Source organism: Burkholderia sp. 9120, assembly GCF_000745015.1.
Lineage (GTDB): Bacteria > Pseudomonadota > Gammaproteobacteria > Burkholderiales > Burkholderiaceae > Paraburkholderia.
Genome location: NZ_JQNA01000002.1, coordinates 977,829 through 1,207,363 on the forward strand (window position 1 = coordinate 977,829; position 229,535 = coordinate 1,207,363).

A 229,535-nucleotide genomic window follows, 5' to 3' on the forward strand; every position below is an offset into this window, starting at 1 on the left:
TGGTCGAGCAGCAGCGCGATCTGCATGAACATCGAGCGCGCCTGTTCGGCGGGCAGCATCATCTTGAGCAATTGACGCTGCATCAGCGGCATATCGATCAGCTTGCGGCCGAACGCTTCGCGATGACGCGCGATATGCAGCGCTTCCGTCACAGCGCGCCGCATCAAGCCGGCCGCGCGCACGCCGTTCGACAGACGCGACATGTTGATCATGTCGGCCATCTGATGAAAACCGCGCCCCACTTCGCCGATCAGATACGCGGTGGCGCCTTCCAGCACGATCTCGCCGCTCGCCATCGAACGGCTGCCGAGCTTGTCCTTCAGCCGCACAATGCGGTAGGCGTTGCGCGAGCCGTCCGGCAGCGTCTTCGGCAGCAGAAACAGCGCGAGACCGTTGATGCCTGCCGGCGCGGTATCGGGACGCGCCAGCACCATCGCGAGATCGGCGTCGGCGTTCGAGCAGAACCATTTGTCGCCGTGCAGGTGCCATGTTTGCGCGCCCTGCGCATCCGTTTCCAGCGTGGCGCGCGTCGCGATTCGCGCGACGTCGGAGCCCGCCGCCTGCTCCGTCATGAACATCGCGCCTTGAAACAGCGAGTCGAAATCGCGCGACGCCAGCCGCGGCAAGAACCGCGCGACCAGTTCGGGCGCGCCGAATTTGCGCAGCGTGCGGGTGAGCGAATCAGTCATGCTCACCGGACAGCACAGGCCGAACTCCGCCTGCACGAACAGGAAAGTCAGCGCGTATTTGACGAGCGGCGGCGGCGTTTTCTGGCCTTCGCGGGTTGCGTGGCTCAGCGACGCCAGTCCCAACTCGGCGTACGCCACACGTTCCAGCGCGATGTAATCGGGATGCTTGTCGATACTTTGCAGCGCTTCGCCGCGCCGTGTGCGATGGCGCAATTGCGGCGTGTTTTTGTCGGCCGACAGCGCCCAGATGTCGAGTTCACCGGACGCGCGTTGGCCGAGTTCGACGAGCTGGCTGTCGAGTTCCCGATACAGCGCTTCGCCGAGATGCAGTTTGAGCAGGCCCGCGAAATCGGGGTCGCTGGTGAAGAAATTGATGCCCCGGCTATCGGGAATATGGGACGCGCCGGGTGCCGGCTGCGCGGTGATGTCGCTCATGCTTGTCTCGTCTCCATCCAACTTGTAGCCCAGGCCCTGGTTGCGCCTTGTGGAAACAGCATAGAAGCGGCTTCGATAATCGTCTAATACAACTTAGTTCCGGTACGATAGACGCAGCTTATCGATCGGAAAACCGGAGACCGCCATGGACCTGAAGCAATTGCGCTATTTCGTGGCGGTCGCCGAAGAACTGCATTTCGGCCGCGCGGCCAAACGGCTGTTCATTTCGCAGCCCGCGCTCAGTTTCGATATTCGCAAGTTTGAGGAGCAGCTTGGCGTGCAACTGCTCGCGCGCACCAACAAAACGGTGGCGCTGACCAATGCCGGTCAGGTGCTGCTCGGCGAGGCGCGGCGGCTGTTATTGCAGGCGAGCGAGGCGGAACGCATTACGGTTCGCTCGGCGCATGGGCTCGCGGGCCGGCTCAGAATCGGCTTTGTGAATTCGATGTTGTACCGAGGCATGCCGCAGGCCGTGCGTCGATTCGAAGCCGATTACCCGGGCGTCGAAATCGTGCTGAAAGAGATGAACACGAGCGAACAGGTGCATGCAATCCAGCGGATGCAGATCGACATGGGCTGCGCGCATTGGGGCAATTTTCCGTCCGACGTGACTTCCACGCCGGTATTTTCCGAGCCGTTTCTGATTTGCCTGCCGGCCGATCATCCGTTGGCGAAGCGGCGCAAAGTGGATTTGCAGGCGCTGGCGCAGGAACCGTTCATTCTGTTTCCGCGCACCGTGTCGCCGCATTATCACGATCTGATCATCGCGCAGTGCGTGAGCGCCGGCTTCAGCCCGTTGATCCGCCATGAAGCGCGTTTGTGGCAGACGGTCGTGACGATGGTCGGATTCGGCATGGGCGTCGCGCTGGTGCCGTACACGTTGCGGCAGATCGAGGACCCGCGGGTGTGTTTTCTGCCCTTGAAAGGCGAGACGTTGTTATCGCAAGTGCTGCTTTTGCGCAGAAGCGGCGACGCGGAGCCGGTCGCCGACCGCTTCGTCGACTATCTGCGCGACAGCGGCGGCGAACCGCGAAAAACGGCTCAGGCGCCCTCTTCGCGGCGTCCTTCGTAGGCAGTCAGAAGACGGTGGGCGATCATGTCCACGGCCGGTTTGACGAGCCCGTTCTTGTCGGTCCACACCTTCGGCGTCAAGGTGCCGCTTAGCGCGACGCTGTCCGCATCGCTCAGCGCGAGTAGCGCGGTTTGCACGTCGTCGTCGAACGCGATCACGTTGACGAAAATCGTGTCGCCGTCGTTGGTGGTCGCCCGTACCTTGCACGTCACGAAACGTCTGCCGTTTTGCCCCGTGCGAATCTGCGCTTCGCCATACAAGCGCCCGCCCACCAGTCCATCGATCATTGCCCTGCTCCTGTTATTGCGTGCCCCACCGCGACTGACTTCGGGGCGTGCCGTGCAAAAAGCCGGATTGCCCAGCACGGTGCGTATGATCCCACGAGACGCCGCTGGGCTCGCATAAAAGAACGTGCGGAAAACGCGCCACACGCGAACCCTTCGCCGCAAAAAGACCGCTCGCGCATTCACACGCCGACGCCCGACGCTTCGAAAATCTCGCGCAACCACTGCGCGAACACCCGCACCCGCGACGACAACTGCCGGTTCTGCGCATACAGCACAGACACCGTCATCGGCGGCGGCGGGAAGTCCGCGAGAATGATCCGCAAGCGCCCCGCTGCCAGTTCATCCGCCACGCGGTATCGCGGCACCTGCACGATGCCGAGCCCGGCAAGCGCCGAGCCCGTGTACAGTTCCACGCCGCTCACCGAGACCGCGGACGGCAGCACCATCGCCACCTCGCGACCGTCGACGCTGAACTCCAGCGGCACCGCCTTGCCGGTCGCGCTCGACACATAATTGACCGCCCGATGCGCGGACAACGCGTCCGGATCGGCCGGCTCGCCATAAGCCGCCAGATACGCGGGGCTCGCCACCGTCACCTGAGGCAGCAGCGCGACGCGCCGCCCGATCATCGACGAATCCTGCAGATTGCCGGCCCGCAGCACGCAATCGATCCCTTCGCGCACCAGATCGACGTAGCGATCGTCCTCGCCGATCATCAGCTCGATATCGGGAAAACGCGCGAGAAACGCCGGCAGCGCCGGCACGATGAAGTACCGCGCCAACGTGCCTTGCAGATTCACCCGCAGCAGCCCTTTCGGCGCGAGGTTCGAAAACGAGCCCTCGGCCTCCTCCATATCGGCGATCAGCCGCACGCAGCGGCCGTAATACGCTTCGCCGTCGGGCGTGAGCCGCACCGTGCGCGTGGTGCGCTCCAGCAGCCGCGCGCCGAGCCGCTGCTCCATGCGCTTCATCAGCGTGGTGACGGTGGCGCGCGGAATCTGCAGATCGTCCGCCGCGCGCGTGAAGCTTTGCCGCTCGGCGATCCGCACGAACACGCGCATTTCCTCGAAACGATCCATGCTGAACGCCCTTTGCAGGCGGTTTGCCGCCCATTATTAAAGCAAATGGAATGATGATGCCCAGTCTAGCCGGATTATCTCGACAGCGAAAGCGCTCATGATGTGTCTCATCCACTCTCCATCCAAAGGGAACGAATCATGAACAGCACTAAAAACGCTCGCGTCGCTATCGTCACCGGCGCCTCGCGCGGCATTGGCGCGGCGGTCGCGCAACGCCTCGCGAACGACGGTTTCGCGATCGTCGTCAACTACGCGTCGAGTTCAACCGAAGCCGACGCGCTCGTCGCCAAACTCTCGGCAGAAGGCGCCAAAGCCATCGCGGTAAAAGCCGACGTGTCGAATCCCGACGACGTACGCCGCCTGTTCGAGAGCACCGAACAGCAGTTGGGCAAAGTGGATCTGCTGGTCAACAACGCCGGCGTATTCAAGCCCATGCCGCTCGCCGACACCAGCGACGCCGTGTACGAACAGACCTTCGACATCAACGTGCGCGGCACCTTCAACACGTTGCGCGAAGCCGCCAAACGAATGAACGACGGCGGCCGCATCGTCAATTTTTCGAGCACGGTGCTCGCGCTGAATCTGCCGGGCTACGCGATCTACACCGCGACCAAGGCGGCGGTCGAGGCGTTCACGCAGATCTTCGCGAAGGAGTTGCGTGGCCGTCACATCACCGTCAACGCGGTCGCGCCGGGGCCGGTTGCGACGGCGCTGTTCTTCGAAGGCAAGAGCGATGAGCAGATCCAGACCTACGCGAAAATGCCGCCGCTGGAACGCCTCGGCGAGCCGGACGATATCGCAGGGGTGGTGTCGTTCCTCGCGGGTCCGGACGCAGGTTGGGTCAACGGTCAGACCTTGCGCGCCAACGGCGGATTGGCCTGATTGAAGCTGCCATGACGCAAGACGCGGCGCGGAAATGAAATCGCCACGCGCGGCGGCTGAACGTGCGAGAACACGTTTGACCGCGGCGCGTGGCGAGGCAACGACGTTTCTACGTTTGGTAGCAAAAGACGCTTAAAGCGCCTTCGGATTACGCTCCGTGAACCCTTCCTGATGCCAGTACGGATAAGCGGGACGCACGGCGCTGGCCGCATCGAGCTTCGCCATCTGTTCGGGCGTCAGATTCCAGCCCACCGCGCCGAGGTTCTGCCGCAACTGTTCCTCGTTGCGCGCGCCGATCAGCACCGTCGACACCGTCGGCCGCTGCAACAGCCAGTTCAGCGCAATCTGCGGCACGGTCTTGCCGGTTTCGGCGGCGACCTCGTCGATCGCGTCGAGCACGCGGAACAGATACTCCTCCGGCACCGGCGGCCCCATGTCGGCGGTTTTATGCAAGCGGCTGGTTTCGGGCAGCGCCTGGCCGCGCTTGATCTTGCCGGTCAAACGCCCCCAGCCGAGCGGACTCCACACCACCGCGCCGACGCCCTGATCGATGCCGAGCGGCATCAACTCCCACTCGTAATCGCGGCCCACCAGCGAGTAATACGCCTGATTCGCGACATAGCGCGGATAGCCATAGCGGTCCGCGACATCCTGCGATTTCATCAGATGCCAGCCCGAAAAATTCGACACGCCCGTGTAGCGGATCTTGCCCGCACGCACCAGATCGTCGAGCGTGGACATCACTTCGGCGATCGGCGTTTTCGCGTCGAAACCGTGCAACTGGAACAGGTCGATGTAGTCGGTTTGCAGACGCTTGAGCGCGGCGTCGACCGCCTGAATCAGATGAAAACGCGACGAGCCGACGTTGTTCGGACTGTCGTCGAAACGGAAGGTCGCCTTGGTCGAGATGATCGCCTTGTCGCGCTTGCCCTTGAGCGCCTCGCCGAGCACCGACTCCGACGCGCCGTTCGAATAGATGTCGGCGGTATCGAACATGGTGACGCCCGCGTCGAAACAGATGTCGATCAGACGGCGCGCTTCCGCGACGTCGCTGGAGCCCCACGCTTCGAAGAACTCGCCCTTGCCGCCGAATGTGCCCGTACCGAAACTCAGTACCGGGACCTTGAAACCGGATGCACCCAGATGTCTGTATTCCATTGATGAATCTCCGTGGCCTAGCCGTCGATAAACGGAGGTTCAGTCTACGCGCGTCGGCAGAAACGCGTCGGCTGGCACGGCAGCTTCCGGCTAGGTTGTCAGCGTTGCCAGCGCGTTGCGCGCGGCATGGATCACGCTGTCCCAGTCGCCTAATGCAGGCTGCCGGAATAGCCGGGCGCGCGGATACCAGGGCGTGTCGGTGCGCTCCAGCATCCAGCGCCAGCAGGTGTCGAAGCGATTCAGAATCCACACCGGCCTGTCCATTGCGCCGGCCAGATGCGCGGTGGACGTGTCGACGGAAATCACCAGATCGAGGTTGGCGACGAGTGCCGCCGTGTCGGCGAAATCGTGGAGCGCTTCGGTGTAGTCGATGACCGTGTGACGGCCCGCATCGCTATCCACTAGCTGCATTGCCGCCGCGCCTTTTTGCAGGCTGAAGAACCGCACGTTCGGCAGGTCGAGCATCGGTGCGAGGCGCTCGAACGTGATCGAACGGCGCGCGTCGTTCTTGCGCAATTCCGCGACGTGCGGCCGGTTGCCGCCGGCCCAAACCAGACCGACTTTGAGTCGGCCGTTTGCGTGCTCGTTGAGACGCTCGCGCCATGGCTCGACCGCTTCGCGATCCGCGAACAGATACGGCGTTGCCGACGGAATGCTCGCGAGGTCGGTCTTGAAGGCGAGCGGCAAACTCAGCAACGGACAGTGGCAATCGAACGGCGGCAACGGCTGCCCGGCTTCGATCAACTGATCCACACCGTCGAGCGTCGTCATGAGCCGCATCAACTCGGCGGGCACTTCGAGCACGACCTTAGCGCCGAGTTTCGACACCAGCGCCACATAGCGGCAAAACTGCAGCGTATCGCCGAGACCCTGTTCGGCATGCAGCAGAATCGTTTTGCCTTCGATCGAAAAATCGCCGAGCCACAGCGGCTGCGCGAAGCTGCGCTTGCCGGCCTTGATCCGGTTGCGCTCCCAGCGCCATTCGTATTTGCGAAAGCCGGCTTCGAGCTGCCCCATTTGCAGCAGACACAGCGATTCATTCCAATGCGTTTCCGCCGCCGTGGGATTCACGGCCAGCGCACGCTCGTAACTGGCCAGGGCTTCCGCGTGCCGGTCGAGGTCGATCTGCGTGAGGCCGAGGTTATTCCATGCATCGGTGAAAGCCGGCGCGAGTTCAAGCGCGCGCCGGTAGCTAAGCTCCGCGTCGTGCGGCTGGTTCAGATCGCTGAGCGCATTGCCGCGATTGCTCCATGCATCGGGATAGTTCGGCTGTAACTCCAGCGCGTGATCGCAACTGGCGAGCGCATCCGCGGGACGGCCCAGATCGCGCAGCACGCACGCGCGATTGTTCCAGGCCTGCGCGAAAGCCGGCGTCAGCGCGATGGCGCGGTCGAAACTGCCGAGCGCATCGAGCGGCTGGTTCAGACCGGCTTGCGCGTTGCCGCGATTGTTCAACGCATCGGGGAATTTTGCCTGCAAGGCCAGCGCGCGATCCGCGCTCGCGAGGCCTTCGTCGAAACGCTGCAAGGCGTTTAACGCGTAAGCGAGATTCGAATGAATCGGCGCCTGTTTGGCGTTGACCGCCAGCGCCTTCTTCAGCAGATCGACGCCCTCTTCCAGACGGCCGGCTTGCAGCGCGAGTGCGCCCAGCAATTGCAGCGCGTCGAAATGACGAGGCTTGAGTTCGAGAATCTCGCGATAGAGTTCTTCGGCTTCGGCAAAGGCGCCGTTCTGTTGAAGCGCGACGGCTTGCCGAAGCATCGAGTCCAACTGTTGCGGCAGATTGGCAGGCTTGCCCATACGGTGAGCTTGAATTGAATGCGGGTGGAATCGTGAAAGCGCTGTCGAGGGCGATGGAGCGCGTTGATCGCGCACGCATCGCGTTCGAAAGAACGAAGCCGATTATCGCCGAAAAGACCGCATGCGAATGGCCGACTGCATACCGCGTGAGTTGCGTGAGCGGGATAGCCGTGCCGCCGCGTTCGCGGCAGGGCGGTCCCACAGCGTCATGCCGAGGCACGCCGCGTCACGCATCACGCCCCAACGTGACGCGTGTGCCGCGTTTTACCGTGCCTGACGCGCGTTACTGCGTGCTGGTGGCCAGATGCTTGCGCTTGGCGAGATCCTGCGCCATGGCGTAGTGCGCCTGGATGGTCGGCAGCGCCTGCTTCGCGACCGCCTTCAACTGGTCGTCACGGCCCGACGCGATTTCCGCCTGGAACGCCGACAGCGCTTTCTGCTCGCCGACGAGCGCGACCTGTTCGATATAGGTCTTGTCGAAATCGGCGCCGCGCAGATTGTTGATGCTGGCCAGCACCGCTGCATCCGGATCGTTCTTCGGCACGTCGACACCACGCGGGCTGGCCGCGCGCAGCGCATCGGAGATTTTCGCGTTATCGGTCGAGACGCGTTCGGCGAAGGCCTTGACGTCGCGATCCGTGGAGCGGGACGTCGCGATGCGTGCGGCGTCGCGTTGCGTCGCGACGACCTGGGTGCCGTCGGCGATGAACGCCTGGTCGGCGGCATGCAGACGGCTCGCATCGGCTGCCGCGGGCGCGGCGGTTTGCGCGTTGGCAACGTTGGCGACGAGCAGCAGGCTGGCCATGCAGGCACCGGTGATTGTTGCGAGAGGCAAGCGGATCATATGTTCTCCTTGAGGTGGAAGCGAAACGACAGCGATGCGTGTGCGCCCTGCGTCAATCTGCAACGCGCGACCGCGTTCCGACCTTGCAGTCAGCTTGCGGACCGCTGACGGCGCCACGCTTTTATCGCTGTGAATTCTAGGAGGCGCGTCGTACCCCATGTGATACGACGCTGTGGCTTCTGTAACCTTAGGTAACCTTCATATGAATGCCTTGACAGGCCTGTATTGCGGCCGCCTGCTTCGTGCCGCTGATAGTGCGTGGGTGTTAACCAGAACATACGTCAAGAATGCTGCTGAAACCGCGAGGAAACGCTGAATTTTCCGGCGATCGCGCCGATAACAGAAAGGTAGGGCGCGCGCCAGCGTCGAACGTAGCGATGCATGGCGTCACCACACGCACCGCAATTCTGGAGAGAGCCGATGGCCGTAGATCACCGCGCGAATGACGAACGCACCAACCTGACGAGTTCCAACAAGTTCGAGCTGTTGCTGTACCGGTTGGGTTCGGTTCCCGGCAGCGATCAGCATGAGCTTTACGGCATCAACGTATTCAAGGTACGTGAAATTTCGACGATGCCGCAGGTGACGCCGATTGCCGGATCGTCGCCGTATGTGATGGGCGCGGTGGATATTCGCGGGCAGATCATTCCGGTGATCGATCTGCCGCGATTGATGGGTTGCGAGCCGACGCGCGGTTTGAACATTTTGCTGGTGACCGAGTTCGCGCGCTCGACGCAAGCGTTTGCGGTTGAGGAAGTCGACGATATCGTGCGGCTGGAGTGGAATCAGGTGTTGTCCGCCGAGGGCGCGGCGGGTGGCAATCTGGTGACGAGCATTGCGCGGATCGACGGTAATACGGGAGATTCGCGGCTCGCGCAGGTGATCGACGTGGAGCAGGTGTTGCGGGATGTGTTTCCTTCGCAGCATCCGGCGGTCGATCCGGCGTCGGTGATGGGCGAGGCGTTGGGGATTCGGCGCGGGGCCAAGATTCTTGCCGCTGACGATTCGGGGTTTGCTCGTAAGTTGATCGAGCAGGCTTTGAGTGCGATCGGGGCGGATTATGTGATGACCAAGACTGGGGAAGAGGCCTGGAATACCTTGCAGCAGGTGGCGCGGGAAGCGCAGGCTAATGGTGGGCGGGCTAAGGATAGTATTGCTTTGGTGTTGACCGATCTGGAGATGCCGGAGATGGATGGGTTTATGTTGACCCGTCAGATCAAGGCCGATGAGCGGACTCGGGATATTCCCGTCATTATTCATTCTTCGCTTACCGGGGCGGCTAATGAGGCGCATGTGAAGAATGCTGGCGCTAATGGGTATGTGGCTAAGTTTGCTGCTGCTGAGTTGGCGGATGCTATTCGGAATGCGCTTGGGAAGGCACCTGTCGAGGTTGGGGCGTGAGCGGCGCTTTTTTTGGTTTTTGGCCTTTCCTTGCGTTCCTGGTGGTCTATTAGCGTCGCCCCTGTGCGGGGCGGCACCTACTTCTCTTTGCCGCGGCAAAGAGAAGTAGGCAAGAGAAAGCCGCTCACACCGCTAATTCTTAAGTGGGTCCCCCGCACAGCCACGGTAGTGGCTCATCTGGAATCCGGGCTCTCGCACACTCCGCGCTCGTGACACAGCAGTCATTCTTCCGGCGGCGCTGCGCGCGCCCTCGGGGTTTCTCTCGCCATCTTTGGCTGGGCGCTTGATCAAGCGTCGTACGCCTCGTCCGTTTGGTGTCGCGGTGCTTTGCATTTCGCGCCTAGAATCGCGTGCGAATTCCCACTCCCGCAGTCTCGCCGGACGATAGGCCGGCGAAATGGTCGTATAGGTACACGGCGTAGAGATCCGTCCTCTTGGACAGCGGGTAGTCGTATCCCAGCGTTGCAGTCTGGCGGCTCTGGTTGAGGCCGCCGGAATCGCGTGAATACGCGTAAGACGCAAGAATTCTGCTTGTTCCAATCGGTATGCTCAGGCCACCCTCGAACATGTTGACGTGGAAGCCCCTGTTGATCACGTCGTCGTTCGTATAGGTATATTCGCCGTACAGCTTCGCAAACGAAAATTCATAAGATGCCGCAAGCTGCGTCGCGCTCTGGCTGTGGAAACCAGCCAGTAAGGAATTCAGGTCGCCTGCCGTCGAGTTGAAGTTCGCGTATTGATAGACGGCCCCGGCAGCAAATGGCCCGTTCCGATACGACGCCTGCACGGAATACTGCTTGCTGCCGTTCCCCGATCCACTATTGCCAAACGCGTACATCGCGTGGCCAGTCAATCCGTGCAGATCAGGCGTGGCGTACTGGATCGCATTGCTCCAGGCCGTTCCGCCCACAATTCCCTGATCCGTCCTGTACGACGGATAAGTGCCAAGGCCCGCATACATCTGCAAGATCGTCGGCGAAAATGTGAACGAGGCGTAAAACGGATTGAACTGGCATGCCTGCAAATACAACAGGCTGCTCTGGCGTCCCAGCGTGAAGGTGCCGGCAGGCGTCGTGAGGCCAACATACGCGTTGCGTGAGAAGAACGGGTCGCCGTTGAACGAACCATATGCGCCGTTCTGCGGACGGAAAAAACCCTCGATAGCAAAAATCGTCCTGTAGCCGCCGCCCAGATCCTCCTGACCGCCAAAGCCCCAGAACGACGTGGACAAACCACCGCCGCCCTCCTGCCAGCTAGACGCCTTGCCAGGAGTTTTCTGGAGGCCAATCCACGTGTCGACGATTCCGTATAACTGCACGCTCGACTGTGCTTGTGCGTGAACACCTATCACCATAAGGGCGACGGTCGCGGCAATGTGGTTGATTCTCCTCAGCGTGGCAATGCGAGTGCATTTCATCAGCATGTTGTCGCCTCTTTCACTTTTCAAATGACGAGTGGATGCCGACGTCGTGATCGACGTCCGCAAACCAGGAGTAATGACGGGTATAACCGAGACTTAAGGCGAAATTCGAGGCGCGCAGGCAGGCCGCAGGTCGAACGCGGCAGCGTGGCGTCGGTCTGGCGCGGCACGCAAAACCGCAACGATTGCCCTCGACTCGCTAACAGGCAATCGTCCTGGGTTCGGATGCGCTGACGCTAATACGGCCGATGTTCCAGCGATCTTCGGTAATGCGACGCGATCGCCGTTTTGATTCTGTGGAATAGAAAGAAATAGAGCTTGATGTACTGCCCCACCAGAATGGCGTTCATGAACGTCCCTTCGCGGATGAATTTCGGTCCGCCAAGCAGCGCGAAACCGATCGCGGCACTGATCACCAGAAGCGTGCAGTCGAAGCTCGTCTTGATGTCCCCCCACTTCAATCCCGTGCGCCTGAAGAGCGTGTTGACGAACATGTCGATCGGCATGAGCACCAGATTCGCCCGGATCATCAGAAACAAACCGAATGCGAGTAACGCATCGGCAAAAACCAGCAGGGAGAACTTTTCGAAATACGCCTGAAAGACGATCGACCGGGTCAACATCAAGTTCAGGTCAAGGCAGGTCGCCAGCACGAAGGCCGGAATCAACGAGGCGAAGTTCTTCAGCCTGAAGTCTTTTCGCGCGACCAGATAAGTCAGCAGCAACATGAACAACTCGAGAATGAAGTTGTACGTTCCCTGGCTGAGCGGCTTGTACACGAGGGTCATCGTGCGGGTCAGGCTGCTTTGCGGCGAAATGCCGATGCCGGCCCTGATCGCCAGACTAATGCCCATGGTCAGTATGTAAATGCCAATCACGTAGGTGATCCAGCGCCGTTTCAGGCTACCGGTATCGATGACTTCAGCTTCCCTTGCATGGTGCGCCATGACTGTCCCTAGGTTGTCTTCCTGCTTTTGTGCGGTGCTGTTCGCGGCTTGTTTTTTGATCGGGCACCGCGCTATGGTGGGGTGTTTCCAGCGGCGCGCCGGAATGAACGCGCCGCTGCCATTCCCAACTCTGTCGGCCGGCAGCGCTCCAGCGTGCCCGCCGGCCGTCTCCTCCTACCTGGCTGGGGTTGGCGTCAAACCATGAAGCCGAAACGGTCCAGCGAGATGAACAAGGTCAACAGCTTGTTCACCACCGGCTCGCCCTCATTGCGGTTGCCCATCTCCTCCAGCGCGGCATCGATGGCGCGGGTCGCGGCGAGCAGTTCGGTCAGGCCCATGTTAGCCATGACACCGTAGATGTCCAGCGGCAGCACCGCCTTGACATCCTTGTTTTCGGTGACGATACAACCACCCGCATAGGTGTCGACCTGCCGGAGGCTGTGGCACATTTCCGCGCTGTCCTGCCCGACCGCGACGAAGTAGGCTTTAGGCGCCGGCCAGAATGTCGCCACCGCGCCGCGATCGATATAGACGCCTTTGAACAGACCGTTCACCACATGGCGCTTGCCGTTGGTATAGCGCTGCACGACCGAAATACGGTTGAGCTTGACGCCCCCTATTTCGGCGACGACTTTTCCATCGCGCAACGGCACCCACACGTCCTGATAGAACTTTTCGTGGCCGCGGCCATAGACGTCGAACAGGTAGACCTTCGCCTGCGTTCCATCCGCCGAGACTTCGAGCGGGACGAGGTCGAGCTGCTCCGGCGTCAGATCGCCGAGACCGGGCACCGGCTTTTTCACCATGCCGGAATAGTCGACATCGGCCTGCTTCAACAGTTGACGATCTTTGGCGACCAGTTCGCCGTCCTTGAAAACGAAACGCGGATTGATCCTGGAGAGGCTGTCCGTCAGCACGATATCGGCGAACCGGCCCGGCGTCAGCGAACCGAATTTGTTGTCCATCCGGAATGCACGCGCCGTGTAGAGCGTCGCCATCTTGATCGCCTTGATCGGATCGATGCCCATTTCGGCGCACAGCGAAACGATCCAGTCCATGTGACCTTGGGTCATCAGCCGGTCAACCGAGATATTGTCCGCACACAGTTGAAAATTCTCGGCAGGCCACTTGCGCTTGACGATGGCGCGCAACATGATCTTGATCACTTCGCTGCTGCCCACGCCGAATTTGATTTGCGTCTGCAGGCCGTAGCGGACGCTTTTCTCGATGTCGTCTTCCTTCCACACGTCGTGGTTGGCGAAGGCGCCGATCGCGGGCATGTAGTTCAGCATCATGTCCGAGAGCGTGGTCACGCCCCAGTGCGTGTTCATGAAACCACCCTTGGCACGCCCCAGGGCCGATTTGCGGAAATCGTCGTCATTGCCCACGCTATAGGTGAGGTGCGCGAGTTCGCCGAGGCCGATTACCGGGTCCATCTTCAGCAACGCGTCGGTGACTTCCACCGAAGTCTTCTTGCCGGGCGCGAACGCATACACCCGATACGGTAGGCGTTCGTGGTTCTTGAACAGTCGCTCGGTGGCCTGCACCGCTTCCGGGCCCGCCGCGCTCACAAAATCGAGGCACTCCGAAAAGATGGTGGTCGTGCCGCAAGGGACGATGGCTTCGGCAAAGGCGGCCGGATGGGCTAATTGCGCGTCGAAGTGAACGTGAGCGTCGATCAGCCCTGGAATGGCATAGAGGCCTTCACCGTCGAAGATCTGCCTTACCTTGATCACCGCTTCATCCGGGTTCAACGCGACGATGCGCTTGTCGTAGACAAGAATGGACCCTTGATAGACCGTCTCGCTGTGGACGTCGAGGATATTCACATTCTTCAGGAGAAGATCGGCCTCCTTTTTTCCGTTGAGAACTTCGAAGATCGCTCTCACCTGATCGTAATGGGCAGTCACTTCGCCACGTTGCCCGGATGCCGTGGCGTTTCTCTCGCTGACTTCTTGATACATGGTCGTCTCACTTTCATCAATTGGTTTGAGCCTGCGTTTTGCCGCACCGCAACGAAGAAATCGCCGGCAAATATCCAGAACAAAAGTTGTGGAAAGTTGGGTCGAGCGCGTGCGGGATCGACCCTTTCAGATCCCTTCGCCAGGCGGCGCGACTGATGCAATTAGGACTGAATTGAGCGTTTCTAAAAAGAACCGTTTTTTGAGCGGAGTGTGCACTTTTCGAGTACGCTACGCCGACTACGGGGGCGGACGACCATGCTTCATTCACGATTGCTGCGCTACATCGACGAGGTTGCGCGTTGCGGCTCCATCCGTGCGGCGGGTGAGAAGTTGCACATTGCTCCGTCCGCGATCAACAAGCATTTGCTGCTTCTCGAGGAGGAGATTGGCGAGCCGTTATTCGAGCGGCTGCCACGCGGATTACGGCCGACGCCGGCGGGCGAAATTTTGCTGGCTCACGTGCGCAGAACGATGCTGGAATACCGCCAGGTCGAGGCGGAGATACGCGACCTGAAGACGTTGCAGAAGGGCGAGGTGATCATTGCGACCGTCACGGGGCTGGCGAGCGGAATCGCCTCCACCGCGGCGGCGAGTTTTTGCGCGCAGCATCCGCACATCAAGATTTCGATCCGGGTGATGTTCGTGCGTGAAATTCTGGATGCGCTGGTGAGTGGCGAGGCCGATCTGGGGCTGGGCTTCAACCTGCCGCCGTCGCCGCAACTGGAGCGTCTTTGGGAGATGGACACGCGCCTTGGCGCCGTGATTGCGCCGACGCATGCGCTGGCGCGCATGGAGTCGATCCCGCTGGCTCACTGCACGTCGTACCCGTTGATTTTCGCTGATCGAACCATGTTGATCCACGGCATTGTTGCCGACACATTCGAGGAAGCCGGACTCAGTGTCGAGCCGGCATTCAGAACGAATTCGATCGAGACGATGAAACGCCTTGCCGCCGCGAGCGAGGCCATTGCCTTCCTCAGCAAGTTTGACATAGCGGAGGAATACCGCCAGGAGGTACTCACATACCGGCAGATCCGCGACCGCGTCTTCAGCAAGAACGTGCTGTCTCTAGTACGCCGCGAAAAGCACGGACACGGCCTGGCGAGCTTACTGCTCGCGGAAGAAATCGTGGGCGTCCTAGACTCAACAAGCACATAAAAAAACAGGGCAGAACAATCACGAGGGCGCGCGCAGCGCCGCCGGAAAAATGACTGCTGTGCCACGGACGCCAAATGCGCGAGAACACAGATTCCAGATGCACCACTACCGCGACTGCGCGGGGGACCCGCTTAAGAATTAGCGGTGTGAGCGGCTTTCTCTTGCCTACTTCTCTTTGCCGCGGCAAAGAGAAGTAGGTGCCGCCCCGCACAGGGGCGACGCTAATAGACCACCATGACATCAAGGAAAGGCCAACACAACCCAACACAAAAAAAGAGCCCTACCCCCCATCACGAACATGCCCGACCAGATAATCAATCAACACCCTCACCTTAGGCGGCAAAAACCGATTCGGCGGATACAGCAACCAAACCTCCCCGACATAAGCCCGAGCCTCAAGCCGCCAATCCGGCAACACCTGCACCAGCGCGCCGTTTATCAGCGCCTCCGCAGCAGCAAACTCCGGCACGCTAGCCACACCCAACCCTTGCTGCGCCGCTTCGATCCGCGCCCCTGCATGATTGGCAATGTAGCGCCCCTTCACCTCGACGCTCTGCGTCTCTGCTCCACGCCGAAAGCGCCACCGATTATCGTCAGCGGTTTCGCCGAGATAGATGCAAGCATGCTTGAGCAGATCGCGCGGCATCACTGGCGTCCCACGCTCCAGCAGATACTCCGGCGACGCCACCAGCAACCACCGCACCGCCCCCAACTTCCGTCCCGCAAAACTTTCCGGAGGATGCTCGGTCAAGCGGATCACCAGATCGACATCCTCCGCGAGCGGATCCACGTCGTGATCGGTAAACAGCAATTGCAGATCCACCTCGGGATAAGCCCGCAGAAACCCCGCAATCAGCGGATGAATCACGCTCCTCGCAAACTGCGTCGGCGCGCTCAAGCTCACCTTCCCTTGCGGTCTACCGGCCAGTTGCCCGGCCGCATCGACCGCGCCCGATGCAGCGCTCACCATGTCGCGACAAAAACGCGCCACCTGGGCGCCCGATTCCGTGACGCGCACCGTACGCGTCGACCGTTCGAGCAGACGCGTCGCAAGCGCGTCCTCCAGCCGCTTGATCTGCCGGCTGACCGTCGACGGCGTGCTGCCCAACTGCCGCGCCGCCACCGAAAAATTGCCCGCATCGACAACCCGCGCAAACACCGCCATATCCGGCAGCAAGGCGAAAAGTTCGGTAGGCGTCATCGTGGCGGACTCGTCGGTGATAAATCGATTGATGCATTCGCGACATAAAGGCTATGCACGGCGACCCGATTATCACCGCAGACGCAAAGCCGGACAATACGCACTTATCCGCCGGAGGTCCGTCATGTCGCAACACGAGCAACACGCCCAACACGCCCAACACGCCCAACAAAAGAGCCAGGAACGCCTGCTCCTGATCTCCGATCTCATGCTGCTCGCAGTCGCAGTGGTATGGGGCACCAGCTACGGCGTGGTCAAAAGCGCGCTGGTGTTCTACCCGGTGCTGGGTTTGCTCGCACTGCGCTTCGGCATCACCTTCGTGATCCTCTCGCCGTCGTTGCGCCATCTGCGCGCAGCCGACGCTCGCACACTGCGCGGCGTATCGATTGCGGGCCTGCTACTGCTCGGCATCTTTCTCTGCGAAACCTTCGGCATTCTGCTGACGCGCGCCGCCAACGCCGCGTTTCTGATCAGCTTGTGCGTGGTGCTGACGCCGCTCGTCGAATGGATGATGCTCAAGCGTCGGCCGAGCCGCGTCGAATGGATGGCGGTGGCGCTGTCTCTGCTGGGCGCATGGCTGCTGGCCGGCGACGGCGCGCTCAGCTTGAATCCGGGCGATGCGCTGATTCTGCTCGCCGCGCTGCTGCGTGCGTTGACGGTGTGCGTGACGAAGCGAGTCATGCGCGATTCGGCGTTGCCGCCTTTGACGGTGACCGCCGTTCAATCGGGCGTGGTGGCGTTCGGCAGCGCGGCGGCGGCATGGCTGTTCGCGCCGCAACAGTGGCAGGCGGCGCCGTCGCTGGCAGGACATCCGGCGTTCTGGGGTTACATCGCCTATCTGGTGCTGGCGTGCACGCTGTTCGCGTTCTTCGCGCAGAACTTCGCGATCAAGCGCAGCAGTCCGACCCGCGTGTCGCTGCTGATGGGTAGCGAACCGGCCTTCGGCGCGGTGTTCGCCTGCCTGTGGCTGGGTGAACGGATTTCGGTGAGCGCGTGGGTCGGCGGTGCGCTGATCGTCGCGGCATCCGTTCTGGCAACCGTGCGCTGGACCGCCTGGCGAGTGCGCACCGCGGACGCCTGAAACAGCGCCCGAGTGCGTCGTCTTCTGCAGCAGCGGGCTATCCCGCTCGCAGCTCGCAGCTCGCAGCTCAACGCGACGCTACGGCACCCCGTTCGCTGACCACCTCGCCACGCTGCAACACATACGCGATCCGCTCGCCCTGCCCGGTCAACAGGCCGATATCCTTGAGCGGATCGCCGTCCACCACCAGCAGATCGGCAATCGCGCCGGCCTTCACCGCGCCGAGCTTGCCGCTCAGATCGACGATCTCCGCCGCAATCGTGGTCGCCGACCGCAACGCCTCCAGATTGCCGAGCACGTCGGCGCGAATCCGCAATTCATCGCTCTGGAACGTGTGCATCTCGCCCAGCAGGTCCGAGCCGAAACCCATCGGCACACCGGCCTTCGCGTAGATCTGCAACGAGTCGCGGCCCGCTTGCCGCACGGTCTCGATCTTCGCGAGCGAATCGGCCGGCAAGCCGTAATCCGCGCCATGTTTAGCGAGCGCATCGTAAGTCACCAGCGTCGGCACGACGAACGCGCCATGCTCACGCATCAGGTTCGCGGCGGCTTCGTCGACGAGATTGCCGTGCTCGATCGTGCGCACGCCGCAGCGGATCGCGCGCGAAATCGCCCGGCCGGTGTACGCGTGCGCCATCACGTAGGTATTGGCCGCGTGCGCTTCGGCGACGATCGCGCGAATCTCGTCCTCGGAATACTGCGTGTTGCCGATCGGGTCGGTCGGCGACGCAACGCCACCGGACGCCATGATCTTGATCTGCGTCGCGCCCTTCTGGATCTCTTCGCGCACGGCGAGCCGCACGGCGTCCACACCATCGACCACGCGCGCGATCGCACCGGCACGGAACGCGCACGAACACGGTTCGAGCGTGTCGCCGCGCGGCCGGAAATCGCCATGGCCGCCAGTCTGCGACAGCGCCTTACCCGACGGGAAAATCCGCGGCCCGGGAATCAGCCCGCTTTCCAGCGCCTGCGTCAAACCCCAATCCGCGCCGCCCGCATCGCGCACGCTGGTAAAGCCGCGGCCAAGCATCGCCTTCAGAATCGGCAGCGCGCGAATCGCGGTGAGGATATTCGGCTGCGCGGCGTTCACGCCGAGGTTCGCCCGCGAAGCGAGCACATGCACGTGACAATCGATCAACCCAGGCATCACCGTCTTGCCGCGCGCATCGATCACGCGTGCGTTGGGCAGATCCACCGGACGATCGGTGACTTCGACGATATGGCCGTTTTCGATCACGACATGATGATGCTCGAGCAACGCGCCCTGCGTCAGATCGAGTATGTTGCCGCCGCTGATTACCGTAATGCTCATTGCTGTCTTCCTGACTGACTTGACCGACTTGACTGGATGAAGGAATTCGCGCGACGCAGAATGGCCGCGCGCAGACTGACTCTGGCTGACTTAGGCTGGCTCAGGCGTCGCGGTGACGCGACTCGCGCACGAAGAACGTGCCGGTGAGGCTGATGGCCGCGGCGATCATCACGTAGATCGCGGGCGCTATATTGCTGCCGGTCGACGCGATCAGCCAAGTAATGAAGAACGGCGCGAAGCCGCCGAAAATCGTCACCGCGAAGTTATAGGCAACGGACAGTCCGGTAGAGAGCACCTTGGTCGGGAACAGCTCGGAGAACGCGGCGAGAATCGGCCCGGTGTACATCGCGATCAGCAGACCGAATACGCCCTGAAACACCATCAGCGAAGCGAGTCCCGGCGCGCGATTGATATAGGCGAACATCGGCCACGCGAGCAGCAGGATCGCGGCCGCAGCGCCGGACAGGAAGCGGCGGCGGCCAAAGCGATCCGCCAGTTTGCCGACCACCGGCGCGAAACACATGATCATGAAACCACCGAACATGCCCGCCGAGAACCCGGTGGATTGCGGCAGGTGCAAGGTGCGCACCGAATACGTCGGCATATAGAACAGCAGCACGTAGGTGCAAACGGTCCACAGAATCACCATCGAAAAACTCGCGAAGGTCTCGCGCGGAAATCGTTGCAGCACTTCGGCGAGCGGCGAATCGTTTTTGGCTTCGTCGGCGACCGCGCTGAAGGCGGGCGTTTCATCCATGCGGCTGCGAATGAAATAGCCGACCGGCCCGATCAGAATGCCGATCAGGAACGGCATTCTCCAGCCCCACGAATGCAGCGCGTCGGCGCTCAGGCTCGCGGTCACGAACGTGCCGACCGCCGCGCCCAGCAACACCGCAAAGCCGATGCTCGATTGAATCCAGCTCGAATAGAACGCGCGCTTTTCCACCGGCGCGTATTCGGTGAGAAAGGCCGTGGCGCTGCCCATCTCGCCACCCGCCGAAAAGCCTTGCAGCAAACGCGCGACCACGATCAGCACCGGCGCCCACAAACCGATCTGGTCGTAGGTCGGCGCGAGGCCGATTAGCGCGGTGCCGAGCGCCATCAGCAGAATGGTCAGCGACAGCGCCGCCTTTCGTCCGACTTTATCGGCGTAGACGCCCAGCACGATGCCGCCCACCGGACGCATGAAAAAGCCCACGCCGAAGGTGGCGACGGCGAGCAGCAGCGAACTCAGTTCGTTACCGGTCGGAAAAAACAGCTTGGCGATGATGACGGCGAAAAAACTATAGACGGTGAAGTCGAACCATTCGAGCCCATTGCCGAGCACGGTGGCGACAATGGCGCGGCGCCGCTGCCGCGCGAGCGTGTCGACGGACATCGTGGCGTTGGATACAAGCGTTCCTTGCATGGTCTCTTTCCTCATCGGCCGCGTTTCACGCGGGAGGCAGGCGGAAGTATCGGCAACTCGCCGCGCCGTGCTCGAACCTCGAACCTTAAACGGCGCCTTCGCATGCATAACGCCGATCCTAGTGAGACCAGAATTGTTTTCGAAACGATAGATTCGCATGCATGCATGCGTACAGCGCATGCGAAACTGTTTTCGCCGCGTTTCGGGCGGTTCCAGAGCGTTTCAGGTCGGCACGCCGCCGCGTTGTTCTTCGGCCTGCTCGAACAGCCAGCGCGTAAACGTGCGGGCGGCCTGGTTCTGCGAGCGGTCGTTCGGCGAGACGACGTAATAGCCGCCGCCATGACTCGCCGAAGCGTGCGTGGCGCGCACCAGCAGGCCTTCGTTCAGACACGCGTCGATCATATTGCGCCAGCCGAGCACCACGCCCTGGCCGAGAATCGCCATCTGCACGAGTTGCGGATAATGATTGACGACGACCGAGCGCGGCACGGCCGGTAATTGCACGCCGTTAAAGCCGAACCATTCGGACCACGACATCCATTGCCGCTGACCATCTTCCTGCACCAGCAGGGTTTCGTGCGCGAGCGCCGCAGGGTCCAGCACACGGCCCGCGAGATAGCCGGGCGAACACACCGGGTACACCTCTTCATCGAACAGACGACGCGCGGTGAAATGCGGTTCGGCGCGCTGACGTATGTAGTACAGCCCCACGTCGAATTCCGCGGGCGACAGCGACGCGAGGCCGTCGCGCACGATCATTCTGATCTTGACGTTCGGATGCGCGGCCCGAAACGCGCCGAGCCGCGGCGTGAGCCACAACACCGCGACACCGGATGAACACGCAATCGTCAATTCCTGATCGCCGTAATGCTTCATCACGTCGAGGGTCGCTTCGGAGCAACTGGCGAGCAGCCACTGCACCTGCTTCGCGTAGCCTTCACCGGCGATCGTCAGACGTAAAGCGCGGTGCTCCCGCACGAACAGCGAGCGGCCGAGAAACTCTTCCAGTTGAGCGATCTGCCGGCTGATCGCGCTCTGCGTCAAATGCAGTTCGGCGGCGGCCTTGGTGAAGCTGGCGTGCCGCACGGCCGATTCGAATGCGACCAGGCACTGCAGCGGGGGCAAAGGAGCGATGCGCATGATGACGGAAACCGGGTGACGATGACGCCATCATAGCGGCCGCGCGGGCCGCGTCGATCAACGGCTCGGCGCGAGCCCCTCTTCCGGTTCCAGCGTGCGGGTCCGCTTGAGTTCGGGGAAGAAACGCATCCACAGCAACGCGACCGCGATCGTCGCAATGCCGCCCACCAGCACGGCGGGTTGCGCGCCCCACCATCCGGCCGTCACGCCGGATTCGAATTCACCGAGTTGGTTCGATGTGCCGATAAACAGCGAATTCACCGCGCTCACCCGTCCGAGCATCTCCTCCGGCGTGCGCAATTGCACGAGCGACAGACGCACCACCACGCTGATCGTATCGGACGCGCCCAGCACCATCAGCGCGAACAGCGACACGAAGAAGTCATGCGACAGGCCGAACACCACCGTCGCCGCGCCGAACGCGATCACGCCGCCGAACATCGCCGCGCCGGGCCGCTTGCGCAACGGAAAATGCGCGAGCCACACGGTGCCCGCGAGCGCGCCGATCGCGGTGCCGGAGCGCAACAGCCCGAGACCGAGCGGCCCCGTATGCAGGATGTCGCGCGCGAATACGGGCAACAACGCAGTCGCGCCGCCGAACAGCACCGCGAACAGATCGAGCGACAGCGCGCCGAGAATCACCGGCTGCTTGCGAATGAACGCGATGCCCGAGAACACCGATTCGAGCGTGACCGGTGCGCGATTGGCCGGCCGCGCCTGGAGCGGAATGCCCCAGACCGCAGCGGCCGCCGCGGCGAACGACAGCATGCACGCAGGATACGCCGCGCCGGGACCGATCCCGTACAGCAAACCGCCCAACGCCGGACCGGCGATCTGCGCGGTTTGATTCGCGGAGGTGGCCCACGCCGTCGCTTTCGGCAACTGACCGCGCGGCACGACGGCCGGCAACAGCGACGCGACCGCGGGCGATTCGAACGCGCGCGCCGCACCGACGCAAGCCGCCAGCACGTAGATGACCGGCGCGCTGATCCAGCCGCCGAAAGTGCCGCAAGCGAACAGCAACGCCGCGACGCCTTCGAGTCCCTGGCAGATCGCGGCGATGCGGCGGCGATCGTAACGGTCGGCGACCTGGCCGACCACGAGCGTCAGCACGAACATCGGCAGAAACTGCGCGAGGCCGACGAGGCCGAGTGCGAACGCGCTATGCGTGAGCGCGTAGATATGCCAGCCCATTGCCACGGCGAGCATCTGGAACGACAGCGAGGAAAGAATGCGGGTGCACCAGAAACGTTGGAACGCGGGGTGTTTCGGCAAACTGACGGGTGAGGGGTCGGCGGGCGCTGGAGGCATCGATGTCTTGCTCTTGACTAGGCTGGCTGGGGCGGCAGCTAGTTTAGAGCAAGATCGGCAGTCGTGTGATTTCGCGCCACGCGGTGAATCAGGCTCGACGGGTTTCGCTATCGGGCCGCCATCCCACTTCGCGAAGCGCGGTGAGCAGGCGCTCCGCGCCGATCGCTTCCGCGCGGGCGCCTCGCGCGCTCAGATCTTTGGCGGCCAGCAGCGCGTTGACGATCGCCTCTTCGACCGCCTCGCCCGCTGCCGAAAACAACGCGGACATGTGATCGTTATTGACCATCTCGACGGCGGTGGTCGGCGCGCCGACGCGTCCATAGTTCGCGACCGGCAGCCCCGAGTTGCCCACCGAAAACGCGAGGAAGATATCGCCGCTCGGGTCTTCCGTGCCGCCGCCCATCCGCGCGATACCGACACTGCCGCGCTGCGCGAGCCGCGTGCATTGATGCGGCAACAGCGGCGCATCCGTGGCGATGGTCACGACGATCGAGCCCATGCCCGCTTCGCCGGTGCGCCCGTCCGCGGTCTCGCGAAACGGCGAATGCACCTGCTCCAGCACTTCGCCCACCGGATAGCCGGCCACGCGCAGCGCGTCGCGTCGCCCATAGTTCGCCTGCACCAGCGCACCGACGGTCCAACCGCCCTCGCCCGCTTTCAACACCCGCGACGCCGTGCCGATGCCGCCTTTGAACTCATGACAGATCATCCCCGTGCCGCCGCCGACGTTACCTTCCCGCACGTCGCCGGAGCGTGCTTCGGCGCGCGCCCGCCGCACGTGGTCGGCGGTGACGTGCTGCCCCCAGATGTCGTTGAGCAGCCCGTCGAAGGTTTCGAGCACCACCGGCATGCACCAGTAGACGTCGCTCGCCACCGCGTCGCGCTCGGCGGCGATCAGTGCGTCGCGCACCACGCCCACGCTGTGCGTGTTGGTGTACGCGATCGGCGTGGTCAGCAGACCGGCTTCGCGGATCCATTCGAGGCCGGTCGCGTCGCCATTGCCGTTCAGCACGTGGCAACCCGCGAAGCACGGCTGCCAACGCGCGCTGCCCGCGCGCGGCTCGATGATCGTCACGCCGGTATGCACCGACGCGTCCCCCGCTGCGACGTTCAACGTGTGATGCCCGACCCGGACGCCGGCGACGTCGGTAATCGCATTGAAACGCCCGGGTGTGCCACGTCCGATACGGATGCCGAGTTCTCTCGTACGCATTGCCTGTCTTCCTTCGATTCAAAGTTCGCGAAACGTCACGCTATGACGTGCCCACGCCGCGTACATCGCGAGCGCCAACACCATCAATCCGCCGATGATGTACAGATCGGTCGGCTTCGCCGCGCTCTGCATCGTCGTGTACAACACGTAGCCCGCACCGATCAGCGCCACCAGCGGCGGCAGCGGCCACAACGGCATGCGGTAATGATGCTCGACGTCGCGCCGCACGATACGGCTCGCGAGTGCCGCCAACGCGATCACCATGTAGATCACCAGCAGCAGATCGACCGTGAACGCCGTCAGGTCGTCGAGGCTGGAGACGAACAGCAGCAGCGTCGACGGAATCGCGAGCGTCAACGTGGCGAGCCACGGCGAGTCGAAACGCGGATGAATCTGCGTGAACGCGCGATTGCAGCGCCGTACCCACAACGCGTGCCGTCCGCTGCTATAGAGCAGACGTCCCACCTGAATCACAATCGCAATGATCGCGTTGAACACCGACAGGAAAATCCCCGCGCTCACCACCCGCATCACCGTCGGGTTGCTCAATTCGCGCACCACGTAGCCGATCGGATCGGCGCTCTTCGACATATCGATCAGCGACGGCGCGCCGAGCACGATCGCCGTCAACGGCACGAGTTCGACGAGCAGGATCAACAGCAGCGAAAAGATCACCGCCTTCGCCACGTTACGATTGCCGCCTTCGAGATCCTCCGCGAGAAACACCGCGGCGCCGAAGCCGTTGTAGCAAAAAATCGCGGTGCCCACGGCCGGAATGATCGCGGCGGCGGTCGCCGAAATCAGCGTGGCATTGCTGGCCACTTGCGGATGCACCAACGCACTGACCGCGCGATGCGGCTCGGAGAAACCGAGGTAGGCAATCAGCAATAACACCAGGACTTCGACCGTCAGAAACGCGCCGGTAATCCACGCGTTGGTCTTGATGTTCAGCATGCCGAGCACGTAGCTGAGCACCACGATCGCCAGCGCCACCGACTGGTTGCTGAAACTCGTGCCGAGCGCGTTGTTCAGATACGGCGCCGCGCCGCTCGCCAGCACCGCAGGGATGAACACGCTGACCGCCAGCACTGCGATAAAGGTCAGATAGCCCGGCAACGCGCCGAACACCCGCTTGGCCATTACATACTCGCCGCCCGCGCTGCGGTGCGCCGCGCTCAATTCCGCGTAGCACAGCGCGAAGGCCAGCGCGAGCAAGCCGCCCAAAAGAAACGACAGCACCGCGCCGCTGCCGGCCTGCTGGATCGCGAACGGCGCGATCACGAAGATCGAACTGGCGGGCGTCACGCCCGATACGGTAATCATCACCACGTCACGCACGCTGAGCGACTGCTTCAGCGCGCGCGGCGTGCCCAGCTCGACGGAGACGGCTTGCGCCGCGCCCGATGTTTCGGTGATCGCCATCGTCCTCTCTCCTTTGCAATGATTTTGTCAGCGCCCATACTTGAGCACCGTTGGGCGGAGTGTAGGAAGCCAATTTGCGCGCCGCTATTACCGCTTGGGGTTACGCCAATTAGGTGGAGACGCATGGATCGACTGTTCACGGAAGTAGCGATGCATCAGGCGCTGGCGCGCGTGATCGATCATCTGGGCAGCCCCAGGTTCTGGCGCAATCTGATTCTTCTGCTCGACGAAGTGATGCCGTTCGATAACGCGTTGGCGGTACTGATCGGACCCGACGGCGTACCGCGCGTGCTCGACGAGTTCGATACCGGCGGCACGGACGCACCCTCGCCGGTGCCGCTTTATCTGAACGGGCTGTACCTGCTCGATCCATTTTTGCAGGCCGCGCACGACGGTCTCGCCGACGGCCTCTACCGGCTCGAAGAGGTCGCGCCGGATCTGTTCCGGCAGAGCGAATACTTCCTGAGTTATTTCCGCGACGCAGTCGGCGAAGACGAATTGCAACTGATCGTGAAGCTCGCGCCGACGCACGAGGTGGTGTCGTTGTCGCTCGGTGCGAAGACGCGCTTCGAGGTCGAGGCGCTTGGACGCCTGGCAGTCTGCGCGCCCTGGCTGATCGCGACGATCCGTCAGCACCAGACGCGTCTCGCCACCGAACCGGGCAAGCGCGCCGACAGCGGCGATCTGTCGGGCCGGGTCGAACGGGCGCTCGCCGGGTTCGGCGCGGAGTTGCTGTCCGAACGGGAAATGTCGATCGCGCGGCTCGTGCTGCGCGGCAATTCGTCGAAAGCGATTGCCGAGCGGCTCACGATTTCGCCGGAGACGGTGAAGGTGCATCGGCGCAACCTCTACAACAAGCTCGGCATCTCGACGCAGCCGGAGCTGTTTTCGTTGTTCATTCAGGCGCTGGGGCACGAGGAGAAGTAGGCGCGTTCGGGGTTGCGCTCACGACCGCTTTCTCACGCCGCTGCCAGTGGCCCCCGACCGGCTTAATGCATGCGGCATAAATGGCTCCGCGCTGCGTCGATACATCGACAATCCGCTCAATTCGCGTTCAAACAACTGCGATAAATATGATGTAATGACCGGATCGGGCGCTGCAGCCGCCTGCCTAACCGCTCAGGCGGGCAGGCACGGGGAAAACGATCGTCAGGCTGAACGCCCATCCGGATATTTCTGGCAGATTCCTATTCGACACCGATGAGTACAACCCGAGTATCGCCGTGGGGCATTCGCAAACTCACGTCACTGCGCTCGCTGCTCGCGCAGGCATTCGTCCCCGCCGGCCGCAACCTGCAATACATGCACAACCGGATGCGCCCCCTCGCGATCGTCGCGGTCATTGGCTTTCCGCTTTATTTTTACGTCTGGCACGATCTGTTTCCGCAGCCTTACGAGAATCTGCCGCTGCGGATCGTCGGCTCCCTTTTGTTCATGCCCATGCTGTTCGCCGAGCATTGGCCGGCATCGCTCAAGCGCTTCATGCCGTACTACTGGTACGCGGCGGTGTTCTATTCGTTGCCGTTTTTCTTCACGTTCATGCTGTTGAAGAACAACGGCTCCGACGTGTGGATCCAGAGCGCGTTGATCGCCGCCTTCGTGCTCGTGCTGCTGCTCGACTGGCTGATGCTGCTGCTCAATTTCGTGATCGGCATCGGCGTGGCGTGCCTCGCCTACTGGCTGACCACCCATCCCGCCGTCTTCAACTCAGCCTATCCCACCCATCTCGCCATTTTCTCGTTCGCCGTGGCGATCGGCGTGCTGGCGAACTACGACATGGAGCGCATCCGGATCGAGCAGGAGCGGGCCATGCTCGCCACCGCCGGCAGCATCGCGCATGAGTTGCGGACCCCGCTGCTCGCGATTCGCGCGGGCGCTTCAGGTCTGGGCCGCTATCTGCCGTCGCTGCTGGAAACCTATTCCATCGCGCAGCAGGGCGAACTGCCGGTGCCGAAGATCCGCCTGGCCCATCTTCAGTCGATGGACGGCGTCATCTCGCGGATCGAACAGGAGGCGCTGCATTCGAACGCCATCATCGACATGCTGCTCGCCAATGCGCGCTTCACCGGCGGCTTCTCGCACGGCACCTTGCATTGCTCGATCGGCGAGTGCGTCAGAGCGGCGCTCGAGCGCTATCCGTTTCGCGACGGCGAACGCGAACGGGTGCTGACCGACCTCGCGACGGACTTCACGTTTCACGGCGCGGACATGCTGATGACCCACGTGCTCTTCAACCTGCTAAAGAACGCGCTGCGCGGCATGGCGAGCGTCGATAGCGCACTGATCTCGGTCCGGCTCGTGACCGGGCCGCGGTCGAACCAGTTGCTGTTCCGCGATACCGGCGTGGGCATTGCCCCGGATGTCGTTCCGCACATCTTTACCCGCTTCTATACGTCGCCGGCCGGTGTCGACGACGCGTCGATCGGCACCGGCATCGGCCTGGCTTTCTGCCGCGACGTGATGCGCGACATGGGCGGCGCTATTGACTGTCAATCTGTCGAGGGCATGTTTACCGAATTCACCTTGACCTTCCCCCGAGCTGGAACAGGAACATGAGCACGATCAAGCCATTCTATTTTCCGACGACCGTCACGTTCGTCGACGACAGCCCGACCTTCCTGTCGAATCTTTGCCTGCAACTCGACTCGCAGCTCGCGTTTCAGCTCTTCAGCTCACCGGCCGAAGCGCTGCAGTTCGTCAACAGCAGCTCCCTGCCGAGTTCGCCGAACCAGCCTATCTTCGCGCCGTTCCGCGACCGTACCGACGAGGACGTCGCGCAGCAGGTCATTTCGCTGAGCGTCAACACCGTGCGCAACCAGGTTCACAACGCGCAGCGTTTCGGCGCGACCTCGGTGGTGGTGGTCGACTACGACATGCCCGGCATGAACGGCCTGGAATTCTGCCGCCGCATGACCAACCCCGCCGTGCGCAAGATCATGCTGACCGGCAAGGCCGACGAACACATCGCGGTACAGAGCTTCAACGAGGGGATCATCGACCGCTTCATCCGTAAACAGGACGTGTCGGCAATCTCGTCACTGAACCGCGCGGTGCGCGACATGCAAAACGCCTATTTCGACAACATTGGCCACTCGATACTCGATACGCTGGCCCTGTCGGAGTACGCCTTTCTGCGCGACGAGGGGTTGGCTACGCGCGTGGCCGAGCTCTCGAGCGCGCTCGGCATCGTCGAACACTATCTCTCGTACAGTCCTGGCGGTCTGCTGATGCTCGACAGTAAAGGCAGCACGTATCTGCTGATCGTTCATACGCCGGAAACATTGCGCGGCGTGCGTGAGATCGCCGTTGCGCAGGAGGCGCCCGCGGCTTTTCTGGCCGAGCTCGATAGCCACCGCCGTCTGCCCTATTTCTGGCAAACCGACGGCGACTACCCCGCGCAATGCACGACGTGGGAAGACTACATGTATCCCGCGACCCAATTGAGCGGCCGGCAGGAGTATGTGTACGCGGTCATTCCTAACCCGCCCGGACTCGATCTGGAACGGGTGATCAGCTATGACAGCTATCTGGAGAAGCTTGACCGCGATATGGAAAAGACATGGAGCTCAAGAAACTGAGCGCCATGTTCCGCGGCTATCAGGCCGCTACGGCGCTGTCCGCTTCCACGCGTTCGCGGCTGCGTCGGCGTGGCGACAATTCGTCACCGAGGCGTCGCGTGGACGGCCATTTGTCCAGTTCGACCTCGCTGCGAATGTCGCGGCAAACGCTCACTACCCGCTCAAGCTCGGCATCCGTCAACGCCGCGTGAGCCGACAGGCGAATCAGCGCGCGGTTGCGCGGCGTAGCGGGCGCGCAGAACACCGAGCCGAAAATGCCGCGCGCCTCCAGTGCATCGCGCAACACGATCGTGCGCTGCTCGGTGCCCGCTTCGAGTGCGATGATCTGACTCTCGCTGCCGTTCAGGTTGTACCCGAGTTCCGTCAGGCGCTCACGCAACCAGGCCGCGCTCGATGCCAATTTCGTGCGCCGCTCGTCCGACTCTTCGATCACCGACAAGGTGGCGTCCAGTCCGCTGAACTCATGCGGCAGTAGCGTGGAGCTGAAGATCGACGGATTCGCGCTGTACTTGAAGTACTCCTGGAAGTCGGCGCCAGAGGTGATAAAGCCTGCCCGGCCAGCGAACGCCTTCGCGAGACTGGCGGTGCGAAACGCGACGCGCGACTCGAGTCCGAGTTCGACGACGAGTCCCGCGCCGTGCGGACCGTGCGTGCCGAGCGAATGCGATTCGTCGACGACGAACACGCACCCATGCCGTTCGCACACTTCCGCGAATTCGACGAGCGGGCAGACGCTGCCGTTCGTGCTGTAGATCGAATCGACCAGCACCACGCCCTGCCCGTGCCGCGCGATCTGCTGCTCGAGATGGCTCGCGTCGTTATGGCGGAACGCGATGGCCGTCGCGCCCGCAATGCGCACCCCTTCCCACAGCGACATATGCGCCATCATGTCGAGATACACCGGGGTCTGCGCGGTGGCGATTGCCGGAATCAGACCGATATTCGCCGCGTAGCCGGACTGGCACAGCACACCGGCTTCCGCGCGCATGAATCTCGCAAGCCGGTTTTCGAACAGCGACAGCGGACAGTCGCCGCGCAGGAACACCGCCGACATGAGCAGGCCGTTGCCGTCCGCATACAACGTGTCGGCGGTCCGGTTGATGATGTCCGGATGCCGGGCGATCGCCAGATAGTCGTTACTCGATAGATGCAGCGCATCGGCACCGGGCAGACGACCGCGCATGATGTGGCCGCCTCCCCATGTTTGCTGCACGCGTTCATGGAAATAGCGCTCGACGCGCGATGTCACGAAGTCAGGCAACGCGGCGTGCGGATACCCTTGCCCTTGCGTCAAGGGATCGAGAACGTTTTTCATACAAGCTCCTTATGGTTAGCTGCCAATAGCGGTCAGCGGGTCCATAGTGAGCCCGTCATTTATGACGTGTCAGGAAAACCGGGCGAGCAATCCTGCTAGAAAGAGGTCTTTTTTCAAGCGGCATTGGATGCAATCGGCGGGTCAGTACCGAGTGGCTTACGCGACTATATGCGAAATGCATAACATCGCATTTTTCGATGCGCGACAACGCCCATCCCGGTGCGTCGTCACAGCACCCCAAGCAACGATTTCGGTTCGAGGAACGCTTCGATTCCAAAGGTGCCGTACTCGCGCCCAATGCCGGATTGTTTGAAGCCGCCGAACGGCGCAGCCGGTTCATGCGCGAGCGTGTTGACGAGCACGCGTCCCGCTTCGATTCGCGACGCGACTTCATGGGCCCGCGCTTTGTCTCGCGACAGCACGTACGCCTGCAAACCGTACGGCGTGTCGTTACCGATGGCGATCGCCTCTTCGGTGTCGCCGTAACCGATGATCGACAGCACCGGGCCGAAGATTTCTTCACGCGCGATCGTCATGGTGTTGGTGACGTCGCTGAACACGGTCGGACGCACGAACCAGCCGGCGTCGATACCGTCCGGGCGCCCTTCGCCACCGGCGATCAGGCGCGCGCCTTCGTCGATGCCGATGCGGATATAGCGCTGCACGCGTTCCCACTGTTTCTGGCTGACCATTGGGCCGACCGTGGTGTTGGGATCGCGCGGATCGCCCGCTTGCGTGCGCGCGACCTCCTGCTGCACACGCGCTTCGAATTCCGCGAGCCGTGCGCGCGGCACCAGAATGCGCGTCCCGGCGATACAGGCCTGGCCGCTATTCATGAAGCCGGCCTGAATCGCGAGCGGCACGGCTTCGTCGAAGTTGGCGTCGTCGAGCACGATCACCGGCGACTTGCCGCCGAGTTCGAGCGTCACCCGCTTCAGGGTCTCCGACACCGTGCGCAGAATCGACTTGCCGACGGCCGTGGAACCGGTGAACGAGATCTTCGCGACATCGGGATGCGCGCTGATCTGCGCGCCGACCGTTTCGCCGCGACCTGTCACGATGTTGAACACACCGGCGGGCAAGCCTGCTTCGTGCAGCGCTTCGGTGACGATGCGCGTCTGGATCGCGCTCATTTCGCTCGGCTTGATGACGGCCGTGCAGCCCGCCGCTAACGCCGTGGCCAGCTTGCCGCAGATGAAGCCCGCGTTGCTATTCCACGGTGTGATCAGACCCGCGACGCCCAGGGGCTGCATCACCACTTCGGCCGTGCCGGCGCGGCGCGTGAACGCGTAGTCCTGCAAGACTTTCGCCGCTTCGAGCAGCACGTTGCTCGCGTGTTGCGCCATCCAGCGGCCACGCGATACGGGCGCGCCGTACTCTTCGGTGATGGCTTCGTAGAGCTCGTCTTCTTTCGCGGCGACGGCTTCGTGCATCCGCTTCAACATCGCGACGCGTTCGCTTTTGCTGGTGCGGGAGAAGCTTGCGAACGCACGCTTCGCGGCGGCGACGGCGTCTTGCGCGTCCTGCGCGTCGGCGAGACGCACGCGGCCGATTACCTGTTCGGTGGCCGGGTTGAAGAGATCGAATAATTCGCTGCCGTGCGGCGTGACGAATCGGCCGTCGATGTAGATTGTGTCGATGAGTTGCATGGTGGGTTCGGTTCCTTTTTCGTTCCCGCGGCGGGGGATGGGTTGACAGGGAGAAGATAGATCGATCTCATTGCAATAACTAGCCGTACAATCAGGCATGACTTGTTGAACAATTTAGGACAATGAGAACTTCGGGACTGGGTGAACTGGAAGCGGTGCTGGCCGTTGCGCGTCATCGTAGTTTTCGGGCGGCCGCGACCGAGCTCGGTGTGTCGACGTCGGCGCTGAGTCACGCGGTCGCGGCGCTGGAGGCGCGCATGGGTGTGCGGCTTTTCAACCGCACGACGCGCAGCGTGTCGCTATCCGAAGCGGGCGCGCAGTTTGTCGATAGCGTGGCGCCGGCAATCGCGACGATTCGCGGCGCGATCGAACAGGCCGGCAGCTTGCGCGACACGCCGGCGGGGACGTTGCGCATCAACTCGTCGGTGGGTGCGGCGCGGCAGGCTATGCCAATGTTTATCGAGTTCCTGCAGCGCTATCCCGACGTGAAGCTCGATCTGGTCACCGAGGGGCGGTTGATCGATATCGTCGTCGATGGTTTCGATGCGGGGATTCGTCTCGCTGACATCGTGCCGCAGGACATGATCGCGGTGCCGTTCGGGCAGCAGCAAAGGTTCGCTGTGGTGGGGAGTCCGGCGTATTTCGCGCGGTATAAACCGCCGCGTACGCCGGCGGATTTGCATGCGCATAGCTGTATTCGCAGCAGGATGCCGAGTGGCGGGATTTATCAGTGGGAGTTTGAGCGGCGTGGGGAGACGGTGCGTGTCGACGGTAAAGGTGTGTTGACGCTCGATGAACCGAATCTGATGCTGGAGGCCGCGCGTGCGGGGCTGGGGTTGGCTTATCTGACGGAGTGGAATGTTGCCGCGGATCTGGAGGCCGGCACGCTGGTGCGCGTGCTCGTGGATTGGACTCAGCCGATGGATGGATTGTGTTTGTATTATCCGGGGCGCCGGCATGTGCCGGCGGCGTTGCGGGCGTTGATTGGGGTGATTCGGGAGGGGGCGGAGGGAAAGAAGGTGCGGGGGAAGGTGGTGGGGAAGCGTGCGGGGGTGAAGAGTTGACGGGTCGATTTCGCGCAAACAACCCGCGATCATGAAGCGACGTCCGCGTAAGCTGCCGGCGCAGCAGCGCCAGCATCCCAAGGCGAACCATGTGAACGAAGGGCTAGGGACAAAGTTTTCTTAGCTGCATTAGTATTCCATCCGATTCCCGGCGAAGTTCAGTGCCTGTCGCACGCTTGTAGCGGGAATTTAGGCGTATAGGCAGGATCGTGTGACTCGAACGAAATTTTCTTAACGTCCAGAATATCGACGCCTATGCGTGTCGTGACGGCGACGAATTTCCCATCCGCGCTGAAATCCGCCGAATAAATCCCCCCGCCGTACACGCGCCTAACAATCGTCTTCGGCTGACCACCCAGCTTATAAAGCGTCAGAAAATTCGTTTGTGGAGACTGTGGATTCGCCTGCGCAGGCATTCCGTAAAGAATCAGATAGCGATCGTCCTGGCTGAAGCTCCCGCCATCAACATGGTGGCCAATCTTCACGTGTGAGAACTTTCCATCCTGTCCTGTGATCGCCAACAAACCGGGCCGGGAGACTTCAGCCGCATACGCCTTGTCGCATGACACCACGGGGGCCGCAGCATGCGCGACTCCGCAAGATACCAATAACGTCGAGATCCAAATCTTCAACATGTCACTCACCCAATACCTTGAATGCGTTTTGAGCTTCACGCCAACGCAGCGGCGGACTCTGATGATCGTAGTGGTTAACAATGGATGCAACAGCATTTGATGCTGCCTCGTTCATCCCGCCGTCTGCCGCTCTTGCCACGCGGTAACGAGCCCAGAAGAATCCCCGTGTATCCACACAGGAAAACGCCTCATTGCCCGCCGATTCCGGATGGTCTATAACCGGCGCGGGCAAATAATGACCGTTGACAAGGTGCGTGAACCACTGAGGATTATATGGGCCACCGACAAACCACCCGCGGAACTCCCAGTACTGAGAATAGTTGTACCGCCCGGTTAGCTGCTTGAATCCTCGCCCCCTAAATTTCACCCCGTCGCCCGCGTCTGTATTGCCGAGACCAGTGTTGCCTTCGTACATATTAAAGTAAGCGACAGCAGCAGAAGATGCCGGCGGCGATCGAAGATAGCCCTCGGTCTCCGGCATGATGGAAACGTGGCTCGTGCTAATCGCATTAGCAATTGCAACCGAACTTTCGCGCACTACCATCATGTAGTAGGACTCGATTGCAGCTTGCCCAAAGAAGTGCGACATCCGAACTGATTTGTTCAATCCATATTTCCTGAAGACCTTGTTGATGCTAAGCCGATACCGATCTTTGTACTCCGCACCAGTCTTTCCAACATTGGTGTAGTTTGACTCGGCATAAACCTGAGCCAATTCGCCTTGGCTGAGCCAGCCGCACTTGCGGAAATGTCGAATGAATTGCAGCGGGTGGAAAAACCAAAGCTTGCCATGCGGCAAACCAGTTTTGTCCCAAAACTGAAATTTTGCCAGCAGCGCGAGAAAGTCACTGTAACCACTCGGATTGGTCTGACTCTGCTCGCCATAGAACCCGTCCGACGCGTTCAACCGCGAATAGCGGCTCTCGTTATGCGCGCTGTCCCATTCGGTCGGTGCTTCGCATATGAAACCCTTGAGCTTCGCGCGGATCAACTCGTCGCTCTTGATGTCGTTGGCTAACGCGTCTTCGTCTTCGTACTCTTTCGCGTCGGCAGGCGACAGCGGCACGTGGCCAACGATCTGTTTCAGTTCTTCGATGTCGCACATCCCGTCATCGCTATATAGCGGATTCCATCGCAACTTTTGAGTTCATTACGTAGATGCGCTGTACCGCGGATGTCGCGAGCGACAAGCGTTTGCTGCAGCCGTGGCCTAGAATAGTGAACTGCGAGCGGCGGTGGCGAATCAAGTCGTCCTAGCTTTACATAGAATTTCTCCTGCGCACCATTTGATATTCGCTCAGCGACTGAAAAACGAAAAGCCGTTGAATCTCTACAGATTCAACGGCTTATCATTCATTCTTTGGCGGAGAGACGGTCCGTCTGCTTTGAATGCATCGGCGTTCAAAAAAATTCACTCACCTCTCTGCAATCTCTTATCCACATTGGGCTTCATGGCAACATCTGTTCATTAGCACTCACGTGAACGCTAATGAATTCCGCTATAATCAGATTTTTATTTGATAGTCGATTTGATAGTCGAACGATGCCGAGAGCCGCTAACAGACTGAGTCCACTGACGGTCACGAGGACTACCAAGCCGGGGCTGTATGCCGACGGCGGTGGCCTGTATCTGCAAATCACTGCCGCTGGAGTCAAGTCGTGGCTCTTCCGCTATATGCGCGCGGGCAAAGCGCGCGGTATGGGGCTCGGTCCTGTGCACACAATCGGCTTAGCTGAAGCGCGGACACGTACCTTGGATTGTCGCCGCCTTTTACTGGACGGCGTTGATCCGATTGATTCACGAAACGCCGAGCGCGCAGCGCAGCGGGTCGCACAGGCCAACGAGATGACGTTCGAGCAATGCGCCGAGAAATACATCGAGGCGCACCGTGCGGGGTGGAAGAATGCGAAACATGCGGACCAGTGGACAAACACGCTGAGTACCTATGCCGCCCCCGTCTTCGATTCCTTGCCCGTCTCAGCGATTGATACCGCACTAGTCATGAGAGTACTGGAGCCGATCTGGGCGACAAAGACCGAGACGGCGTCGCGAGTACGCGGCCGCATCGAGTCCGTGCTCGACTGGGCAACGGTGCGCGGCTATCGCGCCGGGGAAAATCCTGCACGCCTCAAGGGTCATCTCGCCACACTGCTGCCGAAGCGCTCCCGGGTCCGGAAGGTCGAGCATCACCCCGCACTGCCGTATGCACAGCTTGGCGAGTTCATGCAAACGTTGCGATCGCAGGAAGGCGTCGCTGCGCGCGCGCTTGAATTTCTCATCCTTACAGCTACCCGAACGAATGAAGTCATCGGCTCCACATGGTCTGAGTTCAATTTGGACGAGGGCGTTTGGACCGTCCCTCCTGAGCGCATGAAGATGGGAAAGGAGCATCGCGTGCCACTGTCTGCACGAGCCATCGAGATCATTAAGGCGCAGAAAGAAGTAAAGCGGGGAGACTACGTCTTTCAGGGGGCGCGTGACAAAAAACCCTTGTCCAACATGGCGATGTTGCAATTGCTTGAGCGTATGAAGCATGACGACATAACCGTGCATGGCTTCCGCTCGACGTTCCGAGACTGGGCAGGTGAGACGACTCACTACCCAAGGGAAGTGTGTGAGGCCGCCTTGGCTCACGGCATCAAAGACAAGGCCGAAGCAGCATACGCTCGTGGCGATCTGTTCGTAAAGCGAGCCGCATTGATGCAAGCTTGGGCGACGTACTGCGATTGGCGCAAGTAGCGTTCGTTCATCGTGACTAACAGGAGCCCAATGATCTACGACTTTCTTTGAGGCATTGACGCCCATCGAAAAATATAATAGATTTTGCATCCATTGGCGTGCAGGTTAGTACAACTGCGCGGCAATCTTCGAAGTGCGGCTCCTGGCTGCTCTTTGTCGGGATTCGGCTGAACGGGGTTCGGCGGTCCATCTGTCGTTTGCGCTTCCAGGCGCAATCGCGCGCGCTGGCAATATTGCGGCACGCGCTGACAGAGGGCTGGCGAACCGCGCCACCTCGAGTCTGCGTCTGGAAGTTTTCCACCTTGAACAGGTGTTACTTTCTGGACGTTAAAATGACGCACCCCAAACCTCGTATTTTCCCGCCTTCGGTTCCTGCAGTAGCCCTACAGCAGGGTTCCGCCGAGTTTCCAACGAGTTCAAGACCGTATCCCGAATCAGCGTACTCGCCGACGTTTGCGTTGGCGACTGCCGCATCGGACCGCATTCTTCTTCAGCCTGAAGTCCTCGATATGGTCAGGATCGGTCGAACGACCCTGTACAAGATGGTCAAAGCCGGGACATTTCCGGCACCGCTGCATCTGACCAAGCGCATCCGCGGGTGGAAACTGTCCGCCGTCCAGCAGTTCCTCGCGTCTGTGGAGGGTGAGTAAATGCCGCTCGAGAACGGTGGCCTGCCGCCGAAAAGCGGCGACCAACGCCGCCCCCCGCATCGTATCTTCGGAAGCGACGAGCCAGACTACACTCGAAAACCGAAAGCGCCCTACCACGCGGCCAAATCGTCGAACGGTACCTCGCGTAAGGCTTCGACGAATCAAGCCCGCGCCGCGACAAAGAAAACGGCAGACACGCAGCCGAGTCCGCGTCTTCCGAAGGCAGCAGATCAGGTGTCGGCAGGCCTCGTGATCGTCTGCATCCACGACCACGAAATATCGGACGATGTGCGAAACGCTTTCGAGATGGAAGTCATGGTCGCCGGTGAACAGACCGGGTTGGCAATGCCGAATGTGGAGTATGTACTGTCTCTCCGATCCGGCGGTCCAAGTGCATCTTCAGATGCGAAAGCGAGCACTGCGGCCGAAAACATTCCAGAGGATGCCGCCGAACGACGTTTCGAGTTCTATGGTCCGCGCGCGAGCTATAACTTCTTCTGCAACGAAGGACTTGACGCGCTTCAGCAAGCTATTGAAGGTGCTACCGGCAATTGCGTAACAGTTGCCGTCACTGCCTCTTCGCCCTCTGACCGTTATTTCATCGATACGCTCGCTCGCGTCCGTACCACCGCAGTCGCCGCCAATACGTACGTCATCGCTTTTGTCGGGTACGAAGAATCGGGTGCAATGCCTGAGCTCGACGACTTTTGCGAGCGTTATCTTGAAGTTGAAACCTGCGAACCCGGCCCGGGCGCGCAAGACGCGTTCTCCATTGCAATTCCCGCTCGGAAGCGGTTGCAGAAACGCGGCATCGGCAAGGTTATGTGCAGCGTGGACTATGTGAACGACCGTTGCGATCGTTCATATGAACGGTTTATTGCAGCCTCAGTCAAGGACCGCTTTATCTGGGAGCTTGCAGCACATCGCGCCGCTTATGAAGAAATCGGTCGGATATTGAAATGCAGCAAATCGACCATTTCACGCCACCTCAAGTCGATGCGAAAGCAACTTGGGAAAGTGCGCCTCCAGAAGATGTCTGACGAGCGCTTCGAGGAATATCTCGAACTGTGTGAAGTTGAAAGCAACATCGACGAGCAGGAAAATGCGAATGAGCCGCACGCGAACGACGCGGACTTCTGACACAAAGTAATCGTTGCACACTTCCCATGGAACACGCGGAACGCGTGGAACGAGCCTTCGTCGTCAAACGTCGTAGCCTGACAGCGAGAACGGGCCGTCATACCTGACAGCCCGTTCTCGAACTTGCCCCCAACGCACGCCAAACATCACTTCGGCGGCGACCTTCAGCATACCGTTGAACATTAGACTCAGGCTATGTCGCCGTCGCCACGTAGCTGATTGCGTCTCGAAATCCAGAATGCACTGTCGCTATTCGACAGCGTAGTCACGACGTGCACACGTCGCGCGGCTCCCACGTCATGGGTCTAATAAGAGAGTAATCCCATATATATCTATCAATAGTAGATACAGAAGCCCTTCCCTACAGGCACGCGCCAGCACGATCTGCGCATCGTCATTTGCTTCCTGAACGACATCGCTGCGCAGCCAGCAAATCCGCTCATTTGCACTCTCCCGGGAAATTGTAAAAGCATGTGCATCGCTGACATGCACTCACACGCCGTTTGCAACGAGTCGTTCGCATCTGCGAACCAGCTGCCGTTCAAAGTATGCGCGCTCGCATGTCGCCGATGCTAACCGACGTTCAGACAAGAACGCTTGCTCATCAATTTCTCGAAGGATTTTCCATGCGTGTGCGCCGCCCCTCTATTCCCACACCGAAGCCCCCTGTCGTAGATCGCCTAGCGTTCCTGCTGCGCTGGGCCACCAGCCCTAATGACGATCAGCAAGTCATGCTCGAACGTGTTCGCCGTCGCGTTCAGAAGGAAATTGACGATGGCTCCTGTGAGCATGCCTTCGTTAAGCTCAATCACTACCGTCTGAATTTTCGCATCCGTCTTGACGGCGGTACACAGCCGCTCGTTCAGATTGGTGCCCGCATTCCCGAGCGCCAGAAAGGCGGTATCCGCGTCGACATGAATCCCGCGAAATTCGCGCCCGGCGATATGAAGCAGTTTCATGAGGTGATGGGTCGCATCGTCGGTCCCTCATACCCGCGTTTGCTTCGCCGTCCGCTGCTGCACCGTGTTGATTTTGCGGTTGATGTTGTCCATGCCGACCTGAGCCGCATGCTCGTTTCGTACACCAACGCGCATCGCTTCACCATGTTCGGCAAACGTGTGAGCACGAAAGGCAACGTCGAGGGCTACAATTTCGGGAGCGTTACCAGCAGCTACATGACCGCTGTGTACGCCAAGGATATCGAGCAGATGCATCGCGCGGTTGTCGATATCGCAAAGAAAGGGTTGCGGCGCGAATCGCTCAAGGCAAACGTGATCAAGCAGGCGGAGCAGTTGTGCGGTGCGCCGCCGAAAGTGCGTGTCGAAGTTCGTAGCATGAAGATGAATAACATGTCGCCGCACAAGCTCGCGAGTCAGCCCAACCGCTTCAAGCGTTTCGCGTTTGCATATCTACCGGACTCTGGCGGCGCATTGCCTGCATGGCTGGAAACAGCGTTTCTGTCGTTGTGCCGCGATAAGGGCGTGAAGGCCGCGCTGAACACATTCAAGGGCTCTGAGCATGCCCGCAAAGTGAACGCGTTCTGGAAGTCGCGTCAGTGCACGTGGTGGAACCCGGGGCCGATGTGGGCGCAGGCATGCGCGGCGCTGCGTCAGCTCGGTGTGTTTCCTGCTGCGGCGTTCAAGCCTGAAGAAGCCCGCCCGGAAAAAGTGCTGAATCTGGATGATGTTGCGCCGCGCTTCGCGAAACCCGTGAAGCGCCCCGGTCAGCATGTAACGTTCAAACGCACGTATCCCGGCATTGTTCAGCGATCCACGCCCCGTACCATTGCATTGACGCCGCGTACAGGAAGTGCTCGTGAACAAGTAGCCGCTGTAACCCGCAATCGTCGAACCTAAAACGCTGCATCGTAAGCGGTCGGCTAGTGTCAAATCGCCGTATGTCCGTTGTCTCGACTCAGCGCACGCGCACTGCGACATGAAGACGGGCATCCACGATGCCCGTCTCTGTTGACCACGACCGCTCACTACCACCCCTAAACGGAATGACATCTCAACGTTGGTCCGGTGCCGCTTTCAAGGTGCGGTGGTCGCCAACTATTCCCATTGCTTCGAGGACGGATTGCTGCCGCAGAGCCCGACTCGTCGCGCTCCTGTGAGACTAGCTACCAAGCGCACGGCTAGAGTTGTCAGGCACACCCTCGAAAATGTTAAAGTTAATAAGAAATTCCGGGCGAAGCGTGCATGGCGAACCAATCAGCCAATGCGACCGAAAACAAAAATGCAACAGCGCCGTAGGGACACAGCATGAAATCCGCGATTTTTGGTCTTGTCGGCGTAATCATTGGCGCGATCCTGACTGCCACCCTCACTGTGGTACGCGAACTATGGTTTCAGCGCAGGAAGGACGCAAAGGATCGTGAATATCTAGCCGTTCAGGTGTCCGGCCAGCTAGAGCGCTATGTTGCTGAGTGCATGGAGGTGGCCCGGGATTACGGACTCTATCAAGGGCAGCGAAACGCACTGAACGAGTGTGAGGCTCAAGCCGAAGAGCCCAAATTTGAGCCTGAATTGCTGAAGGTAGAATGGAAGTCCCTGCCGGTAGACCTGATGTATGAAATCCTTGATTTTCCAATCCGAGCCGAGGAGGCGAAGCGGCACTCCGATAGTGCATACGAGCACGCATTCCCTCCGGACTATGAAGATTGGTTTGTGGAACGGCAGTATCAATATGCAAAGCTAGGACTAGCTGCGTCGTCCCTCGCTGCCAGACTGCGTGACAACGTAGGCTTACCGCCCCGGCCAGCACCGGACAAATATTTTAATCCGCTGGAGTTCATGGCCAACCGCGTCCTGCAGGTCGAGCACCAAAGGAAGACGTGGGAACGAGAAGCGATGCTTGGGCATACGGCTCCCACTATCAGCCCCACGCCGGGAAATGCGGACAGCCACCCGCGACCGGCCGACAGCTGATGCCGGAGCCTGCGGAGCCGAAGCCGCCGCGCAAATATCCCGTCAATTGCACTGGCGAACGTTGCCTCGTAGTCAGTCGCTGCCCAATCCCGATCATCGAATTGCCTGAACCGGTGGTACATATTCGATGGTGTGCTCACCAGGTGTGAATGCGTAGTAAAAGAAATTTCCGTCGCTATCGGGGTGCCGGATGAATGCGCACCCAGGATCAGATGCACCCAACGTCACATCAAAAAGATCGCCGTGCTCGTCGGCAACGACCGAGTGCGCGGTAAATCGCCTAGCAGGCGGCAGCGCCAAAAACGACACGTCAAGCCAGCCGCGCACAGCCTTTTGACCGGGATGCGACTCAACCCAGCGGTCGACGTTCTGATGGCAACCGCCAGGCGCAGGAGTCCACCCGTCGAACTTGTCGGCAAAACGGGGTACCCGACGTGCCGTTACGGCGAGCAATGCCAGTGTTGCCGCCAAGCCCCTCTTTTGATCCGGGGTCGGTGAGGACTCACCCGTGAAGCCCGCTTCTGCATTTGCCATTTGGCACCCCGATATTCCAGAATCCTCTTCATTGGGCGCGTTATCAATCAACGCGCACTTCCAAAGGCGCATAGCGCCAATATGGCTTTATGCGCTGCGCATTTTTGAGGCCAGAGAACTCCCTTCATCGGTGGTTCTCAAGTTTCACTGTCGTCATGTCGATATAGTGTTCGTAATCGATTTGCTTACCACATATATCGAAACCAGAAAATGCTTACCGAGATTCTAGGGGCTGCCGCGACCGGCGCTATTATCAGCGCATTCGCGACCATGCGGGTTGCTGCGCGCAATATCCACGTCGACAGCGTTACGAAAGAACGGACAAAATGGCGTGAACATATCCGCGAACTTGCGGACAAGCTCACGATGGCTACGAGAAATGGACAGCTTCAAGAGGTTCAGCGTCTGCGTCTTCAGTTTCAGCTTCGTCTGAACCCTCAGGACGAAGCTGATCGCTCGATTCTCAGCAACATCGATCGTATAGTGACCGCACCTGCCACACAACGATTGGTCGCTCTTGATGACGTAACGGCGCGAGTCGCTCTGTTGCTGAAGCATGACTGGGAACGTGCAAAGTACGAGACGCGGTTTTTGATCACGCGAGGCAAGGCACCGCAGCGGGTTGCGTACGTTCCTGCCACTGTCGTCGGGAGCGAGGTGTCGGCGGGGCGCAATATGCCCTTCTTGACCGCGGTCGGCTGGCTCGCAACTATGATCGCAGCGGCGGGTGTGATCTTCTTTCTTGCTGCCGGGTTATCGAAGCCCTTTAGCGAGCTTTTGATGAACTTCAATGATCCTGCTACGACACACCCCGCTCGAGAGTGGGTCGGTCTTGCGGTAGCGGCTCTCATTTTTGGGTTGATGTGGTCGATCCTACACCTTGTCTTCAAGATCGCTGAAAAGAAACTCGTCGATGAAGGTGGGCGTTCTGTGGCGAAGCGGCGAGTGAATGTGTAATGTTCGTAGCGAACTCGATTGGCAATCGCATTCAATATTTGGCGGATGCACTAGCTTACCTAATCGCCGGTCCCCGCCTTAGTCCCCGGAGAATGCCAGGAATTCGCGGGCGATGTCATGGTTGCCTGTTAACGGGAGGGTTGCACATCGCTTTAGCTACGACTTGCAGTTCGGCACAGATGCATAGGGCGGGGTCAGCGGCTGAGGGCAGCGTCGACCCGATTCGTAGGCATTGCTTCTATAAAAACGATGACACTCACTCGTAAATTCCGAACGGTGGTTATCGACGGATGCGACTTCAGGGTTCGAGCCGACTCCAGCACCTTTCTTTGGCAACCGCGCGAAATCAGCGCGATCTCCGAACTTAGTAATGTGCTCTTCGACAGTCAGAACCGACTTTTTCTCCTCAGGCAGCAGGAAGCTCGACAATACGCCAAGACAACTGCGGGCGTCTTTGTAGAGGGCGACGACGTATTCCTCTCCAGAGAGTCCGATGCCGTTCTACCGTCCATAGACGATTTTTTGCCATATGCGGCCAAGAGGAGTGTGCGTCCTTTTCTCGCAGATTCGATTCCAGAAACGTCATGGGGATCAAGTCTCTCGAACCTTTTGACCTGGCCGTGCTGGAATCGACTCCGCCAATCCGCGTTTATGGAAACGGGACATCGATGCCTGCTTTGTGGTGCCGGAGGAAAGCTGGATTGCCATGAAATCTGGAAGTACTACGAACCCGGCGAAGACGGACAAATTCACCGAGGCGCGCTGTGCGGTGTTCAGCGTCTTGTCAAGCTGATTCCAGTATGCGCCGACTGCCACGAAACATTTCATCTCGGCCTAGCCGGGATTAGGGGGCGGCTGAATATCGCCATGGAGCGTGTCGCGGCGTTGTACCGCCTGTCGGACGATGAGCGCGAAGCATACTTCGCCATGGTGAAAGAAGACTGGTACCGTCGAAACGAATTCTCGTGGGCTCTTGACGTTTCGGTGGTAGGCGCGTCGCTCCTTGAGATAAAACCGGAGTGGGAACTGCAACCGGATAGCAGCCTGTCGGCCAAACAGAAGTACGGCACGTCTCACACTTTCGTTCTTGGTGCTCCGTGGCAACGAAAGGGTGATGGTGAAGAACGACTGATCAGCATCGACGCATTCCTGCGCGGCTCCGAGAGCGAAAATATTTCAAGCACACACCGCCATCGTAGTTGAAAGCGCGTGCAGCGAGACCGTGTTGCTTCGCGGCGGTGTGCAAGATATATCCCGCGTCACAAGCATGAACCGCATCGAACAAACGCCGGCACTAAATCCCGGCTGCGCGAAAACGGGCTCCGGCGTATTTTGGTGGACTGCATTTTCCAAAGCATGCTGTTGGTGTAGCACGGAAGACCGCTTCTGGCCGCGCAGCCTGAAGTCTGATGGAGTTGCCTCAAGCATTAACGGCCTGCTTCAGAGGATGCGCAGGTCGCGGATACGTCCGATCCCCGGCGAACGCTGCCGGATGAGATCGGCGATGAACTCAGGCAGTAAAGCGCGCGGTATGTTCGCAGGCACGTCTGTGACCACCTGCGATGGGACCTGCGCAATGAAATTGTCTGGCCCGCTCGCGAGGCTATGCTCGTAGGAAACGCGGTTTTCCATGGATGCCCCTCGTATATGGTCTTTTCTGTTATCGGGTTTCGGGACAGTGACAGTCCAGCACTCCGATCATTATTACCCGACCAATGCGCGCCTACCAATACGTCGATGCTGCCGGGTAGAATCGCACCTCCGTGAATGGAGGAGTTATCTTGCAGAAGTTCATGACGTTGATTTTATTGAGCGCCTTGCTTGCGGTTGCATCTTTTGCCCCGAGCGCAGCCGAAGCGCATCCGCGTGTCGTGTGCAAACGCGTCTGGTATCGCGGACACCTGGTTCGCCGCTGCCGACACGTGCCCCCGCCTCATCATCAACATTACCGCCGACCACCCGCTCATCACGCGAATTATGTTTGAGCAGCGCCGCCGTATCTGGAGCAGGCTGGGCAAGTGAATGGCGGCGCGAGGAACATCGCCGGTTACCGGTCGACACTGGAAGCAGCCCGATTGCATGGGAACGAGCGCGCCGCTGTCTACACATGTGTACATAGCTGGACTGGAGAACACGCAGGCAACAGGAACTCCAAGGCCAATTCCCGGGCGAAACAGAGGCAAAGCAACCCGACAATTCAAAAAATGCAGTGTCGCTGCGGTTTTTTGCTGACCCGCCACAGGTTTCGGACTGCCGAACACCTGAAGGTACCTAAAAAAGCGAGCGCTGCTTAAAAAATGAGCAAAATCGCCCGATTTTCCATGCCGGGACGGGTCGATGCCGCGCTTGCTGCGCCGCGTCATTCCTTACAATTCCGTCATCTCGGAAAATCCGGGCCATAGCGCCCCGCATGGTCTTACCCTTCCCGAACCCCTGACCACGGAATTCCAAGCCGCTGGCGGGCCGTAAAGCGGGCCAGAAGACGATTTCTGCGGTTCCGGGAGCGTCGGGAATGCCACGGCTCCGCTGGATTGGTAAAAATTACCGCTTTGCTGTCGATTGATCTGACTCGTTTATCAATTTTTCGTGATTTGTGTTACATTTTCACAGCCGAAGAGCAATTCATCGGCTATTTTTGTCAAATTTCTGGCAAAAATACGTTTTTATCGCCTCTGCCTTGCCGTTGACTGGCGAATTTTTGTTCTCCGCCGGTTCGTGCCTCGAACTGCATCGGTAACGTCTCGAGTAACCCCGTTTTCCTGAAACGCACCCCGCAGCATCCCCGCGTTTCCAGTTTTTTCCACTCCAGAGCCTGTAACCGGATAGTCGTCCGGAGATAACGCTCGCCTTAAATATTAAGGATACCTGATCATGAAATTCGGCATTGCACCAGATGACCTGTTGAATCCGCTATTTCCGCTCGGGCAGGTCGTAGCCACACCCGGCGCAATCGATGTACTGGATCGGACCGGCACCAATGTCACGACATTGCTGTGGCGTCATCAGAACGGCGATTTCGGAAATCTCTGTGCAGCGGATGTGCGACTCAATCTCGAAGCAATCGTTGTCGGGTTACGCATCCTGTTCTGCTACGAGATTGGCGTCTCGCGCGAGCGTGTCTGGATCATCACCGAGCGCGACAGAAGTGTCAGCACCGTGCTCCTGCCGGGCGAATACTGATGCGGGAGTTCATCGTGCAACGACTTCATCCCCGGCTCACTCCCGGCAAAACGTTACGCGCAGGATCGAAATTCGCTGTTCACTCGCTTCAGGGCGACTGGGATTCGGCGTGCTCGCTTTACGCTACGGCAAGTGCTCTTGCGATACTCGGGCGCATCGCCGATCCGACCGCCGTGTCGTGGCGACGCCGGGGACCGGAAGCCGATCTCTGGAACCGTGCAGCGCCGCTGTACTTCACGGGTGCAACGCTCACGGAAGTGGCTGGGGTCATACGGGAGTGCGACTGGAGCCTGCAACCCGCCGTTCTCGAAGGTGCTCACCGCAAAGTGCTCGACTTCTGCGAACAGGAACTGTCGCGCGGACATCTGGTGATCGCGAGCTGGCGACCGGTCGGGCAGTCCCTTTCGCATGCCGTGCTGGTCGTGGGCAGCGAGGGCCGCACGCAGGGTTGCAGATTCCGGCCCCATGCGCTGCTGATCCTCGATCCGGCGGAGCGCGATGCACCCATGGCGACGTGCAACGCGCGCCTCGATTACGCGAACCCTGCTACCGGCAAACGCGCCCGGTATGGAGCCTACATCACGGCGCGAGAAACGTTTTCCGTGGTGCTCGACGGCGCAGTGTCGATCCGCGAGAAACGCTCCTCGAAGCCGCCGTAGTTACCTCAAACGTCTCCGGCTCTCTTTCGGCGCAATGGCATTCGCCCGGCGCGCCGACACCTGAACTTCACTGCCTATCAATAAGGATTAAACATGGAAACCAGCAACAACCAAGCTAATACCCCTGTCAGAAAAAGCCGCCTCGGCGCGGTGCTCTGGACGATCATCGCCATCCTGATTTCATTCATGGCGACGGGAGCCGATATGCCACCGCACACCCAGCATCTGGCGCTCAAGTTTTTCTTTGTCTGGATTGCGGGCGCGCTGCTGGGCCTCGTCGGCGTGCGGATCGGCAATGCACTTCGCCGTGCAGCGAAACCGGACTTCATCATCACCAGCGGCGGTTTGCAGGGAATGCTCGGGGCAAAGATTTTCTGGAGCGTCGGGCCGCAGACGGTCGGACTGCTGATCGGCACGGTGGTCGGCTGCAGCACACTGATGGGCTGGGTCGCCTGATCCATCCGGATTCGCGCGACCGTCAACCGCATGCTTCACGCAGGTTGACGGTCGCGCGGTGACTCTGCCGCGGACAGCCGGAAAACGGGTCAGCGGAATCGGGAGCGTTTGATGTCGGGCGGCGTCGCCGCATTTGTGCGGCGCTCGCCGGTCGGCGCAAGCGAAACACCACCCAGCGGCTCGAACAGTTCAGCCAGCGTCACGTTCAGCGCGTAGCAGATGTTCGCCAGTGTTTCGATGGACGGATTCGCAATGCCTCGCTCGATCGCCGAGATGTAGGTGCGGTCGACGTGCGCCTCGAACGCCAGCGTCTCCTGCGATTTCTCCACTTCGTGCCGACGCTGCTTGATACGCGCGCCCAGCGCAATGGAGATCGGGGCGTGTTTGGCTGTTACAGCAGCGAATCGTTTGGCGGTCATGCGGGGCAGGATGCCCGCTTGCAGACCAATTCTCGACGTTGTAAACACAACAGATGTATGTGTGTTTACTCTACAATACTGCCTCCACTGATCCATATCGCCCTCCTTTGCTGACTGTGCCGACCCGGACGCAGGGGTTCGTTACGCGCTCGGTTGTCGAGTAAACACTACAAGCCGGAACGGGCGCACAAACGCATCCGGGCGGCTTCTGCGCCGTCCGCCCGCTCTCGCGCACCCGCACAACCATGACCAGAACACTTCCCGTTGTCGCCGTAGCAACCGCAAGCTCACACACCTATCGTCCCGATATTGATGGCTTGCGCGCCGTTGCCGTACTCGCGGTCGTTATCTTTCACGCGTTTCCCGCCGCGTTGCCGGGTGGCTTTGTCGGCGTCGATATCTTCTTCGTTATTTCCGGCTATCTGATTACTGGAATACTGCTCGACGGAATGCAGGTGGGACAGTATTCGCTGGCGCAGTTCTACGCGCGGCGTATCCGGCGGATATTTCCCGCACTTGTGGCCGTACTGCTCGCAACGTGGGTAATGGGCTGGTTCTGCCTGACCGGCGAGGAATACCGCGAGCTTGGAAAACACGTGCTCGCGGGCGCTGGATTCGTCTCGAACTGGGCGTTCTGGATGGAGGCGGGATATTTTGACCAGACCGCTTCCGCGAAGCCCCTGCTTCATCTCTGGTCGCTTGGGGTCGAGGAGCAGTTCTACATAGTCTGGCCTGTCCTGATGTTTGTCGCCGTACGGCTGCGTCGGGTTGCACTGGTTTGCGCAGTGAGCGGATTGTTGTCGTTCGTATCGGCCATCTGGCTGGTCCAGTATCACCCGAGCGCCGCGTTTTACTGGCCGACAAGCCGCGTGTGGGAGCTGGCCGCAGGCGCCGGGTTCGCTATCGCCGCTTCCGGCAGATGCATGGAGCGAAACCACAACGCCCATAGTGCGTCATCGATCGGGCTGTTGCTTTGCGCGGTCTCGTTTATCGTGCTGAATTCCCGGCTGCCCTTTCCGGGATGGTTTGCGATACCGCCGGTGCTAGGCGCGGTGGCGTTGATCGCAGCGGGTCCGAAAGGGGTGGCGAACCGGCTGCTGCTCGGTAACCCGGTCGCGGTGTGGTTCGGAAAAATAAGCTACGCGCTGTACCTGTGGCACTGGCCGCTGCTATCGCTCTGCTTCATTGTCGCGGGCGGCGAACCGCCAGTGGCAGTACGGGCTGGCATTATCGCCGTGAGCGTCGTGCTAGCGTGGTTGACGACCGTGCTAATCGAGCGACCAATTCGTCTCGGGGCTCCGGCCAGATGGAAGCTCATCACGCCATGCATACTGATGCTCGGCGTCGCGTATCTCGGCGGCATGACGTATCAGCGTGACGGACTGGGATTCAGGAAAGGGTACAACCCGGACGCGGACGTCACCACGGCGACGTTGGGCGCGGGTCACGAATTCGTCAATCTCACGTGCGGCGTGTCGCCTGCCGACCGGCACCTGTTCCAGTTCTGTGAGACAGACAAACGGGCAGCATCCCATTTCGCGGTGTGGGGCGACAGCAAGGCCGATGCGCTGTACTGGGGGCTGGTGCGTAAGTCTATGCCCGGCATGAGCTGGACACTGGTCGCGCGCGCAAGCTGTCCGCCGATGGCTGGCGTCCATGAAATCGCATCGAATGCGGCGGATGACGGGGACGAGTGTCGCGAGGCGAATAACGTCGCGTTGCGCATGCTGCTCGGCAATCCGGAATTGACGACCGTCGTGCTGGTTGCGGCCAGCCGCGATATTGTCGGTCCGCAGTTCGCATATGACGGTTCGTCGCTGGCGGCGATGTCCGCCGCCAGCGACGGGCTTGATAATGCGATTGCCGTTCTGCTGCACGCAGGCAAGCGCGTCGTGCTGGTGCTGGACAATCCCGAACTGCGCGATCCCCGGCAGTGCATGGATCGACGACCGCTCGCATGGCCGGTTGTGCGCCAAGTGCTGGGCGTGTCGGACCTCAATGCTGCCCAGCGTTGTGCAATCAGCTATCGCGGTTATCTTGAGGGTACGGCTGGCTACCGCGCCATCGTTGACCAGTTGATAACACGTCATCCCGATCTGACTGTTTATGATCCTACGTCGGTGCTGTGTGATTCGCAGCGGAATGTCTGTCCGATGACGATGAACGGGAAATATCTTTACAGCTACGGCGATCACATGTCCGATTATGCGAATGGACTTGTCGCTGGACAGTTTCTGCCGCTTCTGCGCCGCGGACCTTAAACCATCGCTATCAGCAAATCCTGAAGTGCGCCCGGACTTCCGATGACTATCCGCCTGGCGCAAGAGATTGTTTTACCCCCTGCCGGGCCATGGAAAAAGCCATTCCCCCTTCGCAAGCTGCTGCATCCGCTTTCGCGCGCCGTCCATCACGTAAACCGGTGCTGCTGCGAACTGTTGGTCGTAGAAACACAGTAGCCTCGCAAGGATAGCCTCGTCGGCAGATTCAATGCTCCAGGTTTCGTTGCTCGCTGTGAGCGCAACACAACGTTTCAGTGCGCCCTGCACATCGTGATAAAAGCAATCGTGTTCATCACCGAAACCTGCTTCGCGCAGAAACCAGCTCAGGCTGGCCACGATGAACAGTTCACCGAGAAGTGCCGTACTTCCGGCACTGCTGCGACACGCAGCAAGCGCAAGGTGATTGCGCAGAGAAGTCTCTCGCGCCGATCCGGCCGTCGGCGGGAGCAGCTTTTCTTTGGTCAATGCGGCGCGCGGGCTGCGTCGTGGTGTTTTCTTTTTTGCCGATCGGGATTTCACGAAAGTTGTCAGATGTGAAGGCAGGATGTGTTCGTCGCAGTCTCGATGGCTACCGCTTCGAATTATATCCGCCCCCTCTAACCAGTCAGACCAGGCTCGAAATAAGGTGACATCCGCAGGTAGCCCGGTGCCCGTGACGGGCAATCGGTATGCCCCCGTCGGCCATCGATGCGTCGCCTTCCTCGATCACGTTGGGCAACACGTCGGGGTGTCGCGGACACGACACGCGATCACCCTTACGCGCGACATAGCGGCCTTCGAAACGCATTGTCGTTGAGCCGGTCAACACCTTGCCGCCGTGGTCAGTGTCGTCACCGACGCGAATCAAGTTGATCACGACTTCTGCCCCTTCAATTAAATTGAATCGTTCGAAGCTTTTTCCGGATCGAGGCTGCATCCTTGAACGGATAGGATAGCGGCTTGCCGTTTCTATCCGAACCATTCCATCCCGGCGGAAAATTCCTCATTGAGGAGTCGTCTCGTGTAAGCATCGACTTATCAGACACGCGGCTATATCGATAAATGAAGACCTTATAGTAGTCCCCTTCATAGTCAGCAGCTTGCGAATTTGTTGGCCACTTGACGAGTACGATGATACTTCTATTTTTCCAATAAAAAACCGTAGTCACCTCCGGACTTGATCCATTAATTTCGTATTTGTCGATAGGAAACTGTTCGCCGTCATTGCATCGCCAGTTTGCCAAAATGTCAAATGGCGGTGTGCTTAGCGGATCATCAGCTACAGGATGAAGTTCTTTCGAAAACGATATGAAGCAGCCACGCCGAATCGGGTCAGCGGATATCTGATCTGGCGACTCCCCTGCGGCGTAAGATGAGGTTGGCAGATAAACTGCGAACAACAGTGCTAAGGTAAAGATAATTTTTCTCACCACCCATTCTCCGTTGTTGAGGTCGAAGCCCAATCGTTGCTGCAAGGTTGCTGACCTTTGTTCAATTGCACGAAAGCTTTTTTGGCTGCAGCCTTTCGTCGTGCAAAATCTTTTAATGCTGGATTGATGATTTTGGTTACGCCTTTCACATTATTCTGATCAGCTTTTTCGTTTATAGACCGCGTATTCCAAAACCAAGCTGATGAGTCTGCGGCGATAGATGGATCATTTTGGACTTGAGCCGGATCAGTGACCACATCGTTTCCACTAGCTTGTTTGTACTCTTTATATGTGTCGAGCCATGTCATATGCAACAGGCCACGCCCGCGATAATCTCGCCCTGGGTACTCACTATCCCCAAACAGTACTTCTCCGAGGCCGCTGTCATTGTGCGTTAGATGAGTCTTTGAATAGTCTTCTATCTGCGCTGATGTCCATTCAGGATGAGACTTATGCAGCCCTGCTTTCAGCGCTGAAGGATACGTTGCCCACAAATGGTCTCCATCCGTGTAATTTAGATTCTCACGGAACGCGGTGAATCCACCGCATTCGACTTCACACTGACCCAAGAAATGCGAGGCGCGGTTACACGTGTTGATTCCGTATTTAATGAAAGCGGTTGTGACCGCCGTAGAAAATTGACCTGCATTATCGGTTGTGATATTCGGAAAGATCGCTTTGAGTATCGTCGCAGTGATAGTGAGGTCGCTGCCACAATGCAAACACGTCAGTCCAGCGTTCACATTAAAGTTGCTGACGAGCCCAATCGGATGGAAATACCACGGCGCGTGGTCTTTCGGAAAGCCCTCAATCCCATTTGCCTGTTCCCACCACTGTAGTTTGCCGATGCGCTCGAGCTCCGAACTCCAGAGAGATTGCAATGTCCCCATCAGCGGCGACAAAGCTTGCCATTTGCCCAAGCCACCACCCCATTCGCTTTCGTCACGCACGATTAGATGTGAGATGGCCTCAGCAAACCAAGGCGTCTGTTGCGCAATCTTCAGTTCCTGCGCAGTGATCGTACCGTCTTTATTCGTGTCGATAGCCCTTTCCAGCGCTGCGACGAGTGCGCCCTCATTCACGACCGATGCGCTTGGTTCGAACTCGGTCTTTGCTTCGCCTTCGATCAGTTGATCTGTCACGTGCAGATACCGCTTCAGCATATCTACCGGTTTGATGCCGCTGTGGTCGATTAGATCAAAACCAGGCCAGTCCCACGGGCCACACATGCGCGTTTGCGCATGCCCCTTTTCACAGACCCACCCCTGGCGTGTTGCGCCGTCCTTGGTGCCGATGGTGACGTTCCACCAATGCTGTCCCTTGTCGTCCTTGGCAATATTCTCTGCGCCCAGCTTCTCAAGATCGATACGGCGGAACACATCCCGGAAATCCGCGCCTGGTGCTGACGCGTTTGAAACTTTGAGCGGAAAATCCGTCCAACCCTTCACTACGCCATCTGTAACCTTGTTCGCCTGACTTGCATCGACCCATAGCGCGGGGCCAACGTTATGAAGCGGCGCGGGATGCGCTGCCTTGGGTTGAACTTTGATCCAGCGCGATCCCTGCGCATCCCCAACCGGCACCAGTTTTAAGCCAATCTGTGTCAGCGTCTGGTCTGGGTCAGGCACGGTCATGACAAGCTGTGCGCCTACCGAGATTTCAAGAAACGCATTGGCTGGCGGCAATTGCTTTGCGCGCTCGCGGCTGCGGGCAATGAAGTCGGATAGATCAGGTCCAGCAAACGTTTCGAGGTGCAGCATCGGATGCGTGCGGCCTGGTGGTAACGCGCTCGAATCGGTGTATTCCTGATACTGACCCATATGGCCGATCACTGTGCCCGCAGTGACAGCGTAAGGTGTCTTGAGCACCACGACTGTGTTGAGCGGCTGCGGATCGGACACGGCATCAAGTTCGTTGATAAACACATAACAGTAAGGTGCGTGAGGCGACACACTATGACCGACGGTTGCACTTACCGGCTCGCCGCTTTTGATGCTACTGATTTTTCCCCATCCCTTCTTAACTGGATCGGGAGTCAGGGTCAATTCCGATCCGGTTGGCAGCAGACCGATTATTTTCCCGTCAGGCAGATCACGGATATGGATGCCAGTGAGGGGTTGCGGCGTGGCGCTGCTGCCGTCATCCGATTGAAACGGACTGATCGCATTGGCTGTCTGAAACGGGTTGTCTAGTTCCTGCGACAGCTTCGGCAAGTCCTGTTTGTCCTTCGACTTATCCCCCACCCGGTAGTAGCGAGAGCCTTCCCAATACAACGGCTCGTCAATCTGCGGCTTGCTTTTGTCGGCGGATTGCTTTGCCGCGTTGTAGCCTTCCAGGTCCATCGTGTGCATGTACACGCTGAAAAAGACGAGCGTGTCAGCAGCAGTCTGCTCGGAAGGTTCCGCGGACGCTACGTTGGGCGTGGCTGGCTGCTGTGCCGGTGGCACGGGTGGCAATTGCAGCTTGTGACGGATCAGAACGAAGCCGGTTGAATAGAGGACAGAGCGGTCGCCTTGATATTTGAGTTCGGGATATTTCGAATCGAGCCGGTACGCCACGACTTCGCCATCGGCAATCGCACAGATTCCACCATCCTGCTTCAGTGCAGTCCCGGTCTGCGAATCGAAATGAATGCCTCCGTGCCACAGGCCGTTCGAACCAAGAGGATAAAAGCCACCCGTGGCATTTCCGAGTGCTTTCATGTACGCCATCGGATCGCCCGCATCGTCCTTGCTTGCAGGAGAGAACGGAAATGCCCACTTCAGTGGAGTGTAAGCGGGGGGAACAAGTGCTGCAGCCGGTGCCGGATGATTGTGAGAATCTGCCATGATTTATTTTGTTCGATGTAATTACCCAGAAAACCGCATGCCCCGGCCCCCCTTGTCCGCCACTGGCGTGGCCTGCAACGGATCGCTGATGGCCGCACTTGCCCCGCTCGGTTTGTCCCACGATGCACAGCGCTCCAGAATGTGTCCGGTCGTGACGTTCTCGATGCCTGCGCCCTTGATGCTGATGTACGAACCGCCCGCGCCAAGCCACACTTCCGTTTTCGCCGTCAGAACCAGCCGTCCCGTCGCACTCTCGACCTTGAGATCGAGCTGCGAAAGCAGGTTCATCGCATCGCTGAGCGCCTGGATGTCGATCTTTCCCTTGCTCGCAATGAGCTTGATGCCCAGGTTCTGCGCGAACAGGCTGATGCCGTCCATCACGCTTGCCAGCAACGATTTGCCCGCCGCAAGAATGACGTTTTTCCTCGCGACCGTATTGACGTGCTGGTCGGCCGTCAGGTGAATGGACTGCTGCGTGCTCGCCGCAATGCCTTCAGGACTGGACAACACCATGACCGGCTTCGAAAAACCGTTCGCATTGCCCGTCCCGCCCCCCGCCGTGCGGCCACCCTTGCCGACGGAGGCCGCCACGCTGTGCTGGGTCGCATCGATGAACGTCTTGAGCGCATCATGCCCATCCTGCAGACTCTCACCCCGGTTCGTCTCGCTCGCCTTCGAGACGGTTTCGAGGACGGCCTCAGCGCCCGCCAATTGCCCGGTCGCGGCTGTCACGTTCATGGGCTGAGTGGCGACAGGTTGCGTCGAAATGACCATGCCCTGTGCGGCACGCAACGCGCCGTACGCTCCCGACCGCAGATCGAAACCGGTCCCGATAAACGCGCCGCGCGTGTTATCCGTGTGCTGGATCAGATACCCCATATGGAGGCCGGTGCTGTAACTCGTCGAGTACAGGCTCAACCGGTTCTGTCCGCTGGCGTCGTCCATCAGGAATTCGTTGAAGCCGTCGCCGCCGTACTCCTTCGAGCGATGACCGGAGAACAGGCCATGCGAGTGAAACGCCGGCTTCGTCGCGCCGCCATGCAGCCTCGAAATGATCACCGGACGGTCGCAATCGCCATTCACAAAGCCCACCAGCACTTCGTCGCCCTTGCGCAGCGCAAAATGACCGCCACGCTGACTGCCCGCATCGGGCATGGCGGCGCGTATCCACGCCGACGCGCGTTCGTCGCGGCCCTTGCGACTCCACGTCAGCCAGACCTTCGAGCGATTCAGCGAATCGGTGAAAATTTCTTCGTTATCTGGTGTGCCGACGATGCCCGTCTGCAGATGCATCTCGGGCTTGTGATGTCTGAACGGACTGCGGAACGGCACGCGACGTCGCTGCGCCTCAATCTCAACCTGGAAAAATCCTGCGCTGCCATCCGTGTGGCGAACAGTCGATCCAGCGCCCGCTGTCCGCGCCTGTTCAACCTCGGCCCGCAGACTCCCCGGGAACTGCGCGACGGCTTCGATGCCCGGCACATTGTTCTGTATCAGCCAGTCGACGGCGATGATCGCCATCTCGCGCTCGACCTCCGGCTCGCTGTCGTGAACGGGATGACCATCGAGCCGGTACCAGTAGCCGGGCAGTGCGCATCGCAGGCTGCCGACGCCGAAATACCGTTTCGAGCGGCTTGCCATTTCCTCCGCGAGAATGCGCGCCTGCGTGTCGCCCATCGCGCTATCCGACCACGAGTAGCCGCCTGTATAGATATAGTTCTCGCCCTGCGCGGGCAGTTCATCCTGACTGAATGCCGGAGAGCTGATTTCCTTTGGCTGGTCGGGCTGCATGTAGTCGAAGGTGTTCGTCGTGATCGATGCGCTTTGCGAATCCTGCTGTTCGCTCCACTGGTTCAGCCCATCGAATTCCACGTTGGTGGCCGAGCGGCTGAACGTCACTACCTGCGTGGGCAACTGCGGCACAAAGTACAGATCGTCCGTGATAACGACGGTATGAGACTGGCCATCGCTCGCGAATTCGAAGCGTGGAAAGATGCCGACCTCTTCCATGCTCCTGTGGACAAAGTTCCAATCGTCCTCCCACTGGACCCGTTGCGAATACGAGCGGATCGGCGAGCGCAGATCGAAGCGATACTGGCCCTGCGCCTGCGGGGTCTTGGCGAACACATCGGCGAGAATCTGCCTGCCGTCAGCTTCCTGCCAGTCGCGGCAGTCACTGCTGAGCTTGAGGAAGCTGAGCCATGACGAAAACTGAATCTGGTAGTAGGTCACTGGCCCATCACTTCCCAGACGGCGGGCATGCTGCACGTAGCCGTGGATCGGCATATAGCTGCCGTCGTTCTGCTGAATCCAGAGTGTGACCGGTTTCAGCACGAGCGCGCCGAGCTTGATCTTTTCACCGTGAGCCGACACGGCATCAACAGTGAATTCGAAATTGCCCCCGAGGCGAGCCGAACCTTTCACGTACATCGGTACGAGCCAGTCCTGGCCAAGCGGCGTGTCGAGTTTGTTAAGCCGCCCCAACTGCGTGTACCCGGCGCGCAACGCGCCCTGCAGCACTTCGTAAGCCATGCGGAACCCCGTGTATGGAAAACGCATACGGCCGCCACTCAAAGCGGGGCGGCCTGTTCACTTCGCTATTGACTGCATCTGGAGAACGAAGCCTTCGAACATCGAAGGTGCCGTTAAATTCACCGGAAAGGAAAAGACGAACCTAAACCTTATACCCTCTTAACTTTGATTATCCATTTCGCATAAAATGTAAATCAGGCGGCATCATCAGCATATTGGCGACGCACGCGATTTTACCTGAATCAATAGCCCGCGCCATATCGGCGCGATGTCAAATCCTGTCAGATGATGAATGCAATCGAATTCAGGACGGATACATCAGGTCATTTTTTTGACAGAAAAATCCCGGACACGTATCTGTGCGTCTCCTTAAAGCCTTGATAATTTAGCCACTGGAAAACAGGCTTGCACCCAGCCCAGCCAAAGGTGAAAGACGGATGCACTGACAAGCCAAGCAACAACCCAACATCAAGGGAAAAAGCATGAATGTATTCAAGTTGCGGCAAGGGGAACATGGCAGCCAAACGTTGACTGCTGTGAACTTTCACTTCGCGACCAGCAAGAAGTACCCATGGTATCAAGACCGCGCAGGCCAGATAAGGCACTACGCAGTCTGCCCGGAGTGCGACAACCCGATTCATATCGTCAATCTCGACGTTGCCAGGAAGGTCGACAACGAGGGACGTAACTTGCCGCTTTACGCCAAGCACGCGTTGGGCAACATTGAAGGGATTGGTACATTCGACTCCGAAGCCTACGAGGACTGCTCTCTCGCGAACCCGAAATCACTTAACGGTACAGACAAGACGCGCCGACCTGGCAAAGCGGTATCAGAGATTCTGGAGGTACTCCGTGATCATGCGGATGCGCTTCACTACATGATCGAACAGTTCCTCGGCGCGTCCGTTTCAAATGAACTTTACGGCTCAATACTTCGACAGTTTCACAAGCATGAAGGCTATCTCTATCGAGCTGTCAGCACGTCCAACCTGCCTTACGCGCTGCTGTATATGGCAGGAAGCCTAAGCACCTACGGTTGTTTCCCACAACCGGAATCGGTCTGGACCCGAGCACTGGCCCACAGCGCGCATTTCGAGATGGGAAAGTGGGGCATCAAGCGGAAGTCCGATTCGAAAGCGCAACTGCGCTTTTTCGTAACCGACCATGCGATCAAAAACTCGCAGAGCGGACATGAACAAAAGATGACGCTGGTGATTGAGGAGGAGTATTCCGGTGAGAGAAAGCGCCTGCTCGCGCAAAGTCAGTCAATCGAAATTCAGCGTTTCCGCAACATGCTTTCCAAGCGAATGCGCCTTCGAGAGATCGCGTGTAAGGAGTTCGAACCTCTGTAAAATTTCGATAGACGATGCACACTATCTGATGTGCTTTTACTCCATTTGCTTCCGGAGCCGCTTCCATAGTGGCTTAACTTGTCGCTTTATAGTTTTTTCGCCAAGAATATTTGAGGCACGCAAGGCATACGAAACGAAGTTACGTCGTCCGAGATAAGAGTACCGCCTATATAACTTGCCCTTGTATAGTGGTCTCGCCGCTTCGCCTCGCTCCTCGCGCAAATCATTTCGCGTGCGCATGGTCACGCGTGCAAGACGTACGCCGCGCCTCATTCGCTCTGAATACCGCGCCAATGATGCGGAACGAAGCGAAACTTGCTGACCGTCAAAGATAAAACCCAGATATTGAAGCGGCCTATCGGCTTCCAGTCTGCCAGATGTTGACGTGAAAAAACGTTCCTCGGTCTTCTTGGGATGTAATGGCAATTCATAGAGGCTGGCAAGTTCACCGGCTAACTTCATAAACTCCTTCCCCTTGCCCTCGGGCGCAATGATGAGCATGTCGTCGCAGTAGCGAAAGTACTTGCCACCGGACGGGGAGAGAGCGGTCCACATTGCCTGATCAAAGCCCGTCATGTAGATGTTCGACAAGAGCGCGCTTATGGGTGAACCCTGCGGAATTCCTTTCGGTACTACGTTACGCTCAATCAGACCACAAGCACGAACCACATTGCGGAAAACGTCAGGCTCGCAAATCCGAGCGCCAGCGCGACGGGGATTGTTAAATGAAATGCCTAATACTTTGTAAAGATTCCGCTTGTCTACCCAAGTGAAACGGGTGAGCGACTTGAATACGTTATAGTGATCGGGAGGAAGGTTCTTGCCGCCAAGCATTGTCGCCCAGCTCGCTTTTAGTATCTTGTGATCTAAATTTCCGAAAAAATCGCTAATGTCGGCGCAGATCACGTCCGCGCCGCCCATCAATTTGATTGCATCGAATGCTTCCTTCGCAAACTCAATGTTGCTCTTTCCGAGCCTCCGAAAAGCGAGTACCGAAGGCTGGTATTCAACTTCGCGAAGATACTCTTCGTAGCGCTCGCTTAATAGCGATGCATAGTGCGCGTAAATATGGCTATCCACATGCGAAGCATAACTTACCGGCCGCTCCTTCGGGATAACCACTAAGCGTTTATGAACTTTGTCCCACTTTACCTTGTGGCTTTTAACGATAAAGCGAATGAATGGATAAAAAGCGTGACGCGTCACCACCTCCGGATTACAGGCGATGGCGGCCGCGGCATTCTCGCTAATCGGCAAATCGAAATGTAGATATCTTCGGCGTTTAAACCACCCGACAGCTTTGCTCATTCGATTTACCTAGCAAACCGGGGAGACGACGGTTGGCGGCATTCCAATAACCGCCTCCCCGGATATACAGCAATGTTCTTCACATTATCTCACTCAGCTTAAAAACCGAGCTTTGGCCGCTAATGTTAGAAATGAAGTATCATGTCAGTATCGACGTAGAGGTCCGTATGACGGAGATCATAGTCTATGCGTTATCAGCGCTGCGTCTCTGCTCTTGGAGCCGTTCGGCGTGGCTTGACAACCTGTCACTTTCCTCTCCAGCATATCCGAAGAGCGTAATTAATATAAATGACACTCTTCCGCTACGCAAGTGCGACATTGAAATACTACAGGGGCGTGTTGGGCACTTCCGAAAAGGTTGGGGGTAACGTTCAAATGTCGGTTCTTGTCCGCTGAACTTTGTTCCGCGCGCGTGAAGATCGTTACATCAGGGCGACGCAAGGAGGCTGTTGAATAGCCTACTTGCGTCACGCATAGACCATCTCTATCCGGTCTTGTTCTGCGGATTGATCTATTTCGCATATTTTGGTTGTACGCGTCGACATGTGAGCAAAGATGCCGGATTGACCTGCGTTGTATAGTCGGCAAGCTGACCGCGAACAGCTTATCGCGGTGGGCACGAAGAGCACCCATTGGGTGCTTTATTGGCGGGGAGATGACAGATGAGCGATAGACCAATTGTCCTGAGAAACGCCTGCATCAAGCTGCTTTCGGCAACCGAAGCCGACCCGAGGAAGTCCCATCAACATGAGTTCAACGGTGTCGCGCAGCTTGAGCTGATATTTGGCGAGGATGGCTTTGAACGAGAAGCCGTGTTCTCCTTGAGAGGCGAGGCCATCGCCGACAGAGCAAAAGTCACTTGGTACGATGCCAGGAGGAAGCATCCAACGCGATCCGAGCACCGGTTTTATTTTCGGGAGAATAAGGTGATGGCCCGTGCCCGTGAGGGGGACAACATCCTAATCGGATTCGACAACACAAACGAACTGCATTGCGTGCTGATACCAAGCGGGGCGAGCGGCTACCGGAACGACGTTTCCGGCTGGGAAGTTACGACTGACGTGAACGCCTGATTTCTCCTCCGGCAAATCCGCGTCGAATAGATTTATTTAGTACACAGCAGTCGTAGTGTCGACAGCAGTAGTGACGCTAGGCCGCTTTGTTTGGTGCTGACGCGTTCTTGCGTCGTCTGACGCTGAAAAGTGGTAGTAAGTCATTGTAGACGCGCCCCGTTCCCTTGCTAAACGACGCTCAGTTTCGCTTTGCTTTTGCCGCGACCAGACCCACCGCCCTCGATACTATGATAGTTGGTGAGGCGGAACACCAGATTGTCGAATTCCACAACCGGCAGCGACAGCGCACTTGCGATCGTGTGCTTCGTCATGCCATCGGCGCGCAACATCTGCAGAACCTTGTCCCAAACCACGGACGTTTCACGCTCTACGGAATATGGCTCAGATTGCCGGTAGTGCTGTGAAATCTGGATCGCGAAGTTGCGGTACTGCCAGTCGGTGGTTATTTCCAAGCGGTGCAATCGATAGTTCAATGCGGCGACCGATACGCGCCACCGTTTCTTGGCTTCCACTATCTGATTTACCGCGTTGACCCGCGGAAGTCGAGCTTTTACATCTCCCTCAGGCATTAGAAACGCCGAGGCAAACTGGTTGGCCTCATCTTCGACAACTCTACCGCCCTGTGGGCCACCATGCTTGTGCAGGACAAGGTGCCCAAGCTCGTGCGCGGCGTCGAACCTGCTGCGCTCGGCAGTCTTAAACGTGTTCAGGAAGACGTAGGGCGTTTCCTTCCTCCACATCGAAAAGGCGTCGACCGTCTTCGTATTTTCCGCAAGCGAAAACACGCGCACGCCCTTGGCCTCGAGGAGATGCACCATGTTTGTAATTGGCCGATCTCCGAGCCCCCACTCCTCACGTAGAACACGTGCTGCCGCTTCGGGATCGGCGCAATCCTTACAGTCGATGAGAGCATGCGAAGGTAGATGGAACCGCGCGTCAATCCAGTCGTTAAAAACAAACGAAAACGCACCAGCGGCGAGAGCGGCATCCCTCTCGCGAGCGGACATTGTGCTCATCGACCGGAAGCTGGCAGCCTCTGGCTGAGGCTCATCTATGTCGTTGCCGGAGAAGAAGGCGACCGGGAAGTTCAATGCGCTCGAAAGCGCATTCAAACTTTCCTCGGGCGGTTCCGCTTCGCCGCTTTCATACCGAATGATTGTCTTTTGATCGCAGCCCAGCACCTCTGCAAGAGCTTTTTTTGTGAACTTGCGTCGACGCCGGGCGAGGCTCAGTCGGCTTGGATTAAACATGCTTACTTACGGGTTACTTCAATGGGAAATGTGTCGAGATCGTCGTCATCATCGCTGCTATTCTGATCGCGGATCGGCGTATTCCACTCACCGGGAGCCACGAGGATTATCTTCTCAAGGCACTCGGAAGCGTAGCCAGCGTCGAAATCTCCCAGCAACGACAATTCGGCCTGAACGTTGTCGCCCTTGATGAAAACGCAAACGTGCCACGTAGCATATTCGCTGAGGTTGGTGACTGGCATTTCGCCGTCAGGAGACGGCCAGTCATCGGCATCCGGCAACGTATATTGATGAACCTGCTTATTGTTGAACGCGGCACGTTCCGAGTTCGGACCTTTCTTCGAACGATTCTGCGGAACGCGATCAGGAATACCTGCGCCGTCGTCTGCATTCAGGATGGCCAATCGGACCTTTTTCTCGCGGTTCAGACAGGTAGCAAGGCCGCCGGTATTGTCTTTGAGCCAGCCCAGCGGTCGAAGCAGTTCGCGGCTCCGACGGACGCCGTGTCGCCACGAAGAATAGCCCGGAGCGCCCGGTGGGTCGTTGTCAGTACAGCCCGCATATCCCGCGACACATGCTTGCACGATCTCAATCATGATTTCGCGGGTGAGGCCGAGTTGCGACAGCCTCGATTCGACTTCTTCGAATTTCTGGTGCACGACCGCAGGCATACGAGGACTCCATGTCCATTTTCGGTGCCTCAATTGTAATGGAAAAAATGGACATGGTGGGGCTATCCACATCATAGGCGCGCTAAACATTCACTTGACCCTCCGGCGTCACCCTAGGACCAGCCAGCGCGCACAGCGAGTCGACACCAACGTCCTGGCTCGTTTGGGTACACCGTAGCGAGCCACAGCCCGGGGCCGATGCACCCGGATCAATAGACTTAACTGTTTGTGAGCCACATGGTAGAATTGATCCATCAATTCAAACGATCCACACAAAGACCATGCGCAAAATCTACTACGGGCGGATTTCGACCACGGACGGGCAATCATCCGCAAGCCAGTACGAAGACGCCAGAGCCCACGGCGTAGACGGGAAGGACATTTTCATAGACGAGGGCATCAGTGGCTACCATGTGGCCCCAGAGGACCGCGAGCAGTGGCGCAAAGCCGAGCATGATTTGCGCCACGGTGGAATCCTGATCGTGCGCTGGCTGGACCGGATCAGCCGCCGCTACGATGAACTGCACCGGACGATGCACCGACTCATGGGCTTAGGGGTACTCGTCGAATGCACGCTCAACGGGATGGTGTTCGACGGGAACGCGAAGGACCCGATTGAAAAGGCTACGCGAGACGCGGTGCTGGCATTCATGGCTGCACAGGGAGAAGCCGATTATCGCAACCGGGGCGAGATGCAGCGCCGGGGCGTCGCGATCGCCAAGGCAGCGGGCAAGTACACGGGCCGCGTGCGGTCGCACGATTATGCTGCGATCAAAGCGTGGCGCGAAGAGCACGGCGCGAGCATTCGCGTAACTGCTGAGCAATTCGGTGTTGGTACTGCGACGGTCAAGCGAGCGTGCGCCGCTACCGAATGATAGTGACAGCGGCAGTGCAACGCATTATATGCGTGTACATTGCTGCGTGAAGCTCTCGTCGGCCGCTTTCGACGGTTCTATTTGCACGCAACGGAGGCCCAATGCCATTCTTGAAGTTTAGGCTCAACACGGACGAGCAAATCGCGCTTTACAACGATGTGGAGACGTTCATCGGAGGCAAACCAATTGGGCAGCCCGTTCAGTTGCCGGACTACCCTAAAACCACAACGATGGGTGACCGGCTTCTGTTTGGATACGAGATCGATGAGGGCTTCTTGGAAGCTTTTCCGCGTTGGCAATCAAAGTTAGAGCACTAGCAAGCGCCGCGTTGGAGTCGGGACTGCGCTCAACGGCAGCCTAATACGGTCATCCGGAATTCACTGCCGATATGCGACAACCCGAATATTGACGCAATTCAACTAAAGCGCAGGAGGACATATGGGAGGTGTTGGCGTGGAATTGCGAATGGATATCCTCCACAGAGCTACCGATCAGCAGATACTTAAGCCGTTGCGAACACATGGTTGGACGGCATCCATTACAGGAGAGAACACTAGCGGCGAGTACCTAACCATTACCGCGAGCAAGTCCGACGTGACTCGATTGATCGCGCTGATGTACACCTCTGCTACAGACAATCGTTATTACAAACAACTCGACGGGAACGTAGATCACATATTCGTCAACGGCGCCTTGTACAAGGTCGAGAGCTTCGCGTATGGAATCTCGACGCCCGTCTCACCGATTGATGACTTTTTCCCGGTATTGGTCGATTGGAATAAGCAGGTGGCACCCGAGGTTGGCATACCGGCGGATAAGCGCGGACCCCGCACTGTTCGACACATCACCGCTGAACGGCCGGTAGATGAGATTTGGGCGCATTTGAGCCAACTCGGGAGCGTGAAGCTTGCAGATAAGCTTGTTGAGCGACGTGCAGCACGAGATTCCGTCAGTCTATCGGGGGAGCAACTGCAAGCCAAATCGGCAGGCGTCGCCTATGCTATTCGAAACGCGGCCGATTACTTTCGTAACGCAGCGAATGAGAGTCTGAACCGGCGTATTCTGAGCCTCTACTACGGTTCGCTCGCGCTGGCTTTCGCTGAGATGCTGGCTTCGCCATCGGGTGCAGCAGACCTCGACGAAGTAGAGGGCATGACAAAGCACGGACACGGTCTGTTTACGGTTGCTTCTGCGACCGATGACTTGGGGGCTTTGCATGTTGGTGTCTTGGCGACTGGGTTTTTTCCACGCTGGGCAGCATTCCTCGGTTATAGCATCGATAGGTATCCACGAGCGAAGCCGAAAACGCCGAGCGACCTTGAGAAAATTCCCGATAGCTGCGTAACCACCCTCGGCGATCTGCTTTCGACCCTCCCCGAACTCGGATCGCTTTTTCTTGACGTCTACGATCTCGAGCCGTCTTGGATCACACCAGTATTCGACATGGAGTCGAATCAAATGGGCGGAGTGGGAGTGGTTGGCAGCAGCTACGTGCGGTTCGTAGACAAATCTGCCCGCTTGTCTGAGAATAGACTGCACACAACAACATGGCCAATCGCCGAGCTTGCTCGAGTGCAAGGTGATCAAGAGTACGGGCACGTATATCGGGCGAGAGTTGACCACTCCGGTTTCAAGTACTGGAACGAGGTGCTTCCCATACATCACAGCCCGTTCACCCAGAGCGGAACGCTGATTATCCCTACGCTCGCCGGAATTCACGAGTATCGCGCGATCTCCCTGATCATCCTTTATGCGTTATCTATTCTGGTCCGCTACATGCCCAGTGCCTGGAGGCGAGTCGAAGGTGGAGACTGGGATCAGCATTCGGCGCTAATCGTGCGAATGCTAGATGTGTTCGAGCGGATGTTGCCGCAGGAATTCCTCGAAAGCATCACAGATGATCGAGTGCATTCAAGCCTTCCAGGTGGGTTCATTTGAAGGGGTACGGTGTTGTATGCCACACACACGTGATTTTCACGGTTGCGAACTTGCAGCTCGTTCGCTTGATCTGCAGTGCCTTACCGGTTAGGGAAGACCTCGAACATGGCAGATCAACTAACGTGGTGGAAGTACGTGGTCGACTGCGCGCAAATTGCATCCGCCGTCGGGACATGCGGTGCGGTCATCGTTTCCCTTTGGCTTGTTAATCGAAAGCCCAAGCCCGAACTTCGGCTGACAGTCGGGCTAAGAATTCTGCTCGGCGGAGGATTACCCGGACCGCCGTGGCCTGAATTCCTGTGCATTAATATAGTGAATCTGGGCATTACGCCCGCGACTGTCGAAGGCTTTTCGTGGAAGCCTTCGCGCCGCGCAAAGGTTGCTGGTTACCAGAACGTGGATTCTCCGGCGCAGTACGCGCAGAATCCGCGCTTGCCCGCGACGTTGCAGCACGGGCAAAGTGTGACGTTCTTTATCGAAGCGGGCCGGAATAGCGGATGGTTCAAGCTGGTCGAGCAGGAAGGATTCTTTGATGAAATCTTGTTGAGTCGGGAACGGCTGGATAAATTGCGCCTGCACGCCTTCACCAGCGTCGGCGTTGTCGCGAAGGCAAAGCCAGCCTCAGACGTCTTGGACCGCTTGTGGGCGGCGATGCAGGCACACAAGACACGCATCGCTCCGTAGGCGTCGGAGCGTGGGCGATCTATCGCTATTCGATGAAATGCTTATCGATCGTAGCTCGAGGCCCGTGTGGATAGTCGCCGCGCGTCATAGATGCTGCCCAGCCGATCGTATTAGCGCGAGCTTCTCCGCGGTCGTGCACAAGACACCGTCGACCTGATCCGAGAACTCGCCAATGCGGATGAGATGCTGCATTGCCTTTTGAACTGTTTGCGGCTTGAGTTGCAACTGCGCTGCCACGGACTGGTGTACTCCCTTTGGCCAAGGCTGTGTCGGAAGCGCTTGCCGCACTCGATCGATGATCTCAGGTGTAACTGGCTGGAGCGCCTTGGGCTGTCGAAGCACAACACGAAGGTCCTTGCCAGCGTCAGCTCGTGATACACGAACTGCCTCCTGGCATTGAGGACACGTGGCATTCGAGGAGGCCGACGGCCACTCATCCAAGTCAACGGAAAATTCAAAGTTGCACTCTGGACAGTGGATGGGTTCAGGAAGCTCTTGTCGTTGGCGTAGGATAACGCCGTTATCTTCGCGGTACTCAGCGATAAGGTTTGACTCGCAGTGCTTGCATTGAACGGCTTTGATTTCCCCGTCTCGCTCACGAAGCCGGAAGCTCACATCGACGTTGCAGGCTGGACAAGATGCGACTACTTCTTGGTAGGGCGGCCGGGCCTTTTTAGGACGGAACGAGATTCCGTTGATGTCTGCGGCGAGAGCCCGGACTTCGCGTTTGAGCGCCTTTATTTCAAGGTCCTCTGTTACAGGAACATTTTCCGTTGAGGCACGTTCAAGGGCTGCGAGTCGATCTGTTAGTTCGCCGAGGGCCTCGGCTCGCACCTCTTCGGTTTGCCTTTGTTCGTCCAACTCCGCGCCGATTACCCCTTGCCAATCGCTCAAGCTTGTGTCGTTGATAGACCGAAGTGAACCCAGAATATGGATGGCGCTTTCGATCCTTTCCTCCTTTGCAAAAAGCTCCTCTTCGGCGCTCCGATATTCCGTGTACTGCAACTCTTCCTGCAAATAAGTCGAAAGCCTGCTTAGCTCCTTCGATAAGTTTGTGACTTTTTCCGCAGCCTTGAGCGCGTATGTTCTAAGGTTCCGCTGCTCGAACTCGCGAACCTCGGCCACTGCCTGCGCTTTGTCCATTGAAGCATAGTAATGAGAGACGCCCCAGCCAATTCCGACTGCAAGTAGGGTAAGGAGCGTGCCCAGCAGAGTGCTTTCTTTGCTCGTGAGAGTTTCAACGCTAATAACAATGAGGATCGCGGCAATGAAGCCGACCCCGGCAATAAGCGCCCAGATCAAAGCTGTGGGGGCGCCTTTTTTGGGCTGCGGGGTTTGGGTATGGGATTTCGTCATCTCAGATGTCTGCAAGAGCAATATTATTTTCGATGCCGAAACAGCCCGTTTTACGGCTCAATTTCTGTGAAAGTTCGACCGAAATCTGGAGCCTCAGCGGGCTAGGTTTAAGGTTTCTTTGCCCGCGCCAAGTGTTTTATCCCCACTTTGACCGAATCCCCAAGTCGTCTCCCGGTGTGACTGCACCCTCAATGCGCAACCCTCCCGTAGGTTGCGCGAGCGTCCGCCGTTCGTGGATCAATCACTTTATGGAAGCATTTGGAGGAGCGTAGCGGCCGCAAACCATTTGTGCAAGCAAACGTATAGTGATGTGTACGCCGCGCTACGTGGCACAAAAATTCGCCACATTGGTTTGATAGTCGCTTTGTGGGTTAGAAAGACAAAAAGCCGTTGAATCCTTTTAGATTCAACGGCTTATCATTCAGTTCTGGCGGAGAGACGGGGATTCGAACCCCGGATAGGTTATTAACCTATACACGCTTTCCAGGCGTGCGACTTAAACCGCTCATCCATCTCTCCGGCGGGGAGCCGAATTATAGCAAACTTCGGGCCTTGCGCCACACCCCTCTGCAAACCGCGCTAAGGATGCCGGATGTAGTCCACCAGCGCCCGCGTATAGGCGTCCGGTTTCCGGTCCACGAGACTCACGCCGATCGCCACCAGAAACCCCGCCGGCACGCCGAACACGCCCGAGCTGATCGGCTCGATCCCGAACCACCTCGCGCCGGCGAAGCCCGTCATCTGCGTGAAGAACGGATAGGTCGAGACGATGTAATAGATGCACACGAGCAGCCCCGCCAGCATCCCCGCCACCGCGCCGAGTCGCGTGGTGCGCTTCCAGAACACCCCCAGCACCAGCACCGGAAACAGACTCGACGCCGCCAGCGAAAACGCCGCCCCCACCAGAAACAGAATATTCCCGGTATTCAACGACGCCACATACGACGCGAACAGCGCCACGCCCAGCAGCAAAATCTTCGAGACCGTCACGCGCCGCTGACTCGACGCCGTCGGATCGACCATGTGGTAATACACGTCGTGCGACAACGCATTCGCAATGGTGAGCAGCAAACCATCGGCGGTCGAGAGCGCCGCGGCCAACGCGCCCGCCGCAATCAATCCCGACATCACATACGGCAACCCCGCAATCTCGGGCGCGGCGAGCACGACCATGTCCGGCTGCATCTGAATCTCGCTCCATCGCACGACGCCGTCGAGGTTCGTATCGTTCAGACTGATCAGACGCGGTTCCACCCTATTCCATTGCGTGAACCATTGCGGCAGATCGGCGAAGTGATGGCCCACCAGGTGGGTCAATATCTCGTACTTGATCAGCACGGCCAGCACCGGCACCGTCAGATAAAACAGCGCGACGAAAAACAGCGTCCAGCCGACCGAGCGTCGCGCGGACGCAACCGACGTCGTCGTGTTATAGCGCGTCAGAATATGCGGCAGGCTCGCCGTCCCCAGCGAAAGGCACAGCAGCAGCGACAGGAAATTGCGCTCATGAATGCGCCGTTCCTCATCGTTGGCTGCGGGAAACGGCTCGTGCATCGGCACCGGCGCGGCGGCACGCATCAGCATTTCATCGCGGCGCTGGCTCCAGACGATCTGCGCGGCGGCCGCATCGCGGGGAAACTGATCGAGCGCTTTCTCGCGTTCCTTGATCTCGCGCAATGGTCCGTTATGGCGCCGCAAATCGGCCACCTCCTGCGTGAGACGCGACTTCTCGTCGATAAACGATTGCGGCAGCGTATCGAGCCGCACCTGCATCCGGGCGGCCTGGCGTCGATAGTCGTCGCGCACGGTCTGTTCGAGCGGCGCGTCGCGCACCTGTTTTTCGAGACCTTCCACGCGCGCCATCAACCGTCCGTAGTTGAATTGCGGCAGCCAGCCGAGGCCGTCCTTGTGCGCGATCATCGACACCGGTATCAGGATCGCCGCGATCAGGATGATGTACTGCGCGACCTGGGTCCACGTGACCGCGCGCATGCCGCCCAGAAACGAGCACACCAGAATGCCCGCGAGCCCGCAGAAAATGCCCACCGCAAAATCTACGCCGATAAAGCGCGTCGCGATCAGACCGACGCCCTGAATCTGCGCGACCAGATAAACGAACGAACAGAGAATCGCCGCCAACGCCGCGAGCCCGCGCACTGCGTTGCTCGAAAAGCGCGTGCCGAGAAAATCGGGAATCGTGTAGCGCGCCAGTTTGCGCACGTACGGCGCGAGCAGAAACGCGACGAGGCAATAGCCGCCGGTCCAGCCCATCAGATACGCGAGCCCGTCGTAGCCGGTCGCATAGATCGACCCCGCGAGGCCGATGAACGACGCCGCCGACAACCAGTCGGCGGCCGTCGCCATGCCGTTGAACACGGACGGCACGCGCCGCCCCGCCACGTAGTATTCGACCAGATCGGAGGTGCGCGACAGCAGGCCGATCACCGCATACACCGCGATCGGCACGAACAGGAACACATAGCCGATCCACACGCCGGGGCCGGTGGTGCGCTCAATGCGCCACATCACGTAGATGAACAGAAGGAAGCCGAGCGTATAGAACGCGTATGAACGGATCAGGCGATTCGTGAGCTTCATGGGCTCAACGTCCGCGCGGCACGGGGGTGCTGGACTCGGCGCTGGCGTCAACGCCAGGATCAGCGCCGGAAACAGCATCCGCATCAACGCCAGCATCCGCCTCGAACGCACGCAGCAAGCGGCGGTCGGCGCGCTGCATCAGCACGATATACACGACGATCAACACCATATAGATCAGAATCGCGCCCTGCGCGCCGAAGTAGAACGGCAGCCTGAATCCGCCCATCCGTACATGCTCCAACGCCGGCGCCATCAACGGCAACACGAACGACACGAGAAAGCCCAACGTCATCAACGTAGCGATCAGCGCGACGTTGAAGCGCCAGTACTTGCGATGCGCGCGCGCCATCGCCACCGACACCGCAGGCGGTTCGGGTGGAGGATTCAACGTAGCGTGAGAGGAGTGATGCGGCGCGGCCATGCGCCTATGTATCAAAAAGCCACCGGGCAGGCAATCGGGATTGTCCGCGCGGTGGCTTTTTACGGCCTGATTCGAGTGAGAGATCGCGTCATCCGGTCAGGCGAGCATCCTGGGATGCACGCCTGACCCGAACCCTAACCCATCACAGCGATTCGCCGAGTTGGTCGAGAATCGCCGGGTTCTCCAGCGTCGACACGTCCTGGGTGATCTCCTCGCCCTTCGCGAGCGAACGCAGCAGGCGACGCATGATCTTGCCCGAGCGCGTCTTCGGCAGGTTCTCGCCGAAGCGGATGTCCTTCGGCTTCGCGATCGGACCGATCTCCTTGGCCACCCACGCGCGCAATTCGTTGGCGAGCTTCACGGCCTCTTCGCCTTCCGGACGCGCACGCTTGAGCACGACGAATGCGCACACGGCCTCGCCGGTCGTCGAGTCGGGCCGGCCCACCACTGCGGCTTCCGCGACGAGCGGATTCGACACCAGCGCCGACTCGATTTCCATCGTGCCGAGCCGGTGACCCGACACGTTCAGCACGTCGTCGATCCGACCCATGATCGTGAAGTAGCCGGTGTCCTTGTCGCGCACCGCGCCGTCGCCGGCGAGATACAGCCGGCCGCCGAGTTCTTCGGGGAAATAGCTCTTCTTGTAGCGGTCCGGATCGCCCCACACGTTACGCAACATGGAAGGCCAAGGACGCTTCACCACCAGAATCCCGCCCTGCCCGTTCGGCACGTCCTGCCCGGTTTCGTCGACGACCGCGGCCATGATGCCCGGCAACGGCAGCGTGCACGAACCCGGCACCAGCGGTGTGGCGCCCGGCAGCGGCGTGATCATGTGGCCGCCGGTTTCGGTTTGCCACCACGTGTCGACGATCGGGCAACGGCCGCCGCCGACGTTCTCGTGATACCACACCCACGCTTCGGGATTGATCGGCTCGCCGACCGTGCCGATAATGCGCAGCGACGACAGGTCGTAGCTCTTCGGATGCACCTTCTGGTCGGCCTCGGCCGACTTGATCAACGAGCGGATTGCCGTGGGCGCCGTGTAGAACAGCGTGACCTTGTGCTTCGCGATCATGTCCCAGAAGCGGCCGGCGTTCGGATAGGTAGGCACGCCTTCGAACACGACCTGGGTGCCGCCAAGCGTCAACGGACCGTACGTAATGTAGCTATGGCCGGTGATCCAGCCGATGTCGGCGGTACACCAGAACACGTCGCTGGGCTTCCAGTCGAAGGTCCACTTCAGCGTTTGCGCGGTCCACAGCAGATAGCCGCCGGTGCTGTGCTGCACGCCCTTCGGCTTGCCGGTCGAACCGGACGTATAGAGAATGAACAGCGGATGCTCGGCGCCGACCCACTCCGGCGGGCATTGATCCGATTCGGCTTGCGCGAGTTCGTGCATCCACAAATCGCGGCCTTCGTGCCACGCGACCTTGCCGCCGGTGCGCTGATAGACGATCACGCTCTTCACCGCTTCGCAGCCGCCCATGGCGAGTGCTTCGTCGGCGATATTCTTCAACGGCAGCGCTTTGCCGCCGCGCATCTGTTCGTCGGAGGTAACGAGCGCGACCGCGCCCACGTCCACGAGGCGCTCGTTGAGCGACTTCGACGAGAAGCCGCCGAACACCACCGAATGCGTAGCGCCGATCCGCGCGCAAGCCTGCATCGCGACGATGCCTTCGATCGACATGGGCATATAGATCACCACGCGGTCGCCCTTCTTCACGCCGCGTTTCTTCAACGCATTCGCGAAGCGCGACACGCGTTGCAGCAGATCCTGATACGTCACATTGGTGACGGTGCCGTCGTCGGCTTCGAAAACGATCGCGACGCGCCCGCCGTTGCCGGCTTCGACATGACGGTCGAGGCTGTTGTACGACGCGTTCAGCTGGCCGTCTTCGAACCACGTGTAGAACGGCGCGTTCGATTCGTCGAGCACCTTGGTGAAGGGCGTATGCCAGCTAAGCGTCTCGCGGGCAAGGCGCCCCCAGAAACCTTCGTAATCGCGTTCCGCTTCGGCGGCGAGCGCCCGGTACGCATCCATGCCGGAGATCGCGGCGCCGGCCGCTGCTTCAGCGGAGGGCGGGAAAACGCGGCGTTCCTGAAGAACCGATTCAATCGCAGACATCGACAACCCCTTGGTGAAAATCAAACCTGAAACCTGTGCCGGCGCGCGAGCGGTCAACGGCATGCTGCCAGGATAAATGCCGCAACTTACCTGTCACTTACATCAGGCCGTCGCAGCGCATCGTGCAAGAGATACTGGGATTGTTATGTTAGCTGATGCGCTCCGGCAATGTCATCGGCAGCACGGGGCAATGCTTATGTGGAGCGGGTGCGCGCGATCGGCACCAGGGTTAGCCCGGAGACGTCGACGCGCTTCTGCGTCGGGATCAGTGTTAACCCGTGCCTCGGCAAGCGCTCACACTAAACGCCTACCCGGGCGACTCGCCGCTCGACGATCCGGTCATTGCCTTGAAGGCGTCCATATCGAGTTGCGCGAACTCATCGTCGAGAAGCTGACCGTGGATGGCCAGGATCTCCGGCTCCTGCAGATGCAAGTGGCGCGCGATATCCGGCCGGTCGACGCCGCCCCGCAATTCCCGGATCACGGCTTGCACAACTTCCGGCGACACGGGTGGCGTCATAGCGGGACTCGGCGGCAAGTTGGCACGCTCGATCCGGATCTGTTCATCCACGACCAGCAGCGAGCTTTGCAAATGTAAAAGCTCAACATGCAAAACGGTATCTTCCGACAGGCGCAAATCGTTCGCTATCTGATGGGCCGGCAACCCGGCTTCGGCCTGGTTAATGATGGCAGATACCAGCGCGCTTGAAGTTTCCACGGGTGGCTCGTCGACACGCCGACGCTTCGCCACAGGCGACGATGGCTCAGGCCGGCCACGGACCGACTGCGTTTCACCGTCAGTCGACGTACCGGGTTGCGGAGACCGCAGCGCTCCACCCGGCAGGCCGTCACCATGAAGCGGCCTGTTGCCCCGTTCGGCTGCCCCGACGCTGCACTGAAACGCCGCCGCCGACGCCACCGACGTATCGAACACCGCAGGCGCCGACCCAGGTCGAACGCTCGGTGCATCGCTTCGACTGGCCACCGCCGGTTCGCGGTCGACCGCTTGACTACTGACTGACTGGAGCTTCATTTCGCTATCCCTGTGTGAAAGAGAAATCGGAGAAATGCAGGTCCATTGAAACGCCGCGACGCCGTCAGCAGGTCCTATCTATTTGGATGCACGACCGCACGAATCGTCACGACCGGCGAGACGCAACAGTCGCCTTCAAATATAGCGTGACGGCTATATATAAGTACGCCGAATCGCGTTCCCATCTCTCTACTATTGATCAAGCGGCGCCGATCCAATCTATCCGGCGACGCGGACCCGGCTCGCCAGGCTCAAGCCTGGTTTCTTTTAATTTCAGGAATCACGACATGCAAGCAACGTTGCAAAATCAGTCTTCTTTCTTCCCAAACCTGACTCAACTGAGCACGCAGTTCGGCGGCGCGTCGTCACTCTCGCGAACCCCGGCATTCAATAACGGCCGCAACGCGTCCTCGCCGTTATCGAACATGGCGAGCGGCTTTTCGAAGAGCACCTTCTCGGTCGTCGGTCAGAACACGGCGAATGGTCAGAGCAGCACGTTCTTCGCGCAAGGCACCACGATCAATCGCGGGCCGGCTGCCCAACCGATGCAGGCAAGCTGGGGCCGCAATACCAGTCAGAGCGGCTACGGCGACTACTCGCGCGGCGGCAACGGCACGTCGCAAGGTCGGTACTGCGGCTGCAACGAGCGCGGCCGAACCGATCAGACGCAATGGAGCAATACGCCGGTCGCCAACAACAAGACCAGTATCGATCTGGGCGACTACAAACTCGACTTCAGCAAAACCAATTCGTCGATGCTTCTGACGAACAAACAGACCGGCGATACGACGAACATCTACGGTGACCCGCATATCGAACAACACGCCAACGGCGCGAACAAAACGTCGGCGATGTTCAACGGCCCGATGACGTTCATGCTGCCGGACAACACCAAAATCAGCGTGGGCACCCAGGCGGCTGGGAACAACCCGTCGGTCTCGTACGCGGATCAGGTCACGATCACCAAGGGCAATCAGGCGTATCAGGTCTCCGGTCTGAGCCAGCAGGACTCGGCGGCCCTCAGCGTGCAGAAGAGCAACAACGGCCGCGCGCTCGACGCCGCCACGCCGGACGGCTACACCATCGTGGCCGCCCGCAACGGCAGCGGCTTCATCGACCCGGCCACCGGCAAGCAACCCACCGCGGACGACTTCAAGAAAGCCGCCTAAGCCAAGCGCACGAAACGGGGGACGACAGCGCAGCGCGTTGTCCTCGAAGGACGCCGCGAACACATCCTCTATGTGTTCGCGGCGTCCGGCGATTTTGCAGTGATCTAAAGACTGCCGGCGGAACGCCTGCTTTGCCGGCAATCCCTGACGCTAAGTGCTTTCTCCGTCACCGGCCACGAGGCGCGCGGTCGCCACCCGCACACGCTCCTTCGCATCGTCATGCCGGACTCGCTCCACCTGCCACGCGCTCAACGCGTGCGCCGCTACAGCGCGCGCCGCCGCATGCGTGTCGCGCGCGGCGCTCAATTGCCGCTGCAAGGCGGGCATGCGCGCGTCGTGCGCGCGCAGCGTCGCATGCCATTGCGCGCCAACGCGCGCGTCACGCCGACAAAGCATCAGCACCCGTTGCCGTTGCTCCGCATGCTGGTCCAGCGCGGCGAACCGCGCGGCGAGCGCATCCGCCGCGTGCCGTTCATGCCGCCGCGCGTCGGCCAGCGCGCGCAGCGTGCGCCGTACGCGCAAACCGCGCACTTTGACCAGTAGCCGCCAGAACGCAGCTTCCCGTGCCGCATCGCGCATCACACCGCCCGCCCACCAGCGCGCAACGCATGCAGCAGCGCGCGCGTCTCGTCCCATTCACTGCTCCGGTCGTACGGTTGACGCAAAAACTGCTGGATCGCAGGGCGCCGCTCGATGGCAAGGTCCGTTTCGGCATCATGTCCCCGCTCGTATTCGCCGATCTGCAATAGCATCTCGACCTCTTCATAACGCGCGAGCCAATCGCGCACTGCGTTTGCGTCGGCGAGTTGCGTCCTGTCCGCGACGCGGCTCATCAACCGGCTGCGGCTGCGCAAGATATCGATCGCCGGATAGTGGCCGGACGCACCCAGTTTCGACGACAACTGGATATGCCCGTCCAGCAGCGAGCGCGCTTCTTCCGCGACCGGGTCCGACAGATCGGCCTCATCGGCGAGCACCGTGTAGAAACCGGTGATGCTGCCTTGCGCGGTCACGCCGGCGGTTTCGATCAGTTTCGGCAAGCGCGCGAACACGCTCGGCGGAAAGCCGCCGCGCAGCGGCGGCTCGCCGACCGCGAGACCCAGTTCGCGCAACGCGCGCGCGTAGCGTGTCAGCGAATCGAAGAGCAGCAACACGTTGCGCCCGCTCGCGCGCAATCCCACGGCGACCTGCGACGCGAGTTCCGCCGCCTTGATTCGCTCCGCCGCGGGACGGTCGGACGTCGCCGCGATCACGACGGTCGACGCGCGCCGGTGATCGAGATGATCGTGAATGAATTCGCCCACCTCGCGGCCGCGCTCGCCGATCAGCGCAACCACAATCGCATCGGTCGATGCACCGTTCGCGATCATCCCCATGATCGTGCTCTTGCCGCCGCCGGCCGGCGCGAAGATGCCCGTGCGCTGGCCGACGCCACAGGTCAGCAGGCCGTCGATCGCGCGCACGCCGGTGGCGAACGGCGTCGTGATGACCGGCCGCTCCAGCGGATTGAGTGTGATCTCGCCGCCGGCCGAACCAATAGAACCCGCTGAACCCGCCGAACCTCGTGCGATGTCCCGTTGTGGCGGCAACGGTCCTCCGTCGAGCGGATTGCCGAGCCCGTCCACCACGCGCCCGAGCAAACCCGCCGCGTCGACGCTGCTCCACGCCGCGCCGCAGCCCTGCACCTCGGTGATATCCGACAGCCCGGCGAGTCCGGCCAGCGGCATCACCAGTGCGCCGTCATGCGCGAAGCCGACGACTTCGCCGTACTGCGCCTCGAGCGTATCGGGTCGCACCAATCTCACCTTCTCGCCGATCCGCAACGACACGCCCACCACCCGTGCAATCACGCCGCGTGCTTCGACCACCCGTCCGCGCAACTCGGGCGCGGACGCAAACGTGGGCCAGATCTGTCCCGACGACTTGATCGCGCGCTCCGTCATGGGGCGCCCAGCGTCGCGATGGTCTGAATCCGATAGATGTCGAATGGAATTTCTTCGATCGCGAGCACGTCGGTGCGCCAGCCAAAGTCCCGCAATAACCGCGCGAGATGCGGCCGCAGCACCGCATTCGTCACGATCAATCCGATGCCCGACAGGTCCACGCCCAGCACCTGCTGCGCGCGCTCCATCTCTTCGGCGGACAGCACGCATAGCGGCTCGCCGTCGGCCCCACTGCGAATCTGCGCTTCGAGACTGGCCTCCCAGCCTGGCTCCAGCACCGCCGCGGAAATCGTCCACGATTCGAGGTCGGCGAAGTTGCGCGAAATCTGCCGCCCCAACTGGATGCGCGCCTCGCGCACCATCCGGTCGAGCGTGCGTTCACCCGCCGGCACCCGCACCACCGCTTCGAGAATCGCCCGCAGATTGCGAATCGGCACGCGCTGCTGCAGCAGTTGCCGCAGCACGCCGGCCAGCTGCACCGTACTCGCGGCCTGGCCCGCCTGCGCCACCAGCTCGCGGAATTCGATCCCGAGTTGATCGAGCAGAAAGCGCGTTTCCTGGGTGCCGAGAAAATCGGCCGCCGAACGCTCGCACACTTCGGCGAGGTGCTCGCACAGCGCTTCGTCGACGCTGGCTTTGCGAATCGCCGGATCGTCGATCGAGGCTGCCTGCGCGCTCGGCACCCACACCGATTTCTCGCTACGCGGCCGGTAGCCTTCGGTGCCTTCGAACGTGATGTGGCTGCCGTCGCCGCTCAACAGCGTATGCGCGGCGATCAGCGTGCCGCTCGCGAACGGCACATCCTCGACATCGACGATGTAGCGCTCCGGCGCGAGCCGCGCGTCGCGCAGCAGCGCGAGACCCGGAAACGGCACGCCCAGTTCGACCATCAGGTGCCGCCGCAACTGCCCGAGTTGCCGGTTCAGCGCTTCGGGCCGCAACGCGTCGAACGCTTTCAGGCCGAGCCGCAACCGCAAGGTCGCGCTCGTGCCCAGTTCGACGTCGTCGAGAATCCGCGGCACGTAGTTGCCGCCGTCGCGGGTCATGCCGGGCATCAGCGCGCGTTGCGAGTTGGTCGCGGCCGCGGCGTTGCGCATCAGCGTGATCGCCAGCACCACCAGCAGCCCGCCGGCCAGCAGAAACTGCAGATGCGGGAAACCCGGAATCGCGGCCAACGCGCAACAGGCGGCGCCCGCCATGCCGATCGCCTTCGGATGCACCGTCAGTTGCCGGTAGATATCGCCGCCGAGATGCGCGTCCGCGCTGTCGGCGGAGGCCACGCGCGTCACCAGAATGCCCGCCGACACCGACACGATCAGCGACGGAATCTGCGCCACCAGGCCATCGCCGACGGTGAGAATCGTGTACGTATGCAGCGCGTCGGCGAACGACATGCCGCGCTGCGCGATCCCGATCGCGAGGCCGCCGACGATATTCACCAGCGCGACGACCAGCCCCGCGACCGCGTCGCCCTTGACGAATTTCATCGCGCCGTCGAGCGAGCCGTAGAAATACGTTTCGCGTTCGAGCGCCGCGCGCGCCCGGCTCGCCTGCGCGGGCGAGATCACGCCGGAGCGCAGATCGGCGTCGATACTCATCTGCCGGCCGGGAATGCCGTCGAGCGTGAAGCGCGCGCCGACTTCGGCGACCCGGTCCGCGCCCTTCGCAACCACGATGAACTGGATCGCCGCGAGTACGATGAACACCACGAGGCCGACCGCCACGTTGCCGCCCACCACCAGTTCACCGAACGCGCCGATGATCTGGCCGGCGTGCGCATGCAGCAGAATCATCTTTGTCGACGCGATCGCCAGCGAGAGCCGCAACAGCGTGGTGATCAGCAGCAACGACGGAAAACTCGCGAGGTCCGCGGCCTTCGACACATACAGCGTGGTGCTCAGCATCGTCAGGCTGGAGGCGAAACTCACGCAGATGAACAGATCGAGCACGAACGGCGGCACCGGCACGATCAGCAGCGCGAGCACCGCTAGCAGGCCGAGCGCGACGGCAAGATCGGCGTGCCGCGCGAAGAACGCCGACAGATCGTAGCGACTAAGAATGGAACGGTTCGGCATGTTATTGACCAAGCTCCCGGTGTAGCGCACGGCGACGACTTTTAACGTAGGGATCACCCTCGTCGTCGCGGTATTCGCGTTTGATCTCGTTCTTGTCCATGCGCATCGTGCGCAGCCACAAGAACCGCTGGACGAAATAGTCGGCGAGAGCCGGCGCGATCTGCGACGCGGCCATCCACGCGAGCAGATGCGAGTGCGAGGTCGCCGTGAAGCCGAGTAGCGCCGGCAACGCGAATCCATAGATCGGCGCGAGCTGCCGCAACCACGCGATCAGCGCCTGCCAGAACAGCAACAGCAGAACCGTGAACTGCAACAGCGTGAGCAGCGTGTCCCACACGAGCCGCAGACTGAACATCTGCTTGAGACCATTGAGTGGATTGAGCCGCTTCAGATCGGGCTTCACGCGCTTCAGGGCGATCAGCCCGCGTGTCTGGATCAATTCCGGCACCACCGCGGCCAGCACGCCGACGCCGAGCGTGCTCAGCCCCTGCGGCATGAACGACGTCAACAGCGCGAACGTCCGCGCGAACCGGTCGTCGAACGGGAGGCTTGCGTCGAGCGTCGTCACCGCCAGGATCAGCCGCGTGCCGAGCGCGTACAGATGCGGCGCTTCGATGAACAGATACAGCCACCAGCACAGACCGCTGAACGCGACGCTCAGGTGTGTGCTCTTCGCGGTCTCGCCGTCGTCGCGCGCGCGGCGCAGCCGTTTGGGCGTCGGCGCTTCGCTCTTGTCGCTCATGGCAAGGAACGCAAATGGATCAGATGGGTGAACACGATCTGCAACTGCTCGAACAACGCGGGCACGCTGAGCATCGCGGCGAACGAGAGCACCATGGCCTTGACGGTGCGCGCGGTGGCGAACGGATTGAGCCGTTTGGCGTGGCGCGTCATCAGGCCGAACGCGACGTCGATCAACAGCACGAGACCGAGCAATGGACTCACGAGCCGCAAGCCTTCGGCAAACGAGCCGGCTAGCGAAGCCGTCGTGTCACGCAGCGCGACATGCCGGAACATCTCGACCAGATCGACGCGCCAGCGGCCCGGCGGCCACAGCACCCAGGCATCGGTGAAGAAGCCGAACAGCAGCGGCAAACCGGGGCCCGTGAACATCGCCAGCGCGGCGAACTGCGAGAACAGCGTTTCGAACAGCGCGGCCTCCTGCTGGAAGTGCGGATCGTAGATCGCCGCGCTCGTATAGCCGCCCTGCTGATCGAGCACCGCGCCGGCCGCGGCCGCCGCATGAAAGATCGTGCCGAGCAGCAGGCCGAGCACCACACCGGCCGCCGCTTCGACACACAGGGCCGGCCATGGCTCGGCCGGCCAGCCGACCTGCTGCGGCAGCATCGCCAACGCGAGCAGCATCGGCACGCGCATCCGAACGCCCAGCGAGCCGCTCTGCCCGAACGGAATCAGGAACAGCGCGACGGCGGGCCGGATCGTGCAGAACGCGTAACCCGCGAAATAGCTCATGTAGTCCGGGTTCAATGCAGACGCCCCGCCGCGATGAAGGTAAACACATGCGCGAAAAACCGCGCCATCTCGCGGCTGGCCCAGGGCGTGGTCACGATCAGCACCACGCCGACGCAGATGATCTTCGCGCCGTAAGGCAGGCTCTGATCCTGAATCTGCGTGATCGACTGCAACAGCCCGATCAACAGACCGACGATGGTCGCCACCGCGAGCGCGGGCAGCGACAACCAGAACACCAGCATCAGCGCGTCGCTGGACAACGTGGCGAGAGACGGCAGCGCGTTCATTTGACGTAACCGACGATCAACGCGTGCATCAGCTTCGACATGCCGGACACCGACACGAAGATGAACAGCTTCAACGGGATCGACACCGTGCTCGGCGACAGCATCACCATACCCATGGCCGTGAGCACATTGGCGACCACCAGATCGACCACCAGAAACGCGATATAGAGCAGAAAGCCTGCCTCGAAGCCGCTCGAGATTTCGCCGATCAGGAACGCCGGAATCAGCAGGCTGAGATCGGTCTCGCGGGCGTCGCGCGCCGGGTCGATACGCTTCACGGTGCCCACCAGAAACTTGCGTTCGTCGGGCCGCGAATGCGCGAACATGAACTCGCCGAGCGGATCGCGCACCGCCTGGAAAAGTTCGGCAGGTCGCGGCAACTGGAACTCGCCGCTGTCCGCGCCCGGCAGCGCGGCCTCGATCTTCGCGAGGGTCGGCGACATCACGACCAGCGTCGCCGCGAGCGCGATACCCGAAATCGCCATGTTGCTCGGCGCCTGCTGCACGCCGAGCGCGGAGCGCAGCAATGTCAGCACGATGCTGAACTTCGTGAACGAGGTCGTCATTACGACCGCCAGCGGCAGCAGACCCAGCATGAAGAACATGCCGATGGTCTGCAACTGGTCGAATTGAGCGCTCATGCCGGCCGATCCTCCTGGGTCAGCCGGGTCACGCGCACGCCGAGCGAACCCTCGATCTCGATCAGTTCGCCACGCGCGAACGGAATGCCCTGGCACAACAGCGTCACGGTTCGCTCGCGTGCGGGCAGACGGAACGCAACGATCGAGCCCTGACGCAAATGCGCCAGTTCGGCAACCGAGAGCGACAGCGTGCCGAGCACGGCGTCGAACGCGAAGGTCAGGGAGTCGATGGGCAGCAGTTCGCTGGTCACTTCGACGGCGGGGGTTTCATCGTTCAGGACCTGGTCTATCAAGGTGTGCTCCTCAGTGAATTTCAAAAGAATCCGGCACGCGCCGAGTCGCAACGGCACGCGCAGAAAACACGCGTCCCGATCGAACAGCAACGCGTCGCCGACCGCGAGCTTGCGCAGGCGCGGCAGCGACAGCGACGGGCCAGGCAGGCAGATCGGCAGCCGCACGAACAGACGGCGCAGCAGCGCATCGGCGGCCGGTGGCGCGGGGACATGAAGACGCAGCCAGGCATCGACCGCGGGACTGCAGAACGAGAAGTGAGCGGTGCGGCCGTTCGCCATCTGCGTGACGGCGAGGCCATAGGCGCCCGCTTCGGGAACGGTGTCGAAGGCGACGCCGGTGAGATCGATCGAGAAACCGAACAGACCTTCGAGCGCGCAGAGCCAGTCGCTCAACGCGTCGGCGACATGCGTCAGCGCGGCGGCGCCGAGCGTGCCGGGCACTTCCGCCGCGAGTTCGGGCAGCAACGCGCCGGCGTCGCAGGCGGCGCTGAACGGCGCTTGCGACGCCACGCCCGACAGGCGCAACGGATAGCGCGCGCGGCACGGCTCGAATTCGAGCGTGAAGGCGCGCCGGCCCGCGCGCACGATGCGCGGCGAGCCGAAGTGCCGCAGCGCGAGGTTGTGACGCTCGGCGTCGGCCAGCGTGAGGGTGTCGAGGTCGGGCCAGAGGGTCATGCGGCCTCCCGGGTGACGACGTGGCGAACGACGTGAGCCGGAGCGGGTCGCGCGGAGGGTTCGGGCGTGGGCGTGGGCGTGGGCCGTATCGCTATCGGCGCGGCCAGCATTGCCACGGTCTCCCGCACGCCCTGCCCGATCGCATCGACCATCGTCCGCCCCGCGCCGTCGCTCAGGTCGTAGTGGCGCAACACCGCGGCAACGCCCTCGCGAATACCGCGCTCGAGCGTGCGCAATTGCACCGTCAACCCACCATCGATCACCCCGGCCTCGGTCTCGATCACGCACGAATGCGCGGGCAATCCCGCATCGGCGAGCACGGTGCAAAGCGGCGCACCGAGTTCGCGCTGAATCGTCGAGGTCAGCCGCGCCGTCTCCTCGAACACGGCCGGCGCCACGCGTATTGAAACGAGCCGCTGCGATTGCGCCACCGCCACCGCACGGCGCAATTGATGCGTCAACGCGGCCGACGGCGGCAGCGCGCCGACAATGTCGTTCACCACTCCCAGCACGATCTGCGCAAGCCGCTCCTCCAGACGTTGCGTGACGAACGCCGCCGCAGCGTCGCGTCCGGCGTAATCGCGCAACGCCGCAAGCTTGCCGGCCGCGTGTCCATGACGCCACGCGCGACGTTTCAACTCGCGCACCTGCTCGCCGAGACGGCCGCGTTCGCGTGCCGCGTCGGACGCGCGCTCCGCTTCGACGGCGCGCAGTCCTTCGAGCGACGCCAGTTCATCCGCACTCATATGTCCATCCGATTCGATGCGCCATGCGCCCATCCGGCAGATCAGCATCGGGGTACCTCCATCAAACGTTTCGCGTCGGCCAGCAGGTCAGCGGCATCGACCGCCGACAAACCGCGCACACCGTAGCGCTGCGCGGACTGCGCGACCTCGCGCGGCAGCCGCAAACTCCACCAGAACGCGTGGCTCAAATCCGCGTCGGCCCGTTGCACCAACGCGAGTCCAAGCGCCGTCATGTCGTGACGATCGAACGGCGACGCGGCCGGTTCGACTTTCAGATCGGCCGCGAGCGCGCGCGGGTGCCGCTGGATCGCCTCAAGCAGGCGCGGCGCGACGCTGACGGCGAACGCCGTACGCGCCTGCGCGGCCACGACGCGCCGCAACGAACACGCACACGCGAGCGCGGCGACGACGCGGCACAGTCGCGCGCACGCCGGTCGCGGCCAGACGGGCAAGTCGGATGACCAGTCGGCGAGCGTCGCTTCGGCCAGTTGCGGATAGCGCTCGAACAGAAACGCGTGGGCGGCACGCGCGCTACGCTCGTTACGCACCGGACGCGCCGATTCGAGCCAACTGTGATGCGCCCAGTACGCCGGCGCGCATCGAGCGGTCGATGTCGGACTCGCCAGGTTTGCAGCGCTCGAATGCCGACCGCTTGCCTGCTCTGCGGATGACGGAACGAAGAGCCGAACAGGTTGCAGAGTCATGCGTCGTCTCCATGGCGGGCCGCTGATCGGGATTGGCCCCCTGAGGTGTTGGTGGCGTTGGTGGCGTGGGTGGCATGAGCGGCGTCTTGCGCGCCGTCGCCCCCGTCGTCGGCCTCGCGAGTTTCGTTGGCTTCTCGCGCGCCCTTGCCCGCATCACCCTGAAGTTCACCGCCCCGCGTGACGGCCAGACCACCGCGCGGCTTGCGCTTGAACCACGTGCGCCGTCCCGAGCGCCACAGCCACACGAAACCGGCCGCCGACGCCACGACCAGCGCCAGCACAGCCAGCATCGCCGTGGCGCGCGCCGGACCACCGCCGACGTCATGCACGCAATCCGTCGTGGTCACGCCGCCCGCGGCGCTGGCGACATCGGCGCCTTGCCCGCAATTGCCGGGAAACGTCAGCACCGGCGTAACGGGCAGCAGCGTCAACGAGACGCGCGCGGAGGTCAGTCCTTCGACACTGCCCGCCACGATCGCGCGAATCCGGTCGCGCAGCAGGTCGAGGTTGTAATCGCTGCGGTAACGCATCATCACGGACGCCGACGGCAATGCGTCCTGCGCGGGATCCATCGGGTCCTTCGCCGGCAGCACGATGTGTACGCGCGCGAGCAGTACGCCATCCATCTTTTCGAGCGTTTCGGACAGCTCCTGCGAGAGCCCGTACACGTAGCGCACGCGGTCCTCCTCGGGACTCGAAATCAGTCCCTGGCGGCTGAACAGCTCGCCGAGATTGGCGTGGCCGCCGCGCGGCAGCGCGTAGGCGCTCGCCAGTTCCGTGGCGATCACCGCGTCGCCGTCGTCGACCGAGACGTTCCACGTCTTGTCCGCGTTGCGGTCCTTGTAGCCGGTGATCCCGTGGTGACTCAGCGCGGCCACGATGTGGTTCGCCTGGTCCTCGTCCAGGCCTTCGAACAATGAGGTTTTGCAGCCGGCGAGGAGCAGCAGGACCGGCAGCACGATCAGGGCGCGGCGCATCAGCTTCGCTGCGACAGCGTCTGGATCGCGCTGCCGATCTGGTCGGCCACCCGCACCGTCATCTGCACGCGCACCGTGAACGCGCCCATGTCGGCTTGCAGACGCAACAGGTCGATGGTCGAGACGCGGCCGGAAGCGAGCTGGCCGAGATCCACCGACAGTTGCTGCACAGACATGTCCTGTGCGTTCTGCGCATGCGCCAGCAGACGCTCCATCAGCGAACCGGGGCCACCAGCGCCGGCGTCGGCGGTCGACATCGGGACCGATGCGCCGGCGGGCGCCGGCAGCGTTGTGATCGGAAGTTGCAACATCAATACCTGCCTCGAATAGTCAATCGTTCAATCGTTGAAAGAGGGGCTGCGGCGTGAGCGGGACGTGCCGCGCCGGACGCGCGCAAGTGCGCGGCATCGGCGTTGGCGTTAATAAAAGGCGCGCATTCCGGCAGCTTCAGAAACGCCACCGCCATCGAATTCGCACTGGGCTCGTCGCTGCCGACCACCTTCATCAGCGTGCGTGCCCCCAGCGCGTAATGACCGTCGAGCACCTGGGACGTGCCGAGCCACGCCCACGCGAGCGCGTTGTCGGGCACGACCTCGAGCGCCTTCGCGAATAGCCGCGACGCACCGCGATAATTCGCGCGATCGACCTCGACGAGCCCGAGCCCGAGGTACGGAAAGGCGCGCTGCGGATACAGCAGCGCGAGCCGCTCGAACAGATAGCGCGCGTCATCGAAACGACGGTAGACGCGGGCAAGGTGACCGATCGAGATCAGCAATTCCAGGCTGTCGTCCTGCATCGGCATGGATCGCCGAAGACGCCGAAAAGGCGCCTCCGTCCTGGTTAAAAAGCGTTATCGGGTGTTCTGCGCCACGGCCTTCTGCGAATCGTTGACGCTGTTCATCATGTTCGTGGCGGCGGAGTTAAAGGTGCTGAGTTCGCCCACCGCCTGCTGGGCGCGCAGCATTTCGACGTTCCCCTGGTTGTTGCCTTGCGCACCATCGGCGCCGTTCGCACCGATCCCCTGCTGGAGCCCGTCGGCGTTCTCGGCTTCCTGCAGCGTGCCGTTCACTTTGTCGTTCTCTTTGGCGAGGATCTTCTCGAGCAAACCGAGCAGCCCGCCGGTGGACAGGCTGTGATTCTCGCTAAGCGCGGAACTGGGGGCGCCGGGCAAAAAATTGTTGATTCCGTTCAGATTCACGATTCCCACTCCTTACTATTTACCGCGCGCGTTGACGAAGCTCGCGCTTCTTTCCACCACCTGCCGAGCCGCGCGCAAACACTCGACAAGAAGAATCCGTTCTTTCCTGAGCGCCGGCGACGCACTCGCCAGCGCGTCGCTCAGGCGTTCGATTTCCGCCGTCAGCCGGGCCGCGATCATGGTCCGGCCCGCGCCGCCGCCTTCGGCGAGTTGCGCTTCGAGCGGCAGATCGCCAAACGACCCGAGCGTGCTTTTACCGGCAGTTTTTGGGGGCATGTGCCGCATCCGCAACGAATTCGTAGATCGAGCCGTCGTCGTCGCGCGTGACTTCCGCGGCGCAGGCCGAGAGGCGACTGACATGGCCGATCGGCAAGCGCGCGCCGACGAAGTAGCGCACGCCCTGCGCATCCGTCAGCCAGGCCGCGTGACGGCTCGCGAGCAGATTCAGGCCGAGCGCGTCGAGCGGCACGCGCACCCGTTCGCCTTGCTGCGCATGACCGGGAAATGCCAGCTCGCGCAAGCCACTGATGTCGGCGCGCGCGAGACGCGCCACGCGTGCGTAATCCCATGCTTCAGGCGATAAAAAACCGTGAGCGTCGGGCAGCAGCGCGTTGAACGCGCCGGGCTGGGTCGCGCGCACCTCGGCGCTGCGGTAATAGCGCGCGAGAAATTCGCCGACCTGTTCCTCCAGTTGCGCCAGCACGAACACATGCATCACCGGCGCCCGTTGCCGCGACCAGGCGTGCGCGGTCAGCGCGGCGAGATCGGTCGCGGTCTGCACATAGCCCTCGTAGACCAGCGCGCCGGTCTTCGGATCGACACGCGTCGTCACCAGCCGGAACGTTTCTTCGTGGCGCGTGAGACGCGGTTCGACGGACGGCGACGACGAACCGAGCCACGCCAGCATCGCGAACGCGACCGGTACACCAAAGGCTGTCGCCTTCGTTACCGGCGCGGCGTCGGACCAGCGCTTCGCGACATAGCCCAGTGGTTCGTGACGCAGCAGATACGCCCGTTCGGCGTCCCGTGCGAGCGCTGGACCCGGCGTATCGCGGCCGGCGAAGCGGAACGTCACGCCGGCCACGGAAAACCACGCGCCGCGCCGCATCCGCACGCGACGTCCCGGCGGCACGCGACGCCCGAACACGGCGACGCCGTCGTGCTGCGCCACCAGCGAGAGCGTGTCGTGTTGCAACTCGACGGTGGCATGCAGGGGTTCGACGCCGTCGTCGATCACGATCAGATCCGCGTCGCCGCCGCTGCCGATTCGCAACGGCTGGCCGGCGGACATCACCACGCTCGCGCCGGTATGCACGCCGTCCATCACGACGATCTGCGCGTCAGCGGTCATCGCGGGCCTCCCAGGGCATTTTTTGCACGAGCGGCGGTGCGGGCGGTGTGGGCGGTGCGTCTGCGCCACTCACCGCGCTGGAACCGGCCAGCGTCACATTCGGCGCACCGTCGCCGGTCACGCTCTTCAACCGCGGTGTAATCAGAATCAAACGCTCGAGCCGCTCATGCTTAGTCTGCGTATCGCGGAACAGCGCGCCGAGGTAAGGCACGTCGCCGAGCAGCGGCACCTTCGACGTCGTGCGCTCGCTGCGCTCGTACTGATAGCCGCCGATCAGCAGACTTTCGCCGTCGCGCACGATCGCCTGCGTGACGACCGAATGGTTGTCGACCTGCGGAATCCCATCCACCGACGACGTCGCGTTGAACGCGCCATCGTCGATCTGGATGTTCAGCCGGATATTGCGGCGCGGCTCCCCGCTCGATTCGATGTTCGGCGTCACCTTGAGCGTCAGGCCGGTGTCGATGTTGTAGAGATCGACCGCCTGATTGCCTGCCACCCGCACGTACACCGAACTGCGCGACGTCAGCGCCGCTTCCGTGTTGTTCAGCGTGAGCACGCGCGGACGCGACTGCACCCGCGCTTCGCCGGTGGTCTCGAGCGCGTTGAGCTGGGCGAACAGGTACTGCGCGGAGTTCCCCACCAGCGTCGCCAGATTCAGGCCGGCCGCCGCGCTGGCCGGCGCCATCAGCGCGGCCGCGCCGACCGAGAGCGGCGCGCTCGCGGCCCCGGATGCGCCGTTGATCCGCCCGTTCGCGCCGCCCCAACTGACGCCCAGCGAGCGCGCCGCGTTCGACGACAGATCGATCACCACCGCGTCGATCTCGACCAGTTCCTGCGGCTGATCGAGCATGGCGATCGCGCGCTCGTAGTTCAGCATCGTCGAAGCGAGGTCGCTGATGATGACCGCGTTGGTGCGCGCGTCGGCCACGATGTTGCGGCGCGCGGCCGGCGCGGACGGCAGCACGCTGCCGTCGATTTCCGGCAACGGCGCCGCAGCGCCCGCAGCACTCCCAGCGGCCGGCGGCACACTCGCCAGACCGAGCCCCAGCAGGCTCGGCAGCGGCGGCGGTCCGCCACGCGCATTGCGCGCTTCGGTCCGCGCGGCGGTGCGGGCATCCGCACGGGCATCGTCGGCGCGCGGGCGCGGCGCGTTGCTCGGCCCGCTACCCGCCCCGTTATACTCCCAGCGGCCGGCGGCACACTCGCCAGACCGAGCCCCAGCAGGCTCGGCAGCGGCGGCGGTCCGCCACGCGCATTGCGCGCTTCGGTCCGCGCGGCGGTGCGGGCATCCGCACGGGCATCGTCGGCGCGCGGGCGCGGCGCGTTGCTCGGCCCGCTACCCGCCCCGTTATACGGCCCGTTATCCGCCATCAACTGACGCAACAACGACGCGACGCCCGGCATCACCCGCTCCTGCGACCCGACCGTGTAGCGAATGTCCTGCGCCTGCGCGTAGCGCAACGGGAAAATGCGGATCACCGGGTCTTCGGGATTCGGCGCGACCGTGGTCTGCCGCTGCGCCTGATCGATCGCTTCCGCGACGGCGTCGACAAAGCGCGACGGCCCCGCCACCTTCACTGTCGTCGCCGAATATTTGATCGGCAGACGGGCGTCGTCGAGATCGAGATTGCGTAACAGCGAGGCGACCGCTTCACGAGTCATGGGCGCGAACGGAATCACCCGGCTGCGCACGTCCGCCGCGGTCGTCACATGCATCGCCTTGCCGTCGAAATACCAGACGAGCCCGTAGGCCTCCGTCAACTGTGTGAACACGTTGCCCGGTGTGTCGTCGAAGCGGCCGTTGACCGCTCCTTTCACATCGCGGCCAATGTCGGCGCTCAACCCTTCGACGGCGAGCACGTCGCGCAGCACGTCGGGCAGCGGCGCGCCGTTCACCGCGTAGTGAATCGGCGTGCCGTGCCATGCGGGCGTGGCGGCATGCGCCGGAATCGGTGCCAGCGATGTAAGGGAGGCGAGCGATGCAATCGATGCAAGCGGCAACAGCGCCCAGGCCGCCCCGAACGGACCCGCGATGTGACGCAGCGCGGCACGGGTCGCATACGGCGACCGGGACGGCGGACCGTCACCGGTCCTGATAATCGAATAGTTGCGCCACATCATCAGCATTAAAAATCCCTGGCTACGTTCATTGACAGCGTTGTAGAGAATTTAATGGCGACCAGCCGATGCCGGGTCATACACATGTAGGACGTAAGCGGATCGCTTAATGCCTTGACGCGAACGGCCATGGCAACCCATTACCGCCATTAGCCGCGGATATCGATCCGACGATCCGGTTTATCCCGAAATAAACCGGTCTTATCCAAAAAATACGAAGAAGATATAAATATCGGCAAGTCGTACCCCTGTATGACCTACTTCGTTCACAGAGAGAGAGGATTGACCAACCCGCTAATCGATTAATCCGATCATGACAAACGACCCACTCAATCCACCTCGAAGCGAATTTTCTTCATCGAAATTTCCTGGCGATTTTTCAGGAACCGATCACGTAATTTCGGCAGGCTCACGTCAGATTCCTACGCGCAACTTCGTATGGTGATGATGCAGTTTTGCAATTTCGCGCCCGGCCTTGCCAGACCGAAGCTTCGCTCGATCAGAATCAACGGTTTTGCAACCTGTTTGCGGCTCGAGGAAATTTATTGGCGAATCATCGAAGAAATCGCGCGCCAGGAATCACTGACAGTGGGAAAACTGATTTCCAAATGGGCGCGTGAAATCGATATGACACAGGAAACCATCTGCAATTTCACCGGCTTTATCAGAATAATCTGTGTCACACAAATATTGGAACAGACATATCCCATCGATATGAAGACGATCGCGCCGGAATAATTATTCACGTCGCATAATTCAGAACAAGGAGATGCATCGAACAGAGCCCATCACTCGCTTTATCCAGCAACACTCGACAACGATCGATCACCACGCGCAATTGCCCACGCGAAAACCGCAACTGAATGATTTAACTTTTAATCAGGGATTTTTCTCACTATGGCGAATACGATCGACAATTTCGGCAACAACATGCCGTACGATTTTGGCGAAGCATCGATGCCGCAGCAAAACGGCATGCAGTTCAACGCGAATTTCAGCACCGTGCCCATGTTTCCGCCTGACGACGACGGCGGTATCGACGCTGCCGGTGCTGCCCGAAGTGCCGGCGGCATGCGGCAGCCTTTTGCCCTGCCCGGCCAGAACGTCGACCCACAGGGACTGGCAGGCGCCGGTGCGGGCGGCAGCGGCGCGGGCGGAATGGGCATGGGGTTAGGCGGCATCATGAACATCGTCAAGTCCGTCCTGTCCGCCGTGATGCAACTCGCGCCGCCGCTGCTCGGCATGATGGGTTCGCTGATGGGCGGCCTGGGCGCGCAAGGCGGCCAGGGGAACGGCACCGCCTGACGCCAGCCTGAAAAAAACAGCCGGCCGCCGCGTTGCTGCGCCGGCGGCCAGATCCGGGGCGGCGTCACGACACGCCGCCCCGCGCCTACCTCGCCTTTTCTTTCTGAACACAATGAATACTCTTCGCGGGCTTGAGCCCGCCGATCGCCAGCGGCTCGACGCGCTGATTCGACACGCCAACACGGAACGTCACCCGGCCATGACCGACTTCATCGACGGCGGCCATTTACACATCAATGAAGCGCTGCGCAACGCGTTGCCACTCGACCAAGCCGCGCAAGCTTTTCTCGATGCGCTTCCGCTCATGACCGATTACACCGGCGCCTCGTACCGTGTGTCGCATATCACGCGAACCGGTCTCGCCGCGCTGCAGCGCGGACACGCGCGGCGGTTCGCCGACCTCGGCGCCCAATGCGCCTTCGTGCTGCCACGCCACGCGGCCGCCTGGGCGCTGCGAACGGCCTCGGCGTATCCACGCGACGACCTGTGCGAGCTCTACTCGATCTTCGACGAATCGGTCCCGCAGAAAAATCTGTCGAGCGCGTTGCTCCCCGATCTGGTCGTCGTGCCGCCCGCCACGACGCTGTGCCTGAAGGCGCTGCGTTTCGTGGCGAGCGCAGGGCCGTCCGACGCCGGCCGCGCGCGCGTCGTCGCCCATTTCGCCGGCGCGGATCCGTCGTGCGCGGCGCGCTACGACCTCTTCAGCGGAGTACGGCACCGCTGACGCGAGGCCGCCGTCGAGCGCGAGCGGCCGTGCGATTCGACGACCCGTCCGGTAAACTGCGGCGCGCAATGCACTTATCCGGATGTCTCGACTTGAACCGCTACGCCCTCCTTCTCATTACCTCGATGCTGCTGGTCGGCAGCAATGTCGGCATCGGTAAATCGATCGTCGAGTTCGTTCCCGTGCCGTTGTTCGCGCTGCTGCGCTTCGTGATCGCGATGGCGGTGCTGTGGCCGTTGCTGCGCGTGGCCAAACTGCGTCGCGTGAAGCGCGGCGAGTGGTTCAACCTGTTTCTGCAGGCGCTGTTCGGCACCTTCGGCTTCACGCTGCTGATGCTCAACGGCGTGCAGCGCACCAGCGCGGTGGCGGCCGGCGTCATCACGAGCACGATTCCGGCGGTCGTCGCGCTGCTGTCGTGGCTGATTCTCAAGGAGCGCCCGAACGGCCGCGCGCTCGCGTCGATCGCGCTGGCGATCGTCGGCGTGGTCGTGATCAATCTGGCGCACGTCGATCAGAACGCGGGTGGCGAGACCTCGTTGAGCGGCAATCTGATGATTCTCGGCGCGGTGTGCTGCGAATCGCTCTACATCATTCTGTCGCGCCGCCTCACGCAAACCCTCACGCCCATCGACATCTGCGCGTACACGCATCTGTTCGGCCTGTTGCTGATGCTGCCGCTCGGCGCCCGCGCGCTGTTCGAGTTCGACTATCGCGCGGTGCCGCCCGGTGTGTGGACGCTGGTGCTGTGGTACGGGCTATCGGCCAGCATCTTTTCGTTCTGGCTGTGGATGAAGGGTATCCGCCACGTGCCGGGCAGCCTGGCCGGTGTGTTCAGCGCCGTGCTGCCGGTGGCTGCGGCGATCTACGGCATCGCGTTTCTCGGCGAACGGCCGACGCTCGCGCACGGCATCGCGCTCGCCTGCGTCGTCACGGGGATCGCGCTTGCCAGCCTGAGGGTTGGACGGACGCCGCCGGTGGCGTCTTGATACAATAGCGCGCCCGTTGCGGACTTTTCCGGCCACCCGTTGGCCGTGCTCCGCGTCGTCTGCGCCCCGTTTGTGTCTCCGCTCCGTGCGCCCCGCTCGCCGGACCGGCGCATCGAGGCCGTATTCCGTCACCTGCGTTTCATCCGACTCCGCCTATGTCCGCTCCGCGCCCCGACTCAGCCCGCACGCGCCGCCCCATGCGCCCGCTGCCCGCCATCATCTTCATGAGCCGTTGGCTGCAAGTGCCGCTCTACCTGGGCCTGATCGTGGCCCAAGGCGTCTATGTCGTGCTGTTCCTCAAGGAGGTCTGGCATCTCGTCACGGCCGCGATGACGCTCGACGAAACCAACATCATGCTGGTCGTGCTCGGCCTGATCGACGTGGTGATGATCTCGAACCTGCTGATCATGGTGATCATCGGCGGATATGAAACCTTCGTGTCGCGCCTGGGCGTAGAGGGTCATCCGGACGAACCGGAATGGCTCGACCACGTGAACGCCGGCGTGCTGAAAGTCAAATTGTCGATGGCGCTGATCAGCATCTCGTCGATCCATCTGCTGAAGACCTTCATCAGTCCCGACCAGAATTCGACGCATACCATCATGTGGCAGGTGATCATCCACGTCGCCTTCCTGGTGTCGGCGCTGGTCATGGCGGCGGTCGACCGCCTCACCACCAGCACGCACCCCAAACATTTTCAGGAGCCCGCCGAGTTGCACGCGCTGGGCTCCAACGGTTCCACTCCCCTGAAGGCGCACGACTGACTCGCACAGCCCTGCGATCAGTACAACAAGCGCCATTGTCCCCACTGAGCCTAGCCATGACCGTCATCAAACAGGAAGATCTGATTCAGAGCATTGCTGATTCGCTTCAGCACATCAGCTATTACCACCCGCTCGATTACATCCAGGCCCTGGGCCGCGCGTACGAACTCGAACAGAGCCCGGCCGCGAAAGATGCAATCGCGCAGATTCTCACCAACAGCCGCATGTGCGCCGAAGGCAAGCGCCCGATCTGCCAGGACACCGGCATCGTCACGGTGTTCGTGAAGGTCGGCATGGACGTGCGCTGGGCGAGTGAGTCCGGTTCGGCGACCATGGGCGTCACCGACATGATCAACGAAGGCGTGCGCCGCGGTTATCTGAACCCGGACAACGTGCTGCGCGCGTCGATCGTGAGCCCGCCCGAAGGCGGCCGCAAGAACACGAAAGACAACACGCCGGCCGTGATCCACTACGAGATCGTGCCGGGCAATACCGTGGACGTGCAGGTGGCGGCCAAGGGCGGCGGCTCGGAAAACAAGTCGAAGTTCGCGATGCTGAATCCGTCGGATTCGATCGTCGACTGGATCTTGAAGACCGTGCCGACCATGGGCGCGGGCTGGTGCCCGCCGGGCATGCTCGGCATCGGCATCGGCGGCACGGCCGAAAAAGCCATGGTGATGGCGAAAGAATCGCTGATGGACCCGATCGACATTCAGGACGTGATCGCCCGCGGCCCGCAGGACTGGATCGAAGAACTGCGCGTGGAACTGCACGAGAAAGTCAATGCGCTCGGCATCGGCGCGCAGGGTCTCGGCGGTCTCGCCACCGTGCTCGACGTGAAGATCATGGCCGCGCCCACGCACGCCGCGAGCAAGCCGGTCGCGATCATCCCGAACTGTGCCGCTACGCGTCACGCGCACTTCACGCTGGACGGTTCGGGCGTGGCGAAGCTCGAAGCGCCGTCGCTCGACGCATGGCCGAAGGTGCAGTGGGAACCGGACACCGAGAAGAGCCAGCGCGTCGATCTGAACACGCTGACGCCGGAACAGGTCGCCGCATGGACGCCGGGCCAGACGCTGCTGCTGTCGGGCAAGATGCTGACGGGCCGCGACGCCGCGCATAAGCGCATCGCCGACATGCTGGCGAAGGGCGAAAAGCTGCCGGTCGACTTCACGAACCGCGTGATTTACTACGTCGGCCCGGTCGATCCGGTGCGCGACGAAGCCGTCGGTCCCGCCGGCCCGACCACCGCCACGCGCATGGACAAGTTCACCGAAACGATGCTGTCGCAAACCGGCCTCATTTCGATGATCGGCAAGGCGGAACGTGGTCCTGTGGCGATCGAGTCGATCAAGAAGCATAAGGCCGCGTATCTGATGGCCGTGGGCGGCGCGGCGTACCTCGTGTCGAAGGCGATTCGCAGCGCGAAGGTGCTGGCGTTCGAAGACCTCGGCATGGAGGCGATCTACGAGTTCGACGTGCAGGATATGCCGGTGACCGTCGCCGTCGATTCGAACGGTACCTCCGTGCACCAGACCGGTCCGAAGGAATGGCAAGCCAAGATCGGCAAGATTCCGGTCGCAACAGTTTGAATTTGTATTGAGACAGGTTGAGTTCTTCAACCGATAAATCTCAAGCCGGGGTCTCGTACCCCGGCTTTTTTTCGGCTGAAATGAGAACGGTACTCATCACGCAAAATAACCTTCAAAATCAAGCATAAAACTGTATTTTTGCCTTGGCTTTTTGCGCTTCGCCGTTTATTGTTCTGGGAAATTCAAATCCCCTACAAGGACATCTCATGCAAGGCGACAAGAAGGTCATCGAATATCTCAACTCGCAGTTGAAAAACGAACTGACCGCGATCAACCAGTACTTCCTGCATGCCCGCATGTACAAGCACTGGGGCCTCGAAAAACTCGGCAAGCATGAATACGACGAGTCGATCGGCGAAATGAAGCACGCTGATTGGCTGATCGAACGTATTTTCATGCTCGACGGCTTGCCGAACCTGCAAGACCTGCACAAGCTGCTGATCGGCGAGGAAACCAAAGAAATCCTCGAATGCGATCTGAAGCTCGAACAGATTTCGCAAAGCACCTGCAAAGAAGCGATCGTGTATTGCGAATCGGTTCGCGATTTCATCTCGCGCGAAATCTTCACGAAGATTCTCGACGATACGGAAGAGCACATCGACTGGCTCGAAACGCAGATCGATCTGATCGACAAGATCGGCATTCAGAACTACCAGCAAACCGCCATGGGCCCGATCGGGTCCTGAGCGAAACAGGCTGGAACGCGCCGCGCGCGGTTTCATGAGAATGCGCTCTACCTGCAGCGTTCTTCATGACCCGCGCCGCGCGGACGATATACTTGCGCCCTTCCCTGTTTTGCTGAGTTTTCGTTGACCGCCGTGCCGCGCGCGTCCTCTCCGCCTATGCCTACAGAATTGCCGTCCACGGGTGTTCGACCTGTTACCGCCGCCGCGACTGCGTCGCGCGCGCCGGTCGGCATTTTCGATTCGGGTCTGGGCGGGCTGTCGGTGTTGCGGGCGGTGCGGGCGCAACTGCCCGACGAAGCGCTGCTGTATGTCGCCGACTCGCTGTACGCCCCTTATGGCGAACGCGACGACGACTTCATTGCCGACCGCACGCTCGCCATCGGCGAATGGCTGGTCAAGCAAGGGGCGAAGGCGCTGGTGGTCGCGTGCAATACGGCGACCGCGCAATCCATCGCGCTGGTTCGCGAAAAGCTGTCCATTCCATTGGTCGGTGTCGAACCGGGTATCAAGCCCGCCGCGCTGCAGTCGAAAACCCGCGTGGCCGGCGTGCTCGCCACGCAAGTCACGTTGCGTAGCGCGCGCTTTCAGGCGCTGCTCGATCGCTACGCTTCGGATTGCCGTTTTCTCTGCCAGCCGGGCCATGGCCTCGTGCAAGCGGTGGAACGCTGCGACGTCGACTCGGCGGAACTGCGCGCGCTACTGCGCAGCTACCTGGAACCCATGCTCGACGCGGGCGCCGACACGCTGGTGCTCGGCTGCACCCACTACCCGTTCTTTGATGCGGCGATTCGTGACCTCGTCGACGACCGGCTGATGCTGATCGATACGAGCGTCGCCATTGCACGCCAACTCGAGCGCGTACTCGACCAGCACGGTCTGCGCGCCGCAGCAGCGGGCGACACTCACGCCCCTGCTCTGCCCCGCTTTTATTCCACCGACGACGGCGCGCATCAGAAGCAGCTCGCCGCGACGCTGCTGCACCTCGACGCCCATGTCGAACGCGTACTGATCCCGTCGCGCCGCACCGCAGCACCAAACTCCCAAGCCGCATAAATCTGCTCCCGCGCGACGTCTTTTGCGTCGCCGAGGGATTTCGCGCGTACTTTTGCGGCGATTTTTCGCCTCATTGCCCGTTTTTTTCGCTCCACGGACCCCTCGCGCCGGAATCTGTCCTATAGACGAAACCCTTCTAAGAGTCTGGTTTTGTTACAAAAAATCATGCAGGACGCTTGCCAAACGCTCCAAACAAAATGATAATAATTCGCATTAACGTTAGCTATGACGCCCTGCCATGATTGTCTGTGTCTGCAAGTCTGTTTCTGACCGAAAGATCCGTGCCTCGATCGAAGATGGCATGGACTCGTTCGACGAGCTTCAGTTCGAGCTGGGCGTCGCGTCCTGCTGCGGCAAGTGCGCCGAGTCCGTGCGCGACGTCATGATGCAAAGCGGCGTGTGCGCGAGCCGTTGCGGCTTCGAGCATCATCCGCAGGCTGTTCCGTTGACGTTCTACGAGCGCAAGGCCGCCTAAGGTCACGTTTCACTGCGCGGCTCCGGCCGCGCTGCAAAGCGCCCGCTGTCCCGATTGTTTCACGCGCCTGTTTTACGCTCGTTTGCGTTCGCTTTACGTTTTATCCCACTGCCGTCAGCAAGCCAGTATCCGTACCAGCCAGCTAGCTAGCCCCGCTCACCCGTTAAAAAGGAGTTTGAGATGGAATTGCTGATTGGTTTCGTGACTACTTTGTTCATTTCGCTGCTGATCTTCCGAACATGACGATGTCTTGTCTGACGCGCTGTTTCGACAGCGCGCCGCCACGCTAACATGCAGGCCTCGCATACCGTTTCAGCCGGCGTCACGCCGGCTCCATCCGCCCGAATGAATTCACGCGCCCTAACCGCGACAGCCGTGGTTGCGGCGATTCACGTCGCATTGCTTGCCGTGGTCCTGACGTTGCGTCACGATCCGGTCCAGCCGGTACTCGAATCGCACGTCATGACGGCGCAGTTGCTGCCGCCGGCGCCGCTGGCCGCGCCGGTCGCGTTGCAATCGATCGCGCCGCCCCCGCCCAAGCCGACGCCGGTTCATAGCAAGCCCAAAGTCAAGCCGACTCTCACGCCCAAGCCGACTCTCACGCCGTTGCCGCAAGCAGCCGCGCCATCGCCGACCGCGATTGCGGCCCCGGATCCGACGCCGCCCGCGCCTGCTGCGCCGCCGATCGCCGCTCAGACGATGGAGATCGCCGCGCCGAAGAACGTCTCGCATCTCGACTGCAATATCGCCAGGCCCGATTACCCGTCGCTGTCGAAGCGGCGCGGCGAAACCGGCACCGCCTACGTGAAATTCGTGGTCGGCCTGAGCGGCAAAATCGAGAACGTCGAACTGAAGAAAAGCAGCGGCTTCAGCCGTCTCGACGACGCCGCGGTCGCGGCCGTCCATGCGAGCGCCTGCAAGCCCTATCTCGAGAACGGTCAGCCGGTTCGCGCGGCGTACACCCAGCCTTACGACTTCAATCTGAACGATTGAAGCAGATTTTAAAAACAAGGAATTGCAATGCAAAACTACGGATTGGCGCACGTGTGGGCGCAAGGGGATTTCGTGACGCGCGGTATCGCGCTCGCGCTGATGATCATGTCGGTCATGTCGTGGAGCGTAATCGTCATCAAAGCCTGGAATGTGATGCGCCTGAAGCGTCTCACGAAGAACGCCGAACAGGCGTTCTGGCACTCGGACGACCTCGCCGACGGCGTGAAGAAGCTCGGCGCGGAATCGTCGACGCCGCAGGACAACCCGTTCCTCGCGCTGGCGCTGTCGGGCCAGGAAGCGGCCGATCATCATCATCAGACGCAGCCGCATCTGCATGACCGCATGGACGTGTCGGACTGGGTCACGCGCTGCCTGAAAGACACCATGGACGAAAGCGTCGCGCGTATGCAAAGCGGTCTCGCGATTCTCGCGTCGATCGGCAGCACGGCGCCGTTCGTCGGCCTGTTCGGCACAGTGTGGGGCATCTATCACGCGCTGCTGGCGATCGGCGCGAGCGGTCAGTCGTCGATCGATCAGGTTGCCGGCCCGGTCGGCGAAGCGCTGATCATGACCGCGTTCGGTCTGTTCGTCGCGATTCCCGCCGTGCTCGGCTATAACGCATTGACGCGCGCGAACAAGTCTGTTGTCGCCAAGCTGAGCCGCTTCGCGCACGGTCTGCACGCATTCTTCGTGACGGGCGCGCGTTTGTCGTCGTCGAAACGCGGCGACGGCCTGCGTCTCGCGGCCCGCAACCACTGATCGACGAGGCACTCCGATGGCAATGAGCCCTTTCGCCAGCGACGATGACGACGGCCTGATGAACGAAATCAACATGACGCCGCTCGTCGACGTCATGCTGGTTCTCCTGATCGTCTTCATGGTGACGATTCCGGTGATTCGTCACGCGGTCAAAATCGATCTGCCGCACGCTAGCAGTCAGAAAGAAGACACGAAGCCCGCGCAAGTCACGGTCGCGATCGACGCGGACGGCAACGTGTTGTGGGACGACCAGAAGGTCGACGAAGCCACGCTGAGCACGAAGATCGCGCAAGCCGCGCAGGCGGATCCGCAGCCGGAACTGCATCTGGACGCGGACCGCAAGGTCCCGTACGAGAAAGTGGCGGAAGTGATGTCGGCGGCGCAGGCCGGCGGTCTTACGAAGATCGGTTTCGTGACGCAGCCCAAGGGCAAGTAAGCGTCTTTGAACTGCTTCGAGGGCAACCCTTCAGCTTGAAACGTGTCCGCCGAAAAATACCGGAAAGCCCTTAAAACAAGGGCAGAAAGTAAAAGGCCTTCATCGTCAGATGAAGGCCTTTTTTTGTGCGCACTCGGCGCCTTCGGGCGGCAGGACTACTTGCCATCATTCGAAGATTGATAGCTCGTCGTGTCACTGCATGCGACAGCCGTGATCGACACGGACAGCGCGGTCAGCCCTATCAGGCCGGCTATCATAGCGGCCATGAGTTTTCGCATAAGAGACTCCTTAGCGAAGGGATTTCAATATAGGCCCGCCAGCGCGTGCATTCAAGCAAACCGTCATTGAAAGTACTCATGACAGCCCGCGCTTAAATGCTAAAAGCGATGCCGCTGCCTGCGAGCACCACTACGACACCGCCGCCAGCATCGGCTGGGCCGCCGCTTTTTCCTCACGCGCAGGGCACTCGCCCGTAATGTGCTTGCCCTCGTCCGGATCGAGCATCTCGACCAGATAATCGACGAATGCCCGCACGGCCGGCACCATGCCCTGCCGCGACACGAAAACCGCGTACAACTGCGGCGTCGGGAAGGTCCAGCCCGGCATGACCGGCGACAGTTGTCCGGCACGCAATGCGGCGCCGTACATCATCTCAGGCAATGCGGCGATGCCCACGCCGGAGAGCGCCGCTTCGCGCAGCATCATCAGGTCGGCGGTGACGAGACGCGGCTCGTGTTCGTGCGCGTGACGCGTGCCGTCGGGCGAGATCAGATTGAACACGTGACGTCCGTCGCCGCTCGGCACGTCGAGTGTTTCGAAACGGCTCAGATAGGCCGGCAGCAGCGGCGGCGCATTCTGTTGCAGCAGACTCGGCGCACCCACCAGCATTTGCTGCGTGCGCCACAGCGGCCGCACCACGATGTTGGCGCTTTCCGGCGGATCGGAGCGCACGCGCAACGCGACATCGATCGAATCCTCGAACAGGTCGACCACGCGATTGGTCACGCGCATCACCACGCGCACTTCCGGATAACGATGCATGAATTCCGGCAGGATCTGCGACATGATGGTCTGCGAGATCGTGACCGGCACACTGACGCGCACCGTGCCGCGCGGCGACGAGCGCAACTGCTGCACGACGTTGACGGCCGCCTGCGCTTCCGCCAGCATCGCCTGACAGTGCTGATAGAACAGTTGCCCGGCTTCCGTGAGCGCCAGCTTGCGCGTGGAGCGCTGCAGCAGGCGCACGCCCAGCGACGCTTCCAGTTCCGTCAGGCGGCGCGACAGGCGCGACTTGGAGATCCCCAGCACGCGCTCGGCGGCGGAAAAACCGCCATGTTCGACGACCTGCGAGAAATACATCAGGTCATTCAGATTGTGTGAATCGATCTTCATCTCATCGTTCCATTAATAGAACAATCCATTGCGCAGCGGTGGCTGGCACCCCTGAAAACGGTCCCTATAATAGCTCCATGTTTCAAAAATAACGCTATTCCCCATTTTTTTGAGGTGACTTTGATGAGCACGAGCCGCACGATCGAACGCACGTTTCCCGCTGTTCGCACGACCGAGGGCGGAGGCTTTATCGTCCACCGTCCGTTTCCGACCCGCCTGCTGATGGACTTCGATCCATTCCTGCTGCTCGACGAAATGGGGCCGATCGACTACGCGCCGGGCGAGGCGAAAGGCGCGCCCGACCATCCGCACCGCGGCTTCGAGACGGTCACGTACGTGCTCGAGGGCCAGTTCGGCCACAAGGATTCGGCCGGCCATTCCGGCACGCTGCATGCCGGCGACGTGCAATGGATGACCGCGGGCGCGGGCGTCGTACACAGCGAGATGCCGGACCCGTCGTTCGTACAGACCGGCGGACGTGTGCACGGCCTGCAGTTGTGGGTGAACCTGCCGCGCCGCGACAAGATGATCGCGCCGCGCTACCAGGAAATGCCGTCGTCGAGCATTCCGGTGGGCACGTCCGCGGACGGCCAGGTGCGCGTCAAGGTGATCGCCGGCGAGGCGCTCGGCGTGAAAGCCGCAATCGAAACGCGCACGCCGATTCTCTATCAGCATTTCTCGCTGCAGCCGGGCGCGACGATCCGGCAGCCGGTGCCGGCCGAGTATCGCGTATTCGCTTATAGCCTGTCGGGTAAAGGCTTTTATGGCGAAGGCGAAGCGCGCCAGGAAATCGACGCGCAGAAAATGGTGGTGTTTCAGAACGACGGCGAATCCGTCACGTTGACGGCCGGCGCCGAACCGCTCGAAGTGCTGTTGCTGGGCGGCGTGCCGCTGAAGGAGCCGGTGGTGCGCTACGGCCCGTTCGTGATGAACACGGAAGACGAGATCCGTCAGGCCGTGGTCGACTATCAGGCCGGGCGCATGGGCGCGATCACGCACTGAGTGCATCGGCGAGGCAAAGTCGGGTTGGGGCGGGTCGCCTTGCCGCCCTTGCCGCGTTTGCTCCGTCGCTCGCAGTGCGTTTGCAGCCTCACGCTGCCTCACTCGCGCCGCCCGCCAGAACCGCTCAGCCCAGTCACGAAGCCTGTTAAATTCGTTCACAATAGCGATTCATTCCGCGCGCCGCGCCGTTTATCCATAACGGGACGCGGCGCGCGGCAATTTCCGTCCCTGTTCAGGAGCGCGCATGGCAGAGTCCACCGTCACCGCCCACATCGGCTCGACGAATTTCCAGGTCCTGTTGGACGACGGCAAGCACACCTGGCTTGCCGACGAACCCGAGTCAGCCGGCGGCGGTGATCGCGGCCCGACGCCCGTCGCGATGCTGCTGTCGAGCCTCGGCGCCTGCACGTCGATTACGCTGAAGATGTACGCCCAGCGCAAGGAATGGCCGCTCGCCGACGTGCGCGTCGAGCTCTCGCTGGCAAGCGGCGACGCGGGCACCACCATCGACCGCAAGATCGTACTGGAAGGCGATCTGTCCGACGAGCAGCGGGAACGGCTCTTGCAAATTGCCAATGCGTGCCCAGTTCACAAGATCCTCACGCATCCGATCACGATCCGTTCGGGCCTCGCCGTCGCTTAAGCGGTCAGGAGCGACTGCGGCGAATTGCGCTTCGCCGCGGCGCTGTAGACCGCACGTATTGCAACGCTTTCATAGGAAGCCGTCGTTTTGAATTTCGAACACCTTATCCAGATCAACGACCCGTTGAATCCGTTTGTCGACTCGATGACCCGCGCCCAACTGTGGGAAGGTCTCGTGCTGCGCGCCGAACAGCCGCAACTGTTCGTGATAGGTCTCGACAGTTGCACGATCCTGTCGCGCGTCGGCAATGTCATCGAACGGGAACTGCACTACGGTCAGGCGACCGTGCGTGACCGCGTCACGCTGCAGGACGACCAGAGCGTGCGCTACGACATTCTGCCGACCGCAGACCACGTCGGCGGCTCGCTGACCATGACGATCGAGCAGCCGGACGAGCTACAACTATTCCTGCGCTTCGAATACGCGACGACGCTGCCGGAGTCGACGGATCCTGACGCGCATCAGACGCAGGAGATCGTCAAGTCGGCGTATCGCGAGAACGATATCGATACCGTGCGGCTGATCCGCCAGTACGTGCAGACCAAGCAGGAACCGGGTTCGCTGCACTGAAGCACTGAAACACTGACATACGCGCGGGCGCCCTGCCCGCGCGCTGCGCATCGAGCGCAAGACCGCTGGCCGGGGGCGGTCGTTCATCTCTCTCCGTCGCTACCACCCCAGTCCGCTTTGGCTATCGAAACTTAAATCCGATGAATTTCTCTTTCTTGTAAATGGGAATAGTTATCATTTAGAATTAATCCATCGAATCGACCAACAGCTAAAACGAATGACCGATCTCAACCGCCCTTCCACACTCAGCCTGCGCCGCCCGGCGGCCGCGCTGACCAGCCGTCCGAAACCGTCGACGGCAACGGCAACCGCGGCAAAGCCTGTTGCGGATCGTGCTGATGGTTCGGCGGCAACATCGGAGCGGGCCGTACGCAGCGACACTCTGCTGCAGGGAAATAGTCACGTCAGCATCCTGCACAACGGCGAAACCTACCAGCTGCGTGCAACGCGCTTAGGCAAGCTGATTCTGACGAAGTAGCACCGAACATAGCAGTACGTACCGGGTATTGTGGGGACCACCTCCTCGAGAGGTGTTAGGCAGTAGCCAGCCACGACGGCTTGCACGTGAGAACTAGACCCCTTCGTGCAGACACCAAGCCAGCCGTCGCAGCAAGCCAGGCCGCTTTTTTTGGTTCCCACTCATTGCGGCAACACGAAACGTTCGTGCGCCGGACATGCAGAAAATGGAAAAGCCGCGGAGATGAAATTCATCCCACGGCTTTTTGTTTTGCGACAGAGGCCGACATGTTCATGCACCTCGGCGAAAGCGATCGCAGCGCATGCAGTCGACGCTATTTGGAAGCCCAGCCCCAGAACATCAGCCACCATGCGCTATCGACCACCCCCAGCGCCCCGCCGAACCACAACATGGCAAGACCGCGCTGCACGAAGCGCTCGCTATAGCGGCGCGTCACCAGCCACGCGAGCCACGCGCTCCACAGGTTGGCAATCGCCAGAATGGCGATGCGCAGATCCGACGCCCACCACAACGACACATGTTCCGCACGCAGCAGCGACAGCGTCGTAGCCGACAAACCAAGAAACACACCGGCGCCGGCAATCGGAATCAGCCCTTGCGTCAAATGATGCAGACGCACGGTGCTAAAGCGCCCCAGCATGCGCGTCGCACCCATCAGCAACACCAGCAGCGCGGTGCCGTACACCAGCGCCGTGGCGACGATGTAGCCAATCACCATCGTGCCGTCGAGCCACGAAAACACATCGTTCTGCTCGGGATAATGCGTGAACAGGAACCACGGCGCGTTGGTTTCGAGCGGCCAGGTGATGTCGTGATCGACAAGCCAGGTCGCGAAAAACATCTTCATGTCGATGAACCAGCGCGAAGCGGTCCAATGAAACGCACCGATCGCGATGCCGAGCAGACCGTACAGGATCAACGCGGTGTCCCATGCGTTCGCCTGCTTGTCGCCGAGTTGCACGACTTCTGTCGACGGCGCGCGCCACGTCAACGCAACCGCATCGCGGTGGCCGCTGCAACGGCCGCACATATGACAGTCCGCCGCACCCTTCATGTTGCGCAACGGCACGAGCGGCGCGCAATTGATCGGAATCACGCGGTGCCCATGCTCGCCGTTCTTGTACGAATGGCGCCACGCGTCTTCATCGACTTTGTAGTGAAACGGCGCGAGGCGCGCCAGAAGCGAAAAAACCCCGTTGACGGGGCACAGGTACTTGCACCAGACGCGCTTCTCGCGTCCGTACAGCAAACCGATGATCATCGCCGCGAACGTCGAGCCGCCCAACACCAGCAGCACGGCTTTCGGATACTGGTAGACGCTCACCATCTGGCCATAGATCGTAGTGATGCCGAACGCGACGAACGGCCAGCCGCCCCAACGCATCCAGCGTGGAATCGCCCAGCCGCGACCGTACTTGCTGGCGAATTCGGCGAGCGCGCCTTCCGGACACAGCACGCCGCACCAGACACGGCCGAGCATCACCATCGACAGCAAAACGAACGGCCACCAGATGCCCCAGAACACGAACTGCGCGGCGAGCGTCAGGTTGGTCCACAGATGCGCGGTGTCGTCCGGCAGCGGCATCACCGCCGGCACGAGAATCAGAAACGCATACACCGCCACCACCACCCACTGGATGCCACGGATCGCGGAACCATGACGCTGCATCCACTGCCCGGCCACGGCGAGGCGCCCCGGACGGGTCATCGCGCGACTCATGCTGCGCGCCCCGCCGCTTGCTGCGCCGGCTTGCGATTCGCACGACGCACCAGCAGGTAGACAACCGCCCAGTACACGGCATAAGCGAGCAGATTCATCAACGCCGGATGCGCGCGATAACCGGTGAGCGTCGCGACCAGCGAACCGACGGTGCTCGAATCATCGAGAATCGCCGACGAATTCCACATCTGGTCGACGAGCGTCGGCAGAAATTCCTTGTCGATCAGCTTGTCGACGCCGGTCTGAAACAACCCCGCGCCAAGGAACAGCAGCATGATTTCGGTGACGCGGAAAAACAGCCGCCACGAAAAGAACTTGCCGCCCAGTTGCAGCACATAGAAGGTCAGAAAGGCGAGACCGAGGCCGATCACGACCGCGAGCATCTGACTGCCGTCCACGTGACCCGATTGACCGAAACCCAGCCCGTACAGAAAGATCACCGTCTCGCTGCCCTCGCGCGCGATCGCCAGCGCCACCAGCAACGCGACGCCCCACCAGTTCGAATCGCGCTGGCTTTTCTGCAGCGACTGTTCCATGTCGCGCTTGAGCGAGCGGCCGTGCTGCTTCATCCACAGCACCATCTGCACGATCAGCACGCAGGCGACCAGCACCATCGCGGTCTGGAAATAATCCTGTGCGTCGCCGGACAGCACTTCGGTGAAACCGACCAGCGCGGCGCCGAGCGCCACGGCCGCGATCAAACCGGCCACCACGCCGCCCCACAGGTACGGCAAACCGCGACGCGCATCGTCGTCGCCATTTTTCAGCCACGCGTACAGGATGCCGACGACCAGCAACGCCTCGACACTTTCCCGCCACACGATGAATAGAATCTGACCCATCTAACTCTCCTCGACTGCTTTGACGAACACGCAACCGCCGACGGCGCGCGCTCGCGTTTCAAGCCACTACTTCGCGACGATCACGCCCTGCGCCTGCTGGTGGAAGTCGTCGAAAAACTTGTACTCGCCCGGCTCGAGCGGCGCGATCACCACGAACGAATCCGCGCCGGGCGCCAACACTTTCTCTTTGCGTAATTGCACGCTTTCGAATTCGGCGGCGCCTTTGCCGATGTTGTGCACTTCGATCTTGATCCGCTGCCCCGCCGGCACTTCGATGCGAGCCGGGTTCAGCTTGCCGTCGTTCATTTCCAGCTTGAAGGTCGGCAAATCGACGGCATGGGCCGCACCCGCCAGCAACGCGGTGGTGGCGAGAAGCGCGATCTTTCGGTGAATTCTCATTAGCCTTTCCGGAAAAACGCGGCGCGCCGGGTTTGATTCCCAGCGCGCCGCCTGCCGCATTCATTCACTTCCGATCACGTCGCGCCGCGCGTTCAAGAGCATTCAAGAGCATTCAAGAGCGCTCAAGCGCAGCGCGGCGTGACGAACCGCGACGATCAGTAGCCGCCCTTCTTGCCGATACCGGCGAAGGTGAAGTCGTAGTCGAGCGTGATCGGCTTGAACCACGCGCCCACGCCGGTTTCCTTGTCGACGTGGCGGCCGAAAGCCATGTGGCCCGTTTGCATCGGCGCCTCGACGATCAACTTCAGGTGGTATTTGCCCGGGCCTTGCAGCTTGACGTTATCGCCGTAGTGCGGACCGTCGTTGGCGACCATCGCCATCATGTCGCCCTTCTGCGTCTGATTCGAACCGGCTTTCGTCAGTTCGTAACGCACTTGCAGATACGGCATCCAGTCGCCTTCGGCGAAACCGGTCGGATTGTTTTTAACTGCGTGAATGTCGGCTTCCAGATGAACGTCCGAATCCGACGCCTTGCGCATCATGCCTTCGGGTTCCATCGTGATCGGCTGCAGGTAGACGGCGCCGATCTCCATGCCGCCCTGGATCTGCTGCTTGCCGATCGGATATTCCGCGGCCGTTGCCGAGAGCGCCGCGACGGCGGCCACTGCTGCTGCGCCACCGCGCACAAATGAAGAAATCCGCATTGAAACTCCTAGTTTTTATCAGTGAGACTGGAATGAAATCCATTGGAACAGTGCGGTCAGGCACGTCTCGGCTGGGCGGCCATTATCTTTCAGAACACCCACAGACCGTAAGCAAAGCGCATACCAAAACGTTAATGCGAACCATTCTCAATATTGAATGAGTTTATCATCGATCGCGGGTGAGAACAAATTGGACCGTGCCCAAAGCCTTATGGCAGCGGGGTCTTACGGCATTCTTAAGGAAACGTTCGAACGCACCGACAGGTGTCGCGCCGACCCGATGTCGGGTAGCTGTCGGTCTGCCAGGTGGTCTTATGTAGGGATGTTGTCGGGACAGTGTCGGCCGTTTGCCGATGCTTTGTCCGACATCAAAAGAAAAGGCGCGGCAGACTGCCGCGCCTCGAGTGCTGGCGATACGTGAATCAGACGCCGGAGATGTGATCGCCGACGTTCGCGCCGAACACGCGTTGGCGCAGCAGCGCCAATTGGTCGCGGGTCTGCGCCGCTTTCTCGAATTCCAGATTCTTGGCGTGCTCCATCATCTGCTTTTCGAGGCGCTTGAGTTCCTTGGCGAGCTGCTTTTCGGACATGTCCTCGAACTTCGCGCGCGTTTGCTGTTCCTTCAGTTCGGCGCGCGCGTCGTCGACGTTGTACACGCCGTCGATAATGTCGCGAATCCGCTTGACCACCCCGCGCGGCGTAATGCCGTTCGCGAGATTGAAGGCGGTCTGCTTGGTGCGCCGCCGCTCGGTTTCGTCGATCGCGCGACGCATCGAGTCGGTTATCTTGTCGCCGTACAGAATCGCCTTGCCGTTCACGTTGCGCGCCGCCCGGCCGATGGTCTGGATCAGCGAGCGCTCAGAGCGCAGAAAGCCTTCCTTGTCCGCGTCGAGAATCGCGACCAGCGACACTTCCGGAATATCCAGCCCTTCGCGCAGCAGGTTGATCCCGACCAGCACGTCGAACGTGCCCAGGCGCAAATCGCGGATGATTTCAACCCGCTCCACCGTGTCGATGTCGCTGTGCAGATAGCGCACCTTGACGCCGTGATCGGCCAGAAACTCGGTCAACTGCTCGGCCATGCGCTTGGTCAGCACGGTGACCAGTACACGATCGCCGACCTTGACGCGCTCGTTGATCTCGCCGAGCACGTCGTCGACCTGGCTGCGGGCCGGCCGCACCTCGATTTGCGGATCGACGAGCCCAGTGGGTCGCACCAGTTGCTCGGCCACCTGCCCGGCGGTTTTCTGCTCGTAATCCGCCGGCGTGGCCGACACGAACACCACCTGGCGCATCTTGCGCTCGAACTCGTTGAACTTGAGCGGCCGGTTGTCCAACGCCGACGGCAAACGGAAACCGTAGTCGACGAGGTTCTCCTTGCGCGCCCGGTCGCCGTTGTACATGCCGTTCAACTGGCCGATCAGCACGTGCGATTCGTCGAGCAGCATGATCGCGTCCGGCGGCAGGTAGTCGACCAGCGTAGGCGGCGGCTCGCCGGGCGCCGCGCCCGAAAAATGCCGCGAGTAGTTTTCGATGCCTTTGCAGAAGCCCAGCTCCTGCAGCATTTCCAGATCGAAGCGGGTGCGCTGCTCGAGGCGCTGCGCTTCGACCAGTTTGCCGTCGCCATAGAAGAATTCGAGCCGCTCGCGCAACTCGTTCTTGATGGTTTCGACCGCGCGCATCACCGTATCGCGCGGCGTTACATAGTGCGACGACGGATACACCGTGAAACGCGCAATCTTCTGCCGCACGCGGCCGGTGAGCGGATCGAACAGCTGCAGCGTTTCGACTTCGTCGTCGAACAGTTCGAGGCGCACCGCCATCTCGGCATGCTCGGCCGGGAAAATGTCGATGGTGTCGCCGCGCACGCGGAACGAGCCGCGCTGGAAATCGGCTTCGTTGCGGTTGTACTGCATCGCGATCAGCCGCGCGATGATGTCGCGCTGGCCGAGTTTGTCACCGGTGCGCAGCGTCAGAATCATCTTGTGGTACTCGGACGGATTGCCGATACCGTAAATCGCCGACACCGTCGCCACGATCACCACGTCGCGCCGCTCCAGCAGGCTCTTGGTGGCCGATAACCGCATCTGCTCGATGTGCTCGTTGATCGACGAGTCCTTTTCGATGAACAGGTCGCGCTGCGGCACGTACGCTTCCGGCTGGTAGTAGTCGTAGTACGAAACGAAGTACTCGACCGCGTTGCGCGGGAAGAACTCGCGGAACTCCGAATAAAGCTGCGCGGCGAGCGTCTTGTTCGGCGCGAACACGATCGCCGGACGACCCAGCCGGGCGATCGTGTTGGCCATCGTGAAGGTCTTGCCGGAGCCGGTCACGCCGAGCAGCGTCTGGAACGACAGACCGTCTTCAACGCCTTCGACGAGCGTGTCGATCGCCGTGGGCTGGTCGCCGGCCGGGAGGTACGGCTGGTAGAGCTGGAACGGCGAGCCTTCGAACGTGACGAATTTGGATTCGTCGAGCGCGTCTTCGGCTTCAGTGTGGTGTTGTTCGGACATGTGGGGCGGCACCGGGCCTTGGGCAAAGAACTATTCTAACGGGTTGCGCGAGCCCGGGCTGAGCGGGTCCGCGTAGAGGTTGGGCTCAATCCCTCGCTACGACGTGGCGCCTGGCTGCCTGTTTTTCAAGCAATTAATTCCCCTCGACAGGCCGCGTCGGCCGAAAAAAGGCCGTGAATTCGTTACAATGCGAAGTTGCGCTCGCTCGCAGCCGCCCGCCAGCCGCCTGTGTTTTTTGTCAGACGCCGCTGGCCGGGCCGCCCCGCGCTCGATGCCGCCGCCCTCTTTTCACTACTGCTGCCCACCCATCATGTCTCTGTTCTCCGCCGTCGAACTTGCTCCCCGCGACCCGATTCTGGGCCTGAACGAAGCTTTTAACGCCGATGCGCGCGCCACCAAGGTCAATCTTGGCGTCGGCGTGTACTTCAATGAAGAAGGCAAGATTCCGCTGCTGCGCGCCGTGCGCGAAGCCGAACGGGCGCGCGTCGAAGCCGCGCTGCCGCGCGGCTATCTGCCGATCGAAGGCATCGCCGCCTACGACGCAGCCGTGCAAACGCTGCTGCTCGGCAACGACTCGGCGCTGATCGCGGCCGGTCGCGTCGTGACGGCGCAGGCACTGGGCGGCACGGGCGCGCTGAAGATCGGCGCGGACTTCCTGAAGCGCCTTGACCCGAACGCCAAGGTCGCGATCAGCGACCCGAGCTGGGAAAACCACCGCGCGCTGTTTGAAAGCGCAGGCTTTGAAGTCCTGTCGTACCCGTACTACGACGCGCAAACGCATGGCGTGAACTTCGAAGGCATGCTGAGCGCGCTGAACAGCTACGCGGCGGGCACGGTCGTCGTGCTGCACGCGTGCTGCCACAACCCGACCGGCGTCGACCTCAGCGTCGAGCAATGGAAGCAGGTGGTCGAAGTCGTCAAGGCGCGCAATCTGGTGCCGTTCCTCGACATCGCATATCAGGGTTTCGGCGACAACATCGAATCGGACGCAGCCGCCGTGCGCCTGTTCGCCGCGTCGGAACTGAACGTGTTCGTGTCGTCGTCGTTCTCGAAGTCGTTCTCGCTGTACGGCGAGCGCATCGGCGCGCTGTCCATCATCACCGCGAGCAAGGAAGAATCGTCGCGCGTGCTGTCGCAACTCAAGCGCGTGATCCGCACGAACTACTCGAACCCGCCCACGCATGGCGGCTCGGTGGTCGCTGCGGTGCTCGCGTCGGCCGATCTGCGCGCCACGTGGGAAACGGAACTGGGCGAAATGCGCGACCGTATCCGCGCCATGCGCAACGGTCTGGTCGAACGCCTGAAGGCAAGCGGCGTGGATCGCGACTTCAGCTTCGTAAACGCACAACGCGGCATGTTCTCGTACTCGGGTCTGACGGCGCCGCAAGTGGACCGTCTGCGCGAAGAGTTCGGCATCTATGCAGTGAGCACCGGCCGTATCTGCGTGGCTGCGCTGAACACGCGCAATCTCGACGTCGTGGCTAGCGCGATCGCTCACGTGTTGAAGTAAGAAGCCTTGTCGGCGCGCGGCTTGTTCCGCGCGCGCCTGGTTGATGTGAAAACGGCGCCCTTGCGGGCGCCGTTTTTCGTTTGTGGCGATTGTGGCTTGCGATCTTCTCAACGTGAATCGCGATGAATATCGTGCGTGACAAAACCCGCATCGTTATCCGGCATGTCGAGCCAATCGGGTTGCGCAAGCGAACGGTGGATATCGTCGAGACCGCTTTGCCAGTGTTCGCGCATCGTCGTCAGGCCGAACTGGAAGTCCTTGAAATGCCCTTCGTACTCCTTTTGCCGATAGATGAGATGCATCACGTTGTAGCGCTTCGAGCACGATAGATCGTCGGCCAGCTTGCACCACGGATCGTCGCGCTGATCGGACGGTACGCGGTCCAGCACTTCGCGCAACACGTGCCGGAAACGCTGCGACCGCTGCAGCATATCGGTCACGAGACGCGTACGGCTCGAGTACTGAATGTCCTTCATGCGCCCCTGAACGTCGGTGATGTTGTCCGGCACCGGCCCGATCGCGCTCCACAGATCGACCTGGAACGCGAGCGTGTCGTGACGCGGCGTGGACTGCATCACCTCGTAGAGCGGCGTATTCGACATCAAACCGCCGTCCCAGTAGTACTGACCGTCGATCTCGACCGCCGCGAAGCCCGGCGGCAACGCACCCGATGCCATGAAATGCTCAGGCCTCAGCGTGGTATGCGTGTTATCGAAGTACGCGAAATTCCCCGTACCGCAATTGACCGCCCCCACCGACACGCGCATTTCCTTCGAGTTGATCCGGTCGAAATCGCACATCGCTTCAAGCGTAGCCTTCAGCGGCGTGGTGTCGTAGTAGCTGGCCATTTGCGGCGGCCCGGACACCGTGGGCAACGGCGGCGGGAAACGTGGCACAAAGAATCCCTTTTGCCCTTCGACAATAGCGCCCATCGCCTGGGTGGCCGTGAAAGCCTTGCGTATCGCCTCGCTGGAATTGAAGAGCGCGTGTTCGATAAAGGCCGGCAGCGGCGGACCGAATGCCGGCTGGCAGATCGTCTCCCAGAACTGCAGCAGCCGTTCGACACGCTTCTCCGGTGGATTGCCGGCGATGATCGCCGTATTCAACGCGCCGATCGAAATACCCGCCAGCCAGTTGGGCTCGATGCCGGCCTCGTAGAGCCCTTGATAGACGCCGGCCTGGTAGGCGCCCAATGCGCCACCGCCTTGCAGCACCAGGGCGACGGTTTCGTACTTGGGCAAATGGAGGTGCCGGCCGGGGTGTGCAGCGGGCGCGGGACCCGCGCCCTCGCCTTCCCCGTCGCCGGGCGCACCTACGCGCGCCCGCTTGAGATTGCGTTGCGCCATGGGCGCCTCCTTATTGCATGTACCAGCCGTGGCTCACAATAAAGGACTGGCCGGTCAGCGCCGCCGTCGGGAAGGTGGAGAGGAACAGCACCGTCTGCGCGACGTCTTCCACCGTGGTGAAGATGCCGTCGACCGTGCCGCCCAGCATCACGCGCTTGATCACGTCTTCTTCGCTGATGCCGAGTTCTTTGGCCTGCTCGGGAATCTGCTTGTCGACCAGCGGCGTGCGCACGAAACCCGGACACACCACGTGCGAACGCACGTTGTGCTTCGCGCCTTCCTTGGCCAGCACGCGAGAGAGGCCCAGCAACGCATGCTTGGCGGTCACGTAAGCGGACTTCAGCGGCGACGCTTCATGCGAATGGACCGAGCCCATGTAGATCACGATGCCGCCGCGATCGTCTTTGTACATGTGCTTGAGTGCAGCCTTGGTGGTCAGGAAAGCGCCGTCCACGTGAATCGCCTGCATTTTCTTCCAGTCGGAAAACGAATAGTTTTCGATTGGATTAACGATCTGGATGCCGGCGTTGGAAATCAGAATATCGATCGAGCCGAATTCGGCGGCAACCTTGTCGATGCCCTGGTTGACGGCGTCTTCGTTCGTGACGTCCATGGCCACGCCGATTGCCTTGCCGCCGCCCTGGTTGATTTCTTCAGCGACGGCGTTCGCCCCGTCCTGATTCAGGTCGGCGATCGCGACCGCCGCGCCCGCTGCCGAAAGGGTGAGCGCAATCTGCTTGCCGATGCCGCTAGCAGCACCGGTGACTACCGCGACTTTGCCATTCAGATTCGTGTTCAGTGACGACATCCAGAACCTCCATGCAGTTGATGAGCAATGAGACCACGGACCGCGGGCGGCGTGAAGTCAGCCAAACGGCATAGGCCGTCTGGCCGAATGCTGCACTGCGGCCAACGCTGCTATTGTGCATGAACCGTGTGAACTCCATCGGTAAAACGCACATCGACCCGGATCTCTTTAAACTGGATGTTTTCGGCGAGATTCCTGTGGCATCACCAACAAGGAGGAAGGCATGAATTATCGACGTCTGGGCCGCTCTGGCCTGCAAGTCAGCGAACTGTCCATCGGCTCGTGGGTCACCTACGGCAATCAGGTCGACCATGGCGCGGCGCGTGAATCGCTCGCGGCGGCGCGCGACGCCGGTGTCAATTTTTTCGATAACGCCGAGGTCTACGCGGGCGGCAAGTCGGAAGAAATCATGGGCCAGGCGCTCAAGGAACTGGCGTGGCCGCGCGTGAGCTACGTCGTGTCGACCAAATTCTTCTGGGGACTTTCGGAAGCGCCGAATCAATACCACACGCTGAACCGTAAATACCTGATGAACGCGATCGACGCGTCGCTCAAGCGTCTGCAGCTCGATTATGTCGATCTCGTGTTCTGTCATCGTCCTGACCCGAACACGCCCGTCGAGGAAACCGTCTGGGCCATGAGCGACATGATCACGCGCGGCAAGGCGCTGTACTGGGGCACGTCCGAATGGAGCGCCGACGAAATTCGCGCGGCCTACGACATCGCCGAGCGTCATCATCTGCACAAGCCGGTCATGGAGCAGCCGCAATACAACCTGTTTCACCGCAAACGCGTCGAACAGGAATACAAGCGGCTTTATGAGGACATCGGTCTTGGACTGACCACGTGGAGTCCGCTCGCGTCCGGTCTGCTGACCGGCAAATACCGCGACGGCGTGCCCGCCGATAGCCGCGCACAGTTGCAAGGCTACGACTGGTTGCGCAAGCAACTGACCGACTCGGGCAAGAACAATGTTGTCGGCAAACTCGGCGAAGTGGCCGACGAGCTGGACTGCACGATCGGTCAACTGGCAATCGCCTGGCTTCTGAAGAATCCGCATGTGAGCACGGTGATCACCGGTGCATCGCGGGTCGAACAGATCGGCGAGAACATGCAATCCGCCGAAGTGGCCACGCGAATCACGCCGGAGATCAAGCAGAAGATCGAAGACATTATCGGCGACGCGTACGACTGACCGGACTCGCGCCGTGCCGCGTAACATGGGGCTGGCTGCAGCGCGGCCCGTGTTACGCGGAACTCGCTGCAATGCGCGAAGTGCGGCGCGGCGTCGCGTACAATACGCGACCGCGCCTCGCATCGGCGCTCTATGCCCGCTGTGCAGCCATATTGCACCCGCATCGCCGGATCCGACCTCGGCCGGCACGCCTTCTTTCAGCGTCTCCTCATCATGCTTAGCTACCGCCACGCCTTTCACGCAGGCAATCACGCCGACGTCCTGAAACACGCCGTCGTGTTGCAGCTCTTGCGCTATCTCGGTCAGAAGGACAAAGCCTACTGGTATATCGACACGCATGCGGGCGCCGGCGTCTATTCGCTGAAGGAAGGCTACGCGGTCAAAACCGGCGAGTTCCAGACCGGCATCGCCAAACTGTGGGAGCGCAACGATCTGCCGCCGTTGTTCGCCGATTACGTCGACGAAGTGGCCGCGCTCAATCCGGACGGCCAACTGCGCTTCTACCCCGGTTCGCCCTACATTGCGTGGCGGCAGTTGCGCGAGCAGGACCGCATGCGTCTGTTCGAACTGCACACCACCGAAATCGACGTGCTGCGCCACAATTTCCGCGACGCGGGCCGCCGGGCCATGCTGTATGCCGGCGACGGCTTCGACGGCATCCTCGCGTTGCTGCCGCCGGCGCCGCGCCGTGCGCTGGTGCTGCTCGATCCGTCGTACGAGGACAAACGCGATTACACGCGCACGTTACGCTGCGTCGATGAGAGCCTGAAGCGCTTTCCGACCGGTACCTATGCGGTCTGGTATCCGCAGGTGCGGCGCCTTGAATCGCAGCGCTTTCCCGATCAACTGAAGAAGTTGCAGGAGCGTAACTGGCTGCACGTGAGCCTGACGGTGAGCAATCCGCCGGAAGATGGTTTTGGCCTGTTCGGTAGCGGCATGTTCATTCTGAACCCGCCGTATACGCTGGCCAAAACGCTTAAAGATCAGATGCCGTGGCTGGTTAAGGCGCTCGGTGAAGACAAGGCCGCGCAGTTCAAGGTCGAGTATCGCGGCGACTAAGGTGGCGCACTCACGCCCACCTTTGCGCGTTTGAAGTCGGCCAACGTCTTGATCTGATCCGCTTTCGATTTCAGTACCGCGACGACGATCTGCCGCGCACGGTAGCGCGCGAGCAAACGCAGCGACGCCGGCCAGGCACTGGCGGTGCGTCGCGACGTGTTACTGGAGATCTGGGCGAAAGGAAGCGACCAGGCGGAATATGCCGCCGACGCCTATTGCGATCGCGGCACGGGGCGCGGCTGCGGCCGTGGCGGCTGCGGTGTGTTTCCGCCCGTGGGCAACTGGATATACGGCGCGACGACGTAAGGCATCGACGAATTAGGCGCGAGCTCGGTGGGCGCCGCGATGGGCTGCGCTCCGACGATCGGCTGATGCGAGAGCGGCGCGGTCTGCAGTACGGTGCCGCTTTGGCCGTCGTTGATGCCGTTCTGCGAGTCGAGGATCAACGGCTTGCGAGTCGTGTTCGTGCTCGACGCGGCGTATGCCACCGGCGCGGTAAAAATCGTCGTCAGCGAGACCGCTGCGGCCACGGCGAAGATGAATTTGAGCGAACGGACGGAAGGCATAGGACGGACCGGTTGAATTTGAGAACGTCGGAGAAAATCTAAAAACGTCTTACCTTACCGCGACGTCACTCGCCAGGCTAGTCGATATTCGCCAGGAACGGGCGTGGCGCGCGCCGCGTTGTGCGATTTTGCTGGGCCCAGATGTGACAAAGCCCCGTCAATACGGGGCTCAACACTGACTGCAGAGGCTGCGCTGCCGAGCGCTGCCGGTCCAACGTGACACGGATGAAACTTACAGCGAGTAGCCGTTGGTTTCGAGCGTGCGGATGCGTTGTTCCAACTGAACGATATCCGACGACGATGCCAGGTAGGCTTCACGACGGTTACGTTCTGCGGCTTCAAACCAGGTGCTCAGCTTTTCAAGAATGTATGCAAACATGATGTTCTCCAAGGATCAGATTGAATCCCCGGTGCACTGTTCATCAGGGATTTCCCGTAAAAGGGTTAACCCGGATTATAGCCCTATGGTGCAACCTTGCTAATGAAATGCCCGCATGACGTGCATTCCGCTTTGGAATGGTGCACGGTAACGGTGCAGCTAAGTCTTTGATTTATCTATGCTGACAGCCAGGACTTCCTGGAAGTCGATATCACCCCGAATTATTTTGCACTTTTTTAGTGCAAATACCACCCGGTTGCGATAAAACTCTGTCGCAGGTTGCACCTTCCGCCGTTTACGCATGATCAAACGCACCATCAGACGGGATGACAACCGTGCCCCGACACCAGATCGGTATCGGCGAGTCGCTCGATAATCGGGCAATCGGGCCGGTCGTCGCCGTGACAATGGTCCGCCAGATGCGCCAACGTGTCACGCATATCGGTGAGTTCGGCGATTCGGCGATCGAGTTCGGCTACATGTTCCAGCGCGATCGCCTTCACTTCGGCGCTCGCCCGCGATCGATCGTGCCACAGCGCCAGCAGCCGTCGAATGTCTTCGACCAGGAAACCGAGCCGGCGCGCCTGCCGGATAAAGCGTAGCGAGTGAACCTCCTGCGGACCGTATACGCGATAACCCGCGTTGGTACGCGCCTTCGCCATCAGCAGGCCGACGCTTTCGTAGTAGCGAATCATCTTCGCCGTGACGCCCGACGAGCGGGCCGCTTCACCGATATTCATCACTCTTCCCCCAAGGTTTGAATCGATCCTACACCTTCCCATGATGGGAGGGTCTAGCACTCAAGTGCGGATCGGTAGGCATAATTCAACTATCGCACTATCCATTTCCCCGAGACCCATCCCGATGACGATCGAATTTCAGGTAGAAGGCATGAGCTGCCAGCACTGTGTGGCAGCGGTGACGAATGCAATCCGCGAGCACGACGAAGCCGCGCAGGTTCAGGTGGATCTGGCATCGGGACGCGTTGTGGTCGAATCGGCGCAATCGGCTGACGCGCTGAAGGGCGCCATCGACGAAGCCGGCTACACGGTCAAAAGCTTGACCAGCGGCGCCGCAGGCGGCGCGCTTCGCTAAACGGGTTCACGTCATGTTCAAAGTTGCTGTCATTGGCGCCTCCGGGCTGCTCGGCCGCGCGCTCGTCGGTGAACTGGCGCAGCAGGCCGGCTGGCAAGTCGTCGCCACGACGTTCAGCCGCCCGGCGCCGAACGCCATCACGCTGGATATTCGCGACGCCCACGCGGTCGAGCACTTCGTCGAGCGCGAAGCACCGGACGCGCTCGTGATTGCCGCCGCGGAACGTCGGCCGGACGTGTGCGAGCACAATCCGGCGCTGGCCCGCGCACTGAATGTCGACGCGGTTCGCACCCTGGCCGCAGCGGCAAACCGGCGCGGCGCCTGGACGCTGTCGATTTCCACCGACTACGTTTTCGACGGCGCCCACCCGCCCTATCGGCATGACGCCGCGCCTTCGCCGCTCAACGCCTATGGACGCAGCAAGCTCGAAGGCGAGCACGCACTGCTGGACACGACCGATCTCGGCTGCGTGCTGCGTTTGCCGCTGCTGTATGGGCCGATCGTCGGCTGGGCGGAATCGGCGGTGACGAGTCTCGTGCCGGCGATCGCCGCATCGGCATCGGCATCGGCGAATGGCAAATCCGCGGTCATGGATGCCTGGGCGATCCGCTATCCAACCTTCACGCCGGATATCGCGCTCGTGATCCGGCAGATGCTCGAACGGCACGCGCGCGGCGAAGCGATCCGCGGCATCGTGCAATGGTCGGGCGACGAGCCGATGACCAAGTACGAAATCGCGACACGTCTTGCCGAAGCATTACAGGTCGACGCGCGACTGACGCCGCAGCACACGCCGACCGATGCGACGCCGCGTCCGCATAACTGCCATCTGGCGTCGGATCGACTCGAAGCGCTTGGGATCGGCCGCCGTACGCCGTTCGATACGGCGATCCGGCAGGTGTTGGCGGCGTTTCCGTGGCGCGGTGATACGGCGGAATAGGTGTGTGTGGTGTGGGCATGAGCGCCTCAGGTGCCCGAGTGCCCGAGTGCCGAACCACCTAACCACCCACACCCGCAAACCGCAAAACCCCAAACCACCTCAATGAAAATCGCGACTCGCCGTGGCGAGATCGCCGAGCCAATCGCTAAGATCCTCAAGACGATGGGCGACGAGATGAATCACCTCGCCCGTGTTTTTCCGCTTCCCCTTGCCGCCCGGCTTCCCATTCACCGTCTGCCCCGCCTTGCCGTTATCGCCACCAGTTGCGACACCATCGTCACGCTGCACGACGCCGTAAACCGCCAGCAACGACGCGCCCAGCAACACCTTGCGCTGCTTCTCCACCAGCGACGGCCAGACGATCACATTGACCGACCCCGTCTCGTCTTCGATGGAAACGAACACCGTCCCGTTCGCCGTGCCCGGCCGCTGCCGCACGGTGACGATGCCGCATGCCCGCGCCAGCGTGCCGTGCTGACACGCGGCAAGTTCGGCCGCCGCGCGAAAACGCTGCTGGGCAAGCCGCGGACGCAACAACGCGAGCGGATGACGATTGAGCGTGAGGCCAATGCTGGCGTAATCGTCGACGATCTCGCGGCTTTCGGCCGCCTGCGGCAACGCCAACGGCGCTTCGGCGATCGGTGCGTCGCGCAGCAGTTTCGGCACCGTGTGCTGCGCGGTCACGGCCCACCACGCTTCACGCCGATGACCCGCGATGCTGACCAGCGCATTCGCCGCGGCGAGCGCTTCGAGATCGCGCCGCGTCAAGGCCGCGCGACGCGCCAGATCGTCGACGTCGGCAAACTGCGCGTCGCAGCGAGCCGCCATGATGCGTTCGGCGGCGCCCTGCGCCAGCCCCTTGATCAGATGCATGCCGATGCGCACAGCGGGACCGCGCGCGCCATACGTGTTCGACGCCTGAAACACGCGAGCCGTCATACGTTTGGCCGCGCGACGGATCGTCCGGCTTACCGTCAACCGCCGCAAGGCCAGATCGCGCAATTGCTGCGCGGATAGCACGGCGTACTGACGATGCAGACAGGTCTCGTCCGCTGAGATCCGCTGCCCTTCGTGATCGCGCCGTTCGAACGTGGATTCCCAATCGCTCAGCGTCACATCGGGCGGCAACACCGGGACGCCGTGGCGCTTCGCATCCTGCACAAGTTGCGACGGCGAATAAAACCCCAACGGCTGGCTGTTCAGCAAGCCCGCCAGAAAAGCCGCCGGCTCATAACGCTTCAGCCACGCGCTGAGATAGACGAGCAACGCGAAACTCGCCGCATGGCTCTCCGGAAAACCGTACTCGCCGAAGCCCTCGATCTGCTTGCAGATGCGCTCGATAAATGCCGGCTCATAACCGCGTTCGAGCATGCGCTCGCTCAAATCCTTCTGATACTTTTCGATGTTGCCGCTGCGCCGCCACGCGGCCATCGCGCGACGTAACTGATCGGCCTGCTCGCCGGTATATTTCGCCGCGACCATCGCCAGATGCATGACCTGCTCCTGGAAAATCGGCACACCGAGCGTGCGTTCGAGCACCGGCCGCAATTCGTCCTTGGCGTAATCGACCGCTTCGAGACCTTGCTTGCGACGCAGATAAGGATGCACCATGCCGCCCTGAATCGGCCCGGGCCGCACGATCGCCACTTCGATCACGAGATCGTAGTATTTGTTCGGCTTCAAACGCGGCAACATGCTTTGCTGCGCGCGCGATTCGATCTGGAACACGCCGATCGTATCGGCGTGGCCGCACATCTCGTAGACGGCGCGATCCTCTCGCGGAATGTCCTGCATTCTGAAACGCGGAAATCCACGTCTCAGCGCGACGAATTCCAACGCGCGCCGGATCGCCGACAACATGCCGAGCGCCAGCACGTCGACTTTCAACAGCTTGAGCGCGTCGATGTCGTCCTTGTCCCACTCGATCACGCTGCGGTCTTTCATCGTCGCGTTTTCGATCGGCACGAGCCGCGATAGTTTGTCTTTCGCGATCACAAAGCCGCCGACGTGTTGCGACAGATGGCGCGGAAAACTACGCAACTCCCGGGTGAGACGAATCAGGTTCTGCGTGATGTGCGAGTTGGCGTCGAAGCCCGCTTCGGCCAGATATTTGGCGACCGCGTCCGTGCCGTCCCACCACTGCTGCGACTTGCTGATCCGTTCGATCAACGACGCCTCGAGACCCAGCGCCTTGCCGACGTCCTTCAGCGCACTGCGAGCGTGATAAGTAATCAGCGACGCCGTCAACGCCGCGCGATGACGGCCGTACTTGGCATAGATATATTGAATCACCTCTTCGCGGCGCTGATGCTCGAAGTCGACGTCGATATCCGGCGGCTCGTTGCGTGCGCGCGAGATGAAGCGTTCGATCAGCATGTTCATCTGCACCGGATCGATTTCCGTCACATGCAAGCAGTAGCACACGATCGAATTCGCCGCCGATCCGCGCCCCTGGCACAGGATGTTTCTCGAGCGAGCGAAGCTCACGATATCGTGCACGGTGAGGAAATACTTTTCGTATTTCAGGTCGGCGATCAGCCCCAGTTCTTTCTCGATCTGACCGATTCGTTTCAGGTCCATCCCGTCGGGCCAGCGCTCCACCGCGCCGGCCATGACCAGCTTGCGCAGATAACTCGACGGCGATTCGCCGGCCGGCACCAGTTCTTCCGGATACTCGTATTTGAGTTCGTCGAGCGAGAAGCGGCAGAGCGCGGCGATCCGCAGCGTTTCTTCGAGCGTGTCGCGCGGATACAGTTTGCCGAGCCGCACGCGCGAGCGCATGTGCCGCTCGGCGTTCGCCTCGAGCGCGTGGCCGCAGGCCGAGAGCGGCGTAACGAGGCCGATCGCGGTCATGGTGTCCTGCAAAGGCTTGCGCGAGCGCGTATGCATCAGAACGCCGCCCGCCGCGACCAGCGGCAAACCACTCGCGCATGAAATCATCCGCAATGCGTCGATCTGCAGATCGTCGCTGCCGGTTTGCCAGAGTTCGAGCGCGATCCACGCACGCGGCGCCGCGAACGACGCGAGCCAATGCGCGCAACGCAGCGTATGAGCGAGCGTCGCCGTGCGCTGCGGCACGAGCATCAGGAGGCAGTCCGGCAACGCCTGCAGATGTTCCAGATGCGGCAACGAATCGGCGATGTCGGACGGGCCGAGGCGATAGCTGCCTTTGTCCGCGCGTGAGCGGGCCAGCGTGATCAGCTCGGAAAGGTTGCCGTAGCCGTTGCGGTTGGTTGCGAGCGCAACCAGCGTGCAGAAGGGCTTGCCGGTGTCGTCGGTCAGATTGAGCTCGCTGCCGATGATCAGGTGAGGGATGGGTTTTGATTCGTGGGGTTTTGTCGGTTGACGCTCGTGCTCCTGCTCGATTTCTTTTAACGCCGTGTGCGCACGTACGACACCCGCCAACGAGCATTCGTCGGTAATGGCGAGTGCGCTGTAGCCACACGACATGGCCTGTTCCACGAGTTCGTGCGGATGCGATGCGCCACGCAGAAACGAGAAGTTCGTCAGGCAATGCAACTCCGCATACGCCGGCAAGTTGGCCGCGAGCGCGTGCTCAATGGGCGATGATGGTTGCGAGTTCGTCATGATGTTCAGCCGAACAATCCGTGCAAATACCATTCGCCGCTAATGCGTTCACGGTATACCCAGAACATGTGACCACGATCGTCGGCTGCGACGTAGTAATCCCGCTCGACACGATTGCCGTCCCACCACCCAGCTTCAATTCGCTCGGTACGTGTCAGCATTTTTAACGGCCGACGATAGATCGGCCGCTGGTCACGCATCATCAGACGCAGCGGTTTGTCGAGCATCCAGAGCGGGCGAGGTTGAGAAGGTAATGCGCTGTCGGGCAGGTCGAGGGGGATTTGCGCGGAGGGTGGGAAGTTGTTGGCGGTGTTGGGGCTTGCGTGGATTGCTTGCGCTTCCTGCGCTGCCGCATCACCTGCTTGCTCGTCTTCCGCGGCGGCACGCCGCAACTCATCGGTCAGCCACGTCTTATCCGCTTTGCCTTTTCCCCTCGCCTTCGCCGGCGAACGCTTCTTGCGTGAAAACGCCTGCGCCTCGTACGCCTCCACACGCATTGCCCGCTCCGGACGATGATCGTCCCGCACCGACATCTGCAACACGTTCTCCGGCCCCAACCGCGCACTCAAGCGTTCGAGCAGACGCGCAATCGACTCGCCATCTGACTCGGGCATCGGAAACAAGGTGTCCGATTGCCCCGCATAGTCACCGATCTGATCCGCAACCAGTTTCAACTCGATAACCGGCGCCACCAGAACGGTCTGATTCAATTTCTCCCGCAACAACCAGATCAAATGCTCGGCATCCCGCGACGGTATCGCCCAGGCGACTCGCAAACTCGATGTCTTCGGCGCATGACGAGACGCCAATTCATGCTCGAGAAGCAAGGTATAAGCGCTGAGCGCCGCGTGATGCGCGCTCAGCCACCCGGCCAGTTGCACAATCAGTCGACGTGCGGCAAACAGCAATGCATCGGCATTCTCGACCCGCGACGGCAATTCCAGTTGTGCATGAAACGACGCCGGCGCACGAAACGACTCACGCGGATCGGCCCGCGTGCCATACGCCTGCGCGAGCAGATCCAGTATCCCGCTGCCGAAACGCCGCACGACGCCCGACCTCGGCAATTGACGCAAATCGGCCAGCGTACTGCAGCCGACATGCGCGAATGCATCGCGATGCGCCTGCGTGACTGGCAGCAGCGATACGGATAAACCGTCGAGGACGCGCGCGAGCGACGTCTCCTTTATCACATGCCAGCGACGCCCCTGCCTGCTGGCCTTCGCCTGCGCCAGCAGCCACGCGCCCCAGGCAGTCGGCGCGCAGGCGATACGCGCGGTGTAGCCGAATTCCGCCACCGTCGCGGACACTCGCGACAACAACATGCGCAAACCGCCGAACAGCCTCAAACCGGAGCCCACTTCCAGCAGGAGCGTGTGCGCGTCGGCGAGCGAAACTTTCGGCGTGTAGGTCAGCAAAGCGAGCGCGATCGCTTCGAATGCCTGCGTTTCGCGGGGGACATCGGCGGCGAGCAGTTTCAGACCCGGCGCCAACGCCAATGCATAGGATCGCGAATGACCTACTTGCACACCGGCGCGCAAGGCATCGAAATCCTGCAGCAGGATGTGCGCATGATCGGCCAGCGCATAGCAACGCCCCTCGGTGACGTCTTCGCCACTTCGAGGTGCGCGGGCCTCGTCGCTTGGTTCACACCGATTCGGCTTCGCGGGCGAACCATCCGGGAACGGCGCGGGCTTCACCGCTTCCAGCGACAAGAGCGGCAATGTGACTGCGATCCACAACATGTTTGATCTCTCGTCCTTGATGGACGTCGACTCGGTTTTGCGGCAACAGCGCGCTCTGTAAAGGCAAAATGAGACGCAGAGGCTCAGCTAGCGGAGGCCCGCGGCGCTTGAAGATATCGATCGACACACCGATCTCCTGCAACCACTGCCGACGGTTGATCGTCTGTGCATTGGCCGGCAAGAGCGGCGCGCAGATCATGCGTAACGGTGCTGGTGACGACTGCGCGGCCATCTCGACAGGGCGGATCAAAAATGCCAGCGACGACGATTCCTGAGCCGCCACCTGCAAGCGTCGGACCTTATCGGCGCGGGCATTCGGCAGCCATACCAGGACCGCGCCGATGCCATCCTGCTTCAATGCCTGAGTGGCGGCCCACAGCGCCTGATCGTCGCTAGCGCGTACCCATAAGACCCGCTCGACATCGATCCCCCAAGCCCCGAGTGCCGCGGCACAAAGCTGATACGGCGGCGCCACGAACAGCACGTGCCGTTCGGCCTGCCTGGTCAGTTGATGAAGCGCGTGGGACAACAGACGCACCTCCCCCACGCCACCGTGTTCGATCAATAACTCAGTTAAACCGCCTGCAGACCAGCCTTGTCCGGGTAGCAATTGATCCAGTTCGGCATAGCCGCTGGAAATCACACGCGAGTCCGCTGTGGCAAGCTCATTGCCCTGCCATATCTGACGCGACAATTGCGATGACAAGGCGGTGGTTGCAAGCCGAATCGCTGCTGCCATAGACACGCTCTTTTTCAATAGGGAATGCTCCGCCCTGCCCAGCATCAAGCAGGCACGGGGGTGATGCGTTTCACTGTATATTTATACAGTATTCTGAGATGGATGTTAAGGCTGGGGATGCGCCCCGAAGTGCGTAAGGAAGACGCTTTAAGGATGAAGTTTTGTTTGGCTTGACCAGCAGTTGCACCGTGCCCCGCTGTGGGTGATCACCGAGGCGAGCGAACGGCTGGATCGCTTTACAGCAGGCATGACCTATCAGACGCCAGCGCGAAAGCGCGCCTGAGCGGACTGGAAGGGAAACTGGTCCGCTGCGCCCGGGTGACGCAGCGTATCGGGAAGGTGCACGTGGGCGCAGACGGGGACGTCGGAGTTGGCGCCGCCTGGAGCGGGCGAGCGATGTGGACACGTAACGAACCGGCGGGGATTGAGGCGCCGTTCGAGCCTGTCAGGAGACAATGTGACGGATTACCTGCCCGCGCTACGCGTTGACGGCAGGTATATCTGCGATTTTCCGTGGCCGTAAACGACAGAAACCCCACCTTTTAGGGTGGGGTTTCTGTTTTCTGCTAGGGAGCCTGACGATTACCTACTTTCACACGGGCAATCCGCACTATCATCGGCGTGGAGTCGTTTCACGGTCCTGTTCGGGATGGGAAGGGGTGGTACCGACTCGCTATGGTCATCAGGCATGACTTGTTGCCGCACTGCCTTTGGGGCAATACAGCCAATCTGGAAGAAGTAGTTGAGAGGATGCCTCTCGGTGTTACTTTGGGTTGTGCCTGTATTGCACAACACTGATCTCAACCGTGTGTCTTCCCCTTCGGGGATCGGACCCGTGTAAGCGCTAAAGCGCTAACGCGGGTCGAGAGAGAGACACACCTGTTATAGGATCAAGCCTTACGGGCAATTAGTATCAGTTAGCTTAACGCATTACTGCGCTTCCACACCTGACCTATCAACGTCCTGGTCTTGAACGACCCTTCAAGGGGCTCGAAGCCCCGGGGATATCTCATCTTAAGGCGAGTTTCCCGCTTAGATGCTTTCAGCGGTTATCTCTTCCGAACATAGCTACCCGGCGATGCCACTGGCGTGACAACCGGTACACCAGAGGTTCGTCCACTCCGGTCCTCTCGTACTAGGAGCAGCCCCCTTCAAATATCCAGCGCCCACGGCAGATAGGGACCAAACTGTCTCACGACGTTTTAAACCCAGCTCACGTACCTCTTTAAATGGCGAACAGCCATACCCTTGGGACCGGCTACAGCCCCAGGATGAGATGAGCCGACATCGAGGTGCCAAACACCGCCGTCGATATGAACTCTTGGGCGGTATCAGCCTGTTATCCCCAGAGTACCTTTTATCCGTTGAGCGATGGCCCTTCCATACAGAACCACCGGATCACTATGACCTGCTTTCGCACCTGCTCGACTTGTCGGTCTCGCAGTTAAGCACGCTTATGCCATTGCACTATCAGCACGATTTCCGACCGTACCTAGCGTACCTTCGTACTCCTCCGTTACACTTTGGGAGGAGACCGCCCCAGTCAAACTGCCTACCATGCACTGTCCCCGATCCGGATTACGGACCAAGGTTAGAACCTCAAACAAACCAGGGTGGTATTTCAAGGATGGCTCCACGCAGACTGGCGTCCACGCTTCATAGCCTCCCACCTATCCTACACAGATCGGTTCAAAGTCCAATGCAAAGCTACAGTAAAGGTTCATGGGGTCTTTCCGTCTAGCCGCGGGGAGATTGCATCATCACAAACACTTCAACTTCGCTGAGTCTCGGGAGGAGACAGTGTGGCCATCGTTACGCCATTCGTGCAGGTCGGAACTTACCCGACAAGGAATTTCGCTACCTTAGGACCGTTATAGTTACGGCCGCCGTTTACCGGGACTTCAATCAAGAGCTTGCACCCCATCATTTAATCTTCCGGCACCGGGCAGGCGTCACACCCTATACGTCCACTTTCGTGTTTGCAGAGTGCTGTGTTTTTATTAAACAGTCGCAGCCACCAGTTTATTGCAACCCCTTCACCCTACGCGCGCAGGCGCATCAGGCTACAGGGGCGTACCTTATCCCGAAGTTACGGTACCAATTTGCCGAGTTCCTTCTCCCGAGTTCTCTCAAGCGCCTTAGAATACTCATCTCGCCCACCTGTGTCGGTTTGCGGTACGGTCTTGTTAAACTGAAGCTTAGAGGCTTTTCTTGGAACCACTTCCGATTGCTTCTTCACCTAGGTGAATGGCCTCGCACCCTTGAATTCCGCGCCCGGATTTGCCTAAGCGCCTTCTCCAATGCAAGGACCGGGACTTCCAACACCCGGACAACCTTCCGCGATCCGTCCCCCCATCGCATTTAACAATGGTGCAGGAATATTAACCTGCTTCCCATCAGCTACGCATTTCTGCCTCGCCTTAGGGGCCGACTCACCCTACGCCGATGAACGTTGCGTAGGAAACCTTGGGCTTACGGCGAGGGGGCTTTTCACCCCCTTTATCGCTACTCATGTCAGCATTCGCACTTCCGATACCTCCAGCGCACTTTTCAATGCACCTTCGCAGGCTTACGGAACGCTCTCCTACCATGCACATAAATGTGCATCCGCAGCTTCGGTATATTGCTTAGCCCCGTTACATCTTCCGCGCAGGACGACTCGATCAGTGAGCTATTACGCTTTCTTTAAAGGATGGCTGCTTCTAAGCCAACCTCCTGACTGTTTTAGCCTTCCCACTTCGTTTCCCACTTAGCAATATTTGGGGACCTTAGCTGGCGGTCTGGGTTGTTTCCCTCTTGACACCGGACGTTAGCACCCGATGTCTGTCTCCCGTGATTGCACTCTTCGGTATTCGGAGTTTGCTATGGCGTAGTAATCCGCAATGGACCCCACAACCATGACAGTGCTCTACCCCCGAAGGTGATACACGAGGCACTACCTAAATAGTTTTCGGAGAGAACCAGCTATTTCCAGGTTTGTTTAGCCTTTCACCCCTATCCACAGCTCATCCCCTAACTTTTCAACGTTAGTGGGTTCGGACCTCCAGTACGTGTTACCGCACCTTCATCCTGGCCATGGATAGATCACCTGGTTTCGGGTCTACACCCAGCGACTGAATCGCCCTGTTCGGACTCGCTTTCGCTACGCCTGCCCTAATCGGTTAAGCTTGCCACTGAATGTAAGTCGCTGACCCATTATACAAAAGGTACGCAGTCACCCCTCAAGGAGGCTCCTACTGTTTGTATGCATGCGGTTTCAGGATCTATTTCACTCCCCTCCCGGGGTTCTTTTCGCCTTTCCCTCACGGTACTGGTTCACTATCGGTCGATCACGAGTATTTAGCCTTGGAGGATGGTCCCCCCATCTTCAGACAGGATTTCACGTGTCCCGCCCTACTTGTCGTACACCTAGTTCTTCCTCGCTGTTTTCGTCTACAGGGCTATCACCTGCTATGGCGGCACTTTCCAGAGCCTTCGACTAACAATGAAGATAAAGAGTACAGGCTGATCCCATTTCGCTCGCCACTACTCTGGGAATCTCGGTTGATTTCTTTTCCTGCGGTTACTTAGATGTTTCAGTTCACCGCGTTCGCTTCGCATGACCTATGTATTCAGTCATGGATACTCCATTCGGAGTGGGTTTCCCCATTCGGACATCTACGGATCAAAGCTCGTTTGCCAGCTCCCCGTAGCTTTTCGCAGGCTACCGCGTCCTTCATCGCCTGTGATCGCCAAGGCATCCACCACATGCACTTGTTCGCTTGACCCTATAACGGGTGTGTCTCATACCGCGTTCACTGGGAACGCAGCGCGGGTCACATCGTTACAGGTTGAGTATTCGTGTTGCGCCGTATTCCAAGGCAATCTTTCGATTACCTTTTCATACATTGATACAATCACAACCCTGATTCACCTACTCACACACCCATCTCTAGATATGCTTTCGTGAATCTCTTTACTACTTCTTCCTGATTGTTAAAGAACGACAGCCGATATCGCGGTTGCTATAACCACGTATCACTCTGACTGGCTCAATCGCCAATGCACAACCCTCTGCCCGACCTGCCGCAGAACGCTATGCATTGATGATTGGTGGAGGATGACGGGATCGAACCGACGACCCCCTGCTTGCAAAGCAGGTGCTCTCCCAGCTGAGCTAATCCCCCAGTCACACATGAACTTCAGGGTGCCTTCAACCGGTTAGCACAGCCACCGCAGAAACAGTGGTGGGTCTGGATGGATTCGAACCATCGACCCCCGCCTTATCAAGACGGTGCTCTAACCGACTGAGCTACAGACCCCTGAGTCTGTCTGAATTTACAGCCGATAAGCGTGAGCGCTCAACGTTCGACACGTTCAGCTCTAGAAAGGAGGTGATCCAGCCGCACCTTCCGATACGGCTACCTTGTTACGACTTCACCCCAGTCATGAATCCCACCGTGGTAAGCGCCCTCCTTGCGGTTAGGCTACCTACTTCTGGTGAAACCCACTCCCATGGTGTGACGGGCGGTGTGTACAAGACCCGGGAACGTATTCACCGCGGCATGCTGATCCGCGATTACTAGCGATTCCAGCTTCACGCACTCGAGTTGCAGAGTGCGATCCGGACTACGATCGGTTTTCTGGGATTGGCTCCACCTCGCGGCTTGGCAACCCTCTGTTCCGACCATTGTATGACGTGTGAAGCCCTACCCATAAGGGCCATGAGGACTTGACGTCATCCCCACCTTCCTCCGGTTTGTCACCGGCAGTCTCCCTGGAGTGCTCTTGCGTAGCAACTAGGGACAAGGGTTGCGCTCGTTGCGGGACTTAACCCAACATCTCACGACACGAGCTGACGACAGCCATGCAGCACCTGTGTTATGGCTCCCTTTCGGGCACATCCACCTCTCGGCAGACTTCCATACATGTCAAGGGTAGGTAAGGTTTTTCGCGTTGCATCGAATTAATCCACATCATCCACCGCTTGTGCGGGTCCCCGTCAATTCCTTTGAGTTTTAATCTTGCGACCGTACTCCCCAGGCGGTCAACTTCACGCGTTAGCTACGTTACTAAGTCAATGAAGACCCAACAACTAGTTGACATCGTTTAGGGCGTGGACTACCAGGGTATCTAATCCTGTTTGCTCCCCACGCTTTCGTGCATGAGCGTCAGTATTGGCCCAGGGGGCTGCCTTCGCCATCGGTATTCCTCCACATCTCTACGCATTTCACTGCTACACGTGGAATTCTACCCCCCTCTGCCATACTCTAGCCCGCCAGTCACAAATGCAGTTCCCAGGTTAAGCCCGGGGATTTCACATCTGTCTTAGCGAACCGCCTGCGCACGCTTTACGCCCAGTAATTCCGATTAACGCTTGCACCCTACGTATTACCGCGGCTGCTGGCACGTAGTTAGCCGGTGCTTATTCTTCCGGTACCGTCATCCTCCCGCCGTATTAGGACAGAAGTTTTCTTTCCGGACAAAAGTGCTTTACAACCCGAAGGCCTTCTTCACACACGCGGCATTGCTGGATCAGGCTTTCGCCCATTGTCCAAAATTCCCCACTGCTGCCTCCCGTAGGAGTCTGGGCCGTGTCTCAGTCCCAGTGTGGCTGGTCGTCCTCTCAGACCAGCTACAGATCGTCGCCTTGGTAGGCCTTTACCCCACCAACTAGCTAATCTGCCATCGGCCGCCCCTGTAGCGAGAGGTCCTAAGATCCCCCCCTTTCCTCCGTAGAGCGTATGCGGTATTAATCCGGCTTTCGCCGGGCTATCCCCCACTACAGGACACGTTCCGATGTATTACTCACCCGTTCGCCACTCGCCACCAGGGTTACCCCCGTGCTGCCGTTCGACTTGCATGTGTAAGGCATGCCGCCAGCGTTCAATCTGAGCCAGGATCAAACTCTTCAGTTCAAACCTGTTACTGTTTTTCGGTTCCGTTAAGAACCGGTCGCTCACTCAACGTACTGACGAATTGTTCGATCGTCTTTCGACAGTCAAACCTTCCTTTCATTACTGTGTGAGACTTGATACTTTCGCTTTGCGGCAGATCCCGAAAGATCCGCCTCGCGTCTCGCATCAAGCGCCCACACTTATCGGCTGTTAATTTTTAAAGATCGATTACGCATTCACCACCAAACCAGCACCGCGCGTCGTCAACATCACAACTACCCGGCACCGCTTCGTTCTGCGTCGCTGCATCTGCAGCACAGAAACGAGATTATGAAGAACTTTCGCTACGTCGTCAACAGGTTTTTATAACTTTCTCAACCCGTTCACTTCGCTGAAACCCTTGCCATTGCTGGCTCTCCCGCCTCCCGTGCCTCGGTGTCCGAAGCACGAAAGAGCGAGATTCTAGCGGCCCGCGCAGGGCCTTGCAAGCGTTATCTGGAATTTATTCAAGGCGCCTTTTCCACTCGCGCCGACTCGTCGACAACCGGCACTTTTAGATCAGGCGCAAGGGCGCGTGCGCCCGGTGCGCCGATCGTCCAGTCATGCAGCACGGTATAGGCAACCGCAAGCAACGTCGGCCCGATGAAAACACCCAGGAAACCGAACGCAAACGCGCCGCCCAGGATACCCAGCATCACCAGAATCAACGGCATGTCGCTGTTCTTGCCGATCAGGATCGGCTTGATGACGTTGTCGGACATACCCACAACCAGTACGCCCCACACGACCAGAAAGATCGCCCACCCGGTCGAGCCGCCGTGGTACAGCCAGATCGCCGCGGGCAACCACACGACCACCGGACCACCCGGTATCACGGACAGGAAAAAGGTAGCCAGCCCGAGCAGCGCCGGCGCCGGCACACCAGAGATCCAGCAACCGAATCCGGCCAGAATCCCTTGCACGAGCGCCGTGCCGAGAATCCCATACACCACGCCCTTCACGGTGCTGCCTGCCAATGCCAGCAAATAATCAGCGCGTTCGCCCGCGATCCGCCGCATACCCGCATTCAACCAGGCGGCAGCGCCCTCCCCTCCGGTATAGAAGAAGAAAGCGAGCACGATACTCAACGCCAACAACCCCAGACCGTGCGTAACCGCAAGCGCTGCCGCAAGGATCCACTTGCCTGCGGGCGCCGCGAGCGAATGCAATTGCGCGATCAACTCTGAATTCCCGCTGGTCAGATGCTCCCAGAAGGTCTCGATGCTCGAGCCAATCAGGGGAATACCGCCCACCCACGGAGGCAGATCCGGCAACCCGGCCTCAAAGAGCCTCTGCACCAGCGCGACGATTTCATGAACATGCGCGCCAAACGCAAAGCCCGCATAGACGAACGGCCCAAGCACCACGACCAGAATGATGATCACGATCAAAGTGGCGGCCCATTTGCGCCGGCCGCCCACAGCCGCGGTCAGCCGCCGATACAGGCCCCATGAGCTATAGCTGAGAATGGCGCCCCACAGGAGCGCGGTCGTAAAAGGCGCGAGTACCAGCAGCGAGCCGCCCACCAGAATGATCAATGCGAATACCGCGGCAAGACGTTCGATCAGTTGGTCCGATTTCACGATGAATCTCCTGTTGCGCCAGGCCACGGCGGCGAGTGGACACACACTTGTCAGACGATCTCTGAAAGCGGTCAGTATAGAAGCGAGTCAAGCCTCCGGGGGCGTCTTATATCATCCGGCCAGGTCGGCAGATAACGCGGCCTCGCGCCATGTAGGAAAACCGAAATCTCCGCGCAGAAATGTCTTAATCCACCCGGCGTAAGCGGCCAAATAATATGGCGGCGGATAAAAGACTAGAATATAAGGTTCTGTGCACCCCAACTTCCGGATTTATGCGCTCGCGAATCGCCAAACGTCTCCCCCCCGATGCCGACAAGCTCGTCGGTCTCTCGCTCGCGCTTTTCGCGTCGGGCAGCCGAACCGAAGACCGCTTCTGGGAAGCGAAACTCGACACGCTGCTGACCAAGATCGTCCGCAATGCCAACCAGACCACGCTGGACGCCGCGCTCGATCATCTGCAACAGAATCATCCCGATGCGTACGGCGCGCTCGCCGACATGGCGGAAACTCACAGCGAGTCGTTCATCGTCGAGCATGAGGGCGTGCCTTATGAAGCGCTGCTGATCGCGGCGCCCGTGCTCGCCTGGACCCGCTACATGATTCCGTCGGGCCCGCTCAAGACCGACGCGGCCGACGCGCTTCGCGCGCATCTGCAAGCTCACGTGCTGGCGGCCAATACGCGCGTGGCCATGGCGCCGTTCCTGTACAGCATCGATCAGTTGCCGCGTCACCACGTCGAGACATGGCGTATCGCCCAGCAGCTTACGCAGGCAGCAATGGCCGGCGGCAACGCCAAACTCAATTTCGGCGAACTGCCGGAAACCTCGCCGATTCTGGCCGACCCGCGTTTCCTGCTGGCAGTGGTGGCGGCGCCGGTGGGCGAGCCGACCTTCCGCTGGCAGGAAGAAGAGCACGGCAGCCGGATCGAACGCGGCCAGTGCCTCGAACAATGGACCACGCAAGGCGGCGCCAATCTGTCGCTGGTGCTGCCGGGCTGCGAGTTCGAATGCCTGCTGCCGGATGCCTATTACTCGGCTTGCCGCGACGCCGACGAACGCGTGCGTCCTCACACGGTGCGCACCGCCGTGCGCTACCTGTTCGACACGATCGGCGCGGCGCCGCAAGAATTGCGCGCGGTGGTCGCCGGCTTCGGTGAACGCCGCATCGACGAATACCGTGTCGGTTTCACGCGCCGCGGCAGCAACGACGTGATCTACGGCGTCGTCTGGCCGCTGTACGGCCGCGAGAACAGCGAGCCGGGTATCGACGAGGAACCGCAGGAAGTCGCCGCATCAGACGATCCGCTCGAAGAAATCGTCGCGCTGCTCAAAGATACCGGCGTGACCGACGTGCGTCGTCATGCGGGCCGCTTCGAGCCTGAATATTGCGACGACTGCGGCGTACCGCTCTATGCGGATCCGCTCGGCGAAATCGTCCACGCCGAGATGCCGGAAGACGCGGAGCCCGCCCAACCGCATTTCCATTGAGCATCGGCGCGACGACCGCCAACGCGCGCCGCCGCCGAGATAAAAAAGCCCCGCCACACGCGGGGCTTTTTTTACGCCAGGCTTTTTTACGTCATTCCTCCTATGCCTTTTGGACAGGCCGTCAAATTGAAGGGAATTTGTCATCATAGGAACGGCGACGCATCGCACTGCACTCGACGCGTTTGCCGGGTGCGCGCATCGCGCCACCTCGCCCGATTCATCTGGAGACATGCATGCGATTCTCGATACTCAACTCAGACGCGGAACGGCGTGATGGGCTCAAAGTACTACTGCGGCAAATCGACCGGCTGGCACGCTTCAACGAAGCACAAGACTGGCGCCAGGTTGAACGCACGCTCAAGCGTCAGTGGCCCGATCTGCTCGTGATCGACTGGCAGGACTGGATGTCGGTGGCAGATACCCGCCATCTGCTCAGCGATTACCCCGACCTGCGCATCGCCGTGCTCACCGACCAGATCTCCCCCATCCATGTGCGAGCGCTCATGGACGAGGGCGTACTCGGTGTGGTCTCACGCGAAACCGATCCTTGCCTGATCGTGCGCGCATTCGAAATGGTGCTGCTGGGCGGTCACTACGTGCCGCCCGGCGCGCTGGCGCTCAATCCACCGCTGCCGCCGGACATTGCCATCCGCCCATTCGACGAAAAAACGCCGCCGCCGCGCCGCGGCAAATTGGCCAGTGTGCTCTCGCCCCGCCAGGAGCAGATCATGCGCTGCGTCCATATGGGCAGCACCAATAAGATGATTGCGCGCACCCTCGGCATCAGCGAAGGCACCGTCAAGATTCACCTGACCAGCATATTCCAGCAGCTTGGCGCACCCAATCGCGCGGCGGCGGTCGCGCTTTACAACGGCTGGCTATCGAACCATTTGCAAGTGCTGCGCATTGGCGGCGACGGCACCGCGCGCCCGATCATGGGACAAAGCAACGTCGTGCCATTGCGGCGCCGGTTGCGCAAGCGCTTTCAATATCCGTTGCCAGTCAGTGACACGACGGCTCCGCTCGCCATGGCCGCCGAACCGAGCCCGCCCTATGGCGACGCATTGCCCACCGGCCCGTCATTGGAACCGCCTCCGCCAGGCGCGGCATAACAGCCCCAATGAATGCGCCAGACGCCGGGCGCGCAGGTTGTGACGGCGTCCATGCCCGCTGGCATGGAATCCGCTCACACCTTTTCTCGTCCAACGAGTAATATGAGACACATGGGTTTCCTCTACACACCGCTTCCGTTCTGGGTCGCTGTCGGTGGCTGGATCGCCACTGCGATAGTGGTCGCGCTCGCGCTGTGGAAAAATCCTTTCAAACGACTTCAGGACGGCACCTTGCAGCATGTCTGGCTTGCGATCATCGTCGCAGTGTCGGTGCTGTGGGCAAGTAATGCGTGGCTCGACGACGGCACCGTGATGCATCTGCTCGGCGCCACGCTGGTCGTCACGCTCTTTGACTGGGCGCTGGCACTGATCGCCATGGCGGTGGTCACGGGTCTTGCCGCTGTCGTCTTCGACGCGCCGTGGCAAGGTATCGCGCTGACGTTCCTCGTGTACGGCGCGTTGCCGGTCGGCATCTCGACGCTGGTCCAGCGCGCCAGCATCGCCTGGCTGCCGCGCAACCTCTTCATGTTCATCTTCGGCCAGGGCTTCGTCTCGCCGGCCATCGCCGTGTCGCTCACGGCCGCCGCCGCGCTCGGCATTCACATCACGCTCGCCGATGGCTCGATGACCGTAATGCCTGCCGGCTACGCGTTCAGCGTGCTGCTACTCGCTACCGGCGAGGCCTGGTTCACGGGCATGTCGACAGCGCTGATCGCGGTCTACCGTCCCGCCTGGGTCACCACTTACGACGTCCGGAGATATCGACTGGGCGGACCACGCACCTGACTCAGGCTCTGCATGGAATGCGCATTCGCGGTGATCGGCCACGTGGCCGTCTCGATCCGCCTCGATTGCGCACACCACGACAGGACAAAATATTTGTGCCAGGATTGAACTCCACCCTATCGCGAGGCATCTTACGTGCCTCATGTCACATTAGCGTCTAACGAACTAGATGGATCGCACCAACGTCCCGCGCCGATTGCTGCGGCTGGTCGGCCGGTTGGCGACACTTGCAGCGAGTCTCTCGCTCATGTGTAGCGCCCCCGCATTCGCCGATCAACTCGAACAGCACAACGACCTCGTCAACAAATTTGTCAATGACATGCATGCGGACCCGCTCGTCGCGGACTGCGCCGCTCATGGCAATTTTGTCGCCAGCACCTCGACCGCTTTCGACCACGTCGAGTTTCCCCCCAGTTCTTTCGACAGCGCGCACGCGTCGGTCACGCCCTGGAACGATTCGTTCGACGAGGGCAAGCAGCGCGTCAAGGTCGACAACATCGTCATCGTCGAAGGGCTCGGTATTCCTCAAGGCGGGGGCGGCGATCCGGCCGATCTGAAATTCCGCTGCGGCTATGTCGGCGTCCAGATGCTGGCGTTCAGCTGGAACGATCCGGTGCCGCCAGCCCGCGCGCGCAGCGGTGAGCCGTCGGGGTCGCGCGCCGTGGCGGGCAAGCATAAGAGCGTCAAGGGCAAGCACTCGGCAAGCGGCAAGAGCACGAAGAAAGCGACGACGAAGTCGTCCAGGACCAGCTCGGGCAAATCGTCAAAGTCGACGTCGAGCAAGTCTTCGAGCAAATCGACCGCGAAAAAGACCACGACGAAGAAGAAGGCTCAATAGCGGTAGTACGATCACCGGCACAGACTTGGCGAGCCATGGGCGAAGAGCCATAAGCCCGCACTCACACAACGCTCCCCGCAAAAAAAAAGAGGCACACGTCACCGTGTGCCTCTTTTTTCTATGCAGCGCCCGCTTTACGCAAACGTCTCCACATGCCGCAAAATCGCCTGCAGCATGGCCGCGCCGAGCGACGCGCTACGATCGCCGTTCCAGCCGACCCGCTCATCGGGCAGATTGGCGTTGTCCTTGAACGGCATTTCCAGCGTCAACGACAGGCAGCCGAATTCGTTGCCGATGTACTTCGACGCCAGCTTCAACGCGTCCTCGCGATACTTGCTCGCGGCGTAACCATACTTGTCCTGGAAGTCCGGGCTCGCCTGCTTGAACGCTTCGATAAACGCCTTCTGCTCCTCGCCCTGCCGTTCGGTAAAGCCCGGCAGCATTTCGGAGCCGGCCACGAACACATAGGGCAGCGCCTCGTCGCCGTGAATATCGAAGAACAGGTCGCAACCCACGGCGTGAATCGCGTCGCGCACCACCAGCACTTCAGGGCTGCGCGCGGCGTCCGGCTCCATCCATTCGCGATTCAGATTCGCGCCGGTCGCGTTGGTGCGCAGATTGCCGCGCACGCTGCCGTCCGGATTCATGTTCGGCACGATATAAAACACCGCGTGATCGTAGAGCTTGCACGCGACCGGATCACCCGCCCAGTCGCCCCAGCCCGCGAGCCGCTTCACGAGACCCTCGATAAACCATTCGGCCATCGTCTCGCCCGGATGCTGGCGCGCGATCAGCCAGATTTTCTTCTTCGGTGTGTCGCCGGTTTCCGGCGTGCCGAGCGTGAGCAACGACATGGGCCGGCCTTCGACGGTTGTGCCCAGTTCGGTCAGCGTGGCCTGCGGCAACTGCTGCACCGCGCCGAGAAACTCCGAATGACGCTCCTCGCTGTACGGCTCGAAATACGCGTAATAGATGCGCTCGAAATCCGGCGTGTGATCGATCGTCAGCACGCGGCCGTCGTACGAGGTCGGTACGCGAAACCAGTTCACCCGGTCATAGCTCGCGACCGCCTGATAGTCGCGCCAACCTTCGGCGAACGCGCAGGCAGCGGCATTCTCGAACGTCATCACGCAGCGCTCGCCCGCCGCGCCGGACAAACGGAAGTAAAACCACTGCGCGAACTCGGCGTGGCTGTCCGGCCGCACGCGCAGACGGATGTTGCCCGCGTCTTCGCAGGACAGGACTTCGATCGCGCCGGCGTCGAAGTTACTCGTGATGGATAAGGTCATGGTGTTCTTCCCTGCGGGTTGCACCGCGAAACGCTTCAACGCTTATTCAGCGACGCGGCGGCGGAATACGTAAGTGGAATCGTTCGATGCCGCGGCGTCGAACGCATAACCTTCGGAGTCGAACGCCTTGAGCTGTTCAGGCGTGTCGAGACGGTTTTCCACCGCATAGCGCGCCATCAAGCCGCGCGCGCGCTTTGCATGGAAGCTGATGATCTTGTAGCGGCCGCCTTTCCAGTCTTCGAAAACGGGCGTGACGACCGGTGCGTCGAGCAACTTCGGCTTGACCGATTTGAAATATTCGCCCGATGCGCAATTCACCAGCACCCGGGACGCCGCCGCGTTCTTCTTCAACTGCGCGTTCAGGGCCTGCGTGATCCGCTCGCCCCAGAACGCGTACAGATCCTTGCCACGCGGATTGGCGAAGCGCGTCCCCATTTCGAGCCGGTACGGCTGCAGCAGATCGAGCGGCCGCAGCAGACCGTAAAGACCCGAGAGCACCCGCACGTGGCTCTGCGCATAGTCCAGATCGGCCGACGACAAGGTCTTCGCGTTGAAGCCTTCGTACACGTCGCCATTGAACGCGAGTACCGCCTGCTTGGCGTTATGCGTATCGAACTTCGGCGACCAATCCGCGTAACGCTGGAAGTTCAGATGCGCGAGCTGATCCGAAATGTCCATCAATGAAGCGATCTGCTGCGGCGACAAACGACGCAATCCGCCGATCAATTCGGCCGCGTCGTCGACAAAATCGGGGATGGTGTGCTTTTTGACGTGCGGTGGGGTTTCGTAGTCGAGCGATTTCGCCGGCGACAGAACGATTATCATAGAGGCTTGCAGGCACGCCGTGCCTGGCGGTCAAAGACGAAAGCCAGATTGTAACGAATGCCCGGTTCCCATGCCTCACACGACGCTTTGCGCGTCGTCCTCGATTCCAATGTGTGGATCGATATTCTCGTGTTCGACGACCCGCATACGCGGCCCATCCGCGCCGCGCTCGAAAGCGGCACGCTGGTCGCGCTGATCGACGCGCGTTGCCTCGCCGAACTCGCCTATGTGCTCGACTATCCGCAATTCGTGCATCGAAATGTGGACAAAGCCGCCGCGCTCGCGGTCGTCGCGCAGCTTTCGCAGCGGGTCGAAACCGCCGCGCCGGCCGAAGACGCCAGGCCTTTGCCCAAATGCAAAGACCGCGACGATCAGAAGTTTCTCGAACTCGCCCATGCCGCGCAGGCCGACTGGCTTGTTTCGAAGGACCGCGCGGTGTTGAAACTCGCGAAACGGATCGCCCGCGATTTCGGTTTCCAGATCGCGCAGCCCGCGCCGTTCGTCGACGCCATCGCCGTTTCGGCTCACCCGCTTACACACCCCACAACGCTCCGGACAGCGCCATGAATGCACCGCACGACACGCCCACGAGTCCTTCGTTTCCGTCCCGACTGCCGAATGTCGGCACGACGATTTTCACCGTGATGAGCGCGCTCGCCGCCGAAAAAGGCGCGGTGAATCTGGGCCAGGGCTTTCCCGATTTCGGCTGCGATCCGCGCATTATCGACGCGGTCTCGAACGCCATGCGCGACGGTCACAATCAGTACCCGCCCATGGCCGGCGCGGCGCCGCTGCGTCAGGCGATTTCGGACAAGATCGCCACGCTGTATGGCCGCCGCTACGACGCCAACACGGAGATCACCGTGACCGCGGGCGCCACGCAGGCGTTGCTGACCGCGATTCTGTGCACCGTCCACCCCGGCGACGAAGTGATCGTGATCGAACCGAATTACGACAGCTACGTGCCGTCCATCGAACTGGCCGGCGGCAAGCCGGTTTTCGTCACGCTCGAGGCGCCCGACTACGCGATTCCGTTCGACAAGCTCGCCGCCGCGATCACGCCGAAAACGCGGCTACTGCTGATCAACACGCCGCACAATCCGACCGGCACGGTCTGGCGCGAGCAAGATATGCGCAAGCTCGAAGAGATCGTGCGCGGCACCAACGTGCTGATCCTCTCCGACGAAGTCTACGAACACATGGTGTTCGACGGCGCGCCGCACGAAAGCATGGCCCGTTATCCGGAACTGGCGCAGCGCAGTTTCGTGGTGTCGAGTTTCGGCAAGACCTACCACGTGACGGGCTGGAAAGTCGGCTACGTAGCCGCGCCGGCCGCGCTCATGGCCGAGTTCCGCAAAGTGCATCAGTTCAACGTGTTCACGGTCAATACGCCGATGCAGATCGGCCTCGCCGACTACATGAAAGACCCGGCGCCGTATCTCGACCTGCCCGCGTTTTATCAGCAGAAGCGCGACTTCTTCCGCGCGGGTCTCGCGAATTCACGCTTCAAGCTGCTGCCGTGTACGGGCACGTACTTCCAGTGCGTCGACTATTCGGCCATCAGCAACTTGCCCGAAGCCGAGTTCGCCCAATGGCTGACCGGCGAGATCGGCGTCGCGGCCATACCGGTCTCGGCGTTCTATCACGAGGCGCACGAATCGGGCGTGGTGCGCTTCTGCTTCGCCAAGCAGGAGAGCACCCTCGCCACCGCGCTCGAGCGGCTGGCGCGACTCTAGGACGCCCCGCGCGATGCTGCGAACGACACCACGTTCCCCGCTATCGCGCGACGCGGCCAGGACGGCGTGCATGGCACGCCGTCGCAAGCTCAACCGGCACGACGCCGCGTCCAACTCGAATCAGCCGCGGCACCTCTCATCAAGCCGGGCGCGACGCCGCGACATACGCCTTGCGGTCCTCGGTGATGCGTTGTGCGGCCGGCCGCGCATTGATCGCCTTCACATAACTTTTCCAGTCGACGCCCGCATCGAGGAGCAAATCGCGGCCGTAAATGGTTTGCGTCGCCATGCCCACCAGCGGCAAGCTCACGAAACCCGCCGCGTCGGCAACGCTGAAACGCTCGCCGGCCAGGTACGGCCCGAACTTCGCGATCCGTTTGAAGCCGGTAATGTGATGCGCCAGCAATTTCTCGACACGCCCTTTGGTGGCGTCCGTCACCGTGCCGCCGAAGAACGCTTCCTTGTAGAGATTGCGCGCGGTCAACTCGAGATGCACGTCGACGAACATGATCAGCTCGCGCTCCTTGGCCGCCTCCCAGGGATCGGCGGAGAAAATCGCCTTGTCGGGAAAGCGCGCGGCCAGATACTCCACGATGCATTGCGACTCGCACAGGTCGCCGTCTTCGGTCTGCAGATACGGCACCTTGCCGAGCGGCGAATGCTCCAGCACGGCCTCGTCCTGGCTCGGCATCACGAACACTTCCTCGAACGGAATGCCGTGTTCGAGGAGCACGAACTTCACTTTGTTGTAATAGTTAGAGAGCGCGAAACCGCACAGCTTGATCATCGGGTGTCTCCTTTCTTTTGGGTGGGTGCGACCGTGCATCGACGCATCAGCATCGATGTCAGAGCCGCGGCCTTCGAACAATCGTCGATAAATTGCACGATCGTGCTATTCTAAAATAACCATGGAGTCGAGCATCACAATGACCTCTCGCAATTTCAGTATCGAGACTATCGGCATTGTCGGAACCGGAGCAATGGGGCGCGGCATCGCACAGATTGCCGCGCTGGCGGGCCTCACGGTACGTCTGTACGACACCAATCCTGCCGCGATTGGCGCCGCGCGCGATTACCTCGCCGAGACTTTCGCCAAATTGACGGCCAAAGGCAAGCTCGATCAGGCCCGCTCGCTCGCCGCGCTGGCGAACGTGAGCGGCGCGCAAGCCATTGGCGACCTCGCCGGCTGCGACCTGGTCGTCGAAGCGATCGTCGAGAAGCTCGACGTGAAGCAGGCGCTGTTCCGCGAACTCGAGACGGTGGTCAGCGGCCGCTGCGTGCTGGCGTCGAATACGTCGTCGCTGTCGATCACCGCGATCGCCGCCACGTGTACCGCTCCGTCGCGCGTGGTCGGCTACCACTTCTTCAATCCTGTCCCGCTCATGAAAGTCGTCGAAGTGATCGACGGTCTGCGCGGCGACCCCGCCGCCGGTGACGCGCTGATGGATCTCGCCCGTCGCATGGGTCATACGCCGGTGCGTGCGAAAGACATGCCGGGCTTCATCGTCAATCACGCGGGCCGCGGTATGAATACCGAAGGCTTGCGCGTGGCGGGCGAAGGTGTCGCGAGCTTTGCCGACATCGACCGCATCATGCGCGAGCAGGCCGGCTTCCGGCTCGGGCCGTTCGAGTTGCTCGATCTGACCGCGTTGGACGTGTCGCATCCGGTGATGGAGTCGATCTACCATCAATTCTATGAAGAGCCGCGCTTCACGCCGTCGCCGATCACGGGCACGCGACTCGCGGGCGGACTGATCGGCCGCAAGACCGGCGAAGGGTTTTACCGTTACGAAGACGGCAAGCAGCAGGTGCCCGCCGAAGCGCCCGCACCGTCCGCGTTGCCGGCCAGCGTGTGGGTCAGCAAGCGCTATCCGCAAGCGCATGAAGCCGTCGTTCAACTGATCGCCCAGGCCGGCGTGACACTCGACGAAAACGCGACGCCCGCCGCGGACTCGTTGATCGTGGTCACGCCGTTCGGTCACGACGCGACCACGGCCGCGGTCGACGAAGCGCTCGACGCCAGCCGCGTCGTCGCGATCGACGCCCTCCTCCCGCTCGTCGCCGCGCAACGTCGCACGCTGATGACCACGCCCGCCACCACGCGCGCCGCACGTGACACCGCCCATGCTCTGTTCGCCGCCGACGGCGTGCCGGTCACCGTGATTCGCGACTCGACCGGCTTCGTCGCACAGCGCGTGGTAGCGACGATCGTCAACATCGGCTGCGATATCGCGCAGAAGCAGATCGCCACGCCCGACGATATCGATCTCGCGGTGACGCTCGGCCTGGGCTACCCGCGCGGCCCGCTCGCGCTGGGCGATGCGCTCGGCTCGAGCACGATCCTCACCATCTTGCGCAACATGTTCAGCGTGCTCGGCGACCCGCGCTATCGTCCGTCGCCGTGGCTGGCGCGGCGCGCGCAACTGGGCCTGTCGCTGACGCAACGCGACGCCGCCGACATCCAACCTGAAACGCAACCGGAGACCCAACAATGAGCGCCGAACTGCTGACCTCGCGCCCGACCGAAAGCGAATCGACGCTCGTCCTCACACTGTCGAACCCCGGCGCGCGCAACGCGCTGCACCCGGACATGTACGCAGCGGGCATCGAAGCGCTCGATTCGGTGGAACGCGATCCGTCGATCCGCGCCGTGGTAATCACCGGCGCCGACAACTTCTTTTGCGCGGGCGGCAATCTGAACCGCCTGCTGGAAAACCGCGCGAAAGATCCGTCCGTGCAAGCTGAAAGCATCGACCTGCTGGGCGAATGGATCTCGGCGCTGCGGCTCTCGTCGAAACCGGTGATCGCCGCCGTCGACGGCGCGGCGGCCGGCGCCGGCTTCTCGCTCGCGCTTGCGTGCGACCTGATCGTCGCCGCCGACGACGCCAAGTTCGTCATGTCCTACGCACGCGTCGGCCTGACGCCCGACGGCGGCGGCTCATGGTTCCTCGCCCAGGCTTTACCGCGTCAACTGGCCACTGAAGTGCTGATCGAAGGCAAACCGATCGGCGCCGCGCGTTTGCACGAACTCGGGGTCGTCAACAAGCTGGCCAAAACCGGCGCCGTGCGCGATGCGGCGGTGGCATGGGCCGACGAACTCGGCAAGATTTCGCCCAACTCGATCGCGCGCATCAAAGGGTTGATCGGCGCGGCCGGCGCACAACCGCTGGCCGACCATCTGGTCGCCGAGCGCGACAGCTTTGTCGCGTCGCTGCATCACCGCGACGGCCTTGAAGGCATTTCCGCGTTCCTCGAAAAGCGCGCGCCGGTTTACAAATGAGCGAAGGGACCATGCCCGACTATCAATTGCCCAAACGCCGCCGCATCTTCCTGATGCGTCACGGCGACGTCACCTACTTCGACGATTCCGGCCGCGCGATCGATCCCGACACCGTGCCGCTGAATGCCAACGGCCGCGAGCAGGCTAGCGCGGCGGGCCGCGTGTTCGCCGAACAGCAGGTTCGTTTTGACCGGGTGATCGTGAGCGGCCTGCCGCGTACTGTCGAAACCGCCCAGCGGGTACTGGCGGAAACAGGTCAGCCGATCGAACTCGAAGTCGAACCGGCATGGCAGGAGATTCGCGGCGGCAAGCTCAGCAACATTCCGCCGCAGGATATCGAAGCCGCGTTTCTCGGCGTGTTCGATGGCATCGTGCCGGAAAGCACGCGCTTTCTCGACGGCGAGACGATCGGGGCCTTGTTCGATCGCGTGTTGCCGGCTATCGACGCATTGCGCGCGGATACCTCGTGGGACACCGTGCTGCTGGTTCTGCACGGCGGCGTGAATCGCGCGATCCTGTCGCACGCGATCACGGCGGGAGGCCGCACGTTCTTCGGCCATCTCGCACAAGCCACCGGCTGCATCAATGCGCTCGACGTGGGCGTCGCGCCGCGCGACTGGGTGCTGCGCACAGTCAATTATTCACCGCCGTCGCCGCTGCATCGCGACGTCCGCAATACGACGATGGAAATGCTCTACGCACAATTCATTCAATACAAGCGTAGCTGAACCCGAACTGGAGGAGACACATGGTGCAAGCCACACAGAGCGGCGAACCAGAACACAAACCGGATTATTCGGCTTTCGAAGGCACGCGCCCGGTCAACGATCGGCAACGCTTCGACAGCGAAGCACTCGCGGCGTGGCTGACCCAGCATGTCGACGGTTTTGCCGGGCCGCTCACGCTGGAGCAGTTCGCCGGCGGACAGTCCAATCCCACCTTCAAACTGGTCACGCCGTCACGCTCCTACGTGATGCGCGCCAAGCCCGGGCCAGCCGCGAAGCTGCTGCCGTCCGCGCATGCCGTGGAACGTGAATACCGTGTGATGCACGCGCTGGCCGGCACCGACGTGCCGGTCGCCAGCATGCTGGCCCTGTGCGAGGACGAAAGCGTGATCGGCCGCGCGTTTTACGTGATGGAGTTTGTCGAGGGCCGCGTGCTGTGGGATCAGTCTTTGCCCGGCATGGCGACTACCGAACGCACGGCGATTTACGACGAAATGAATCGCGTGATCGCGGCGCTGCACAGCGTCGACGTCACGACCGTTGGTCTCGCCGACTACGGCAAACCGGGTAATTATTTCACCCGCCAGATCGGCCGCTGGAGCAAGCAGTATCTTGCGTCCGAAACCGAGCCGATCGACGCGATGCAGCGGCTGATCGACTGGCTGCCAAAACATATGCCGGCGGAAACCGGCGAGCGCGCCTCGATCGTGCATGGCGACTATCGACTCGACAATCTGATCTTCCACCCGAGCGAGCCGAAAGTGCTCGCGGTGCTCGACTGGGAATTGTCGACGCTCGGCGATCCGCTCGCCGACTTCGCGTATCACTGCATGGCGTGGCATGTCGATCCGACGCAATTCCGCGGCATCGCGGGGCTCGATTGGGCCGCGCTCGGCATTCCCGACGAGGCCGAATACGTCGAGCGTTATTGCAAGCGCACCGGCTTCGAGATTCACGGCGACTGGAACTTTTATCTGGCGTACAACATGTTCCGCATCGCCGCGATTCTGCAAGGGATCATGAAGCGCGTGGTCGACGGCACCGCGGCCAGCGCTCAGGCGCTCGATGCCGGCAGCCGCGCGAAACCCATGGCGGAACTCGCCTGGCGCTACGCGCAGAAGGTGCGTTGAACGCAACGAGCCCAATCGTCCGTTACCCGTTTTATCCGCGAGGTCCTACATGAATTTCGATTACACCCCGAAGGTTCAGGCGTTGCGCGAGAAACTGCTCGCCTTCTTCGACGCGCACATTTATCCGAACGAACAGGCGTTCTATGCGGAGATCGCGCGCAATCGCCATAACGGCAACGCGTGGCTGCCCACCGAACTGATCGAACAACTGAAAGTGAAGGCGCGCGACGCCGGCTTGTGGAATCTGTTCCTGCCTGAATCCGTGCGCGGCGCCGGGCTGACGAATCTCGAATACGCGCCGCTGTGCGAAATCATGGGCCGCGTGCCCTGGGCGCCGGAAGTGTTCAACTGCAACGCGCCCGACACCGGCAACATGGAAACGATCGAGCGCTACGGCAGCGAGGACAACAAGCGCGAATGGCTCGAACCGCTGCTGCAAGGGCAGATACGATCGGCGTTTCTGATGACGGAGCCGGAAGTGGCGTCGTCGGATGCGACCAATATCCAGACCAGCATCGTGCGCGACGGCGATTACTACGTGATCAACGGCCACAAGTGGTGGTCGTCCGGTGCGGGCGATCCGCGCTGCAAGGTCTATATCGTCATGGGCAAGACCGATCCCGACGCGCCGCGCCATCAACAGCAGTCCATGATTCTGGTGCCCGCCGAGGCGACCGGCATCACCGTGCATCGTCCGCTGACCGTATTCGGTTACGACGACGCGCCGCACGGCCACATGGAAATCACGCTGGAAAACGTGCGCGTGCCGGTGACCAATATGCTGCTCGGCGAAGGCCGCGGTTTCGAGATCGCGCAGGGCCGCCTCGGACCGGGACGGATTCACCACTGCATGCGTTTGATCGGCCTCGCCGAACGTGCGCTCGAACTGATGGCGAAGCGTTCGATGCAACGCGTGGCGTTCGGCAAACCGGTTGCCGCTCAAGGCGTCACCCAGGAGCGTATGGCCGAGGCGCGCTGCATGATCGAACAGGCACGTCTGCTCACGCTGAAGACCGCGTACATGATGGACACGGTCGGCAACAAGGGCGCGCGTGGCGAGATTGCGATGATCAAGGTGGTCGCGCCGAACATGGCGTGCCAGGTGATCGACTGGGCCATTCAGGCGCACGGCGGCGGCGGCGTCAGCGACGATTTTCCGCTGGCCTACGCGTATGCGTCCGCGCGGACGCTGCGTTTCGCCGATGGTCCCGACGAAGTGCACCGCAACGCGATCGCCAAACTCGAACTGGCGCGGCATATGGATGCCGGCGCGGCGGCTCGCGTGGAAATGCCGGTTACGCGTGTCTGAACGTGCTTGAGGTTGAGGTTGAGCTTAAGTTTGAACCAAGCACGGCGGTCGGCATCGTGACGATCCGCGACGCCGCCAGCAGCATCGTGCGATCTATGCTCTAATTTTCGTCAACAGCGGCGCCCTACGTGGCGCCGCTTTCACGAAACAACGGAGCCACGATGATCGACGTCTATAGCTGGGCAACCCCGAACGGCCACAAGGTCCACATCATGCTCGAGGAGACGGGCCTCGACTACGCCGCGCACGCGGTGAATATCGGCACGGGCGATCAGTTCAAGCCCGAATTCCTCGCCATCAGCCCGAACAACAAAATCCCGGCGATCGTCGATTCCGAAGGTCCTAAAGGCGCCGACGGCCAACCGTTCGCGTTGTTCGAGTCGGGCGCGATCCTGATCTATCTCGCCGAGAAGACCGGCAAGTTCCTGCCGACCGATCCGGCCGCGCGCTATTCGGTATTGCAATGGCTGATGTTCCAGATGGGCGGCCTGGGTCCGATGCTTGGGCAAACGCACCACTTCCGCATCTACGCACCGGAGCCGATCGAATACGCGATCAATCGCTACACGAACGAGACGCGGCGTCTGTACGGTGTGATGGACACGCAACTCGGCAAGACGCAGTACCTTGCGGGCAACGACTACACGATCGCGGACATCGCGGCGTTTCCGTGGACGCGCTCGTGGAAAAACCAGGGCGTCGATCTGGATGCGTTGCCCAATGTGAAGCGCTGGCATGAAGAGATTGCCGCACGTCCGGCGGTGGTGCGCGGTGTGGAAGTGCTGGCTTCGATACGCCAGCCGGTCATGGATGAGAAGGCGAAGGAAATGCTGTTCGGCGCGACACAGTATGCGAAGCGGTAGGTTTGCCGTGGTGCGGTTGCGGTGGTTGTGATGTGATTGTAATTGTGGCGACGGCTACGGCTGCAGGTGTATAAAAAACGCGGGTCGGCATGAATGCCGCCCGCGTTTTTTTGCCTTCGCGCTCGCACTGGTTTCAGCGTCAACGCCAGGGTCAGTGCCTGAAAATCACACCGAACTTGCCCGCGTTAGAAGTAGTGCCGCGTGATGAACTCCGCGACGCACACCGGCCGCTCACTGTCCTGCCGTTCCAGCGTCACATTCCACACCACTTGCACGCCGGCATTGTCGACCTCGCTGACGGAGTCGACCGCGAATTTCGCCCGCAATGACGAACCGACCGGCACCGGCGACGTGAACCGCACGCGATTCAATCCGTAGTTCACACCCATACGCTGTCGCAGTGCGACCGTCTTGCCCAGCAACGCCGGGATCAGCGATAACGTCAGGAAACCATGGGCGACCGGACCGCCGAACGGCGACTCACGCCGCGCCCGTTCCGGATCGACGTGAATCCACTGATGATCGCCGGTGGCCTCCGCGAAGCGATCGACGCTCGCCTGATCGACGGTCAACCATTCGCTGACGAGCGGCTCGGCGCCGATCAGTTCCCGCAGTGCCGCGGCATCGCCGAAAGTCGCGGCAGGCGCCGCGCCGACCGTCATGATGCGGCTCCCGGATTGCGCAGTCCGAACAAACCCTTCGAGCGCACCGTGATCACCGTTTCACCATGCTGGTTGATGCCTTCCCATTGCGTCGACACGATGCCGCGATCCGGCTTGCTCTCAGACACGCGTTTGTCGAGCACGACGTTCTTCATCGTGATCGTGTCGCCTACGCGCACCGGCTTCAACCAGCGGATATCGTCGATGCCGGGCGAGCCCATCGACGTGGAACCCGCGAGCGTGTTACGCACCAGCATGCCCATCATCACCGAACAGGTGTGCCAGCCGCTCGCCACCAGACCGCGGAACGGCGACTGGGCGGCAGCGGCTTCGTCCAGATGAAACGGTTGCGGATCGTACTTTTGCGCAAAGTCCACAATCTCTTCACGCGTGAACGTGTGCTTGCCGACTTCCACGCTCGTGCCGACCACCATGTCCTCGAAACTGAAACCCATTGTCGCGCTCCTTGTTTTCCGATTCGACCGGCCGATCAAACTTCGGCGGTCATGAAGCCGGGCAGCGCAGCGAACCGCGCGAGATGGTGATCAACATCGCCCAGTGTGGTTTCGATGATCGCAAGACGTTTGAACAGATGCGCCGCCGCGACTTCGTTCGTCACGCCCATGCCTCCATGCAACTGAACCGCCTGCTGACCGACGAAACGCGCAGCCTGCCCAACCCGCGCCTTTGCAGCGGAGACGGCCCGGCGACGCTCGTCGGGGTCTTCGCTGGTGTAGCGCATGGCGGCCAGATAGGTGACCGAACGCGCCTGCTCGGCGTGAATCAGCATCTCGACCATGCGATGCTGCAAGGCCTGAAAGCGCGCGATCGGCTGGCCGAACTGCTGACGTGTTTTGGTGTAGTCGACGGTGGCGAGGTTCAGTGCGTCTAGCGCGCCGATCGCCTCCGCGCACAGCAAGACCGTGCCGTAGTCCGCGATGTGTTCGAGCGCAGCCGCGCCGGCGTGCTTGCCTTCGAGACGGCGCGCGGGCGTGCCGTTGAATTCGAGCGTTGCGGCGCGTTGACCGTCGATCGTACGGTAGTCGGTCAGCTTCACGCCCGCTGCTTCGCGCGCCACGATAAACAGCGCGATTTCGCCATTCAGCCGGGCCGGCACGATCCAGTAATGCGCTTGCGCACCGTGCAATACGACCGACTTCGTACCGGTCAAGGTCGGCTGCTCGCCGGAGCCACTCGCGGTCGTGGCGACGTCGAACAGATCGTACCGTGCGTGGGGTTCGTGAAATGCCACGGACAGCTTGATCTCGCCCTGCGCTGCGCGCTCCAGCAACGATGTATCTTCGCCCCGCCCGCTGCCGGCAAGACGCAATGCCTCGATGCCGACTGCCGTCGCCCAATACGGCTCGACGACCAGCGCGCGGCCGAGTTCCTGCATCACGACCAGCATGTCGATCGGGCCGCCGTTGAAACCACCTTGCGCTTCCGGCACCGGCAGCGCGGTCAGACCCAATTCGGTGAATGCGGCCCAGTGCGTATCCGATATGCCCGCTTCCGAGCGGACAATCGCCTGGCGCGCTTCGAACCCGTAGCTCTTGTCCAGATAGCGACGCAATGCGTCGGCGAATTGCTGTTGTTCGTCGTTGAAATTGAAGTCCATACGCCGCCCCTCAAAGTCCGAGAATCATCTGCGCGATGATGTTCTTTTGAATTTCGTTCGAGCCGCCGTAAATCGACGTCTTGCGGAAGTTGAAGTAGTACGCGGCTAGCGGCGCGGCGTCGTCGTCGCCGGCCAGACTATGATCGCGCTCGCCTTCGAGGAACGGTACGTCGAACGGTGCGGCAAGTGGGCCGACGGCTTCGAACATCAGTTCGGTCAGCGCCTGCTGGACCTCGGTGCCTTTGATTTTCAGCATCGACGCCTCGGGCCCCGGTCCGCGTCCGCCAGCTTCATTGGCGACCACGCGCTGCACGGTGACTTCGAGCGCCATCAACTCGATCTCGAGGCTCGCGACTTTCGCGGCGAACACCGGATCTTGCAGCAGCGGCTTGCCGTTCTTTTTCTGATCCAGCGCGAGACGTTTCAGGAAAACCAGTTCTCGCTTGGATTGGCCGACACGCGCAATACCAGTGCGCTCATGGCCAAGCAGATATTTTGCGTAAGTCCAGCCGCGGTTCTCGTCTCCGACCAGATTCTCGACCGGCACTTTCACGTCTTCGAAAAAGACTTCGTTGACTTCGTGATCTTCGTCGAGCGTGATGATGGGACGCACCGTGATGCCCGGCCTTTTCATGTCGATCAGCAGGAACGAAATGCCCTCCTGCTTCTTCGCACCGCTGTCGGTGCGCACGAGGCAGAACATCATGTCCGCGTACTGGCCGAGCGTGGTCCAGGTTTTCTGGCCGTTGACCAGGTAATGGTCACCAACGCGTTCGGCGCGCGTGCGCAGCGAGGCCAGGTCGGAACCGGAACCCGGTTCGGAATAGCCCTGGCACCACCAGTCCGAGCCATCGAGAATGCGCGGCAAATAGTGACGTTTCTGCGCCTCGTTGCCGTATTTCATCAGAACGGGCGCCACCATCGAAACGCCAAAAGGCAGCACCGACGGCGCACCGATGCGCGCGCACTCTTCGTCCCAGATGTGTCGTTGAGTCGCGTCCCAGCCCGGGCCTCCATATTCTTTGGGCCAGGCGATCACTGACCAGCCGCGCGTGCCGAGCAGCTTGTGCCAGCCCGCGAAATCTTCGCGGGAAAGGCGTTTGTGATTGAGAACTTTGTCGCTGAGCTCGCGAGGCAGATTCGCTTCGAGCCAATTGCGGATGTCCGCGCGGAACGCGTTATCAGCGGAGGAATAGTCCAGATTCATGCGTAGTGTCTCCTGGCCGCAACCGCCCGCCGCCAGTGAGCCACTGCGCTATTGCAGCGGTTCCTTCAAGGCGGCCGGGACCGGCAGCGGCATCACTTCGATGCCTTCTTCGACCAAGGCTTTCGCATCTTCGGGTGTCGTAACACCGCGAATATTGCGTGCGGGCGCTTCGTTGTAGTGAATGCGCCGTGCTTCCTCAGCGAAGCGGTCGCCCACGTTCTCAGTCTTTTCCAGTACCTCGCGCAACGCACGCATGACACGCGCCTGCATGTCATCTGTGGCCGCCGGTGCCTTTGCCTCCGTCGCACCCGACAAATTCAGTCGCGGCGCCGACGGCAAGCGGCTTACTTCGTTCGCACCGCAAATTGGACATTCGACCAGCTTGCGAGACTGCTGCGACTCGAAGTCCTCAGCTGAAGCGAACCAGCCTTCGAACCGATGGCCATGCGGACACTGTAAATCGAGGACCTTCATGTGGAATCAGGGCTTGCGTGCCAGTTTAGCGCAAAACATAAATTTGTGAACGGTCGTTCGAAAAACTATTGCGAACGACACGCCGACGCCGGATGCTCAGGGCAAATCAAACGCGGTGCGCGATTTTAACGCTTTGCGCAAAGGGCTGCCGAAGGTCGTCCGATTGGAAAATGACGTGACGCTCGAACGTTGAGTCAGTCAGGGAGTTGCGTCCGTTCGTTACCCTCGCACACTGATCGCGGCACAGCGCTACGCCACCAGGCATTCGAGTTGGCGGTTAAGCCGCGGCTCGAGTTCGCGCGCACCTTTGGCGAGGTTGATCTGCTTCGCCGACTTCGCAACGTCAAGGACGTGTGCCTTGATGTCATAGCCACCGCGCGCTGTCAGCCAGGCCAGGATGTCCGACAAATGCCAGACCGACGCACTGCCCTCGTGGACCGGCGGCGGGAAATCAACTGCGTGGCTCAGCATCAGCTTGCGCATGTTCTGTCGCGACACGCCGGCGACCTCGGCGACGTCGGTAAGCCCGACGAAATCCGGGCCGGCTTCGACGAGGCGTGCAGACGGCACTGCGCGTTTGACGTCTTCGAGTGCGCTGACGAGCGCGGCGAACGCGGACGCGCCTTCACGCGAAAAGAACAACGCCATGCGACCCGGTTGCCCCACGCCGACCGTGGCGTCGTCGCAACCCTCCTCGCCCAACCGCTCGACGATGGCGTCGAGATCGCTGTCTTCAGCCGCGAGCCGGTACTTCAAGATGAAAACATATTCCATACGTTACTCCTACCTTCATTCGGCCTGAACTCTCATTCTGCGGCGCTATCCGCTACCGCTGGGCCGTGCAATTGTCGACAATGCGCCTGAGATGTCTGGCATGGTTGCCGGGGTTCCTGGGCGTACTCCAGACACTCGATATACAAAACTCTCCACAACGACACTCTGCGTCTTTGTACGGACAGTATATTTTTCCCCACGCGTGCCCTTTACCACCGCTCTGAACACGCCAGCCGTTCGTTTCCGCATAGACCAGCGCGGCCTCGATCTCCTTCTTGGAGTGGGTTCCACGTTTCATCTATACCCTCCAATTTAGTGACTTAAAGCATGGTTGTCAAGTGACAACCATATGCCGTTTACTCAAACACAATTACCCTCCAATCTGTTCGCCATCCGAATCAATCTGGATGACGAGCTCCATCGGAGAACGTCAATACTAGAGCGATGAGCGTCGTGAGGCGAGACTGTCGGATGGCATAGGACGGAGCAGCATTTTTTCAGACAACGGCCAGGCAACCCGTCTCATCCGGCGTAAAAAAAGCCCTTGCTGGTCGTAGACCGGCAAGGGCTTTTTGCAGATTCCAAACCGCTGCGCGTTTATCCACGCGCCCGGCTGATTGCGCTACTGCGGTTGCGCGGTTGTCGGCCAGGCGCCCGACAACACCTTCTCCAGCCAGAACGTGCCGATCACCGTCTTCACGTCGGTGATCTTGCCGGTACGCACCCATTCCGACACGTCGGCAACGCTTGCTGTAAACAGCTCAAGGAACTCACCTTCATCGAGCTTGCGCTCGCCCGCGCTCAAACCACGAGCGAGGTAAATGTCGATGAACTCGGTCGAGTACGAAATGATCGGGTGAATGCGCGTCAGGTAGACGAATTCACGCGCCGTGTAGCCCGTTTCTTCCTGCAACTCGCGTTTCGCGCACGCGAGTGCGCCTTCGTTCGCGTCGAGCTTACCGGCCGGGTATTCGACCATGACCTTGCCCATCGGATAGCGATACTGGCTTTCCAGCAGCACACGACCGTCGTCGAAAAGCGGAATCACCATGACGGCGCCCGGATGCTGAACGTATTCGCGCGTGGCCTGCTTGCCGTCCGGCAGGCGAACGGTATCGCATTTCAGCGTCAGAAACGGCCCTTGATGGATCGTTTTGCTCTCGACACAAGTCTCGGTGAGCGCGGCGTCGTGATCAGGAAGTTCAGCCATATGCGGACCTCGGGACAGCTTGGTGCGCGACGGCGAGACGCCGTCAGCGGCGTTTGACGAGATACTGGAAAGTAAAGCCGGGGAATGCGAACACGATGAACAAAGCGAACGTGATCGCGTAGAACTGCCAACCCTGCTCGAAGCGGTTACCCGCGCGCGCCTCAAGCAGAAAACCCAGTGCGCCGACCACGAAGTACAGCACGATCAATTCGGCAATCCGGATCCAGGCGCTCTTCTTCACCGCTTTCAACGGCACGGCGGCGAAGAGGCGCTGATTCAGGAACGGCAGGTTGGCGCCGACCAGCGCCAACAACACGATAAACCAACCCGCAGCCGACATCAGAGCAGCAGCGTGTGCTGGATAGCCTGCAGGCAGGCCTTCAACAGCGGGTCCGGCACGATGCCGAGCACCAGCACCGCCAGCCCGTTCAGCGCGAGCAGAGCACGCGTGCTGGAGTCGGCGTGGATCGGTGCGGTGTCTACCGGATCGTCGAAATACATCAGCTTGACGATACGCAGGTAGTAGAACGCGCCGAACAGCGACGTCATCACGGCCAGCACCGTCAGCCAGGTCAGACCGGCGTTCATGGTGGCCTGCAGCACCGCGAGCTTCGCGTAGAAGCCGACCGCAGGCGGAATGCCGGCGAGCGAGAACATCATGACCATCATCACGAACGCGAACACCGGGCTGCGTTGATTCAGGCCCTTGAAGTCTTCCAGCGTGTCCGCTTCGAAATCGCGGCGTGCCAGCAGCATGATGACGCCGAACGTGCCCATCGTCGTGATCAGGTAGACGATGCTGTAGAACATCGCCGAGCCGTACGCGTTCGCGGCGCCGGTGGTCTTGTGGTCGACCACGCCGGAGAGCAGGCCGAGCAGCACGAAGCCCATGTTCGAGATCGCCGAATACGCGAGCATCCGCTTGACGTTGCGTTGCACGATACCGGTGATGTTGCCGACGATCAGCGACAGCGCCGCCATAATCACCAGCATTTGCTGCCATTCGACCGCGAGCGGCAACAGGCCCATCACGAGGAAGCGCAGGCCCCACGCAAACGCGGCAACCTTCGGACCGCCGCCGACCATCAGCGTCATGGCCGTCGGTGCGCCCTGATAAACGTCAGGCACCCACATGTGGAACGGCACCGCGCCCATCTTGAACGCCACGCCCGCCACGATAAAGATCACGCCGAACAGCAGCACGCTCGGGTCGTAGTGGCTCGTGCCGATCGCCTTGAACACTTCGTTCAGGTCGAGCGAACCGGTCGCGCCGTACAGCATCGAGATGCCGTACAACAGGAAACCGGAAGCCAGCGCGCCGAGCACGTAGTACTTCATCGCCGCTTCGTTCGACGGCGCCGCGTCACGGCGCAGCGCGATCGCGCCGTACAGCGACAGCGACATCAGTTCCAGACCGAGATACAGCGTCAGGAAGTTGTTGCCCGAGATCATCACGAGCTGGCCGAGCAACGAGAACATGCCCAACAGGAAGAACTCGCCGCGGAACAGGCCGCGATCTTCGAGGTAACGGCGCGAATAGACGATCGACACGGCATAGCCGAGCGTCACCACCGCTTTCATCACGTTGGCGAACGGGTCCACCACGTACATGTGGCCGAAGTAGTAGCGCACTTGCGGGTCGAACGCGTTCATCGCAAACCAGATGCCGGCGACGAGCGTCGAGAAGAACGCAATGAAGTACGTGGTACGGCGACCGGCCTGGCCGACGAACGTGTCGTTGAGCCACGCGACGACAACGGCGAGCATCACCAGCGCGTCGGGCAACAGAGCAGTCATAGGGGCGTTTTGCATGGTCTTTAAATTCCTCCGCTCGGCGTTACTGAGGCAACGGCAGCTTTGACTGCGCAACGTGGGAGAGGAGGTTTTCCACGGATACGTGCATCACATCGGTAAAGGGCTTCGGATACAGGCCCATGAACAGCGTCAGTGCGGCAAGCACTGCCAGCATGAAAAATTCGCGACGGTTGATGTCGACAAGGCTCTTCACGTGATCGTTGGTGATCGCGCCGAAGTACACGCGCTTGTACATCCACAGCGTGTAGCCCGCGCCGAGAATCAGCGTGACTGCCGCGCCGCCCGCGATCCAGAAGTTGTACTGGACGGAGGCCAGAATCACCATGAACTCGCCGACGAAACCGGAGGTGCCCGGCAAGCCGCAGTTCGCCATCGAGAACAGCATCACGAACGCGGCGAACTTCGGCATCACGTTGACGACGCCGCCGTAATCGGCGATCTGACGCGAGTGCATACGGTCGTACAGCACGCCGATACACAGGAACATCGCGCCCGACACGAAACCGTGCGAGATCATCTGCACGATCGCGCCTTCCACGCCGAGCTGGTTGAAGATGAAGAAGCCGAGCGTCACGAAACCCATGTGCGCGATCGACGAATACGCGACCAGCTTCTTCATGTCCGCCTGCACCATCGCCACGAGACCGATATAGATCACAGCGATCAGCGACAGCGTGATGACGACCGGCGCGAGGAAGTGGCTGGCGTCCGGTGCGATGGGCAGCGAGAAGCGCAGGAAACCATATGCCCCGAGCTTCAGCATGATCGCGGCCAGCACGACCGAGCCGCCGGTCGGCGCTTCCACGTGGGCGTCAGGCAACCACGTGTGGACCGGCCACATCGGCACCTTCACGGCGAACGCCATGAAGAACGCGATGAACAGTAACACCTGAGGCGTCATCGCGATCTGCGCGTGCTGCCACGTCGCGAGGTCGAACGTGCCGGTCTGGACATACAGATAGATCAACGCGACCAGCATCAGCAGCGAGCCCATCAGCGTGTACAGGAAGAACTTGAACGCCGCGTACACGCGGTTCGCCCCACCCCACACGCCGATGATGATGTACATCGGAATCAGCGTCGCTTCGAAGAACACGTAGAACAGCATGCCGTCAGCGGAGCTGAACACGCCGACCATGATGCCCGACAGGATCAGGAACGCGGCCAGGTACTGCGCGACGTTCTTCGTGATCACTTCCCACGCGGCGATCACGACGATCACCGTGATCAATGCCGTCAACACGACGAACCACATCGAGATGCCGTCGACACCCAGGTGATACGAAATGTTGAAACGCTCGATCCAGTTGGCCTTTTCGACGAACTGCAGATCGGCGGTGCTCGAATCAAAACCCGTGATCAGCGGGATCGTCGCGATGAAGCTGACAACCGAACCGATCAACGCAACCCAGCGCGCGGGCGCCGGGTTCTTGTCGGAACCGATAGCCAGAACCAGCAGGCCAACGAGGATCGGTAACCAGATTGCGATACTGAGAATCGGATAAGCGTGCATTAGTGTCCCTCGCCTTATTTGCCGCCGAGCGTTACAAACAGGGTCAGGAGCCCCAACATGCCGATAATCATGGCAAACGCGTAGTGGTAGATATAGCCGGATTGGAGGAAGCGGATCACGCCGGCGAACCAGCCGATAAAGCGTGCGCTGCCGTTGACGATACCGTCGATCACCACGACGTCGCCTTCCTTCCAGAGACCCCGGCCAATGGCCACGGCACCCCGCGCGAACACGACTTCGTTGATCTTGTCCATGTAGTACTTGTTATCGAGCAGCGTGTAGATCGGGCCGAACGCGCGCTTGATGACAGCCGGCAGATCCGGTCGAACGATGTACAGGAACCACGCCACCACCACACCCGCGAGCGCCAGCCAGACCGGCAGACCCGAGACCGAGTGCAGACCCATCGACGCCCAGCCGTGGAACTCCTCGGCCATCTCGGACACCGCCGGATGGTTCGCGCCAATGAAGATCACCTTGTCGAACGCCACACCGTGCTGGAAGAAGTCGCCGAACAGCATCGGACCGACACCGATCGCGCCGATCACCACCGACGGAATCGCCAGCAGCACCAGCGGCAGCCACACTACCCACGGCGTTTCGTGCGGCTCGTGAGCGTGGTCGTCGTGACCGTGCGCGTCATGGCCGTGGCCGTGTGCGTCGTGAGCATGAGCGTCATGCGCGTGCGCAGCGGCTTCGATACCCATCGGCGATTCCGGATGCTTCGGACCGCGGAAGCGCTCCTTGCCGTGGAACACCAGGAAGTACATACGGAACGAATACAGCGCCGTGACGAACACGCTCGCCACCACCGCGAAGTACGCGAAACCCGAGCCCGGCAGATTCGACAGCTTCACCGCGTCGATGATCGAATCTTTCGAGTAGAAGCCCGAGAAGAACGGCGTGCCGATCAGCGCCAGCGAACCGACCAGCGACGTGATCCACGTGATCGGCATGTACTTGCGCAGGCCGCCCATGTTGCGGATGTCCTGATCGTGGTGCATGCCGATGATCACCGAACCCGCGCCGAGGAACAGCAGCGCCTTGAAGAACGCGTGCGTCATCAGGTGGAACACGGCAACCGAGTAGGCCGACGCGCCGAGCGCGACCGTCATGTAACCGAGTTGCGACAGCGTGGAATACGCCACCACACGCTTGATGTCGTTCTGGATGATGCCGAGGAAGCCCATGAACAGCGCGGTGATCGCGCCGATGACCATCACGAACGACAGCGCCGTATCCGACAGTTCAAACAGCGGCGACATGCGCGTGACCATGAAGATACCGGCCGTCACCATGGTTGCCGCGTGAATCAGCGCGGAAATCGGCGTCGGGCCTTCCATCGAATCCGGCAGCCACACGTGCAGCGGGAATTGCGCCGACTTACCCATCGCGCCGATGAACAGGCAGATGCAGGCCACCGTCAGCAGACCCCAATCCGTACCCGGGAAGCTCAAGGCCGCGAGTTCGGTGCGCTTCGCGAAGACGTCGCCGTAGTTCATCGAACCGGCGAACGCGAACAGCAGGCCGATACCCAGCAGGAAGCCGAAGTCGCCGATGCGGTTCACGATGAACGCCTTCATGTTCGCGTAGATCGCGGTCGGGCGCGTGTAGTAGAAACCGATCAGCAGGTACGACACCAGGCCCACCGCTTCCCAGCCGAAGAACAGCTGCAGGAAGTTGTTGCTCATCACGAGCATCAACATCGAGAACGTGAACAGCGAGATGTACGAGAAGAAGCGCTGGTAGCCGTCGTCGTCGGCCATGTAGCCGATCGTGTAGATGTGCACCATCAGCGACACGAAGGTCACCACGCACATCATCATTGCCGTCAGCGAGTCGACCAGGAAGCCGACTTCGAAATTCGTTTTACCGATGGTCATCCATTGGTAGATGGTCGCGTTGAAGCTCGCGCCGTCCATCACCTGGAAGAACACCACAGCCGACAGGATGAACGAGATCGCGACGCCGAGGATCGTGACCGAATGCGCACCGGCTCGCCCTACCGCTTTTCCGAACAGCCCTGCGATCAGGGAACCGGCCAGCGGTGCCAGCGGGATCGCCAGCAGCAGGTTTTCATTGAGTATCGTGGACATAACCGCTTTTCCTGAAATTAACCTTTGAGCTGATCGAGATCCTCGACATTGATCGTGTCGAGGCTACGGAACAGGGTCACCAGAATTGCGAGGCCGATCGCCGCTTCCGCCGCCGCTACCGTCAGCACGAAGAAAACGAAGATCTGGCCATGCACGTCGCCGAGGTAATGCGAGAACGCGACGAAATTGGTGTTCACCGCCAGCAGCATCAGTTCGATCGCCATCAGGATGATGATCACGTTGCGGCGGTTCAGGAAAATGCCGACGATGCTGATCGCAAACAGGATCGCGCCGAGGACAAGGTAATGGGCAAGGGTCAACATGATTTCTATCTCCTGTCCGCTCAGCTGTTTTTAGCCGCTGCCGAGTCGGCCGCTGTTGCTGCCGCCGCCGCTGCTGCCGCGGCGGCTTCTTCCGCCGCGACGGTTGCCGCGGTCTTTTCCGACTTCATCTTCACGATACGCACACGGTCCTTGGCACGCACCTTGACCTGCTCGCTGACGTTCTGGCGTTTGCTGTCTTTCTTGTGGTTCGTGGTCAGCGCGATCGCCGCGATGATCGCGACCAGCAGCACGAGGCCGGCCACTTCGAACGCGAAGATGTAATCGGTGTAGATCACCTTGCCGATCAGGCGCGTGTTCGACCAGTCGCCCATGCCGTTCGCGGCGGCCGTGGTGTCGCGCAGCGCGGTGGCGGTTGCGCCGTAGCCGTGCCACAGGATCAACGCGGTTTCGATCACGATGATCGCGCCCACCAGCGTGGCCATCGGCACGAAGCGTTTGAAGTCTTTACGCAGCACGTCGATGTTGATGTCCAGCATCATCACGACGAACAGGAACAGCACCATCACCGCGCCGACGTAGACCAGCACCAGCAGGATCGCAAGAAACTCGGCCTCCAGCAGCATCCAGATCGCGGCTGCGTTGAAGAACGCCAGCACCAGAAACAGTGCGGACGACACCGGGTTGCGTGAGGTGATCACCTTCAGCCCTGAAACCACCAGGAACAGCGCGAAGATGTAGAACAGTACGGTCGTGAATTCCATGATTACCGGTTCATCGTTAGGCCATCGTCAGGCATTGTTCTTTGGCACGCGGCGTTGGCCGGACGGAGAAACCGTCAGAACAACCACACAGGTGCGCCGTGCCGCGGCGTTCAAACCGCGGCGCCCGGCCCGACAACAGGCCGTTTTGCTCATGCATTTACTGCCGCATTGACTGCTTCAACTGAAAACCGCAAATGAAGCGTTTCAACGATACGGTGCGTCGGCTGCCTTGTTCGCAGCGATCTCTGTTTCGTAACGATCGCCAACAGCCAGCAGCATGTCTTTCGTGAAATACAGATCGCCACGCTTTTCGCCGTGATACTCGAGAATGTGCGTTTCGACGATCGAATCGACCGGGCAGCTCTCTTCGCAGAAACCACAGAAGATGCACTTGGTCAGGTCGATGTCGTAACGCGTCGTGCGGCGCGTATTGTCCGCACGCGTTTCCGATTCGATCGTGATGGCGAGCGCCGGGCACACCGCTTCGCACAGCTTGCATGCGATACAGCGCTCTTCGCCGTTTTCATAGCGGCGCAGTGCGTGCAGGCCACGGAAACGCGGCGAGATCGGGGTCTTCTCTTCCGGGAACTGCACGGTCACCTTGCGCTTAAACGTATAACGTCCGGTCAGTGCGAGGCCCTTCAGCAGTTCCGTCAGGAAGAAGGTCTTGAAAAAGTCTTGGATTGCGGTCATGGGTTCATCCGCCCTTTATTTCCAGATATTCAACGGCGACATGATCCAGAAGCCGACCACCACCAGCCACACCACGCAGACCGGAATGAAAACCTTCCAGCCCAGACGCATGATCTGGTCATAGCGATAGCGCGGGAATGTGGCGCGCGCCCAGATGAATACCGACAACAGCAGGAAAACCTTGAAGACGAGCCAGAAGATGCCCGGGATAAACGACAGGAACCCGAACGGAGCGCTCCAGCCTCCAAGGAACAATGTTGCAGCCAACGCCGAGATCACGATCATGTTGATGTACTCGCCGAGGAAGAACAGCGCGAACGCCATCCCCGAGTAATCAATCATGTGACCCGCGACGATTTCCGACTCCCCTTCCACCACGTCGAACGGGTGGCGGTTCGTTTCGGCGATGCCCGAGATGAAGTACACGACGAACATCGGCAGCAGCGGCAGCCAGTTCCACGACAGGAAGTTCAGGCCGTGCGAAGCGAAGAAGCCGTGTTCCTGCGAATTGACGATGCCCGACAGATTCAGCGTGCCGGCGGTCATCAGCACGACGACGAGCGCGAAGCCCATCGAGATTTCGTACGAGACCATTTGCGCCGCGGCGCGCATCGCGCCGAGGAACGCGTATTTCGAATTCGACGCCCAACCGGCCAGGATCACGCCGTACACGCCGATCGACGAAATCGCCATGGCGTACAGCAGACCCGCGTTGATGTCGCCGAGCACCGCGCCCGCCTGGAACGGAATCACCGCCCAGACCGCGAAGGCCGGCACCACCACCATGATCGGCGCGATCAGGTAGATCCAGCGGCTGGCTTGCGCCGGCTGAATCACTTCTTTCAGCAGCAGCTTCAGCACGTCGGCGATCGGCTGCAGAAGACCTGCGGGGCCGACGCGGTTCGGGCCGAGACGCACGTGCATCCAGCCGATCAGCTTACGCTCCCAGAGAATCAGGTAAGCCACGCACAGCAGGATCACGACGGCCACCACCAGGATGCGCACCAGTGCCCACACCGTGGGCCATGCCACACCGAGAAGCTGGGTGCCGCCCGAGTTGATCGTATCGAACAAGCTCATTTACGCCTTCTCCACCAGCAGTTCACCGAACAGGCTGCCCAGCGCTGCACCGGCAGGCGTAGCCGCCGATACGCGGACGACCGTCTCCGCAAGATTCGCGTCGCGCACGGCCGGCAACTGCACCGATTGCTCGCCCTGGCGCACGCGCACTGCGTCACCTTCCTTCAAACCGAGTTTGTCGAACAACCCGGCCGGCAGACCGACCGAGTTCGCCGCACGCGACGCCGCGGTCAGATGCAGCGATTCAGCGCGACGCACGAGCGCGTCGGCGTGATAGATCGGCACGTTCGCGATGCGCTCGAACTGACCTTCCGCTGCCTTGACCGCCTTGCCGCGCGCGACCGTAGCACCCGTCTTGTTCGACAGACGCGGCGTCAATGCACCGTCGCCCAGCGCTGCCGTGCGGACTTCTTCCGACGTGTCGAATTCGAAGCCCGGCACGCCCAGCAGGCTGCCCAGCACGCGCAACACCTTCCATGCCGGACGCGTGTCGCCGAGCGGACGCACGACGCCGTTGAACGACTGCACCGTGCCTTCGGCATTGACGAACGTACCGGACGTTTCCGTGAACGGCGCGATCGGCAGCAGCACGTCGGCGTAGTCAGCGCCCGTCTGGAACGGCGACATCACGACTACCATCTCAGCCTGGTTCAGCGCGGTCAAAGCCTGCGCCGGATTGGCCGTGTCGAACTCCGGTTCGACGTTCAGCAGCAGATAACCCTTGCGCGGTTGCTCGAACACTTCGCGAGCGTTCAGACCGCCCTGGCCCGGCAGCGCGTTCACCAGATGCGCGCCGACCGTGTTGGCCGTTTCCGTGAGGAAGCCCAGTGTCGCGCCGGTTGCGTCCGCGATCCATTGCGCCGCGGCGTGAATGACAGCGAAATCCGGATGACGCACCGCCGCGTTGCCCAGCAGCACGAGGCGGCTTTCGCCGGTGCTGAGCGACTTCGCGACCTGCTTGTTGGCGTCGGTCGGCTGCGTGCCGGCAAATGCTTCCGGCAGTGCCACGCCCTTCGCTTCCGACACCGCGCCGGCGATACCCGCCAACGCGTCGAGCCATGCCGACGGTGCGGCGACCACGCGTTGCGCTTGCGGAATCAGCGCGTCGTCGTTCGTGGCCTGCACGAGCGTGAGCTTCGCGCCGTTCTTCGCGGCTTGCCGCAGACGCGCGGCGAACAGCGGGTGGTCACGGCGCAGATCCGAGCCGATCACCAGTGCGGCGTCGACGTTCGACAACTCGGCGATGCTCGTGCCGAGCCACGGCGCGCCGTTCACCGGCGCCGAGAAATCCGATTGACGCAGACGGAAGTCGACGTTCGGCGTGCCGACCGCTTGCGCCAGTTGCTTCAACAGGAACAGTTCTTCGACCGTGCTGTGCGCGCTACCAATCGCGGCCAGCGCATCCGCGCCATGGTCGCCCTTGATGCCCTTCAAACCCTTGACCACGTAGTCAAGCGCGGTTTGCCAGTCGGTTTCGATCCATTTGCCGTCTTGCTTGAGCATAGGCTGCGTCAAGCGCTCGGGGCTGTTCAGGCCTTCGTACGAGAAGCGGTCCTTGTCCGAAATCCAGCATTCGTTGATGGATTCGTTTTCGAACGGCAGAACCCGCATCACGCGATTGTTCTTCACTTGCACCACGAGGTTCGCGCCGACGGAATCGTGCGGGCTCACCGACTTGCGGCGCGACAGCTCCCACGTGCGGGCGCTGTAACGGAACGGCTTGCTGGTCAGCGCGCCGACCGGGCACAGATCGATCATGTTGCCCGACAGTTCCGAATCCACCGTCTTGCCGACGAACGACGTGATCTCCGAATGCTCGCCGCGGCCCAGCATGCCGAGTTCCATCACGCCGGCCACTTCCTGACCGAAACGAACGCAACGCGTGCAGTGAATGCAACGCGACATTTCTTCCATCGAGATCAGCGGGCCGACGTTCTTGTGGAACACCACGCGCTTTTCTTCGCTATAGCGCGATGCCGACTTGCCGTAGCCCACGGCCAGATCCTGCAACTGACATTCGCCGCCCTGGTCGCAGATCGGGCAATCGAGCGGGTGGTTGATCAGCAGGAATTCCATCACGGCTTGCTGGCCCTTCACCGCCTTGTCCGACTTGGTGCGCACGATCATGCCGGCCGACACCGGCGTCGCGCATGCGGGCACGGCCTTCGGCATCTTTTCGACATCGACCAGACACATCCGGCAGTTGGCCGCAATCGACAGCTTCTTGTGATAGCAGAAGTGAGGAATGTACGTGTCGACCTTATGCGCAGCCTGGATCACCATGCTGCCTTCAGGCACCTCTACTTTCTTGCCGTCTATTTCAAGTTCAACCATGATGGTCAATCTTCCTTAACCTGTTACCGCTCAATCGTTCGCCCGGCTCACCGCCCGTTTCAGGCGATGAATCCCGCGGATGACGTGTTCTTCTGCGTGCTTGTCTGCTTACTTAAGCCGCTACGGTTTCCGACGCCGCCGCTGCGCCGGCGTGACCGCCGACGAGGCAATGCTTGTGGGCGACGTGATATTCGAATTCGTCCCAGTAGTGCTTGAGCATGCCGCGAACCGGCATGGCCGCCGCATCGCCGAGCGCGCAAATCGTGCGGCCCATAATGTTTTCAGCGACCGAGTTCAGCAGATCCAGATCTTCCGGACGGCCGAGCCCATGCTCGATACGATGCACGACGCGGTAGAGCCAGCCCGTGCCTTCGCGGCAAGGCGTGCATTGACCGCACGATTCTTCGTAATAGAAGTACGACAGACGCAACAGCGAGCGCACCATGCAACGCGTCTCGTCCATCACGATGACCGCGCCCGAACCGAGCATCGAGCCTTGTTTGGCGATCGAGTCGTAGTCCATGTCGGTCTGCATCATGATGTCGCCCGGAATGACCGGTGCCGACGAACCGCCAGGAATCACGGCCTTGATCTTCTTGCCGCCGCGCATGCCGCCGGCCAGTTCCATCAGCGTCGAGAACGGCGTGCCGAGCGGAATTTCATAGTTGCCCGGACGTTCAACGTCGCCGGCTACCGAGAAAATCTTCGTGCCGCCGTTGTTCGGCTTGCCGATCTCGAGGTAATTCTGCGGACCGACTGCGAGCAGGAACGGTACTGCGGCGAACGTCTCGGTGTTGTTGATCGTGGTCGGCTTCCCGTACACGCCGAAGCTCGCCGGGAACGGCGGCTTGAAGCGCGGCTGGCCTTTCTTGCCTTCCAGCGACTCGAGCAGCGCGGTTTCTTCGCCGCAGATATAGGCGCCATAACCGTGGTGCGCATGCAGTTCGAACGAGAAGCCCGAACCCATGATGTTCTCGCCGAGGAACCCGGCGCGACGCGCCTCTTCCAACGCTGCTTCAAAGCGTTTGTAGGTTTCCCAGATTTCGCCGTGAATATAGTTGTAGCCGACCGTGATACCCATCGCGTACGCGCCGATGGCCATGCCTTCGATCAGCGAATGCGGATTGAAGCGCAGGATGTCGCGGTCTTTGAACGTGCCCGGTTCGCCTTCGTCCGAATTGCAGACGAGGTACTTCTGGCCGGGGAACTGACGCGGCATGAAACTCCACTTCAGACCGGTCGGGAAGCCCGCACCGCCACGGCCGCGCAGACCCGACGCCTTGACTTCGGCGATCACCTGCTCGGGCGGAATTTTTTCTTCGAGAATACGGCGCAGCTGGGCGTAACCGCCGCGCGCCACGTAGTCTTCGAGATGCCAGTTGTCGCCGTTCAGGCCGGCGAGAATCAGCGGTTTGATGTGACGATCGTGTAAAGACGTCATTTTGAAAGTTCCTCGAGCAGCTGGTCGATCTTCGCGCGGCTCATGAAGCTGCACATGCGATGGTTGTTCACCAGCATCACCGGCGCGTCGCCGCACGAACCCATGCATTCACCTTCTTTCAGGGTGAACTTGCCGTCGGCCGTGGTTTCGCCGAAGTCGATGCCGAGCTTCTGCTTCAGATAGTCAGCCGCGCTGTCCGCACCGCCGTCCGGGCCGAGCTGGCACGGCAGGTTCGTACAGAGCGTGATCTTGTATTTGCCGACCGGCGAGGTCTCGTACATCGTGTAGAAGGTAGCAACCTCCTGCACGGCGACTGCCGGCATGCCGAGATAGTCCGCGACGAACTGCATGAGGTCGGGCGACAGCCAGCCATGCTCTTCCTGAGCAGTAGCCAGCGCCGACATCACGGCGGACTGTTTCTGATCGGCGGGATACTTCGCGATCGCACGATCGATTTCTTTCAGGCCTTCAGCTGAGATCATTTTCAGACACGACTCTTTCAATTCCTACCGAACGAAAACCCGTCGCTCACTCATGCTGCGACAGACCCGGCGTTCCTTTGCTTGACGCGCGCTTCGGTGCAAGCTGAAGACGCGCGGCGATGAATACGTCCTAGCGATCCACTTCGCCGAACACGATGTCCTGCGTACCGATGATCGTCACGGCGTCGGCGATCATGTGACCGCGTGCCATTTCATCGAGCGTGGACAGGTGCGCATAACCCGGCGCGCGAATCTTCAGGCGATACGGCTTGTTCGCGCCGTCCGAGATCAGGTAGATACCGAACTCGCCCTTCGGGTGCTCGACCGCAGCGTACGCTTCGCCTTCCGGCACATGGAAGCCTTCCGTGAAGAGCTTGAAGTGGTGAATCAGCTCTTCCATGTTCGACTTCATGCCGACACGCGACGGCGGCGCAACCTTGTGATTGTCGACCATCACCGGACCCGGATTCTTGCGCAGCCACTCAATGCACTGTTTCACAATCCGCGTGGATTGGCGCATTTCTTCGACGCGAACCAGATATCGGTCATAACAGTCGCCATTAACGCCGACCGGAATGTCGAAGTCGAGCTTGTCGTAGACTTCGTACGGCTGCTTCTTGCGCAGGTCCCACTCGATACCCGAGCCGCGCAACATCGCGCCGGTCATACCGAGGTTCAACGCACGTTCCGGAGTGACCACGCCGATACCGACCAGACGCTGCTTCCAGATCCGGTTGTCGGTGAGCAGTGTTTCGTACTCGTCGACGCACTTCGGAAAACGCGTAAAAAAATCGTCGATGAAGTCGAGCAGCGAACCCTGGCGGTTCTCGTTCATCTTCGACAAGGCCTTCGCATTGCGAATCTTCGAGGCCTTGTACTGCGGCATGGCTTCCGGCAGATCGCGATAGACGCCGCCTGGACGATAGTACGCCGCGTGCATCCGTGCGCCGGACACCGCTTCGTACACGTCCATCAGGTCTTCCCGCTCGCGGAACGCATACAGAAACACCGCCATCGCGCCAACGTCGAGTGCGTGAGCGCCGATCCACATCAGGTGGTTCAGCACGCGCGTCACTTCGTCGAACAGCACGCGGATGTATTTCGCGCGGATCGGCACGTCGATGCCGAGCAGCTTTTCGATCGCCATCACGTAGCCGTGCTCGTTGACCATCATCGACACGTAGTCGAGACGGTCCATGTACGGCACGGACTGGATGAAGGTTTTGGTTTCCGCGAGCTTTTCAGTCGCGCGATGCAGCAGACCGATGTGCGGATCGGCGCGCTGGATGACTTCGCCGTCGAGCTCGAGCACGAGGCGCAGCACACCGTGCGCTGCCGGATGCTGAGGGCCGAAGTTGAGCGTGTAGTTTTTGATCTCTGCCATGGCGTTCTCTTAGTGTTTCAGACCGCCATAGCGATCCTCGCGGATCACGCGCGGCGTGATTTCCCGCGGCTCGATCGTCACAGGCTGATAGACGACGCGCTTCTCTTCCGGGTCGTAACGCATTTCGACGTAACCGGAGACAGGGAAATCTTTACGGAACGGGTGACCAATGAAACCGTAGTCGGTCAGAATGCGGCGCAGATCCGGATGGCCTTCGAAGACGATGCCGTACAGGTCGAAAGCTTCGCGCTCATACCAGTTGACCGAACTCCAGATGTCGACAACCGAGGGGAGAATCGGCACTTCGTCGTCCGGCGCGAACACACGCAGACGCAGGCGCCAGTTGTTCTGCACCGACAACAAATGCAGAACGGCCGCGAAACGCGGACCGTCGTAAGCGCCGTCGGCATAGGTCTGATAGTCGACGCCGCACAGATCGACGCATTGCTCGAAACCGAGCGAGCGGTCGTCGCGCAGACGGGTTGCCACGTTGAGGTAGTCGCTTGCCTTCACGACGATCGTCAACTCACCGATTGCCTCGGTCGTGCTCAACAGGAGGCCGCTGAAGGCCGCCTCGAGGTTCGCTTTCAGGGTCTCGAGTTTGCTTGCCATATTGTGGGGGAGGCGTTGGCCTTATTGACGGGCGATTGTGTTGGTGCGGCGAATCTTGGCCTGCAACTGGATCACGCCGTACACCAGCGCCTCCGCTGTGGGCGGACAGCCCGGCACATAGACGTCGACCGGCACGATGCGGTCGCAGCCACGCACCACCGAATACGAGTAGTGGTAATAGCCGCCGCCGTTCGCGCACGAGCCCATCGAGATCACCCAGCGCGGCTCGGCCATCTGGTCGTAGACCTTGCGCAAAGCCGGCGCCATCTTGTTGCACAGCGTGCCGGCGACGATCATCACGTCCGACTGACGCGGACTCGGACGAAACACCACGCCGAAACGGTCAAGGTCATAACGGGCAGCGCCCGCATGCATCATCTCGACCGCGCAACACGCAAGACCGAACGTCATCGGCCACAACGAACCGGTGCGCGTCCAGTTGATCAGTTTGTCAGCCGTGGTGGTGACAAACCCTTCCTTCAAGACCCCTTCGATACTCATTTGCTTTCCACTCCAGACGGGGTGGCAAGCCTGGCCACCCACGCAAACCGGCGATTAATCCATCATTCCCAGTCGAGGCCGCCTTTCTTCCAGATATAGGCGAAGCCCAGCAGGAATTCGAGCAGGAAAATCATCATTGCCATGAAACCGGGCCAGCCGATGTCGCGCAGGGCGACGCCCCACGGGAACAGGAACGCGGTTTCAAGGTCGAAAATGATGAAGAGAATGGCGACGAGGTAATAGCGCACGTCGAACTTCATGCGCGCATCTTCGAATGCTTCGAAGCCGCACTCGTACGGTGCGTTTTTCTCGGTGTCGGGCTTGTTGGGACCGAGGATTTTACCAATGCTGACCAGTGCTACGCCTAAACCGGTGCCCACAATGAGGAACAGCAAGACGGGGAAATAGGCTGCGAGGTTCAAGACTATCCTCAATCGGTTGGTTCTGAGTGCCGACAGGAGCATAGCACTCCTGCCGCGAAATCACTTCCGAAACGCACAAGCTGCAAGCCCAACGCAAGCCGTGCTCCAGAAACAAAAAATGCCAGCCGAAGCGAAGCAAGCGGCTAGCATTTAGATAACATTTTGGTGCCGACGGCGAGACTCGAACTCGCACAGCTTTCGCCACTACCCCCTCAAGATAGCGTGTCTACCAATTTCACCACGTCGGCACTGCATGCAATCCGGGAAAACAACTTGTAAAACCCGCGAATCGCTTCAAGTCTCAAATTATAACTGGCTTAAGCGGTTTGTTCAACGCACAAAATGCAGTTTGAACGAAAATTTATTTCGGCACGTCGGTAGCCGGCGTGGACGCTGCCGATGCCGGCAACACAGCCGACCCACCTGCCGGTGCCGATGCCGCGGAAGCCGCAACCGGTGCAGTCGCTGCCGCGCCCAGCAAGCCTGCGGAAGGTTTCGCACGATACGCGCCGAGGTAAGTCAGCGTCAACGTGGTGACAAAAAACACCGCTGCGAGGACGGCGGTTGTACGCGACAAAAAGTTCGCCGAACCCGTCGCGCCGAACAAACTGCCCGATGCGCCGCTGCCGAAAGCAGCGCCCATATCGGCGCCTTTGCCGTGTTGCAGCAAGACGAGGCCGATAACCCCGAGCGCCGACAACAGCTGAACGACGATAATCAATGTTTTCAAATACAGCATCACACTCACCTGAGTCTTTATTAACCGGACCACACACGGTGTGTGGCACGGGAATGGGGCATCCTCGCCGAGGCGCCCTGCTTAGCCAGCGACGCCCACTACAACCGCAGCCGCCTTGCAGATCGCCAGAAAATCCTGGTCTTTCAACGACGCGCCGCCAATCAGGCCGCCGTCGATATCCGGTTGACGGAACAATTCTTCCGCGTTTTCCGGCTTCACACTGCCGCCGTACAACAGCGGCACATCCGCCACTTCCGCGCCCTTAGCCGCCAGACGCGAACGCAGGAACGCGTGAACTGCCTGCGCCTGCTCCGACGTCGCGCTCTTGCCGGTGCCGATCGCCCAGACCGGCTCATACGCGACAACGATACGCGCCGCGTCTTGCACCGACAGCTTCGCCAGCACTTCGTCCAGTTGCGTGCCGACTACCTGCTCGGTCGCACCGGCTTCGCGCTCTTCGAGGGTTTCGCCGACACAGACGATCGGCGTCAATCCCGCTTCCAGCGTGCGCTGCGTTTTTACCGCGACCAGCTCGGCGCTTTCGCGATGATAGGCACGGCGTTCCGAGTGTCCGACGATCGCGAGCGAAGCGCCGAAATCCACTACCATCGGCGCGGCCACTTCGCCGGTATAGGCACCATGCGTGAACGCGGACACGTCCTGCACGCCCCACACGATCCGGCTGCCTGCCAGTAACGACTGAGCCTGCGCGAGATACGGGCTCGGCACACAGACACCGACTCGCACCTCACCAGGCAATGCGCTTGCACCTTGCGCCACAGCCTGCAACAGCGTCGCATTTTCAGCGAGGCGCCCGTGCATTTTCCAGTTACCGACTACCAGCTTGGCTCGTTGTTTCGACATCGTCTCGTCTTATCTTGGCGGCGGACTTCGTTTGCGCTTACAGCCCGCCTTTCGGATTCATGCGGCGTGCGCAAAACGCGCAATTTTACTGCGTGGGGTGGATCGGGTCAAACAGCCTGTGTCAAGGCCGTATCGAGCCGCTTGCGTCAAGCGTCCTGACCCCAGCTCAGCACGATCTTGCCGACGTGGGTGCTGCTCTCCATCAGCGTGTGCGCTTCGGCCGCCTGCGCGGCCGGAAACACGCGATGCACCACCGGCTTGATGCGACCGTCTTCGAGATGCGGCCACACGCGTTCTTTCAACTGCGCGGCGATCTTCGCCTTGAATTCGATCGGCCGCGGACGCAGCGTCGAACCCGTCACCGTCAGCCGGCGGCGCAACACCTCGTTCAGATTCAGCTCAGCTTTCGCGCCGCCCAGCAACGCGATCAGCACGATCCGGCCGCCTTCGGCCAGCGCGGTGAGCTCTCGCGGCACGTAGCTGCCCGCCACCATGTCGAGCACCACGTCGACGCCACGGTCGTTGGTGAGCGACTTGATGACTTCGACGAAATCCTCAGTTTTGTAGTTGATCGCCCGCTCGGCGCCCAGCGCCTCGCACGCACGACACTTTTCGTCCGAGCCGGCGGTGGCGAACACGCGAAAACCCAGCGCATGCGCAATCTGGATCGCCGTCACGCCGATGCCGCTCGAACCGCCCTGCACCAGCAGCGTCTCGTTCGGTGCGCCCTCGCCTTTGCCGAGTTGCGCACGGTCGAACACATTGGTCCAGACCGTGAAGAACGTCTCCGGCAGCGAAGCCGCCTCGACATCCGACAAACCCCGCGGCACCGGCAAGCATTGCAGCAACGGCGCGGCCGCGTATTCCGCGTAACCGCCGCCGGCCAGCAGCGCGCAGACGCGATCGCCGATCTTCAGACCGAACGGATTATTCTTCTCGTCGATCGTGCCGCCGACGATCTCGCCCGCCACCTCCAGCCCCGGCAGATCCGACGCGCCCGGCGGCGGCGCATAGCCGCCCTTGCGCTGAAACACGTCCGGACGGTTGATGCCGGAAGCCGCCACCTTGATCAGCACCTCGCCCGCCTTCGGCTGCGGCATGGGCCGCTCGGCGAGCTTGAGGACATCCGGCGCACCGAATTCGGTGATTTCGATCGCTTTCATCTGCGTCAACTCCAAGATTGGATTGCGTTGCACACCCGCTGCACACTTATTGCGCGCCGCTCAAAACGCGAACCGTCTGACTGACGACGAAGCGCTCCATGCAAACAGAGTACCCGTTTGTACTCATTCGCATACGTTCGCAACGCAATCCACCCTGCACCCTTCATGAAAAACGGCCGGCGCGCATTCGCGCTGCCGGCCGTTGCTCCGCTACCGGATTACTCCGGCGTCGGCTCGCCTTGCGGCGCGTCGTTCAGCAACGCCTTGGCCGACAAACGCACGCGGCCCTTTTCGTCCGTCTGGATGACCTTGACCTTCACTTGCTGGCCATCTTTCAGGTAGTCGTTGATGTCCTTGATACGCTCGTTGGCGATTTCGGAGATGTGCAGCAGACCGTCCTTGCCCGGCAGGATGTTCACGATCGCGCCGAAATCGAGCAGCTTGAGCACCGTGCCTTCGTACACCTGGCCCACTTCGACTTCCAGCGTGATGTTCTCGATACGCTTCTTCGCTTCGGCCATCCCTTCGCTGCTCGTGCTGGCGATGGTGACGACGCCGTCGTCCGAAATATCGATCGTCGTGCCGGTTTCTTCGGTCAACGCGCGGATCACCGAACCACCCTTGCCGATCACGTCGCGGATCTTTTCCGGATTGATCTTGATGGTGATCATGCGCGGGGCGTAGTCCGACAGCACCGTGTTCGCGCCCGACACCGCCGAGGTCATCTTGCCGAGGATATGCATACGGCCTTCCTTCGCTTGCGCGAGGGCGACCTGCATGATTTCCTTCGTGATGCCCTGGATCTTGATGTCCATCTGCAGCGCCGTCACGCCTTGCTCCGTACCCGCCACCTTGAAGTCCATGTCGCCGAGGTGATCTTCGTCGCCGAGGATGTCGGTCAGCACGGCAAACTTGTTGCCTTCCAGGATCAGGCCCATTGCGATGCCGGCGACGTGCGCCTTCATCGGCACGCCGGCGTCCATCAGTGCGAGGCAGCCGCCGCACACCGAAGCCATCGACGACGAACCGTTCGATTCCGTGATTTCCGACACCACGCGAATCGAGTAGCCGAATTCGTCGGCGCTCGGCAGGCAGGCTGCCAGTGCGCGCTTGGCCAGACGGCCGTGACCGATTTCACGGCGCTTCGGCGAACCGACGCGACCCGTTTCGCCGGTTGCGAACGGAGGCATGTTGTAGTGGAGCATGAAGCGTTCGCGGTACTCGCCTTCGAGCGCGTCGATGTTCTGCTCGTCGCCCTTGGTGCCGAGCGTTGCGACAACCAGCGCTTGCGTTTCGCCGCGCGTGAACAGTGCCGAACCGTGCGTACGCGGCAGCACGCCGGTACGGATTTCGATCGGGCGCACGGTGCGCGTGTCGCGGCCGTCGATACGCGGCTCGCCGTTCAGGATCTGCGTACGGACGATCTTCGCTTCGATGTCGAACAGCACGTTGCCGACGGTAGCCTTGTCAGCCGCTGCCGTGCCGCTTGCTGCCGCGTCTTCTTCCAGCTTCGCCGACGTTGCTGCGTAGACTTCCTTCAGCTTGGTCGAACGTGCCTGCTTGTCGCGGATCTGATAAGCGGCGAGCAGTTCGGCTTGCGCCAGTTCCGCCACGCGTGCGATCAGCGGTTCGTTCTTCGCTGCCGGCTTCCAGTCCCATTCCGGCTTGCCCCCTTCGCGGACCAGCTCATGGATCGCGTCGATCGCGATCTGCATCTGCTCGTGACCGAACACCACGCCGCCGAGCATGATTTCTTCGCTCAGTTGCTGCGCTTCCGATTCCACCATCAGCACCGCGCGCTCCGTACCGGCGACGATCAGGTCGAGCGCCGATTCCTTCATTTGCGGACGCGTCGGGTTCAACACGTATTCGTTGTTGATGTAGGCCACGCGTGCTGCGCCGACCGGGCCGTTGAACGGCAGACCGGAAATGGCGAGCGCCGCCGACGCGCCGATCAGCGCGGGAATGTCAGCGGGGATTTCGGGGTTCAGCGACAGGACGTGGATCACGACCTGGACTTCGTTGTAGAAGCCTTCCGGGAACAGCGGACGCAGCGGACGATCGATCAGGCGCGAGGTCAGCGTTTCGCCTTCCGACGGACGGCCTTCGCGGCGGAAGAAGCCACCCGGGATCTTGCCTGCGGCGTAGGTCTTTTCGAGGTAGTCGACGGTCAGCGGGAAAAAGTCCTGACCCGGCTTCGCGGTCTTGGCGCCGACCACGGTTGCCAGGATGACGGTGTCTTCGATATCGACGATCACCGCACCGCTCGCCTGACGAGCGACTTCGCCCGTTTCGAGGCGAACGTTATGTTGTCCCCACTTAAATTCTTTGACGATCTTATTGAACATAGTCATTGCTTTTCCTCTTCGTAATGCCGCGCGGACCAGAAGCGGCGCGGCAACGCCAGGACCGGCGCCGCAGGGGGAAGAGTAGTGTTATGCCATTCCAGAGAACCACGCCCTACGTCGAGTACGTGCGCGAACCGCTGGAATGACACAAAGCTCTGCCCTGAAGCCCGGCCATGTTTCTCTTGTGCTGCTTGTTCTACCGCTTTTTGCTACTGCTTTACTACGACTTCCTGTTCCCGCCGCATGAACCGGCACGCCACTGCGGACCACAGGCAGCGCGCGTCACATGAAGCGCACCGTGCAAAAACAAAATGCCTGCATCAGCGGAACTGACACAGGCATCTTGCCAAGAGCGCCTAACCGCGCGCCCGATTACTTACGCAGACCCAGCTTCTCGATCAGTGCGCGGTAACGGTCCGCGTCCTTACCCTTCAGGTAGTCGAGCAGCTTACGACGGCGGCTCACCATGCGCAGCAGACCGCGGCGGCTGTGGTGATCTTTCGTGTGAGCCTTGAAGTGGAGCGTCAGTTCGTTGATGCGGGTCGTGAGCAGCGCGACCTGAACTTCGGGGGAGCCGGTGTCGTTAGCTGCGCGTGCGAATTGCGCAACGACGTCGGACTTCTTGCTTGTTTCAACTGCGGACATGTCGATTTCCTTAAGAACTAGACAGGCGGTCACGGAAGAAAGGCCGTGCCGTGGGTTACTCCCGTTGCTAAAGCCTGAACATTGATATGCCATGCCTCACAACGGGACGCGTATTGTAGCACAGCCCATTGCGGCCGCGAACCCTGCTGCGCCGGGGCGAGTCGAGGGCGACTCGGCGGCAGGAAGGCCGCGCGAGACAAGCCTTACGGCCGTTTCATCTTGCACGTGGTCGGCGGCACGGTGCGCTCGGGCGGCAGCGCCAGCACCGTGCGGAAACCGTAGCCGGAGCCTTCGTTATCGAAATGCACGCCCGGCGTGCCGGCTTTGTCCATCTCCATCACGTAAAGCGGCTGGATCAACTGATGGTCGTCGGCGCGCATCCATGAGGCGTGGAAGCCGTTGTCGAACCTGATTCCCTCGAACGCGCGGGCGACGGCCAGCGGGTCGGCGCTGCCGGCACGGTTCATCGCCGCGGCGAGGGTTTCGATCATCAGCGGCATGCGCAGCACCGGGTAATCGTCCTGGGCGGCCGGGAAACGGGCACGGAACGCGGCGTACCAGGCGTCGGACGCTGCGCCACCGGCGTTCGGGTGCCAGTCGGCCACGGCGATCACGTGTTTGACGCCGGCGTCGCCGAGCGCGGCCGGCGCGCCGAGGCTGTTGCCGTAGAACGTATAAAACTTCGTGTCCAGGCCCTGCTCGCGCGCCGCCTTGACCAGCAGCGTCAGGTCGTTGCCCCAGTTGCCCGTGATCACGGCATCGGCGCCGCTCGCGCGGATCTTCGCGATATACGGCGCGAAATCCTTCACGCGGCCGATCGGATGGAACTCGTCGCCGACCACCGCGATATCCGGGCGCTTCGCCGCCAGCGTGGACCGCGCGAGGCTGCTGACGTCGTGGCCGAAACTGTAGTCCTGGTTCAGCAGGTAGACCTTCTTCACCGCCTTGTCGCGCTGGATCACATCGGCCAGCGCATCCATGCGCATGCCCGCGTGCGCGTCGAAGCGGAAGTGCCAGAAGCTGCAGTTGGCGTTGGTCAACGCGGGGTCGTCGGCGGAATAGTTGAGGAACAGCTCGCGGTTGGCCGGCTCGCGGCTGTTCTGCTTGTCGATCGCGCCGATCAGCGCGGCGGCGACCGCCGAACTGTTGCCTTGCATGATGTAGCCGATATGGCGGTCGGCGGCCGCGCGCAGTTGCGTGAGCGCCTCTTCGGCGCTGCCTTTACTGTCCAGCACAACCAGTTCGAACGGATGCGCGCCGTCGGCGAGTTTCACGCCGCCCTGCGCGTTCACCTGCTCGACGCCGAAGCGCAGATTGCGCTCCACCGCGGCGCCGGCGTTCGCGAATGGACCGGACATGCCTTCGATCAGCGCAAGCTGGATTGGGGCGCCGGTCGGTTTGCCGCCCGTTTGCGCCACGGCGTAACCCGCCGCCGCCATCGACATCGCTGCCAGCGCCGCTGCTGCCGCCCGTTGCCACTTCGCCATTGTGATCGCCCCGCTTGATTCGTCGAAGCGCGGATCATAGGTCGCTCGAGACGGAATAAGCAAGCCGCCGCAAGCGTTACTGTACTGACCGGGCGGCCTTGCACGAAGCGCCGCTGTTTCGCCGCAGCGCGTGTCAAAATACCGGGTCTCGATGATAAAAACCGCGACTCAAATGCCATCGGAGGAATTCATGTTCAACCGCCACGCCTTGACGGCGGCTTCGACCGGAGCGCCGGCCGTCGGCGTTCAAGCAGCTTCGCGCCTGCGCCGCGCGGCGCTCGTCTGCCTGAGCGCGCTGGCGCTCGCCGGCTGCGCGCAACCCTGGCAACAATTCCAGGCAGGCGCCGACGAATCGACCATCGTCACGCGCCTCGGACCGCCGCGCGAAAGCTACGACCTGCCGAACGGCGGCAAACGGCTGATGTGGCCGACCCAGCCGATGGGCGAAACCACCACCGCCGCCGACATCGACGCCTCGGGCAAGATCGTCAATGTCCGCCAGGTGCTGCAACCCAACGAGTTCTACCGGGCGGAAATCGGCAAATGGACCAAGAGCGACGTGCTGGTGAATTTCGGCCGACCGGTCGAAACCGCGTACTTCCCGCTCATGAAGCGCCAGGTCTGGACCTACCGTTATCAGGAAGACAACGTGTGGTACATGATGTACAGCTTTTATTTCGACGATCAGGGCATTCTGCGGACCACCCAGAAAACGCCGGATCCGTTGCATGATCCCGATCGCCGCGGCCTGTTCTAAGCATTCGCTCGAACCGGTCCGTATGGATCTACGAAAGCCGCCTCCCCAGGCGGCTTTTTTTTATTTATTTCGCATGCAAGCGAATTTTATTTCTCGCCTGCCGGATTTATTTTTTGATAGAAAGGCATTCGTAAGCATTGATTCGATATCCGCTGACCCGACGGAACCGCTCGCTGACAGGCGAGCACAGCCGTCGCGAAACTTAGCCGGATCAATGCGCCCCACTCACGGAGCCGCTATCGATGAACCGTCCCAAACGCCTGCTGGTCGCCAACGTTGCCTGGGCGCACGAAACCGCCGTGCGCAATCCCGCGTTTTTCCGTAATCTGGTTCGCGGGCAAAACCCGCACGTGCTGTGGATCGGCTGCTCAGACAGCCGCGTGCCCGCCGAAACCATCACGCATTGCGAGCCGGGCGACCTGTTCGTCCATCGCAATATCGCCAACCTGTTTCAGCCGGACGACGACAACTCCGCGAGCGTCCTCGAATACGCGGTGAAGGTGCTGAAGGTCGGGCATGTGATCGTCTGCGGTCACTACGGCTGCGGCGGGGTGCGTGCCGCGCTGCTGCCGCCGGAACCGAGCCTGCCGCACGTGAATCGCCGGATCGCGCCGTTGTGCGCGCTGGCGGGCGCGCATCGCGACGAACTCGACGGCCGCGCGACCGAGCGTGAGCGCATCGACCATCTCGCCGAACTCAATGTGCTGGACCAGGTACGCCGCTTACGCGCGCATCCGATCGTGCAGGATGCCGGTCCGGCGCCGCTCGTCCACGGCTGGATCTTTGCGCTCGAAGACGGCCGCATCAAGGTGCTCACGTCCGGCTACGAAGCCGACGATGCGATGACCTGCGCGACCGCTGCGCATAGCGCGGCTTAACGGTAAAGAGCGCTGAAGAGCACAAAGGAGCGCTAACCCGCGCTGACGAATGCCGCATCGAGCGCATCACGCGCATCACGCGCATGCATGCGGGCGTGCACGCGCCGCAGCTTTCGCAGCCGACCCGGTAGTCAGCAACAGTTCGGTCTTCGCCACCCACCCAAGCCGCGCGCCAGCGTCTTACCTCTCACTGCACGGACACCATGAATCTACGCGCTTTCTTCTCCACGTTTCAGCGCGACCTGCTTGCCGGCACGGTCGTTTTTCTGGTGGCGCTGCCGCTTTGTCTAGGCATCGCTAACGCGTCGGGCGTCGAACCGTTTGCGGGGCTCGTTTCGGGCATCGTCGGCGGTCTGGTGGTGGCCGTGCTGAGCGGTTCGCGCCTGAGCGTGAGCGGCCCGGCAGCGGGCCTCGTCGTGATCGTCGTCGACGGGATCGCGCAGCTCGGCAGTTTTTCCGCATTCCTGCTGGCCGTGCTGCTGTCCGGCGCGATCCAGTTCGGCTTCGGCATGCTCAAGGCCGGGCGATTCGCGGCGTACGTGCCATCGCCGGTGATTAAAGGCATGCTGGCCGCGATCGGCGTGCTGCTGATCGTCAAGCAGTTCCCGCTCGCGCTGGGGCTGGGCGGGGCGTCGTCCGCTTCATCGGCTTCGTCCGCGGCGTCCGGCGCGCAAGCCGCCGGCGCGATCGCCACGCCGTTCGGCTCGATCTCGCTCGCGGCCTGTGTCATCACATTGTTGTCGCTGGCGATTCTGGTCGGCTGGGAAACCCGCGCCATGCGACGCTTCAAGCTCGTGCGTTTGCTGCCCGCGCCGCTCGCTGTCGTGTTGCTCGGGATCGGCGCGACTTTGCTGCTCAGCGTGCTCGCGCCTTCGTTCGCGCCGCCGGCCGAACACCGTGTTGCGCTGCCGTCGCTAGAATCGTTCGCGGCGTTGCAGGTTGCGCTTCAATGGGCCGACTTTGGGCCGCACTTCGCGCAACTCGTCAATCCGGACATCTGGCGCGTGGCCATCACGCTGGCGATCGTTGCGAGTCTCGAAACGCTGCTGAGTCTCGAAGCCGTCGAGCAGATCGATCCCCAGCGACGCGCCGCGCCGCCGGATCGCGAACTGAAGGCGCAAGGCGTGGGCAACCTGATTGCGGGCGCGATCGGTGGCTTGCCGATCACGTCGGTGATCGTGCGCAGTTCGGCGAACGTGCATGCGGGCGCGCAGAGCCGGCTGTCGGCGATCGTTCACGGCGTGTTGCTGCTGGTCAGCGTGTTCGCGCTCACCAGCGTCATCAATCTGATTCCGCTCGCCTGTCTCGCGGCGATCCTGATTTTCACGGGCGTGAAACTCGCCAAGCCGTCGTTATTCGTTGCGATTGCCCGGCAAGGTTTCGCGCCATTCGCACCGTTTGTCGTCACGCTGGTCGGCGTGCTCGCGACCGATCTGCTGATCGGCATCGTGCTCGGCATTCTGTGCAGCGCGCTGCTCGCGCTGGTTGCGAACCTGCGCGGTCCGATCGTGCTGGCGCAGCACGGCGATCACTATCTGCTGTCGTTTCGCAAAGACGTGTCGTTTCTCGGCAAGGTGCCGCTCAAGCATTATCTGCAGCAGATTCCCGACGGCGCCACGTTGATCGTCGACGCGACGCGTGCCGATTTCGTCGATCACGATGTGCGCGAACTGCTCGATACGTTCGTGGCCGATGCGCCGCGCCGCGGGATCGCGGTCGAGGTACGGCATCAGGTTCAGGCGCAGGCGCGCGCGGCGCGTGGCTGGTCGATGCGGCGTGCGGCGGCGGAATAGCGCACGGGTTGCCAAACGAAAAAGCCCCGCGCCATTCAAGGCACACGGGGCTTTTTTTCTACGGCTACACGGTCGCGCTTTCAGCGCCCCGCGTTCGTCTCGCTCACTCCGAACGTTGCGGATTCAACTTGTCGACGTTCGAATACAACTTGTTGAGCGCCGAGATATATGCCTTAGCGGAGGCCGCGACGATATCCGGATCGGTGCCGACGCCGTTGACGATACGCCCGCTCTTCGACAGACGCACGGTCACTTCGCCCTGCGCCTGCGTGCCGGTGGTGATTGCGTTCACCGAGTACAGCAGCAGCTCCGAACCGCTGCCCACTTCGGTTTCGATCGCATTGAGCGTGGCGTCGACGGGCCCGTTGCCGCGTGCTTCGCCGGTGATCTCTTTGCCTTCCACCGAGAACACGATCTTCGCGTGTGGCTGCTCGCCGGTTTCCGAATGCTGCGACAGCGACAGGAACTTGTAGTGCTCCTTTTCCTGCGCGGCCGCCGATTCCTCGGTGACGATCGAGATGATGTCTTCGTCGAAGATTTCCGACTTGCGATCCGCCAGTTCCTTGAAGCGCGCGAACGCGGTGTTCAACTCCGCCTCGCTGTCCTGCGGAAGGCCCAGCTCCAGCAGACGCTGCTTGAACGCGTTGCGTCCCGACAGCTTGCCGAGCACGATCTTGTTCGCGCTCCAGCCCACGTCTTCGGCACGCATGATTTCGTAGGTATCGCGCGCTTTCAGTACGCCGTCCTGGTGAATACCGGACGCGTGCGCGAACGCGTTCGCGCCGACCACCGCCTTGTTCGGCTGCACGACGAAACCGGTGATTTGCGACACCAGTTTCGACGCCGGCACGATCTGCGTCGTGTCGAGGCCCACTTCGAGACCAAAATAATCCTTGCGGGTCTTCACCGCCATCACGATTTCTTCGAGCGACGTATTGCCCGCGCGCTCGCCGAGACCGTTGATCGTGCATTCCACCTGACGCGCGCCGCCAATCTGCACGCCGGCCAGCGAGTTCGCCACGGCCATGCCGAGATCGTTGTGGCAATGCACCGAGAACACCGCCTTGTGCGAGTTCGGAATGCGCTCGCGCAGCGTTTTCACCAACTGGCCGTACAACTCCGGCACGCCGTAACCGACCGTATCCGCGATGTTGATGGTGGTCGCGCCTTCGGCGATCACCGCCTCGAGCACGCGGCACAGAAAGTCCATGTCCGAGCGGCTGCCGTCTTCCGGCGAGAACTCGACGTCGTCCGTGAATTTGCGGGCGAAACGCACCGCCAGCTTCGCCTGCTCGAACACCTGGTCCGGCGTCATGCGCAGCTTCTTCTCCATGTGCAGCGGCGACGTGGCGATGAACGTGTGGATGCGGAAATGATCGGCCGGCTTGAGCGCGTCGGCGGCGCGCTGGATGTCTTTGTCGTTCGCGCGGGCCAGCGAGCAGATCGTGCTGTCCTTGATCATGCCCGCAATGGTCTGGATCGCGTCGAAGTCGCCGTTCGAGCTTGCCGCGAAGCCGGCTTCGATCACGTCCACTTTCATCCGTTCAAGCTGCTTCGCGATGCGGATTTTTTCTTCTTTCGTCATCGACGCGCCGGGCGATTGTTCGCCGTCGCGCAAGGTGGTGTCGAATATGATCAGTTTGTCGGACATGTCGGGTCTCCTGAGGAGTCGTTCAATTGTGGGGATCGGATCTTGGAATGGGGGTGTCCGGAGGTTTCCGCGCCACCGCTGGCGACGTTCGGCCACAGACGCGGCAAACGGAGCGGCGGGCGAATACGACTCACGCGACAATTCGTGCGACGATCAGCGCGAGCCACGCGCTGGCACGCTGGATGACGCGCCGGCCTGACGAGGCACGTGGCGCATCAAAAGCGGCGTGTGAACGTATTCAACGAACGACTATAACGGCATTCCCCCTGCCGTGCAATTAGCGCCGAACCTGCCTGCGGGGCGCTGCCGACGGGCTCCGCACAACGAAAAACGGCGGCCTTCCGGCCGCCGTTTTGTCATGTTGCATGCAGGTTGAAAGACGCCCGCTTTTGCTCGAACTTACCGGTCCCGCACCACCGAACGCGCCGGATTGGCGCGGCCGCGCAGCGCCTGGTAACCCCAGAACACATAGCCCGACAGACCATACAGCACGAACAGGCCGAACAGCATCAGCGGCGGATCGGACGACACCAGCACGAACGTCAGCACCACCAGCAGAATCACGCCGAACGGCACGCGATGCCGCACGTCCAGCGCCTTGCCGCTATAGAACGGCGCGTTCGACACCATCGTCACGCCGGCGTAGATGGTCAGCACGAAGGCGACCCACGGCAGCCAGACCAGCTTGAGCGGCACGCGATTGTCGGTGGCGAGCCACACGAAACCGGCGATCAGCGCCGCGGCGGCCGGGCTCGGCATGCCCTGGAAGAAACGCTTGTCGACCACGCCGATATTCGTGTTGAAACGCGCCAGACGCAGCGCCGCGCCCGAGCAGTAGACGAACGCCGCGAGCCAACCCCAGCGGCCGAGGTCCTTCAGAATCCATTCGTACATGACGAGCGCCGGCGCGACGCCGAACGACACCATGTCCGACAGGCTGTCGAACTGCTCGCCGAACGCGCTCTGCGTATGCGTCATACGCGCGACGCGGCCGTCCATGCCGTCGAGCACCATCGCGACGAAGATCGCGATGGCCGCGACTTCGAAGCGCACGTTCATGGCCTGCACGACGGCGAAGAAGCCGCAGAACAGCGCCGCGGTGGTGAACGCGTTGGGCAGCAGATAAATGCCGCGCTTTCTCAGGAACTGCTGACGTTGCGCGCGCCGGCTGTCGACCGCGCCCTCCGCCACCATCGGCTTGTTACGGCGAAACGGACGCGGCAGCGGTCCGCTGTTGCGGGGGCGACGCGGTTTGAATGCGGCCATTCGGAAAACCTCCTTGGTGCCGCTTTATAGTTCAGCGAGGATCGTGGACGACGCCGAAACCTTCTCGCCGATCGACACACGCGGACGGCTGCCCACCGGCAGATACACGTCGACTCGCGAACCGAACCGGATGAATCCATAACGTTGACCACGCGTGAGCGGCTCACCCGCCCGAACGTAGCAAAGAATGCGCCGCGCGATCAGACCGGCGATCTGCACCGAGGTCACCGTCTGGCCGCCGGCCATTTCGATCACCACCGCATTGCGTTCGTTTTCCGTCGACGCTTTATCCACCGCGGCATTCAGATACGCGCCCGGGAAATATTCGACCTTGGAAATCGCGCCATCCACTGGCGAGCGTTGCGAGTGGACGTTGAACACGTTCATGAACACACTGATCTTCAGCGCTTCACGATTGGCATACGGATCATGCGCGGTCTCGACTGCGACGATACGGCCGTCCGCCGGACACAGCACCGCATTCGCCTGAGTGGGGATGGGACGTGCGGGGTCGCGGAAGAACTGGACGACGAAGATCAGCAGCAGCCAGAACAGCCATGAAATGCCGAACCCCGCGAAGAAGTGAACCAGTAGTGCAACGACGGCCGCGATGGCGATGAACGGCCAGCCTTCTCGCGCGATGATCGGATGAGGGTAATTCATGAATGGCTTCTGTGTTTTTGTAAAACCGTAGGATAGCAAAAGCCGCCCAGGGTTCAGCACCCTTGGACGGCTTTTTGATCTGCCCGGCTCTTTCGTTACGTTTGCGGCTTGGCGCCGCACCGGGCAAAAGCGGTGACTAGCTTAGTTCTTCGACTGGTCGACCAGCTTGTTGGCGGCGATCCACGGCATCATCGAACGCAGCTTCGCACCGACCGTTTCGATCTGGTGTTCAGCCGTCAGGCGGCGGCGCGATTGCAGCGTCGGTGCGCCGGCCTTGTTTTCAATGATGAAGCTCTTCGCGTACTCGCCCGTCTGAATGTCGGTCAGCACGGCCTTCATCGCCTTCTTCGTTTCAGCCGTCACGATGCGCGGACCCGTCACGTACTCGCCGTATTCGGCGTTGTTCGAGATCGAGTAATTCATGTTGGCGATGCCGCCTTCATAGATCAGGTCGACGATCAGCTTCAGTTCGTGCAGGCATTCGAAGTACGCCATTTCCGGCGCGTAGCCCGCTTCCACCAGCGTTTCGAAGCCGGCCTTGATCAGGTCGACCGTACCACCGCACAGCACGGCTTGTTCGCCGAACAGGTCGGTTTCCGTTTCTTCGCGGAAGTTGGTTTCGATGATGCCGGCACGGCCGCCGCCGTTCGCCGCTGCGTACGACAACGCGATGTCACGTGCTGCACCCGATTTGTCTTGTGCGACCGCGATCAGGTGCGGCACGCCGCCACCTTGCGAGTACGTGCCGCGAACCGTGTGGCCCGGTGCCTTCGGCGCGATCATGATCACGTCGAGGTCAGCACGCGGAATCACTTGACCGTAATGCACGTTGAAGCCGTGCGCGAAGGCCAGCGCCGCGCCTTGCTTGGCGTTACCGTGCACTTCTTTTGCGTAGACTTCGGCGATCTGCTCGTCCGGCAGCAGCATCATGACGACGTCCGCGCCCTTCACGGCTTCAGCCACTTCCTTGACTTGCAGGCCGGCGTTTTCAGCCTTGCTCCACGATGCGCCGCCCTTACGCAGACCGACCGTGATGTTCACGCCGCTTTCCTTCAGGTTCAGCGCGTGCGCATGGCCTTGCGAGCCATAGCCGATGATGGTGACTTGCTTGCCCTTGATGAGGGAGAGGTCAGCGTCCTTGTCGTAGAAAACTTTCATGTCGGTTCCTTGGCTAAATTCGGTGATAACTGTGAAATTCAAATACTGCGAATGTTGTGCTGCCTGGCGGGATTTTTAAGGCTCCGCCCGGCCTTGATCGAGACGGGTTGGCGTTGAGCGTCACACTTTCAGAATGCGCTCGCCGCGACCGATGCCCGAACCACCCGTACGGACGGTTTCGAGAATCGCCGTGGAGTCGATCCCTTCGATGAAGGCGTCGAGCTTCTCGCTCGCGCCCGTCAGTTCGATCGTGTAGGTCTTTTCGGTGACGTCGATGATGCGGCCGCGGAAAATATCCGACATCCGCTTCATTTCCTCACGTTCCTTGCCGACCGCCCTCACCTTGATCAACATCAGCTCGCGCTCGATGTGGGCGCCCTCGGTAAGGTCGACCACTTTCACCACCTCGATCAGGCGGTTCAGATGCTTCGTGATCTGTTCGATCACGTCGTCCGAGCCAATGGAGACGATGGTCATGCGCGACAGCGAACGGTCTTCGGTCGGAGCCACCGTCAAGGTTTCAATGTTGTAGCCGCGTGCCGAGAACAAGCCCACCACGCGTGATAACGCGCCCGGTTCGTTTTCCAGCAGGACTGAAATGATGTGTCTCATGATTCGCTTCTTCCAGATGTTTTGTCGATGTCTGCGAGCGGATTCGCGCCGCTTCGCCCGCGTTTGCCGTTTTTGACGGCACGCGTGACGAAGCCGGCACTCAAGCCGTCGTTATAGATCTTCCGAACCCATGAGCATCTCGGTGATGCCCTTGCCGGCCTGGACCATCGGCCAGACGTTTTCGGTCGGATCGGTCTGGAAATCGAGAAACACCGTGCGATCTTTCAGGCGCAGCGCTTCCTTCAACGCCGGTTCGACGTCGGCCGTGTGTTCGACACGGATACCGACGTGGCCGTACGCTTCAGCGAGCTTCACGAAATCCGGCAATGCATCCATGTACGAATGCGAATAGCGCTTGCTGTATTCGATCTGCTGCCACTGGCGCACCATGCCCAGATAGCGGTTGTTCAGCGAGATGATCTTCACCGGAGTCTCGTACTGCTTGCAGGTCGAGAGTTCCTGGATACACATCTGGATCGAGCCTTCGCCCGTGATGCAGAGCACGTCGTCGTCCGGGTGCGCCATCTTCACGCCCATCGCCGCCGGCAGGCCGAAGCCCATCGTGCCGAGACCGCCGGAATTGATCCAGCGACGCGGCTTGTTGAAGCGATAGAACTGCGCCGCCCACATCTGGTGCTGGCCGACGTCGGAACACACGAAGGCATTGCCGTCGGTCAGTTCCCACGCCTTTTCCACCACGTACTGCGGCTTGATGATGTCGCTCTTGCGGTCGAACTTCAGGCAGTCTTTGGCGCGCCAGGCTTCGATGTCCTTCCACCAGTCGGCGAGCGCCGCGGTGTCGGGCCCATGCTCGGCCGTTTGCAACTGCTCGATCAGTTCCTTCAGCACTTCCTTCACGTCGCCGACGATCGGAATGTCGACCTTGACGCGCTTGGAGATGGAAGAAGGATCGATGTCGATATGGATGATCTTGCGCGGACGCGACGCGAAGTGCGCCGGATCGCCGATCACACGGTCGTCGAAGCGCGCGCCGATGGCGATCAGCACGTCGCAGTGCTGCATGGCCATGTTGGCTTCGTACGTGCCGTGCATGCCGAGCATGCCGAGGAATTTCTTGTCGCTCGCGCGGTAGCCGCCCAGACCCATCAGCGTGTTGGTGACCGGATAGCCGAGCAGGTCGGCGAACTGGTTCAATTCACGCGCTGCGTCCGCGAGGATGATGCCACCGCCGGTGTAGATGTACGGACGCTTCGCGCCCAGCAACAACGACACGGCCTTGCGAATCTGCCCCGAGTGGCCTTTCGTGACCGGGTTATACGAGCGCAGCGACACGCTCTTCAACGGTTCGTACTGGCACGGCGTCTTCGACACGTCTTTCGGAATGTCGATCAGCACCGGGCCGGGACGGCCGGTACGGGCAATGAAGAAAGCTTTCTTGACGGTAGCGGCGAGGTCGCGCACATCTTTCACGAGGAAGTTGTGCTTCACGCAGGGCCGCGTGATGCCGACCGTGTCGCACTCCTGGAACGCGTCCTGGCCGATCGCGGCAGTCGGCACCTGGCCGCTGATCACGACCATCGGGATCGAATCCATGTAGGCGGTAGCGATGCCGGTAACCGCATTGGTGACGCCCGGGCCGGACGTCACGAGGCACACGCCAACCTTGCCGGTGGAACGCGCGTAAGCGTCGGCTGCGTGGACCGCGGCCTGCTCGTGGCGTACCAGAACGTGCTGGAATTTGTCCTGCTTGTACAGCTCGTCGTAAATATAAAGTACCGAGCCGCCGGGATAGCCCCAGATGAACTCGACGTCTTCGTCGGCCAGTGCCTTCATGAGCACGGTGGCGCCGATAGAGTCAGCTTCGGGATGAGGAGTCGTATCCGACGTGGAGAATTCCGCGCTGGGCATATTCATTTATTCACCTTTCGAAATTTCGGCAAAAATTTGATCGGGTGCTCTCTGCCGGGCTTGTGGCTCGGGTTCAAGCTGCGCGTCCAGTTGACAGGTGAGCTTCTTGGGCCACACCTCAATTGAGACAAATCACTTGTGTTGCGAACCAGCGAAGATATCTGCTGACGCCCACGCGGTCAAGCAAATATTGCCTGAGCGCCCTGCCCCCGAATCTCTCCCGTCGCTCCAGATCGACCGAAAGCTTGTTATAGAAATGCAAGGTGGATCACGTTTCGCCCCAGCGGCGCAAAAGTTTGTTAGCATCCGCGAGTTTTACGACATTTTTCGACCGATTACGCGCACGCTCGCTGCGCCGACCCCCAACGGATGGCATCAGACAAGGAACTCGCCGATTTTTTGGCGGGCGTCGAAAGGCGCGCATTCAAGCAGACGGTCTACGCCGTGCGGGACGACGACGCCTCGCTAGATATCGTGCAGGACGCGATGATCAAGCTCGCCGAAAAATATGGCGACCGTCCGGCGGCCGAACTTCCGCTGCTGTTTCAGCGTATTCTGCAGAATGCGATGCACGACTATTTCCGTCGTGCGAAAGTACGGAACACTTGGGTGAGTCTGTTTTCGTCGCTCGGCAACGCCGACGACGAGGATTTCGACCCGCTCGAAACATTCGAAGCCCAGCAAGGCTCGGCGGGCTCGGAGAGCAACGAACAAAAACTCGAACGCGAACAGGTTCTGCAGTTAATCGACGACGAGATCCAAAAGTTACCGGCACGTCAACGGGAGGCGTTTCTCATGCGTTATTGGGAAGATATGGATGTCGCCGAGACTGCCGCCGCGATGGGCTGCTCCGAAGGTAGTGTGAAGACGCACTGCTCGCGGGCCACCCACACGCTGGCGCAAGCGCTCAAGGCTAAAGGAATCACGCTATGAGCTCCCTGGAAACCAAAGAACTCGAGTTCGCCCGCCAAATGCGCCGCGCGCTCGACGAAAACGCCGCCAGCATTCCCACCGCCACCGTCGACCGGCTCGCCGCGGCGCGCCGTGCCGCGCTCGCCCGCAAGAAGCCCGAAGCGGTGAGCGCGCCGGTGTTCGTACCGGCCTTCGCCGGCGCGGGCATGCCGGCTGGCATGCCGCCGGTCGAATTGCCGCAGCGCCGCCGCTCGCCGCTGCGCCGCTTCGCGCTCGCGTGGCCGCTCGTCGCGCTGGTCGTGAGCCTGGTGGGGATTGCCTACTGGGAAGACCAGCAGCGCACCGCCGAACTCGCCGATATTGATGCCGCCATGCTAAGCGACGATCTGCCGCTCAATGCCTACCTTGACCACGGCTTCAACGCGTATCTTTCACGCGCCCACTGAGCGGGAGATTCTTCGGGTGAGTTACAAGCGCGGCCTGGCCGTTGTTTTCGGATGTACGATCGCGGCCCTGGTGTCGTTCGCCGCGACCTATCCGCGCTTTTACCCGAGCCCCTCCACGCCCAGCGCCCCCGCTGCGGGCGGCAACACGGCTACCGCCAAGGCGCCCGCGCCCACGCTCGCCGTTGAACTGCCGGGCCTGCCCGGCAGCAAAAGTCCGATGGCTTGGTCGCGCCTTAGTTCGGCCGACCATATCGCGCTTGCGCCGTTCGAACCCCTTTGGGATTCGTTCAGTGACGAACGCAAGCGCAAATGGATCAAGATCGCGTCGCGTTACCCGAAAATGTCGCCCGATGCGCAAAAGCGCCTGCACGATCGCATGACTGAATGGGTGCGCATGACGCCCGATCAGCGGCGCGTCGCGCGTGAAAATTACCAGGTGTCGAAGGAGCTGCCGCGCGAGACTCGTCAGAACGCGTGGAAGACCTATCAGCAGTTGCCCGAAGAGCAGAAGGAACGGCTCGCGGCGAGCGAACGCAAGCGTCGGCCGAGTGTGATCAGTGCGCCGCCGTCGGGCCGCACCGAGATCAAGGGTATCGATCGTCTCGTCAATGCGCGTGAACATGGCGCAAGCGGTGCTGCCACGGCCAGCGCCGCAGCCGCCGCGACGCTGCCGAGTCCGGCCGCCGTCGCACCGGCGATTCCCGCCGCAGGCAGCTTCGTACCCGCCACGCCGGTGCCGGTTTCGCCGGCCGAAGCGCCGTCGATTTTCAACGGCTCCTGATCCGGCCCGCCCGTGTCCCAGCCGCTCGCCACCCCGACACTGCCCGTTGATGCGCCCAGCATCGCCCCGACCGTTCGACGGCGCCTCGCGGCGTTGCTCTACGAAGCGGTGATCCTGTTCGGCGTGGTGTTCATCGCCGGTTATCTGTTCAGCACGCTCACGCAGCAACGCAACGGTCTGACTCACCACAACCTGCTGGCGGCCTGGATCGGGCTCGTGGTCGGCGTGTACTTCGTGTGGTTCTGGACCCACAGCGGCCAGACCCTGCCGATGAAAACCTGGCGCCTGCGCGTAGTCGCCGCCAACGGCGCGACGCTTTCCACCGGCCGCGCAATCGTCCGTTACGTGCTGACGTGGCTATGGTTTCTGCCGCCGCTCGCACTGCATCCGCTGCTTGGGCTCAAGCTGCCGCAGACGCTGCTGATCGCCGGTATCTGGTTCGTGCTGTGGGCCGCCACGGGCCGCTTCGATCCGCAGCGCCAGTTCCTGCACGACCGCCTCGCCGGCACCAAGGTAATCGGCGTTTAGCGTCAAGCTAACGCGCGCACCCTTCACGCCTTAACCCCACACGCCCTGCCCCGCGGACCACCGTCCCTCGACGTCGCCCCGCCTCCCCGCTGCCACTCGCCGCAAACCCTCCCCGCAGTAATAAGAACTTCTCGTGACTGTCACGGCACAGTCACGCGAGCCAGGCTCAATACGGTCACTGCAACTCGACGCGTGAGCCATGGACCCCAAAACGTCCGCGACTTCCCTGTTCCGCCAAACCGGCCCGAGCGTCGACCCCGTCGCGTTCCGCCCGGAACCCAACCCCAGTCACGGCTTGCCGCTGCCTATGGCCTCCTTGCCGCTCGACGCTTCCGCCGGTCATCACGACGACGACCATGCCGAGCCGCATCGTTACCGCACCATCTGGCTGTCCGACATCCATCTCGGTTCGAGCGGCTGCCAGGCGCCCTATCTGCTCGACTTCCTGCGCCACAACGAGTCGGAGTATCTGTACCTCGTCGGCGACATCATCGACGGCTGGCAGTTGAAGAAGGGCTGGTACTGGCCGCAGGCGCATAACGACGTGGTGCAGAAAATCCTCCGCAAAGCCCGCAAAGGCACCCAGGTCGTCTACGTGCCGGGCAATCACGACGAAGCCGCGCGCCAGTTCTGCGACCTCGCGTTCGGCGACATCCACGTGCGCGGCGAGGCGTTCCACACGACGCTCGCCGGCAAACGCCTGTGGATCGTGCACGGCGATCTGTTCGACGGCGTGATCCAGCACGCCAAGTGGCTCGCGTATCTCGGCGACACGCTCTACACGATGATCCTGATCCTGAACCGCTGGTTCAACCGGATCCGCAGCCGGCTCGGCTTCCCGTACTGGTCGCTGTCGCAATACCTGAAGCATCAGGTGAAGAACGCGGTGAATTTTATCTCCTCGTTCGAACGCGTGATGACCGACGAAGCGCGCCGCCGCGGCTGCGACGGCGTGGTCTGCGGACACATCCACAAAGCCGAGATCCGCGACATCGACGGCGTGCTGTATTGCAACGACGGCGACTGGGTGGAAAGTCTCTCCGCGCTGGTCGAGACGTATGAAGGCGAACTCAAGGTGATCTACTGGACTGTGATGCGCTCCCCGGAAGTCGATGTGCAAAAGGCTCGGGCGACCGCGTAGTCCCTCTCAACTTTCATAGGGCCAACACCGATGAAGATCATGATCGTCACCGACGCATGGGAACCGCAGGTCAATGGCGTCGTGCGTACGCTGAAAAACACCACCCGCGAACTCACCGCACTCGGCCACAACGTCGATCTGCTGACGCCGCTCGAATTCAGGACGATCCCCTGCCCGACTTACCCCGAGATCCGCCTGTCGCTGCTGCCGCGCCGCAAGCTGCACGAACGGATCGACGGGTTCGCGCCCGACGCGCTGCACATTGCCACTGAAGGCCCGCTCGGCATGGCCGCGCGCAATTACGCGATCAAGCACAAGCTGCCCTTCACGACCGCTTATCACACGCGCTTTCCGGAGTATGTGCAGGCGCGCTTCGGCATTCCGATCGGCCTCACCTACAAGTTCCTGCACTGGTTCCACAAGCCTTCGCTGGCGGTGATGGCGCCTACGCCGGTGGTCAAGACCGACCTCGAAAAATTCGGCTTCACGAATGTGGTGCTGTGGACCCGCGGCGTCGATCTGGAAATTTTTCACCAGATGGACTCGAAGGTGCTCAATAGCGCGCGGCCGATTTTTCTGTACGTGGGCCGCGTCGCCGTCGAGAAAAACGTCGAGGCTTTTCTGAAGCTCGATCTGCCCGGCTCGAAGTGGGTTGCCGGTGAAGGCCCCGCGCTCGCCGAACTGAAGTCGCGCTATCCGCAGGCGAATTATCTGGGTGTGCTGACGCAAGCCGAACTGGCCAAGGTGTATGCTGCCGCCGACGTCTTCGTGTTCCCGAGCCGTACCGACACCTTCGGGCTGGTGCTGCTCGAAGCGCTCGCCTGCGGTACGCCGGTCGCGGCGTATCCCGTCACCGGTCCGATCGATGTACTCGGCAACGGCGGCGCGGGTGCGATGCACGAAGACCTGCGCGAGGCCTGCCTCGAAGCCCTGAAGATCGATCGTAACCATGCACGCGCGTGGGCAGAGCGCTTCTCGTGGACCGCGGCCTCGGAACAGTTCGCCGCCCATCTGAAGCCGCTGCCGCGCACGTCGTACCGAGAGGAAAGCGCCGCCGCCTGACGCGGCGCGCCGAGCTGTCCATGCCAATCAGACAATCCACCGCGGCGCGCGCCGCCCCACGCGCGCTACGCGCTATCGACGGCGCGAGCGAGACGACGAACATCGAACCGTTCGACGACGTGAGCGAACCCGGCACGCCGGATCATGCGGAGCGCGCGCAGGGATTGAACGGCGTGAACGGCGCTCACGGCGCGACGCATGCGGGTGCGAGTACGAGTCGCGCGGACGCAAGCAACGTGAACGCCAACCACGCGAACACGAACAACACGAACGACACGCAGCACGAACCGCTCAGCCCCGACGACCCGCTCGCGCCGCTGCCCTTCAATCCGTACAAAGGCAATCGCGGCCTCACCCGCGCCTGGCACGCGATGAAAAACTCGCTCGCCGGGTTTCGTGTCGCGATCCGCGAAGAAAGCGCGTTCCGTCAGGAATTGACGCTCGCGGCGATCCTGATTCCGTGCGGCGTGCTCGTGCCGGTCGAACCCGTATCGCGCGTGCTACTGCTCGGCTCGGTGCTGCTGGTGCTGATCGTCGAGTTGCTGAACTCGAGCGTGGAAGCCGCGATCGATCGTATATCGCTGGAACGTCATGAGCTATCGCGCCGCGCGAAGGATCTCGGCAGCGCGGCGGTGATGGTCGCGCTCGGCATGTGCGTGATGACGTGGGGGCTGATCGTCGGACCGCTCGTCGTGCATTGGATCGGCCGGTGGTGATGCACGCTTGCGCGCATAGCGTGCGAAAACCGCCTGAAAACACGTGAAAAACACACTCGGCGCACCGGCGCAAGGCGTCCGAAAGAATGAAAACCCTGAGTATCTGCTTGGTATAAGAACGGTCGGTTTATAATCGTCCGACAGTCCCACAAGAAAACGCTGGGTCGTCCCCAGGTTTTTCTTGCCCCGCAGGGATCTGCCGCACAACGGCAGATTTGAGGGCACTCAATATACCAACCGCGTCCGGGTGGATCACGCAGCAGCGGCATGCCGCCCAAGCGCCCAGCCCGGCGAAACCAGGGCCGGACGACATGGAAGCCAAACCTCCCCGCCGCACGCGCGAACGGATTCTCGAACTCTCGTTGAAGCTCTTCAACGAAATCGGCGAGCCGAACGTCACGACGACGACGATCGCCGAGGAAATGGAAATCAGTCCAGGCAACCTGTACTACCACTTCCGCAACAAAGACGACATCATCAACAGCATCTTCAGCCAGTTCGAGCAGGAGATCGAAAAGCGTCTGCGTTTCCCCGACGACCATCGCGCGACCATCGACGAAATGTGGTCGTATCTGCAGTACATGGTCGATTTCACATGGCGCTACCGTTTTCTGTATCGTGATCTGAACGACCTGCTGGCGCGTAATCGCACGCTCGAAACGCACTTCAAGCAGATCATCAGTCACAAGGTGCGTTTTGCGAGCCAGTTCTGCGAGCAACTCGTCGCCGACGGCGAAATGGTCGCCACGCCGGAAGAGCTGCAAGTGATCGCCACGAACGTGGGCGTGATCGGCACCTACTGGCTGTCGTACCAGTTCGTGATGAACCCGCGCAAGTACAACGAGCAGGAAGCGATGCGCGCGGAGCTGCATCAGGTGAGCGTGCAGATCGTGTCGCTGATGGCGCCTTATCTGCGCGGCCGCTCGCGGCAGATTTTCGACGACCTCGTGTCGGGCAAGCTGCCCAAGCGCGAGTTTTACGACTACCTGCCACCGAAGGAAGGCGCCGCGCCCCGCAACGAACCGAAGGACGTGTGAGCATGAAGTCGGTGTGTGTGTATTGCGGCTCCGCGAACGGAGCCAAACCGCTGTACGCGGACGCGGCGCGCGCGTTCGGCCGCGCGCTGGTGCAAGCCGATCTCGCGTTGGTCTATGGCGGCGGCAAGGTCGGCCTGATGGGCGTGATCGCCGATACGGTGATGGCCGAAGGCGGCCGCGCGATCGGCGTGATTCCTGAGCTGCTGGTCAACAAGGAGGTCGGCCATGACGGGCTGACCGAATTGCACGTGGTGCCCGACATGCATCATCGTAAGAAGATGATGGCCGATCTGTCCGACGCGTTCGTCGCGATGCCGGGCGGCGCGGGTACGCTCGAAGAGTTCTTCGAGGTCTACACGTGGGCGCAGCTCGGCTATCACCAGAAGCCGGTGGCGCTGCTCAATATCGACCGATTCTACGATCCGTTGATCAGCCTGTTGCAGCACACGGTGGAAGAAGGCTTCATGCGTCAGACCTACTTCGACATCCTGCAGGTGGATGCCGATCCGGTCGAACTGATCGGCAAGCTGCAACGCTATCAGCCGCCCGCCAGCGACAAGTGGGCGATCAAACGCGACGCGGTTTGAATCTCGAAGTTTGACGTTTGACGTTCAAAGTTCAAAGCGGGCGCGCTCCGCGCCCGGCCAACGAGACGCCCATGACGAAAACGGTTCTGATCACAGGCGGCAGTCGCGGCATTGGCCGTGCGACTGCCCGGTTGCTGGGTGCGCTCGGCTGGTCCGTCGGTGTGAACTACGCGAGCAACCGCGCGGCGGCTGAAGCCACCGCCGCCGACGTCGAGCGCGCCGGCGGCCGCGCGTTGCCGATTGCCGGCGACGTCGCCAGCGAAACCGACGTGATCGCCATGTTCGACACGCTGCAGCAGGCCTACGGCCGCATCGACGCGCTCGTCAACAACGCCGGTATCGTCGCGCCGTCGAGCCAACTCGCCGACATGGACCTCACGCGCCTGAAGCGCATGTTCGACGTCAACGTGCTCGGCGCGTATCTGTGCGCGCGCGAAGCGGCGCGGCGCATGTCCACGAGTCGCGGCGGCGCGGGCGGTGTGATCGTCAACGTGTCGTCGGCGGCGTCGCGGTTGGGTTCGCCGAATGAATATATCGACTACGCGGGGTCGAAAGGCGCGGTCGACACGCTCACGCTCGGTCTCGCCAAGGAACTCGGCCCGCAAGGCGTGCGCGTGAACGCAGTGCGCCCCGGCCTGATCGACACGGAAATCCACGCGAGCGGCGGCAAGCCGGAGCGCGCCGCCCAGCTCGGCGCAACCACGCCGCTGGGCCGTCCGGGCAGCGCCGACGAAGTGGCGCAATCCATCGTCTGGCTGCTGAGCGACGCAGCGTCGTACGTGACGGGCGCGTTGCTCGACATTTCCGGCGGTCGCTGAGCGCTGTTTTCCCTCGCGCCGGCAGCGGGAAGCGGGAAGCGGCTCTTCGCCCTTCATTCTTGATCGCCGCCGGCCGCATCTCGCGCCCCTCCGCCCCCTCGCTCTCATCTCCCACCAGCCGCTTCGCGCGAGCATCTTTTTCTCCCCGCCTTACAGATTCCCGTCAATTTGACGAGTAATCCCGGTCAGGTGCGAAATAGCCGCACCGATTCCCGCATTTTCTGTAATCGACAGTAATAAACTCGGACTACAATCGCTGCGAATCGCGTGGCATGCAAGCGCCTGCGACACCTGGCAAAAAACATCAGTAAGCGGCCTATGTTGCCGCCTACGGCGATTAGAGATCTTCATGCAAGAAAACCCATCCGCGCCGTTGGGCACGGGTGCTGTCGCGCTCGCGGCAGCCGCGTCGTCCGGTCCAGCCGGCGGCGTTCAGGACAACGTGCGCGCCGGCTCGGCACAGTTCGCCGACACCGGTGCGGGAGCGGGTGCGACTGCTGACCCAAGCACAGGCACAGGCACGGGTAAGCCCAACGGCCTCTTCGCCGATGCAGGCGCCCCCGCACAACCGACCCCGTCCGATGCGCCAGTTCGTCCCGCCGATCGCGGCGCTCGGCGCTGGCGCGCGCTCGCCAAGGCGCGTGCGTTGCGCTGGATCGTCGCGCTGGCCATCCTGTGCGTGTGGATTCTGCCCGGCATCCTCGGTCATGAACCGTGGAAGCAGGACGAGACCTACACCTTCGGCATCATCCAGCACATGCTCGACACCGGCGATCTGGTGGTGCCGACCAACGCCGGTCAGCCCTTCGTCGAAAAGCCGCCGATCTACGATTGGGTCGCCGCCGGACTGGCGTGGATGTTCGGCCGCTACCTGCCCTTGCACGACGCGGCGCGTCTGGCCAGCGCGCTATTCGCCGCACTGACCGTCTACTACACCGCGCGCGTCGCCCGTCGCGCAGTGAACGCCGCGAGCTGGTTCGATCTGCGCGTGATCGGTACGCTCGCGTTGTTCGCCAGCACGCTGGTGGTCGTCAAGCACGTGCACGACATGATGACCGACGTTGCGCTGATGGCCGGCGCGGCGCTCGGCTTCTGCGGTCTGTTCGAACTGGTGCTGGTGCATTTGCGCGACGAGGCGCGTCTGTTGCCGGTCGACGTGCGTCGCCGCCGCGACGCCGTGCGCAGTGCCGCGGCCATGTTCGGCGCGGGCGTCGGCGTGTCGCTGCTGGCCAAGGGGCTGTTTGTGCCGCTGGTATTCGGCGCGACCACCTTCGCGGTGCTGGTGCTGTATCCGGCTTGCCGCAGCCGCAGCTTCGCGGGCGCGCTCGGCATTGCCGCGCTGGTCTGCGCGCCGTTCGCGCTGATCTGGCCGATCTGCTTCTATCTGCGCTCCGAGCCGCTCTTCATGGTGTGGCTGTGGGATAACAACGTCGGGCGCTTTTTCGGTTTTTCAGTCGCGCAACTCGGCTCCGAAAGCGAGAGCCGGCTGTTCGTGTTGCGCACCGTATTGACCGTCGGTTTTCCGGCGGCGCCGCTGGCGCTGGCCGCGCTGGTCGGCGGCGCATGGCGGCGCTGGCGCGATCCGCGCGTGGCGCTGCCGACGATCTTCGCGTGCACGGGTTTCGTCGTGCTGCAAAGCTCGGCGACGATCCGCGAGCTGTACATCCTGCCGTTCATCGCCCCGCTCGCGCTGCTGGCCATGCAAGGCGTGGAACGGCTGCCGCGCCGTCTCCATACCGTCTGGGATATGACGAGCCGCGTGCTGTTCGGCAGCACGGCGGCGCTCGCGTGGATCGTCTGGTCGATCATGAGCAATCCGGCGAACACGCATGCGTCGCTGCACTGGCTCGGCCGCTGGCTGCCGCTCGATTGGGTGCTGCCGGTGAAGCCCGGCATGATCGCCGCGGCGCTGGCCATGACGCTCGGCTGGCTGTGGCTGCTGCCGGTTTTCAAGTTCACCGGCAAATGGCGCGGCGCGCTGAGCTGGTGCGCCGGCGCGATTCTGGCGTGGGGGCTGGTGAGCACCCTGCTGTTGCCGTGGCTCGACTATGGCAAGAGCTATCGCGCGGTGTTCGAAGACCTCGGCGCGAAGATGAATATCGAGTGGAACGACGGCGACTGTATGGCGAGCAGCGCGCTCGGCGAATCCGAAGCGCCGATGCTGTACTACTACACCGGCATCGAGCATCAGCCGACGGCCGATACCCGCTCGACCGAGTGCACGTGGCTGATCATGCAAAGCCGCCGCGACAACGCCAAAGCACCCGAGGGCGACGACTGGCGCCTGTTCTGGTCAGGCGCGCGTCCGGGCGACACGGATGAATTGCTGCGGGTGTTCGTGCGTACCCCGGCTGCCGGTGTGAGCGGCGACGGGGACTAACAGGGCGCGGGGCGCGTTCAGAACGACGACCCCGGGGTCCGCAGAAACGCGAGTTCCTCCGCCGTCGACTCGCGCCCCAGCACCGCATTGCGATGGGGAAAGCGCCCAAACCGCTCGATGATGTCCGCATGCCGCACCGCGGAACGGTAATACGATCCGCCCTGCGGCTCCGCTTTCAACCGTCCGAACAAACGCAGCGATTCGCGTTGGCTGTCGAGCGTTTCGTCGTGTTCGAACGGCAGATACGCGAAAGCACGATGATGCGCGCCCGGCAACAACCGATCGGCGCCGCCTGCGACCATCCGCTGCGCGATCTGCAGCGCGTGGTGATCCGCGGCGAACGCGCGCGGCGTGTTGCGATGGCAATTGCGGGAGAACTGATCCAGCACGATGATCAGTGCCAACGCACCCAGCGGCGTTAGCGTCCAGTCGTCGAGTTGCGCTTCGCGCGCCGCGTCGATCAGCGTGCCGAAGCGTTCGCGCAGCAGCGTATCGAAGGCGTCGTTGCGGGAGAACCAGCGCTTGTGCGCGTGGCCGAAGCCCGGCGCACCCGGCGCGTCGAACCAGCAGTCGAGCACGGCGCGCGCCTGCGGCGTCAAGGCGGCGTAATCCGCCGGGTTCGTACAGGGCATCTCGCACGGCCCGTTGGCCGCCCTGACCTCGTGACCGCCTGGCTGACGGGAATGGCGGGCCCTGCCTGTCATCGGCACCTCCAACAAGAAAGATACGCGGCTGCTTAAGGCGACAAAGCCCTTTTTAGACGCCTGCAGCCGCACGTTTACTGCCGCGCAATCGCTTCGAAGTGACCGCCCTCATCCCAGATCAACACGTCACGCGAGTCTCTATAGGGAAAGTCAACCCGATCGACGGCAAGGGTCCCCGCTACATCACTGATGCTATACACGCGCAACGGTGGCGTAACCGCCGAATTGCCGTTGATGATCTCCACCGCGCGACGCGTCTCAGGGCCGGTGAACAGCATGGGCTCGTTGCGGCGGATCAACCGCTCCGCAATCAGCAGGTTGCGAATGGCATAGGCGCGCGTCAAATGATTCTGGCTATAGTCGCCGGTGGCATGTTGCAGCAGCGAGATCAGCAGGCAATTGTTACGGTCGCCGTCGTTGCGCACAACCCGCATACCGCTTTGGGCAAGCGCGGCGTCGATCCGATCGTGGTCGGTGGCAGCCTGGGTAGCTTCGCGCTCGAACTGCGAGCGATCGTTGCCATACACGTCTCGCCTGATCCCGACCGGCAACGACGCCCAGAGGTCGCCCGGAGGCATCACGACCGGCCGCGCGGGCAGGCGCTGCAACTGTTGCAGAAAGCGCTGGATATGCTGGTTGTCTGACTCTGCTCGCAGAGAACGGGACGACTGGAACGAACCGAGGGCGGGCCGCACGATAGCCGCACCGGAAGTCCCCCGCACACCAGCGGCGCGGCAAATTCTATCGGTTCTCGTTCGACTTAAACCGAACCTGTTGGCGATCTCCTCACGCGATTGATCCGCGTGAATGCGGGCGTAGTCTGCAACCTCGCGTCGTCTTGCATCAGTCAATGCGATTCTCGGGGGGACAATCCTCGGCACATCAAAGGCACGGCGAATTCTAGTGACTGTGTTTTGGGATACATCGAATATCGTGGCGATGTGATTATCCGAATTGCCCGGGTGAATGCGGGCGTAGTCTGCAATCTCGCGTCTCCTTGCATCAGTCGAGACGGGTCGAGGGAGCGTGTTCGGCACACCGAAATCACGGCGAATTCCATAGACTGTCCTCGGAGATACATCGAATACCCTGGCGATCTGCTTATCCGTTTCGCGCAAGTGACCGCGGGCGTAGTCCGCAATCTCGCTCTTCCATGAACAGGAGCCCAGGCTGTCGACGGTGACAGTCCCGGCATGATGCGGCGGCGTTTGATCGTGCCTCTGCCGACCCTCTCGCATCGCGCCTTCGGCAGTACCGGGCGGCAGTCGATGTTGCAGGCTGAGTGACGGCAACGTATCAGGGCTTGCCGCTGATCGGCCTTGAGAGAATCGCGATGCCCAACCCGGTCCTTCAGGCAAAACGTAGTCGGGATCGAATTCTTCCGGTGGCCATTGAGGGTTCACCGGTGTCTGATCCGACGAGGCGGCGGGCGGAGTATGGGCTTGCGGAACAAGACCAGACGCCGCCAATCTCTGACCACAATCGGCAAACTGCTGCGTGGATGAAACCCGCTCGACTTCCGCCCGATTTTCCTGGGGAACCAACGGAGGCCGTGCACCATTGTTGACGTTCATGACACTCTCCTGTTTCTAACGGCGACACACAATTCTCCGTTGTACGCAGCAGCAGAGGTCATACAGGGATCTATGGCACGATCAGGTGTTGCGGTCGTGTATCCCCGAAAAAATTAGCCATTGCGGTTGCGCATCCAGTCGGCGGTTTCGAAGAACGAACCCAGCAGACGCTCGCGCAACGGTTCGTCCAGACCGATGTCCTGCATCGCCCACGCCATACACCTGAGCCACTGATCGCGCTCGCTCGACGCGATGGCGAACGGCAAATGCCGCGCCCGCAAACGCGGATGCCCGAAGCGGCTGATGTAGTGATCCGGCCCGCCCATCCAGCCGCACAGAAACCAGAAAAACTTGTCGCGCGAACCGTCGAGCGACTCCGGGTGCAACGCCCGAATGCCGGCGAAGTCCGCCTCGAGATCCATCAGGTCATAAAACCGGTCGACCAGTTCGCGCACGCGCGCTTCGCCGCCCACCAGTTCGAAGGCCGTCGGCTGCGCCGCGGAAACTTCGTCGTCAAGATCGCTCATACCCACTCGTCAAACAGAAAGAAAAATCACGCGTCGCGCAGCGATTGCAACGCAGGCCGCGCCAACACATGCCGCAAGCTCATCCAGCCGCCGAGCCCGGCGCACGCGATACCCGCCGCAATGCCCGCCGGCAGCACCCAGGGATCGAAGCTCAGATAAAACTCGAACACGCGCGTGGCCAGGACATAGCCGATGATCTGCGCGCCGATCGCCGCCATCAATCCGGCCAGCGCGCCCACCGCGACGAACTCGGCGATCTGCACCGCGCGCACCTGGCGATGCGACGCTCCCAGCGCGCGCAGCAGCGCGGATTCTCGCATACGCTCGTCGCGCGTGCCGGCCAGCGCCGCGTACAGCACCAGCACGCCCGCCGCGAGCGTGAACGCGAACAGGAATTGCACCGCGCCGATCACCTGCTCCAGCACCCGCTGCACCTGTGCGAGGATCGGCCCGGTGTCGATCGCGGTGAGGTTCGGATAGGCGGCGATCAGGCCGTCGATCGTCGCCTGTCTGTTCTGCGGCAAATGGAAACTCGTGATGAACGTCGCGGGGAAATCCTTCAATGCGGCCGGCGGCATCAGCACGAAAAAGTTGACCTTGAACGAACCCCAGTCGAGCTTGCGCACGCTCGTCACCGGCGCCTCGACCTGCATGCCGGTCACGTCGAAGCGCAGCGTGTCGCCGGGTTTGACGTTGATCAGCTTGGCAAGCCCCTGTTCGATCGAAATCTGCGGCGCCGTTGCGTTGCCGTACCACTTGCCGGCGGCGAGCACGTTGTCGTCGGGTAGATCGGATGTGTAAGACAGATTGAATTCGCGGTCCACGAGACGCTTGGCGTCGTCGCCCTTGAACGAGTCCGGATTGACCGGCTTGCCGTTGATCGCGATCAGCCGGCCGCGCACCATCGGCGATAACTCCGCGTCGGTCACGCCGTGCGCGCTCAGATACTGCGTCACGACGTCGCGCTGATCGGGCTGGATGTCGATGATGAATTCGTTCGGCGCATCGGGCGGCGTCGATTTGCGCCAGCCGGCCACGAGGTCGTTGCGCGTCATCGCGATCAGCAGCAGGCACATCAGGCCGATGCCGAGCGCGGTGATCTGCAGCGCACTCGCGCCGCTGCGCCGTTCCAGCGACGCCAGCGCATAGCGCCAGCCAATCCCTGCATTGACGCGCTCGCTGCGCACGAGCCGCGCCGCGCCCCACAACGCAACTCGCGCGATGCACGCGAACACCAGCATGCCGCCCGCGAAACCACCCGCGACGATACCGCCGAGCTTCAGTTCGCCCGCCGCGATGATCAGCAAGCCAGCGAACAGCGCGATGCCGAGCGCGTAGGCTGCCCACGCGGTGCGCCCCGCTTCGCCCCATTCGCGGCGCAGCACGCGCACCGGCGGCACGCGCGTGAGCGGCAGCAGCGGCGGCAACGCGAAACCGAGCAACAACACGAGACCGGCGGCGATGCCTTCGAGCATCGGCCAGATCGTCGGATACGGCAGCACCACGTCGATCAGCGTGCCGAGCCACGTCAGCAACGCCAGGTGACCGAGATAACCGAGCACCACGCCGACCAGACCACCCACCAGACCCAACCCGGTGAACTCCAGGATGAACAGCGCGCGCAGTGTCGACTGACTGACGCCGAGGCAGCGCATCGACGCGCAGCCGTCCAGATGCCGGCGCATGTAACGATGCGCGGCCATGGCGATCGCCACGGCCGCCAGCAGCGCCGTGAGCAGCGACACCAGCGTGAGGAAATGACTCGCGCGGTCGAGCGTCTGACGCACTTGCGGCTGGCCGTCCTGCAACGATTCGAGCGCGACGCCGCGCATCTTGCCGCCGTCCACCCGCTCATGCGCGAACTGCGCGAAATTCGCCACTGATGCATCCGCGCCCGCCACCAGCAGCCGGTACGTCACGCGGCTGCCGTAGGCGATCAGGCCGGTCGACGGCACATCGTCGGCGCGCAGCATCAGGCGTGGCGAAAAATTGACGAAGGCGAAACCGCGGTCGAGTTCGCGCGTGATCACCGCGCCGATCGTGAAATCGCGGCTGCCCACCTTGACCTTATCGCCGACGTGCAACTTCAACGCATCGAGCAGCGCCTGGTCGACCCACACGGTGCCGGGCGCCGGAATCGAGCGCGTGGGATGGTCGGGCGCGCCGGGCGCCGGGGCGATCCGCAACTCACCGCGCAGCGGATAACCGACCGACACCGCCTTGACGGCGGCGAGCCGCGAGACCGGCTGGGCGCCGGTCGAATTGACCATACTGGGAAAGATCGCCGTGGTGGCGGTGTTCAGTCCAAGCGCTTTGGCTTGCTGACTGAATTGCGGATCGACCGGATGATCGGCCCGCACGATGAAATCGGCGGCGATCATGCGCCGCGCGTCGCGCTCGAGCCCCAGGTGCAGCCGGTCGGCCAGAATGCCGACGCTCGACAGCGCCGCGACGGCCAGCACCAGCGCCAGCAGCAGCATGGTCAGTTCGCCTGCCCGCCAGTCGCGCGCGGTCATGCGAAGCGCCTGACGCAACACCTCCATGCCGCTCAGCCCGCGCGCTTTTACCGCGGCGGCGCGCGCCGTCGAACCCCGTACCGTTTCACTCAATCGTGCCTGCTCCTGGCAAAGCGCGACACCATATGCGTCGCCATCCCGCGAAAGCCGCCCTGCACGCCGCGCCACAGCCGCGGCAAGGCCCAGCCGGCCAGCATCAGGAAGCCGACCATCAGCACCAGAAACGCCACCGGCACGAACAGCGCGAGCAGCATGCCGCCGAACACGAGGCCGTCTTCCGCGGTCGACGTGACCACGTTCGACACCGGTTCCGGCGACAGATTGATCAGCGCGCGCGTACCGGCTTTAGCCAGATGCGCGGTGCCCGCCAGCGTGCCGCCCGCGAGTGCGGCGACCGTCAGCAGCGCCGGATCGGCATGGCCGAGCGCGCCGGCGGCCAGCACGGCGCCGGCCGGAATGCGGATGAAGGTGTGAATCGCGTCCCACAGCGAATCGAACGCGGGGATCTTGTCGGCGAGAAATTCGGTGACGGTCAGCACGCCGGCCACGCCGATCACCCAAGGCGACGACAGCGCGGACAGCGTATCGGGAAGATGGATCAGGCCGAGCCGGGCGAACACGCCGGCCAGCAGGACCGTCAGATAGAGGCGCAGACCGCTGCCCCATGAGAGGCCAGCAGCGAGCGAAAGTGATTCAAGCATGGCCGCCTCCGGGCGCGCTGTGCGTGCCGGGCGCTTCGACGGTAAAAGCAGGCGGAGCCACCGCACCGAAGTCGTCAGACCCGCGCCAAGCCGGCCGCGCCAAGCAGGCCGCGGGCAATGTCAGGTTGGATTCGATCTCATTATAGCCACGTTAATTCGCAGAACGCAGAGACGTGAACAATTGGCGAATTCTAACGGCCCGTGTGGCGGGTGGATTGCCGCAATTTTCGTGCTTTTTGAGGCGAATTGTAAGGTTTTCGGGACACCTGGCCGACGCCTCAATGCCCCGACGACAGTTTCAATCCGATCAGCCCGATCACGATCAATGCCGCGCTGGCCACCCGCGCCAACGTCAACGCTTCGCCCATCATCACGATGCCGAAAATGAACGCGCCGACCGCGCCGATCCCCGTCCACACTGCGTAGGCGGTGCCGAGCGGGAGCTGGCGCATCGCCATGGCGAGCAGCACGAAGCTGCCGAGGGCGGTCACGATCGTGAACACGGACGGCCCCAGGCGGGTGAAACCTTCGGAGGTTTTGAGACCGGCGGCCCAGGCCACTTCGAGCAAACCGGCGATCAACAGAAGAAACCAGGACATGAGACAACTCCATGGTCAGATGGGGCCGTCCCCGTTTGTAGCGGATGCGTAAGGTCGTCCTTACGATGTGTAATTATATCAAAATAGCCCGCGAGCCGCTCCCGGCCGGCCAGCAGCGGCTCCGCGCGCGGTTCGGGGCCTCGTTCGCGGCCTCGTTCGGGGCATGGTTCGGGGCCTCGTCGACCTGCCGTCAAACCGCTCCGACCAGACGGTAACCCACCCCCGTTTCCGTGACGATATGCTCCGGCTGCGCCGGGTCGCGCTCCAGCTTGCCGCGCAAATGCGCCATGTAGATGCGCAGATAGTGATGGCTTTCGACATGCGACGGCCCCCACACATCGCGCAGCAGTTGCCGGTGCGTCAGGACGCGGCCGGCATGGCGCACCAGCGTCGCGAGCAGCCGGTATTCGATCGGCGTCAGATGGATCGCCGCGCCGTCGCGGGTGACCTGGCGCAAGGCCAGATCGATGGTCACCGCGCCGAAGCTCACCTGCGGCGATTCGTTCGCGCCGCCATGATTGCGCCGCCGCATATGGGCGCGAATCCTCGCCAGCAGTTCCGACACGCCGAACGGTTTGGTGAGGTAGTCGTCCGCGCCGGCATCGAGCGCGGCGACCTTCTCGCTCTCCTGGGTGCGCGCCGACAGCACGATCACCGGCAGCTCGCTCCAGCCGCGCAATTCGCGGATCACGTCGAGGCCGTCGGTGTCGGGCAGGCCGAGATCGACGATCACCAGATCAGGCTTGCGGGTGGCCGCTTCGACCAGGCCCTGCTTGCCGGTTTCGGCGTCGTGCACGACGATGCCCTCGCCTTCCAGCGCCGTGCGCACGAAGCGGCGAATCTGTTTTTCGTCTTCGATCAGAACGACGGTGATGCTCGGGTCACTCATGGGTGGGCTTGACCAACGGGGGGTTAAGTGATGAATCGTCGGCGTGACCGGCGAACTCGCCATGCGTCGGAGCATCCAGCTCTTCGTCTTCCAGCACGTCCGGCGCGTCGGGCGGCGTTTCCACCGGCAGCGTAAACCAGAAGCGCGCGCCTTCGACGCGGCCGTCCGCGGCCACCCGGTTGAGCGCGCCGATTGTACCGCCGTGCGCTTCGACGATCGCGCGGCAGATCGCAAGGCCGAGACCGATGCCCGGCTTGGCCGATTCCTTCTCGCCGCGCGTGAATTTCTCGAACACGCGCGCTTCCATACCGGCGGGTAGTCCGGGGCCGTTATCGTCGACGCAAACGCGCACGAACGACTTGCCGTCCGCGTCGAGCCGTTGCGCGCCAATGGTCAGCGGCGTGTCCGGCGCGGTGTATTTGGCCGCGTTCTCGAACAGGTTCGAGAAGAGCCGCTCCATCAGCACCGCGTCGAGATGCAGCAGCGGCAAATCGCCCGGCAGTTTGACCTGCACCGGGTGTTTCGCCAGCACGCGTTTGCACGCGCGCAACGCGGCGCCGACGGTTTCTTCGAGTAGCGTCCACTGTTGATTGAGTTGCAGACTGCCCGCCTGCAACCGCGCCATATCGAGCAGATTCGTAACGATGCCGGTCATGCGCAACGCTTCCTCGTGAATCGCTTCGACAAGATCGTCGCCGGGTTGCGCTTGCGCATGGGCTTCACGCGACTGCGCCAGCATCGACGAAAACCCGACGATGGTCGTCAACGGCGTGCGAAGATCGTGCGAGATCGCGGACAACAGCGAATTGCGCAGGCGCTCCGATTCCATGTTGACGAGCGCGTCGCGCGCAATGTCGACGTAGTGCACCCGCTCCAGCGCGAGCGCGATCTGCGCGGCGAACGCGTCGAGCATGCGTTGCTGCTCGGGCACGTCGAGCTCGCGTTCGTCGCGCATCACGACCGCGAGCACGCCGCGCGTACGCATCGGCGCCTTCAGCGGCAAATACAAAGCGGCGGCGGCCGGCAGCGTGTCGGTGCCGTGGCCGGCCGGCTTCTGCTGATCGTAGACCCACTGGCCGACGTCGATATCGAGCAGCTCGCCTTCGAGCGTAACGGCCGCGTCCGGGTCCTCGATTTTCTGCTTCACCTGATCGACGCTATCCGGCAACAACATCGCCACGCGCGCGCCGAACACCTCGCTGACGTGACGGCTGCCGATCTCGACGATCTGCTCGGTGGTCAGCGCGGCGGCCAGCTCGCGCGCCATCGCATACATTGCGCCGGTGCGTTGCTCGCGACGCCGCGCGACGCTCGCCTCGCGGCGCAGGCTCGACGTCAGATGGCTGATCACGAGCGAGGTCAGCAGCATGCCGAAGAAGGTCAGCAAGTACTGCGTATCCGACACCGACAGCGACATGCGCGGCGGCACGAAGAAGAAATCGAACGCGGCCACGCTCAGGAACGACAGCACCACGCCGGGGCCGCGCCCGAGTTTCACCGCGGTGAAGATCACGCCGAGCAGATACAGCATGACCAGGTTGGTCAGATCGATGTGATCGATCAACTGACTCGACAGCAGCGTGATAGCCGTGCAGATCGCCAGTGCGATGCCGTACGCGCGCGGCGGCGAACGGCGTTCGCGCGCCGCGCTCAACGCATCGCGCCACGCGTTCGCGGTGGTGTTCAGCAAATGCCGATGCTCGCCGCCGTCCCGATCGGACGACGCTCGAATCAGCGTGAGATCGAGTTCGCCGGTCTGTTCGGCTAGGCGCTCGCCAAGTGGACGGCGCAACCAGCGCTGCAGGCCGGTACGCGCCGATGCGCCCGCCACCAGCTTCGACACGTTGCGGGCCTGCGCGTAGCTGACCAGCGCGGCCACTGCATCGGTGCCCGCGAGCGTCGCGGTTTCCGCGCCGAGTTCGGCGGCCAGCTTCAGCGCATTGAGCGTGCGTTCACGGCGCGCGTCGGGCAGGCGTTGCAGCGCGGGCGTCTCGACATACACGGCGAGCCAGTCGGCCTTCAGGCTGGCGGCGAGGCGGGCTGCCGCGCGCACCAGCATCGGCGCTTCCGGGCCTGGGCCGACGCATACCAGCAAGCGCTCGCGCGCCTGCCAGATGCGCTGGATCGAACGGTCGGCACGATACTCGCGCATCTGCGCATCCACGCGATCGGCGGTACGGCGCAGCGCCAGTTCACGCAGCGCGATCAGGTTGCCCTTGCGGAAGAAATTGCGCACCGCGCGCTCGGCCTGCTGCGGCAAATACACTTTGCCGTCACGCATGCGGTCGAGCAGTTCCTCGGCCGGCAAGTCGACCAGCGTGACTTCGTCGGCGCGATCGAACACGCGGTCCGGCACCGTCTCCCACACGCGAATCCCGGTGATCTGGCCGACCACGTCGTTCAGACTTTCGAGGTGCTGCACGTTGACCGTGGTGTAGACGTCGATGCCCGCGTCGAGCAGTTCGTAGACGTCCTGCCAGCGCTTCAGATGCCGCGCGCCCTGCACGTTCGAATGCGCGAGTTCGTCGACGAGGATCAGCGTCGGCTTGCGCGCGAGCGCGGCGTCGAGATCGAACTCGCCGAGCTTGCGGCCGCGATACTCGATCTGCTGCAGCGGCAGCACGTCGAGCCCGTCGAGCAGCGCAGCGGTTTCGCTGCGGCCATGCGTTTCGGCGATGCCGACCACCACGTCCGCGCCTTCGTCGTAACGGCGCCGCGCGGCCTGCAACATTGCGTAGGTCTTGCCCACACCCGCCGACGCGCCGAAGAAAATCTTCAGCCGGCCACGCTGACGTTTCTCTTCGTCGCGTTGCAGTTTGTCGAGCAATTCATCAGGATCGGGGCGGTTCATGCTCAATGGTTTTCATAGTTGGACGAGCGACGGTGTATGCATGGTGGCACGCCGGCGGCCGGCCCGCAAATAGGGGTGCCGCGCGCTGGGGTGCATTGCCTGCGGATCACGGTCGCGCTCCGTCAAAAAAACAAAGGCGGCGTCGTGCGGACGCCGCCTTTGCGAAGTACTGAACGTGCTATCAACCGTGCTTCATCTCGTCCAGCGCCAGATTCAATTGCAGCACGTTGACACGCGCCTCGCCGAGCACGCCGAACTGACGGCCGCTCGTATAACGGTCCACCAGCGCCTGCACGTCGTTGACCGCCAGCTTGCGCGCGTTGGCAACGCGTTCGATCTGATACGCAGCCGCCGCCGGGCTGATCTCCGGATCGAGACCGCTGCCTGACGAGGTCACCAGATCCACCGGCACCGGCTTCGACATATCGGTGCCGGCGGCCTTCAACGCGTCGATACGGCCTTTGACTTCGTCGAGCAGCGCCGGGTTGGTCGGCCCGAGATTCGAACCGCTCGAACCCGTCGCGTTATACGGCATCGGGCTGGTGGCCGACAGACGGCCCCAGAAATACTGCGGCGCGTCGAACTGCTGGCCGATCAGCTTCGAGCCGACCACCTTGCCGTTCTGTTCGATCAGGCTGCCGTTGGCCTGATCGTGGAAAGCCGCCTGGCCGACCGCGGTCATCACGGCGGGATAAGCGAGTCCGGTGACGGCGGTCAGCACCGCGAAGATCACGATTAACGGACGGAACAGATTTTTCATGATGTTTAATCTCTCTTGAGCTTTAGCGTTCTCAAACCCAGCCGAACGCGGCCAGCACCATATCGATCAGCTTGATGCCGATGAACGGCACGATGATCCCGCCCAGACCGTAGACCAGCAGATTGCGGCGCAACAGCACCGCCGCGCCGAGTGCCCGGTAACGCACACCCTTGAGCGCCAGCGGAATCAGCAGCACGATGATCAGCGCGTTGAAAATCACCGCCGACATGATCGCCGAGGCCGGCGTGGCCAGATGCATCACGTTCAGCGCGTTCAACGCCGGATAGGTCGTGGCGAACGCGGCCGGAATGATCGCGAAGTACTTGGCGACGTCGTTGGCGATCGAGAAGGTGGTCAGCGACCCGCGTGTCATCAGCATCTGCTTGCCGATCTCGACGATCTCGATCAGCTTGGTCGGGTTCGAATCGAGGTCGACCATGTTGCCGGCTTCTTTCGCCGCCTGCGTGCCGGTGTTCATCGCCACCGCGACATCGGCCTGCGCGAGCGCCGGGGCGTCGTTGGTGCCGTCGCCGGTCATCGCCACCAGACGGCCTTCGGCCTGGTGCGCGCGGATCGTGGCGAGCTTCGCTTCCGGCGTGGCTTCGGCGAGGAAATCGTCGACGCCCGCTTCCGCGGCAATGGCGGCGGCCGTCAGACGGTTGTCGCCGGTCACCATGATGGTCTTGATGCCCATCTTGCGCAGTTCGGCGAAACGCTCCTTGATGCCGCCCTTCACCACGTCCTTCAACTCGATCACGCCGAGCACGCGCGCGCCCTGCTCGCCCTTTTCGGCGACCACCAGCGGCGTGCTGCCGCGCCGCGCGACTTCGGCCACGGCGTTGCTGACTTCGTTCGGGAAACGGCCGCCGTGCGCTTCGACGTAGTTCTTCACCGCGTCGGACGCACCCTTGCGGATTTCACGGCCCGGCAGATCGACGCCGCTCATCCGCGTTTGCGCGGTGAAGGCGAGGAACACGGCCTGCAGCGAAGCCATATCGCGTTGGCGGATGTTGAAGCGTTGCTTGGCCAGCACGACGATGCTGCGGCCTTCCGGCGTTTCATCGGCGAGCGACGACAACTGCGCGGCGTCCGCGAGCGCTTCTTCGGTGAGGCCGGGCGCCGGCACGAATTGCGATGCCTGACGGTTGCCGAGCGTGATCGTGCCGGTCTTGTCGAGCAGCAGCACGTCGACGTCGCCGGCGGCTTCCACCGCGCGGCCCGAGGTGGCGATCACGTTGGCCTGCATCATCCGGCTCATACCGGCCACGCCGATCGCCGACAACAGCCCGCCGATGGTGGTCGGAATCAGACACACCAGCAGCGCGACCAGCGCGGTGATCGTCACCACGTGGCCGGATTTGGCGGCTTCGACCGAGAACATCGAGAACGGCAGAAGCGTGGCGGTGGCGAGCAGCATCACGATGGTCAGTGCGACCAGCAGAATGGTCAGCGCGATTTCGTTCGGCGTTTTCTGACGCTTGGCGCCTTCCACCATCGCGATCATGCGGTCGAGGAACGCCTCGCCCGGATTCGCCGTGACGCGCACGACGATCCAGTCGGACAGCACACGCGTGCCGCCCGTCACCGACGAAAAATCGCCGCCCGACTCGCGGATCACCGGCGCGGATTCACCGGTAATCGCCGATTCGTCCACCGACGCGACACCGTCGATCACTTCGCCGTCGGCCGGAATCACGTCGCCGGTTTCGACCAGCACGACATCGCCCTTGCGCAGATCGGAAGCCGTCAGAATGCGGATCGGCGACTTCGGATGCGGCTCGTTGAGCTTCTTGGCCATCACGTCTTTCTTCGCGCTGCGCAGCGACGCGGCCTGAGCCTTGGAACGGCCTTCGGCGAGCGCTTCCGCGAAGTTGGCGAACAGCACCGTGAACCACAGCCACAAGGTGACCGCGAGAATAAAGCCCGCGGGCGCCTCGGCCTGGCCGCCGAGCGCGGCGATCCAGAGAATGGTGGTCAGAATGCTGCCGACGTACACGCAGAACATCACCGGATTACGGAACTGCGTGCGCGGCGTGAGCTTTTTAAAGGAGTCCACGATCGCCGGGCGCAGCAGCGCCGGATCGAACATGGACCTGGTTGCATTATGTTCAGTCATTGAATCCTCGAATTTCCCGTTTGCACCTGTTCAGTCTTGGGTCGCATGTGTCATGTCGGGCCGCTCAATGCGCGCCCATCATCATCAGATGTTCGACACCAGGACCGAGCGCAAGCGCAGGCACATAAGTCAGCGCACCGACCAGCAACACCGTGCCGAGCAGCAGCACGACGAACAGCGGGCCGTGCGTGGGCAGCGTGCCGCCGGTCACGCCGATACGCTTTTTCGACGCCAGCGAACCGGCAATCGCGAGCACCGGGACGATCGTGCCGAAGCGGCCGAACCACATCGCGATCGCGGTGAGCCAGTTGTAGAACGGCGTGCTCACGGTCAGGCCGGCGAACGCACTGCCGTTGTTATTGGCGGCCGAGCTGAACGCGTAGAGGATTTCAGAGAAGCCGTGCGCGCCGGGGTTGGCGATACCCGCCTTGCCCGCGTCGCTCAGCACCGCGATCGACGTGCCCACCAGCACCAGCATTGGCGTGAGCAGCACCACGATCGACACCATCTTCATCTCGTACGCTTCGATCTTCTTGCCGACGTATTCCGGCGTACGGCCGATCATCAGGCCCGCCACGAACACCGCCAGCAGCGCGAACACAAGCATCCCGTACATACCGGAACCGACGCCGCCGAAGATCACTTCGCCGAGTTGCATGAGCAGCATCGGATAGAGGCCGCCGATCGGCGTCAGCGAGTCGTGCGTATTGGCGACGGCGCCGCACGAAGCCGCCGTGGTGGCGACCGTGAAGATGCCCGACTGCGCGATACCGAAGCGCGTTTCCTTGCCTTCCGCGTTACCGCCCGCCTGCAGCGCATTGGCCGACTGATCGACGTGCAACGCGGTGAAGGCCGGATTGCCGCTCTGCTCCGCGCTGATCTCGCCGAACACGCAGACGCCGAACGCGATCGTCATCGCCGCGAGCACGGCCACGCCCTGCTTGCGGTCCGCGATCATGCGACCGAACACCAGCGCCAACGCCGCCGGAATGATCAGGATCGAGAAGATCTGCAGGAAGTTCGAGAACGGCGTCGGGTTTTCATACGGATGCGCCGAGTTGCCGTTGAAGAAGCCGCCACCGTTGGTGCCGAGCATCTTGATCGCTTCCTGCGACGCCACCGGACCCATGGCGAGCGTCTGCGTCTTCACGGGCGTGTCGACCGTCACCGCATTGCCCTTCGCGTCCTTCACCGGATTGCCTTGCGCGTCGAGCTTCGGCGCGGCGTAGGTGGTGGTTTGCAGCGTCGGAACGTCCTCATAGGCCTTGAAGTTCTGGATCACGCCCTGGCTCATCAGCACGGCCGCGATGATCGCCGACATCGGCAGCAGCACGTACAGCGTCACGCGCGTCAGGTCGACCCAGAAATTGCCGATGGTCTGCGCGGTGTGACGCGCGAAGCCGCGAATCAACGCGATCACCACCACGATGCCGGTGGCCGCGGAGAAGAAGTTCTGCACGGTCAGGCCGAGCATCTGCGTCAGATAGCCGACGGTCTGTTCCGGCGTGTAGTCTTGCCAGTTCGTGTTGGTCACGAAGCTGACGGCCGTGTTGAACGCGCCGTCTACCGTCATCGGGCCGAACTGCTGCGGGTTGCCCGGCAGCCACTGTTGCACGCGCAACAACGCGTACAGGAACAGCGCGCCCAAGGCATTGAACGCGATCGTGGCGATCGCGTAGTGCTTCCAGCCCATTTCCTTCGACGGATCGACACCCGCGATGCGATACAGCAGACGTTCGAGCGGCCCGCCCAGGCGCACCACGCGCGAGCTGCCGTCCATCACGGCGCTGAGATAGCGGGACATCGGCACCGCGGCGGCCAGCAGCACGACGATGAAGAGGCCCGCCTGCAGGACATTGTTCGAGTTCATTCAATGTCCTCCGCGCGCAACAGCGCATAGACCAGATAAGCAAACAGCAGCGCGGTAGCGGCGCCTGACAACCAGAGAATCCAGTTCATGACCGCGCTCCCTGCCCACGACGAAACTGCATCAACTTCTCGCAGCCGGCAATCAATGCAAAGGTCAGCGCGAAAAACAGCACCAGCCCCCCGACATACAGCACATCCATTTTTGTTCTCCATATCACGGACTTTGGATAGGTGGAACGTTATGCCGAACCGCGTAAAGGCCTGGTCAAAGAGTCCGCTTGAGGTGTAAAAATCGCGTAAACGGACGGCCTGTTCCGGCGGTCGTTAATGGCTGGAATAGATGGAATAGAGGGGAGCGGGCAAGGCGGTGACAGCGAGCGGCTCGACTGATTCGAGCGCGGCGGTGAAGCAGAAGGGGCAAGGCGTGGCGGCGGCGCGATCGATCGCACCGCCGCGCGACTATGACGCGTTAGTTATTGAGGCAGCAGTACCGTCGACCCGGTCGTCCGGCGCCCTTCCAGCTCGGCGTGCGCCTGACCGACATCCGCCAGTGCGTAGCGCTGATTGATGCTCGTCTTCACCTTGCCCGACACCAGCACGTCGAACAGTTCCGTCGACATCGACTCGTACTCGGCCCGTTTGGCGATATATGTGAACAACGTGGGACGCGTAAAGAACAGCGAACCCCGCCCCGCGAATTCCGACGAATCGATCGGCGGCAACGGTCCCGATGCATTGCCGAAGCTCACGAACATGCCGAGCGGCGCGAGGCAATCGAGCGAGGCCGTAAACGTGTCCTTGCCGATCGAGTCGTACACCACCGGCACACCCGCGCCGTTGGTGATCTCACGCACGCGCCTGGTGAAGTTCTCGCGCGTGTAGACGATCGCGTGGTCGCAGCCGTGCGCCTTGGCGATCTCCGCTTTTTCGTCGGAGCCGACGGTGCCGATCACGGTCGCGCCGAGCGCTTTCGCCCATTGGCACACGAGCAGCCCGACGCCGCCGGCCGCCGCCTGAATCAGGATCGTGTCGCCGGCCTTCACCGGATAGGTACGGCGCAGCAGATACTGCGCGGTCAAACCTTGCAACATCACCGAAGCCGCCTGCTCGTCGGTCAGCGCGTCGGGCACCTTGACGACTTGCGCCGCCGCCAGCACGCGTTCCTGCGTATAAGCGCCGGGCGGACGCGCGACGTAGGCGACGCGATCGCCAGTCTTGAAGCCGGTCACGTCCGCGCCGACCGCGGTCACCTCACCGGCCGCTTCCATGCCGAGACCGCCGGGCAGCGGCAACGGGTAGAGGCCCGTGCGGAAATAGACGTCGATATAGTTCAGCCCGACCGCCGTCTGCCGGATGCGCAACTCGCCCGCGCCCGGCTCGCCTACCTCGACGTCGACCCATTTCATCACTTCCGGGCCGCCGGTTTTGTCAAATCGGATTGCTTTGACCATCATGTCTCCTTGATGTGATGTTGCGTGAATGCGGGGCAAGGCCCGCCTTCGAAACCGCCGCTTCAGGCCTGCTGCTTCTGGCGCAAGGTCAGCACGTCGAGCACCATGCGCGCCGTCGAAATATTCGTCGCGCACGGAATGTTATGCACGTCGCACGCGCGCACCAGCGCGTTGATGTCCGGTTCGTGCGGCTGCGGCGTCATCGGATCGCGCAGAAAAATCACCATGTCCACGCGCCCTTCCGCGAGTTGCGCGCCGATCTGCAAGTCGCCGCCATGCGGGCCCGACAGCATCCGCTCGACCGTCAGGCCGTGCGTGTCGGCAATCCGACCGCCGGTCGTGCCGGTCGCGACGATCTCGCAACGCCGCAGCGTCTCGACGTATTCGCCGGCCAGTTTGACGATGTCGTCTTTCTTGTGATCGTGCGCGATCAGCGCAATGCGGGTGCTCATGACGTAAGACTCCTGAAACCGTTGTGATTGTCGTTGTTGTAGTGAGGATGAAACCGCGGGCACGCGCTCAGGCACGCGCCCGTATGAAACGGGAAGAACCCGGACCGCTCAGAACGTGCCTGGATAAGCGCCGCCGTCGATCAGCCAGTTCTGGCCGGTGATGTACCCCGCATGCACGCTGCACAGAAACGCGCAGGCGCGGCCGAATTCGTCGCTCGTGCCGAAGCGGCCGGCGGGGATCGTCTTCATGCGCTGCTTGCGCGCGTCGTCGACGGAAATGTTTTGCGCCTTGGCTTGCGCGTCGAACGTGACGGCGATGCGGTCGGTGTCGAACAGGCCCGGCAGCAGGTTGTTGATCGTCACGCCGGTCGGCGCGACCTTGCGCGCGAGTCCGGCGACGAAACCGGTCAGCCCCGAGCGCGCGCCGTTCGACAGGCCGAGCACGTCGATCGGCGCCTTCACCGCCGAACTGGTGATGTTGACGATCCGCCCGTAGCCGCGTGCGCTCATCGAGTCGATGGTCGCGCGGATCAGCTCGATCGGCGTGAGCATGTTGCTCTCGAGCGCGCGGATCCAGTCCTCGTGCGTGAAGTTGCGGAAGTCGCCCGGCGGCGGGCCGCCCGCGTTATTGACCAGAATGTCCGGCTGCGGACAGGCCGCGAGCGCGGCCGCGCGGCCCTCCGGCGTGGTGATGTCGCAGGCCACCGTCTTCACTTCCACGCCGCTCTGGCGGCGAATTTCCGCGGCGGTCGCTTCGAGCGTTTCCGCGGTGCGAGCGACGATCGTCAGGTTGACGCCCTCGGCGGCGAGCGCTTCGGCGCAACCGCGCCCCAGGCCCTTGCTGGCCGCGCAGACCAGCGCGGTGCGTCCGGCGATTCCCATGTCCATGGTGTGTGTCCTCGTGATGGCCAAGCGTTGCACAGAATCCCCCGATTCTAGAAGAATCGGTGCCGGACTGCGCCGGGTCGCTGCAATCTCCGGTATCGTCGGACGGTACTCTTTCGGTAAACTTGCGCCGTGGCGCGTCCGCCAGCCAGCCTCAGCCAACCTCAGGCCGGCCCGGCGACACGCCGAACCGATCCCTCTAGCCGCCGCTCGTGCCCCCCCGCCATGACTCAGGACAGCCGTTTCCCCAATCTTTTCATCCTCGATCACCCGCTGATCCAGCACAAGCTGTCGCATATGCGTGACCGGGACACCTCGACTCGCACGTTCCGCGAACTGCTGCGTGAAATCACGCTGCTGATGGGTTACGAAATCACCCGCAATCTGCCCATGACCACGCGCCGCCTGACCACGCCGCTGGTGGAGATCGACGCGCCGGTGATCGCCGGCAAGAAGCTCGCCATCGTGCCGGTGCTGCGGGCCGGTATCGGCATGTCGGACGGTTTGCTGGAACTGGTGCCGTCGGCGCGGGTGGGTCACATCGGCGTGTATCGCGCCGACGACCACCGCCCGGTCGAATATCTGGTGCGCCTGCCGGACCTCGAAGACCGCATCTTCATTCTGTGCGACCCGATGGTCGCGACCGGCTACTCGGCCGTGCACGCGGTAGACGTGCTCAAGCGCCGCAACGTGGCCGGCGAGAACATCATGTTCCTCGCGCTGGTGGCCGCGCCGGAAGGCGTGCAGGTGTTCCAGGACGCGCATCCGGACGTCAAGCTGTACGTCGCGTCGCTCGATTCGCACCTGAACGAGCACGCGTACATCGTGCCGGGTCTCGGCGACGCCGGCGACCGGTTGTTCGGTACGAAGAACTGAGAATTGCATGAAAAAGTGCGGGTTAGCGGGCGTAAAACGCCGCTGCCCCGCACTTTCGTCACCGTTTCCCGCCGCCTCCCCCTCTGCCGCACCCCGCCGCCATGATAAAATTCGAATCCGCTCAAAGAGCGGCTTAACTGGCGCTATTGCCCGGCGCATCGCGCCTTCACACGGGCGGCGAACCTCGGGCAACCCGCTTTGGGAAGCGGGTCAAGGGCGCCTGGACACGGCCGGGGCTTACCCCGTGCGGTCACACACCAGACGGTTAGACATCGAGGCGCGCCATCGCGATTCCCACGCGCAAGCGCCCGACATCGCAACGACAATTGCACAATGCGTGCGCCCCACTGGCGCGCGCGACGGAGAAAGGTATGGCGGGTCATTCGAAATGGGCCAACATCAAGCATAAGAAAGCAGCGGCCGACGCCAAGCGCGGCAAGGTCTGGACGCGGCTCATCAAGGAAATTCAGGTCGCGGCGCGCATGGGCGGCGGCGACATCGACTCGAACCCGCGTCTGCGGCTCGCCGTCGAAAAGTCGTACGACGCCAACATGCCGAAAGATAACGTCAACCGCGCGATCCAGCGTGGCGTAGGCGGAGTCGACGGCGCAAGCTACGAAGAAATCCGCTACGAAGGCTACGGCATCGGCGGCGCGGCGGTGATCGTCGACACCATGACCGACAACCGTACCCGTACGGTGGCGGACGTGCGTCACGCGTTCTCGAAGAACGGCGGCAACATGGGCACGGACGGCTCGGTGTCGTTCATGTTCGATCACGTCGGCCAGTTCCTGTTCGCGCCCGGCACGGCGGAAGACAAGCTGATGGAAGCCGCGCTCGAAGCCGGCGCCGACGACGTCGTCACGAATGAAGACGGCAGTATCGAAGTGCTGTGCCCGGCGAACGATTTCCCGAAGGTGAAGACCGCGCTCGAAGCCGCGGGCTTCAAGGCCGAACTGGCCGAGGTCACGATGAAACCTCAGACGGAAGTCGAATTCACCGGCGACGACGCGCTGAAAATGCAGAAGCTGCTCGACGCGCTGGAAAATCTGGACGACGTGCAGGAAGTCTATACAAACGCCGCGATCGCCGACGAATGAGCGCGCCACGGCGGCGCGCCGGCATCGCGAACGTTGCGGGTATTCCACGGCTGAGCTGTCCGCGTCAGCCGTTTATGGTTTTTAAGTCTCGGGGATTCACATGAAGTTACTCGTCGTCGGTTCCGGCGGTCGCGAACATGCGCTCGCATGGAAGCTCGCGCAATCGCCGCGGGTTCAGCTCGTCTACGTCGCGCCGGGCAATGGCGGCACCGCGCAAGACGAACGTCTGCGCAACGTCGACATCACCGAGCCGGCCGCGCTCGCCGATTTCGTCGAGAAAGAACAGATCGCCTTCACGCTGGTCGGTCCGGAAACGCCGCTGGCGGCCGGTATCGTCAATCTGTTCCGCTCGCGCGGTCTGAAGATTTTCGGGCCGACCAAAGAAGCCGCCCAGCTCGAAAGTTCGAAAGACTTCGCGAAGGCGTTCATGAAGCGTCACGCGATTCCCACGGCCGAATACGAAACCTTCGCCGACGTCGCCGCCGCGCACGCCTATCTGGACACCAGGGGCGCGCCGATCGTGATCAAGGCCGACGGCCTCGCCGCCGGCAAGGGCGTGGTGGTCGCGCTGTCGCTGGAAGAAGCGCACGCCGCGGTCGACATGATGCTGTCGGACAACAAGCTGGGCGATGCCGGCGCGCGCGTCGTGATCGAGGAATTCCTCGCCGGCGAAGAAGCGAGCTTCATCGTGATGGTGGACGGCAAGCATGTGCTGCCGCTCGCCTCGAGCCAGGACCACAAGCGTCTGCTCGACGCCGACCAGGGCCCGAATACCGGCGGCATGGGCGCGTACTCGCCCGCGCCGATCGTCACGCCGCAACTGCATGCGCGCGTGATGCGCGAAATCATTCTGCCCACCGTGCGCGGCATGGAGAAGGAAGGCATCCGCTTCACCGGCTTCCTGTACGCGGGTCTGATGATCGACGCGCAAGGCAACCCGAAAACGCTCGAATTCAACTGCCGGATGGGCGACCCGGAAACGCAGCCGATCATGGCGCGTCTGAAGGGCGACTTTTCGAAGGTGGTCGAGCAGGCGATTGCCGGCACGCTCGACACGGTCGAACTGGAATGGGACCGCCGCACCGCGCTGGGTGTCGTACTCGCCGCGCACAACTATCCGGACACGCCGCGCAAGGGCGACCGCATCAACGGGATTCCCGCTGAAACGGTGGATTCGGTCACGTTCCACGCCGGCACCACGCTCGCCGACGGCAAGCTGACCACCTCGGGCGGCCGCGTGCTGTGCGTGGTCGGTCTGGCGGATTCGGTGCGCAGCGCGCAGTCGGTCGCGTACGAAACGATCAACCAGATCGCCTTCGACGGCATGCAGTATCGCCGCGACATCGGCTACCGCGCGTTGAACCGCAAGCACGACGCCAGGACCGAAGGCAAGCACTAAGCGGCCACGCCGCTTCCCCGCGTGTGGCGCCGGCGGCGCTACACTGCGGGTCTTCGCGGCGGCGCTTTGCCGTTGAATCCGGCGGCGCGACGAGCGCCGCCCTCAGTATCTGCATTCATGACCGATTCGAGCTACGACGCACAAGCCGTGCGCAGCTGGCTGCAAGGCCTGCAATCGCACATCGCGGACACGCTCGGCGCGTTCGACGGCACCACGTTCGCCACGGACGCCTGGCAGCGCGCGCCCGGCGAAAAGCTGCGCGGCGGCGGCTGCACGCGGATTCTCGAAGGCGGCCAGTTCTTCGAGCGGGCCGGCATCGGCTTTTCGGACGTCGCGGGCGACGCGCTGCCGGGTTCGGCGAGCGCGGCGCGTCCGCAACTGGCCGGCCGTGGTTTCGAGGCAATGGGCGTGTCGCTCGTGCTGCACCCGCACAATCCGCACTGCCCGACCGTGCATATGAACGTGCGCCTGCTGATCGCGACCAAGGCCGGCGAAGAGCCGGTGTTCTGGTTCGGCGGCGGCATGGATCTGACGCCGTACTACGGCTACGAAGACGACGCGCAGCATTTTCACCGCACCTGCCGCGATGCGCTGCAGCCTTACGGCGCCGACCTGTACCCGAGTTTCAAGCGCTGGTGCGACGAGTATTTCTTCCTCAAGCACCGCAACGAACCGCGCGGCATCGGCGGGATTTTCTTCGACGATTTTTCGGCGCCGGGCTTCGATCAGTCGTTCGCGATGCTCAGGAGCGTTGGCGACGCGTTCCTCGCCGCCTATATGCCGATCGTCGAAAAGCGCCGCAACATTCCGTATGGGCCGGCCGAGCGCGATTTTCAGGCTTACCGGCGTGGACGCTACGTCGAGTTCAATCTGGTCTTCGACCGTGGCACACTGTTCGGGCTGCAGAGCGGCGGACGCACGGAGTCGATCCTGATGTCCATGCCGCCTGTGGTGAACTGGCGTTACAACTGGCAGCCCGAAGCGGGCACGCCGGAAGCGCGTCTTTACAGCGATTTTCTCGTGCCGCGCGACTGGGTGTGACGCGCTTTCCGCCCGCACCGCCCCGCACATGGCCACGACAAAGGACCTTCACCTGAAGCCGAACGCTCACCCTGCTGCCCTGCCGCGCCGGATCGGACTGCTAGGCGGCACTTTCGACCCGATCCACGACGGCCATCTCGCGCTCGCGCGGCGTTTTGCCGAGGTGCTGCAACTGACCGAACTGGTGCTGCTGCCGGCCGGCCAGCCGTGGCAGAAATCGGACGTCTCGCCGGCCGTGCATCGCCTCGCCATGACCCGCGCGGCGGCTGGTGAGCTGGTGCTGCCGCACGCAAGCGTGCGTGTCGCAACCGACGAGATCGATCACGAGGGTCCGACTTATACGCTCGACACGCTGCAACGCTGGCGTGAACGCGAAGGCAAGGATGCATCGATAGCGCTGTTGATGGGCGCGGATCAACTGGTGCATCTCGACACATGGCGCGACTGGCGGCGCCTGTTCGACTTCGCACATATTTGCGCGGCCACCCGGCCCGGTTTCGACCTCGCGTCGATCCCACCGGCGGTCGCTCATGAAATCGACGCGCGCCGTGCCCGCGCCGACGTTCTGCAAGCCACGCCCTGCGGCCACTTGCTGATCGATACGACGCTTGCGTTCAACGTCTCGGCCACCGACATTCGCGCGCATCTGCGCGAACAGGTAAGCCAGCGGCTCGCCCTCGCGGGCGCCGAGCCGCAAGACCAGAGCCAGGCCCGGGCCGCAAGCCATGTCCCCACCGCGGTGTGGGACTATATTCTTCAACATCATCTGTACCACCGGTAACCCCATGGATATTCGTAAACTGCAACGCGTGATCGTCGACGCTCTCGAAGACGTCAAAGCGCAAGACATCAAGGTGTTCAACACCAGCCACCTGACCTCGCTGTTCGATCGCGTGATCGTCGCGAGCGGCACCTCGAACCGCCAGACCAAGGCGCTCGCGTCCAACGTGCGCGATAGCGTCAAGCAAAACGGCGGCGACGTCATCAGCACCGAAGGCGACGACGTCGGCGAATGGGTGCTGGTCGATTGCGGCGACGCGGTCGTCCACATCCTGCAACCGGCGCTGCGCCAGTACTACAACCTCGAGGAAATCTGGGGTGACAAGCCGGTGCGCATCAAACTGTCCACGCCCGATCCGTTCGGCGGCGCGCGTTCGAGCGAACCCGACGAAGAGGAAGACGAAGAAGAAGCGCCGGCCGTGAAGAAGCCCGCGCGCAAGACGCCGGTTCGCCGCAAGTAAGCGCAACGGCCGGCCTTGCGCCGGCACGTCGTCAAAGTCTTCGAAGTCTTCGATTCCACCGCTGATGAAACTGCATATCCTCGCCGTCGGCCACAAGATGCCGGACTGGATCGCCACTGGCTTCGACGAGTACGCGAAGCGCATGCCGCCCGAGTTGCGTATCGAGCTGCGCGAGATCAAGCCCGAGCAGCGTTCGTCCGGTCGGCCGGCGGAAAGCGTGATGGCGGCCGAGCGTCAGAAGATCGAAGCCGCGTTGCCGAAGAACGCGCGCATTGTCGCGCTCGACGAGCGCGGCAAAGACTGGACCACCATGCAACTGGCGGGCGCACTGCCCGACTGGCAGCAGGACGGCCGCGACGTGGCGTTTCTGATCGGCGGTGCGGACGGGCTCGACCCCGATCTGAAAGCGCGCGCCGACATGCTGTTGCGCGTGTCGAGCCTGACCTTGCCGCACGCGATGGTCCGCGTGCTGCTCGCCGAACAGCTTTACCGCGCGTGGACCATCACGCAGAATCACCCCTACCATCGCGTGTGAGCGAACGAGGCTGCTGAAGGAAACGCGTGTTTCGAGCACTTCGTGCGTCTCACGCGCTGTTCCGATTCATCGAGACCTGTTCATGCCCACGTCCGCCGATTCACTGCCTCCGCTGCATCCGTTCGTCTACCTCGCTTCGCAAAGCCCACGCCGCCAGGAGTTGTTGCAACAGCTCGGCGTGCGTTTCGAATTGCTGCTGCCCCGCCCCGATGAAGACGCCGAAGCGCTCGAAGCCGAGTTGCCCGACGAGTCCGCGCGCGACTACGTGCAGCGCGTCTGCGTCGCCAAGGCGCAGGCGGCACGCGCGCGTCTCGAAGCCGGCGGTCACGCCGCGCGACCGATTCTGGTTGCGGATACAACCGTCACGATCGACGGCGCGATTCTCGGCAAGCCGCTCGACGCCGACGACGCCGTCGCGATGCTCACGCGCCTCGCCGGTCGCGACCACGAAGTGTTGACCGCCGTCGCCGTAATCGATGCACAGGGCGCGTTGCTGCCCGCCGCGCTGTCGGTGTCGAAGGTGCGTTTTGCTGCACTGCACGCAGACGCAATTCGTCGCTATGCGGCGAGCGGCGAGCCGCTCGGCAAAGCGGGCGCATACGGCGTGCAGGGACGCGCCGCCGAGTTTATCGAACATATCGACGGGTCCTATTCAGGTATCATGGGTTTGCCACTTTTTGAAACCGCTGCGCTCCTGCGCGCAGTGCGCATCGACTTCTAAAACAACACCATGAATGAAGAAATCCTGATCAATGTCACGCCGCAGGAAACGCGCGTCGCGCTAGTCCAGCAAGGCGCCGTCCAGGAACTTCACGTCGAACGAACGCTGTCGCGCGGCCGCGTCGGCAACGTCTATCTCGGCAAGGTCGTCCGTGTGTTGCCGGGCATGCAATCCGCCTTCATCGACATCGGTCTCGAACGCGCCGCGTTTCTGCACGTCGCCGATATCTGGCATCCGCGCATTGCCGGCGAGCCGCAACATCAGGCGCCGCATCAGCCGATCGAAAAGATCGTCTTCGAAGGTCAGACGCTGATGGTGCAGGTCGTGAAGGATCCGATCGGCACCAAGGGCGCGCGGCTCTCCACGCAAGTGAGTATTGCCGGGCGCACGCTCGTGTATCTGCCGCAGGAGCCGCATATCGGCATCTCGCAGAAGATCGAGAGCGAGGCCGAACGTGAAGCGGTGCGCGCGCGCTTAACCGCTGTGCTGCCCGCCGACGAAAAAGGCGGCTACATCGTCCGCACCATCGCCGAAGATGCGACCAGTGAAGAACTCGCCGGCGACGTCTCCTATCTGCGCAAGACCTGGGCAACCATCATCTCGCAAGGTCAGCGCATGCCGCCGACCAGCCTGCTCTATCAGGATCTGAATCTCGCGCAGCGCGTGCTGCGCGATTTCGTCAACGACGACAGCTCGCGCATTCAGGTCGACTCGCGCGAGACGTATCAGATGCTCGCCGACTTCGCCGCGGAGTTCACGCCGGCGGTGTCGTCGAAACTGCATCACTACACCGGCGAGCGGCCGCTCTTCGATCTGTACAACATCGAGGCGGAAATTCAGCGCGCATTGTCGCGCCGCGTGGATCTGAAGTCGGGCGGCTATCTGGTGATCGACCAGACCGAAGCCATGACCACGATCGACGTGAACACCGGCGGCTATGTCGGCGCGCGCAACTTCGACGATACGATCTTCAAGACCAATCTCGAAGCCGCGCATACCATCGCGCGGCAGTTGCGGCTGCGCAATCTCGGCGGCGTGATCATCATCGACTTCATCGACATGGAGAACGTCGAGCATCGCGATCAGGTGCTGGGCGAGTTGAAGAAGGCGTTATCGCGCGATCGCACGCGCGTCACCGTGAATGGTTTCTCGCAGCTTGGGCTGGTGGAAATGACGCGCAAGCGCACGCGCGAATCGTTGGCGCATGTGCTGTGCGAACCGTGTCCGGTTTGCCAGGGCAAGGGGCAGGTCAAGACGCCGCGTACGGTGTGCTACGACGTGCTGCGCGAGATTCTGCGCGAGTCGCGGCAGTTCAACCCGCGCGAGTTTCGCGTAGTGGCATCGCAGCAGGTGATCGATCTGTTCCTCGAGGAAGAGTCGCAGCATCTGGCCATGCTGATCGATTTCATCGGCAAGCCGGTGTCGTTGCAGGTGGAGTCGAATCTGAGTCAGGAGCAGTACGACATTGTGCTGATGTAGGCGGCGCGGCTCGCCGCCCACCGCCCCCGCTCGTTAATGCCCCAACCCGCTCGCCGCGACCTGCTGCTCCACGTACTGCGCAAATAACGCATGCACATGCGTCGTCGGATGCAGGTCGTCGGCGAACATATACGTCTGGTCGGCATTGGCCGCCGAGTACGTGGCTGGCGAGCACAGCAACGACGTGTCATCCGGCGTTTTCGACGGGTCGCAAGCCATCGCGGTGTTCGACACCGTAAAGCCGTAGCTCTGAAAGTTCGCGATGATCCCGTTCAGCCAGGTATAGGCGTCGACCAGGATCACCTTGCCTTGCAGCCCATTGGCTTGCAACGCCGTGGTGAGGTCGCTGTTGAAGAGTTGCGACAACTGGGTCAGGTTGGCCCCGCCGTCAGGCTGGGCGAGCCCTTTGGGCGACAGTCCGATATTCGGCAGGTTGACCACCACCACGTGCGTCGCGCCGTTCCCCACGATCTGCCCAACGACCTGCGCGAGCGCCGCAGCGGCCGTCTGCACGACCGGCGCGGCGGTCGGCAACGTGCCCGCACGCAGCACGTCGTTCGCGCCGGCCCACACGAGCACCAACTGGTTCGCATTGAAGCTCGTGTGAGCGCTCAGATAGCTCCCCACCTGCTGATTGACCGGCATCTCGACGTTGCCGATCACCGCGGTCAGGAAGTCGTACTGGTCGGCCGGCGTCGCCACCGTCGAACCGCCTTCCGCGTACCCCAAGCCACTCTGCGGACTCAGTTCATGCGTGAGGTTGATCGTGAATGCCGCGGTGAGCGTGTTGCCGTAGTACTGCGCGACGTCCTGAGTCCACACCTGTCCGGGATTGGTCGTGAAGCGTCCGCCGCCCACCGCACTCGCGATCGGCGCATACGTCCCGACATCCGAAAGACTGTCGCCAAACGACACCACCTGCAACGTGACGCCACCCGCCGGCGGCGTGGTGGTGCTGCCGCTCGAACTGCCGCCGCCGCTCCCGCCCCCGCATCCGGTCAGAAAGCAAATCGCACTGGTAAAAATTGCAGCGCATAGCGTTTGCTGAAGTCCTTTCATGACGGCTCCCTGCTGATCGGTCGGGCTGAGGCGGGCTTGCGCATGGCGCGGCGTATCGGTTGCCACACATTGCGCTGACGAGGATTCGCATCTCTGAGCAAGAAGCATGCGCCGGCGTCAGCGGACTTAGTGCGCCCTGTTTTTTCTCATTGACCCCGGTCAGCCGACAGGCGTATAACCATCCCATTGGATGGCATTGGGATGCCATTCAGATGCCAAACGGAGTATGAATGCCTAAACTCAACCTCGTCGATACCTCGCGCCCGAAAGGCGGCGAGACTGAAAAGATCACCATCAATCTCGGCCCGGTCGACCTCGGGCAGATCGATCTGCTGGTCGAAGAAGGCTTTTATTCGAACCGCACCGATCTGATTCGCACGGCGATCCGTAACCAGCTCGCGGTGCATGCGCAGGTCGTCACGGAAACCGTAACGCGCCGCGCAATGGTGCTCGGCCTGCAGCACTTCTCGCGGGGCGATCTCGAAGCCGCGCAGGCCGCCCATGAGCAACTCGACATTCACGTGCTCGGCCTTGCCAGCATCGCCGCCGATGTGCCGCCGGAACTGGCGACGGCCACGATCGCATCGGTGGAGGTGCTGGGGGCGTTTCACGCGTCGCCCGCGGTCAAGGCGGCGCTCGCGGGCCGCATCCGCTAGGCGAGCTTTTCGATAGATAGATTGATTGCATGGCGTAACCCGTGGCGCACTTCACCGAGCGTCGCTCACGCCTCAACTCAGGCCAACGCAAACCATCATGAAAGTGAACGAAGATTTTTTAAAGTCGATGAAAGAAGCCTTCGACCTGTTGCGCACGAAAGGCCCGAAGGAAGCCACTGCAGCGGTTCAACGAGCGCTCGCGGGCGGCAAAGGCCATGGACACGGCAGCGGCGATGGTGGCGGCAACGCCGGCAACAGCGCACAACACGCGCAGCCTGGACAACCCAACGCCGCGCCCCCAAACACGCACCCCAACATGCCTCGCAGCGCGGGCGAATGGTCGCAGGCGTGGACCAACGCCTACGCTCAAACTCAGGCGCACCAACCTCCCCACACCCAAGCCGACACCACGATCGACGCCGACGCCCCCGGCGTCTTCAGCACGCACACGTTCAGCAATCACGCGGGCCAACGCGGCTACAAGCTGTACGTGCCCGCTGTCTATAACAGCACCCCGCTGCCGCTGATCGTCATGCTGCACGGCTGCACGCAGAACGCCGACGACTTCGCCGCCGGCACGCGCATGAACGAGCTGGCGGAGCGTCACGGCTTCCTCGTCGTCTATCCGAATCAATCGCAGGCGGCGAATCACTCGACCTGCTGGAACTGGTTCAAACCTGAGGATCAGCAACGCGATCAGGGCGAACCGTCGTTGATCGCCGGCATTACGCGCGAGGTGATGGCGCGCTATCGCGTGGATCCGGCGCGGGTGTATGTCGCGGGTCTGTCGGCAGGCGGCGCGATGGCGGACATCATGCTGACCACGTCGCCCGATCTGTACGCCGCCGCCGGAGTGCATTCAGGCCTGGCCTACGGCAGCGCGAAGGGTCTGCCCTCGGCGCTCGCCGCGATGAAGGGCGGCATGGGCGCGCAACGGCATCGTACTCACGCCGCGCCGCAACGTCCGCTGATTGTGTTTCATGGCGACGCGGATCAGACCGTGCATCCGTCGAATGGGATCGCACTCGTCGCGCCGTTCGATGCCAGCACCACGGATCTCACCGCAAGCACGATCGCCGCCGCGCAATCGGACACCACCCGCGCGACCCACGCACAGCGCCGCTATACCGTGCAGCGCCGGCTCGCCGCGAACGGCGTCGAGGCGGAGTACTGGTCGATTCACGGCGCGGGCCATGCGTGGTCCGGCGGCAGTCCGCGCGGCACGTACACGGACCCGTCGGGCCCCGACGCCGCTGCGGAAATGGTGCGATTCTTCCTCGCTCATCCACGGCAACGGTGAGCGGTGACGTCAGGCGGCGGCAAGCGACATCAAGCGGCAGCAAAGAGCGGCGACGATAACGACAACACCCAACCCACCCCGCCGCCCTCACGCCCGCTATGCGAAAATGCCCTATACCGATCGTGGAGCACGCATGGCCGACCTCACATCTTCCGTGTCTTCGAGCCTTGAAGACAACTGCGCAAGAGAACCCATCCACATTCCCGGCGGCATCCAGCCGCACGGCTTTCTGTTCAGCCTCGCCGCCGACGGCACGGTGCTGCAGGTCAGCGCGAATATCGCCGCCATCACCGGCATGCCGCCCGAGCGCGCGTTGGGCGAACCGGCCGCGCAACTCGTCGGCGACGCGTGGGCCGCGCGCATCGTCGAGGCGCTAGGCACGCATCAGGAAGACGGCATTCCGCTTTACCTCGGCTCCATGAGCGGCCCGCGCGCGCGCCAGGCCGGCACGCAGCCTTCTCACGAAGCCGACACATCCGGCATGCCGTTCGCGGTGATCGTGCATCGTCATCAGGACATTGCGATCGTCGAACTGGAACCGGCACGCGGCACGCTCGACGTGTTCTCGTCGATGTACCCGCTGGTGCGCACGTTCATCAACCGTCTGCAAGAGGTGGACAGCGTCGACGGCCTCGCGCAGTTGGCCGCCGACGAAGTGCAGCGCATCACCGGCTTCGGCCGCACGATGGTCTACAACTTCGACGAAGCCGGCAGCGGGCACGTGATCGCCGAACATCTCGAACCGGGCTACGCGTCCTATCTCGGCCAGCGCTTTCCCGGCTCCGACATTCCCGCGCAAGCGCGCGCGCTTTATGTGCGCAACCGCATCCGCCTGATCGCCGACGCCGACTATCAGGCCGCGCCGCTCGTGCCGCCGCTGCATCCGTCGACGGGTCGGCCCACCGACCTTACCTTCTCGTCGCTGCGCAGCGTCTCGCCAGTCCACGTGCAGTACATGAAGAACATGGGCACGCTGTCGTCGATGTCGATGTCGATCGTGGTGCGCGGCAAACTGTGGGGGCTGATCTCCTGCCATCACGACAGCGCGCGGGTGCCGCCGTTCGAAGTGCGCAGCGCGTGCGAGCACATCGCGCAGGTGCTGTCGCTGCAAATCGAAGCAAAGGAAGCCCACGCGGAATCCGAATACCGCCTCGCACTGCGCCGCACGCTCGCGCGCTCGCTCGCCGCGATGGCCAACACGGATAGCTTCGCCGACGCGCTCGTCAACGCCCCAAAAGATCTGCTCGGGCTGACCGCGTCGGACGGCGCGGCGATCGTCTTCGACGGCCGCATTCTGCGGGTCGGCGCCACGCCGCCGGAAGCGGCCGTGGCGAGGCTCGTCGAATGGCTCGACACGCAGGTCGACGACACCTTCGCGACCGACTCGCTCGCCACCGCGTGCCCGGTTCTGCCGGCTCATCCGGACTACGCGGGCCTGCTCGCCGTGTCGATCTCGAAGCTGTTTCGCAACTACGTGCTGTGGTTTCGCGAGGAAGTCGTGCAAACGATCCAGTGGGCCGGCGACCCGCGCGCAAAACTGGCCGGCCTCGCCGATTCGCTATCGCCGCGCAAAAGCTTCGACGTCTGGACCGACACCGTGCGGGGCCATTCGCTCGCGTGGCGCCCCGCCGAACTCGAAATCGCGCTCGAATTCCGCACCGCGCTGCTCGGTATCGTGCTGCGCCGCGCGGAGGAACTCGCGCAACTGGCGCTCGAACTCGGGCGCGCCAACAAGGAGCTCGAAGGGTTTTCGTACACGGTGTCGCACGATCTGCGCGCACCGCTGCGGCACATCGTCGGCTTCGCCGATCTGCTGCGCGATATGGAAAGCGAGCGCCTGTCCGAACGCGGCCGGCATTTCGTCGAGCGGATCATCTCGTCGGCGCGCTTCGGCGGCAAACTGGTCGACGATCTGCTCGCCTTCTCGCAGATGGGCCGCGCGGCGCTGCGTGCGCAATCGGTCGAGCTGACGCCGATGATCAACGCGCTGATCGCCGACGAAGCGAAAGACGCCGCGCCGCGCGAGATCGCCTGGCGTGTCGGCGACCTCGGCCACGTCACCGCCGACGCGGTGCTACTGCACGTGGTGCTCCGAAATCTGATCGAGAACGCGGTAAAATTCACGTCCACCCGCGAGCACGCCGTGATCGAAATCGGCCGCCATGCGGGCGAAGCGGAACTCGCCGGTCAAGACGTTTTCTTCGTCAAAGACAACGGTGTCGGTTTCGACATGCGCTACGTCGACAAACTCTTCGGCGTGTTTCAACGGCTGCATCGCGTCGAAGAATTTCCCGGTACGGGCATTGGGCTTGCTGGTGTCAAACGCATCGTCGAACGGCATGGCGGAAAAACGTGGGCCGTCGGCGAAATCGGTCAGGGCGCGGCGGTGTATTTCTCGCTGCCGCGGGTGTTCATTGCCGACGCCAGCCAGGGCGAGGAGTCCGCGGCGGCGGCGGTGGCGCGGCTGACCGCGTTGTCGCCGGGCAAGCGCTTCCGCCCGGTGCCGAAGGAGTCGAAAGATGAACCGAAATGAAGGAAACAGCGTGCTACGACCGATCCTGCTAGTAGAAGATAATCCGAACGACGTCGAACTCACGCTGATCGCGCTGGAGAAAACGCGTCTCGCCAATCCGGTCGTGTCGTTGCGCGACGGTGCGGAGGCGCTGCAATATTTGCGCCGTGAAGGGCAATGGGCGGATCGGTCGGAAGAAAATCCGGCGGTGATTCTGCTCGACAAGAAACTGCCGAAGATCGACGGTCACGAAGTGCTGAAGGCCGTGCGCGGCGACGATAATCTCAAGCGGATTCCGGTGGTGATGCTGACGTCGTCGCGCGAGGAAAGCGACTTGTTGCGCAGCTACGATCTCGGCGTGAATGCCTATGTGGTGAAACCGGTCGCATTCGACGACTTCATGGCCGCGATCAACGACCTCGGCATGTTCTGGGCGGTGCTGAACGAACCGCCGCCTTACGCTCGTTGAGCGCGCTTGAGTGGTTGTGTGCTTGAGCCGCTGAGCGGCTGAACGCCACACGTTGAGCGCGCCGCAGTTTGCGCGCGCCGCTCAGCGATACACCGGCAACCTGACCCGAAACGTTGCGCCCTGCCCCAAGCCGGGACTCTCGGCCACAATCGTGCCGCCGTGCAGATCCACGAGGTTCTTCACGAGCCACAATCCCAAGCCTAAACCCGCCACACGTCCGGAGCCCTCCGGACTGAATTGCTGGAAGCGCTCGAAAATCCGCTCCAGCGATTCTCCATCCAGACCCAGACCCGTATCGCGCACCGCCAGTTCGACGCGCTCGCCTTCCGCTCGCACCGACAGCGTGACACTCCCCTGCGGGCAGAACTTCACCGCGTTCGACACGAGATTCCAGACCACCTGCTTCATGCGGCTTTCGTCGGCGAGCACCATCGCGGAGGTGAGGTCGTCCGCGATCAGTTGCAGGCCCTTGGTTTCGGCATGCATGCGCATGTCTTCGGCGATGATGCCGGCCAGCGCGCCGAGATCGACCGGCTGCAAATTGACCGACAGTTTGCCCGTCACGATCGCGCCGCTGTCGAGCAGATCGTCGACCATGTGAGAGAGCTGGCGCGCGTTGCGTCTGATGACGTCGGTAGCGCGCGTGACATGCGACGGATCCGCCGCGCGCTGCAGCAGATCGGTCCACGACAGAATCGCGGACAGCGGTGAGCGCAATTCGTGGCTGACGGTGGTGACGAAATGGTCCATGGCCATCGCGAGACGTTCGCTGTGTTCGCGAGCGCGTTTCTCCGACGCGGCGATTTCCCGCTGCTCCAGTTCCACTTCCTTGCGCGCGGTGATGTCGAGCGTGAAGCCGATTACCGAACTCAGCGTGTTGTCGGCCAAAAAGCGGCCGACGCCGCGCACCAGAATCCAGCGGATCGCTCCGCTCGCCCAGCCGACCCGATAGTCGACGTCGAAATGCTCGTGGCTCGCCAAGCCCTGATGCATTGCGTCGCGCACGCGGTCGCGGTCCTCGGGATGCACGATCTCCTCGAGCAGGCGCTGTTCGGTGAGCACCGAGGTCGCACCTAAACCGAGGTTGCTCTTGCACTGATCGGTGCATTCGATCGCGCCCGTCGCGGGGTCGAGTTCCCATGCACCGAGTTGCGAAAACGCGAGCGCGAGATGAAAGCGCTCCT

212 protein-coding genes, 4 tRNA genes and 3 rRNA genes (2 of these 219 cut by a window edge) are annotated in these 229,535 nt (G+C 61.6%); 87 read left to right on the plus strand and 132 right to left on the minus strand.

Annotated features, from left to right (window positions below):
• On the minus strand, window positions 1-1,124 hold the 5' portion of the coding sequence (locus FA94_RS12535; protein ID WP_035551453.1) for an acyl-CoA dehydrogenase family protein. It extends 640 nt beyond the left edge of the window; only the first 1,124 of its 1,764 coding nucleotides appear in the window; the start codon lies at window positions 1,122-1,124; the stop codon falls past the left edge of the window.
• A gap of 145 nt (window positions 1,125-1,269) precedes the next feature.
• Here FA94_RS12535 and FA94_RS12540 point away from each other — a divergent pair, with 145 nt between their 5' ends.
• Window positions 1,270-2,196 carry a LysR family transcriptional regulator gene (locus FA94_RS12540; protein WP_035551456.1) on the plus strand — a complete coding sequence of 309 codons (927 nt, stop codon included), beginning with the start codon at window positions 1,270-1,272 and terminating at the stop codon, window positions 2,194-2,196.
• Here FA94_RS12540 and FA94_RS12545 read toward each other — a convergent pair.
• On the minus strand, window positions 2,166-2,483 hold the full coding sequence (locus FA94_RS12545; protein ID WP_035551458.1) for a single-stranded DNA-binding protein: 318 nt from the start codon (window positions 2,481-2,483) through the stop codon (window positions 2,166-2,168). The two genes, FA94_RS12540 and FA94_RS12545, sit on opposite strands and share 31 nt — an antisense overlap.
• Before the next feature lie 179 nt (window positions 2,484-2,662).
• The gene (locus FA94_RS12550; RefSeq protein ID WP_035551460.1) at window positions 2,663-3,562 is read right to left on the minus strand and encodes a LysR family transcriptional regulator; all 900 of its coding nucleotides are present in this window, start codon (window positions 3,560-3,562) and stop codon (window positions 2,663-2,665) included.
• Between the two features lie 138 nt (window positions 3,563-3,700).
• Here FA94_RS12550 and FA94_RS12555 point away from each other — a divergent pair, with 138 nt between their 5' ends.
• Window positions 3,701-4,444, plus strand: coding sequence for an SDR family oxidoreductase (locus FA94_RS12555; RefSeq protein WP_035551463.1), 744 nt, complete (start codon window positions 3,701-3,703; stop codon window positions 4,442-4,444).
• 132 nt (window positions 4,445-4,576) lie between these two features.
• On the opposite strand, the gene FA94_RS12560 is transcribed toward FA94_RS12555, so the two are convergent.
• The 3 genes from FA94_RS12560 to FA94_RS12570 all read right to left on the minus strand — a co-directional run bounded on the left by FA94_RS12560 (window position 4,577) and on the right by FA94_RS12570 (window position 8,246).
• A complete protein-coding gene (locus FA94_RS12560; RefSeq protein ID WP_035551465.1) occupies window positions 4,577-5,602 on the minus strand; it encodes an aldo/keto reductase in 1,026 nt (341 codons plus the stop codon).
• Between the two features lie 90 nt (window positions 5,603-5,692).
• Window positions 5,693-7,402: a tetratricopeptide repeat-containing glycosyltransferase family protein gene (locus FA94_RS12565; RefSeq protein WP_035551466.1), complete on the minus strand. Its 1,710-nt coding sequence runs from the start codon at window positions 7,400-7,402 to the stop codon at window positions 5,693-5,695.
• Window positions 7,403-7,685: 283 nt separating this feature from the next.
• Window positions 7,686-8,246 carry a DUF4142 domain-containing protein gene (locus FA94_RS12570; RefSeq protein WP_035551469.1) on the minus strand — a complete coding sequence of 187 codons (561 nt, stop codon included), beginning with the start codon at window positions 8,244-8,246 and terminating at the stop codon, window positions 7,686-7,688.
• A gap of 420 nt (window positions 8,247-8,666) precedes the next feature.
• On the opposite strand from FA94_RS12570, the gene FA94_RS12575 reads away from it, so the two are divergent.
• Complete coding sequence (locus tag FA94_RS12575) at window positions 8,667-9,647, plus strand: chemotaxis protein CheV (RefSeq protein ID WP_035551471.1); 981 nt, start codon at window positions 8,667-8,669, stop codon at window positions 9,645-9,647.
• A gap of 340 nt (window positions 9,648-9,987) precedes the next feature.
• Here the strand turns inward: FA94_RS12575 and FA94_RS12580 are convergent, their stop codons facing one another.
• The 3 genes from FA94_RS12580 to FA94_RS12590 form a co-directional block, all read right to left on the minus strand.
• Entirely contained in the window at window positions 9,988-11,064 is a 1,077-nt protein-coding gene (locus FA94_RS12580; RefSeq protein WP_051981217.1) for a porin, read from the minus strand.
• 239 nt (window positions 11,065-11,303) lie between these two features.
• The gene (locus FA94_RS12585) at window positions 11,304-12,014 is read right to left on the minus strand and encodes a YczE/YyaS/YitT family protein (protein WP_035551475.1); all 711 of its coding nucleotides are present in this window, start codon (window positions 12,012-12,014) and stop codon (window positions 11,304-11,306) included.
• Window positions 12,015-12,208: 194 nt separating this feature from the next.
• A complete protein-coding gene (locus FA94_RS12590) occupies window positions 12,209-13,978 on the minus strand; it encodes an adenine deaminase C-terminal domain-containing protein (protein ID WP_035551478.1) in 1,770 nt (589 codons plus the stop codon).
• A 255-nt stretch (window positions 13,979-14,233) separates the two neighbouring features.
• Between FA94_RS12590 and FA94_RS12595 the strand changes: the two genes are divergently transcribed.
• Entirely contained in the window at window positions 14,234-15,136 is a 903-nt protein-coding gene (locus tag FA94_RS12595; protein ID WP_035551481.1) for a LysR family transcriptional regulator, read from the plus strand.
• 280 nt (window positions 15,137-15,416) lie between these two features.
• Here FA94_RS12595 and FA94_RS12600 read toward each other — a convergent pair whose 3' ends face one another.
• Entirely contained in the window at window positions 15,417-16,337 is a 921-nt protein-coding gene (locus tag FA94_RS12600; RefSeq protein WP_035551482.1) for a LysR family transcriptional regulator, read from the minus strand.
• 124 nt (window positions 16,338-16,461) lie between these two features.
• Between FA94_RS12600 and FA94_RS12605 the strand changes: the two genes are divergently transcribed.
• Window positions 16,462-17,418: a DMT family transporter gene (locus FA94_RS12605; protein ID WP_051980553.1), complete on the plus strand. Its 957-nt coding sequence runs from the start codon at window positions 16,462-16,464 to the stop codon at window positions 17,416-17,418.
• A gap of 67 nt (window positions 17,419-17,485) precedes the next feature.
• Here FA94_RS12605 and FA94_RS12610 read toward each other — a convergent pair whose 3' ends face one another.
• From FA94_RS12610 to FA94_RS12635, 6 genes are all read right to left on the minus strand, one after another.
• Window positions 17,486-18,733 (minus strand): metal-dependent hydrolase family protein, encoded by a 1,248-nt coding sequence (locus FA94_RS12610; RefSeq protein WP_035551484.1) that lies wholly within the window; start codon window positions 18,731-18,733, stop codon window positions 17,486-17,488.
• 100 nt (window positions 18,734-18,833) lie between these two features.
• Window positions 18,834-20,141: an MFS transporter gene (locus FA94_RS12615; protein WP_035551488.1), complete on the minus strand. Its 1,308-nt coding sequence runs from the start codon at window positions 20,139-20,141 to the stop codon at window positions 18,834-18,836.
• 222 nt (window positions 20,142-20,363) lie between these two features.
• The gene (locus FA94_RS12620; protein WP_035551490.1) at window positions 20,364-21,281 is read right to left on the minus strand and encodes a LysR substrate-binding domain-containing protein; all 918 of its coding nucleotides are present in this window, start codon (window positions 21,279-21,281) and stop codon (window positions 20,364-20,366) included.
• 57 nt (window positions 21,282-21,338) lie between these two features.
• Window positions 21,339-22,592 (minus strand): MFS transporter, encoded by a 1,254-nt coding sequence (locus tag FA94_RS12625; RefSeq protein WP_035551493.1) that lies wholly within the window; start codon window positions 22,590-22,592, stop codon window positions 21,339-21,341.
• A gap of 88 nt (window positions 22,593-22,680) precedes the next feature.
• Complete coding sequence (locus FA94_RS12630; protein ID WP_035551495.1) at window positions 22,681-23,805, minus strand: DmpA family aminopeptidase; 1,125 nt, start codon at window positions 23,803-23,805, stop codon at window positions 22,681-22,683.
• An 18-nt stretch (window positions 23,806-23,823) separates the two neighbouring features.
• A complete protein-coding gene (locus tag FA94_RS12635; RefSeq protein ID WP_035551497.1) occupies window positions 23,824-25,227 on the minus strand; it encodes an APC family permease in 1,404 nt (467 codons plus the stop codon).
• A 123-nt stretch (window positions 25,228-25,350) separates the two neighbouring features.
• On the opposite strand from FA94_RS12635, the gene FA94_RS12640 reads away from it, so the two are divergent.
• The 3 genes from FA94_RS12640 to FA94_RS12650 all read left to right on the plus strand — a co-directional run bounded on the left by FA94_RS12640 (window position 25,351) and on the right by FA94_RS12650 (window position 28,805).
• Window positions 25,351-26,154: a helix-turn-helix transcriptional regulator gene (locus tag FA94_RS12640; protein WP_035551499.1), complete on the plus strand. Its 804-nt coding sequence runs from the start codon at window positions 25,351-25,353 to the stop codon at window positions 26,152-26,154.
• Between the two features lie 273 nt (window positions 26,155-26,427).
• Window positions 26,428-27,783: a sensor histidine kinase gene (locus FA94_RS12645; RefSeq protein ID WP_231584942.1), complete on the plus strand. Its 1,356-nt coding sequence runs from the start codon at window positions 26,428-26,430 to the stop codon at window positions 27,781-27,783.
• Window positions 27,780-28,805, plus strand: a complete 1,026-nt coding sequence (locus FA94_RS12650; protein ID WP_035551502.1) for a response regulator — start codon at window positions 27,780-27,782, stop codon at window positions 28,803-28,805. Before FA94_RS12645 ends, FA94_RS12650 begins: the two co-directional genes overlap by 4 nt.
• A gap of 19 nt (window positions 28,806-28,824) precedes the next feature.
• Here the strand turns inward: FA94_RS12650 and cqsA are convergent, their stop codons facing one another.
• A complete protein-coding gene (cqsA, locus tag FA94_RS12655) occupies window positions 28,825-30,120 on the minus strand; it encodes an alpha-hydroxyketone-type quorum-sensing autoinducer synthase (protein ID WP_051980554.1) in 1,296 nt (431 codons plus the stop codon).
• A gap of 227 nt (window positions 30,121-30,347) precedes the next feature.
• Complete coding sequence (locus FA94_RS12660; RefSeq protein WP_035551505.1) at window positions 30,348-31,769, minus strand: aldehyde dehydrogenase family protein; 1,422 nt, start codon at window positions 31,767-31,769, stop codon at window positions 30,348-30,350.
• 122 nt (window positions 31,770-31,891) lie between these two features.
• On the opposite strand from FA94_RS12660, the gene FA94_RS12665 reads away from it, so the two are divergent.
• Window positions 31,892-32,833: a LysR family transcriptional regulator gene (locus tag FA94_RS12665; RefSeq protein WP_035551507.1), complete on the plus strand. Its 942-nt coding sequence runs from the start codon at window positions 31,892-31,894 to the stop codon at window positions 32,831-32,833.
• 158 nt (window positions 32,834-32,991) lie between these two features.
• Here the strand turns inward: FA94_RS12665 and FA94_RS12670 are convergent, their stop codons facing one another.
• Window positions 32,992-33,468, minus strand: a complete 477-nt coding sequence (locus FA94_RS12670) for a hypothetical protein (protein ID WP_035551509.1) — start codon at window positions 33,466-33,468, stop codon at window positions 32,992-32,994.
• A 1-nt stretch (window position 33,469) separates the two neighbouring features.
• A complete protein-coding gene (locus FA94_RS12675; RefSeq protein WP_035551511.1) occupies window positions 33,470-34,573 on the minus strand; it encodes a hypothetical protein in 1,104 nt (367 codons plus the stop codon).
• A gap of 384 nt (window positions 34,574-34,957) precedes the next feature.
• Between FA94_RS12675 and FA94_RS12680 the strand changes: the two genes are divergently transcribed.
• From FA94_RS12680 to FA94_RS12700, 5 genes are all read left to right on the plus strand, one after another.
• Window positions 34,958-36,208: a tyrosine-type recombinase/integrase gene (locus tag FA94_RS12680; RefSeq protein WP_502690837.1), complete on the plus strand. Its 1,251-nt coding sequence runs from the start codon at window positions 34,958-34,960 to the stop codon at window positions 36,206-36,208.
• A gap of 332 nt (window positions 36,209-36,540) precedes the next feature.
• Window positions 36,541-36,858, plus strand: a complete 318-nt coding sequence (locus FA94_RS37955) for a helix-turn-helix transcriptional regulator (RefSeq protein ID WP_081935889.1) — start codon at window positions 36,541-36,543, stop codon at window positions 36,856-36,858.
• The gene (locus FA94_RS12690) at window positions 36,859-37,998 is read left to right on the plus strand and encodes a helix-turn-helix transcriptional regulator (protein ID WP_035551519.1); all 1,140 of its coding nucleotides are present in this window, start codon (window positions 36,859-36,861) and stop codon (window positions 37,996-37,998) included.
• 560 nt (window positions 37,999-38,558) lie between these two features.
• Window positions 38,559-39,854, plus strand: coding sequence for a hypothetical protein (locus tag FA94_RS12695; RefSeq protein WP_156126620.1), 1,296 nt, complete (start codon window positions 38,559-38,561; stop codon window positions 39,852-39,854).
• Between the two features lie 408 nt (window positions 39,855-40,262).
• Complete coding sequence (locus tag FA94_RS12700; protein ID WP_051980557.1) at window positions 40,263-40,928, plus strand: hypothetical protein; 666 nt, start codon at window positions 40,263-40,265, stop codon at window positions 40,926-40,928.
• Between the two features lie 93 nt (window positions 40,929-41,021).
• Here the strand turns inward: FA94_RS12700 and FA94_RS38590 are convergent, their stop codons facing one another.
• Window positions 41,022-41,513, minus strand: a complete 492-nt coding sequence (locus FA94_RS38590; protein ID WP_156126621.1) for a hypothetical protein — start codon at window positions 41,511-41,513, stop codon at window positions 41,022-41,024.
• Between the two features lie 159 nt (window positions 41,514-41,672).
• On the opposite strand from FA94_RS38590, the gene FA94_RS12705 reads away from it, so the two are divergent.
• Window positions 41,673-42,419, plus strand: coding sequence for a hypothetical protein (locus FA94_RS12705; protein ID WP_035551522.1), 747 nt, complete (start codon window positions 41,673-41,675; stop codon window positions 42,417-42,419).
• Between the two features lie 249 nt (window positions 42,420-42,668).
• Complete coding sequence (locus tag FA94_RS12710; RefSeq protein WP_035551525.1) at window positions 42,669-43,622, plus strand: hypothetical protein; 954 nt, start codon at window positions 42,669-42,671, stop codon at window positions 43,620-43,622.
• Window positions 43,623-43,859: 237 nt separating this feature from the next.
• On the opposite strand, the gene FA94_RS12715 is transcribed toward FA94_RS12710, so the two are convergent.
• A complete protein-coding gene (locus tag FA94_RS12715) occupies window positions 43,860-44,051 on the minus strand; it encodes a hypothetical protein (protein WP_035551528.1) in 192 nt (63 codons plus the stop codon).
• Window positions 44,052-45,290: 1,239 nt separating this feature from the next.
• Between FA94_RS12715 and FA94_RS12725 the strand changes: the two genes are divergently transcribed.
• The 3 genes from FA94_RS12725 to FA94_RS37245 all read left to right on the plus strand — a co-directional run bounded on the left by FA94_RS12725 (window position 45,291) and on the right by FA94_RS37245 (window position 46,714).
• On the plus strand, window positions 45,291-45,599 hold the full coding sequence (locus FA94_RS12725) for a hypothetical protein (RefSeq protein WP_051980558.1): 309 nt from the start codon (window positions 45,291-45,293) through the stop codon (window positions 45,597-45,599).
• Entirely contained in the window at window positions 45,599-46,258 is a 660-nt protein-coding gene (locus FA94_RS12730) for a hypothetical protein (RefSeq protein WP_035551534.1), read from the plus strand. The genes FA94_RS12725 and FA94_RS12730 overlap by 1 nt, the downstream gene beginning before the upstream one ends.
• Before the next feature lie 93 nt (window positions 46,259-46,351).
• Complete coding sequence (locus FA94_RS37245) at window positions 46,352-46,714, plus strand: hypothetical protein (protein ID WP_051980559.1); 363 nt, start codon at window positions 46,352-46,354, stop codon at window positions 46,712-46,714.
• An 89-nt stretch (window positions 46,715-46,803) separates the two neighbouring features.
• Here FA94_RS37245 and FA94_RS12740 read toward each other — a convergent pair whose 3' ends face one another.
• A complete protein-coding gene (locus tag FA94_RS12740; RefSeq protein WP_035551536.1) occupies window positions 46,804-47,133 on the minus strand; it encodes a helix-turn-helix domain-containing protein in 330 nt (109 codons plus the stop codon).
• A gap of 245 nt (window positions 47,134-47,378) precedes the next feature.
• Here FA94_RS12740 and FA94_RS12745 point away from each other — a divergent pair, with 245 nt between their 5' ends.
• Complete coding sequence (locus tag FA94_RS12745; protein ID WP_035551539.1) at window positions 47,379-49,394, plus strand: acyltransferase family protein; 2,016 nt, start codon at window positions 47,379-47,381, stop codon at window positions 49,392-49,394.
• 72 nt (window positions 49,395-49,466) lie between these two features.
• Here the strand turns inward: FA94_RS12745 and FA94_RS38595 are convergent, their stop codons facing one another.
• The 5 genes from FA94_RS38595 to FA94_RS12765 all read right to left on the minus strand — a co-directional run bounded on the left by FA94_RS38595 (window position 49,467) and on the right by FA94_RS12765 (window position 56,181).
• The gene (locus tag FA94_RS38595; protein WP_035551541.1) at window positions 49,467-49,931 is read right to left on the minus strand and encodes a hypothetical protein; all 465 of its coding nucleotides are present in this window, start codon (window positions 49,929-49,931) and stop codon (window positions 49,467-49,469) included.
• Between the two features lie 85 nt (window positions 49,932-50,016).
• A complete protein-coding gene (locus FA94_RS12755; RefSeq protein WP_035551543.1) occupies window positions 50,017-50,268 on the minus strand; it encodes a PAAR domain-containing protein in 252 nt (83 codons plus the stop codon).
• Window positions 50,269-50,281: 13 nt separating this feature from the next.
• Window positions 50,282-50,821 carry a hypothetical protein gene (locus tag FA94_RS38600; RefSeq protein WP_143016557.1) on the minus strand — a complete coding sequence of 180 codons (540 nt, stop codon included), beginning with the start codon at window positions 50,819-50,821 and terminating at the stop codon, window positions 50,282-50,284.
• The gene (locus FA94_RS12760) at window positions 50,818-53,649 is read right to left on the minus strand and encodes a glycoside hydrolase family 19 protein (protein ID WP_156126622.1); all 2,832 of its coding nucleotides are present in this window, start codon (window positions 53,647-53,649) and stop codon (window positions 50,818-50,820) included. Before FA94_RS12760 ends, FA94_RS38600 begins: the two co-directional genes overlap by 4 nt.
• Window positions 53,650-53,670: 21 nt before the next feature.
• The gene (locus FA94_RS12765) at window positions 53,671-56,181 is read right to left on the minus strand and encodes a type VI secretion system Vgr family protein (RefSeq protein WP_035551544.1); all 2,511 of its coding nucleotides are present in this window, start codon (window positions 56,179-56,181) and stop codon (window positions 53,671-53,673) included.
• Between the two features lie 482 nt (window positions 56,182-56,663).
• On the opposite strand from FA94_RS12765, the gene FA94_RS12770 reads away from it, so the two are divergent.
• A complete protein-coding gene (locus FA94_RS12770; RefSeq protein ID WP_035551545.1) occupies window positions 56,664-57,533 on the plus strand; it encodes a hypothetical protein in 870 nt (289 codons plus the stop codon).
• 36 nt (window positions 57,534-57,569) lie between these two features.
• Here the strand turns inward: FA94_RS12770 and drt2 are convergent, their stop codons facing one another.
• Complete coding sequence (gene drt2 / locus FA94_RS12775; protein ID WP_035551547.1) at window positions 57,570-58,841, minus strand: antiviral reverse transcriptase Drt2; 1,272 nt, start codon at window positions 58,839-58,841, stop codon at window positions 57,570-57,572.
• A gap of 662 nt (window positions 58,842-59,503) precedes the next feature.
• Between drt2 and FA94_RS12780 the strand changes: the two genes are divergently transcribed.
• Window positions 59,504-59,914 carry a hypothetical protein gene (locus FA94_RS12780; RefSeq protein ID WP_035551550.1) on the plus strand — a complete coding sequence of 137 codons (411 nt, stop codon included), beginning with the start codon at window positions 59,504-59,506 and terminating at the stop codon, window positions 59,912-59,914.
• A gap of 167 nt (window positions 59,915-60,081) precedes the next feature.
• On the opposite strand, the gene FA94_RS12785 is transcribed toward FA94_RS12780, so the two are convergent.
• Both FA94_RS12785 and FA94_RS39415 read right to left on the minus strand, forming a co-directional pair.
• Window positions 60,082-61,164 (minus strand): helix-turn-helix domain-containing protein, encoded by a 1,083-nt coding sequence (locus FA94_RS12785; RefSeq protein WP_035551552.1) that lies wholly within the window; start codon window positions 61,162-61,164, stop codon window positions 60,082-60,084.
• 2 nt (window positions 61,165-61,166) lie between these two features.
• Complete coding sequence (locus tag FA94_RS39415) at window positions 61,167-61,835, minus strand: hypothetical protein (RefSeq protein ID WP_231584943.1); 669 nt, start codon at window positions 61,833-61,835, stop codon at window positions 61,167-61,169.
• A 281-nt stretch (window positions 61,836-62,116) separates the two neighbouring features.
• Here FA94_RS39415 and FA94_RS12800 point away from each other — a divergent pair, with 281 nt between their 5' ends.
• From FA94_RS12800 to FA94_RS38605, 4 genes are all read left to right on the plus strand, one after another.
• Window positions 62,117-62,710 (plus strand): recombinase family protein, encoded by a 594-nt coding sequence (locus FA94_RS12800; protein WP_035551555.1) that lies wholly within the window; start codon window positions 62,117-62,119, stop codon window positions 62,708-62,710.
• 101 nt (window positions 62,711-62,811) lie between these two features.
• Window positions 62,812-63,027, plus strand: a complete 216-nt coding sequence (locus tag FA94_RS12805; protein WP_035551558.1) for a hypothetical protein — start codon at window positions 62,812-62,814, stop codon at window positions 63,025-63,027.
• A gap of 148 nt (window positions 63,028-63,175) precedes the next feature.
• Entirely contained in the window at window positions 63,176-64,648 is a 1,473-nt protein-coding gene (locus FA94_RS12810; RefSeq protein ID WP_231584945.1) for a YaaC family protein, read from the plus strand.
• 105 nt (window positions 64,649-64,753) lie between these two features.
• Window positions 64,754-65,332, plus strand: coding sequence for a hypothetical protein (locus FA94_RS38605; RefSeq protein ID WP_156126623.1), 579 nt, complete (start codon window positions 64,754-64,756; stop codon window positions 65,330-65,332).
• Window positions 65,333-65,416: 84 nt separating this feature from the next.
• Here the strand turns inward: FA94_RS38605 and FA94_RS12820 are convergent, their stop codons facing one another.
• The 6 genes from FA94_RS12820 to FA94_RS12845 all read right to left on the minus strand — a co-directional run bounded on the left by FA94_RS12820 (window position 65,417) and on the right by FA94_RS12845 (window position 72,550).
• On the minus strand, window positions 65,417-66,688 hold the full coding sequence (locus FA94_RS12820) for a hypothetical protein (protein ID WP_156126624.1): 1,272 nt from the start codon (window positions 66,686-66,688) through the stop codon (window positions 65,417-65,419).
• A 428-nt stretch (window positions 66,689-67,116) separates the two neighbouring features.
• A tRNA-Ser gene (locus FA94_RS12825) sits at window positions 67,117-67,207 on the minus strand.
• Between the two features lie 60 nt (window positions 67,208-67,267).
• Window positions 67,268-69,286: a sodium:solute symporter family protein gene (locus FA94_RS12830; RefSeq protein ID WP_035551567.1), complete on the minus strand. Its 2,019-nt coding sequence runs from the start codon at window positions 69,284-69,286 to the stop codon at window positions 67,268-67,270.
• Window positions 69,287-69,290: 4 nt separating this feature from the next.
• Window positions 69,291-69,707, minus strand: coding sequence for a DUF4212 domain-containing protein (locus FA94_RS12835; protein ID WP_081935891.1), 417 nt, complete (start codon window positions 69,705-69,707; stop codon window positions 69,291-69,293).
• Between the two features lie 142 nt (window positions 69,708-69,849).
• Window positions 69,850-71,832: an acetate--CoA ligase gene (gene acs / locus FA94_RS12840; RefSeq protein ID WP_035562008.1), complete on the minus strand. Its 1,983-nt coding sequence runs from the start codon at window positions 71,830-71,832 to the stop codon at window positions 69,850-69,852.
• Between the two features lie 307 nt (window positions 71,833-72,139).
• Window positions 72,140-72,550: a hypothetical protein gene (locus tag FA94_RS12845; protein WP_035551569.1), complete on the minus strand. Its 411-nt coding sequence runs from the start codon at window positions 72,548-72,550 to the stop codon at window positions 72,140-72,142.
• 602 nt (window positions 72,551-73,152) lie between these two features.
• On the opposite strand from FA94_RS12845, the gene FA94_RS12850 reads away from it, so the two are divergent.
• Entirely contained in the window at window positions 73,153-74,034 is an 882-nt protein-coding gene (locus tag FA94_RS12850; RefSeq protein ID WP_035551572.1) for a DUF1521 domain-containing protein, read from the plus strand.
• Between the two features lie 150 nt (window positions 74,035-74,184).
• Here FA94_RS12850 and FA94_RS12855 read toward each other — a convergent pair whose 3' ends face one another.
• From FA94_RS12855 to FA94_RS39420, 18 genes are read right to left on the minus strand one after another with little or no spacing between them, the layout of a single operon-like run.
• Window positions 74,185-74,670 (minus strand): hypothetical protein, encoded by a 486-nt coding sequence (locus FA94_RS12855; protein ID WP_231584947.1) that lies wholly within the window; start codon window positions 74,668-74,670, stop codon window positions 74,185-74,187.
• Entirely contained in the window at window positions 74,613-75,977 is a 1,365-nt protein-coding gene (locus FA94_RS12860; protein WP_051980563.1) for a FliI/YscN family ATPase, read from the minus strand. The genes FA94_RS12855 and FA94_RS12860 overlap by 58 nt, the downstream gene beginning before the upstream one ends.
• A complete protein-coding gene (locus FA94_RS12865) occupies window positions 75,974-78,052 on the minus strand; it encodes a flagellar biosynthesis protein FlhA (protein WP_035551575.1) in 2,079 nt (692 codons plus the stop codon). The genes FA94_RS12860 and FA94_RS12865 overlap by 4 nt, the downstream gene beginning before the upstream one ends.
• Window position 78,053: 1 nt before the next feature.
• Window positions 78,054-78,794 carry an EscU/YscU/HrcU family type III secretion system export apparatus switch protein gene (locus tag FA94_RS12870; protein WP_035551578.1) on the minus strand — a complete coding sequence of 247 codons (741 nt, stop codon included), beginning with the start codon at window positions 78,792-78,794 and terminating at the stop codon, window positions 78,054-78,056.
• Complete coding sequence (locus tag FA94_RS12875) at window positions 78,791-79,525, minus strand: EscT/YscT/HrcT family type III secretion system export apparatus protein (RefSeq protein ID WP_081935895.1); 735 nt, start codon at window positions 79,523-79,525, stop codon at window positions 78,791-78,793. Before FA94_RS12875 ends, FA94_RS12870 begins: the two co-directional genes overlap by 4 nt.
• A gap of 11 nt (window positions 79,526-79,536) precedes the next feature.
• Window positions 79,537-79,812 (minus strand): type III secretion system export apparatus subunit SctS, encoded by a 276-nt coding sequence (gene sctS / locus FA94_RS12880; protein ID WP_035551582.1) that lies wholly within the window; start codon window positions 79,810-79,812, stop codon window positions 79,537-79,539.
• On the minus strand, window positions 79,809-80,453 hold the full coding sequence (locus tag FA94_RS12885) for an EscR/YscR/HrcR family type III secretion system export apparatus protein (RefSeq protein ID WP_035551585.1): 645 nt from the start codon (window positions 80,451-80,453) through the stop codon (window positions 79,809-79,811). Before FA94_RS12885 ends, sctS begins: the two co-directional genes overlap by 4 nt.
• Window positions 80,450-81,421 carry a FliM/FliN family flagellar motor switch protein gene (locus tag FA94_RS12890; protein WP_035551587.1) on the minus strand — a complete coding sequence of 324 codons (972 nt, stop codon included), beginning with the start codon at window positions 81,419-81,421 and terminating at the stop codon, window positions 80,450-80,452. The genes FA94_RS12885 and FA94_RS12890 overlap by 4 nt, the downstream gene beginning before the upstream one ends.
• Window positions 81,418-82,215, minus strand: a complete 798-nt coding sequence (locus FA94_RS12895) for a FliH/SctL family protein (RefSeq protein WP_035551590.1) — start codon at window positions 82,213-82,215, stop codon at window positions 81,418-81,420. The genes FA94_RS12890 and FA94_RS12895 overlap by 4 nt, the downstream gene beginning before the upstream one ends.
• Window positions 82,209-82,871 carry a hypothetical protein gene (locus FA94_RS12900; protein ID WP_231584949.1) on the minus strand — a complete coding sequence of 221 codons (663 nt, stop codon included), beginning with the start codon at window positions 82,869-82,871 and terminating at the stop codon, window positions 82,209-82,211. Before FA94_RS12900 ends, FA94_RS12895 begins: the two co-directional genes overlap by 7 nt.
• Entirely contained in the window at window positions 82,868-83,848 is a 981-nt protein-coding gene (gene sctJ, locus FA94_RS12905) for a type III secretion system inner membrane ring lipoprotein SctJ (protein WP_081935897.1), read from the minus strand. The genes FA94_RS12900 and sctJ overlap by 4 nt, the downstream gene beginning before the upstream one ends.
• Window positions 83,848-84,159 (minus strand): hypothetical protein, encoded by a 312-nt coding sequence (locus tag FA94_RS12910; RefSeq protein WP_035551592.1) that lies wholly within the window; start codon window positions 84,157-84,159, stop codon window positions 83,848-83,850. The genes sctJ and FA94_RS12910 overlap by 1 nt, the downstream gene beginning before the upstream one ends.
• Window positions 84,159-84,644 carry a tetratricopeptide repeat protein gene (locus FA94_RS12915; RefSeq protein WP_035562023.1) on the minus strand — a complete coding sequence of 162 codons (486 nt, stop codon included), beginning with the start codon at window positions 84,642-84,644 and terminating at the stop codon, window positions 84,159-84,161. Before FA94_RS12915 ends, FA94_RS12910 begins: the two co-directional genes overlap by 1 nt.
• 54 nt (window positions 84,645-84,698) lie before the next feature.
• Window positions 84,699-85,046, minus strand: coding sequence for a hypothetical protein (locus FA94_RS12920; protein WP_035551595.1), 348 nt, complete (start codon window positions 85,044-85,046; stop codon window positions 84,699-84,701).
• 15 nt (window positions 85,047-85,061) lie between these two features.
• Complete coding sequence (locus tag FA94_RS12925) at window positions 85,062-85,322, minus strand: hypothetical protein (RefSeq protein ID WP_035551598.1); 261 nt, start codon at window positions 85,320-85,322, stop codon at window positions 85,062-85,064.
• Window positions 85,300-86,397 (minus strand): FHA domain-containing protein, encoded by a 1,098-nt coding sequence (locus FA94_RS12930; RefSeq protein WP_035551600.1) that lies wholly within the window; start codon window positions 86,395-86,397, stop codon window positions 85,300-85,302. Before FA94_RS12930 ends, FA94_RS12925 begins: the two co-directional genes overlap by 23 nt.
• Window positions 86,387-87,364, minus strand: coding sequence for a type III secretion system outer membrane ring subunit SctC (gene sctC, locus FA94_RS12935; protein WP_231584951.1), 978 nt, complete (start codon window positions 87,362-87,364; stop codon window positions 86,387-86,389). Before sctC ends, FA94_RS12930 begins: the two co-directional genes overlap by 11 nt.
• Complete coding sequence (locus FA94_RS39420; protein ID WP_231584953.1) at window positions 87,271-88,527, minus strand: hypothetical protein; 1,257 nt, start codon at window positions 88,525-88,527, stop codon at window positions 87,271-87,273. Before FA94_RS39420 ends, sctC begins: the two co-directional genes overlap by 94 nt.
• 429 nt (window positions 88,528-88,956) lie before the next feature.
• Here FA94_RS39420 and FA94_RS12945 point away from each other — a divergent pair, with 429 nt between their 5' ends.
• The 12 genes from FA94_RS12945 (at window position 88,957) to FA94_RS13000 (ending at window position 98,291) form a co-directional block, all read left to right on the plus strand.
• Window positions 88,957-89,256, plus strand: a complete 300-nt coding sequence (locus tag FA94_RS12945; protein ID WP_063771778.1) for a ribbon-helix-helix domain-containing protein — start codon at window positions 88,957-88,959, stop codon at window positions 89,254-89,256.
• A 159-nt stretch (window positions 89,257-89,415) separates the two neighbouring features.
• Entirely contained in the window at window positions 89,416-89,823 is a 408-nt protein-coding gene (locus FA94_RS12950; RefSeq protein ID WP_035551603.1) for a hypothetical protein, read from the plus strand.
• A gap of 112 nt (window positions 89,824-89,935) precedes the next feature.
• The gene (locus tag FA94_RS12955) at window positions 89,936-90,547 is read left to right on the plus strand and encodes a hypothetical protein (RefSeq protein ID WP_156126625.1); all 612 of its coding nucleotides are present in this window, start codon (window positions 89,936-89,938) and stop codon (window positions 90,545-90,547) included.
• 92 nt (window positions 90,548-90,639) lie between these two features.
• Window positions 90,640-91,533, plus strand: coding sequence for a DMT family transporter (locus FA94_RS12960; RefSeq protein ID WP_035551610.1), 894 nt, complete (start codon window positions 90,640-90,642; stop codon window positions 91,531-91,533).
• A 197-nt stretch (window positions 91,534-91,730) separates the two neighbouring features.
• Entirely contained in the window at window positions 91,731-92,297 is a 567-nt protein-coding gene (locus tag FA94_RS12965) for a TIGR00645 family protein (protein WP_035551611.1), read from the plus strand.
• 56 nt (window positions 92,298-92,353) lie between these two features.
• Window positions 92,354-93,889: a fumarate hydratase gene (locus tag FA94_RS12970; protein WP_035551612.1), complete on the plus strand. Its 1,536-nt coding sequence runs from the start codon at window positions 92,354-92,356 to the stop codon at window positions 93,887-93,889.
• A gap of 206 nt (window positions 93,890-94,095) precedes the next feature.
• Window positions 94,096-94,575, plus strand: coding sequence for a bacterioferritin (gene bfr, locus FA94_RS12975; protein WP_035551614.1), 480 nt, complete (start codon window positions 94,096-94,098; stop codon window positions 94,573-94,575).
• 156 nt (window positions 94,576-94,731) lie between these two features.
• Window positions 94,732-95,628 (plus strand): glutamate racemase, encoded by an 897-nt coding sequence (gene murI / locus FA94_RS12980; protein WP_035551616.1) that lies wholly within the window; start codon window positions 94,732-94,734, stop codon window positions 95,626-95,628.
• 238 nt (window positions 95,629-95,866) lie between these two features.
• Window positions 95,867-96,103, plus strand: coding sequence for a (2Fe-2S)-binding protein (locus FA94_RS12985; RefSeq protein WP_035551619.1), 237 nt, complete (start codon window positions 95,867-95,869; stop codon window positions 96,101-96,103).
• A gap of 291 nt (window positions 96,104-96,394) precedes the next feature.
• Window positions 96,395-97,096: an energy transducer TonB gene (locus tag FA94_RS12990; protein WP_035551622.1), complete on the plus strand. Its 702-nt coding sequence runs from the start codon at window positions 96,395-96,397 to the stop codon at window positions 97,094-97,096.
• 27 nt (window positions 97,097-97,123) lie between these two features.
• A complete protein-coding gene (locus FA94_RS12995) occupies window positions 97,124-97,855 on the plus strand; it encodes a MotA/TolQ/ExbB proton channel family protein (protein ID WP_035551624.1) in 732 nt (243 codons plus the stop codon).
• 16 nt (window positions 97,856-97,871) lie between these two features.
• Window positions 97,872-98,291: an ExbD/TolR family protein gene (locus FA94_RS13000; protein WP_035551626.1), complete on the plus strand. Its 420-nt coding sequence runs from the start codon at window positions 97,872-97,874 to the stop codon at window positions 98,289-98,291.
• Between the two features lie 408 nt (window positions 98,292-98,699).
• On the opposite strand, the gene FA94_RS13005 is transcribed toward FA94_RS13000, so the two are convergent.
• Complete coding sequence (locus tag FA94_RS13005; protein ID WP_035551629.1) at window positions 98,700-99,686, minus strand: LysR family transcriptional regulator; 987 nt, start codon at window positions 99,684-99,686, stop codon at window positions 98,700-98,702.
• Window positions 99,687-99,809: 123 nt separating this feature from the next.
• Between FA94_RS13005 and FA94_RS13010 the strand changes: the two genes are divergently transcribed.
• From FA94_RS13010 to hemP, 4 genes are all read left to right on the plus strand, one after another.
• Window positions 99,810-100,688, plus strand: coding sequence for a pirin family protein (locus FA94_RS13010; RefSeq protein ID WP_035551631.1), 879 nt, complete (start codon window positions 99,810-99,812; stop codon window positions 100,686-100,688).
• A 244-nt stretch (window positions 100,689-100,932) separates the two neighbouring features.
• Complete coding sequence (locus tag FA94_RS13015) at window positions 100,933-101,331, plus strand: OsmC family protein (RefSeq protein ID WP_035551634.1); 399 nt, start codon at window positions 100,933-100,935, stop codon at window positions 101,329-101,331.
• 87 nt (window positions 101,332-101,418) lie between these two features.
• Complete coding sequence (locus FA94_RS13020) at window positions 101,419-101,901, plus strand: SRPBCC family protein (protein WP_035551636.1); 483 nt, start codon at window positions 101,419-101,421, stop codon at window positions 101,899-101,901.
• A 217-nt stretch (window positions 101,902-102,118) separates the two neighbouring features.
• Window positions 102,119-102,379, plus strand: coding sequence for a hemin uptake protein HemP (gene hemP, locus FA94_RS13025; RefSeq protein WP_035551641.1), 261 nt, complete (start codon window positions 102,119-102,121; stop codon window positions 102,377-102,379).
• A 313-nt stretch (window positions 102,380-102,692) separates the two neighbouring features.
• Here the strand turns inward: hemP and FA94_RS13030 are convergent, their stop codons facing one another.
• The 5 genes from FA94_RS13030 to uvrB all read right to left on the minus strand — a co-directional run bounded on the left by FA94_RS13030 (window position 102,693) and on the right by uvrB (window position 108,557).
• Complete coding sequence (locus FA94_RS13030; protein ID WP_035551643.1) at window positions 102,693-104,099, minus strand: 4Fe-4S binding protein; 1,407 nt, start codon at window positions 104,097-104,099, stop codon at window positions 102,693-102,695.
• On the minus strand, window positions 104,096-104,941 hold the full coding sequence (locus tag FA94_RS13035; protein WP_035551646.1) for an FTR1 family iron permease: 846 nt from the start codon (window positions 104,939-104,941) through the stop codon (window positions 104,096-104,098). The genes FA94_RS13030 and FA94_RS13035 overlap by 4 nt, the downstream gene beginning before the upstream one ends.
• A 66-nt stretch (window positions 104,942-105,007) precedes the next feature.
• Complete coding sequence (locus FA94_RS13040; protein WP_035551649.1) at window positions 105,008-105,340, minus strand: cupredoxin domain-containing protein; 333 nt, start codon at window positions 105,338-105,340, stop codon at window positions 105,008-105,010.
• 155 nt (window positions 105,341-105,495) lie between these two features.
• Window positions 105,496-106,044: an iron transporter gene (locus FA94_RS13045; protein ID WP_035551652.1), complete on the minus strand. Its 549-nt coding sequence runs from the start codon at window positions 106,042-106,044 to the stop codon at window positions 105,496-105,498.
• A 422-nt stretch (window positions 106,045-106,466) separates the two neighbouring features.
• Complete coding sequence (gene uvrB, locus FA94_RS13050) at window positions 106,467-108,557, minus strand: excinuclease ABC subunit UvrB (protein WP_035551655.1); 2,091 nt, start codon at window positions 108,555-108,557, stop codon at window positions 106,467-106,469.
• A 310-nt stretch (window positions 108,558-108,867) separates the two neighbouring features.
• Here uvrB and FA94_RS13055 point away from each other — a divergent pair, with 310 nt between their 5' ends.
• Window positions 108,868-110,067 carry an amino acid aminotransferase gene (locus FA94_RS13055; RefSeq protein ID WP_035551658.1) on the plus strand — a complete coding sequence of 400 codons (1,200 nt, stop codon included), beginning with the start codon at window positions 108,868-108,870 and terminating at the stop codon, window positions 110,065-110,067.
• 107 nt (window positions 110,068-110,174) lie between these two features.
• On the opposite strand, the gene FA94_RS13060 is transcribed toward FA94_RS13055, so the two are convergent.
• Both FA94_RS13060 and FA94_RS13065 read right to left on the minus strand, forming a co-directional pair.
• Entirely contained in the window at window positions 110,175-111,413 is a 1,239-nt protein-coding gene (locus FA94_RS13060; RefSeq protein ID WP_035551661.1) for a DUF3734 domain-containing protein, read from the minus strand.
• Window positions 111,414-111,423: 10 nt separating this feature from the next.
• Complete coding sequence (locus FA94_RS13065; protein ID WP_035551664.1) at window positions 111,424-112,221, minus strand: 3-hydroxybutyrate dehydrogenase; 798 nt, start codon at window positions 112,219-112,221, stop codon at window positions 111,424-111,426.
• A gap of 223 nt (window positions 112,222-112,444) precedes the next feature.
• Between FA94_RS13065 and FA94_RS13070 the strand changes: the two genes are divergently transcribed.
• Both FA94_RS13070 and FA94_RS13075 read left to right on the plus strand, forming a co-directional pair.
• The gene (locus tag FA94_RS13070) at window positions 112,445-113,416 is read left to right on the plus strand and encodes a potassium channel beta subunit family protein (RefSeq protein WP_035551665.1); all 972 of its coding nucleotides are present in this window, start codon (window positions 112,445-112,447) and stop codon (window positions 113,414-113,416) included.
• Window positions 113,417-113,629: 213 nt separating this feature from the next.
• Window positions 113,630-114,475: a 23S rRNA (adenine(2030)-N(6))-methyltransferase RlmJ gene (locus FA94_RS13075; protein ID WP_035562034.1), complete on the plus strand. Its 846-nt coding sequence runs from the start codon at window positions 113,630-113,632 to the stop codon at window positions 114,473-114,475.
• Between the two features lie 212 nt (window positions 114,476-114,687).
• Here the strand turns inward: FA94_RS13075 and FA94_RS13080 are convergent, their stop codons facing one another.
• The 3 genes from FA94_RS13080 to cueR form a co-directional block, all read right to left on the minus strand.
• Window positions 114,688-115,041, minus strand: coding sequence for a hypothetical protein (locus FA94_RS13080; RefSeq protein ID WP_035551668.1), 354 nt, complete (start codon window positions 115,039-115,041; stop codon window positions 114,688-114,690).
• Between the two features lie 232 nt (window positions 115,042-115,273).
• Entirely contained in the window at window positions 115,274-115,420 is a 147-nt protein-coding gene (locus FA94_RS37965; protein ID WP_081935903.1) for a DUF3563 family protein, read from the minus strand.
• 317 nt (window positions 115,421-115,737) lie between these two features.
• Window positions 115,738-116,160: a Cu(I)-responsive transcriptional regulator gene (gene cueR, locus FA94_RS13085; protein ID WP_035551671.1), complete on the minus strand. Its 423-nt coding sequence runs from the start codon at window positions 116,158-116,160 to the stop codon at window positions 115,738-115,740.
• Between the two features lie 124 nt (window positions 116,161-116,284).
• Between cueR and FA94_RS13090 the strand changes: the two genes are divergently transcribed.
• Both FA94_RS13090 and FA94_RS13095 read left to right on the plus strand, forming a co-directional pair.
• The gene (locus FA94_RS13090) at window positions 116,285-116,515 is read left to right on the plus strand and encodes a heavy-metal-associated domain-containing protein (protein WP_035551675.1); all 231 of its coding nucleotides are present in this window, start codon (window positions 116,285-116,287) and stop codon (window positions 116,513-116,515) included.
• A 13-nt stretch (window positions 116,516-116,528) separates the two neighbouring features.
• The gene (locus tag FA94_RS13095; protein WP_035551678.1) at window positions 116,529-117,455 is read left to right on the plus strand and encodes a dTDP-4-dehydrorhamnose reductase family protein; all 927 of its coding nucleotides are present in this window, start codon (window positions 116,529-116,531) and stop codon (window positions 117,453-117,455) included.
• Window positions 117,456-117,554: 99 nt separating this feature from the next.
• Here FA94_RS13095 and FA94_RS13100 read toward each other — a convergent pair whose 3' ends face one another.
• From FA94_RS13100 to FA94_RS13140, 9 genes are all read right to left on the minus strand, one after another.
• On the minus strand, window positions 117,555-121,043 hold the full coding sequence (locus FA94_RS13100) for an error-prone DNA polymerase (protein WP_035551681.1): 3,489 nt from the start codon (window positions 121,041-121,043) through the stop codon (window positions 117,555-117,557).
• A 5-nt stretch (window positions 121,044-121,048) separates the two neighbouring features.
• The gene (locus tag FA94_RS13105) at window positions 121,049-122,788 is read right to left on the minus strand and encodes a Y-family DNA polymerase (protein WP_035551682.1); all 1,740 of its coding nucleotides are present in this window, start codon (window positions 122,786-122,788) and stop codon (window positions 121,049-121,051) included.
• Window positions 122,691-123,527: a translesion DNA synthesis-associated protein ImuA gene (gene imuA / locus FA94_RS13110; RefSeq protein ID WP_035562036.1), complete on the minus strand. Its 837-nt coding sequence runs from the start codon at window positions 123,525-123,527 to the stop codon at window positions 122,691-122,693. Before imuA ends, FA94_RS13105 begins: the two co-directional genes overlap by 98 nt.
• A 573-nt stretch (window positions 123,528-124,100) precedes the next feature.
• A 5S ribosomal RNA gene (rrf, locus tag FA94_RS13115) occupies window positions 124,101-124,214 on the minus strand.
• Between the two features lie 199 nt (window positions 124,215-124,413).
• A 23S ribosomal RNA gene (locus FA94_RS13120) occupies window positions 124,414-127,294 on the minus strand.
• Window positions 127,295-127,617: 323 nt separating this feature from the next.
• Window positions 127,618-127,693 (minus strand) — tRNA-Ala (locus FA94_RS13125).
• 58 nt (window positions 127,694-127,751) lie between these two features.
• Window positions 127,752-127,828: transfer RNA gene (locus FA94_RS13130), tRNA-Ile, on the minus strand.
• Between the two features lie 65 nt (window positions 127,829-127,893).
• A 16S ribosomal RNA gene (locus tag FA94_RS13135) occupies window positions 127,894-129,424 on the minus strand.
• The 16S, 23S and 5S rRNA genes sit together here with 2 tRNA genes alongside, the layout of an rRNA operon.
• 485 nt (window positions 129,425-129,909) lie before the next feature.
• Window positions 129,910-131,025 (minus strand): AI-2E family transporter, encoded by a 1,116-nt coding sequence (locus tag FA94_RS13140; protein WP_081935905.1) that lies wholly within the window; start codon window positions 131,023-131,025, stop codon window positions 129,910-129,912.
• Between the two features lie 272 nt (window positions 131,026-131,297).
• Here FA94_RS13140 and FA94_RS13145 point away from each other — a divergent pair, with 272 nt between their 5' ends.
• The 4 genes from FA94_RS13145 to FA94_RS13160 all read left to right on the plus strand — a co-directional run bounded on the left by FA94_RS13145 (window position 131,298) and on the right by FA94_RS13160 (window position 135,248).
• Window positions 131,298-132,512 (plus strand): DUF2863 family protein, encoded by a 1,215-nt coding sequence (locus tag FA94_RS13145; protein ID WP_035551684.1) that lies wholly within the window; start codon window positions 131,298-131,300, stop codon window positions 132,510-132,512.
• A gap of 233 nt (window positions 132,513-132,745) precedes the next feature.
• On the plus strand, window positions 132,746-133,624 hold the full coding sequence (locus FA94_RS13150; protein ID WP_035551686.1) for a response regulator transcription factor: 879 nt from the start codon (window positions 132,746-132,748) through the stop codon (window positions 133,622-133,624).
• 111 nt (window positions 133,625-133,735) lie between these two features.
• Window positions 133,736-134,410: an energy-coupling factor ABC transporter permease gene (locus FA94_RS13155; protein WP_035551688.1), complete on the plus strand. Its 675-nt coding sequence runs from the start codon at window positions 133,736-133,738 to the stop codon at window positions 134,408-134,410.
• 169 nt (window positions 134,411-134,579) lie between these two features.
• Window positions 134,580-135,248: a BspC domain-containing protein gene (locus FA94_RS13160; protein ID WP_035551691.1), complete on the plus strand. Its 669-nt coding sequence runs from the start codon at window positions 134,580-134,582 to the stop codon at window positions 135,246-135,248.
• 134 nt (window positions 135,249-135,382) lie between these two features.
• Here FA94_RS13160 and FA94_RS13165 read toward each other — a convergent pair whose 3' ends face one another.
• A complete protein-coding gene (locus FA94_RS13165; protein WP_035551694.1) occupies window positions 135,383-136,537 on the minus strand; it encodes a M14 family metallopeptidase in 1,155 nt (384 codons plus the stop codon).
• A gap of 42 nt (window positions 136,538-136,579) precedes the next feature.
• On the minus strand, window positions 136,580-137,362 hold the full coding sequence (yaaA, locus tag FA94_RS13170; RefSeq protein WP_035551697.1) for a peroxide stress protein YaaA: 783 nt from the start codon (window positions 137,360-137,362) through the stop codon (window positions 136,580-136,582).
• Between the two features lie 57 nt (window positions 137,363-137,419).
• Here yaaA and FA94_RS13175 point away from each other — a divergent pair, with 57 nt between their 5' ends.
• Window positions 137,420-137,929, plus strand: a complete 510-nt coding sequence (locus tag FA94_RS13175) for a putative toxin-antitoxin system toxin component, PIN family (RefSeq protein ID WP_051980564.1) — start codon at window positions 137,420-137,422, stop codon at window positions 137,927-137,929.
• Window positions 137,926-139,098, plus strand: coding sequence for a pyridoxal phosphate-dependent aminotransferase (locus tag FA94_RS13180; RefSeq protein WP_035551706.1), 1,173 nt, complete (start codon window positions 137,926-137,928; stop codon window positions 139,096-139,098). Before FA94_RS13175 ends, FA94_RS13180 begins: the two co-directional genes overlap by 4 nt.
• A gap of 139 nt (window positions 139,099-139,237) precedes the next feature.
• Here the strand turns inward: FA94_RS13180 and FA94_RS13185 are convergent, their stop codons facing one another.
• Complete coding sequence (locus FA94_RS13185) at window positions 139,238-139,885, minus strand: glutathione S-transferase family protein (protein WP_035551711.1); 648 nt, start codon at window positions 139,883-139,885, stop codon at window positions 139,238-139,240.
• A 139-nt stretch (window positions 139,886-140,024) separates the two neighbouring features.
• Between FA94_RS13185 and FA94_RS13190 the strand changes: the two genes are divergently transcribed.
• From FA94_RS13190 to FA94_RS13215, 6 genes are all read left to right on the plus strand, one after another.
• Window positions 140,025-141,593, plus strand: coding sequence for a 3-hydroxyacyl-CoA dehydrogenase (locus FA94_RS13190; RefSeq protein ID WP_035551714.1), 1,569 nt, complete (start codon window positions 140,025-140,027; stop codon window positions 141,591-141,593).
• Window positions 141,590-142,378 (plus strand): oxepin-CoA hydrolase, alternative type, encoded by a 789-nt coding sequence (locus FA94_RS13195; protein ID WP_035551717.1) that lies wholly within the window; start codon window positions 141,590-141,592, stop codon window positions 142,376-142,378. Before FA94_RS13190 ends, FA94_RS13195 begins: the two co-directional genes overlap by 4 nt.
• A gap of 11 nt (window positions 142,379-142,389) precedes the next feature.
• Entirely contained in the window at window positions 142,390-143,106 is a 717-nt protein-coding gene (locus FA94_RS13200; RefSeq protein WP_035562046.1) for a histidine phosphatase family protein, read from the plus strand.
• A 20-nt stretch (window positions 143,107-143,126) separates the two neighbouring features.
• Window positions 143,127-144,233: a phosphotransferase gene (locus tag FA94_RS13205; RefSeq protein WP_035551719.1), complete on the plus strand. Its 1,107-nt coding sequence runs from the start codon at window positions 143,127-143,129 to the stop codon at window positions 144,231-144,233.
• A 49-nt stretch (window positions 144,234-144,282) separates the two neighbouring features.
• The gene (locus tag FA94_RS13210; protein WP_035551733.1) at window positions 144,283-145,542 is read left to right on the plus strand and encodes an acyl-CoA dehydrogenase family protein; all 1,260 of its coding nucleotides are present in this window, start codon (window positions 144,283-144,285) and stop codon (window positions 145,540-145,542) included.
• A gap of 161 nt (window positions 145,543-145,703) precedes the next feature.
• Entirely contained in the window at window positions 145,704-146,405 is a 702-nt protein-coding gene (locus FA94_RS13215) for a glutathione binding-like protein (RefSeq protein ID WP_035551735.1), read from the plus strand.
• A 185-nt stretch (window positions 146,406-146,590) separates the two neighbouring features.
• Here the strand turns inward: FA94_RS13215 and FA94_RS13220 are convergent, their stop codons facing one another.
• The 30 genes from FA94_RS13220 to FA94_RS13360 form a co-directional block, all read right to left on the minus strand.
• Window positions 146,591-147,067, minus strand: a complete 477-nt coding sequence (locus FA94_RS13220) for a MaoC family dehydratase (protein ID WP_035551736.1) — start codon at window positions 147,065-147,067, stop codon at window positions 146,591-146,593.
• A complete protein-coding gene (locus FA94_RS13225) occupies window positions 147,064-147,522 on the minus strand; it encodes a MaoC family dehydratase (protein WP_035551738.1) in 459 nt (152 codons plus the stop codon). Before FA94_RS13225 ends, FA94_RS13220 begins: the two co-directional genes overlap by 4 nt.
• 35 nt (window positions 147,523-147,557) lie before the next feature.
• Window positions 147,558-148,685, minus strand: coding sequence for an acyl-CoA dehydrogenase family protein (locus FA94_RS13230; protein ID WP_035551740.1), 1,128 nt, complete (start codon window positions 148,683-148,685; stop codon window positions 147,558-147,560).
• Window positions 148,686-148,695: 10 nt separating this feature from the next.
• Entirely contained in the window at window positions 148,696-149,892 is a 1,197-nt protein-coding gene (locus FA94_RS13235) for an acyl-CoA dehydrogenase family protein (RefSeq protein ID WP_035551741.1), read from the minus strand.
• Between the two features lie 48 nt (window positions 149,893-149,940).
• A complete protein-coding gene (locus tag FA94_RS13240) occupies window positions 149,941-150,366 on the minus strand; it encodes a DUF1178 family protein (protein ID WP_035551742.1) in 426 nt (141 codons plus the stop codon).
• A 249-nt stretch (window positions 150,367-150,615) separates the two neighbouring features.
• Window positions 150,616-151,140 (minus strand): helix-turn-helix transcriptional regulator, encoded by a 525-nt coding sequence (locus FA94_RS13245; RefSeq protein ID WP_035551743.1) that lies wholly within the window; start codon window positions 151,138-151,140, stop codon window positions 150,616-150,618.
• A gap of 52 nt (window positions 151,141-151,192) precedes the next feature.
• Complete coding sequence (locus tag FA94_RS39425; protein ID WP_081935907.1) at window positions 151,193-151,438, minus strand: hypothetical protein; 246 nt, start codon at window positions 151,436-151,438, stop codon at window positions 151,193-151,195.
• A 324-nt stretch (window positions 151,439-151,762) separates the two neighbouring features.
• Window positions 151,763-152,350: an NUDIX domain-containing protein gene (locus tag FA94_RS13250; protein WP_035551746.1), complete on the minus strand. Its 588-nt coding sequence runs from the start codon at window positions 152,348-152,350 to the stop codon at window positions 151,763-151,765.
• A 43-nt stretch (window positions 152,351-152,393) separates the two neighbouring features.
• A complete protein-coding gene (locus FA94_RS13255) occupies window positions 152,394-152,690 on the minus strand; it encodes a DUF2818 family protein (RefSeq protein ID WP_035551749.1) in 297 nt (98 codons plus the stop codon).
• Window positions 152,690-154,162 (minus strand): NADH-quinone oxidoreductase subunit NuoN, encoded by a 1,473-nt coding sequence (nuoN, locus tag FA94_RS13260; RefSeq protein WP_035551750.1) that lies wholly within the window; start codon window positions 154,160-154,162, stop codon window positions 152,690-152,692. Before nuoN ends, FA94_RS13255 begins: the two co-directional genes overlap by 1 nt.
• Window positions 154,163-154,187: 25 nt before the next feature.
• Window positions 154,188-155,678: an NADH-quinone oxidoreductase subunit M gene (locus FA94_RS13265; protein WP_035551752.1), complete on the minus strand. Its 1,491-nt coding sequence runs from the start codon at window positions 155,676-155,678 to the stop codon at window positions 154,188-154,190.
• Between the two features lie 14 nt (window positions 155,679-155,692).
• Entirely contained in the window at window positions 155,693-157,774 is a 2,082-nt protein-coding gene (gene nuoL, locus FA94_RS13270; RefSeq protein ID WP_035551755.1) for an NADH-quinone oxidoreductase subunit L, read from the minus strand.
• Between the two features lie 17 nt (window positions 157,775-157,791).
• Window positions 157,792-158,097 (minus strand): NADH-quinone oxidoreductase subunit NuoK, encoded by a 306-nt coding sequence (gene nuoK, locus FA94_RS13275; RefSeq protein WP_006052894.1) that lies wholly within the window; start codon window positions 158,095-158,097, stop codon window positions 157,792-157,794.
• A 20-nt stretch (window positions 158,098-158,117) separates the two neighbouring features.
• On the minus strand, window positions 158,118-158,819 hold the full coding sequence (locus FA94_RS13280) for an NADH-quinone oxidoreductase subunit J (RefSeq protein WP_035551756.1): 702 nt from the start codon (window positions 158,817-158,819) through the stop codon (window positions 158,118-158,120).
• 204 nt (window positions 158,820-159,023) lie between these two features.
• Window positions 159,024-159,512: an NADH-quinone oxidoreductase subunit NuoI gene (gene nuoI, locus FA94_RS13285; protein WP_035551757.1), complete on the minus strand. Its 489-nt coding sequence runs from the start codon at window positions 159,510-159,512 to the stop codon at window positions 159,024-159,026.
• Window positions 159,513-159,527: 15 nt separating this feature from the next.
• Window positions 159,528-160,592, minus strand: coding sequence for an NADH-quinone oxidoreductase subunit NuoH (gene nuoH, locus FA94_RS13290; protein WP_035551759.1), 1,065 nt, complete (start codon window positions 160,590-160,592; stop codon window positions 159,528-159,530).
• Entirely contained in the window at window positions 160,593-162,926 is a 2,334-nt protein-coding gene (nuoG, locus tag FA94_RS13295) for an NADH-quinone oxidoreductase subunit NuoG (RefSeq protein WP_035551761.1), read from the minus strand.
• Window positions 162,927-163,038: 112 nt separating this feature from the next.
• Window positions 163,039-164,367: an NADH-quinone oxidoreductase subunit NuoF gene (nuoF, locus tag FA94_RS13300; protein WP_035551763.1), complete on the minus strand. Its 1,329-nt coding sequence runs from the start codon at window positions 164,365-164,367 to the stop codon at window positions 163,039-163,041.
• The gene (gene nuoE, locus FA94_RS13305; protein WP_035551765.1) at window positions 164,364-164,849 is read right to left on the minus strand and encodes an NADH-quinone oxidoreductase subunit NuoE; all 486 of its coding nucleotides are present in this window, start codon (window positions 164,847-164,849) and stop codon (window positions 164,364-164,366) included. The genes nuoF and nuoE overlap by 4 nt, the downstream gene beginning before the upstream one ends.
• 130 nt (window positions 164,850-164,979) lie before the next feature.
• Complete coding sequence (locus tag FA94_RS13310; RefSeq protein WP_035551767.1) at window positions 164,980-166,233, minus strand: NADH-quinone oxidoreductase subunit D; 1,254 nt, start codon at window positions 166,231-166,233, stop codon at window positions 164,980-164,982.
• A 9-nt stretch (window positions 166,234-166,242) separates the two neighbouring features.
• On the minus strand, window positions 166,243-166,845 hold the full coding sequence (locus FA94_RS13315) for an NADH-quinone oxidoreductase subunit C (protein WP_035551770.1): 603 nt from the start codon (window positions 166,843-166,845) through the stop codon (window positions 166,243-166,245).
• 21 nt (window positions 166,846-166,866) lie between these two features.
• Window positions 166,867-167,346, minus strand: a complete 480-nt coding sequence (locus FA94_RS13320) for a NuoB/complex I 20 kDa subunit family protein (RefSeq protein ID WP_006052903.1) — start codon at window positions 167,344-167,346, stop codon at window positions 166,867-166,869.
• 62 nt (window positions 167,347-167,408) lie between these two features.
• Complete coding sequence (locus FA94_RS13325; protein WP_007175615.1) at window positions 167,409-167,768, minus strand: NADH-quinone oxidoreductase subunit A; 360 nt, start codon at window positions 167,766-167,768, stop codon at window positions 167,409-167,411.
• A gap of 163 nt (window positions 167,769-167,931) precedes the next feature.
• A tRNA-Leu gene (locus tag FA94_RS13330) sits at window positions 167,932-168,016 on the minus strand.
• Window positions 168,017-168,129: 113 nt separating this feature from the next.
• Entirely contained in the window at window positions 168,130-168,507 is a 378-nt protein-coding gene (secG, locus tag FA94_RS13335) for a preprotein translocase subunit SecG (protein WP_035551774.1), read from the minus strand.
• 81 nt (window positions 168,508-168,588) lie between these two features.
• Window positions 168,589-169,371, minus strand: coding sequence for a triose-phosphate isomerase (tpiA, locus tag FA94_RS13340; RefSeq protein ID WP_035551776.1), 783 nt, complete (start codon window positions 169,369-169,371; stop codon window positions 168,589-168,591).
• A 146-nt stretch (window positions 169,372-169,517) separates the two neighbouring features.
• The gene (locus tag FA94_RS13345) at window positions 169,518-170,534 is read right to left on the minus strand and encodes an NAD(P)H-quinone oxidoreductase (protein ID WP_035562049.1); all 1,017 of its coding nucleotides are present in this window, start codon (window positions 170,532-170,534) and stop codon (window positions 169,518-169,520) included.
• A 218-nt stretch (window positions 170,535-170,752) separates the two neighbouring features.
• The gene (pnp, locus tag FA94_RS13350; protein ID WP_176060462.1) at window positions 170,753-172,888 is read right to left on the minus strand and encodes a polyribonucleotide nucleotidyltransferase; all 2,136 of its coding nucleotides are present in this window, start codon (window positions 172,886-172,888) and stop codon (window positions 170,753-170,755) included.
• 366 nt (window positions 172,889-173,254) lie between these two features.
• Complete coding sequence (gene rpsO, locus FA94_RS13355) at window positions 173,255-173,527, minus strand: 30S ribosomal protein S15 (RefSeq protein ID WP_035551782.1); 273 nt, start codon at window positions 173,525-173,527, stop codon at window positions 173,255-173,257.
• Window positions 173,528-173,730: 203 nt separating this feature from the next.
• Window positions 173,731-175,014 carry a branched-chain amino acid ABC transporter substrate-binding protein gene (locus FA94_RS13360; RefSeq protein WP_035551784.1) on the minus strand — a complete coding sequence of 428 codons (1,284 nt, stop codon included), beginning with the start codon at window positions 175,012-175,014 and terminating at the stop codon, window positions 173,731-173,733.
• Between the two features lie 190 nt (window positions 175,015-175,204).
• Here FA94_RS13360 and FA94_RS13365 point away from each other — a divergent pair, with 190 nt between their 5' ends.
• The 3 genes from FA94_RS13365 to FA94_RS13375 all read left to right on the plus strand — a co-directional run bounded on the left by FA94_RS13365 (window position 175,205) and on the right by FA94_RS13375 (window position 178,442).
• Window positions 175,205-175,771, plus strand: a complete 567-nt coding sequence (locus FA94_RS13365; RefSeq protein WP_035562051.1) for a hypothetical protein — start codon at window positions 175,205-175,207, stop codon at window positions 175,769-175,771.
• A 242-nt stretch (window positions 175,772-176,013) separates the two neighbouring features.
• Window positions 176,014-176,649 (plus strand): carbonic anhydrase, encoded by a 636-nt coding sequence (locus FA94_RS13370; protein WP_035551787.1) that lies wholly within the window; start codon window positions 176,014-176,016, stop codon window positions 176,647-176,649.
• Between the two features lie 203 nt (window positions 176,650-176,852).
• Window positions 176,853-178,442, plus strand: a complete 1,590-nt coding sequence (locus FA94_RS13375; RefSeq protein WP_035551789.1) for a SulP family inorganic anion transporter — start codon at window positions 176,853-176,855, stop codon at window positions 178,440-178,442.
• A gap of 103 nt (window positions 178,443-178,545) precedes the next feature.
• Here the strand turns inward: FA94_RS13375 and FA94_RS13380 are convergent, their stop codons facing one another.
• From FA94_RS13380 to FA94_RS13405, 6 genes are all read right to left on the minus strand, one after another.
• Window positions 178,546-180,093, minus strand: a complete 1,548-nt coding sequence (locus tag FA94_RS13380; protein WP_035551792.1) for a 2-isopropylmalate synthase — start codon at window positions 180,091-180,093, stop codon at window positions 178,546-178,548.
• A 399-nt stretch (window positions 180,094-180,492) separates the two neighbouring features.
• Window positions 180,493-181,359 (minus strand): CDP-diacylglycerol--serine O-phosphatidyltransferase, encoded by an 867-nt coding sequence (gene pssA / locus FA94_RS13385; protein ID WP_035551795.1) that lies wholly within the window; start codon window positions 181,357-181,359, stop codon window positions 180,493-180,495.
• 24 nt (window positions 181,360-181,383) lie between these two features.
• The gene (locus FA94_RS13390) at window positions 181,384-182,022 is read right to left on the minus strand and encodes a phosphatidylserine decarboxylase (protein WP_035551798.1); all 639 of its coding nucleotides are present in this window, start codon (window positions 182,020-182,022) and stop codon (window positions 181,384-181,386) included.
• Between the two features lie 141 nt (window positions 182,023-182,163).
• Entirely contained in the window at window positions 182,164-183,180 is a 1,017-nt protein-coding gene (ilvC, locus tag FA94_RS13395; protein WP_035551801.1) for a ketol-acid reductoisomerase, read from the minus strand.
• Between the two features lie 120 nt (window positions 183,181-183,300).
• Complete coding sequence (gene ilvN / locus FA94_RS13400) at window positions 183,301-183,792, minus strand: acetolactate synthase small subunit (RefSeq protein WP_035551805.1); 492 nt, start codon at window positions 183,790-183,792, stop codon at window positions 183,301-183,303.
• 111 nt (window positions 183,793-183,903) lie between these two features.
• Window positions 183,904-185,667 (minus strand): acetolactate synthase 3 catalytic subunit, encoded by a 1,764-nt coding sequence (locus FA94_RS13405; RefSeq protein WP_035551806.1) that lies wholly within the window; start codon window positions 185,665-185,667, stop codon window positions 183,904-183,906.
• 363 nt (window positions 185,668-186,030) lie between these two features.
• Between FA94_RS13405 and FA94_RS13410 the strand changes: the two genes are divergently transcribed.
• The 11 genes from FA94_RS13410 (at window position 186,031) to FA94_RS13460 (ending at window position 196,069) form a co-directional block, all read left to right on the plus strand.
• Window positions 186,031-186,594 (plus strand): RNA polymerase sigma factor, encoded by a 564-nt coding sequence (locus FA94_RS13410; RefSeq protein WP_012432361.1) that lies wholly within the window; start codon window positions 186,031-186,033, stop codon window positions 186,592-186,594.
• The gene (locus tag FA94_RS13415; protein ID WP_035551807.1) at window positions 186,591-187,019 is read left to right on the plus strand and encodes a DUF3619 family protein; all 429 of its coding nucleotides are present in this window, start codon (window positions 186,591-186,593) and stop codon (window positions 187,017-187,019) included. The genes FA94_RS13410 and FA94_RS13415 overlap by 4 nt, the downstream gene beginning before the upstream one ends.
• Window positions 187,020-187,035: 16 nt before the next feature.
• Entirely contained in the window at window positions 187,036-187,800 is a 765-nt protein-coding gene (locus tag FA94_RS13420) for a DUF3106 domain-containing protein (protein WP_035551808.1), read from the plus strand.
• Window positions 187,801-187,812: 12 nt separating this feature from the next.
• Window positions 187,813-188,328 carry an RDD family protein gene (locus tag FA94_RS13425; protein WP_035551809.1) on the plus strand — a complete coding sequence of 172 codons (516 nt, stop codon included), beginning with the start codon at window positions 187,813-187,815 and terminating at the stop codon, window positions 188,326-188,328.
• Between the two features lie 199 nt (window positions 188,329-188,527).
• A complete protein-coding gene (locus tag FA94_RS13430) occupies window positions 188,528-189,469 on the plus strand; it encodes a UDP-2,3-diacylglucosamine diphosphatase (protein WP_035551820.1) in 942 nt (313 codons plus the stop codon).
• Between the two features lie 30 nt (window positions 189,470-189,499).
• Window positions 189,500-190,531, plus strand: a complete 1,032-nt coding sequence (locus tag FA94_RS13435) for a glycosyltransferase family 4 protein (RefSeq protein WP_035551822.1) — start codon at window positions 189,500-189,502, stop codon at window positions 190,529-190,531.
• A gap of 20 nt (window positions 190,532-190,551) precedes the next feature.
• Window positions 190,552-191,247 (plus strand): diacylglycerol kinase, encoded by a 696-nt coding sequence (locus FA94_RS13440; RefSeq protein WP_081935909.1) that lies wholly within the window; start codon window positions 190,552-190,554, stop codon window positions 191,245-191,247.
• A gap of 311 nt (window positions 191,248-191,558) precedes the next feature.
• Window positions 191,559-192,284, plus strand: coding sequence for a TetR/AcrR family transcriptional regulator (locus FA94_RS13445; protein WP_035551824.1), 726 nt, complete (start codon window positions 191,559-191,561; stop codon window positions 192,282-192,284).
• 2 nt (window positions 192,285-192,286) lie between these two features.
• On the plus strand, window positions 192,287-192,871 hold the full coding sequence (locus tag FA94_RS13450; RefSeq protein WP_035551826.1) for an LOG family protein: 585 nt from the start codon (window positions 192,287-192,289) through the stop codon (window positions 192,869-192,871).
• 71 nt (window positions 192,872-192,942) lie between these two features.
• Window positions 192,943-193,689, plus strand: coding sequence for an SDR family oxidoreductase (locus FA94_RS13455; RefSeq protein WP_035551828.1), 747 nt, complete (start codon window positions 192,943-192,945; stop codon window positions 193,687-193,689).
• A gap of 349 nt (window positions 193,690-194,038) precedes the next feature.
• The gene (locus tag FA94_RS13460; protein ID WP_035551830.1) at window positions 194,039-196,069 is read left to right on the plus strand and encodes an ArnT family glycosyltransferase; all 2,031 of its coding nucleotides are present in this window, start codon (window positions 194,039-194,041) and stop codon (window positions 196,067-196,069) included.
• A gap of 17 nt (window positions 196,070-196,086) precedes the next feature.
• On the opposite strand, the gene FA94_RS13465 is transcribed toward FA94_RS13460, so the two are convergent.
• The 16 genes from FA94_RS13465 to FA94_RS13540 form a co-directional block, all read right to left on the minus strand.
• On the minus strand, window positions 196,087-196,701 hold the full coding sequence (locus tag FA94_RS13465) for a DUF924 family protein (RefSeq protein ID WP_035551832.1): 615 nt from the start codon (window positions 196,699-196,701) through the stop codon (window positions 196,087-196,089).
• A 146-nt stretch (window positions 196,702-196,847) separates the two neighbouring features.
• Window positions 196,848-198,347, minus strand: a complete 1,500-nt coding sequence (locus FA94_RS38610) for a hypothetical protein (RefSeq protein ID WP_156126626.1) — start codon at window positions 198,345-198,347, stop codon at window positions 196,848-196,850.
• A 113-nt stretch (window positions 198,348-198,460) separates the two neighbouring features.
• Window positions 198,461-198,874 (minus strand): group II truncated hemoglobin, encoded by a 414-nt coding sequence (locus FA94_RS13475; RefSeq protein ID WP_035551837.1) that lies wholly within the window; start codon window positions 198,872-198,874, stop codon window positions 198,461-198,463.
• A gap of 26 nt (window positions 198,875-198,900) precedes the next feature.
• Entirely contained in the window at window positions 198,901-201,417 is a 2,517-nt protein-coding gene (locus FA94_RS13480) for an ABC transporter permease (RefSeq protein WP_408305929.1), read from the minus strand.
• Window positions 201,418-201,479: 62 nt separating this feature from the next.
• Window positions 201,480-202,091: a DUF4126 domain-containing protein gene (locus FA94_RS13485; protein ID WP_035551846.1), complete on the minus strand. Its 612-nt coding sequence runs from the start codon at window positions 202,089-202,091 to the stop codon at window positions 201,480-201,482.
• Window positions 202,092-202,369: 278 nt separating this feature from the next.
• On the minus strand, window positions 202,370-202,690 hold the full coding sequence (sugE, locus tag FA94_RS13490; RefSeq protein ID WP_035551852.1) for a quaternary ammonium compound efflux SMR transporter SugE: 321 nt from the start codon (window positions 202,688-202,690) through the stop codon (window positions 202,370-202,372).
• Window positions 202,691-202,880: 190 nt separating this feature from the next.
• Window positions 202,881-203,579, minus strand: a complete 699-nt coding sequence (gene kdpE, locus FA94_RS13495; protein WP_035551861.1) for a two-component system response regulator KdpE — start codon at window positions 203,577-203,579, stop codon at window positions 202,881-202,883.
• On the minus strand, window positions 203,572-206,430 hold the full coding sequence (locus FA94_RS13500) for a DUF4118 domain-containing protein (protein WP_035551863.1): 2,859 nt from the start codon (window positions 206,428-206,430) through the stop codon (window positions 203,572-203,574). The genes kdpE and FA94_RS13500 overlap by 8 nt, the downstream gene beginning before the upstream one ends.
• 181 nt (window positions 206,431-206,611) lie before the next feature.
• Complete coding sequence (gene kdpC / locus FA94_RS13505; protein WP_035551864.1) at window positions 206,612-207,190, minus strand: potassium-transporting ATPase subunit KdpC; 579 nt, start codon at window positions 207,188-207,190, stop codon at window positions 206,612-206,614.
• A gap of 31 nt (window positions 207,191-207,221) precedes the next feature.
• Window positions 207,222-209,306: a potassium-transporting ATPase subunit KdpB gene (kdpB, locus tag FA94_RS13510; RefSeq protein ID WP_035551865.1), complete on the minus strand. Its 2,085-nt coding sequence runs from the start codon at window positions 209,304-209,306 to the stop codon at window positions 207,222-207,224.
• Between the two features lie 64 nt (window positions 209,307-209,370).
• On the minus strand, window positions 209,371-211,176 hold the full coding sequence (gene kdpA, locus FA94_RS13515; protein WP_035551866.1) for a potassium-transporting ATPase subunit KdpA: 1,806 nt from the start codon (window positions 211,174-211,176) through the stop codon (window positions 209,371-209,373).
• A complete protein-coding gene (gene kdpF / locus FA94_RS13520) occupies window positions 211,173-211,265 on the minus strand; it encodes a K(+)-transporting ATPase subunit F (RefSeq protein WP_007583461.1) in 93 nt (30 codons plus the stop codon). The genes kdpA and kdpF overlap by 4 nt, the downstream gene beginning before the upstream one ends.
• The gene (locus tag FA94_RS13525) at window positions 211,262-211,375 is read right to left on the minus strand and encodes a hypothetical protein (RefSeq protein ID WP_028196918.1); all 114 of its coding nucleotides are present in this window, start codon (window positions 211,373-211,375) and stop codon (window positions 211,262-211,264) included. Before FA94_RS13525 ends, kdpF begins: the two co-directional genes overlap by 4 nt.
• 273 nt (window positions 211,376-211,648) lie before the next feature.
• A complete protein-coding gene (locus tag FA94_RS13530; RefSeq protein WP_035551867.1) occupies window positions 211,649-212,626 on the minus strand; it encodes a quinone oxidoreductase family protein in 978 nt (325 codons plus the stop codon).
• A 62-nt stretch (window positions 212,627-212,688) separates the two neighbouring features.
• On the minus strand, window positions 212,689-213,078 hold the full coding sequence (locus FA94_RS13535; RefSeq protein WP_035551868.1) for a methylglyoxal synthase: 390 nt from the start codon (window positions 213,076-213,078) through the stop codon (window positions 212,689-212,691).
• Window positions 213,079-213,186: 108 nt separating this feature from the next.
• Window positions 213,187-213,966, minus strand: coding sequence for an SDR family oxidoreductase (locus FA94_RS13540; protein ID WP_035551869.1), 780 nt, complete (start codon window positions 213,964-213,966; stop codon window positions 213,187-213,189).
• Between the two features lie 222 nt (window positions 213,967-214,188).
• Between FA94_RS13540 and upp the strand changes: the two genes are divergently transcribed.
• From upp to rng, 9 genes are all read left to right on the plus strand, one after another.
• Window positions 214,189-214,839 carry a uracil phosphoribosyltransferase gene (gene upp / locus FA94_RS13545; protein ID WP_035551870.1) on the plus strand — a complete coding sequence of 217 codons (651 nt, stop codon included), beginning with the start codon at window positions 214,189-214,191 and terminating at the stop codon, window positions 214,837-214,839.
• Between the two features lie 371 nt (window positions 214,840-215,210).
• Window positions 215,211-215,939 (plus strand): YebC/PmpR family DNA-binding transcriptional regulator, encoded by a 729-nt coding sequence (locus tag FA94_RS13550; protein WP_035551871.1) that lies wholly within the window; start codon window positions 215,211-215,213, stop codon window positions 215,937-215,939.
• 100 nt (window positions 215,940-216,039) lie between these two features.
• A complete protein-coding gene (gene purD / locus FA94_RS13555; protein ID WP_035551874.1) occupies window positions 216,040-217,338 on the plus strand; it encodes a phosphoribosylamine--glycine ligase in 1,299 nt (432 codons plus the stop codon).
• Window positions 217,339-217,455: 117 nt separating this feature from the next.
• Window positions 217,456-218,379: an oxygen-dependent coproporphyrinogen oxidase gene (hemF, locus tag FA94_RS13560; RefSeq protein ID WP_035551875.1), complete on the plus strand. Its 924-nt coding sequence runs from the start codon at window positions 217,456-217,458 to the stop codon at window positions 218,377-218,379.
• 28 nt (window positions 218,380-218,407) lie between these two features.
• Window positions 218,408-219,160, plus strand: coding sequence for a nicotinate-nucleotide adenylyltransferase (locus FA94_RS13565; protein ID WP_035551878.1), 753 nt, complete (start codon window positions 218,408-218,410; stop codon window positions 219,158-219,160).
• 4 nt (window positions 219,161-219,164) lie between these two features.
• Window positions 219,165-219,620: a ribosome silencing factor gene (gene rsfS, locus FA94_RS13570; protein WP_035551881.1), complete on the plus strand. Its 456-nt coding sequence runs from the start codon at window positions 219,165-219,167 to the stop codon at window positions 219,618-219,620.
• A gap of 64 nt (window positions 219,621-219,684) precedes the next feature.
• A complete protein-coding gene (gene rlmH / locus FA94_RS13575) occupies window positions 219,685-220,155 on the plus strand; it encodes a 23S rRNA (pseudouridine(1915)-N(3))-methyltransferase RlmH (RefSeq protein WP_035551884.1) in 471 nt (156 codons plus the stop codon).
• An 82-nt stretch (window positions 220,156-220,237) separates the two neighbouring features.
• Complete coding sequence (locus tag FA94_RS13580; RefSeq protein WP_035551886.1) at window positions 220,238-220,876, plus strand: Maf family protein; 639 nt, start codon at window positions 220,238-220,240, stop codon at window positions 220,874-220,876.
• A gap of 9 nt (window positions 220,877-220,885) precedes the next feature.
• Window positions 220,886-222,355, plus strand: a complete 1,470-nt coding sequence (gene rng / locus FA94_RS13585) for a ribonuclease G (protein WP_035551889.1) — start codon at window positions 220,886-220,888, stop codon at window positions 222,353-222,355.
• Window positions 222,356-222,388: 33 nt separating this feature from the next.
• Here the strand turns inward: rng and FA94_RS13590 are convergent, their stop codons facing one another.
• Complete coding sequence (locus tag FA94_RS13590) at window positions 222,389-223,414, minus strand: SGNH/GDSL hydrolase family protein (protein WP_035551892.1); 1,026 nt, start codon at window positions 223,412-223,414, stop codon at window positions 222,389-222,391.
• Window positions 223,415-223,644: 230 nt separating this feature from the next.
• Between FA94_RS13590 and FA94_RS13595 the strand changes: the two genes are divergently transcribed.
• From FA94_RS13595 to FA94_RS13610, 4 genes are all read left to right on the plus strand, one after another.
• The gene (locus tag FA94_RS13595) at window positions 223,645-224,070 is read left to right on the plus strand and encodes a ribbon-helix-helix domain-containing protein (protein WP_035551896.1); all 426 of its coding nucleotides are present in this window, start codon (window positions 223,645-223,647) and stop codon (window positions 224,068-224,070) included.
• A 97-nt stretch (window positions 224,071-224,167) separates the two neighbouring features.
• Window positions 224,168-225,370, plus strand: coding sequence for an extracellular catalytic domain type 1 short-chain-length polyhydroxyalkanoate depolymerase (locus tag FA94_RS13600; RefSeq protein ID WP_035551899.1), 1,203 nt, complete (start codon window positions 224,168-224,170; stop codon window positions 225,368-225,370).
• 133 nt (window positions 225,371-225,503) lie between these two features.
• Window positions 225,504-227,903, plus strand: a complete 2,400-nt coding sequence (locus tag FA94_RS13605) for an ATP-binding protein (RefSeq protein WP_035551901.1) — start codon at window positions 225,504-225,506, stop codon at window positions 227,901-227,903.
• Between the two features lie 10 nt (window positions 227,904-227,913).
• Window positions 227,914-228,351 carry a response regulator gene (locus FA94_RS13610; RefSeq protein WP_035562057.1) on the plus strand — a complete coding sequence of 146 codons (438 nt, stop codon included), beginning with the start codon at window positions 227,914-227,916 and terminating at the stop codon, window positions 228,349-228,351.
• 81 nt (window positions 228,352-228,432) lie between these two features.
• On the opposite strand, the gene FA94_RS13615 is transcribed toward FA94_RS13610, so the two are convergent.
• On the minus strand, window positions 228,433-229,535 hold the 3' portion of the coding sequence (locus FA94_RS13615) for a sensor histidine kinase (RefSeq protein ID WP_035551903.1). Its footprint extends 562 nt past the window's final position; only the last 1,103 of its 1,665 coding nucleotides appear in the window; its start codon lies off the right edge, out of view; the stop codon is at window positions 228,433-228,435.

Bases quoted from the DNA above. Each gene is read 5' to 3' on its own strand.
- FA94_RS12540 (WP_035551456.1), top strand. From the start codon at position 1,270: ATGGACCTGAAGCAATTGCGCTATTTCGTGGCGGTCGCCGAAGAACTG.
- FA94_RS12545 (WP_035551458.1), bottom strand. From the start codon at position 2,483: ATGATCGATGGACTGGTGGGCGGGCGCTTGTATGGCGAAGCGCAGATT.
- FA94_RS12550 (WP_035551460.1), bottom strand. From the start codon at position 3,562: ATGGATCGTTTCGAGGAAATGCGCGTGTTCGTGCGGATCGCCGAGCGG.
- FA94_RS12555 (WP_035551463.1), top strand. From the start codon at position 3,701: ATGAACAGCACTAAAAACGCTCGCGTCGCTATCGTCACCGGCGCCTCG.
- FA94_RS12560 (WP_035551465.1), bottom strand. From the start codon at position 5,602: ATGGAATACAGACATCTGGGTGCATCCGGTTTCAAGGTCCCGGTACTG.
- FA94_RS12565 (WP_035551466.1), bottom strand. From the start codon at position 7,402: ATGGGCAAGCCTGCCAATCTGCCGCAACAGTTGGACTCGATGCTTCGG.
- FA94_RS12570 (WP_035551469.1), bottom strand. From the start codon at position 8,246: ATGATCCGCTTGCCTCTCGCAACAATCACCGGTGCCTGCATGGCCAGC.
- FA94_RS12575 (WP_035551471.1), top strand. From the start codon at position 8,667: ATGGCCGTAGATCACCGCGCGAATGACGAACGCACCAACCTGACGAGT.
- FA94_RS12580 (WP_051981217.1), bottom strand. From the start codon at position 11,064: ATGAAATGCACTCGCATTGCCACGCTGAGGAGAATCAACCACATTGCC.
- FA94_RS12585 (WP_035551475.1), bottom strand. From the start codon at position 12,014: ATGGCGCACCATGCAAGGGAAGCTGAAGTCATCGATACCGGTAGCCTG.
- FA94_RS12590 (WP_035551478.1), bottom strand. From the start codon at position 13,978: ATGTATCAAGAAGTCAGCGAGAGAAACGCCACGGCATCCGGGCAACGT.
- FA94_RS12595 (WP_035551481.1), top strand. From the start codon at position 14,234: ATGCTTCATTCACGATTGCTGCGCTACATCGACGAGGTTGCGCGTTGC.
- FA94_RS12600 (WP_035551482.1), bottom strand. From the start codon at position 16,337: ATGACGCCTACCGAACTTTTCGCCTTGCTGCCGGATATGGCGGTGTTT.
- FA94_RS12605 (WP_051980553.1), top strand. From the start codon at position 16,462: ATGTCGCAACACGAGCAACACGCCCAACACGCCCAACACGCCCAACAA.
- FA94_RS12610 (WP_035551484.1), bottom strand. From the start codon at position 18,733: ATGAGCATTACGGTAATCAGCGGCGGCAACATACTCGATCTGACGCAG.
- FA94_RS12615 (WP_035551488.1), bottom strand. From the start codon at position 20,141: ATGCAAGGAACGCTTGTATCCAACGCCACGATGTCCGTCGACACGCTC.
- FA94_RS12620 (WP_035551490.1), bottom strand. From the start codon at position 21,281: ATGCGCATCGCTCCTTTGCCCCCGCTGCAGTGCCTGGTCGCATTCGAA.
- FA94_RS12625 (WP_035551493.1), bottom strand. From the start codon at position 22,592: ATGCCTCCAGCGCCCGCCGACCCCTCACCCGTCAGTTTGCCGAAACAC.
- FA94_RS12630 (WP_035551495.1), bottom strand. From the start codon at position 23,805: ATGCGTACGAGAGAACTCGGCATCCGTATCGGACGTGGCACACCCGGG.
- FA94_RS12635 (WP_035551497.1), bottom strand. From the start codon at position 25,227: ATGGCGATCACCGAAACATCGGGCGCGGCGCAAGCCGTCTCCGTCGAG.
- FA94_RS12640 (WP_035551499.1), top strand. From the start codon at position 25,351: ATGGATCGACTGTTCACGGAAGTAGCGATGCATCAGGCGCTGGCGCGC.
- FA94_RS12645 (WP_231584942.1), top strand. From the start codon at position 26,428: ATGAGTACAACCCGAGTATCGCCGTGGGGCATTCGCAAACTCACGTCA.
- FA94_RS12650 (WP_035551502.1), top strand. From the start codon at position 27,780: ATGAGCACGATCAAGCCATTCTATTTTCCGACGACCGTCACGTTCGTC.
- cqsA (WP_051980554.1), bottom strand. From the start codon at position 30,120: ATGAAAAACGTTCTCGATCCCTTGACGCAAGGGCAAGGGTATCCGCAC.
- FA94_RS12660 (WP_035551505.1), bottom strand. From the start codon at position 31,769: ATGCAACTCATCGACACAATCTACATCGACGGCCGATTCGTCACGCCG.
- FA94_RS12665 (WP_035551507.1), top strand. From the start codon at position 31,892: ATGAGAACTTCGGGACTGGGTGAACTGGAAGCGGTGCTGGCCGTTGCG.
- FA94_RS12670 (WP_035551509.1), bottom strand. From the start codon at position 33,468: ATGTTGAAGATTTGGATCTCGACGTTATTGGTATCTTGCGGAGTCGCG.
- FA94_RS12675 (WP_035551511.1), bottom strand. From the start codon at position 34,573: ATGTGCGACATCGAAGAACTGAAACAGATCGTTGGCCACGTGCCGCTG.
- FA94_RS12680 (WP_502690837.1), top strand. From the start codon at position 34,958: ATGAATTCCGCTATAATCAGATTTTTATTTGATAGTCGATTTGATAGT.
- FA94_RS37955 (WP_081935889.1), top strand. From the start codon at position 36,541: ATGACGCACCCCAAACCTCGTATTTTCCCGCCTTCGGTTCCTGCAGTA.
- FA94_RS12690 (WP_035551519.1), top strand. From the start codon at position 36,859: ATGCCGCTCGAGAACGGTGGCCTGCCGCCGAAAAGCGGCGACCAACGC.
- FA94_RS12695 (WP_156126620.1), top strand. From the start codon at position 38,559: ATGTCGCCGATGCTAACCGACGTTCAGACAAGAACGCTTGCTCATCAA.
- FA94_RS12700 (WP_051980557.1), top strand. From the start codon at position 40,263: ATGAAATCCGCGATTTTTGGTCTTGTCGGCGTAATCATTGGCGCGATC.
- FA94_RS12705 (WP_035551522.1), top strand. From the start codon at position 41,673: ATGCTTACCGAGATTCTAGGGGCTGCCGCGACCGGCGCTATTATCAGC.
- FA94_RS12710 (WP_035551525.1), top strand. From the start codon at position 42,669: ATGACACTCACTCGTAAATTCCGAACGGTGGTTATCGACGGATGCGAC.
- FA94_RS12715 (WP_035551528.1), bottom strand. From the start codon at position 44,051: ATGGAAAACCGCGTTTCCTACGAGCATAGCCTCGCGAGCGGGCCAGAC.
- FA94_RS12725 (WP_051980558.1), top strand. From the start codon at position 45,291: ATGAAATTCGGCATTGCACCAGATGACCTGTTGAATCCGCTATTTCCG.
- FA94_RS12730 (WP_035551534.1), top strand. From the start codon at position 45,599: ATGCGGGAGTTCATCGTGCAACGACTTCATCCCCGGCTCACTCCCGGC.
- FA94_RS37245 (WP_051980559.1), top strand. From the start codon at position 46,352: ATGGAAACCAGCAACAACCAAGCTAATACCCCTGTCAGAAAAAGCCGC.
- FA94_RS12740 (WP_035551536.1), bottom strand. From the start codon at position 47,133: ATGACCGCCAAACGATTCGCTGCTGTAACAGCCAAACACGCCCCGATC.
- FA94_RS12745 (WP_035551539.1), top strand. From the start codon at position 47,379: ATGACCAGAACACTTCCCGTTGTCGCCGTAGCAACCGCAAGCTCACAC.
- FA94_RS12760 (WP_156126622.1), bottom strand. From the start codon at position 53,649: ATGGCAGATTCTCACAATCATCCGGCACCGGCTGCAGCACTTGTTCCC.
- FA94_RS12765 (WP_035551544.1), bottom strand. From the start codon at position 56,181: ATGGCTTACGAAGTGCTGCAGGGCGCGTTGCGCGCCGGGTACACGCAG.
- FA94_RS12770 (WP_035551545.1), top strand. From the start codon at position 56,664: ATGAATGTATTCAAGTTGCGGCAAGGGGAACATGGCAGCCAAACGTTG.
- drt2 (WP_035551547.1), bottom strand. From the start codon at position 58,841: ATGAGCAAAGCTGTCGGGTGGTTTAAACGCCGAAGATATCTACATTTC.
- FA94_RS12780 (WP_035551550.1), top strand. From the start codon at position 59,504: ATGAGCGATAGACCAATTGTCCTGAGAAACGCCTGCATCAAGCTGCTT.
- FA94_RS12785 (WP_035551552.1), bottom strand. From the start codon at position 61,164: ATGTTTAATCCAAGCCGACTGAGCCTCGCCCGGCGTCGACGCAAGTTC.
- FA94_RS39415 (WP_231584943.1), bottom strand. From the start codon at position 61,835: ATGCCTGCGGTCGTGCACCAGAAATTCGAAGAAGTCGAATCGAGGCTG.
- FA94_RS12800 (WP_035551555.1), top strand. From the start codon at position 62,117: ATGCGCAAAATCTACTACGGGCGGATTTCGACCACGGACGGGCAATCA.
- FA94_RS12805 (WP_035551558.1), top strand. From the start codon at position 62,812: ATGCCATTCTTGAAGTTTAGGCTCAACACGGACGAGCAAATCGCGCTT.
- FA94_RS12810 (WP_231584945.1), top strand. From the start codon at position 63,176: ATGGATATCCTCCACAGAGCTACCGATCAGCAGATACTTAAGCCGTTG.
- FA94_RS38605 (WP_156126623.1), top strand. From the start codon at position 64,754: ATGGCAGATCAACTAACGTGGTGGAAGTACGTGGTCGACTGCGCGCAA.
- FA94_RS12820 (WP_156126624.1), bottom strand. From the start codon at position 66,688: ATGACGAAATCCCATACCCAAACCCCGCAGCCCAAAAAAGGCGCCCCC.
- FA94_RS12830 (WP_035551567.1), bottom strand. From the start codon at position 69,286: ATGAAGCTCACGAATCGCCTGATCCGTTCATACGCGTTCTATACGCTC.
- FA94_RS12835 (WP_081935891.1), bottom strand. From the start codon at position 69,707: ATGGCCGCGCCGCATCACTCCTCTCACGCTACGTTGAATCCTCCACCC.
- acs (WP_035562008.1), bottom strand. From the start codon at position 71,832: ATGTCTGCGATTGAATCGGTTCTTCAGGAACGCCGCGTTTTCCCGCCC.
- FA94_RS12850 (WP_035551572.1), top strand. From the start codon at position 73,153: ATGCAAGCAACGTTGCAAAATCAGTCTTCTTTCTTCCCAAACCTGACT.
- FA94_RS12855 (WP_231584947.1), bottom strand. From the start codon at position 74,670: ATGGGACGAGACGCGCGCGCTGCTGCATGCGTTGCGCGCTGGTGGGCG.
- FA94_RS12860 (WP_051980563.1), bottom strand. From the start codon at position 75,977: ATGACGGAGCGCGCGATCAAGTCGTCGGGACAGATCTGGCCCACGTTT.
- FA94_RS12865 (WP_035551575.1), bottom strand. From the start codon at position 78,052: ATGCCGAACCGTTCCATTCTTAGTCGCTACGATCTGTCGGCGTTCTTC.
- FA94_RS12870 (WP_035551578.1), bottom strand. From the start codon at position 78,794: ATGAGCGACAAGAGCGAAGCGCCGACGCCCAAACGGCTGCGCCGCGCG.
- FA94_RS12875 (WP_081935895.1), bottom strand. From the start codon at position 79,525: ATGAGCTATTTCGCGGGTTACGCGTTCTGCACGATCCGGCCCGCCGTC.
- sctS (WP_035551582.1), bottom strand. From the start codon at position 79,812: ATGAACGCGCTGCCGTCTCTCGCCACGTTGTCCAGCGACGCGCTGATG.
- FA94_RS12885 (WP_035551585.1), bottom strand. From the start codon at position 80,453: ATGAGCGCTCAATTCGACCAGTTGCAGACCATCGGCATGTTCTTCATG.
- FA94_RS12890 (WP_035551587.1), bottom strand. From the start codon at position 81,421: ATGACCCTCTGGCCCGACCTCGACACCCTCACGCTGGCCGACGCCGAG.
- FA94_RS12895 (WP_035551590.1), bottom strand. From the start codon at position 82,215: ATGCTGATCTGCCGGATGGGCGCATGGCGCATCGAATCGGATGGACAT.
- FA94_RS12900 (WP_231584949.1), bottom strand. From the start codon at position 82,871: ATGACTCTGCAACCTGTTCGGCTCTTCGTTCCGTCATCCGCAGAGCAG.
- sctJ (WP_081935897.1), bottom strand. From the start codon at position 83,848: ATGCGCCGCGCCCTGATCGTGCTGCCGGTCCTGCTGCTCCTCGCCGGC.
- FA94_RS12910 (WP_035551592.1), bottom strand. From the start codon at position 84,159: ATGTTGCAACTTCCGATCACAACGCTGCCGGCGCCCGCCGGCGCATCG.
- FA94_RS12915 (WP_035562023.1), bottom strand. From the start codon at position 84,644: ATGCAGGACGACAGCCTGGAATTGCTGATCTCGATCGGTCACCTTGCC.
- FA94_RS12925 (WP_035551598.1), bottom strand. From the start codon at position 85,322: ATGCCCCCAAAAACTGCCGGTAAAAGCACGCTCGGGTCGTTTGGCGAT.
- FA94_RS12930 (WP_035551600.1), bottom strand. From the start codon at position 86,397: ATGACCGCTGACGCGCAGATCGTCGTGATGGACGGCGTGCATACCGGC.
- FA94_RS39420 (WP_231584953.1), bottom strand. From the start codon at position 88,527: ATGCTGATGATGTGGCGCAACTATTCGATTATCAGGACCGGTGACGGT.
- FA94_RS12945 (WP_063771778.1), top strand. From the start codon at position 88,957: ATGGTGATGATGCAGTTTTGCAATTTCGCGCCCGGCCTTGCCAGACCG.
- FA94_RS12950 (WP_035551603.1), top strand. From the start codon at position 89,416: ATGGCGAATACGATCGACAATTTCGGCAACAACATGCCGTACGATTTT.
- FA94_RS12955 (WP_156126625.1), top strand. From the start codon at position 89,936: ATGAATACTCTTCGCGGGCTTGAGCCCGCCGATCGCCAGCGGCTCGAC.
- FA94_RS12965 (WP_035551611.1), top strand. From the start codon at position 91,731: ATGCGCCCGCTGCCCGCCATCATCTTCATGAGCCGTTGGCTGCAAGTG.
- FA94_RS12970 (WP_035551612.1), top strand. From the start codon at position 92,354: ATGACCGTCATCAAACAGGAAGATCTGATTCAGAGCATTGCTGATTCG.
- bfr (WP_035551614.1), top strand. From the start codon at position 94,096: ATGCAAGGCGACAAGAAGGTCATCGAATATCTCAACTCGCAGTTGAAA.
- murI (WP_035551616.1), top strand. From the start codon at position 94,732: ATGCCTACAGAATTGCCGTCCACGGGTGTTCGACCTGTTACCGCCGCC.
- FA94_RS12985 (WP_035551619.1), top strand. From the start codon at position 95,867: ATGATTGTCTGTGTCTGCAAGTCTGTTTCTGACCGAAAGATCCGTGCC.
- FA94_RS12990 (WP_035551622.1), top strand. From the start codon at position 96,395: ATGCAGGCCTCGCATACCGTTTCAGCCGGCGTCACGCCGGCTCCATCC.
- FA94_RS12995 (WP_035551624.1), top strand. From the start codon at position 97,124: ATGCAAAACTACGGATTGGCGCACGTGTGGGCGCAAGGGGATTTCGTG.
- FA94_RS13000 (WP_035551626.1), top strand. From the start codon at position 97,872: ATGGCAATGAGCCCTTTCGCCAGCGACGATGACGACGGCCTGATGAAC.
- FA94_RS13005 (WP_035551629.1), bottom strand. From the start codon at position 99,686: ATGAAGATCGATTCACACAATCTGAATGACCTGATGTATTTCTCGCAG.
- FA94_RS13010 (WP_035551631.1), top strand. From the start codon at position 99,810: ATGAGCACGAGCCGCACGATCGAACGCACGTTTCCCGCTGTTCGCACG.
- FA94_RS13015 (WP_035551634.1), top strand. From the start codon at position 100,933: ATGGCAGAGTCCACCGTCACCGCCCACATCGGCTCGACGAATTTCCAG.
- hemP (WP_035551641.1), top strand. From the start codon at position 102,119: ATGACCGATCTCAACCGCCCTTCCACACTCAGCCTGCGCCGCCCGGCG.
- FA94_RS13030 (WP_035551643.1), bottom strand. From the start codon at position 104,099: ATGAGTCGCGCGATGACCCGTCCGGGGCGCCTCGCCGTGGCCGGGCAG.
- FA94_RS13035 (WP_035551646.1), bottom strand. From the start codon at position 104,941: ATGGGTCAGATTCTATTCATCGTGTGGCGGGAAAGTGTCGAGGCGTTG.
- FA94_RS13040 (WP_035551649.1), bottom strand. From the start codon at position 105,340: ATGAGAATTCACCGAAAGATCGCGCTTCTCGCCACCACCGCGTTGCTG.
- FA94_RS13045 (WP_035551652.1), bottom strand. From the start codon at position 106,044: ATGCGGATTTCTTCATTTGTGCGCGGTGGCGCAGCAGCAGTGGCCGCC.
- uvrB (WP_035551655.1), bottom strand. From the start codon at position 108,557: ATGTCCGAACAACACCACACTGAAGCCGAAGACGCGCTCGACGAATCC.
- FA94_RS13055 (WP_035551658.1), top strand. From the start codon at position 108,868: ATGTCTCTGTTCTCCGCCGTCGAACTTGCTCCCCGCGACCCGATTCTG.
- FA94_RS13060 (WP_035551661.1), bottom strand. From the start codon at position 111,413: ATGGCGCAACGCAATCTCAAGCGGGCGCGCGTAGGTGCGCCCGGCGAC.
- FA94_RS13065 (WP_035551664.1), bottom strand. From the start codon at position 112,221: ATGTCGTCACTGAACACGAATCTGAATGGCAAAGTCGCGGTAGTCACC.
- FA94_RS13070 (WP_035551665.1), top strand. From the start codon at position 112,445: ATGAATTATCGACGTCTGGGCCGCTCTGGCCTGCAAGTCAGCGAACTG.
- FA94_RS13075 (WP_035562034.1), top strand. From the start codon at position 113,630: ATGCTTAGCTACCGCCACGCCTTTCACGCAGGCAATCACGCCGACGTC.
- FA94_RS13080 (WP_035551668.1), bottom strand. From the start codon at position 115,041: ATGCCTTCCGTCCGTTCGCTCAAATTCATCTTCGCCGTGGCCGCAGCG.
- FA94_RS37965 (WP_081935903.1), bottom strand. From the start codon at position 115,420: ATGTTTGCATACATTCTTGAAAAGCTGAGCACCTGGTTTGAAGCCGCA.
- cueR (WP_035551671.1), bottom strand. From the start codon at position 116,160: ATGAATATCGGTGAAGCGGCCCGCTCGTCGGGCGTCACGGCGAAGATG.
- FA94_RS13090 (WP_035551675.1), top strand. From the start codon at position 116,285: ATGACGATCGAATTTCAGGTAGAAGGCATGAGCTGCCAGCACTGTGTG.
- FA94_RS13095 (WP_035551678.1), top strand. From the start codon at position 116,529: ATGTTCAAAGTTGCTGTCATTGGCGCCTCCGGGCTGCTCGGCCGCGCG.
- FA94_RS13100 (WP_035551681.1), bottom strand. From the start codon at position 121,043: ATGACGAACTCGCAACCATCATCGCCCATTGAGCACGCGCTCGCGGCC.
- FA94_RS13105 (WP_035551682.1), bottom strand. From the start codon at position 122,788: ATGTTGTGGATCGCAGTCACATTGCCGCTCTTGTCGCTGGAAGCGGTG.
- imuA (WP_035562036.1), bottom strand. From the start codon at position 123,527: ATGGCAGCAGCGATTCGGCTTGCAACCACCGCCTTGTCATCGCAATTG.
- FA94_RS13145 (WP_035551684.1), top strand. From the start codon at position 131,298: ATGCGCTCGCGAATCGCCAAACGTCTCCCCCCCGATGCCGACAAGCTC.
- FA94_RS13150 (WP_035551686.1), top strand. From the start codon at position 132,746: ATGCGATTCTCGATACTCAACTCAGACGCGGAACGGCGTGATGGGCTC.
- FA94_RS13155 (WP_035551688.1), top strand. From the start codon at position 133,736: ATGGGTTTCCTCTACACACCGCTTCCGTTCTGGGTCGCTGTCGGTGGC.
- FA94_RS13160 (WP_035551691.1), top strand. From the start codon at position 134,580: ATGGATCGCACCAACGTCCCGCGCCGATTGCTGCGGCTGGTCGGCCGG.
- FA94_RS13165 (WP_035551694.1), bottom strand. From the start codon at position 136,537: ATGACCTTATCCATCACGAGTAACTTCGACGCCGGCGCGATCGAAGTC.
- yaaA (WP_035551697.1), bottom strand. From the start codon at position 137,362: ATGATAATCGTTCTGTCGCCGGCGAAATCGCTCGACTACGAAACCCCA.
- FA94_RS13175 (WP_051980564.1), top strand. From the start codon at position 137,420: ATGCCCGGTTCCCATGCCTCACACGACGCTTTGCGCGTCGTCCTCGAT.
- FA94_RS13180 (WP_035551706.1), top strand. From the start codon at position 137,926: ATGAATGCACCGCACGACACGCCCACGAGTCCTTCGTTTCCGTCCCGA.
- FA94_RS13185 (WP_035551711.1), bottom strand. From the start codon at position 139,885: ATGATCAAGCTGTGCGGTTTCGCGCTCTCTAACTATTACAACAAAGTG.
- FA94_RS13190 (WP_035551714.1), top strand. From the start codon at position 140,025: ATGACCTCTCGCAATTTCAGTATCGAGACTATCGGCATTGTCGGAACC.
- FA94_RS13195 (WP_035551717.1), top strand. From the start codon at position 141,590: ATGAGCGCCGAACTGCTGACCTCGCGCCCGACCGAAAGCGAATCGACG.
- FA94_RS13200 (WP_035562046.1), top strand. From the start codon at position 142,390: ATGCCCGACTATCAATTGCCCAAACGCCGCCGCATCTTCCTGATGCGT.
- FA94_RS13205 (WP_035551719.1), top strand. From the start codon at position 143,127: ATGGTGCAAGCCACACAGAGCGGCGAACCAGAACACAAACCGGATTAT.
- FA94_RS13210 (WP_035551733.1), top strand. From the start codon at position 144,283: ATGAATTTCGATTACACCCCGAAGGTTCAGGCGTTGCGCGAGAAACTG.
- FA94_RS13215 (WP_035551735.1), top strand. From the start codon at position 145,704: ATGATCGACGTCTATAGCTGGGCAACCCCGAACGGCCACAAGGTCCAC.
- FA94_RS13220 (WP_035551736.1), bottom strand. From the start codon at position 147,067: ATGACGGTCGGCGCGGCGCCTGCCGCGACTTTCGGCGATGCCGCGGCA.
- FA94_RS13225 (WP_035551738.1), bottom strand. From the start codon at position 147,522: ATGGGTTTCAGTTTCGAGGACATGGTGGTCGGCACGAGCGTGGAAGTC.
- FA94_RS13230 (WP_035551740.1), bottom strand. From the start codon at position 148,685: ATGGACTTCAATTTCAACGACGAACAACAGCAATTCGCCGACGCATTG.
- FA94_RS13235 (WP_035551741.1), bottom strand. From the start codon at position 149,892: ATGAATCTGGACTATTCCTCCGCTGATAACGCGTTCCGCGCGGACATC.
- FA94_RS13240 (WP_035551742.1), bottom strand. From the start codon at position 150,366: ATGAAGGTCCTCGATTTACAGTGTCCGCATGGCCATCGGTTCGAAGGC.
- FA94_RS13245 (WP_035551743.1), bottom strand. From the start codon at position 151,140: ATGGAATATGTTTTCATCTTGAAGTACCGGCTCGCGGCTGAAGACAGC.
- FA94_RS39425 (WP_081935907.1), bottom strand. From the start codon at position 151,438: ATGAAACGTGGAACCCACTCCAAGAAGGAGATCGAGGCCGCGCTGGTC.
- FA94_RS13250 (WP_035551746.1), bottom strand. From the start codon at position 152,350: ATGGCTGAACTTCCTGATCACGACGCCGCGCTCACCGAGACTTGTGTC.
- FA94_RS13255 (WP_035551749.1), bottom strand. From the start codon at position 152,690: ATGTCGGCTGCGGGTTGGTTTATCGTGTTGTTGGCGCTGGTCGGCGCC.
- nuoN (WP_035551750.1), bottom strand. From the start codon at position 154,162: ATGCAAAACGCCCCTATGACTGCTCTGTTGCCCGACGCGCTGGTGATG.
- FA94_RS13265 (WP_035551752.1), bottom strand. From the start codon at position 155,678: ATGCACGCTTATCCGATTCTCAGTATCGCAATCTGGTTACCGATCCTC.
- nuoL (WP_035551755.1), bottom strand. From the start codon at position 157,774: ATGTCCACGATACTCAATGAAAACCTGCTGCTGGCGATCCCGCTGGCA.
- nuoK (WP_006052894.1), bottom strand. From the start codon at position 158,097: ATGTTGACCCTTGCCCATTACCTTGTCCTCGGCGCGATCCTGTTTGCG.
- FA94_RS13280 (WP_035551756.1), bottom strand. From the start codon at position 158,819: ATGGAATTCACGACCGTACTGTTCTACATCTTCGCGCTGTTCCTGGTG.
- nuoI (WP_035551757.1), bottom strand. From the start codon at position 159,512: ATGACCGCAATCCAAGACTTTTTCAAGACCTTCTTCCTGACGGAACTG.
- nuoH (WP_035551759.1), bottom strand. From the start codon at position 160,592: ATGAGCTTGTTCGATACGATCAACTCGGGCGGCACCCAGCTTCTCGGT.
- nuoG (WP_035551761.1), bottom strand. From the start codon at position 162,926: ATGGTTGAACTTGAAATAGACGGCAAGAAAGTAGAGGTGCCTGAAGGC.
- nuoF (WP_035551763.1), bottom strand. From the start codon at position 164,367: ATGACGTCTTTACACGATCGTCACATCAAACCGCTGATTCTCGCCGGC.
- nuoE (WP_035551765.1), bottom strand. From the start codon at position 164,849: ATGATCTCAGCTGAAGGCCTGAAAGAAATCGATCGTGCGATCGCGAAG.
- FA94_RS13310 (WP_035551767.1), bottom strand. From the start codon at position 166,233: ATGGCAGAGATCAAAAACTACACGCTCAACTTCGGCCCTCAGCATCCG.
- FA94_RS13315 (WP_035551770.1), bottom strand. From the start codon at position 166,845: ATGGCAAGCAAACTCGAGACCCTGAAAGCGAACCTCGAGGCGGCCTTC.
- FA94_RS13320 (WP_006052903.1), bottom strand. From the start codon at position 167,346: ATGAGTATCGAAGGGGTCTTGAAGGAAGGGTTTGTCACCACCACGGCT.
- secG (WP_035551774.1), bottom strand. From the start codon at position 168,507: ATGCTGTATTTGAAAACATTGATTATCGTCGTTCAGCTGTTGTCGGCG.
- tpiA (WP_035551776.1), bottom strand. From the start codon at position 169,371: ATGTCGAAACAACGAGCCAAGCTGGTAGTCGGTAACTGGAAAATGCAC.
- FA94_RS13345 (WP_035562049.1), bottom strand. From the start codon at position 170,534: ATGAAAGCGATCGAAATCACCGAATTCGGTGCGCCGGATGTCCTCAAG.
- pnp (WP_176060462.1), bottom strand. From the start codon at position 172,888: ATGACTATGTTCAATAAGATCGTCAAAGAATTTAAGTGGGGACAACAT.
- rpsO (WP_035551782.1), bottom strand. From the start codon at position 173,527: ATGTCCGCAGTTGAAACAAGCAAGAAGTCCGACGTCGTTGCGCAATTC.
- FA94_RS13360 (WP_035551784.1), bottom strand. From the start codon at position 175,014: ATGGCGAAGTGGCAACGGGCGGCAGCAGCGGCGCTGGCAGCGATGTCG.
- FA94_RS13365 (WP_035562051.1), top strand. From the start codon at position 175,205: ATGTTCAACCGCCACGCCTTGACGGCGGCTTCGACCGGAGCGCCGGCC.
- FA94_RS13370 (WP_035551787.1), top strand. From the start codon at position 176,014: ATGAACCGTCCCAAACGCCTGCTGGTCGCCAACGTTGCCTGGGCGCAC.
- FA94_RS13375 (WP_035551789.1), top strand. From the start codon at position 176,853: ATGAATCTACGCGCTTTCTTCTCCACGTTTCAGCGCGACCTGCTTGCC.
- FA94_RS13380 (WP_035551792.1), bottom strand. From the start codon at position 180,093: ATGTCCGACAAACTGATCATATTCGACACCACCTTGCGCGACGGCGAA.
- pssA (WP_035551795.1), bottom strand. From the start codon at position 181,359: ATGGCCGCATTCAAACCGCGTCGCCCCCGCAACAGCGGACCGCTGCCG.
- FA94_RS13390 (WP_035551798.1), bottom strand. From the start codon at position 182,022: ATGAATTACCCTCATCCGATCATCGCGCGAGAAGGCTGGCCGTTCATC.
- ilvC (WP_035551801.1), bottom strand. From the start codon at position 183,180: ATGAAAGTTTTCTACGACAAGGACGCTGACCTCTCCCTCATCAAGGGC.
- ilvN (WP_035551805.1), bottom strand. From the start codon at position 183,792: ATGAGACACATCATTTCAGTCCTGCTGGAAAACGAACCGGGCGCGTTA.
- FA94_RS13405 (WP_035551806.1), bottom strand. From the start codon at position 185,667: ATGAATATGCCCAGCGCGGAATTCTCCACGTCGGATACGACTCCTCAT.
- FA94_RS13410 (WP_012432361.1), top strand. From the start codon at position 186,031: ATGGCATCAGACAAGGAACTCGCCGATTTTTTGGCGGGCGTCGAAAGG.
- FA94_RS13415 (WP_035551807.1), top strand. From the start codon at position 186,591: ATGAGCTCCCTGGAAACCAAAGAACTCGAGTTCGCCCGCCAAATGCGC.
- FA94_RS13430 (WP_035551820.1), top strand. From the start codon at position 188,528: ATGGACCCCAAAACGTCCGCGACTTCCCTGTTCCGCCAAACCGGCCCG.
- FA94_RS13435 (WP_035551822.1), top strand. From the start codon at position 189,500: ATGAAGATCATGATCGTCACCGACGCATGGGAACCGCAGGTCAATGGC.
- FA94_RS13440 (WP_081935909.1), top strand. From the start codon at position 190,552: ATGCCAATCAGACAATCCACCGCGGCGCGCGCCGCCCCACGCGCGCTA.
- FA94_RS13445 (WP_035551824.1), top strand. From the start codon at position 191,559: ATGGAAGCCAAACCTCCCCGCCGCACGCGCGAACGGATTCTCGAACTC.
- FA94_RS13450 (WP_035551826.1), top strand. From the start codon at position 192,287: ATGAAGTCGGTGTGTGTGTATTGCGGCTCCGCGAACGGAGCCAAACCG.
- FA94_RS13455 (WP_035551828.1), top strand. From the start codon at position 192,943: ATGACGAAAACGGTTCTGATCACAGGCGGCAGTCGCGGCATTGGCCGT.
- FA94_RS13460 (WP_035551830.1), top strand. From the start codon at position 194,039: ATGCAAGAAAACCCATCCGCGCCGTTGGGCACGGGTGCTGTCGCGCTC.
- FA94_RS13465 (WP_035551832.1), bottom strand. From the start codon at position 196,701: ATGCCCTGTACGAACCCGGCGGATTACGCCGCCTTGACGCCGCAGGCG.
- FA94_RS38610 (WP_156126626.1), bottom strand. From the start codon at position 198,347: ATGAACGTCAACAATGGTGCACGGCCTCCGTTGGTTCCCCAGGAAAAT.
- FA94_RS13475 (WP_035551837.1), bottom strand. From the start codon at position 198,874: ATGAGCGATCTTGACGACGAAGTTTCCGCGGCGCAGCCGACGGCCTTC.
- FA94_RS13480 (WP_408305929.1), bottom strand. From the start codon at position 201,417: ATGGAGGTGTTGCGTCAGGCGCTTCGCATGACCGCGCGCGACTGGCGG.
- FA94_RS13485 (WP_035551846.1), bottom strand. From the start codon at position 202,091: ATGCTTGAATCACTTTCGCTCGCTGCTGGCCTCTCATGGGGCAGCGGT.
- sugE (WP_035551852.1), bottom strand. From the start codon at position 202,690: ATGTCCTGGTTTCTTCTGTTGATCGCCGGTTTGCTCGAAGTGGCCTGG.
- kdpE (WP_035551861.1), bottom strand. From the start codon at position 203,579: ATGAGTGACCCGAGCATCACCGTCGTTCTGATCGAAGACGAAAAACAG.
- FA94_RS13500 (WP_035551863.1), bottom strand. From the start codon at position 206,430: ATGAACCGCCCCGATCCTGATGAATTGCTCGACAAACTGCAACGCGAC.
- kdpC (WP_035551864.1), bottom strand. From the start codon at position 207,190: ATGAAAAATCTGTTCCGTCCGTTAATCGTGATCTTCGCGGTGCTGACC.
- kdpB (WP_035551865.1), bottom strand. From the start codon at position 209,306: ATGACTGAACATAATGCAACCAGGTCCATGTTCGATCCGGCGCTGCTG.
- kdpA (WP_035551866.1), bottom strand. From the start codon at position 211,176: ATGAACTCGAACAATGTCCTGCAGGCGGGCCTCTTCATCGTCGTGCTG.
- kdpF (WP_007583461.1), bottom strand. From the start codon at position 211,265: ATGAACTGGATTCTCTGGTTGTCAGGCGCCGCTACCGCGCTGCTGTTT.
- FA94_RS13525 (WP_028196918.1), bottom strand. From the start codon at position 211,375: ATGGATGTGCTGTATGTCGGGGGGCTGGTGCTGTTTTTCGCGCTGACC.
- FA94_RS13530 (WP_035551867.1), bottom strand. From the start codon at position 212,626: ATGGTCAAAGCAATCCGATTTGACAAAACCGGCGGCCCGGAAGTGATG.
- FA94_RS13535 (WP_035551868.1), bottom strand. From the start codon at position 213,078: ATGAGCACCCGCATTGCGCTGATCGCGCACGATCACAAGAAAGACGAC.
- FA94_RS13540 (WP_035551869.1), bottom strand. From the start codon at position 213,966: ATGGACATGGGAATCGCCGGACGCACCGCGCTGGTCTGCGCGGCCAGC.
- upp (WP_035551870.1), top strand. From the start codon at position 214,189: ATGACTCAGGACAGCCGTTTCCCCAATCTTTTCATCCTCGATCACCCG.
- FA94_RS13550 (WP_035551871.1), top strand. From the start codon at position 215,211: ATGGCGGGTCATTCGAAATGGGCCAACATCAAGCATAAGAAAGCAGCG.
- purD (WP_035551874.1), top strand. From the start codon at position 216,040: ATGAAGTTACTCGTCGTCGGTTCCGGCGGTCGCGAACATGCGCTCGCA.
- hemF (WP_035551875.1), top strand. From the start codon at position 217,456: ATGACCGATTCGAGCTACGACGCACAAGCCGTGCGCAGCTGGCTGCAA.
- FA94_RS13565 (WP_035551878.1), top strand. From the start codon at position 218,408: ATGGCCACGACAAAGGACCTTCACCTGAAGCCGAACGCTCACCCTGCT.
- rsfS (WP_035551881.1), top strand. From the start codon at position 219,165: ATGGATATTCGTAAACTGCAACGCGTGATCGTCGACGCTCTCGAAGAC.
- rlmH (WP_035551884.1), top strand. From the start codon at position 219,685: ATGAAACTGCATATCCTCGCCGTCGGCCACAAGATGCCGGACTGGATC.
- FA94_RS13580 (WP_035551886.1), top strand. From the start codon at position 220,238: ATGCCCACGTCCGCCGATTCACTGCCTCCGCTGCATCCGTTCGTCTAC.
- rng (WP_035551889.1), top strand. From the start codon at position 220,886: ATGAATGAAGAAATCCTGATCAATGTCACGCCGCAGGAAACGCGCGTC.
- FA94_RS13590 (WP_035551892.1), bottom strand. From the start codon at position 223,414: ATGAAAGGACTTCAGCAAACGCTATGCGCTGCAATTTTTACCAGTGCG.
- FA94_RS13595 (WP_035551896.1), top strand. From the start codon at position 223,645: ATGCCTAAACTCAACCTCGTCGATACCTCGCGCCCGAAAGGCGGCGAG.
- FA94_RS13600 (WP_035551899.1), top strand. From the start codon at position 224,168: ATGAAAGTGAACGAAGATTTTTTAAAGTCGATGAAAGAAGCCTTCGAC.
- FA94_RS13605 (WP_035551901.1), top strand. From the start codon at position 225,504: ATGGCCGACCTCACATCTTCCGTGTCTTCGAGCCTTGAAGACAACTGC.